Here is a 226000-nt window from a genome sequence, read left to right on the forward strand (position 1 = left end):
GAACAGCGCGTCCCGGTCGAACACCGGAACGCCGTCACCGGCCATCGCGCCGACGCCGAACTCCTCGTGGAAGGGGGCGCCGATCTTCCGTACGACCAGGACGTCGAGGGGGGCGGCCAGCACCCGGGCGACCTCGGCGGCGACGGCGACACCGCCGCGGGGCAGTGCCAGCACGACCGGGTCGGGCAGGGCGCCCTCGTCCCGCCGCTCCCGCAGCCGCTCGGCCAGTTCCCGGCCGGCCTGCCGGCGATCACGGAACCGCATGGCGGATGCACTCCCTCCGCGCCGAGGACGGCGCCTGAGGCACCTGGTCGGCACCCGCGTACCCGCTTCCCGTCGCTCGAAGCGCCCGCCGCCCGGCATGGTCGGGCGGGTGTCGGGCAGGCGTGGTGCATGGTCGGTGACACGGGCGACTACGGGCAGGCGCGGCGGGCGGAGAGCGGGCACCGGGCGGTGGCGCAGGAGGACGAGGTCCGGATCGAGGCGTGGGCGGCGAGCCGGGAGAACTGTCTGGCGGAGGCGGTGGTGGCGATGGTGGAGTGCTTCGCCGACGTCTCCGGGGTGCGGCCGACGGGTGCCGGCCGCATCCGGCTGTACGAGGCCAGCGACGACGATCTGCTGGCCTGTCTGCTGGACGAGGTCCTGTACCGGCTCCAGGAGGACGGGCAGGTGCCGGTCGACGTCGAGGCGGACGAGGCCGCGGGCGGACTCGACGTGCGGCTGGCGGTCGCGCGGCTGGACGACGTACGGGTCACCGGGCCGGTGCCGACGGCCGTGGCCTGGGAGGAACTGCGCATCGGGCCGGGCCCTTACGGCTGGTCCTGCGCGGTCACGGTCGACGGCTGAGGCACCGCATGGCCGGGGTGGCGCGGGGGTACTCCGGGCCACATGACCGGCATCGACATCGGCAGTGACGCCTTCAACGACCACGCCTTCCTCGCGCGCCGGCACGCGTACGAGGGGGCCAACGTGTCCCCGCCGCTGGAGTGGAGCGGTGTACCGGACGACGCGTCGGAACTGGTGCTCCTCTGCGAGGACCCGGACGCGCCGTCGGGCAGCTTCGTGCACTGGATCGTGGTGGGGATCGACCCGCGCAGCGGCGGGGTGGGGGCGGGGCAGACCCCTCCGCGCGGGACCGAACTCGTCAACGGCTACGGCGAACGGGGCTGGGGCGGTCCCCATCCGCCGCCGGGGGACGACGCGCACCACTACCTGTTCCGGCTGTACGCCCTCTCCGGGCCGTGCGTGCTGCCCGACGCGCCCCGTGCGCGGCAGGTGCACGAGGCGGTCGAGGAGAAGCAGCTGGCGAGCGGCACGCTGGTGGGGCTCTACCAACGCTGACCGGCGGCCCGGTGTTCAGTGGGTGGGGTCCGCCCTGCTGATGTCCGCCAGGGCCGAGTGCGGGTCCTCCGTGGCGGCGAGGTCGCCGAGGCTGACCATGCCCACGGGGCAGCCGCCGTGTTCGACCACGGGGAGCCGGCGGACCGCGTACCGCCGCATCAGCTCGACGGCGTGGTCGGTGGTGTCCTCGGGGTCGAGCGTCACCAGCGGCGGGCGCGTGCACAGCGAACCGACCGTCGTGGCCTCGGGGTCGCTGCCCTCGGCGACGGCCCGCAGCACGATGTCGCGGTCGGTGAGCACCCCGAACAGGTCGCAGTCGTACGCCACGAGGACGTCGCCGATGTCCTGCTCGCGCATCAGGCGCGCCGCCCGCGCCACCGAGGTCATGGGCTCCACGGACGCGGTGTCCGACGACATCACGTCCCGTATGCGCCGGGTCATGGGCACCTCCCGGTCGTGGGTCGGCCTGGATTCCCCCGTGACCGCCGCGTAGCCCGCTGCGCGGCGGGTAAACCGGCCACGCCGGCCGGTTGCGCGCGCCCGGCCGTCCGCGGTTTGCCCGGCCGGTCCGTCACCCGCTTGGATGTGCCGGTCGCCGGCGGCCGGCGGCGGGGTACGGGGGCGGGCGGGACATGGTGGCGGGACGGACGCCGGGGCGGTTCGGGTGGCTGTGGGCGGCGTACGGGGTCAGCACGTTCGGCACCAGGTTCGCGTTCGACGCGTTCGCGCTGGTCGCGGTGCTGGTGCTGGACGCCCACCCGGTCGAGGTGTCGCTGCTGGCGGCGGTGGGACCGGCGGTCGGCGCGGTGCTCTCGGTGCCGCTCGGGCCGTGGGTGGAGTTCCGCCGCAAGCGCCCGGTGATGATCGCGACGGACCTCCTGCGGTGCGCGGTCCTGCTCAGCGTTCCGGCCGCGTACGCCCTCGGCGCGCTCACCGTGGCGCAGCTGCTGGTCGTGTCGGTCGTGGTCGCGGCGGCCGACATCACCTTCCACGCGGCCGTCGGGGCGTACCTCAAGGAGATCGTGCCGAAGGAGGAACTGCTCGTCGCCAACGGGCGGTTCGAGGCGACGACGTGGACGGCGACGATGCTGGGGCCGCCGCTCGGCGGGGCGGCGATCGGATGGCTGGGCCCGATGACGACGGTGGTGGCCGACGCGGTGAGCCATCTGCTGTCGGCGGGTGCGCTCGGCGCGGCCGGCGGTGAGGACCGCCGCCCGGTGCGTCCCGTGCCTCGCGTGCCTCCCGCGCCTCCCGGCAGGGGTGCGCGGCTGCGGGCGGGCGACCTCCTCGACGGGTGGCGGTACATCCTCGCCAGTCCGGCGCTGCGGCCGCTTTTCCTCAACACGGTCCTGGTGAGCGGGCTGATCATGGCGTCCTCGCCGCTGCTGGTCGTGCTGATGGTGGGCCCGCTCGGGTTCGCGCCCTGGCAGTACGGGCTCGCCTTCGCGGTGCCCTGCGTCGGCGGGCTGATCGGCTCCCGGCTGTCCCGCCGGCTGGTGGTGCGGTTCGGGTCGCAGCGGGTGCTGCGGGTCGCGGGGACCCTGCGGGCGTGCTGGTCGCTGGGACTTGCGTTCATCGGGCCGGGCACGGCGGGGCTGGTGCTCGTCATGGTGATCGAGTTCGGGCTGATCACCTGCATGGGCGTGTTCAACCCGGTGTTCGCCACCCGGCGGCTGGCACGCACTCCGGCGGACCGCGTGGTGCGGACGCTGTCCGCGTGGTCGGCGACGAGCAAGGCCGTCGTCGCCGCGCTGACCGCCCTGTGGGGGCTGCTGGCCGCCCTCACCGGCCCGCGGACCGCGATCGGTGTCGCCGGTGTCCTGCTGCTGGCCACACCGCTGCTGCTCCCCCGGCACGACCACGACGGCGGGCACCCGCACGAACCGGAACCCGCGCCGCTGCGCGCCGAGGAAGCCTGAACGGCCGGGGCGGGATTGGCCGCCCCGGCCGCCTTCCCGCGCCAGTCCTCTCCGGGTGCGCGTACCGGACGACCTGGCGGCGCTGCACTACCTGCAACCCCTCTACGACGAGCCCGAGTTCGTCGTCCACACCGTGTGGCGGCAGTTTGCGGGCTGGTACGACGGCAACCCGGCCCACCTCAAGCCGGCCACCGACGAGCAGCTCGCGGCCGAACTGGCAGCCCTGAGCGGAGGCGCTCAGGTCCTCGCCGACCGGGCACTGGAGCTCGCGCGTGCCGGCTCGCACCGTCTGGCGTGCCATCTCGCCCAACTCGCCGGAGACGCCGCCCCCGCGGACACCACCGTTCACACTGCCCGTGCCGAGGTCTACGCACTACGTGCCGCTCAGGAACGCAGCATCATGTCGACCGGCATCTTCACCTGGGCCGAGGCTGAATCACGAGGTGTGATCGCCGGCACCGACGCCACGACCGAACTCACCTCGGCGATGCCGACCCTCTGAACCCACGGCGTCACCCGACCGACTCAGGCGTCCCCGTCATCCTTATCGCGGTCCTGCAAGAGGGCCACTGGCCTCCGGGCCGGCATGACTGTTGCCCCCCGTCGACGGGATGACACCTGGGGGGTGGTGTCACCGGGTCCGAGGGGTGCCGTCGGAGACGCTGATCAGAGGTCCGACCACCGCCCGGCCGGGCGCAATGCCCGGCCGTCCGCGGGCGGCAGGTCTGCATGACGTGGATGCGCGAGAACGGCCCCCGAGCTCGGGGCCGGCACGCATCGACGCGTGTGGGGGCACCGTGATCGGCATCAACGACGTGGGCGTCTTCCCGGGGCCGGACGTCGGCTAGCAGGCGCATCACGGCCACGGCCTGACCCCGGCCGGCAAGAAGGTCTTCGACAAGTAGCTGCCCAACAGCGAACCGAAGCTGCGGGCCGTCTTCGCCAAGCTCACCGCCAAGTTCGGCACCGTGCTGGTGGTCGTGGACCAGCCCGCGTCCATCGGCGCCCTCCCACTGACCGTCGCCCGGGACGCCGGCTGCCAGGTCGCCCACCTGCCCGGACTGGCGATGCGTCCCGTCGCCGGCGAAATCGCCGGCCGCCGTTCACGAACAGCGCCGGGCCCTGGAAACCCGGATCGAGGCCCTGCTGGAGGCCCACCCTCTTTCCCAGGTCCTGCCCCCGATGCCCGGCATCGGCGTCAGGACCGCCGCACTCCCACCCAGGCCCTCCTCCGCCTCGCCCGCCACCGCGTCGGCGTCTTGTTCGCCATGCTCCGCGACGGGACTTTCCACGAGCCGAGGAGCCCCCGACTCGCTTGACGAAGGACAGAGAGGCACCCCCCGGCGCTCGGTGGGGTAGGTCACGGGGTGCTGTCAGGGCCCGGCGGCCGGGTCCGGGGTGACGACACGGGGAGAACGACCGTGACGGTGGTTCCGCCACCGGGGGGTGAAGTGATCTCCACGGTTCCGTGATGGGCGTGTACCACGGCTCGGACGATCGGCAGGCCGAGGCCCGATCCGCCGCGGGCCCGGCTGCGGCTGGCCTCGGCCCGCCAGAAGCGGTCGAACACCCGGCTCAGGTCCCGCGGCGCGATCCCCGGTCCGTCGTCGGTCACGCGCACGACGGCCGCGCCGTCCGCCTCTTCCAGGCAGACGTCGACCGTGGTGCCGTCCGGGGTGTGCTGGATGGCGTTGCCGATCAGGTTGTTGAGGATCTGCTGCAGCCGGGGGGCGTCCCCGGTCACGTGGACGAGGACGGGGGCATGCAGCCGGACGGGGCGGTCCGGGGCGACGACCCGGGCGTCCTGTACCACGTCGGTGGCCAGCCGGCGCAGGTCCACCTGGTCGGACTCCAGGGGACGGCCGGCATCCAGCCGGGCGAGCAGGGACAGTTCCTCGACGAGCAGACGCATGCGGCCGACCTCGCCGTCCACCCGTTCCAGTGCCCGGTCGAGGTCGGCGGGCGCGGTCAGGCCGCCCTGGTGATAGAGGTCGAGCCATCCGGAGATGGTCGACAGTGGGGTACGCAGTTCGTGCGAGGCGTCGGCGGCGAAGCTTCTGATGTGGTCCTCCGCGCGGGTCTGGACGTCGAAGGCGTCGTTGACCGCGACGGCGAGACGGTCGGTCTCGCTGTGTCTGCCGTAGGTGGGCAACCGTTCCTCACGGGCCCCGGAGGCGATCGCGTCGGCGGCGTCCGCCATCCGTTTCAGCGGCCGCAGACCGAACTCCAGTATCAGCAGAGCGGTGACGGAGGCCACGACGAGGGTGATCGCGACGCTGCCGGCCTGGCGGGAGATGAAGTCCGCTACGGTCACCCGGTCGATGTCCGTGCGGACGGTCAGGATGACGGCGGACGCTCGCACTTCCCCGGCCGGGGTGATGACGGTCAGGCCGCTGGTCGGGATGCGCCGGACGATCAGGTCGGGCACGGACGGGTGGTCCTTGAACGTGACGACCTGGTCGAGCCGGTCGGCGGTCAGGCCGTTGATCGCGTCCGGTACCCCGTCACCGGCCTGCTCGGCGACCTCCCCGTCGGGGCCGATGACGGTGATGCCGAGGACCGGTGCGACCAGGGCGGCGATCTGGCTGCTTCGGACCGTGCGCGGCTCATGGGCGAACGTCTCGTGCATGCGGTCGCCGGCGTCCCTCAGGGCGCTCTCGGCCCGATGGTCCAGGTAGGCGCGCAGGGTCAGGGCGCTGGCGATCGAGTTGCCGACAAGTCCTGCGGCCAGCAGCACGAGGACACCGGCCAGGATCCGGGCACGGATGGTGACCGGCCGGGGCGGGCGCAGCGCGGCGAGACGTGGCAGCTTCATGTGGTGGTGCGGCGCAGGCTGTAGCCGATGCCGCGGACCGTGTGGATCAGAGGCTCGCGGCCGTGGTCGAGTTTGCGGCGCAGGTTGGACACGAAGCGCTCCACGACGCCGGAGTCGCCGCCGAAGTCGTACTGCCAGACCGCTTCCAGGATCTGGGAGCGAGTCATGACGTGGTCGGGGTGGGAGAGCAGATAGTGCAGCAGCCGGTACTCGGTGGGCGACAGGTCGATCGCGTCACCGCCGCGGTGGACGGTATGACGCCGGTCGTCGAGTGCGAGGTCCGCGTAGCGCAGAACGCCGTCGTCGGCCGTGGAAGCGACGTTTCCGCGCGCCCGGCGGACCAGGGCCTGCAGGCGGGCGCCGACCTCGACGACGCTGAAGGGTTTGGTGACGTAGTCGTCGCCCCCGAGCCGAAGTCCCCGGACACGGTCCTCCACAGCGTCCCTGGCGGTCAGGAACAGCACAGGTGCGGTGACGCCCCGCGCGCGGATCAGCTGCAGGATGTCGAAGCCGTTGCCGCCGGGAAGCCCGACGTCCAGGACGATGACGTCCGGGATGTCACGGGCGAGGCTCGTGAGAGCCTGCGGCACATCCTCGGCGAAGCGGACATCGAATCCCGCGAAGCGCAGGGCCGAGTCCATCAGATCGCGGATGTTGGCGTCGTCCTCGACGACGAGGACCGTGTCCGGGGAGTTCATGAGGGGACGTCCTGCTCGGTCTTGGTGGGATGCGCCGCCGGAGCGGGCACCGGTTCGGGCTGATCCTGGCGGGGCTGGTCCAGGCGTGCCCCCTCAACATCCAGGTCGGGCAGCCACTTGTCCAGTCGCTTCGGCAGCCACCACGCCGCACGGCCGAGCAGCGCCATGACGGCCGGCACCAGGGTCAGCCGTACGACGAACGCGTCCAGGAAGACGCCCACCGCCAGAGCCAGGGCGATCGGCATAAGGGCCGGATCCTGTTCGAGCAGGAAACTCGCGAAGACCACCACCATGATCAGGGCGGCGGCGGTCACCACCCGCGCGGCGTTCCGGGCACCGCCGACGAGCGCGCCACGAGGATCCCCGGTCCGTACGTACTCCTCACGCACGGCGGAGACCAGGAAGACCTCGTAGTCCATGGCCAGGCCGAACAGGATGGCCATCACGATGATCGGAACGAAACTGGAGACCGGCCCGATGGAGGGCACGCCAAGCGCCTCGGCGAGCCATCCCCACTGGAACACGGCGACGATCACCCCGAACGAGGCACCGACCGAGAGCAGGAACCCCGCGGTCGCCTTGACGGGAACGGCGACGGAGCGGAAGGCGGCCAGCAACAGCAGCAGGGACAGCCCGACGACCACCAGGGCGAACGGCAGCAGGGCGGCGCTGAGCTTCTCGGAGACCTCGATACTGACGGCTGTCTGCCCGGTGACCGTGATCTCGCCGCCGTTCTCCTCCGCCAGTGGCACCAGGCGGTCCTGCAGGTCGGTGACCAGCTCACCGGTCTCCGCGTCGCGGGGTCCGGTCGAGGGAACGACCTGTACACGGGCCGCGGCGCCGTCCTCGGAGTACTCGACGGGTGAGGTGCGGGCGATGCCGTCGACCCCGTTCAGCTCATCGGCGACCTCCTCGGCGGTGGTTTTCAACGTCCCGGACGGCGCGTCGCTGACCAGGACCACCAGGGGGCCGTTGGCTCCGGGCCCGAAGGCCTCACCGACCTTGTCGTAGGTCTGCCGCACCGCGCTCGACGTCGGTTCGCTGCCTTCGTCGGGCAGCGCGAGCTGGAGCTGAGTGGCAGGCAGGGCGAGAGCGCCCATGGCCACGGTGACGGTCACGACCGTACGCCAGGGGCGGCGCACGACGGCTGCGACCCAGCGCGCTCCCGCCGAAGGCTTCGTCCCGGGGTCACTGTCGTGCCGCATCCGGCGCGCGGCCCGCGAGTCCGGCTTCGGCCGCAGCCGCTCGCCCGTCATCGTCAGCAGCGCCGGCAGGAGGAACAGGGACATGGCCACCGCGACGGCCACGGCGACGGCGGCGCCGAACCCCATGGAGACGAGTGCGGGAACGCCGGTGACGGTGAGCCCGACCAGCGCGATGATCACGGTCAGTCCGGCGAAGCACACCGCGCTGCCGGCGGTGGCAGTCGCTCGCGCGGCCGCCTCCCGCACGGTGCGGCCCTGCAGCAGCTCGGACCGGTGGCGCGCGAGGATGAACAAGGCGTAGTCGATGCCGACCGCCAGTCCCAGCATGATCGACAGGGACGGTGTCTTCTCGTAGATGTCGAACACCGAAGCGAGCGCCATCAGGGCGGCCATGCTGGTGCCCACACTGAGCAGGGCTGTGACCAGTGGCAGGCCGGCGCTCACCAGCGAACCGAACGTGACGGCCAGCACCACGAGGGCCACCAGTACGCCGAGGGCCTCGGCCGGACCGACCGGCGGCCCGGTCTCCTCGAAGGCGTCACCGCCGAAGAGGACGTCCAGACCGGCGGCGCGGCTGCTGTCGGCGGTGTCCTCCAGAGCGTCGAGGTCGGCCTCGGGGACCTCCTCGTGCTCCGCGGCGGAGAACCGGACCTGGGCCACCGCCGTGCGCCCGTCCGGTGACACCGTTCCGCTCTCCACCGGGTCCGTGACCGAGGTGACACCCGGCACGGTGGCAGCGGCGGTCAACGACTCCTTCATCGCCCCGGCCGTGGCCGGGTCCTTGAACGAGGCGCCCTCGGGCGCCTCGAAGACGATGTCGGCACTGCGGTTCTCGGACGAGGGGAAGTGACGGTCCATCTCGGTGAGGGCGCTCTGGGCCTGTGAGCCGGGGATCTCCGTCTCGGAGGTGAAGTTCCCCGCGAAACCGACGCTCAGGGCGACGACGGCGGCCACCACGAGCAGCCATGCGGCCAGGACCGCACGGCGTCGGCGCGCGGCGAACAGCCCCCATCGATGAAGCAGCACAGCCATGGTCATCACTCATTCCGGTCGGATCGGCAACTGGGCCTCATCCGAGCCGCGGAATCTGACGGAAAACCCACGCTGTACCTGACGGTTTCCTGACGACCGGGGCAGCTGACGGAAAGCTGCGTTTTGACTGACGATTCCCTGAAGGTTCGCGGTGGAGGGCCGAATGGACTACCGACCGGCCGGTGAACCGTCCTAACGTCGTCCACGACGAGAGCAGTCGACCGGAGGACGTCGAGGCGCCGCGGCACACCGCCTCGGGTGTGCCTGATCCGGCAAACGACCAGCGGGACCGTGCTCAGCGGCTCGTTGCACACCGCGCCCGGGTGCCGTGACCGGTGCGGGCCTCCCTCGGCTCTCGGGCTTTCCTCAGTCTCACGGGCATCGCTGTGTCAGCACCCGCCCGGTCAAGGAGCGAACGTGTCCACATCCGAGAACCAGTTGTCCCGCCGCGCTTTCGGTGGTGCCGTCGGAGCGGGAGTCGCCGCGGCAGCGGTCGGGTTGTCCGCGTCCGCGGCGCACGCCATGTCCGCGGCGTCGGCGAACTCCGCGGAGCAGCCGTTCCGGGCCGCGGCGGACCAGGATTCCACACGGCCGAACATTCTCTTCATCCTCAGCGACGACCTCGGCTGGGCCGACCTCTCGTGCTACGACTCGCCGCACATCAGGACACCGAACCTCGACCGGCTGGCCGCGCAGGGCGTCCGCTTCACCCACGGCTACGCGGGCTCGGCGACCTGCTCCCCCACCCGGATCAGCCTCTACACCGGCCGCTACCCCGGGCGGGTGAAGGCCGGTCTCGAGGAACCCATCCAGGGCGACGGAGCAGGTCTGGAACCCACCCACCCCACGCTCGCCTCGCTCCTGGGCCGCGCGGGCTACACGACCGCGATGATCGGCAAGTGGCACTGCGGCAGTCTGCCGGACCACTCACCCACGAAGTCGGGCTGGGACGAGTTCTTCGGGAATTTCGGCGGATCCCTGGAGTACTACTCGAAGATCGCCGAGGGCGGGCACTACGACCTGTACGAAGGTGAGACCTCTTACAGCGACCTGCGCTACTACACACAGGTCATCACGGAGCGCGCGACCGAGTTCATCGGGCGTGACCACCGGCAGCCCTGGCTGCTGAACCTCAACTTCACCACCCCGCACTGGCCGTGGATCGCCGAGGGCGACACGGAGGAAGCGGCCCGGCTGGAGAAGCTTCTGCGCGAAGTGCCGCCGGAGCGGACCACGTACGTCCTCGCGCACACCGACGGCGGATCGCTGGACACGTACCGGCAGATGGTGGAGGGACTGGACCGGTCCGTCGGCGAGGCCCTTCAGGCGCTGGAGGACTCCGGGCAGGCGGACAACACCCTCATCGTGTTCTCCAGCGACAACGGCGGCGAACGTTTCTCGTACAGCTGGCCGCTCGCGGGTGGCAAGTCCACCCTGCAGGAGGGCGGCATCCGGGTACCGACCATCGTGCGGTGGCCCGCTCGGATCGACGGCGCTCAGGTCAGCGAGGTGCCGGTCTTCACCCCTGACTGGACCGCCACCCTGCTGGAGGTCGCCGGCACGCGCCCCGACCCGGCCTTACCGCTGGACGGCGTGAGTCTCGCCGGCTACCTGGTGCGCGGCGAGGGCGTCCCGCAGCGGGACCTGTTCTGGCGGCAGGAGACCGAGCGGGCCCTTCGCCGCGGCAAGTGGAAGTACCACCGCGCGGCCGACGCGAGGATACCGGCCTACGACGACCAGGACGTCCTGTTCGACCTGGAGCAGGACCCCGGCGAGTGCGTCAACCGGGCGACGCACGAACCGGAGCTGCTCGCCGAACTCAAGGCGGCCTGGGAGAAGGTGGACGCGGGCCTTCTCCCCTATCCGGCGGCGTAGCGGCCCACGGCAGGCCTGAGGGGCCGACGGCCGGGTGTGAGGGGCAGGGGCCGCATCCTCACGCTCGCGGTCCGTTCGGTACGGCCGCGTGGGCTCGCGCGGCCCCGGCGCTCCGGCCGCGTGTGCGCCGACTCGGCTCCCGGACGGTCGCGGAGGCGTGCGGCGGAGCGGAATGAGCCGGGGGCCGGCTCGCACATCGCGTCCGCCCCTCGGCAGAGGAAGAGACGAACAGCCGAACGGAGAGACTGAGAACGATGAGGACAACGCAAGTCATGCGGACGGGGGCGACGATTGCCGCACCCCGTACGGTGGCCGTCCCTGCGCCGGCCACGACGGTCGCGCCCTTGGGCACGCCCGCGACGGGCGGCGCGGCCGGCGCCGCCCGTGGACGGCGGCCGAGGGTGTCGATCGACACCACGAACACCTGTTTCCCCCACACCGGCGTCGCCTGCCCGCGACCGCCGTACGACGAGACCGGTCACCCCTTTCACCGCGTCCACGAGCCGGTCGGCGGTGACCTCTTCGACGTGCGGTTGCCGAGGACCACGTCGGCCCGGGACAGGAACGGTGACCGATGAGGACCCGGCTCCGGCGTCCGCTCCGCGTCACCGTGGGCATCGTGGCCGTGCTGGTCGTCGGCGCCGGGGTGAGTGAGGCAGTCGCCCGGCAGGCACTGACCGAACGGGTGACCACCGCTCTCGCCGGCAACCTCGGCTCCGAACCGGAGGTGTCATTCGGCTCACGTCCGGTGCTGCTCGCGGCCCTCGACGACGCACTCCCCTCGATAACAATGTCGGGACACGCGGACACCGCCGGTTACGCCGACGTACCGGTTTCCGTCCGGCTGTCCGACGTCACCATCGACGAGGATCGGCACACCACCCACGTGTCCGGTTCCCGTGTCACAGCCGACGTGTCCACCGACGCCATGACCCGGCGCATGGCTTCCGGTGACGGCAAGGATGCCGCCATGATCTCCGGCGTCACGAGCGACCCCGCAGCGGGGACCTTGGTCCTGGCCCTCAGGGGCGGCCTGGCGACGGTCCAGGTCGCGCCCACCGTGGCCGACGGCAAGCTGCACCTGTCGGTCACCGGCGGCGAGGTGTTCGGCTCCGCCGCCCCGCAGGCTCTGTTGGACCGCGTACAGACGGCCATCGACGCTCTGCCCACGCAGGACGAGACGGAGCGACAGGGCGGCGGAGCCGCGCTCGGCCTCCGGCTGGCGAAGGTCACTGTCACGGACGACGGTCTACGGGCCAGCCTCTCCGGTGGCAGCGCCGAACTCCGACGTACGCAGACGTGACGGATCAGCGGACCACCAGCTCGCGGGACCCACGGTGTGCGGCGGAAGCGCCTGCACGACTGCCGCCTCAGAGGCGACGGCGTTCACCGCACCATGCTCGGCATCGCCCGCCTGCGCAACCTAACCCTCACCGGATGACGGGCAGACAGGCAGGTCGACCCGCGTGACACATCCGATGTACGAGACACCGTCCAGAACAGGAAAGGTTCTGAGATTCTTGTCGCCCACCCCTCGCAGCAGACTCATAGACCGTACGTCCGTCGTCGGTCCGGTCGGCCTCTCCGAGCCGGCGGGCGGTCCCGTCGACGGGTTCGACCGGGCCGATGCCTACGTCGCCTGCCTGGACCCTGCCCTCACCATCCAGCTGGTCAACCGGGAGTTCGACCGCCGCTTCGGGGGAGCGGCGTCCCCTCTCTGCGGCAAGCACTTCTGCGGCCTGGTCCACCCCAGCGTCCGACAGCCCCTCATGGTGCACTTCTCGCGCATGCTGGAGGGCAAGCGGCACCGGTTCACCACGGAGATCATCACGGGCGGCAGGGAGAACACCACCTCCATGCTTCCACTGAACGCCATGGCGGTCCGTGGCGGCCACATCCCAGACGTGGCGACGATCCTCGTTGTGATGTCCCCCGCGGACGAGAAGACCGGATCCACTGAGGTGCTGACACCGAGCAAGAAGCTCCTGACCGAGATCGACGCCCGCATCCTGGAAGGCATAGCGGCCGGAGTCTCCACGATCCCCCTCGCCTCCCGTCTGCACCTCAGCCGTCAGGGCGTCGAGTACCACGTCACCGGCTTGCTCCGCGCGCTCAAGGTCCCCAACCGCGCCGCCCTCGTCTCCCGCGCCTACTCCATGGGCGTGCTCAAGGTCGGCACCTGGCCGCCGAAGGTCGTCAAGGACTTCATCAAGTGAGTGCATGTTCCTGCTGACTGTTCTCTATCCGCTCGGGTGGCCGGGTGCGGTTCGAACACCGGCCTGGTCCGGGTGAGTCTGCCGGTGCCGGGATGACTGGCGGGCCGGGGCGGACGGCCGGAGGGTTACTGGCACCGGCAGATGCTCGACGCGATCCGCTACTTGTCGACAACGGCATCAAGTGGCGGGCGACGCCGTCCGACTTCCTGTCAGTCACATGGAATCACGCGTCGCAGGAGCCCTCTCGTATCCTGCGGCGTCTCCATGGACTGAGGAGGCGTGTTGGGCAGCGCGGTGGTGCTGGAGGAGAAGTGGCCGGTCCATGGTCGGCATGAGCGGGCGGCCGAGTGGTTGCGGGTGTGAACGGATCTTGAGAGGGCTCCGAGGACGATCGACGCCCGCGCGCGGGTTTGGCCGAGTACGTGCCGATCTGCGAGCGGGACGACGTCGGCCTAGACGGCGCCGGGGACCGCCTCCGTGACGCCGTTCAGCGGCGAGGCGGGGTCGGTGCCGTAGGGGCGGGTGAGGGCTTCCAGGCCGTGGCCGGCCGGGTCATGGAAGTAGACGCCTCGTCCGCCGTCGTTGCGGTTGATCCGGCCCGGGTGCCTGCCGTGCGGGTCCGCCTGGATGGGGACCCCCGCGGCCACGAGCCGGGCGAGGATCGCGTCGAACTCGTCCTCGGAGACGAGGAACGCGTAGTGCTGCGCCGGGATGTCGATGCCGACGGTCGCGAAGTCCAGGGTGACTCCGTTGGCGGTGGTCACCGGCAGGAACACACCGGCGGGTTGCCCGACCTCCAGCCCCAGGATGTCGGCGAAGAAACGGGCGGACTCCTCCCGGTCACGGGAGAGGACAATGGTGTGGTTGAGCTCGACTGACACGGTGTCAATGCCTCCATGGGCATCCGCGGCGCCTCCATGCCTCACCCAGCCGGTGACCGACACGCGATGCCGCGCACGGAAGCCTAGACACTGCGGTGAGGGGCTGTCGAGCGCTATTGCGCCGGACCCCCGTCCGTCCCGGCCTCGGCCCCGACGGCGTCGTCCACGCGGTCGGCCACCCACGCCAGGAAGTCCCGCACCGCCGTCCCGGGCAGGGTGAGCGCCGCCTCCCGGGGACGCTCGAAGCTGCGCAGCGCGTCGGTGACCAGCGGCCGGAAGGACTCCTCGGAGGCGGCGATCACCTCGGCGGCCCGGCGCTTGGCGAACCAGCGGCCGGTGCGGCAGTACACCACGGAGCGGCAGCCGTTGAGCACCCGGTTGTCGGCCACGTGCCCCTCGCCGTCGGTGTGCTCGCGCACCGAGGCGCGGAGCGCGGCCAGCACGTCGGAGCGCTCCGGGGCGGCGATCACCTCCCGCACCGGCCTGCCGAACAGCGGGATGCCCGACTGGTGGGCGAGGGACCGGTCGAGGACGTACCAGAACGCCGGCGCCTCCCGCGGGTCGTAGCTGGTCCGCCCGGGCAGGGACGGTCCGGTGTTGAGGTCCAGCAGGTACCCGGCCCCGCCGGACGGACGGGCGGCGAAGTCGGCGGGGTAGGCGACCAGTTCCAGCCCGGCCGCGGGGCAGGTCAGGGCGGGGTGGGCCAGTGCCGCGGCCAGGTCGGGCAGCGCCGGCCGGGGCAGCGCGGGGTCCACCACCACCGTCACGTCGACGTCGCTGCGTCCGTGGCGGTAGTCGCCGAGCGCGAGGGATCCGACGGCGAGGACGCTCAGCAGGTGGGGTCCGCAGACGGCGCGGGTGCGGCGGACCAGCTCGTCCAGGTAGGGGCGCAGCTCACGGGGCGGGAGGTCGTCGGGACGGCTCATGGGACCAGTGTCCCGGCGGGCGCCCCGCACCGCCGCCTCAGCGCCACAATTCGTCGCTGTCGCACACGCGCGCGCCCATGTTGCGTTCCATCATGCGCAGGGCGGCGTCCGCCAGGTCGGCGTGGATGTGGGCGACGGCGTCCCGCGGGACGACCACGTCGATGTGGCGGATGTGCGCGTCGAGCGAGGAGTAGAGGACGCACTGCTCCGTCACCTGGCCGCACAGCACCAGCCGCTCGATGCCCTGCTGGGTGAGGAGGTAGCCCAGCGGGGTCTCGAAGAAGATCGAGTGCCGGGCCTTGACGACGAAGAGGGAGGACCCGTCGGGCCGCAGCGGCTCCACGAGCCGCGCGTGCGGCCCCGACAGGGCCCGGTCCACCAGCTCACCGTGGTGGGAGCGCCACTCGCCGAAGTTGTCGTTGACGTAGATCACCGGCACGTCCCGTCGTCGCGCCCGCTCCAGCAGGGTGGAGACGACGGGTACGACCGACTCCGCGGACGGGATCAGCAGTTCGGCGTCCGGATGCTCGTAGGTGTTGATCATGTCGATGACGATCAGCGCGGTCTTGCCCATGCCCCCAGGGTTCCACCCGCAAAGCCGGGTCAGACGTGTTTGCTCGCGCGTACATCATCGGTGTCGTCCGCCGGGGCCGTTCGACGCCGCTCGGGCGCCGGGCGCGCGGGAGAGGGCGAGGGGCCGCCGGTGGAGGCCCCGGCGGGGTCGGAGGCCCCGCCGGAGGGTGGTGCGGGGGTGCCGTACGGTACGCCTGTGACCGCCTACAGCCCTGAGAACGCCCCGGGCCGCCACGGCCCTTCCGCCACCGTCGAGGCCTCGCCCCGCGAGGTGGGCCGGGTGCGCACCGAGTACTCGCCCGCGCACGACGGCGACCCCGATCCCGGGGAGATCGTGTGGACCTGGGTGCCCTTCGAGGAGAACGACGGCCGGGGCAAGGACCGTCCGGTCCTGGTCGTCGCCCGTGAGGCGGCCGGGACCTTCCTCGCCGTGCAGCTGTCCAGCAAGCGGCACAGCGGGGACCGCGAGTGGGTACCGATCGGCAGCGGGCCGTGGGACCGCTCGGGCCGGGACTCGTGGGTCGACGTGGACCGGGTGCTGCGGCTGCACGAGGACGGCATGCGCCGGGAGGCGTGCGCGCTGGACCGGATGCGGTTCAACCTCGTGCGTCAGCGGCTGCGGGAGCGCTACGGCTGGCACTGAGCCCCGCCGGGTCCGCTCCGGCCCGCAGGTCCGCGAAGGTCCGCGCGAAGGCGGCGCGGACGGCGCCGTCGCGGGTGCGGTCCAGGACGCCGAACACCACGTGGTCGAAGGCCCCCGAGAAGCGCCCGCCCGGTGCGAGGTGGGACCGGAACGCCTCCGCCACCTGGACCGGGTCGTTGCGGAACACCCCGCAGCCCCAGGCTCCCAGCACCAGCCGGCGGTAGCCGTGGGCCACGGCGGTCTCCAGGACCCGCTCGGACCGGACCGCCAGCGCGCGGGGCAGCTCCCGTGCGCGCTCGGGCGTCCTGGAGAGGATCACGCCCGCGTTGGGCGCGGCCGAGGTGAGGAAACCGGCCGTGAACGGCTGGTCCAGGAGGCGGCCGCGGTCGTCGCGGAAGACCGGCACGGCGGGTGAGTGGACGACCCGGTCCGTGTAGAACGGGTCGCGGTGGGAGCGGTGGTGGTCGTAGAAGCCGTCGGCGCGCAGCAGACAGGCGTACAGCGCGGAGGCGCGGCACAGGGCCTCCTCCTGGGCCTGGGCGCCGTTGAGGTATCCGCCGCCCGGGTTGCGGGCGGAGGCGAAGTTCAGCACGGCGGGGGCGCCGTCCTCGCCGGTGAGGCGGCGCGCGGCCTCCAGGCTGCTCTCCCCGGTGACCTCGATCCGGGTCCGCACCGGACGGAAATCCGGGAACGCGACCGGTTCCGGGCCGTGCGTGCGCGTGCCGCGGGCCGCGGCCTCGACCGCCGCCGCGACGGACACCTCGTGTCCGCCGGGTGCGCGGTAGGAACCCACCGCCACGATCCGCTCGGTCTCGCGGGCGATGCTCCGCAGGCGCGCGCTCACGGCGCCACCCCCGTAGCCGCCGTGACCGCGGGCCGCGCGGTCCCTCTCGTCGTGCTCATGCAGGCATCGTGAGCGATGCTGGTGATGCGGCGCAACGGAGTTTCGCCGCCCCCGGAAGTCCCGGGAAACGGGCGGGGAACGCCCGAGGAACAGGCCGGACGAAAGGATGACCGACCCGGAACGGCACACCAGGCGCCCTTGTGCGGGGCGACGTGAAGGTTTTGGGTGTACGGGTTGGTGCCGGGCCGGGACCATCGCATCCCCGGGCCGGCGACATGGTGGAATCTCAGGAGGATCCCCGCATGTCCGATTCGGCAGGTGGCTGTATCCCGCCACGTACCGCCGTCACAGAAGCCGAGGTGGAAGCCCTGGTGCGGGGCATCTGCTTCAAGACCGGACCGCCGCGCCGCCTCGGTGTCGAGGTGGAATGGCTCGTCCACGAGCTGCGGGATCCGCGGCTCCCCGTCACACCCGAACGACTCGGAGCGGCCTACGCCGCCCTGCGGACCGTGCCCCTGAGGTCGGCGCTCACCACCGAGCCCGGCGGCCAGCTGGAGCTGAGCTCGCCGCCCGCCGCCTCCCTGATGGAGTGCATCGGTACCGTCTCCGCCGACCTCGACGCCGTCCGCGCGGTGCTCCGCCGGGACGGTCTCGAACTGGTCGGCCTCGGCCACGATCCGTGGCACACGCCCCGCCGGTTCCTGCGCGAGCCGCGCTACGACGCCATGGAGGCCTGTCTGGACCGCACCGGCCCCGCCGGGCGGGCCATGATGTGCACCTCCGCCTCCGTGCAGGTGTGCCTGGACGCCGGGTACGAGGAGCCCGGCCCCCTCGGCCACGTACGGCGCTGGTGGCTGGCGCACCAGCTGGGCGCGGTCCTGGTCGCCGCGTTCGCCAACTCGCCGGTCGCCGGTGACCGGCCGACCGGCTGGCTGTCCACGCGGCAGCTGCGCTGGGTGCAGATCGGCACCGCCCGTGCGGGCGGCCCCGCACTGGACTCCGACCCGCGCGCCGCCTGGGCGCGGCACGTGCTGGACGCGCCCGTCATGTGCGTACGGCACGACAGCGGGCCGTGGCAGGTGCCGGACGGGCTGACGTTCCGGGAGTGGACCCGGTCCCATGCGCCCAGACCGCCGACCAGGGAGGATCTCGACTACCACGCGACCACCCTGTTCCCGCCGGTCAGGCCCCGCGGCCACTTGGAGCTGCGCATGATCGACGCGCAGCCCGGTGACGACGGCTGGATCGTGCCGCTGGCCGTGACGGCGGCGCTGTTCGACGACCCGGAGGCCGCCGAGACCGCCTACCGGGCGGTCAAGCCGCTGGCCGAGCGCACCCACGGCATGCCCGCGCCGCATAACCCGCTCTGGCGGGACGCGGCCCGTGACGGGCTGGCCGACCCGGAGCTGCGGGAGGTGGCCGTCACCTGTTTCGCGGCGGCGCTGCGCGCCCTGCCCCGGCTCGGCGCCACCCCCGACGTCGTCGACGCCGTCGCGGCGTACGCCGACCGCTACGTCGCCCGGGGCCGCTGCCCCGCCGACGACCTGCTCGACGAGCTGCGCACCACCGCCGGCGGCACCGCCGCGCCGGACGCCCCCGGCACGCACCCCGACGACCCGCATCCGCACGGGAAGGACACCCCCTCATGACCGACCCCGCCCTCGACGCCGAAGCCCTGCGCGAGCGCGCGGTCGCCTCGCTGATCACCGCCCGGGACCGGACCACGCTGCTCACCAGCTGCGTCGACGGGCCCGACCTGACCGCGCAGCACTCCCCGCTGATGTCCCCGCTGGTGTGGGACCTCGCCCACATCGGCAACCAGGAGGAGCAGTGGCTGCTGCGGGCCGTCGCCGGCCACGAGGCGATACGGCCCGAGATCGACACCCTCTACGACGCCTTCGAGCACCCGCGCGCCACCCGCCCGAGCCTGCCGCTGCTGCCGCCCGAGGAGGCCCGCCGGTACGCCGCCGACGTGCGGGGCAGGGCGCTGGACGTGCTGGAGGGCGCCTCGTTCCACGGGACGCGGCTGACGGAGGCGGGTTTCGCCTTCGGGATGATCGCGCAGCACGAACAGCAGCATGACGAGACCATGCTGATCACCCATCAGCTGCGCCGGGGCCCGCAGGCCCTGACCGCTCCCGACCCGGAGCCGGTGCCGCTGTTCACGGGCGCCTCCGAAGTCCTCGTCCCCGGTGGCCCGTTCACCATGGGGACCTCGGACGAGCCGTGGGCCCTGGACAACGAACGCCCCGCGCACCGGCGCGAGGTGCCGTCCTTCTTCATCGACACCACGCCCGTGACGAACGCCGCCTACCAGGCGTTCATCGAGGACGGCGGCTACGACGAGCCGCGCTGGTGGACCGCCGACGGCTGGTCCCACATCCGCCGCAACTCCGTCACGGCGCCGCTGTTCTGGCGCCGTGACGGACGGCAGTGGCTGCGGCGCCGGTTCGGCGTCACCGAGGTGGTGCCGCCCGACGAGCCGGTGCTCCACGTGTGCTGGTACGAGGCGGACGCCTACGCCCGCTGGGCCGGGCGCCGGCTGCCCACCGAGGCCGAGTGGGAGAAGGCCGCCCGGCACGACCCGGCCGGCGACCGTTCGATGCGCTACCCGTGGGGCGACGCCGACCCCGGTCCCGAGCACGCCAACCTCGGCCAGCGGCACCTGCGTCCGGCGCCCGCCGGGAGCTACCCGGCCGGTGAGTCGCCGCTCGGGGTGCGGCAGCTGATCGGCGACGTGTGGGAGTGGACGGCGAGCGACTTCCTGCCCTACCCGGGCTTCAGGGCGTTCCCGTACAAGGAGTACTCGGAGGTGTTCTTCGGGCCGGAGTACAAGGTGCTGCGCGGCGGTTCGTTCGCCGTGGACCAGGTGGCCTGCCGGGGCACGTTCCGCAACTGGGACCTGCCGATCCGGCGGCAGATCTTCTCCGGGTTCCGCACGGCGCGCTCGGAGGCGGTCTGATGTGCCGTCACGTGGCCTATGTGGGGCCGGAGGAGCCGCTGGGCGGTCTGCTCGTGGAGCCCGCGCACGCCCTGTACCGCCAGTCCTGGGCGCCCCGGCGGCAGCGGTACGGCACGGTCAACGCCGACGGTTTCGGGGTGGGCTGGTACGCCGATGGCGATCCGGTGCCGGCCCGGTACCGCCGGGCCGGGCCGGTCTGGGCGGACCTGTCGTTCGCCGATCTCGCCCGTGTGGTGCGGACCCGGGCGCTGCTCGCCGCCGTACGGGACGCGACCCTGTCGGGTGCCGACGCGGAGGCCGCGGCGGCGCCGTTCGCCGCCGGGACCTGGCTGTTCAGCCACAACGGCGCGGTGCCGGGCTGGCCGGGCTCACTCGCGCCGCTGGTGGGCGGCCTGTCCGCCGAGGACGTCCTGTCGCTGGAGGCCCGCAACGACTCGGCGTTCGTGTGGGCCCTGGTGCTCGCCCGGCTGCGGGCCGGCGACACCCAGGGGCAGGCGCTGGCCGACACGGTGCTGGAGGTCGCCGACGCGGCCCCCGGGTCCCGGCTCAATCTGCTGCTCACCGACGGCGACACCGTCACCGCGACCGCCTGGGGCGACACGCTGTGGTACCTCACCCGGCCCGGCGGCGGCACCGTCGTGGCCTCCGAGCCCTACGACGACGATCCGCACTGGCGCGAGGTCCCCGACCGCACCCTGCTCTCGGCGAGCCGCTCGGACGTCCTGCTGACCCCGCTCAAGGAACCCGGCGACGCCGTGACGTCCGCCGGCGCGCCCGCACCTGCCAAGGAGCCCCTCACGTGAGTCCGTTCCTCCTCACCCGCACCCTGCCCGAGGACGCCACCGGCGCCGCCCTGCGCGCCGACGTCCGCGCGGGCCTGACCGGCAGTCCCAAGACGCTGCCGCCGAAGTGGTTCTACGACGCCCACGGCAGCGAGCTGTTCGAGCGGATCACCGCACTGCCGGAGTACTACCCGACGCGTGCCGAACGCGAGATCCTGCTGACCCGCGCGGACGAGATCGCCGCCGCGTCCGGCGCCCGCACCCTGGTCGAGCTGGGCTCCGGTTCGTCGGAGAAGACCCGGTACCTGATCGACGCCCTCACCGGGCTGCGCACCTACGTCCCCGTCGACGTCAGCGAGAGCGCCCTCACCCTGGCCGGGCGGGCGCTGCTCGCCGAGCGGCCGGGGCTGGACGTGCACGCGCTGATCGCCGACTTCACCGCCCGGCTGACGCTGCCCGACACGCCGGGACCGCGCCTCGTGGCGTTCCTCGGCGGCACCGTGGGCAATCTGCTGCCCGCCGAACGGGCCGCGTTCCTCGCCTCCGTCCGTGCCCTGCTCGCCCCGGGCGACGCCCTGCTGCTGGGCACGGACCTGGTGAAGGACGAGCGGGTGCTGGTCCGGGCGTACGACGACGCGGCCGGGGTGACGGCCGCCTTCAACATGAACGTCCTGACCGTGATCAACCGGGAGCTGGACGCCGACTTCGATCCGGCCGCCTTCGAGCACGTGGCGCTGTGGGACGCCGAGCGGGAGTGGATCGAGATGCGGCTGCGCTCCCGTACCGCGCAGTCGGTGAAGATCCCGGCACTGGGACTCGCCGTGGACTTCGCGGCGGGCGAGGAACTGCGCACCGAGGTGTCGGCGAAGTTCCGGCAGGAGGGGGTGCGTGAGGAGCTGGCCGCCGCGGGGCTGGAGCCGGCCCGGTGGTGGACGGACGGGGAAGGGCGGTTCGCGCTGTCCCTGAGCTTCGCTCGCTGACACCCGCACCGCGCCGGTCACCGGGGCCCTAGCTAGTCGAAGGCCAGGGCCTCGGTGATGCGCCGTGCCGCGCGTGCGGCCTCCGTCGCCGGGTCGGACCCGGTGAGCACCTTCGTCATGTACTCCTTGATCGGGTTGTCCGCCTCGACCGCGCCCCACTGGGGTGTGCTGGGGGTCGCGCGTCCCCGTGCGGCTCCGGCCGCCATGGCCGCGACCCCCTCCTCCTCCGCCACCGCGTCGGCGAGGGCCGCCTTGTTGGGGACGTAGTTCATCGTGCGGGCCAGTTCGGTGTTCCACCGGGCGCCGGTGAGCGCGGCGACGACCTCGACGGCGCCCTCCTTGGCGTCGGTGTTCGCCGGGACGACGAGGTCGGAGCCGCCGGTGAAGACGGCACCGGGCCGGCCGGCGGTCCTGCCGGGGACCGGGAAGTAGCCCAACTCGCCCTTGAGATCCGGGTTCTCCTTGACGATGGCCTGGGCCGTCCCGGGCACGGCCACGATCTGCGCGATGCGCCCCCGTGCGAACACGCCCGCCTGCGGCGGGTGTTCCTCGTCGGCGTCGACGGGGCCGTCGCCGAGTGCCTGGAGCCGGCGGTAGAAGTCCATGCCGCGCAGGGCCGCCGCGCTGTCGAGCGTGCCGCGCCAGACGCCGTCCCGTTCCCTGGCGAGCTCCCCGCCCTCCTCCCAGATGAACCCGGCGAGCGTGTACCAGTCCTGCCCCGCGAGGTAGATCCCCTGGTTGCCCCCGGTGTCGAGCTGCTCGGTGAGGTCGAGCCAGTCGTCGCGGGTCTTCGGCGGGGCGCTGACGCCGGCCTCCCGGAAGAGGTCCTTGCGGTAGATGACGACGCGGTTGGCGGCGTACCAGGGGATGCCGTACTGCTGGGAGCCCCACCGGCCGGGTTCGGCGAGGCCGGGCAGCCACGCGTCGCGGCCCCAGTCCCGCATGGACTCCAGGGTGAGGTCGAGCAGCCCGTCGCCCTCCGCGTACTGGGTGACCTGGGTGTTGCCGACCTCGATGACGTCGGGGCCGTCCGTCCGGTCCGTGTCCAGCGCCTTCTGCACCTTCGCGCCGATGCCGGTCCACTCCTGGACGCGGATGTCGACGTCGAGTCCGGGGTGCTCGCGCTCGAACTCCTCGGTGAAGCGGTCCAGGAACTCCTGCGAGGCGCTGTGCTGCATCAGCCACACGGTGACCGTGCGCCGTTCGGTTCCACTGTCGGGCAACAGTCCGCAGCCGCCGAGCAGGGAGGCGGACACGCAGACGAGGGCGAGCAGACGGCGTCTCACGAGGGGTCCTGTTTCTGTCTGAACGGACAGGGAGGGGCCCGACGTGGGGGGCGAGCGGAAGCTCGGGCGGGTGCCCAGCATCTTGGTATGGACCAATCGGTAGGTCAAGCGCGTCAGGCGAACGGGGCCGACGCCTCGCGCTCCGCCGCCCGGTGGGGCACGGTGGAGTGACGTGTGACACAGGCGGCGGCCCCGTGCCCGGGGCCTCCCGCCGGGGAGAGGAGCACCCGCATGTCGAACCACACCTACCGGGTCACGGAGATCGTCGGGACCTCGCCCGAGGGCGTCGACCAGGCCGTACGCAACGGCATCGAGCGCGCCTCGCAGACGCTGCGCAATCTGGACTGGTTCGAGGTGACCCAGGTGCGCGGCCAGATCGAGGAAGGGCATATCGCGCACTGGCAGGTGGGACTGAAGGTCGGCTTCCGCCTGGAGGGGACGGACTGAGGCGGGCCGGGGCTCAGGTCCGCCCTTCCCGCTCCTGGGCGTCCTTCAGCTCCCCGGACGGGGCCGTCCAGCGGGCCTGGACGACGGTGAAGCCCGCCTTCCGGGCGTCCAGGCAGACCAGCTCGTCGTCGTCGACCAGCACGCGGATCTTCCGGGTGCGGGCGAGCCGGCGCAGAATGGCCAGCTTGGTGTGGCGGGCGGGCCGACGGTCGGCGTTGCCGCGCATGTGCACCTCGCCCTCGGGCAGCCCCTGTGCGGCGAGCCAGTCCAGCGTGTCGCGCCGGCAGCGCTCGGGGCGCCCGGTGAGGTAGACGATCTCGCACTCCCGGGCGCTCTCCCGGACCAGCGCGACACCCTCGGCGAGCGGCGGGTCGTGCGGGGCGGCGGCGAAGAAGGCGTCCCAGTCTCGCGGTGCGCGCTCGAGGAACCGCTGCCGGTGCGCCGTGTCGGCGAGGGTGTTGTCGAGGTCGAACACGGCCAGCGGCCGCTCGCTGCGGTCGGTCACACCGGACAGCCTAGACGGGCGCGGCCGCGCGGAATCCTGTGGGCCGTCAGGTGTTGGCACTGGTATGAGTTCCGTGATCGCCTCGGCCCGTTTCTCCGTCCTCGACCGCTCGCGCACCCGGGAGGGGCACACCGGCCCCGAGGCGCTGCGGGACACCGTGCGCCTGGCGCGCGAGGTGGAGCGGCTCGGCTACCACCGGTTCTGGGTCTCCGAGCACCACGGCGTGCCGGGGGTCGCCGGTTCGGCGCCGACCGTGCTGGCCGCCGCCGTCGCCGGGGCGACCCGGACGATCCGCGTCGGCACCGGCGGGGTGATGCTGCCCAACCACCGGCCGCTGGTCGTGGCCGAGCAGTTCGGGGTCCTCGAATCGCTGTTCCCGGGGCGGATCGACATGGGCCTGGGCCGGTCGGTCGGCTTCACCGACGGGGTCCGCAGGGCGCTGGGGCGCGACAAGGGCGACGCGGAGGACTTCGCGGCGCAGCTCGACGAACTGCTCGGCTGGTTCCGCGGCACCTCCCCCACCGGTGTGCACGCCCGGCCGGCCGAGGGCCTGACCGTGCCGCCGTTCGTGCTGGCCATGGGTGAGGGCGCCGCGGTCGCGGCCCGCGCCGGCCTGCCGATGGTCATCGGCGACCTGCGTGACCGGGACCGGATGCGGCGCGGCATCGACCGCTACCGCGACCTGTTCCGCCCCTCGGAGTGGGCGAGCGAGCCGTACGTCATCGTCTCCGGCGCGGTCGCGGTGGCCTCCACCCCCGAGCGGGCGCGCCGCCTGCTGATCCCGGAGGCCTGGTCGATGGCGTACTCGCGGACGCGCGGCACCTTTCCGCCGCTGCCGCCCGCCGAGCGGGTCGAGGCGCTGTCCATGACCGCCAGGGAGCGCGACCTCTACGCGTCGGGGCTCACCGGCCAGATGGCGGGCACCGAGGAGGAGGTGGCGCACGCGCTGGAGTCGGTCCTGGAGGAGACGGGGGCGCAGGAGGTGCTGGTCACCACCAGCACCCACGACCGGGAGGCGCTGCTGGACTCCTACCGCCGGCTCGCCGCGCTCGCGGGGCTGGACGGCAGCGCGACGCGCCGGTGACATCGCACCGGCGCGTCGCCTGCGGGGTGGGTGGGCGGGGCCGCTCCTACTCGCGGCCCCTCCGCGGGACGTCACGGCCCGGACTTCCGCGTCCCGGAACGTCACGGCCCCGGGCGTCTCCGCCCGGGCCGCCGCGGCCGCGGCGCCTCTCGTCGGCTTCCATCTCCGTCTCGGCCTCGATGCGCTCCTTGCGGACCCGCCCGTGGACGGTCTCGTCCGTCGTCTTCTCCTCCGTGGTCAGCCGGACCCGCTCGACCGGCACCGACTCGGTCTCCACGACCGGGCGTTCCTCGTGCAGCGTGACCTCGTACTCGTCCTCGGTGAAGTCCGGGCCCGACATCGCGTCGCCGCGGTTGGCGTCCGTGATCGGCTCGCGCTCCACGCGCACTTCCTCGTGGCGCAGCGGCACGGTCTGCTGCACCTCTTCAGTGACGACGTACTTGCGCAGCCTGGCCCGTCCGCTCTCGTGCCGTTCGACGCCGACCCTCATCCGCTCCTCGGAGCGGGTCATCGCGTCGTCACCGCGCGCACCGGTGCGGGCCTCGCCCCGGCGTCCCGCGGTCCCGGCCGTCCCGGCCATACCGGCCCGGCCGGTCGTGCCCGGTGCTCCGGTCATGTCCGCCTTGCCGGTCGTCCCCGGCGCGCCGGCCGCCCGGGTGGTGTCCTCGCGCTCGCGGCGGCCCGCCATGCCGGCGGCTCCGGCCGCGCCCGCGGCACCCGCCGTGCCCGCCGTGCCCATGCCGGGGCTCCGGTCGCGTTCGCCGGGTTCCGTCAGGACGCTGTCCCAGTCGATGCCGTAGTAGTCGTACAGCCGGTGCTCCTCGTCGACCGAGAGGTGCCCGCCCGCGTCGATGTCGACGTTGGGCGCGCCCTTGACCTTGTCCTTGCGGTAGGGGACTTCCAGGTGGTCCTGTACGAGAGAGGCGTCGCGGATGGGGATGAACGACTCATTGGAGCCGAACATGCCCGTTTTGACGGTCACCCACTCGGGGCGTCCGCTCGCGTCGTCGAGAAAGACGTGCTTCGCGTCGCCGATCTTGTTTCCGTCCCCGTCGTACACGGGGTGATCCAGCAGGATCGAGATCTCTTCGCGGGTGATCATCTTCCATCACCCTCCCTTCGGGGGTCGCTCCTCTCCGGTTCTCACGATCAGCTCGGCGAAAACGGAACAAATGCAACAAATGTCACTTATTTTTTGACAGCGCTCACCGGAGGTGGCCGTCCTGTCGGCCCGTGTCGGCCTCCGGCTGCGCCGCGCGCGCCAGGGTGCGGCGGTCGCGGTGGCACCCCGGCGGGAGGGGCGCCCGCACCTCGACCTCGGCGACCACCCCCCGGGCGGACGCCACGCGCCACAAGGACGCGAGCAGCGTGTCGTCGCCGACGAAGGCCGGCGCGGTCGCCGGGGCCCCGCCCGCGCACCGGTAGCGGATGCGGACCGGCTGCACCGGCACCCCGGCGTCCAGGGCCGCCTGGAAGACCGCCCGGCGGAAGTGTCCCTGGGCGCGGCCGCACCAGGTGCTGCCCTCGGGGAACGCCGCGACCGCCGCGCCCCCGCGCAGCACCCCGGCGACGGCGGCGACCGTCTCCGGCAGGGCGCGCAGCCGGTCACGGTCGATGAACAGCACGCCGCCGCGCGCCGCCAGCGCCCCCGCCACGGGCCAGCGCCGTATCTCGGACTTGGCCAGCATGCGGGCCGGACGGACCGCCGCGAGCAGCGGTACGTCCAGCCAGGAGATGTGGTTGGCGACGAGCAGGAGCCCGCCGGTGGGGGCGGCGGCCCCGGCGATGCGGACCCGGACCCCGGCGGCGCGCACGATCCAGCGGCACCACCGGCGCACCGGTTCCGCCGGGATCCGCGGCCCGAGCGGCAGCAGGGCGATCCCGGCGAGCAGCAGGAGGCCGACCGTCGCCAGGCGCAGCACCGCCAGCGGTACGGCCGCCGCGCGGGCCGTCGGTTCCACACAGCCCCGCGGGGTGCAGGGCGCGCCGGGCAGCCAGACGCTCATCAGGCGGGGACGAGGGAGAGGAAGTGGCGCAGGTAGCGGGGGTTGACCCGGTTCATCGGCAGCAGCACGTAGAGGTCGGCGACGCCGAAGTCGGCGTCGTGCGCGGGCTCGCCGCACACCCAGGCGCCGAGCCGGATGTAGCCGCGCAGCAGGGCGGGCAGTTCGGTGGCCGCGGCGGGCACGGCGGGCACGGCGGCCTGCGGCAGCCAGGGGTGCAGCGGGCGGACCCGGTACTCCTCCGGCGCGAGGTGCCGGTCGCGCACCCGGTCCCAGGCGGCGGAGGCGAGGGCGCCGCCGTCGGCGAGCGGGATGGAGCAGCAGCCGGCCAGCCAGGCGTGGCCGCGGTCGGTCATGTAGCGGGCGATGCCGGCCCAGATGAGCCCGATGACCGCGCCGTCGCGGTGGTCGGGGTGCACACAGGAGCGGCCGACCTCGACGAGCGAGGGGCGTATCGGGTCCAGTGGCGCGAGGTCGAACTCGCTCTCCGCGTAGAGCCGTCCGGCGATCCCGGCGCGCTCCGGGGGCAGCAGGCGGTACGTGCCCACCACCTGGCCGCTCACCTCCTCGCGCACGAGCAGGTGGTCGCAGTACGCGTCGAAGGGGTCGACGTCCAGTCCCGGCTGCGGGCTGGACAGCAGGGCGCCCATCTCCCCGGCGAAGACGTCGTGGCGCAGCCGCTGCGCGGCACGCACGTCCTCCTCGTCGCGGGCGAGGGTGACGGTGTAGCGGGTGGGCGCCGAGGGCTGCGGGGGACGGTGGAGCGTGGTGACGCCGGTCATGGCTGACTCCTGGGCACGGGCCGGGGACGGCGGAGCGGGGCGGCGGGCCGGGGTCGTGCGGCCCGCCGCTCCTGTTCTTCCGATGCCGGTTGGCGCGCGCGTGACCTGTGCCGGGAGCGCGGATGTGGAGATGTTGAATGCCGGGGGCGCCGGGAGCGAGACGGGGCCGGGCGATGAGCACCGGTCCCGGCCCCGTCCGTTCGCGCCTGCGGCGAACGTCGGTGGGACGGCTACCGCTTCGCCGCCCTGCGGGTGGCCCGCAGCCACTCCTTGTTCATTCCGGTGATGGACACGAGCGGGATGCCCTTGGGGCACGCCGTCGCGCACTCGCCGGCGAGGGTGCAGCCGCCGAAGCCCTCCTCGTCCATCTGCGCCACCATGTCCAGCACCCGGGTCTCCCGCTCGGGGGCGCCCTGCGGCAGCACGTTGAGGTGGTTGATCTTCGCCGAGGTGAACAGCATCGCCGCGCCGTTGGGGCAGGCGGCGACGCAGGCGCCGCAGCCGATGCACTCGGCGTGCTCGAAGGCGAAGTCCGCGTCGGGCTTGGGCACCGGCGTGGCGTGGGCCTCCGGGGCGGAGCCGGTGGGCGCGGTGATGTAGCCGCCGGCCTGGATGATGCGGTCGAACGCCGACCGGTCGACCACCAGGTCCTTCACCACCGGGAAGGCGGCGGCCCGCCACGGTTCGACGTCGATGGTGTCGCCGTCCCGGAAGGAGCGCATGTGCAGCTGGCAGGTGGTGGTGCGCTCGGGCCCGTGCGCGTCGCCGTTGATGACCAGCGAGCAGGCGCCGCAGATGCCCTCGCGGCAGTCGTGGTCGAAGGCGACCGGGTCCTCGCCCTTGAGGATGAGCCCCTCGTTGAGCGTGTCGAGCATCTCCAGGAAGGACATGTCGGGCGAGATGCCGTCCACCTCGTACGTGGACATGGTGCCGTCGGCGTCGGCGTTCTTCTGCCGCCAGACGCGCAGGGTGAGCTTCATGCGTAGCTCCGCTGGGTGGGGTGGACGTACTCGAAGACCAGGTCTTCCTTGTGCAGGACGGGCGCCTCGCCGGTGCCGGTGAACTCCCAGGCCGCCGCGTAGGAGAACGCCTCGTCGCGGCGGGCGGCCTCGCCGTCCGGGGTCTGGGACTCCTCGCGGAAGTGGCCGCCGCAGGACTCCTCGCGGTGCAGCGCGTCGAGGCACATCAGCTCGGCGAGCTCCAGGTAGTCGACGACGCGGTTGGCCTTCTCCAGCGACTGGTTGAACTCCTCGCCGGTACCGGGGACCTTGACGCGCCGCCAGAACTCCTCACGGATCTGCGGGATGCGTTCCAGTGCCTTGCGCAGACCGGCGTCGGTGCGGGCCATGCCGCAGAACTCCCACATCAGCTCGCCGAGTTCGCGGTGGAAGGAGTCGGGCGTGCGGTCGCCGTCGACGGACAGCAGCAGGTTCAGCCGGTCCTGGGTCTCGGCCAGCACCTCCTGCACCACCGGGTGCTCGGCGGTGACCTCGTCCCGGTGCGGGGTGCGGGCCAGGTAGTCGTTGACGGTGGCCGGGATGACGAAGTAGCCGTCGGCCAGGCCCTGCATCAGCGCGGAGGCGCCCAGCCGGTTGGCGCCGTGGTCGGAGAAGTTGGCCTCGCCGATCGCGAACAGGCCCGGGACGGTGGTCTGCAGGTCGTAGTCGACCCACAGGCCGCCCATCGTGTAGTGCACGGCGGGGTAGATCCGCATCGGCACCTCGTACGGATCCTCGTCGGTGATCCGCTGGTACATGTCGAAGAGGTTGCCGTACCTGGCCTCGACCGCCTTGCGGCCCATGCGCTTGATGGCGTCGGCGAAGTCCAGGTAGACGCCCTGGCCGCCGGGGCCCACTCCCCTGCCCTCGTCGCAGACGTTCTTGGCGGCGCGGGAGGCGATGTCGCGCGGGACCAGGTTGCCGAAAGAGGGGTAGACGCGCTCCAGGTAGTAGTCGCGCTCGTCCTCGGGGATCCTGTTCGGCGGCCGGTCGTCGCCCTTGGCCTTCGGCACCCAGATCCGGCCGTCGTTGCGCAGCGACTCGCTCATCAGCGTCAGCTTGGACTGGTGGTCGCCGGTGCGCGGGATGCAGGTGGGGTGGATCTGGGTGAAGCAGGGGTTGGCGAAGTGGGCGCCGCGCCGGTGCGCCCGCCAGACGGCGGTCGCGTTGGAGTTCATGGCGTTGGTCGACAGGTAGAAGACGTTGCCGTAGCCGCCGGTGGCGAGGACGACGGCGTCCGCGAAGTACGTGTCGATCCTCCCGGTGATCAGGTCCCGGGCGACGATGCCGCGGGCCCGCCCGTCGACGACGATCAGGTCGAGCATCTCGGTGCGCGGGTGCATCTCGACGTTGCCGGCGGCGATCTGCCGCGACAGCGCCTGGTAGGCGCCGAGGAGGAGCTGCTGGCCCGTCTGGCCGCGGGCGTAGAAGGTGCGGGAGACCTGGACGCCGCCGAAGGAGCGGGTGTCGAGCAGGCCGCCGTACTCGCGGGCGAAGGGCACGCCCTGCGCCACGCACTGGTCGATGATCTCGACGGAGATCTGCGCCAGGCGGTGCACGTTGGACTCGCGGGCGCGGAAGTCGCCGCCCTTGACGGTGTCGTAGAACAGGCGGTGCACGGAGTCGCCGTCGTTGCGGTAGTTCTTCGCGGCGTTGATGCCGCCCTGCGCGGCGATGGAGTGGGCGCGGCGCGGGGAGTCCTGGTAGCAGAACTGGACGACGTGGTAGCCCTGTTCGGCGAGGGTGGCCCCGGCGGAGCCGCCCGCGAGGCCGGTGCCGACCACGATGACGGTGTGCTTGCGGCGGTTGGCGGGGTTGACCAGCTTGGCCTCGAAGCGGCGCTTGTCCCAGCGCTCGTGGACGGGGCCGGCGGGGGCCTTGGTGTCGGCGACCGGCTCGCCGGTCGTGTACTCGGTGTAGGAAGTCATGGTCAGCTCACCACTCCGGTCATCACGCCCACGGGGACGGCGAGGAAGCCGGCCGTGAGCAGCAGCGCGAGGACATTGGCGACGGTCTTCAGGGCGCGGTCGCGGGTGCGGCTGCCGACGCCGAGGGTCTGGGCGGCGCTCCAGAACCCGTGCCGGATGTGCAGTCCGACGGCGAGCATCGCGACGACGTAGATGACGTTGCCGTACCAGGTGGAGAAGGTGTCCACGACGTTCTGGTAGGGCTTGCCGCTCTCGAAGCCGCCGGAGTGCACATGGCCCGTGGTCAGGTCCAGGACGTGCCAGACGATGAACAGGGCGAGGATGATCCCGCCCCAGCGCATGGTGCGCGTGGCGTAACTGGCGCGCGGTTTCCGGTGCACGTACTTGCTGGGGCGCGCCCTGATGTCGCGGCGGCTGAGCTGGTAGGCGGAGACGGCGTGGGCGGCCACGGCGGCCACGAGCACGACGCGGACGAGCCACAGCGTCCACTCGTAGTGCATGAACGGCTCACCGACGGTGCGCAGCCAGTGGGCGTAGTGGTTGAACTCGCCCGCCCCGAAGAAGATCTTCAGGTTTCCGATCATGTGGACGACCAGGTACAGCAGCATGATCAGGCCGCTGACCGCCATCACTGTCTTCTTGCCGACGGTCGAGTCCCACACGGTGCGTGCCATGGACGGCCGTCGGTCCGTCCGCGTTGCCAGAGCCATGCCACCGACGCTAGGGCCGAGGGGGCCCATCGGTCCAAGACATGGAACGGCTCGATTCGATAGGGCGGGCCTATGATGGCTGCGTGCAGTTCCAGCAGCTCCAGTACTTCGTGGCCGTCGCCGAGACCCGGCACTTCACCCGGGCCGCCGAGACGGTCCATGTCGCGCAGCCGTCGTTGTCCCAGCAGATCAAGGCGCTCGAGCGGGAGCTGGGATCCGATCTGTTCCGGCGGGCGCGCGGCAACATCACGCTGACCGACGCCGGGGAGGCGCTGCTGCCCCTGGCCCGGCGGATCCTGGCGGACGCGGACACCGCCCGGCACGAGGTGCAGGAGGTGGCGCAGCTGCGCAGCGGCCGGGTCCGGCTGGGCGCGACGCCGAGCCTGTGCACCGGTCTGCTGCCGGACGTGCTGCGCGCCTTCCACGACCGCTACCCGGGCGTGCGGCTGCTGGTCGAGGAGGGCGGCTCGCACGACCTGGTGCGGCAGCTGGCCCGCGGCGCGCTGGACCTCGCCCTGGTGGTGCTGCCCCTTCCGACGCCCTCGCCCGCGCTCACCACGGTGGAGCTGCTGCGCGAGGACCTGGTGGTGGTGTCCTCGCCGGACGCCCCGAGGCCGGGGCGCGGCCGGCGGGCCGTGCGCATCGCCGATCTGGAGGGCGAGCGCCTGGTGATGTTCCGGCACGGCTACGACCTGCGCGAGCTGACCGTGGCCGCGTGCCGCGCGGAGGGCTTCGAGCCGGAATTCGCGGTCGAGGGCGGCGAGATGGACGCGGTGCTGGGGTTCGTGCGGGCCGGTCTCGGGGTCGCCGTCGTGCCGCGCATGGTGGCGGCGCGGTCGGGACACGGGCTGCGGGTGACCCCGCTGGCCCGTCCCGGTCTGCACCGCGCGATCGCCCTGGCGCACCGCAGCGACGTGGCTCCGCCGCGTGCGGCCCGGGAGTTGCAGCGGATGCTGCTGGAGCGGTGAGCCGCCCGAGGCCGGCCTACGGCACCACCGTCACCGGCCACCGCCCCGCCTTGACCAGCCGCACCGCGACCGACCCGACGATCCGGTGGCCGGCCTGCTCGGAGGCGCCCACCACCACCGCGTCCGCGGTGAGGTCGTCCGCCGCCCTCACCAGGGCGTGGTAGGGGTCGCCGCGCACCGTGTGGAACTCCCAGCGGATGTCGAAGATCCCCCTGATCCGCTCCATCGCCTCCCTGATCTGCGCGACCAGGTCCTCGGCGATCTCCTCGGTCGCGTCGGCCACCGGCGCGCCGAGCACCGCGCCCGCCGCCGGCACCGGCTGCACGTAGACGATGGCGAGCAGCGCGTTCTGCCGTCGGGCGAGACCGGCGGCGTACGCCGCCGCACGCAGCGAGGAGTCGGACCCGTCCACTCCGGCCACGATCACCTTCGGGCCGTCGGTGCCCCGTTCGAAGCGGGGGGACTGCTGTTCCGTCACGGCAGCGAGGCTAGCGGACCCCACCGCCCCGGCCGGCAGCCGTCCCCCGCGGACCCGTCGCCCCACACTGCGCCGATCGGGTGAAATCGTGCCGCCGCACCGGTGTCGCTGAGGTGCGTCGGGCGTCCGTGGGGCGACTGATGAGTCATGCAGAAGGATCAGTTGCTCATCCGGCGCCGGGCCGTGCTCGCCGGCGCCGCCGCTCTCGGCGCCGCCGGTGTGGCCTCGGCACTCGCGCCGGGCACCGGGGAGCGGGCCGCCCCCGCGTCGGCGCCCGCCGCGGGCGCCCCGGCCGCCCGCCGCCCGCTCAAGCCCTCCGAGTACCGGCTCAGGCCCCTGACCGGCTACGACGCGCCGCCCAGCACTCCCGGCAGGACCCCGGTGCGGCGCGAACCGCTGCTGCGCCTGTCCGGGCGCGGCCGCACCATGGTGCTGACCTTCGACGACGGGCCGGACCCCCGCTACACCCCGGACATCCTGGACACCCTGGCCCGGTACGAGACGCGCGCGATGTTCTTCGTGTGCGGGGAGATGGCGGCCGAGAACCCGGACCTGCTGGCCCGGATGGCGGACGAGGGGCACGTGGTCGGCAACCACACCTGGTCCCACCCCCTGCTCACCGCACTCGGCCGGCGCCGGATCCGCACCGAGATGGAACGCACCAGCGACGTCATCGAGAAGGCCCACGGCTCACGCCCCGAATGGTTCCGCGCGCCCTACGGGGCCTGGAACCGCGCCGCCTTCCGGCTCGGTGCCGAACTGGGCATGGAGCCGCTGGCCTGGACGGTCGACACGCTCGACTGGACGACGCCCGGCACCCGCACCATCGTCGGCCGGGTCGCGGACGGTGCCGCCCCCGGCGTCGTGGTGCTCTCCCACGACGCCGGCGGCGAACGCTCGCAGAGCGTGCGGGCCCTGCGCCGCTATCTGCCCGCGCTGCTGGACTCCGGCTACCACGTCACGGTGCCGCGCCGGCAGTACGTCTGAGCCGCCCGCGCCCGGTCGGGGTCCGCTCAGCGGATCTCGACCAGGCGGGCGAAGACGACGACGTTCCCGTCGTAGCCGTTCTGCTGGGAGAAGCCGCCGCCGCAGGTGATGACCCGCAGCTCGGCTGCCCCCTTGGAGGCGTAGACCCGGTCGCCGGGGAAGGCGTTCTTCGCGAAGACCTCGACGCCGTAGATCTCGAACACGGCGGTCCTCGCGTCCTGGCGCGCGACCTCGACCCGGTGTCCCTTCTTCAGCGCCCCGAGCCCGTAGAACACCGCCGGCCCCTGCGCGTTGTCGACGTGGCCGACGACGACGGCCGTGCCCTTCTCGCCCGGCGAGACGGCGCCCGTGAACCAGCCCGCCAGGTTCGGGTCCTGCGGCGGTGGCGCGTCCACCCAGCCCTCCGCGTCCAGCCCCACCGGCATCACCGGCGCGTCCACCTGGATCGCCGGGATCCGGACCCGGTCGGGCACCGCGTACGGCAGCGGCTGCACCGCCCCGGCCAGGACGTCGACGGGCACCCGGCTGTCGGCGGCGGCCGCGCCGGCCGGCTGCGGCGGGCCCACGTCGAACTCCCCCGAACCGTTCCGGATGAGCGCGAGTCCGGTGAGCAGGACCAGCGCTATCACGCCCCACGGGGCGCGCCGCTTGCGCGGCGCCTCCTCTTCGGCTTCGGCCGGCCAGAAAGCAGACATTCGCCTTCCCCTCTCGACACAGCCGTCGCCGTGTCACTCGCGCATGACGAAAACGCTAAATCGCGGGTGCGCAACCGGCGACGGGGCGGCGGCGAACGGGTGGCCCCGGGCGGGACGAGGTGCGCCATCCGGGGTGGAGCCCGACGAAGATTTTCTGACGGTCCGTGACCTGCGGCGATATCCCCTCCCGCGGTTTTCCGCGAGGGGGAGGCCTCACCGGTACGGACCATCGCCGAAATGCGGGTGCGGGCAGGGCAACTGAGGGTCTTTCTGGGAGGCGCTTTCTCGCCGATCGACCGGGGACGGGACCCGGGGCGCCTTCCGCGGAGGATCACATGCGCAACTCACGTGCCCTGGCGGCCGCCGGCGCCGCGGTCGCCGTCCTCGGGGTCGCCGCCCCGGCGGCCGTCGCGGACTCCGGTCGGGTGCCCAACCCGTCCAACATCGTCGCCCTGCCCAGCGTCATCGCCGCCGGCGGGCAGCTGACCATCACCGTCGACGGCTGCCCCCACGGCGGTACGGCGACCTCCAACGCGTTCCCCAAGACCGACCTGACGCCCATCCACGGGGCCAACGACACGTCGAAGGGGACCGCGACCGTCGACGCCGACGCCCGCCCCGGTCCGTACGACATCACGGTCCACTGCTCCGGCAGGAGCCTGACCCGTCCGGCCGCCTTCACCGTCATCGGCGGTGTCCGCGGCGGTATCGGCGGCAGCAGCACCAGCGGGGCGACCCCGACCGACATCGCCATCGGCGGCGCGCTGGTGACCGCGGCGGTCGTCGGCAGCGGGGTCTTCTGGATGCGCCGCCGCGCCGAGAAGCGGATCTGAGCGGCTGTCCCCTGCGGGCCGCCGTTTCGCATCTGTCCGACAGCACCGTGCCCCGGATCCCACGACGGGATCCGGGGCGAAGCCCTGCCCGGCGCGGTCTCAGCCCCCGAGGTGCGGGAAGAGCCGCAGGAACGGGTCCGTCGACGCGGCGATGCCCCGGCCGTAGGGCGCGTCGAAGTCCCAGATCAGGAAGAGCAGGAAGGCGATCAGCGCGGAGAACAGCCCGGCGAGGACCAGCTCCCTGCTGGTGCGGCGGATCTGGAGCGCGAAGATCATGCCGATGGTGATCGCGGCCCCGGCGATCAGCCCGAACCACACCACGCCCGGCATGGTCTGCCCGGTCGACTCCGCCCGGGCGCTGCGCGCCTGGTCGGCGGCGGCCACCTGGTCCATGAGCGGCTGGTAGGCCTGCGCCTCGAAGTCCGTGCGCGGCTCGTAGTCGGTGACGCGGTGGCGGACGCGGTCGAGCAGCGCGGTGCCGCGTGCGGTGACCCGGCCGTCGTCGGCCATGGTCCGCCACTCGGTGGTCACGACGTGTCCGACATAGGCGTTGACATCGTCACGGATGCGGTCACGCACGTCAGCCGGGTAGACCCGTACGCGCTCCGTGATCTCGTGCAGGGCCACCGCCTCCGCCCGTACGTGCTCCTGGGCGGCGCTGCGTCCCTCCCAGACGCCGGCGATGGCGAGACCGAGGACGATGGCGTACACCACGCCGATCCACATCGTCATGTACTCGATGACGTCCGGGGTCTCGCTGGGATCCTCGTCGTCGGCCGCCCGGCGGTGCCGTACGAGGGTGATGACCACCACGACGGCACAGGCGGCCAGCATCGCGAGGGTGAGAACAAGCCATTCCGGCAAGAGGGCCTCCGGCGGAGAGTCGGATCGGGTCGGTCGTCAGCGCGGTGCGGTCGTCAGCGCGGACGGAGCGCGGCGATGGCGACCACCGCGGGCACCGTGATGAGCAGGACGAAGGTGAGCGGCGACGTGCCGCCGCGCGCGGTCCGCGCCGGGGCAGCGCGGTGGCGCGGGTAGCGCACGGGCTCCGCGGACGGGCGCGGCTCGGGCGTGGCCGACGGTGTCGGCGGGCGGGCCGGTGGGGGCGGCGGCGCGGGAGGTGACGGTCGGGGTGGCGGGGGCGGCGGAGTGGGGGCCGGGGCCGGCCGGGCGGCGGGTGGCGCCGGACGGGCCGCGGGCGGGGGCGGGGGTTTCGGTTCCGGGGTGGGGCTGGGGGTCGGGGGCGAGGGCGGCGTGGGTTCGGGCGGAGGCGTCGGGGAGGGCGTGGGCGTCGGTGGCGGTGTGGGGGTCGGGGTGGGGGTGGGCGTCGGTGGCGGTGGAGGCGGTGCGCAGGGCGGGGGGTCGGTCCAGGTGAGGTTTCCCGCGGCCGCCACCGCCTCCGTGCCGCCCGGCCCCGTCGAGGCGTACGCGCAGGCGTCGGCCGTCGCCGCGCCGGGTGCGCCGACGAGCGCCCACAGGAGCGTCGCCACCGCCAACGCGCGGACGCCGGCGCGGGATTGGGTCGTCAGGAGTGCTCGCACGACGAGGATCATGAGGCGCGGACGGTCCGGTCACGCCTCCGAGCCGGGTGATTGCCCCGAAGGAGTTAATGAAAGAAATCCGGGCCACGGTTGAACACGACCCGTGCTCCCATGCGTACCCATCGTCGAGCGGCGGCACAGCAGGGCGCTGCAACCCCCTTGCGATCATGTGGAGTTGACGATGAAGACCTCCTGGCGGACCGCCTCGCTGGTGGCGAGCGCCGCGGCGGTGCTGAGCCTGACCACGGCCTGCGGTCAGGACACCGCGCCGCCCGCCTCCAGCCAGAACGTGGGTGCCACGGCCGCGGCCGGGGACTACGGCGCCATCGGCAGCGGCAGTGGTTCCGGCACCGCGGCCGGCGGCGCCCAGGCATCGTCGAGCCCCTCGAACACGGCGGGCGAGCTGAACGCCTCCACCACCGCCGAACTGGGCAAGGTGGTGACCGACAGCCTCGGTCTGACCCTGTACCGCTTCGACCAGGACACGGCCGAGCCGCCCGCGTCCAACTGCGAGGACGACTGCGCCAAGACCTGGCCGCCGGTACCCGCCGACGACGCCACGGCCGGCGAGGGGATCGACGAGTCGCTGCTCGGGGAGGTCACCCGGTCCGACGGCACCAAGCAGCTCACCGTCGGCGGCTGGCCGGCCTACCGCTACGTCAAGGACGTCAACGCCGGTGACGTCAAGGGGCAGGGTGTGGGCGGCAAGTGGTACGCGCTGACCCCCGAGGGCAAGAAGGCGCAGGCGGCCGACCAGCCGGGGCTGTCCACCCGGCAGGACCCGAAGCTCGGCGAGATCGTCGTCGACGGCAACGGCCGGACGGTGTACCGCTTCATGAAGGACGAGGCCTGGCCGAAACCCGTCTCCGCCTGCACCGGCGCCTGCCTGGAGAAGTGGCCCGTGGTGTCGCCGGTGGACTTCGCGGACACCGAGGGCATCCAGAAGAAGGGCTACATGACCTTCACCCGCCCGGACGGCGCCGACCAGCAGACCATCGACTGCTGGCCCATCTACACCTTCGCCGGTGACAAGGCTCCCGGCGACACCAACGGTCAGGGCGTCGGCGGTACCTGGTACGCCGTGCGGCCCGACGGAAAGCCGGTCGGCGCGCCGGAGAAGTAGCAACCTCTCAGGCTGTCGTCCCCTCCGGACGCACCGGCCCCGGTCCGCCCCTCCGCAGCCCGCGGAGGGGCGGACCGTTGTGGCGTGTTCCACCGGAACCCCCCGGTACCCACCGCGACCCCGGGGGAATGATCGGCGCTTTTCTCCCGCAACTTCTCGACGGGTGAGGGAACTCTCCGGAATGCCTCGGACACTTCTCGTGACGCGTTCCTGAGGGCGTCAATTCGGCACGTGCCACTGGCAGTGACCGGGAACGGATGGTCATTTTCCGTTTGGGGTCGCTCCCTTGGCGGGCGATCAGTAGCCTCTGCTCTCGAACACCGGATCGCCTACGCCTTGGAGAGATACATGGAGCGTCCCGCCTGGGCCCCACGGAGCATCGACATCACGGTGCCCAGCGTCTCCCGGATGTACGACTACTACCTGGGCGGTTCGCACAACTTCGAGGTCGACCGGGAAGCGGCCCGCAGGGCCATGGAGTTCATGCCGGGCCTGCCCAAGATCATGCAGGCGAACCGTGCCTTCATGCGCCGGGCGGTGCGTTTCGCGGTCGACGAGGGCGTCACCCAGTTTCTGGACATCGGCTCCGGCATTCCCACGTTCGGCAACGTGCACGAAGTGGCCCAGGCGGCCGACCCGGACGCACGCGTGATGTACGTGGACCACGACCCGGTGGCCGTGGCGCACAGCCAGGCCGTCCTCGAGGGCAACGACGGCGCGGACATCGTCGCCGCGGACCTCCGCAAGCCGCAGGAGATCCTGAACAGTCCCGAGGTGCTGGGCCTGATCGACCTGAATCGGCCAGTGGCCCTGCTGCTCGTTGCCATACTGCACTTCGTGGAAGACGCGGACGACCCGTATGCGGCGGTGGCCGGACTGCGCGAGGCCCTGGCGCCCGGCAGCATGCTCGTGCTCACCCATGCCTCGTACGAGGGGATCCCGCTGCCGCCGGAGCGGGCCGAGGGTGCGGTGGACGTGTACCAGGACATTCGCAACCCGCTGATCATGCGCACGCGCGAGGAGATCGCGCGGTTCTTCGAGGGGTACGACATGGTGGAACCCGGACTGGTGCCGATGCCGCAGTGGCGGCCGGACACCGCACCGGAGGACGAGGATCCCTACGCCTTCTCCGGTTTCGCGGGCGTGGGGCGTACGGCGTGAGCGCGGAGCCGGACGGGCCGGAGGGCAGACTGCGCCGCTTCGCGACGATCTGGAGCCGGGCGGTCTTCCCGGTGACCTCGACGTCGTCGACCCGGCCGGAGTTCGAGGAGCTCCTGCTGCCGCTGGCCCGCCTGCTGAGCGAGGCGCTGCGGGCCAGGTCGTTCGACGCGGACGCGGGCAAGGCCGTCGGGGCCGCCCTGGTGCGGGCGCACTGCACCGACCCGGAGGCGCTCAGCCGCACGCTCGACTGCGTGGACGCCTATCTCGTGCTGTACTGCGGCGAGGACGGCGACCGCGAGGACCTGCGGGCGCGCAGCGCCAGGCTCCAGCACGCCATGGCCGCCGGGTTCGCGCAGGCGCTGCGCGAGCGGACCCTGGCCGAGCAGGAGGCCATCGCCCAGGCCGCGCTGGAGGCGCAGGGCGTGGTGGCGCGGGCCCTGCACGCCACCGAGGCCCGGTTCCGCGCGGTGTTCGAGGGCGCCGCCATAGGCATCGGCATCGCCGACCTGGAGGGCAACGTCCTTCAGGTCAACGGCGCGCTGCGGCGCATGTTCGGCCTGTCCGAGCAGTCCCTGCGCGGCCGCAAGGTCAGGGAGTGGGTCCACCCCGACGACGCCCCGCAGACCTGGCGGCTCTACGAGGAGCTGGTGAGCGGCGAGCGCGAGCACTACCACCTCGAGAAGGCGTTCTACCGCCCCGACGGAACGGTCCTGTGGACCAATCTGACGGTGTCCCTGCTGCGCGACGCCGACGGCGACCCGCAGTACCAGCTCGCCCTCATGGAGGACACCACCGAGCGCCGGCTGCTCAACCTCCGCCTGCGCTACGAGGCCACCCACGACGCGCTGACCGGGCTGCCCAACCGCACGTTCTTCTTCGAGCGCCTGGAGAAGGCGCTGAACGCCGGGGAGGGCCAGCGCTTCGGCCTGTGCTACCTGGACCTGGACGGTTTCAAGACCGTCAACGACAGCCTCGGGCACGCGGCCGGTGACCGGCTGCTCGTCGAGGTCGCCGACCGGCTGCAGGCCTGCGCCACCGCCTCCGGCGAGATGGTGGCCCGGCTCGGCGGCGACGAGTTCGTGGCGCTGACCACCGGCCCCGGCACCGAGCGCGCCGTGGACGAGCTGGCCGGCCGCATCATGAACGCGCTGCTCGCCCCGATCAGCGTCGACGGCCGGGAACTGACCGTGCGCGGCAGCATCGGCATCGTCGAGGGGCCGGCCGGGGAGCGCAGCGCGGCGGAGGTGCTGCGCAGCGCCGACATCACCATGTACCGGGCCAAGTCGGCGGGCGGCAACCGGTTCGAGCTCGCCGATCCGGAGGCCGACGCCCGCGCGATCACCCGGCACGGTCTCACCACGGCGCTGCCGACGGCCCTGGACCGGGGCGAGTTCTTCATCGAGTACCAGCCGCTGGTGCATCTCGGGGACGGCAGTGTCCGGGGCGCGGAGGCGCTGGTGCGGTGGCTGCACCCGCAGCACGGGGTGCTGTCCCCGGACCGGTTCATCCCGCTCGCCGAGCACACCGGGCTGATCGTTCCGCTGGGCCGCTGGGTGCTGGAGCAGTCGGTGCGCCAGGCCCGTGAGTGGCGGGAGCGGCACGGGGGCGCGGAGTCGCTGGGTCCGCTGCGCATCAACGTGAACCTCTCGCCCTGCCAGCTGACCCACCCCGGGCTGGTCCAGGACACCGTCGACATCCTGGAGCGCACGGGTGTGGCGCCGGACGCGCTGTGCCTGGAGGTGACGGAGTCGGCGCTGATCGGCGCGGACGACGATCTGCTGAAGCCGCTGCGCCGGCTGGCGGAGATGGGCGTCGACATCGCGCTGGACGACTTCGGCACCGGCTACTCCAACCTGGCCAATCTGCGCCGCCTGCCGGTGAGCGTCCTGAAGCTGGACCGCTCCTTCACCCAGAGCATGCAGCAGTTCCCCGCCGACCCGGTCGACCTGAAGATCGTCGAGGGGATCGTCTCCCTGGCCCACAGCCTCGACCTGGCGGTCACGGTGGAGGGCGTGGAGACGGGGGCCCAGGCCGAGCAACTGCGCATCCTCGGCTGCGACACGGCCCAGGGCTGGTACTACGCCCGCCCGGGCCCACCGGAGCGGCTCCACGAACTGGCCCTGGTGGACGCGACGGGCTGATCAGGTCACCCGGTCGCCTGACAATCCTGGGCACGCGGCTCGTACGCGCCTGCGGGTGCCCGGCGGCCGGTCGCGCCGTTCCCCGCGCCCCTGGAGGGGCCGGGGTGCGTGCGATCATGCGCGGATGACCGACGAGACAGACGCGGTGCGCGCGGCGATCGAGGGCGAGCTGCGCCTCATGGACCCGGCCGTCCGGTCCTCACGCGCGGAGGCCGTACGCCTGCTGGACCCCGAGTTCACCGAGGTCGGCGCGTCCGGCAGGCGGTACACGTACGCGGAGATGGTCGCCGAGCTGCCCGACCACCCGGGCGGTTCGGCGGACGGCCCGGTCTACGAGCCGTCCGGCTTCACCGGTGTCCTCCTCGCGCCCGGTCTGGTGCACCTCACGTACGAGACGTGGTTCGACGGGCGGCGGGCGCGGCGCAGTTCGCTGTGGCGCAGGCGCGACGAGAGGTCGGACTGGCGCATGTACTACCACCAGGCCACCCCGGTGCCGCCGGACGTCGGGCGGTGATCCGGGGCCGGACATGCGTGGTGTCTTCCTTCGGGGGCGTCGCGGGGGCATCATGATCCGCCGTCAGCCGTTTGCCGATCGCGAAGAGGTGAGGCGCATGGCCGGGCTCCGGACGGGTGAGGGCATTCTCCGCCGCAAACCCATCGAGCACATCGAGGAGACGGAAGTCGGCGAGGGTACGCGGCTGGAGCGCACCCTCGGCCTGTGGCAGCTGACCGCGATCGGCGTGGGCGGCATCATCGGCGCCGGCATCTTCACCCTCGCGGGAACGGTCGCCAACGGCACGGCGGGGCCCGCGGTGCTGATCTCGTTCCTCGTCGCCGGTGTCGCCAGCGCCGCCGCCGCGCTGTCGTACGCGGAGTTCGCGGGGATGATCCCGAAGGCCGGTTCGGCCTACACGTACGGGTACGCGGTGCTCGGCGAGCTGGCGGGCTGGTTCATCGGCTGGGACCTGCTGCTGGAGTACACGGCGATCGTGGCGGTGGTGGCGATCGGCATCTCCGGCTACTTCAGCTTCCTGGTGAACGAGATGGGCGCCGACCTGCCGAACTGGATGCTCGGCGCGCCCGGCACCGGTGACGGCCACCGCGTCGACCTGTTCGCGGCCCTGCTGTGTCTGCTGATCGCCTTCCTGCTGAACCTCGGCATCAAGAACGCGGCCCGTTTCGAGACGGTCGTCGTGGTGCTGAAGGTGCTGGTCGTGCTGCTGGTGATCGCGGTCGGCGTGTTCCACATCGACACCGCGAACTACAACCCGTTCTTCCCGTACGGCGTGGGCGGCGCGTTCACCGGCGCGGCGACGGTGTTCTTCGCGGTGTTCGGCTACGACGCGATGTCGACGGCGGCCGAGGAGTCGAAGGACGCGCAGCGGCACATGCCGAAGGCGATCATCTACTCGCTGATCATCTCGATGGTCCTGTACGTGGCGGCGTGCCTGGTGCTGACGGGCATGCAGAACCACAAGGACATCGACCCGGAGAGCGGCTTCTCCACGGCGTTCAAGTCGGTCGGGCTGAGCGGGCTCGCGGACGTGATCGCGGTGGGCGCCATCATCGGCATCCTCACGGTGATGTTCACGTTCATGCTGGGCGTCACACGGGTGTGGTTCGCCATGTCGCGCGACGGGCTGCTGCCCCGCTGGTTCGCCAAGACCCACCCGACCCGGCACGTGCCGACGCGGGTCACCTGGATCGTCGGGGTGGCGTCGGCCGCCATCGCCGGGTTCCTGCCGATCGGCGAGGCGGCCGAACTGACCAACATCGGGATCCTGCTGGCGTTCGTCGTGGTGTGCACGGCGGTGATCGTGCTGCGCTACCGGCAGCCGGAGCTGCCGCGCACCTTCCGCACGCCGTGGATGCCGGTGGTGCCGGCGCTGGGCGTGGTCTTCTCGATCTGGCTGATCACGTTCCTGCAGTGGCAGACCTGGGCGCGGTTCGCCGTGTGGTTCGCACTGGGACTGGTGATCTACTTCGCCTACTCCTACCGCCGTTCGGAGCTGGCGCGGCGTTAGAGCCCGCGGAGGAAGTCCAGCAGGATCCGGTTGAACGGTTCCGGCCGCTCCATGTTCGGGTAGTGGCCGGTGCCGTCGAGGGTGACGGCCCGGCCGTCGGGGACGGCCCCGGCGAGGCGCCGGGCCGCGTCGTGCAGTTCGGCGGGTTCGAGGGCGCCGTTGACGGCGAGCACCGGGACAGCGATCTCCGCCAGGCGGGGCCAGGAGCCGGTCACACGCACGAGCAGGTCCTTCTCGTCCGGCGTGTGCTTGGAGAGGGTGTGGAGCGCCATCTCCCGCAGCCGGCGCAGGATGTCGGGGTCGACGTCGTCGGTGGTCCGCTGGGGGCCGGGCAGGACGCGGAGGAAGGCCTTGAGCCAGGCCTCCACCTCGCCGGCGGCCAGCGCCCGGTTGCTCTCGGCCTGGACCTCCTGGTGCCAGGGGTCGGTGTACCGGAAGTCCCCGGTCGCGGCGCCGCAGGTGACCACCGCGCGGACCAGTCCGGGGTGTTCGAGCACCGTGTCGGTGGCGATCACGCCGCCCATCGAGAGGCCGACGAGGACCGCGGGCCCCGCGTCGAGGTGGCGCAGCAGTCCGGCCAGGTCGTCGGCCCAGCGGAACGGCCCGGTGGCGTTGGCCGAGAAGCCGTGGCCGCGCACGTCCGGGGCGATCACCCGGTGGTGCGCGGCGAGCGCCGGGATCTGGGCGTCCCAGACCCGGTGGTCGACGTACCCGGAGTGGATCAGGACCACGGGGTCGCCGGAGCCGGTGTCGAGGTAGGCGAGATCGCCGTCGGCGGAGGGGAAGAAACGCAGATCCGAAGCACCAGTCATGACAACCAAGGTGTCATCTTGGGGCGACTTTGGCAACCAGGGTGTCATGATGAGGGAGTGAATGAGATGGACAAGCCCCTTCCCCCGGACGAGCTCGGCCGCCGCCTCACCGAGGTGTACGACCTGGTCGGCCCCCTGTACCGGCGCGCCCAGCGCAGCGTGGAGCAGGGCCTGGCCCCCGACGACGGCCTGTCGCTGGGCGTGCGTGCCGTCCTGACCCTGCTGCACCGCAACGGGCCGATGACCGTGCCGCAGATGGGCAGGGCACAGGCGATCAGCCGGCAGTTCGTGCAGCGCATGGTGAACGACGCGGCGGCGCGGGGTCTGGTGGAGAGCATCCCCAACCCCGCCCACCGGCGGTCCTCGCTCATCCGTCCGACGCCGGAGGGCTCGGCGGCGATCGCCGCCGTCCTCGAGCGTGAGCACCTGCTGCTGCGGGAGGTCGGCGGAGACCTCACGGACGTCGAGGTGACGGCCTGTCTGCGGGTGCTCGGAGAACTGCTGCAGGCCCTGGACCACGTCGACCTCGGCTGACGCGCCTCACTCCCCCATCACGAGGCCGTCCTGCGCCGCGCCCCGGCTCAGCACCACGTCCCGGATGCGGTCGCGGACGGCCCGCACCTCGGCGCCGAGGGCGAGCGCCCGGTTGAGGTCGAGCGCCCGCCCGGCGTCCACGTCGAAGAGCTGCGGGACGAACTCGGCCCGGCTCACCTCCCAGCGTCCGCCGGGGCGGGACGGCGGGGCGAAGGTGAAGCGGGCCAGGGTGGACTGGTTGCCGCGCGGGTCCGGGAGGCCCTCGTGGTTGGTCATCGCGCCGGCGATCTGGTCGCCCATGCCGTAGACCACCCAGGTGTCGTTGACCTTCTCGTAGGCCTGCGGGACGTGGGCGTGGGTGCCGAGGATCAGGTCGATGTCGGGGCGGCCCCCGGTGGCCGAGGCAGTGAGCGAGCGGGCCAGCGCGAGCTGCTGCCGGTCGGGGGCCTCCTGCCATTCGGTGCCCCAGTGCAGCGACACGACGACGACGTCCGCTCCGGCCTCGCGGGCCGCTCGCGCGTCGGCGACGATCCGCGCCTCGTCGATCAGGTCGACGGCCCAGGACCGGTCCGGCGGCGGCGGACTGCCGTTGGTGCCGTAGGTGTAGGCGAGGTGGGCGACCCGCGCCGAGCCCGCGCGCAGCATGGTCGGGGTGCGGGCCTCACCCTCGGTGCGCGCCGAGCCCGCGTGGCGCACGCCCGCGCGGTCGAGGGCGTCCAGGGTGCGGCGGATGCCCTCGGTGCCGCCGTCCAGGGTGTGGTTGGAGGCGGTGGAGCAGCCGTCGTAGCCGGTGGCGGCGAGGGCGCGGGCGATCTCGGGCGGGGACTTGAAGAGGGGGTAGCCGGTGTAGTCGCCGCCCGTGCCGTAGATGGTCTCCATGTGGCACAGCGCCACATCGGCGGAGGCGACTACGGAGCGGACGCCGGAGAGCATCGGCGCGAAGTCGTACCCGGTGCCGCCCGCGTCGTAGTGGGCGCGTTCGATGACCGAGCTGTGGGGCAGCACGTCGCCGGAGGCGACCAGGGTGAAGGGGCGGGGCCCGGAGGCGGAGGGGGCCGGACGCCCCGGTTCCGGTGGCCGGTGGTCACGGGCCTGGCAGGCGGCGCCCGCGGCGAGGACGACGGTCAGGGCCAGGGCCACCTGCCGACTGCGTGTGATCATCGCTCCACTCCGCTGTAGTCGTATTTATGGATAAACAGGTAAGAATCACCGTCCCGTCCGTCGCTGTTCCGACACGCCCTTTAGGCCGTCCGGCGTGCGCGAACGACCTCCCCGACCGTTCGTCGAACCGTTCGTCGACGCGATCGACCGTCCGCCGCACGGTCCTGTGCACGCCCTGTCCCCGCGTGACGACGTGCGCTGCCATACGGCCATGACGGCCGGAATGACACTCACGAACGGGACGACCGCCGAGCACGAGCTCGCCGCACTGCAACGCGAGCACGGCCGGCCCCTCTTCGCGCTGCTGCTTCGGCTCTGCGACGGAGACCGGCAGCGCGCGGAGGATCTCGTCCAGGAAACGCTGGTGCGCGCCTGGCAGCACCCCGAGGCCCTGCGCGCCGAGGACTTCGACTCGGTACGGCCCTGGCTGCTCACCGTGGGGCGGCGGCTCGCGATCGACGCGCGCCGGGCCCGGCAGGCGCGGCCGGCCGAGGTCGGGGACGCCGTGCTGGAGAACGCGCGGGTGATCTCCGACCACGCCGAACGGGCCGCCGCGATGCTCGACGTGCGCGAGGCTGTGAAGACCCTCACGCCTGAACACCGTGAAGTCCTGGTGCTCGTGTACTTCCAGGGGGCGAGTGTGGCGGAAGCGGCGACAGCCCTCGGCATTCCGCCCGGTACCGTGAAGTCCCGCGCGTTCTACGCGCTGCGCGCCCTGCGCCGGGTGCTTCCCGGATACGCCTCCGACATGCGGTGAAACCGACCGCCGGGTCAAACCTCCGTAAAGCGCCTTGCCGACCACCCCGGTTGAGTAATCGGCTGTCCTCATCCGTGTTCCGGACCGGGGGCCCGGGTTCGGGCGACGCACGCACCGGAGGAAGGCAGGAAGGGATGCTGCACAGAGGTCGAGAGAGCACGGACGGCACCGGTGACGGTGAACTGACCGTCCCCATGGCCTGGTTGTACGCCGAGTACATCGCGGACGAGCTGCTGCGCAGCGGCGACCTCATGCCGCCGACGTCCTTCGAGTTCCGCGCCGGACGGGACGCGCTGGCGCTGACCGTCTTCCTGTCCGACACCGACGGCGAGCTGTCCGGCATCCGGGTGGTCACCCAGCTGGAGACCTGGCTGTCCCTGACCGCGTACGACCAGCCGTGGCAGGAGTGGGTGGAGCAGCGCCTGGCCGGTCTCGCCGCGGACGCCGCCGCGGCCGGCCGGACCGCGCCGGACCCGGACCTGGAACTGGCCCGCGGGGCATGGCGCTGGCTGCGCGAGACGGAGCTGCTGGCACCCGATCTGAACGCGGTGCCGGGCGGCGGCGCGCCGGGCGGCGAGGACGAGGGACCCAAGGTGTGGACACCGGCCTGGCAGCTCGGGCTGCCGCTCGGCCACCTCGCCATCCACCTCTTCTGATCCTTCGCGGAACCCGGACCAATCCGCGGGCCGGAGGGCTCCGAATCCTTTGGTCACGATTCGGCACGTGGCTTGAGTGAATCGGCTGCCTGGTGCGTACCGGTGGGAGCAAGGAGTAACCCCACCCACACCCAACGGCACGAGGATGCGGCATGAGGTCCCTGGAAAGGCACCGCGACGTCGGCGCGTACGCGCTCGGCGTGCTGGACGAGGCGGACGCCTTCCGCTTCGAGGACCACCTCACGGAGTGCCCTCGCTGCACCGTCCAGGTGACCGAATTCGGCCCTGCGGCACGGCAGTTGATGCTGTACCGCAGCTCCACCCCACGGCTGGTGCAGCCGCTGGCCGAGCCCGGTCCGCGGATGCTGGACCGGCTGCTGTCGCAGGTGGCCGCCCGCCGTCGCGCGGGGCGCCGCCGGCTGCTGTCGGCGCTGGCCGCCTCGGTGGTGCTCGCGGTGTCCGCGTCGGCGGTCGCGCTGGTGGCCGAGGACGGCGGCACGGGCGCCGTGAGCATCGCGGCGACCGACGAGTGGTCCGGGGTGTGGGCGCAGGTGACCACCGAGGACGCGGCCTGGGGCACCCTGGTGGAGCTGAAGGTCAAGGACGGCGCCGGTCCGCGCGCCTGCCGGCTGGTGGTGGTCGGCCGTGACGGGTCCGAGGAGACCGTGACCACCTGGGGCGTGCCCCGTCACGACGCCCGCCCCCACACGATGCTGGGCGGATCCGCCCTGCACACCGACAGGATCGCCCGCTTCGAGGTGCGCACGGCGGACGGCGAGCACCTGGTGACGCTGACACCGCCGTGAACCGGAAGGGACCGCCGAAGTCACTTCAGCAGGCGGGAGAGCCTGCGGTCGGCGAGGGGCTTCCCGCCGGTCTGGCAGGTCGGGCAGTACTGCAGCGAGGAGTCGCTGAAGGAGACCTCGCGGACGGTGTCCCCGCACACCGGGCAGGCCTCGCCGGTGCGGCCGTGCACCCGCAGTCCGCTCTTCTTCTCGGCCTTCAGCCGTCCCGCCGCGAGCCCGCGGGAGCGTTCCACCGCCTCGGTGAGCGTGCCGCGCAGGGCCCGGTACAGCCGTGCGGTCTCCTCCGGGGTGAGGGAGGCGGCGCGTGCGAAGGGGGACATGCGGGCCGCGTGGAGGATCTCGTCGCTGTAGGCGTTCCCCACACCCGCGATCAGGCCCTGGTCGCGCAGGGCGCCCTTGAGCTGCCGCCGCTCCCCCGACAGCAGCTCGGCCAGGCGCCGCTCGTCGAAGTCGTCGGCCAGCGGGTCCGGGCCCAGCCGGGCGACGCCCGGGACCTCCTTCGGATCCGCCACGACGTACACCGCGAGCCGCTTCTGCGTGCCGGCCTCGGTCAGGTCGAAGCCCGCGCCGGTCTCCAGGGCGACGCGCAGGGCGAGCGGGCCCTTGCCGGGGCGGGGCGGTCCGCTGGGCAGCCGGTCCTTCCAGTGCAGCCAGCCCGCCCGGGCCAGATGGGTGACGAGGTGCGGCCCGCCGTCCGTCTCCAGGCCGAGGAACTTGCCGTACCGGCGCACGGCGGTCACCTCGCGGCCCTCGACGGCCGTGAGCGGCGGGTCGTAGGTCTTCAGAACGCTGATCGCCACGGGCAGCACCCGGACGATCTCGTGGCCGGCCAGGTGCTCGGAGAGGAAGTCCTTGAGCGCCTCGACCTCGGGGAGTTCCGGCATACGTCCAGAGTGCCACCGGGTGCCCACGCGGTCAGGCCGTGTCGGACCCCTTGGCGACCAGGAACTCGCTCCACACGCACTTGCCGCCGCCGCGCGCCTCCACGCCCCACGCGTCGGTGAGCGTCTCGACCAGCAGCAGGCCCCGGCCGGAGACGCCCGACTCCCCCGCCTCACGGCGTCGCGGCAGGGCGCTGGAGGAGTCCTCGACCTCCACCCGCACGCGCCGCTCGCTGCCGGTGGTGACCCTGAGGGTGACCACCGCGGATCCCTCGGTGTGCATCAGGACGTTGGTGATCATCTCGTCGGCGACCAGCACGATCTCGTCGGCCCGGTCCGCCGCGCCCCAGCCCGCGACCGCGGTGCGGATCAGCCGGCGGGTGTCGGAGAGCGCCTCGGGGTCACCGGGAGGGACGTGCCGCGTGAGCCGGCCGCCCGGACGCGGGCTGTCCGAGACGCGGCGGCGCAGCACGAGCAGCGCCACGTCGTCGTCGCAGCCCCGCTCCTCGGCCACCTCGATGAGCCGGTCGGCGAGGTCACGCACGTCGTCGGGGCCGGCCTCGACCAGCGCGGACAGGGCCTCCATGCCGTCGTCGAGGTCGGCGCCGGGCCGCTCGACGAGGCCGTCGGTGCACAGCAGCAGGGTGTCGCCGGGGTCGAGCTCTATCGTGCCGACCGGGTAGTCGAGCCGGCCGAAGTCCGCCGACAGGCCGAGCGGCAGTCCGCCGGGCACGAGGACCCGGTGGCAGGAGCCGTCGGTGCGGCGCACCAGCGGGTCGATGTGACCGGCCCGGACCGTCTGGAGCACACCGGTGGCCAGGTCTGCCTCGGCGTAGAGGCAGGTCGCGGAGCGGTCGGTGTCGAGTTCGTGCAGGAAGACGGAGGCGCGGGCCATCACGGTGGCGGGCGGGTGGCCCTCGGCGGCGTAGGCGCGCAGCACGATGCGCAGCTGCCCCATGACGGCGGCGGCGTGCGTGTCGTGGCCCTGGACGTCACCGATGACGGCGCCGACCCGGCCCCCGGGCAGCGGGATCAGGTCGTACCAGTCACCGCCGATGTCCCGGCCGACGGAGCCGCCGATGGTGGCGGCCCGGTAGCGCACGGCGAGGTCGGCGCCGGAGACGCTGGGGATGGTGCGCGGCAGCATGGCCTGCTGCAGGCCCTGGGCGAGGTCCATCTCCTGCTCGTAGAACATCGCGCGCTGGAGGCTCTGGGAGATGCTGCTGCCCAGGGCGACCAGGATGTTGCGCTCCTCGGCGGAGAAGCCGCGCCGGTCGTTGTAGAGCAGGCCCATGGCGCCGATGGGGCGGGCCTGGACGATGAGCGGCAGATAGGCCGCCGAGGTGATGTCCAGTCCCGTGATGCCCTGCCACAGCTTCGGGTAGCGCTCGGCGAACTCCTCCGGGGACTCGATGAAGCAGGGGCTGAGGGTGCGCACCGCCTCGCTCATCGGGTACGCCTCGTCGATCCCGGTGACTTCGGTGCCCGGCACGAAGCTGTCCTCGGGTCCCTCGGCGATGAGCCGGATCCGCCCGGCCTCGACCAGCCCCATGACGAGGCTGGTGGCGCCCAGATGGGTGAGGCCGTGGGTGTCCTTGAGGACGTCGATGACGTCCTGCACGGTCCGGGCGTGGGCCAGGGCGGCGGTGGTGAGCTGGACGACGTTGGTCTGCTGGCGGCGGGCGGCCTGCTCGCGCCGGGCCTCGCTGTCGTCCAGTTCCTCGGTGGCGTCCCGGACGATGCCGATGATGCGGCAGGGCTTCCCGGTCTCGTCCCGGCGGATGTACCCCTGGGTGTGGGTCCAGCGCAGGGTGCCGTCGCGGCAGCGGACGCGGAAGTAGGCGCCGTAGTTCTCGCTGCCGTCCTTCAGCGCGTTCGAGACCACGGTGTCCAGGCGCCGGGCCTCGCCGGACGGCACCCGGCTCCCCAGGCTCTCGGGGTGGTCGTCGTACTCGTCGGGGCGCAGGTCGAAGATCTCGTGCGCCTGCGCGTCCATCTGCATCACCCCGGCGTCCAGGTCCCAGTCGAAGCTGCCCATGCGGTTGAGCGCCAGGATCGGATCCGGGTGGTCCGGCCAGTCGTCCGGGAGTGACAGGGGGCTCGCTCCCCGATCAGCCATGGCTTCACCATGCCAGGATTCGCGTGATTCCTCGACCGCTGGAGCCGATCCCTGCCCGCTTCCGCGCCGGGGTTGCACGGGCGCCGCCCGGTGGTACACGGAGAGTCACGGGGTCCGGCCGGGACGTCCGGAGGAGGGAGCGCACGGCCGTGGAGTGGTTCACCGCATCCGACTACTGGCTGAGCCGGCTGGTCTTCCAGCGGGCGCTGGCCGGCCTGTACCTGGTCGGCTTCCTGACGGCGGCGCTGCAGTTCCGTGCGCTGATCGGCGAGCGCGGCATGCTGCCGGTGCCGCGGTTCGTGGAGCGGGTGCCGCTGCGGCGGTCGCCGAGCCTGTTCCAGCTGCACTACTCCGACCGGTTCTTCGCGGGCTGCGCCTGGGCGGGCTGCGCGGTGTCGGCGGCGCTGCTCGCGGGGCTGGACTCGCTGCTGCCGCTGTGGGGCGGGATGCTGCTGTGGCTGGTGCCGTGGGCGCTGTACCTGTCGATCGTGAACGTCGGGCAGACCTGGTACGCGTTCGGCTGGGAGTCGCTGCTGCTGGAGGTCGGTTTCCTCGCCGTGTTCCTCGGCAACGACGAGGTGGGCCCGCCGGTCGTCGTGCTGTTCCTGCTGCGGTGGATCCTGTTCCGGGTGGAGTTCGGGGCGGGGCTGATCAAGATGCGCGGCGACGAGTGCTGGCGGAAGCTGACCTGCCTGGACCACCACCACGAGACGCAGCCGATGCCCGGACCGCTGAGCTGGTTCTTCCACCATCTGCCGAAGCCGCTGCACCGGGTCGAGGTGGCCGCGAACCACGTCACCCAGCTCGTGCTCCCGTTCCTGCTGTTCACCCCGCAGCCGGTCGCCACGGCCGCCGCCTCGCTGATGATCGTCACCCAGCTGTGGCTGGTGCTCTCCGGGAACTTCGCCTGGCTGAACTGGATCACGATCGTGCTGGCCCTGTCGGCGGTCCGGTTCCCGGCCGATCCGCCCGCGGTGCCCGGGGCGCCGCTGTGGTACGTGGTGGTCGTCCTCGCGGTGTCCGCGCTGCTGCTGGCCCTGTCCCACCGGCCGGTCCGCAACATGCTCTCCCGCCGGCAGGTGATGAACCGCTCCTTCGACCCGCTGCACCTGGTGAACACCTACGGCGCGTTCGGCAGCGTCAGCCGGATCCGGTACGAGGTGGTCGTCGAGGGCACGGCGGACGAGGCGCCCCGGAAGGACTCCGACTGGCGGGAGTACGAGTTCAAGGGCAAGCCGGGTGATCCGCGGCGCTGGCCGCGCCAGTTCGCGCCGTACCATCTGCGGCTGGACTGGCTGATGTGGTTCGCCGCGCTGTCACCGGCCTACGCCGGGCCGTGGTTCGGCGCGCTGGTGGAGCGGCTGCTGGAGAACGACCGCGACACGCTGCGGCTGCTGCGCCGCTCCCCGTTCCCCGCGGACGCGCCGCCCCGGCACATCCGCGCCCGCCTGTTCCGCTACCGCTACACGACGTGGCGGGAGCTGCGGGAGACGGGCGCGTGCTGGGAGCGGACGTACGTGCGGGAGTTCCTGCCGCCGACCCGGCTGGCGGGGGCGGCTCAGAGGCGGTAGACGCGGGTGGCGGTGGTCTCGAAGAGCCGGCGGCGTTCGGGGCCGGAGAGCTGCCCGGTCAGCTCTCGGGCGGCGGCGAGGACGTCGCCGTAGCCCGCCGCCAGGGTGCACACCGGCCAGTCGGAGCCGAACATCAGCCGGCCGGGCCCGAAGGCGTCCAGCACGACGTCGGCGTACGGGCGCAGGCCGTCGACGCTCCAGGCGACCGGGTCGGCCTCGGTGACCAGGCCGGAGAGCTTGCACACCGTGTTGGGCAGGGCGGCGAGGGCACGGACGGCGGACGCCCACGGTTCGAGCGCGCCCGAGGCGACGGGGGGTTTGCCGGCGTGGTCGAGGACGAAGGTGAGGCCGGGCAGCGCGGCGGCCGCCGCGGCGCACGCCGGGAGCTGGTGCGGCAGCACCACCAGGTCGTACACGAGTCCCGCGGCGGCGACGGCGGCCAGCCCGCGCCGCACGTCGGGGCGCAGCAGCCAGCGGGGGTCCGCTTCGCCCTGGACCTGGTGGCGGACGCCCTTCAGATACCGTCCGCCGGGCAGGTCCCGCAGCCGGGCCAGTTCGTCGGCGAGGTCGGGGCGGGTGAGGTCGGCCCATCCGACGACGCCGGCGACCAGGGAGTGGTCCTCGGCGAGGGCGAGCAGTTCGGGGGTCTCCCCGGGGACGGTGACGGTCTGCACCAGGACGGTGCGGTCGACGCCGGCCGCGGCCGCCTCGGGGGCCAGGTCGGCGAGGGTGAAGTCCCGTCGCAGGGCCGCCAGTCGGGGCCCGGTGATCCAGTCCTGGTCGCGGACGGCCAGGTCCCACACGTGGTGGTGCGCGTCGACGGTCACGGCAGCTCCCACACGACGGGCAGGCCCGCGTCGGCGCCCGCGCCCGAGTAGTCGTGGACGGTGTCCAGGAGCGCGGCCATCCGGGACTGCCAGGCGACGTTGACCGGCAGCCGCTCCAGTTCGGCGAGCAGCCGGGCGTAGTCCTCGCACTCCAGCACGTGGAAGAGGTGCGTGCCGCTGCGGTGGATGGTCCACGAGGTGGCCCCGGCGGCGCGGATCGCGGCGGTGAGTTCCCCGGGGACCTCGCGGTGGGCGGCCTCGTACGCGGCGATCGCGTCGGGGCGGACGGTGGTGTGCAGGGCGACTCTCATGACGGCTCCTCGGCGGGGACGGGGGCGTCGGGCGGCAGCAGTCCGCTGTCGCGCAGCTCCTGCCAGAGGGCGGCGGGCGGCGGGGCGGCGAACTGGTCGGCGCAGTCGTGGACCTCGGCCGCCGAGCGGGCGCCGACCAGGACGCTCGCGACGGCCGGGTGGGTGGCGCTGAACGCCAGCGCGGCGGCCCGCAGGGTGGTGCCGTGGCGCTCGGCGGCGTCCTTCATCCGCAGGGCGCGCTCCAGCAGCCCGGCGGGCGCCCGCCCGTAGTCGTACGTGGCGCCCGGCCCCGGGTCGGCGAGCAGACCGGAGTTGAAGGCGCCGCCGACGACGACCGAGGTGCCGCGTTCCAGGGCGGCGGGCAGCAGGTCGGCCAGGGCGCTCTGGTCGAGCAGGGTGTGGCGTCCGGCGCACAGCACCACGTCGACGTCGGTGTCGCGGACGAAGCGGGTGAGCATCGCGGTCTGGTTCATGCCGGCGCCGATCGCGCGGACGACGCCTTCCGAGCGGAGCCGTTCCAGGGCCGGGTAGGCCTCGCGGAAGGCCTGTTCGGCGTGGTCGTCGGGGTCGTGGAGGTGGACGACGTCGACGCGGTCGAGGCCGAGGCGTTCCAGGCTCGCCTCCAGGGTGCGCCGTACGCCGTCGGCGGTGAAGTCCCAGACGCGGCGGTGGGTGGCGGGCACGGCGAAGCCGTGGGCGAGGTCGTCACCGCCGGCGTCGGCGGGTTCGAGGCGGCGGCCCACCTTCGTGGACACCGTGTACCGGTCGCGGGGGTGCTCGCGCAGCGCCGCGCCGAGGCGGCGTTCGGCCAGGCCGAGGCCGTAGTGCGGGGCGGTGTCGAAGTGGCGGATGCCGCGCTGCCAGGCGGCCCGCACCGCCTCGCGGGCCGCCTCCTCGCCGACCTCGGTGTAGAGGTTGCCGATGCCGGAGGTGCCGAAGGCCAGGCCGGTGACCTCGACGTCGCCGCGGCCGAGCCGGTGCCGGTTCACCGGCCCGCCGGGCGCGGGCGCAGCCCCTGCATGCCGCCGTCGACGGCGAGCGCCGTGCCGGTGGTGGCGCCGGACAGGGGGCTCGCGAGGTGGGCGATGGCGTGCGCGACCTCGGCGGCCGAGACCAGGCGGCCGGTGGGCTGGCGGGCCTCCAGGGCGGCGCGTTCGGCGGCCGGGTCATCGGCGGCGTCGAGCAGCCGGCCGACCCACGGGGTGTCCACCGTGCCGGGGTTGACGCAGTTGACGCGGATGCCCTCGCGGACGTGGTCGGCGGCCATCGCCAGGGTGAGGGAGTGCACCGCGCCCTTGGTGGCGCTGTAGAGGGCACGCTGCGGCAGCCCGGCGGTGGCGGCGACGGAGCAGGTGTTGACGATCGCCGCGTGCGCGGAGGCGCGCAGGTGGGGCAGGCAGGCGCGGGTGGTGCGGACCATGCCGAGGACGTTGACGTCGAAGACGTGGTGCCACTCCTCGTCGGAGTTGGTCTCCACGGTGCCCCGCGCGCCGATGCCGGCGTTGTTGACCAGAATGTCGAGGCCGCCCAGTGCGCGGACGGCGGCGGCGACCGCCGCGCGCACCGCGGTGTCGTCGGTGACGTCGGCCGCGTGGCCGGTGAGGGGCGGGCGGACCGGTGACGGGTCCAGGTCGAGGACGGCCACCTCGGCGCCGCGCTCCGCGAGGAGGTCGGCGGTGGCCCGGCCGATTCCGGAGGCGCCGCCGGTCACCAGGGCCCTCAGGCCCTCGAAGTCGCTCATTCCGCCTGCCCCTTGTCCTTCTGCGGGTCCGGGGCGGCGGCCCAGTAGCCGCCGTCTGGATAGGTGTAGCGGGCCAGGGACTCCGGCCGCAGGGCGGCGGAGAAGCCCGGCGCGAGGGGTGCCGTGTAGTGGCCCTCGCGGATCACCACCGGGTCGAGGAAGTGGTCGTGCAGATGGTCGACGTACTCGATGACCCGGTCCTCGGTGGTGCCGGTGAGCGCCACGTAGTCGAACATCGACAGGTGCTGGACGAGTTCGCACAGGCCGACCCCGCCGGCGTGCGGGCACACCGGGACGCCGGACCGGGCGGCCAGCAGCAGGATCGCGAGGTTCTCGGGGACGCCGCCGACGCGGGCCGCGTCGATCTGCACCACGTCGAGGGCGCCGGCCTGGAGGAACTGTTTGAACACGATCCGGTTCTGCACGTGTTCGCCGGTGGCCACCTTCACCGGGGCGACGGCGCGGCGGACGGCCGCGTGGCCGAGGATGTCGTCGGGGCTGGTGGGTTCCTCGATCCAGTACGGGTCGAACTCGGCGAGTGCCCTGGTCCAGCGGATCGCCTCGGCGACGTCCCAGCGCTGGTTGGCGTCGATCGCCAGGCGCACGTCCGGCCCGACGGCGGCGCGGGCGGCCCGGCAGCGCCGGATGTCGTCGTCGAGGTCGGCGCCGACCTTGAGCTTGATCTGCCGGAAGCCGTCGGCGACCGCCCGGGTGGCGAGCCGGGTCAGCTTCTCGTCGTCGTAGCCGAGCCAGCCGGGGGAGGTGGTGTAGGCGGGGTAGCCGCGCTCCAGCAGCAGGGCGGTGCGCTCCTCGGCGCCTTCCCGGCCGCGGCGCAGCAGGGTGAGGGCCTCCTCGGGGGTGAGGGCGTCGGTGAGGTAGCGGAAGTCGATCTGCCGCACCAGCCAGGCGGGGTCGGCCTCGGCGAGCAGCCGCCACAGGGGCTTGCCGGCGCGCTTGGCGGTCAGGTCCCACAGGGCGTTGAGGACGGCCCCGACCGCCATGTGCATCACGCCCTTCTCGGGGCCGAGCCAGCGCAGCTGGCTGTCGCCGGTCAGGTCCCGGTTGAGGACGGAGGGGTCGGCGCACAGCTCGTCGGCGGACCGGCCGAGCAGATGGCCGCGGAGCGCGTCGATCGCGGCGACCTGGACGTCGTTGCCCCGCCCGATGGTGAACGCGAAGCCGTGCCCCTCGTGTCCGTCGGCGGCGTCGGTGCGCAGGACGACGTAGGCCGCCGAGTAGTCGGGGTCGGGGTTCATGGCGTCGGAGCCGTCGAGTTCGCGCGAGGTGGGGAACCGGACGTCGTAGGTGTCGACGGCGGTGATGCGGGCGGGTTTCGGGGGCACGGCGGGCCTTTCCGTGGGTGGCCGGGCGAGTACGGCGTCCGTCGCGGATGACTGGCATATTTATCAGACCACTTGGCGGCCCCGACACCCTTCGGACCGGAATTTCCCGGCTATCTCACCCGTAGTGGTCGGACCACTTCCGTCGTTAGACTGCGGCGGACCCGGTGAGTGGAGGAGTGCGTGGAGGAGACGGCCCCGCGGAAGGGCACGGTGACGCAGCGCGCCATCGAGCGGATCACGGCGATGATCCGCGAGGGCGAGCTGGAGCCCGGCGAGCGGCTGCCCACCGAACGGGACCTCGCCGTGCGGCTGGGCATCTCCCGCAGTTCGATGCGGGAGGCGATCCGCGCGCTGACGGTGCTGGGCGTGCTGGAGGCCCGGCACGGTTCGGGCATCTACGTCACCCGCCTGGAGGCCGGGGACCTGCTGGAGACGTTCGGGGTCGTCGCCGATCTGTCCCGGGGGCGGCAGCTGGCCGAACTGCTGGAGGTGCGCCGCGTCCTGGAGTCGACGGCGACCGCGCTGGCCGCCGCGCGGATCACGCCGGAGGCTCTGGCCCTCGTCGGCACGCACCTGGCGGCGATGGACGCCAGCGACGGCCCGGAGGAGATCCTCGCCCACGACCTCGCCTTCCACCGCGCGATCGCGGCCGCCGCCGGCAACGAGACGATGGCCGCGATCCTGGAGGGCCTGTCCTCGCGGACCTTCCGGGCCCGGGTGCGGCGCGGCCACCAGGAGGAGGGCGCCTTCGACCGCACCCGGCGCGAACACGCCGCGATCCACCGCGCGCTGGCCGCCCGCGACCCGGAGGCGGCGCGGGCGGCGGCGGCCGCGCACGTGGGCGCGGTGGAGGAGTGGCTGCGCACCCGGCCGGAGGACTGAGCGGTCAGGCGCGCTTCAGCCGCAGCGTCATCAGCTGGAACGGGCGCAGCCGCACGGTGATCCGGTCGCCGTCGAGCGGGGGCGCCGGTGTGTCGGCCAGCGGGCGTTCCAGCAGGTCGGTCACCTCGACGCCGGTCGCCGTGAACCCGGTGGTGAGCGTGGCGCGGGCGCGGGCACCGTGGGCCTCGTGGAAGCGGACGACGACGTCGCCGCTGCCGTCGTCGGCCAGTTTGACGGCGGTGACCACGACCGCGTCCCGGTCGGCCGTCACCAGCGGGGCGACCTCGCCCGCCCCGGTGAGGTGCCGCTCGGGCAGGTTGATCCGCCAGCCCTCGCGCACCGCGTCGCCGATGGCCGCGCCCGGCACCAGCGCGTGCCGGAAGCGGTGCACGCCCTGGTCGGTCTCGGGGTCGGGGAAGCGCGGGGCGCGCAGCAGGGAGACGCGGACGGTGGTGGTCGTACCGCCGTCGTCACGGACCGTGCGGGTCACGTCGTGGCCGTACGTCGAGTCGTTGACGACGGCGACGCCCCAGTCCGGCTCCTGGAGGTGGACGAAGCGGTGGTTGCAGGCCTCGAACTTGGCGGCCTCCCAGGAGGTGTTGGTGTGGGTGGGCCGGAAGAAGTGCCCGAACTGCGTCTCGGACGCGTAGCGTTCGGCGTGCAGGTCGAGCGGGAAGGCGAGTTTGAGGAACTTCTCCGTCTCGTGCCAGTCGACCTCGGTGTCCACCACGAGCCGCCGCTCCCCGGGCGCCAGCGACAGCACCTGGGTGACCCGGGAGGCGCCGAAGGAGCGGACGACGCGCACCGAGGCGCCGTCCTCCCCCGCCGTGACCTCCTGCGCGTCGGTCAGATCGGTGACCGTGTTGCGGTAGAACGCGTCGACGTCCCAGGCGTCCCACATGTTCGGCAGGTCCGGGTGGAGCTGGAGGAGGTTGCCCGGCCGGCCGGGGGCGAGGGCCTCGCGGTCGGCCTCGGTGTCGTGGACGGAGACCAGCAGCCCGCGCGCGTCGATCTCGGTGCGGAGCAGACCGTTGTCGAGGACGTACCCGCCGCCGGGGCGCGCGTCGAGAGCCGTACGGCCGTCGGCGGCCGCCGTCCGGGCGCCGCCCGCCGGGACGCCCGCGCGGGTGTGCGGGGCGGAGTTGAACACCAACGGGACCGTCCCCTCGCCGGCCAGGGCGCGCTGGGCGCGGCCGATGATGCCGTCCAGTTCCCCGGCGATCCGCGCGTAGGTGGCGCGGGCCTCGCGGTGCACCCAGGCGATGGAGGAGCCGGGCAGGATGTCGTGGAACTGGTGCAGCAGCACCGTCTTCCAGATCCGGTCCAGTTCCTCGTAGGGGTAGGGGAATCCCGTGCGCACGGCGGCCGTGGCGGCCCACAGCTCGGCCTCGCGCAGCAGGTGCTCGCTGCGGCGGTTGCCCTGCTTGGTGCCGGCCTGGCTGGTGAGGGTGGCACGGTGCAGTTCGAGGTAGAGCTCGCCGACCCAGACGGGCGGCTCGGGGTACTCGGCCTCGGCCTTGGCGAAGAAGGCGGACGGCGTCTCCCAGGTGACCGTCGCCGAACCCTCCAGGTTCCTGAGCCGGGCCGCCCTGGCGACCATCTCGCGGGTGGTGCCGCCGCCTCCGTCGCCCCATCCGGTGGGTGCGAGGGAGCGCCGGGCGACGCCCTTGTCCTTGAAGTTGCGCACCGCGTGGGCGATCTCGGCGCCCTTCATGGAGCAGTTGTAGGTGTCGACGGGCGGGAAGTGGGTGAAGATCCGGGTGCCGTCGAGGCCCTCCCAGCGGAAGGTGTGGTGCGGGAAGCTGTTGGTGCGGGACCAGGAGATCTTCTGCGTCAGCAGGTACTTGGAGCCCGCGGCCTTGATGATCTGCGGCAGTCCGGCGGCGAAGCCGAAGGTGTCCGGCAGCCACGCCTCCTCGTTCTCGATGCCGAACTCGTCGAGGAAGAACCGCTTGCCGTGGACGAACTGCCGGGCCATCGCCTCCGATCCGGGCATGTTGGTGTCGGACTCCACCCACATGCCGCCGGCCGGCACGAACCGCCCGTCGGCGACCGCCTTCTTCACCCGGGCCCACACCTCGGGCCGGTGTTCCTTGACCCACGCCCACTGCTGGGCCTGGGACATGGCGAACACGAAGTCGGGTTCGTCGTCGAGCAGGGCGGTCATGTTGGCGGTCGTACGGGCGACCTTGCGCACGGTCTCGCGCAGCGGCCACAGCCACGCCGAGTCGATGTGCGCGTGCCCGACGGCGCTGATGCGGTGCGCGGAGGGCGCGGCGGGCGCGGCGAGGACGTCGGCGAGACAGGAGCGGGCCCGTCGCGCGGTGCCGCCCACGTCCTGGAGGTCGACGGCGTCCAGGGCCCGCTCCACCGCCCGCAGGATCTCCCAGCGGCGGGGCGCGTCCACCGGCAGCTCGGCCATCAGCTCGCCGAGCACCTCCAGGTCGGCGACCAGCTGCCACACGGTCTCGTCGAACACGGCGAGGTCCATGCGGGCGAGCGTGTACTGCGGTGCGCTGCCCGCGGTCTCCTTGTCGCCGAGCGGGGTCGGCCGGAAGGGGTGGTAGCCCAGGATGACGGGGTTGGAGGCGGCCTCGATGTGCAGGCGGACCTCCTCCCCTCCCTCGACGGGCGCGCCGATCCGCACCCACTGGTTGCGCGGGTTGAGGCCCTTCACGGGGGTGCCGTCCGGGCGGTAGACCAGTCCCTCGCACTGGAAGCCGGGCATGTTCTCGTCGAAGCCGAGGTCGAGGACCGCCTCCACGGTCCTGCCGGCCCACCGCTCGGGGACGGATCCGGTGACCCGGAACCAGCTGGTGCCCCAGGGCGCGCCCCAGCGGGCGCCCACCCCGACGGGCTCGGGTGCGGCCGCGAGGCCCTCGGCGACGGGGACGGGCTCCCCGGGCGCGTGCCACACCGCGACCTCGAGCGGTACGGACTCGGGGTACACGGCGGGGCGGATGCGCTCGTCGAGGACGCGCGCGAGGCGGGCTTCGACCAGGGTGCGGTCGTCATGCATGCGGGGCGCTCCAGGGTTGGGGGCGGGCGGTCACCAGGGGTACCACTCCCCCGCCCCGAACCCGTTCGAACCACGCCCCCGGTCAGTGGGCGGCGCCCCGCCCGCCCGTGGCGTCGGCCCGGGCCTGGTCCTCGATGCGGCGCTTGGCGTCGCCCCAGTCGATGGGGAGCCGGTCGACGGGCACCTCCCAGAAGGTGAACGTCGAGCCGCGCATCGTGCTGCGCAGCCCGGTCATCACGCTCTTGTGGGGGTCGGTCCTGGCGTAGGTGTGGAGCGCGTCGCGGCTCTCCCACGCGGACAGCGTGTAGAAGACCTTGCCGAACGGCCTGGCCTCCAGGGAGGCGCCGAGCGCTCCGGGCGCCTTGCGGACCTGGCCCCAGGCGGAGAGGGACTTCAGGAAGAAGCGGGGGACGTCCTTCAGCGACCGCACCTCGAAACGGGAGGCCATGACGAAGGCATGGGTGTCGGGCCGGGCCGGGTTCGGCGTGACCCAGGGAAGAGTAGGCACGATAGTCTCGCCTCCACAGTTGGTGAGTGGCACTATCCAGATTAGACAGTGGAGCTACCCAATGCCAGTGGGATACCGGAAGAGGCCGGCGAAGAAGGGGCGGGGCGCGTGAGGATCTCGGAACTCAGCCGTCGGAGCGGGGTGCCCAACGCGACGATCAAGTACTACCTGCGCGAGGGCCTGCTGCCGCCCGGCCGGGCCACCGCGGCCACCCAGGCCGAGTACGACGAGACCCACCTCAGGAGGCTGCGCCTGATCCGCGCGCTGACCGGTGTGCGCGGACTGTCCGTCGCGGAGGCCAAGCAGGTGCTGGACGCCATGACCGAGCACCGGAACGACACCCACGAACTGCTCGGCATCGCCTTCGGCATCCGGCCGGCCGGTACCGGCGCGCCGGACGCCGCCGAGGCGCATCCCGAGGCCGCCGCCCTGGTCGACGCGATGGGCTGGTCGGTCTCCGCGGGCAACCCGGCGCGGCAGACCATCGACCGGACCCTGGAGACACTGCGCTCGCTGGACATCGACTACGACTGGCGGGCGCTCCTCCCCTACGCCGAACTCGCCGAACGGACGGCCCGCCACGACCTCGACCGGATCGCGGCGATCACCGACCCGCTGGAGAAGGCCGAGCACGCGGTGCTCCTGACCTTCCTGCTGGAACCGGCGCTGATGGCACTGCGCCGGCTCGCGCAGGAGAACGAGTCCACGGCACGCCACACGGGGGAAGGACCGGCCGCCCGCCCGGCACCACCGGAGGGGCGCGACCGGTAACGGCGTTGCCCTGACGGACCGCCAGGGCCTAAGGTCGGCCGGGTGACTGCCGGGTCGGCCGTGGGCCAAGAACGCAAGGCGCTCCCGGCCTCCGAGTGAGGCCCGGGCGGGGCTCGCCCCCGCCCGCGCGGTACGGCCGGGCGCGAGCCCGTGGCCCGCCCCACCTCTCCGCGCCCCCTTCCCCGCGCGCGCCCTCGCGCGTCCCCATCCCTGGCAATCCATGGGCATCCACGGGGCCGTGGACATCCATGGAAACCGACACCGGAGACCGAGAACAGCCATGTCCGCAGCACAGCACGTCCAGTTGAACCACACCGCCGTCTACGCCAGTGACCGCAGGCTCTCCGCCGAGTTCCTCGCCGGGATCCTCGGACTGGAGGTCGGCGCCCCCTTCGGTCCGTTCCTGCCGGTCGACCTCGGCAACGGCGTGACCCTCGACTACTACGAGAAGAGGGACGAGCCGATCCAGGGCCAGCACTACGCGTTCCTGGTGCCCGAGGAGCGGTTCGACGCCATGATCGCGCGCCTGGAGGCGGCCGGGGTGACCTATTTCGCGGACCCCGGCCACACGGAGCCGGGCAGGGTCAACGACCTGTTCGGCGGTCGCGGCGCCTACTTCGACGACCCGGACGGCCACAACATGGAGATCATGACGCGCCCCTACGCGCGGCCCTGAGGCCACGCCGTCCGGTCAGAGCGCCCTGTACATGATGTGCAGTCCGACTAGGCCGTGCCGGGGGTGGTCGAAGGCCTCGGGCACCGTGCCGAGGACCGTGAAGCCGAGTGAAGTCCACAGCCCCACGGCCGGGTTGGTCTCGACGACGGCGTTGAACACCATGCCCCGGTAGCCGGCGGCCCGCGCCTCGGCCAGGACGTGTTCGGCGAGGCGGCGGCCCACACCCCGGCCGGCCCGCTCGGGGTCGACCATGAAACCGGCGTTGGCGATCCCCGCGGCGGGGCCGCCGTAGTTCGGCGTGAGATAGGCGGAGGCGACGACGGCGGAGGTGTCGTCCTCGACGACGTACACCTGTTTCGCCGGGTTCATCCACAGGGCCCGGGCGACCTCCTCGGAGGTCCCCGGGTCCCAGGCGTAGGTCTCGCCCGCGGCGACGATGCGGTGCCAGAACGGCCAGATGTCCGGCCAGTCGTCGCGGCTCGCTTCCCTGATCAGCATGGACGCGAGTCTGGCACGTGCGCGCGTGCGGTGGTCACGGAGGGGGTGGCTCGTGTCAGTCGACGCTGGGCAGGATGTGCGGCTCGGCCAGGTCGTCCTCGTAGCCCGCGAGGCGGATCGGGGCCGAGCGGGCCCACACGTCCAGGCTGCCGAGTTCTCCGGGCCGGCGGGGGACGCGCTCCGCGCGCTCCTGCGGGCGTGGTTCGCGTTCGGTCTTCTCCGGTGTCACCGCGCACTCCTTATGTGTCGGTCACCCTCGGGACGCGCCACGTCGGCCCTGTGCCTGGCGTCTGGCGTCCGCTCGGGTCCAGTCGTATGCCGTTCGGACGCGGTGGCGCCGGTAACTCGAGGGAGAGCAGGCCGTTGTGAACCGGCTGGTCCCATGACGGACCGTGGGTGCGGGTTGGACCCCTTGCTGCTGTCCGTCCGCATCAGAGTAACCAAATGAGCGGCCCCCCGCTCGATGGGGCTCAAAACCGTCGGTAACAATCATGCGACGGAGGGTGCCCGATCAGCCCACATATGCGCCTATCTCGGCATGTGTGTGATGCGCTCGCCTCACTCGTTCGGCGTACGCGGGCGTCGGCGTCTCCGACCAGGCCGCATGGTCCCGGCGCAGTTCAGGTCCCGTTGGCCGGCCCGCAAGCTCGGCATGATCTGCTGCCGCACGGCAACGGCCTACTCCCGGGAGGACCGGCGCATGGAGCTGCGCACCGTCGAGGAGCTGATGGACCTGCTGTACGCGTGCCGGGGCACGCGGGACGTCCGGGGCGGCGGTGACGGCCCGGACGACGCGCACGGCCACGCCCTGCGGACCGCCGCGCTGCTGCGGCGGGCCCGGCCCGCCGACAAGGAGCTCCAGGTGGCGGGCCTGGTGCTGCCCGTCGGCCGGCTGCTGTGGCCGGGCGAGCCGGCGTCGCGGGCCGACCGATCGGCGGAGGCGATACGGCCGCTGCTGGGTGAGCGGGTCGCCGATCTGGTCCGCCGGTGCCCCCGGCACGACCTTCCGGCCGACGACGACCTCCTCACCCTGCGCGCGGCCGACGAGGAGGCCCGCACCGCCGCGTTCGACGCCGGCGTCCTGGAGGACTGGCGCACCGTGCTCGAACTGCTCGCGGCGCGCGACTCCCGGTTCGGCATGGTGGACTGACGGCCCGTCGGGCCGCGGTCACCACTTGCCGGGCGCGTAGTCCTTCAGGAAGACGCCGTACAGGTCCTCGCCCGCCTCGCCGCGCACGATCGGGTCGTAGACGCGGGCCGCGCCGTCGACCAGGTCGAGCGGTGCGTGGAAGCCGGCGTCGGCGAGGCGCAGCTTGTCGAAGTGGGGCCGCTCGTCGGTGATCCAGCCGGTGTCGACCGAGGTCATCAGGATGCGGTCGGTGTCGAACATCTCCTGCGCGCTGGTCCGCGTCACCATGTTCATGGCCGCCTTGGCCGCGTTGGTGTTGGGGTGGCCGGCACCCTTGTAGCCGCGGGCGAACACGCCTTCCATGGCGGAGACGTTGACGACGTAGGCGCGTCCCGCGGAGGCCCGGCGCGCGGCCTCGGCCATCGCCGGGCGCAGCTTGCTGATCAGGATGAACGGCGCCGTGTAGTTGCACAGCTGGGTCTCCAGCAGCTCCACCGGGGAGATCTGCTCGATGCTCTGCACCCAGGTGTTGGTGTCCACGACGTCGGGGACCAGGCCACCGGCGTCGATGGCGGTCCCGTCACGGTGCCGCTCCACGCTGGCGTTGCCCGCGACCAGGGCGAGGTCGGCCACCTTCTGCGCGTCGAGTCCGCTGACGCCGACGGGCAGCGCGGCCAGTCCGTCGACCGCGCCGGAGTTGAAGGCGCCGATGACGTGGTGGGCGGGCAGCTCACCGGCCGGCAGCGGGGCGCTCTCGCCCTCGACGAGCGCGGCGTACGCGGACGGCAGGCGCCGTACGGTCTGGGTGGCGTTGTTGATCAGGATGTCGAGGGGGCCCTGCTCCGCGACCTGTTCGGCCAGCGCGACGGCCTGGGCCGGGTCGCGCAGGTCGATGCCGACGACCTCCAGGCGGTGGATCCAGTCCGCGGAGTCGTCCATCGCCTTGAAGCGGCGGATGGCGTCCTTGGGGAACCGCGTGGTGATCGTGGTGTGGGCGCCGTCGCGCAGCAGCCGCAGCGCGATGTACATGCCGATCTTGGCGCGTCCACCGGTGAGCAGGGCGCGCTTGCCGGTGAGGTCGGCGCGGGCGTCGCGCCGGGTGCGGTTCTCGGCGGCGCACTTCTGGCAGAGCTGGTGGTAGAAGTAGTCGACCTCGACGTAGCGGGTCTTGCAGACGTAGCAGGAGCGGGGGCGCTGGAGTATCCCCGCGATCGCGCCGGTCTCGACGCGGGAGGAGGGCAGGATGCCCTCGGTCTCGTCGTCGATGCGCTCGGCGGAGCCGGTCGCGGTGGCCTCGGTGACGGCCTTGTCGTGGGCGGTCTTGGCGGCCCGGCGCTCCTGGCGGCGGCGCTGCTTGACCGTGCGGTAGATGTGCGAGGTGGCCCGGCGCACCAGTATCGCGTCGGGGTGGTCCACGTCGATCGTGTCGAGTTCCTCGAGCACGCTGAGGCAGACGGCGAGCCGCTCCGGGTCGATGCCGGGCCCGTGGGCCACCGCGTCCGTGGCCTGGGGGCCGTCCTCTGTCACCGTCATCGCCGCTGCCGTTCCCGCTCTGCCTCGCGGCGCTCCGTTCGCATCCGCTGTCGAACGGGGGATTTTACGGAGCGCCGGGCCGCAGTACCAAACCCGCGTCTACGGGTGGTCGCAGGCGGTGATCAGTGTGCCCACCTCCTCGGTCACCGCGTGGGCCAGCCGGTCCAGGTCCGGGACGGCCGCGCCGTCGGCGACCAGCCCGTAGTGGACGCGTCCGCGGTAGGTGGAGACCGCGACCGCGAGGGAGTGTCCGGGGGCCAGCGGGGCGAGCGGGAAGACGGCGCCGAGCGGGTCGCCGCCGAGCCTCAGGCCGAAGCCCGGCAGCGGCACGCTGGTGACCAGCACGTCGAACCAGAGCCGGGCCGCCTGGCCGAGCAGCGGCCCGCCGAGCCGGTGGCCGAGCGCCGGCACGTGGTCGGCGAGCAGGGCGACGGCGCCCGCGCCCCGGTGCGGGCCGGCGTCCTTGTTGCGGTCCATGGCGGTGCGCACCAGGGCGAGGCGCACGAGCGGGTCCCGCTCACCGACGGGGAGCCTGGTCAGGTACCCGGAGAGCCGGTTGCCCTGCGGGTGGGCGGTGCGCGGACGGCGCCGGGAGACGGGGACCAGGGCGCGGGGCGCGACGCCCTCGCTGCCGTCGCCGCGCTCGTCGAGCCAGCGGCGCAGCGCGCCGGCGACGACCGCGATCAGTACGTCGTTGACGGTGCCGCCGACGCTCTTGCGGATCCGGTGCACGTCGTCGAGGTCGATCACCACGCCGGCGGTTCGGCGGGTGCCGCTGGGGGCGCAGGTCAGCGCGGGCGAGGAGCGCATGTCGAGGGTGGACCGGGCGACGGCGGCACCGATGTCCAGGGCGCGGCCCGCGTCCGACAGGGCCTCCCGCACCAGGCCGGGCACCTCCCGCACGCCCGGGAGCGGACCGCGCGGGGGTCCGGCGGGGCGGGGGCGGGGGGTGGGCAGGTCGGTGGGGTCCATCAGCGCGGCGGCGAGGGTCAGGGCGCGCAGCCCGTCGGCGAGGGCGTGGTGGAACTTGAACAGCACGGCGAAGGAGGCGCCGTCCTCCCCCGGCAGCACATGGGCCTCCCAGGGCGGCCGGGTGCGCTCCAGCGGGCGCCCCATGAGCCGGCCGGCGGCGGTGTGGAAGTCGACGGCCGCAGCGTGCAGCCGGATGTGGTCGAGGGGGTCGAAGCGGGGGTCGGGCTCCCGGGTGGCGCCGCCGAAGGCGAGCGAGCGGCGCAGCGCGGAGGCGAGCGGCTGCCGCAGGGCGGCGGTGAGCGGTTCGCCGGGCGCCGGCCAGGGTCGGCGCAGCGCCGACAGGGACTCCCGCAGGCCCAGCGGCTGCCAGGTGTCGCGGATGCGCATGCGCAGTCCGGGTACGGCGGCGGCCCGGGCGGCCAGCAGATCGGCCGCGTGGGCCGCCGCGGAGGGTGAGCGGGCCGAGAAGACGCCGAGCGCCGCGAGGTGCATCGGGTGACCGGTGGACTCGATGTTCCAGAAGGCGAGGTCGAGAGGGGCGAGCGGGTCTGCGGTCATGGCGGGGCCTCGCGTCGACGACGGGACGGATCAGCAGTCAATCGCTCCCGGCCGATTACGGTCAAGTACGATCTGGCTACTCATAGTTAACAACAAGTGACGCGGTCCGCCCCTCCCGCCGGTGCGGCGGGAGGGGCGGACTCGGGGGACGGACGGGGCGGGAGCGGCGTGGTCACCGGGATACCGGGTGACGGACGCCACCCGGACGGGCGCCGCCCGCCGGAGGAACCGTTCAGCGCGCGGCGCCCCCGGTGGCACAGCCCGCGGGCCGCGCCCGGGAGGCGTCCCGGATCAGCGCCTCGTGCGCGGCCTTCACCCGGGCCACGTCCGGCTTCATCACGCGCCGGTCGTAGGTGAGCAGACCGTTGAGCTCGCCCTCCACGTCCGAGATCTGGGTGTAGACGGCGCCGTTGCCGCCCCGGCAGACCAGCGCCCGTACCTCGTCGAGCTTGGTGAGGTAGTCCTCGGTGTAGGTCGCCGGGTCGACGTCGACGTAGGACTGCTGCACCGGCCAGGCGTGTCCGGGCACCGCGAGGCCGAGGCCGCCGTACTCGCCGCTGACCAGGGCGCGCTTGCCGTCCGGGCGGGGCGGGAGCGCCGGGCTGGGATAGCCGTGCTCGTCCATGAGGTCGCCGGCGCCGCCGTCCGCGCCGAGGTTGAGCCCGGACTGGTTGTTGACCAGCCGGGTCGGGTCCCAGGCCTTGGCCTGTTCCGCGATCCGGCCGATGTCGTACTGGCCCCAGCCCTCGTTGAAGGTGACCCACATGACGACCGACGGGCTGCTGATGTGCTCGTCGATCATCTGCTTCATCTCGCGCTCGTAGCGCGCGCGGGAGTCGGGGCTCGGGTTCACCCCGGCCGTCATGGCGGGCATGTCCTGCCACACCAGCAGTCCGAGCCGGTCGGCCCAGTAGAACCAGCGGTCGGGCTCGACCTTGATGTGCTTGCGCACGGAGTTGTAGCCGAGTTCCTTGTGCGCCCGCAGGTCGTACGCGAGGGCCTCGTCGGTGGGCGCGGTGTGCAGTCCGTCGGGCCAGAAGCCCTGGTCGAGGGTGGCCATCAGGAAGACCGGCTCGCCGTTGAGGACCGTGCGCGGCACCCCGTCGATCTGCTCGACGGCGATGGAGCGCATCCCGAAGTAGCTGCCGACCCGGTCGGCGCCGACGGTCACCGTGAGGCGGTAGAGGAACGGGTCGTCGGGCGACCACAGGTGCGGGTCGTGGATCCTCAGGGTGAGCGGTTCGCCGGTCCGGCCGGTCGCCGTGGCGACCTTGCGCCGTCCGTCGTACGCGGTGGCCCTGACCGGTACGCCGTCGCGGACGCCCTTCGCCTCCACGGTGAGCCGCTCGCCGGGCACGTCCGGGACGAGCTTCAGGGAGTCGACGTGGTCGCGGGCGACGGGTTCCATCCAGACGGTCTGCCAGATGCCGGAGCTGGGCGTGTACCAGATGCCGCTGGGGTCGAGGCGCTGTTTGCCGAGCGGCGGGTTCTCGCCGCCGGCCGCGTCGGTCGGGTCGTACACGCCGACGATGAGTTCCTGGGTGCGGCCGGGCTTCAGGGCGTCGGTGATGTCGGCGCCGAACTTGTCGTAGCCGCCCTCGTGCGCGGCGACCTTGCTGCCGTTGACGTACACCTCGGCGCGCCAGTCGACGGCGCCGAAGTTCAGCCGCAGCCGCTTGCCAGAGCCGATCTCCCAGTCGCGGGGCACGGTGAACGTGCGGCGGTACCACATGCGGTCCTCGTGCCGCTGGATCCCGGAGAGCTGGGACTCCACCGGGTACGGGACGAGGATGCGCTCCTTCAGCGTCCTGCCGACGGGCGGCCGCTCGCCCTCCTCGGCGGCGGCGAACTGCCAGCGGCCGTTGAGGTTCCGCCAGTCGTCGCGGGTGAGCTGGGGGCGCGGGTACTCGGGCAGCGCGTTGTCGGGGCCCACCTCGTCGGCCCACTCGGTGCGCAGTTCGTGGGTGGAGCGGTTGGGGCCGCTGCTGAGGAAGGCGTCGACCGGGTCGCCGTCGGCGGCGGTGAGGCCGCCCTGTCCGTCGTAGCGGATGTCGGCGCTGCCGCGGGCGGTGCCGGTCTTGTTGCCGACGACGGGCTCGGCGAGGCCGACCAGCAGGGCCCGGGGGTCGTCCGGGTCGGGCCGCGCCGACGTCAGGGGCCAGTCGGCGCCGCCGATGACGGCGTCGATGTGGTCGGTGAGACCGGCCGGGGGCGTGGCCAGGGGCTGCGGGAAGTCGAGCTTGAGGGTGCGGCCGGAGGCGAGGACGGTGGCGGAGAGCGCGCCGTCGTAGGTGAAGCCCTCGGGGAGGCGGAACGCCGACTGCGGTACGGGTTCCTTGGCGCCTCCTGGCTCGGTCCAGCGCAGGTGGAAGTTGGAGCCGCCGTAGTGCTCGAAGTACTCGACCTTGATGTCGTAGGCGGTGCCCGCGGTCAGGTCGACCGGCTCGGCGGTCTGTTCGCGGTCCCAGTCGTCGACCCAGTGGTCGATGGCGAGGCGGCCGTCGATCCAGAGCCGGAAGCCGTTGTCGGCGCTGACCGAGAAGGTGTGGGCGCCGGTCGTCTCCGGCACGATCTTCCCGGTCCAGCGGACGCTGACGTCGTCGGAGCGGCCGGTGGTGAAGGCCAGCCGCGGTTCCAGGTTGTCGAAGTCGAGGTCGGTGTCGAAGGCGGTGGCCTTGAGCTCGTGGAAGTCGAAGGCGCCGGGTGCGGACTGGGTGTGGTACTCGCCCTTCAGGCCGTGGATCTCCGCCGGGGCGTCCTCCGCGGCGGTCGCGGCCGGGCCGGCGGCCGTGAGTCCGGTGACTCCCAGGGCGGCGGCCAGGAACAGGGCGAAACGGTTTCTGAGTCGTCTGATGCGCACGGATCCTCCGTCGGTGAGGAAGGTGACGGCTCGCTGCTCAGTGCGTGTACAGGTACGGGTACGGGTGTTCGGTGTGCTGTTCTGTGCGTTGCACTGGTCCGTACAACGTTGTCATGAACAGTAGTTGGCATAACAGCACGGATTCCGTCACACGTCCAGGGACATGACAAAGGCCCCGGTGGTCACGGCCGACCGGGGCCCCGCAGACGTCCCTACAGCACGCGCTGCCCCTTGCCCAGCGCGATCACCCCGCCCTTGGACACCGTGTACAGGTCCGCGTCCCGCTCCGGGTTGACACCGATCGTCGCGCCCGGCGGCACCTCGACGTTCTTGTCCAGCACCGCGCCGCGCACCACCGCGCCCCGCCCGATGTGCACGTTGTCGTGCAGCACCGAGCCCTGCACCACGGCCCCCGGGTCGACCACCACGCCCGGCGACAGCACGGACCGGCTGACCTGGCCCCGGATCAGACAGCCGGCGCTGATGATCGACTCGCTCGCCATGCCGCCCGCGTTGAACCGGGCCGGCGAGAGCTGGCCGGAGTGGGTGTAGATGGGCCACTGCCGGTTGTACAGGTTGAACGCGGGGCGCTCGGCGATCAGGTCCATGTGCGCGTCGTAGTAGGCGTCCAGCGTCCCCACGTCCCGCCAGTAGCCCTGGTCCCGGCTGGTCTCGCCGGGCACGTGGTTGGAGCTGAAGTCGTACAGGTGCGCCTCGCCCCGCTCGGTGAGCCGGGGCAGGATCGAGCCGCCCATGTCGTGCACCGAGTCCTCGTCCTCGGCGTCCCGCTGGAGCGCCTCGATGAGGGCCTTGGTGGTGAAGAGGTAGTTGCCCATGGAGGCAAACACGCACTCGGGGTCGTCGGCGAGGCCCGGAGGGTCGCTGGGCTTCTCCAGGAAGCCCTCGACGGTCCGGCCGTCCGGGCCGGGCGTGATCACACCGAAGGAGGAGGACTCCGTGCGCGGCACCCGGATGCCGGCCACGGTGACCCCGGCGCCGCTCTCGATGTGCTGGGCGAGCATCTGGCGCGGGTCCATGCGGTAGACGTGGTCGGCGCCGAACACCGCCACGTACTCGGGCCGTTCGTCGTAGATCAGGTTCAGCGACTGCAGGATGGCGTCGGCGCTGCCCAGGTACCAGCGCGGGCCGAGGCGCTGCTGGGCGGGCACGGGCGTGACGTAGTTCCCGAGCAGGCTGGACATCCGCCAGGTGGTGGTGACGTGCCGGTCCAGCGAGTGCGACTTGTACTGGGTGAGCACGCAGATGCGCAGGATGTCGCCGTTGACCAGGTTGGACAGGACGAAGTCGACCAGGCGGTACGTCCCGCCGAAGGTGACCGCCGGTTTGGCGCGGTCCGCCGTGAGGGGCATCAGACGCTTGCCCTCCCCGCCCGCCAGCACGATTCCCAGGACCGAAGGACCACCACGACGCATGGCCGCTCCCCTCACGCCGAATTTCCCCAAGACTGCCCCGGACGGGCCGGGCTAAGCCTGTCCGAGGATCTCCTCGTAGAGCCCGGCCGTACGGCGGGCCACCGCGTCCCAGCCGAACTGCGACACCGCCCGCTCCCGTCCCGCCTCGCCCATCCGCCGTGCCGTCGCCGGGTCGCCGAGGACGGAGTCGAGGGCCCGTGCGAGGCCCGCCTCGAAGTCGTCGTCGAGGTCGACGAGTACCCCGGTCGAGCCGTCCGCCACGACCTCCGGGATGCCGCCGACGCGGGAGGCGACCACCGCGGTGCCGCACGCCATCGCCTCCAGGTTGACGATGCCCAGCGGCTCGTACACCGAGGGGCAGACGAACACGGCGGCGTGCGTCAGCAGCTGGATCACCTCCGGGCGCGGCAGCATCCGCGGGATCCAGTGCACGCCCTCGCGGGCCCCGCTCAGCTCCTGGTACAGCTCGCGGAACTCCCGGTCGATCTCGGGCGTGTCCGGGGCGCCCGCGCACAGCACGACCTGCGCGGCCGGGTCGAGGCCGCGCACCGCCCGCAGCAGCTGGGGCACGCCCTTCTGCCGGGTGATCCGGCCGACGAACAGCACGTACGGGCGGGAGCGGTCGAGGCCGATCCGGTCCAGGACGTCGGTGCCGGGGTCGGGGCGGTAGAGGCCGGTGTCGATGCCGTTGTGCACCACGTGCACCCGGCCGGGGTCGAGGGCCGGGTAGCAGCCGAGGATGTCGTCGCGCATGGCGCCGGAGACGGCGACCACCGCGTCGGCGGCCTCGACCGCGGTGCGCTCGGCCCAGCTCGACAGGGCGTAGCCGCCACCCAGCTGCTCGGCCTTCCAGGGGCGCAGCGGCTCCAGCGAGTGGGCGGTCACCACGTGCGGGATGCCGTACAGCAGCTTGGCGAGGTGGCCGCCGAGGTTGGCGTACCAGGTGTGGGAGTGGACGAGGTCGCGGCCCTGGAGGGCGGCGGCCATGGCGAGGTCCACGGAGAAGGTGCGCAGCGCGTCGTTGGCGCCGTCGAGCGCGGACCAGGGGCGGTGGCGCAGCACGCCGTCGGCACCGCCCTCGCCCCAGCAGTGCACCTCCAGATCGACCAGGGGGCGCAGTTCCCGGGCCAGGAACTCCACATGGACCCCGGCGCCGCCGTACACGTCCGGGGGGTACTCCCGGGTCAGCAGTCCCACTCGCACCCGTGAACCCCCTGTCTCGGCGGACGTCCCCTCCATGGTCACGCAGATGGGGCGCGTGGGGAAGAGCGGGGCGGCCGTGGGAAGCAGCAGTCGCCGCAGACGCCCCCACCGGGCACCCGGTAGTACAGGCAGCAACTGCGGCGCCGGAAGGCGGTGCCGGTGAGCGTTCCGGTGCCGGACAGCAGGGGGTGGGCGAGGAGTTCGCGGGCCAGGGCGGTGGCCCGGGCGGCGACGTCCGTACGGCCGTGGCCGCGTCCCCAGCGGTCCAGTTCGCGGGCGGCGCCCGCCAGCGCGGAGGCGGCGTTGCCGCGCAGCAGGCCGGGCGCGAGGCGGTGGCGGGCGCGCAGGGCCCCGGCGAGGGGTTCGAGGTGCCCGCGCAGCACCAGCTCCGCGAGGGTCGCCGCGTCACCGGGCAGCGGCCGTACCCCGGTCAGCCACAGGTCGTCGGGGGCGCTGCCCTCGGGGTCCCACAGCAGCAGCCGCGGAGCGAGGTCGGGGACGGCCCCGTACAGGGCGGCGTTGCCCAGGGCCACGGACCACAGCCGGGCGGCGAGCCCCTGCTGGGCCACCGACGCGGCGACCCGCGGTTCGGGGGTGCGCAGCGCGTCGGCGACCCGGCGGACCCGCGCGGCCAGGGCGTCGCCGTGAACGTCCGGGCCGCCGGGTCCGTATGCCTGGGCGAGGGTGGGCAGGCGGCGGCCCGGCGCTCCCGCCGTGCGCAGGACGAAGAAGCCACCGGGCCGGTGAAGGGCGGTGAGAGACGGATCGAGGTCCACGAGGTGCAGTAGTAGCAAGTCCCCTAGGGGGAACAACCAGGGCCCCCGGCCCGAGGGGCACCCACCCTGGGGATGACGGGGCCGTCGTCGTACTCCATCGGCAGTAGGACTCATTGAGTGCTCAGGGACGACGACGGGAACAGCCTGACGCGGCATCGTGTTGGTTATGGAAGCCGACCGTTCGCCGCGCCGGGCCCACCGCCCCGGCCTCACGCAGAGGAGCAGCCGATGAGCGCCCTCGCGTTGTCCGTGCTGCTGTCGTTCGTCTCTGCCGTGGCGTACGCCGGCGGGGCGATCGTGCAGGAGCAGGTCGCGGTGTCCTCGTCCGGCGCGCAGTACGCACCGCTGCGCCGGCCGGGCTGGTGGGCGGCGGTCGCGCTCAACGGCCTCGGCGGACTGCTGCACGTGGTCGCGCTCGCCTACGGCCCGCTGAGCCTGGTGCAGCCGCTGGGCGCGCTGACCATCGTGTTCGCGCTGCCCATGGCCGCCCTGTTCGTGGGGCGCCGGGCCGGGGCGACGGCGTGGCGGGGCGCCCTCATGGCGACGGTCGGGCTCGCGGGTCTGCTCTCATTGGTCGGCGCGTCCGAGGCGCAGTCGCTGGACACCGCGCAGCGGGTGGCGGCGGCGCTGGGGACGGCCGGGGCGGTCGTGGCGCTGATGGTCGCGGCCCGGGCCGTGCACCGTCACCCCGCGGTGCGCAGCATCCTCCTGGCCATCGCGTCGGGTGTCGCGTTCGGCATGTCCTCCGTCTTCACCAAGACCGTCGCGGTCGACTGGACGGGCGGGGTCACGGCGGCCGACCTGCCCTCCCTCGCGGTGATCGGCGTCCTCGCCACGGCGGGCATGCTGCTGTCCCAGGCGTCCTACCGGGGCGCCGGACTCGCCGCCCCGCTGGCCACGCTGACGGTGGTGAACCCGGTGGTGGCGGCCGCGGTCGGCATCACGATGTTCGGCGAAACCTTCCGCTACGGCACGACCGGCACGGCGCTCGCCCTGAGCTGTGGCGTGGTCGCGGCCGGCGGACTGATCCTGCTCACGACGGAGCGGCTGGCCCGGGAGCAGCGGGAGGCGGGAACCGGGGCCGGGACGGAGGACGGCGAGCCGCTCGTGCCGGGTTCCGTGTCGTTGCCGGGTGCCGCCTCCGAGGCGGTCCCGGCCGCCGCCTCCGAGGCGGTGCCGGCCGCCGCTGCCGCCGCGGTGGCCGAGCCGCCGGCCGGCGACCCCGCCGAGCGGCTGCTGGCCGGACTCACGCTCCCCGAGCTTCCCGCCGACGTGCGGATGCCGGTCCCCCTGCCGTCACCGGCCGAGCCGCCGGTCGGCGCACCGGCCGGCATGGACGCCGTCCCGATGCCGCTGGTGTCGTACGCGCCGTTCTACGGCGGCCCGTACGTGCCGGTGCCGGTCGCGGTGGCGGACCGGCACCGGACCCGCGTCACATCCTGACGCCGCCCGCCCTGAGGTAGGCGACCGGGTCGACGTCCGACCCGAAACCGGGCCCCGTCCGCACCTCGAAGTGCAGATGCGGGCCCGAGCTGTTGCCGGTGGAGCCCGAGCGGCCGATGCGCTGGCCGGCGGTGACGGACTGGCCGTTCCTCACCGAGATCGCCGACAGGTGCGCGTACTGGCTGTAGCGGCCGTCGGCGTGCCGGACCACCACCTGGTAGCCGAACGACCCCTCCCAGCCCGCGCTGACGACGGTGCCCGTGGCGACCGACTTCACGGACGTGCCGGTGGGGACGGGGAAGTCGACGCCGGTGTGGTAGCCCTTCGACCAGGCGGATCCGGCCTGGTGGTAGGGCGTGCCGAGGGAGGCGCTGACGGGGGCGACCAGGCCGGCGCCGGTCTGGGCCGCGCGGTCGGCGCGGTCCTCGGTGCGCTGCGGAGCGTCTTGCCCGTCGGCCTTCTTGCCGTCGCTCTTCTTCCCGTCGGCCTTCCTGCCGTCGGCCTTGTTCCTGTCGGTGTGATTCCTGTCGGTCTTCTTGTCGCTGTTGGTCGGCTTGTCGGGCGACGCGGGAGGCTTCTTCCCGGCCCTCCCGGACGACTGCGACGCGCTCCCGGGTGCCTTGCCCGTCCCGTCGGGAAGGGCGAGCCGCTGGCCCGGCACGATGAGGTCCGGGTCCGCGCCGACGGTCGAGCGGTTGGCGTCGTACAGCCCCCGCCAGCCGCCCCGGAGCCGCTCGTCGGCGGCGATCCCGGAGAGGGTGTCGCCGCGGACCACGGTGTACATCTCGGCGCGGCCGGCACGCGACTGGGGGGTGGCGTCCGGTGCGACGTCCTCGACGGAGGAGCGCCCGGCCGTCCGGCCGTCGCCCTTGCCGCTGCCGCCCCCCTGGCCGCTCCCGGTCTTCCCGCTCTTGGTCCGCTCGGTGGCGGGCCGGATGTCGGGGGCGTCGCCGCCCCGGGTCAGTCCGGCCCGTTCCGAACACACCGGCCAGGCACCGGGGCCCTGCCCGTCCAGGACCTTCTCGGCCACGGCGATCTGCTGGTCCTTGGAGGCCAGGTCCGCGCGCGGAGCGTAGCGGGTACCGCCGTACGCCTCCCAGGTGGACTGGGTGAACTGAAGCCCTCCATAGTACCCGTTGCCCGTGTTGATGTTCCAGTCGTTGCTGGACTCGCACGCGGCGACCTTGTCCCAGGTGCTCACGTCGGCCGCCTCGGCGGCTCCCGCGCCCAGGAACGGGAGCGCCATCCCCGCACCGCCCGCGGTCACGGTCAGTGAGGCCCGGTTGATCCTGTTCGGCTGATACCGGCGGTGCCGGCCGCGCACGGCCATGGAATCCCCCTCGACACTGCGTCAGGAGGGGCAAAAGTAAGCGCTGCGAACTGGCCGTGACAAGACGGCTATCGGCCGCACGGATGCGCCAAGTGGCCAGGAACAGCCGCCCCGTTGCGCCCCCTTTCGCCCCCGGGGAGGAACGTGCGCGGGCGGGTGTGCCCGTCCGCGGGGGCGCGCGGGTGTGTGCGCCGGGCCGGCGCGCGGCGTGAGTACGGCGTGACCGCGGAGTTGCCCTGTGGTGACCACGGGGTGAGTGCGGCGGGTACCTTCGCCCGTATGTGCCTGCGCGGTGTCGTGGGACCCGCGCGTGCGCACGCGAGTGCGGCACGTCAGGATGGGCGACGGCGGGACTGGCGGGCACCGCGCGGCAGCACCGCCAGCCCGGCGGTACCGATACCAAGGTCACTAGGAGCCACCCCAATGAGCAGTTCAGCGCAGATCGGCGTCACGGGGCTCGCGGTCATGGGCCGCAACCTCGCACGCAACTTCGCCCGCAACGGCTACACGGTCGCGGTGCACAACCGGACGGCGGCCCGCACGCACGCGCTGGTGGAGGAGTTCGGGCACGAGGGCAGCTTCGTGGCGGCCGAGACGGCCAAGGAGTTCGTGGCGGCGCTGGAGCGGCCGCGGCGGCTGGTCATCATGGTGAAGGCCGGTGAGCCGACGGACGCGGTGATCGAGGAGTTCGCCCCGCTGCTCGAGCCCGGCGACATGATCATCGACGGTGGCAACGCCCACTTCGCGGACACCCGGCGCCGGGAGCGCGAGCTGCGCGAGAAGGGCATCCACTTCGTCGGTACCGGTATCTCCGGCGGCGAGGAGGGCGCCCTGCTCGGACCGAGCATCATGCCGGGTGGTTCCGCCGAGTCGTACGAGTCGCTCGGCCCGATGCTGGAGAAGATCTCCGCCAAGGCCGCCGACGGCGCGCCCTGTGTCACGCACGTCGGCCCGGACGGCGCCGGCCACTTCGTGAAGATGGTCCACAACGGCATCGAGTACGCCGACATGCAGCTGATCGGTGAGGCGTACCAGTTGCTGCGCGATGTCGCCGGGTACTCCCCCGCGCAGATCGCGGAGATCTTCCGCACCTGGAACACCGGCCGGCTGGACTCGTACCTGATCGAGATCACGGCCGAGGTGCTGTCGCACGTGGACGCGGCCACGGGCAAGCCGTTCGTGGACGTGGTGGTGGACCAGGCGGAGCAGAAGGGCACGGGCCGCTGGACCGTGCAGATCGCGCTCGACCTGGGCGTGCCGGTGTCCGGCATCGCCGAGGCGGTGTTCGCCCGCTCCCTCTCCGGCCACGCGGCGCTGCGCGAGGCCTCGCGCGGCCTCGCCGGACCGAAGCCGACGCCGATGAGCGAGTCGGAGGCCGCGGCGTTCGCCGACCGGGTGGAGCAGGCGCTGTACGCGTCGAAGATCGTGTCGTACACGCAGGGCTTCCACAAGATCGCCGCGGGCAGCGAGGAGTACGGCTGGGACATCGACCTGGGCGCGGTCTCCGCGCTCTGGCGCGGGGGCTGCATCATCCGGGCGGCCTTCCTGGACCGTATCCGCGCCGCCTACGACGCACGGGCCGACCTGCCGAGCCTGCTCTCGGACGAGACCTTCGCGCGGGAGATCGCCGACGCGCAGGACGACTGGCGCGAGGTGCTGGTCGCGGCGACCCGCCAGGGCGTGGCCACGCCCGGTTTCGCCGCGGCGCTGGCGTACTACGACGCCCTGCGCGCGGAGCGTCTGCCGGCCGCGCTGACGCAGGGCCAGCGCGACTACTTCGGCGCGCACACCTACCGGCGCACGGACCGCGACGGCTCGTTCCACACGCTGTGGGGCGGGGACCGCTCGGAGGTGTCCGCGTAGGCACCGTGCGGGGGCTCGTGGCCCCGTGACCTGCCGCCGAGAGGGCGGTGGACCACCTCCGGGGTGGCCCACCGCCCTCTCGCTTTCCCGCGTTCGTACTTCTCCGTTGCTTGTCGCCGCTGTCCCCCGCTGTCCCCCGCTGTCCCCCGCTGCGATCCTGTGCCGTCGTTTGCCGTCCGTTCGGCTCGGCGGCCGCTGTCGGTCCCGTATGGGCGCGTCAGCTCAGGGGTGGGCCGGGCTCCGGGTTCGGTACCGGCTCGGGGCCGGGCGGGATCGGTGAGGGCGACGGCTCGGGCGGCCCAGGCGCGGGCGGCGGCCCCGGAGCGGGAGGCGGGGGCGTGGGCTCCGGAGATGGTGCGGGTTCCGGCCCCGGGGGCGGCGCCGGGGGGCGCGCCGGGTCGGGGTAGGGCTCGGGGTGGGCGGGGTCCGGGCCCGGGGTGGGTCCCGGGGTGGGGCCCGGCGGCACAGGATCCGGATACGGGTTCGTCATGACGGATGTCCTCCGGCCAGTCGGTCGACGTCGGCTCTGGACTACTCCCCCGCCTACCCGACGGCCGCCTCTCCAGTCACCCGCCCGCGTGACGGCTCGCCGCCCAGGTGGCGCACCGCGTGGACGGGTTCACCGTCAGAGCACGCCGTGGTCGCGGGCTCCCGCCGTCAGACCTTCTCCACCGTCAGGCCTCTTCTCCCCCACCTCAGGCCTTTTCTCCGCCGCCGTCAGGCCTTTTCTCCGCCGGCCTCGGTCGCGGGCCGCCCGCTGCCGCCGCCGCACCCGCCGCGAGTCCCGGACGCGGGCTGGACAGCACCGGGACCGCGGTCGCGGTGAGCCGCTCGGCCGCGGCCATCGACGCCTGGGCGAGGACGATCACATCGGCGCCGGTGACGGCGTCGGCCGCGTCCGCGACCCGGCGTACGTACCCGTCCGTGTGCCCCGCCTCGAAGTGCTCCCAGGCCCGCTCCACCAGCACGGTCCGCACCTCGACGGGCCGGTCGGCCCGCCTGGCCTCCTCCTCGATCAGCGCCGTCGTCGGCCGGAGGGTGCTCTCCAGCGCGGCGAGGACGACGACACGCGGCCCGGCGGCCACGGCGGCGGCCGCCATCGGCCGGTCGACGCGCAGCACGGGGACGCCCGCCACTGCGGCGGCCCGCTCCGCGAGGTGGCCGATCGTCGAGCAGGTGCACAGCACGGCCCGGGCACCCGCGTCGACGGCCTCCCGCACCGTCGCCCGTACGTCGTCGGCGACGGCGGCGGGAGTCGTGGCGCGGGCCCGCTCCAGCAGTTCCTCGGCGACGACGTGCCGTAGTGCCAGGCCGGGATGGTCTTCGTCGCGCAGGGCGTCGAAGACGGGTACGTGGACGGGTGAGGTGTGCAGGAGGGCGAGCATGAGCAGCGGACCCCGCCGTCAGAACCGCTCGGGATGCGCCGCCAGCCACTGCTTCGCCGCCCGCATCAGCTCCGGACCGGCGGCCGGCGCTTCCTCGGGATGGCGTTCGGCCCACTTGGCGACGTACGGGCAGAGCGGAGCGACGGCACCGTCCTCACGGGCGGCGACGGCGTAGAACTCGCGGGCGAGGGAGCCCGCGATGCCCTTGCCCTCGTGGGCGGGCTCCACGATGGTGTGCACCGGCACGAGCGCGTGCTCGGGCTCGTCGAGGACGAAGTACTCGATCCGTCCGACGACCTCGCCGTCCGTCACCGCCTCGAGCCGGCCCGCCGCCCGGTCGTCACGGATCTCGAAGTCACCCATGCCCACGTCTGCTCCTGCCTCGGTCTGCGCCGGTCAGGCCGTGACGGCCTGCGGGCTGCGCTCCTGGTCCGACCCCGGTACCGGCTCGGACGGGTCGGCCCCCAGAGCCACGATGCGGTTGGCGCCGTCCACGTGGACGACCCGGGGTTCCATCGCCCGCGCCTCGGCGTCGGTCACCTGAGCGTAACTGATGATGATCACCAGATCCCCGGGGTGCACGAGATGGGCCGCCGCCCCGTTGATCCCGATCACCCCGGACCCGCGCTCACCCTCGATGACGTAGGTCTCCAGCCGGGCCCCGTTGGTGACGTCGACGATGTGCACCAGCTCACCGGGCAGCAGGTCCGCGGCGTCGAGCAACTCGGCGTCGATGGTCACGGATCCCACGTAGTGCAGGTCGGCCTGGGTGACGGTGGCGCGGTGGATCTTGGACTTGAACAGAGTACGCAGCATCTTGGACTCCCGGAAGACGGCTCCCTGCCCGCTTTCTGCAGGTCAAGGGCGGTATCACTCTACAATTGGCGCGCGCCTGAGTCGAAGATTGTGAGGAACATCGCTTCACTTTCGGTGAGCCGGCTCCCTGCATGGGCTTCCGTATGAACCAGGCTGTTGTGGCTCGTCGAACACGCCCCTACCCGAACACTCTTCGCGAACGCGCCAGGACCGATGCTGACGAAACGCTGACTTACCTGACGGCATATCAGGCGCGTGAGGGCACGGCCACGAGGTGATCGGTGTCAGTGAGCGCCGCGGACGCGATGAGGACCGGCACCCCGGGCCCCGGTGAAGTCGAGGCGCAGCTGGCGTCCAACCGCCCGCATGACTCGCAGGTGCAGCAGGGACTGGATACGCCGGCAGCTCTGCTGAGGCTTTCGACGACGCCCACTGCGGGCGCATATCGGTCCGCCACGGACACGCCCTCGTGCGGAGCCGCATTTCCAGGGTGCGCCGCGCTTTGTCAAATCCCCCTGGTGATCCCCCTGGTGTCAGGGGAGGTGTCGTCTAGCGTCTGGTCTGTCGCGAAGGGATGGAGGCAGCGCTGATGAGCGGGAGCGGTGGGAAACGGAGCCGTCTTTCATCCAAGGCGGTTCTCGCCGTGTGGGTGCGCAGTGGAGGCAGGTGCATGCTGTGCAACGCGTACCTGCTGGAGGGGGCGATGTCGGGACGGACGCTTCCTTTGGGGGAGGTTGCGCACATCGGACAATCTGATGCTGCTGTGTGCCCAGCAACATATGGAGATCGATGCGAAGGTCGCGCTGGACGTCTTCACCGTCGAGTGGCTGCGCCGTGTGAAGCAGGAGCATGAGGACCGTGTCAGGCACCTGACCGCGTTGGGGCCGGAGAGGGCCACCACGGTGGTGCGGATGGTGGGGTCGGTGCACGGAAATGCCGTCGAGCTGTCGCGGGAGACCGCTGCGAACGCTGTGACGGCAGGCCGCCGGTTTCCTTTGTATCTGGAGTCCTACTCACGGCACGGTGTGGAGATAGATCTGCGGCACATTCCCGGCGAGCAGGCAGCCGCTGCCTGGGACGCCTGCCGCCGAGGCCAGCCGTCACTACTATCGGCAGGCGACCAAGGTCATCGATGACGTGGTCCGAAACCGGCTGCGACCAGGGACAGAGCGGGAATCCGTGCAGCATCTGAGCGTGTTCGGATTTGCGCGTCTGCCATTACTGGTCTATCTCGGGTCGCTCTTCCGCCCGGAAACCGGCTCGCTGCCTGCCGCCCGCCCGAGGCCCTCGGCAGCGTGGAACTCGCGATCGAGGCGGGGTCGAGGCGCTGACACCGACCGCCCGGGCCGAAGTCCGGCTCACGCGCCCCTGCCCACTTGCGTGCGCCGCTCCTCCCTTCCGTACGGTCCAGCCGATGGCGAACCGCCCACGCACACGGTGAAGGAGAGCTGTTGAAGCCGACCGAGGAAGTGCTCCAGGACCTGACCCGGCCCTCGAACGTCTCCGTCCACTCCGACGACGCGCTCGTCGGGAAGGTGAAGGCCGCCATCACGGCGGACGACGAGAAGCGGAAGGAGAACGAGGACGAGCCGCTCCGCCGGAAGCCCGCCCTCGTCCCGATCCTGCCGACAGAGCTGCCCCGGCAGTTCGAAGTGACCCTCTGGGACGTGCTCCACACCCTCGCCCGGGCCACTGCCCTGTCGTGGCGCGGTGCGGGCCGAGGGCTGGCGGAGCACTGGGGCGCACTCAAGTACACCCAGGCCCTGGCCGGCGGTCGTGACTCCTTCCTCGGCCTCACCGACGAAGGCCACCGCATCGCGGACCACTACAAGTCGCTGCAGTCCAGGGAGCTCGGCATCGGCTTCGCGCTCACGCTCAGCGAGCACATGCTGCGCAGCCGTTTCCCCGACCATTCGGTGACGATGGTCCCCGCAGACACGGCGTTACGCGCGGGCTGGGCCCTCACCAGCAGGGACAACGGCGAGAAGGTGAGGTATCGCTATCGTCCCCAGTACTTCGCCGAGGTCTGGCGGCCGGGCGAGCCGTCCCTTGCCATCACCCTCGCCTGCAAGGGCAACCACAGCGACTCCGCCACCTCCGCCGAGCAACTGGCATCCGCCTCGGCCCACTCTGAAGCGGTCCACATCGGCACGTGGAACGAGACCCCCGGCCTGCTGTTCAGCACACAACTCCCGACGGACGGCGCCACGATGACCGTCCACGCCCTCCAAGCGCCGGGCAGCAGCGGTCGTCTGTCCCCGGCAGAGGGCCGGGAAGCGAACCGGAACGCCCCGCCGTTCCAGGCGAACGTGATGCCGGACATCCATCCGCCGGCCGAGGGCCTGGTGGCACGGGAGCCCGTACGGGGCTGCCACGTGCAGCCGAAGGACTACGCCTGGTTCCAGGAATCCCTGGCTCACACCACGGCAGCGGGCCTCATGGCCTTCACCGGCTCCGGCCACGCCACCGCCCGCCACCTGACCGACCGGCAGGGCCGCAAACGCTTCACCGGTCTCGAACACGCGGCCAGCATGAGCATCCAGGACGCCGCCCACACCCTCTTCGGCAACGAGTACGTCGGCACCGACCACGTCTTCCGCCTCAACGGCCCCCGCGTCGAGGCGTTCTCCGGCGTGGACAAGGAGGTCTTCCGACTCCTCGCCAGGGGCGACATCGAGGAGTACCGCGCCCTCGTCCACGCGAGCCGCCACGTCCGCCCCCGCCTCACCTTCGACAAGGACTGGGGCGGTCCGGTCTCCGTCCACGCCGACGGCTCCGTCTTCGCCCTGCGGCTGCTGCCGGGGCAGAACGAGGAACCCTGCGCGTGCTCGTCTCGCTGACGCACCGCTGAGACGACAGGTCCGTCCGGACGGCCTCTGGGCGGACGACCAAACCACATACGGCCAGGAGCGTGGGCCCCGACTCGCGGTGACGGTGTAGGCGCGGGCGATGCAGAGCATGGCCTTGCTCCCCCGCCCCGAAGGACGGCAGCGTCACCCACGGCAGTGACCGAGCGGCGTACGAGCGGGCAATGGTCAGCGAGTCCACGTTGTACGCCGTTTCGCCCGGGGAGTAGTCCAGCCGCCTTCGCGTGATCGACGATCTGACGAATACGCCGAGGCTCACGGCATCAAGCACGATGGCCACTGCCGGGTATCGCTCGGCTACCCTGCACATCCGCCGTGCAGGTAGCCACCACCGTGGACGGCTTCGCGTTGGAACCTGCTGGCTACACCGCATCCTGTCGTTGCAACGGCGCTGGAGAGGATGGACGCGATGACCGCCTCTCAGGCGTTCTCGTCATGGATCCGCGCACCCAGATCCTCCGCCCACTCCAGCGCCCACGCCTTGAGTTCCTCGATTTGCCGGGAAGTGAGCCCGTACGCGGTGTAGTCCTCATCCTCGTACCAGTCCGCGCCGATGAGCCGGTCCCGGAGGTCTTCGAGGCTGAACTCGTTGTGGGCGCGACGGCGGCCCAGGGATTCGAGGTCGGCGGTGGAGCGGTGGCGGGAGGCAGCCTGGACGTCGATGAGGTCGCGGACGGTGCCGCGGTCGGCGAGGGCGCGGACCTTGGTGCCGATCACGTCCTCAAGGGAAAGAACGGGGCCGTAGGGGGTCTGGGCGGGCGGAGCCCAGAACGCCTCCTTGAGGACGTCGACCTCACACTCCTCGCCGCTGTCCGGATCGGTGACGAGGAACCGGCCGCTGAGCGGATCGGTCTGGACGTGCGTGGTCCGCCATCCGCGCGCGCTGAGGCCAGCTGTGAGTGAGGCGACGATCTCCTGCATCGGAGCGGGGTTCTCGGTGGCGACGTCGAGGTCACGACTGATGCGTTCGACCAGGCCGTGAGCCTGCACGGCGTATCCGCCGGTGAGGACCAGAGGGTAGGGGGAGCCAAGGTCGAGGATGTCGGCGAGGAGGCGCTCGTGGAGCGGAGTGAGCTTCATGCGGCGGTCGTGTCGGCCGGAGCGGTGCGGAGCAGCTCGGGGAAGGCGTCCTCCCAGACCTCGCGGATGTAGGGACTGATCAAGCGCCGCAGCACGGGCCACTGATCGGCGAGCAGCCGGTGGTGCAGGAGGGTCACCAGGTCCTGGCGCAGTCCTTCGGCGAGGACGGTCCGGTAGAGCGTCATGCGGGACTTCGGACGGTCCAGGCTGTAGCTCGTCCGCCCGGACCAGACGATGTGGAGCGGCAGGTCCACGTTGCCCTCGATGGGGCCGGCCAGCTCCTGCAAGCGCTCGGGCAGTCGGCTGCGATAGCGGTCCCGCAGCACCTCGGCGCGGGGCTCGGTGGTCGTCGTGTCCATGCATCCAGTATCACTGCTGGGAGGCGGCGGCATGGCGGATACGGGGTCCCCCTGTCGTACGTAGGGAGAGGTCGACGGCCGAACGCCGCGTTCGGTACGGATGGCGGACGAGCCCCAGCCGACGCCTCCATCACCTGGACGCAGGTTCCGTCGGCCATGGCGCGAAGGGCGGCGGACTCGTCGCGGCCGAGGGCCTTGAGCGGGACGGACCGTGCGGCATCCGGCGGGCCGCCCCAGCCGTCGGCGCCGGCCCGGACGACTTTCGCCGCGGTGGCCCATGGCAGCCGGGCGCGGGTCACTGCTGCGCACCTCGGGATCTGGGGCAGCGCCGGAGGAGTCCAGGCCGCACCCTCCGGGGGCGGCCATGTGTGCGGAGCCGGTTTGGTACACATCGTCGGAGACCTTATTGCATAATAATTGCAACAACTTATCTGTGACAGAAAGGTTGGCCGTGAGGGTCTGCGATGGCGCCGGGCATCGAGTCGTCCTGCGACAAGACGGGAGCGGACCTGGCCCGGGACCTGATCACACGCCTCGGGAACACGCTGGACGACGCGGTCGCGGAGTGGTTCGACGAGGCGGCACGGGTCTTCGGGCTGCCGTATCCGGACGGTCCGGCCATCGATGCGGTCACGGCCTGCGCCGAGCACGGCGTGGGCACCCTGTCGTGATCGGCGGTGTCGCCGCGGACTCGCGGGTACGGTCGCCGGCCGAGGAGCACCGTCTGGCGGCGGGCGTCGAACTGCGACTGCCGCCGCTGCGGCTGTGCACTGGCAGCGGCGCGAGGACCGCCCCCGTCGGCGACCTTCTGGTACGGGTGGGCTCCGCGCCGGCACCGCTGGAGTACGCCGCACTGCATCCCGTCGTCATGGGGAAGGCGGTGGCCGCCTCATGACCACCGACATCCGTGTGTACCGGGACGCCGGGATACTCGCGCACACCGAGTCACTGCGTTCGGTGTACGTCGACGCCTTCTGCACCCCGCCCTGGAACGAGGACGAGGCGCAGGCAACCGAGTTCGTCTCCCGGCTGCCGGTGAGCGTACGGCGTGCCGGGTTCACCGCCGCGACCGCCGTGCGCGACGGAGAGGTCGTCGGCTTCGCCACCGCGATGACCACTCCGGCCCCCTTCCCCACCGACCGCTGCTATCCCCAGGCGGCCGCCGGCCTCGGCAACGACCGCACCGCCGACTGGCTGTGCGGAGCCCGGGAGATCGACGAACTCGCCGTCAGGCCCACCGCCCGCGGTACCGGCCTCGCCGCCCGCCTCCTCGACGCGGTGACCGCAGACGCGCCCGAGGGGCGGGCATGGCTGCTCACCTCGGTCCGTAACGGGCGGGCCCTGGCCTTCTACCGCCGCCACGGCTGGACGCAGGCCACCCGCCCTTCCCCCGGCGGCAAGGGCATCGTCGTCTTCCTCGGTCCGCGCCACCCCGCCCGTTCCCTCGCCCCGTTCCCCCTGTGAGCCTTCGGCGCCCCGCCTCGCACACCGCTGAAATCCGCCGCCATTTCCCCGACATCGTCACCGAGCCCGCCACAACGTGGTCCCCGGCGCTCCACTGCCGACCCCTGCCCCGCCCCTGCCGTTCGTGAAGTACTGGCCCGAGACGGCGGGGTCCTGGCACCGTTCGGGGCGCGTGACATGGTCACCGCCCGGATCAGGAGCGTCCGCGTTCTTGACGGGCCGACTGCCCGTGCGCGAACCATTTGTGCGCGGACATCCCGGTGGCCTCGGGGGCGGGTCGGCGTACCTATCAGGCGGACGGCCCTGCCTTGTATGCGGAGCGCGCCACCGCCCAGCGCGCCCACCTCGGGCTGATACTGCTGCCGACCACGAGCATCGGCTCCTTACCGCAGACCGGCGAACTGCGCACCGCCCGCGCCGACCCGCGCTCCGGGCGGATCGACACGGCCGGCTACGAGGAGCGGAGCAGGGCGGAGATCCAGGAAGCCCTGTCGTCGGCCAGCATCCCCTCCCGGGACGCCGTGCCGGTCGTCAGTCCGTCTCCTGGGTGTGGGGGGCCGTCGCGGGCGGATGAGTCGGACGGTCCCGTCCGCCGTCACGGCCGGACACCACCACGATGACCAGCCCGACAAGCACGGCTGCGACGGCGGCCCGTCCTGCCGCGCGCGCCCACCAGGCCGGACGGGCCGCGCCCACGCCGCCCTTCGGCGCACCCAGCCGTTCGGCCCGCCGGGCAGGTCTCAGCAGACGCAGCAACAGCAGTACCCCGACCGGGAGTTGCAGTAGCCACAGCACGGTGCGCGGCCACTCCCCGTACCAGACGTTGGTTCCGTACAGCAGGGTGTGCCACACGCTGAGCACGTAGACGACGATCACGAAACGGTGCAGCCGTCGCCAGGTGTTCGCTCCGATGCGGTGCCGGACGTAGAACAACAGTCCCAGCGGAATCGCCAGGTACAGGGCACCCTGGCCGATCGGGATGGCGATCCGGCCGGTCCCGGAGTCGTACCAACCGGGCACGAAGCTGTCGGCGAAGGCCACCCACAACCGTTCCGCCCAGTCCACCTTCGTCTCGTAGCGCACGAGTTCCGCCGCGAACATCAGCGCGTGGGCGAACATCAGCGCCGTCGTCGTCAGGCTCGTGGTGCGGTGCCAGCGCTCCAGCACCTGCCGGGAGACCGGCAGCCGGGCGGGGCGCGGCCCCGACAGCAGCAGACCGAGCATGACCGTGCCCCAGGCCCACAGCAGGCCCGACCACCCGAACGCCTGACTGAGCAGGTACATCCAGTAGGTGCCGGGGTCGTCCATGAACGGCATGACCGCGACCGTGTCCGACGCGCCGGACTCCATGCGCGCCCACAGGAACGCGAACACGAGCGCCGTGACCACCATCGCCGCGGTGGCGTCGGGCAGGGCGGCCCGCAGGTCGCCGCGCAGCGCGACGCGGTCACCGGGAGGCTGTCGCCGTTCGGGCGGGGCTGTTGCCCCGTCTTCGTCCGGCCTCGCGTCTGACGTCATCAGGGGCCTCCGGGCACGGGCCACCGCAGCAACGGTGCGCATGTGGCGTGAGGCAACAAGTCTGACTGACGGGGCAGTGATCCTCAGAGGCGTTATCCGGCCAGAGCCACCACGGGAACCGCACGGGGCACACCTGGTCTCCGCCTCCCCTCCACATTCAAGACAACCGCCGAAGCCCCACTGTCGCAGGAATACGAGCGCCTCTACGCTGATGCACGCAGTCGGTTCGCGCCTCCCGTCCACCCGGACGCCCGGTGGCGCGGCACAAGAGGGAACCCGGTGCGAATCCGGGGCTGTCCCACAGCGGTGAGTGGGAACGAAAGCCGTCGATGTCACGGGGTCCACGTCAGGGCCGGGGAAGAGACGGCCGGTAGGTGTCGGCCCTTTCGGCGGACGTGCCCGCGAGTCCGAGGACCTGCCACTGCGCCCGCGTCCCGCGCGGGCTGTGCTCGTGACCTCGTGGACCGGGTCGGCGGTACGGGCGGTCGTCCGTCGTGCGTGTGGCTGCGCCTCCTTCCCTGTCGGTGTTCAAGGCCCGGTACGGAGGAGGATGGTGTGCGGGACCCAGCCGGTTCGCGTCGGCCGTACCGACCCCGGGGCGACGTGTCGTCCGACGGACCGGGGCCGACGATTCTCCAACCCGTCGCGGGCGTCCTCCAGGAACCGGGCGTGTCCGGCGGCACGGTGTCCGGTGTCTGCCACGGCACTCTGGGCGAGTTGTACCAGGGCCCGTTGCGAGCGGGCACCGATCCTGAGATCGCGGTGGTGTCCTTCCCCGTGGACCGTCACTCCTGGGTGTACTTCACACCGAGGACGACGGCCGGCTCGCCGCGTCCGTCGGCACTCGGTGAGAAGTCGGCGACAGCGGCCCGGCTCTTCCTGGACCACTACGGCCTCACCCTGCCACCGGGCGACTGGCACACCCACTCCGAACTGCCGGTGGGCGTGGGGATGGCCAGTTCCACGGCGGACATCGTGGCGACGCTGCGCTGCCTGTTCCGTGTCTTCTCCCTGCCGTACGACACGGACGTGGTCCTCGGCGTCCTGGCGGGCATCGAGCGCGCCGACAGCGTCTTCCTCGACGAGTTCGCCCTGTACCTCAGCGGCCGGCACCGGGTGGTGCGGCGACTGGGCCCGGACATCGGCTTCCACACCGCCTACGTCACGGAACCCGGCACGGTGGACACCGCCGCCGTCACTCCCCTGCTGCTGGACCACTACCGGCGCCGCAGCGAGGAGTACCAGCGGTGCCTGACCGATCTGGTGAAGGGCTTCGATTCGGGCGACCCGGCCGCCGTAGCGCGTGCCGCGACGGTCAGCGCCGCGTTGTCCCAGGAGGTACTGCCCAAGGCGACCTTCGGCAGCCTGCGAGCCCATCGTGAACGGTTCGGTGCCGACGGCATCTTCGTCGCCCACACCGGCTGCCTGGCCGGCTATCTCTTCGCCTCACGCCCACCGGCCGAGGTCAAGTCCGAACTCTCCGCGTTCCTCCACTCGCTCGGCCACCAGTGCACCTTCGCCCAAGGAGGCTACGGGTGATCCACCCCCACATCGCCGACGCCCTGAAAGTCCCGGACCTCGTCCGGCTCACCGACGGCCTGGTCCTGCTGCGGTTCGAGTCGATGAAGATCTACTCGGCCCTGGCCGCCGTCCGTCATCTGCTGGAACGGGGCACGGTCCGTCCGGGCCAGACCCTGATCGACAGCTCCAGCGGCATCTACGCCTACGCCCTCGCACTGGCCTGCCACCGCTACGGCATGCGGTGCCGCATCGTCGCGTCCACCACTGTCGACGCCACCACCCTCGCTCAGCTGGAGATCCTCGGCGCTACGGTGGAACAGGTCAGACCGTCGCAAAACCTCCGGCTCGACCAGGAACTGAGGGTGCGGCGGGTGCGCGAGATCCTCGCCGAGGATCCCGGGCACCACTGGATGCGCCAGTACCACGACGACGTCCACTACCTCGGCTACCAAGAGGTCGCCGACCGGATCGCGGCGGAGTTCCCGGCGACACCGCTGACCGTCGTCGGCGGGGTGGGTTCCGGAGCCTCGACCGGCGGCATCGTGGAACACCTGCGCGTTACGGACCCCTCGGTGCGTCTGGTCGGCGTCCAGCCCTTCGGGAGCGTCACCTTCGGCAGCCAGGACCATCACGATCCCGAGGCGATCATCGCCGGCATCGGCTCGTCGATCGTCTTCGACAACGTCCGCCACCATCTCTACGACACCGTGCACTGGCTGGACTTCACCCACGCCATGTCCGGCGCGGTCGCCCTGCTGCGCGAGCACGCGGTGTTCGCCGGGCTGTCCACCGGTGCCGGCTTCTTGACGGCGCTGTACGAGGCCCGCCGTCACCCCGACCGACTGCACCTGGTGGTAGGGGCCGACACCGGACACCGCTACGTGGAGCGTGTGTTCGCCCGGCACGCCGAGGCCCTGGATCCGGCCGCGCTGAAGCCCGTCGAGGTCCGCGGTCCGGAGGAGATGACCATGCCGTGGTCGAGAATGACGTGGCGGCGCACTCCCTGCCCGGCCCACTGGAAGGAGCGGGCGGCATGACCGTGGCCTGCCTGGAGTCACTGACCTTCGGCCTCGGCCATCTGGTCCGCGCGGCCGACCGGCTCGGCGAGCGCCTGCTGCTCCTCACCCGGGACCCCGCCTACTACGCCTACGAACTGGACCGGCTGCCCGCCGACGCCCTCGACGTCGTCGTGACCGACACCTTCGACGTGGAGCGGGTCGCCGATCTGCTCCGGCGCACCCCGGGGCTGCGCGGCCTGATCAGTTCCACCGACACCTGGACCCTGGCCGGCGCCTCCCTCACCGAACGCCTCGGCCTGCCCGGTCTCGATCCAGCCGTACTGCGACTGACCCGGGACAAGGCCGCCGTACGCAACAGACTGCACCGCGCGGGCCTCACCCGCGCAAGGGCCGTCGAGAACGCCGACCCGGACCGCGAGCCACGCGGGCTGCTGCTCAAGGAGGCGGGACTGCCGCTCGTGCTCAAGGACACCGCGGGCACGGGAAGCCAGAACGTGTGGTTGGTCCGTGACGAGGGCGAACTCGACGCGGCGCTGGCGGAGGCGTCCGGTCGGGACCTGAGAGGACGGTTGTTCGCCGAGCCCTATTTCAGCGGCCCGGTGTACAGCGCCGAGACGCTCACCTGGGACGGCCGCACCCGGCTGCTGGGCGTCTCCAGCCGGCTCATGTCACCGGAGCCGCACTTCCGGGAGGAGATCACCGCCTTTCCCGTCGCCTTCCCGGACCCGCAGCGGACATCGTTGGAGCGTTGGCTCGACCGGGTGCTCGCCGCCATCGGGTACACCGACCGGTTCGCACATGTGGAGTTCGTGCTGACCGCCGACGGCCCGGAGGTGGTGGAGGTCAATCCCCGGATCGGGGGCGCGCTGGTCGGAGAGGGCATGTGCCGGGCGCTCGGCGTCAACGTGTACGAGGCGATGATCGAGGCCGCGCTCGGCCGCCGTCCCCGTCTCATGGACGCGGCCCTTCCCGGTGGTCCGGCCGTCGCCTTCGTTCTCGGCTATCCGGCCGCGCCCGGCGTGTTCACCGGGGTCGCCGGGCTCGACCGGCTCACCGACATGCCGGGGACGCCCGCCTGGTACCCGGTCAAGCAGACCGGCGACCTCATCGAGCACCTGGGCGACAGCCGTGGATACGCGGGCATCGTGTACGCCGAGGCGGAGACCGCCGAACTCGCCACCCACCGCGCGGTGGCCGCCGCAGGCGCCCTGCGTGTACTCACTGACCCGGTCGGCCTGAGGGCGCCCGGTGGGTGAGCGCACCACCCGGGGACCGGGCCTGCGGGCCTCGCTGTTCCCGCTCACCAGCCCGCTGCGGTTCCTCCTGCTCAGCTCGTTCCTCATCCCGCTCGGCAGCTTCATGGTCCTGCCGTTCATGTCGGTGTTCCTCCACGAACGGCTCGGGATGGGGCTCGGCACAGTCGGGGTCGTCCTGGCCGTGGCGTCCCTCGTGCAGTTCTCCGGCGGCATCGTCGGCGGCGCCCTCGCGGACCGGATCGGACTGCGCCGCACGATGCTGTGGGCACTCGCCCTACGCACCGCCGGTTTCGCCGGGCTCCTGCCGGCCCTGCGCTGGCCGCCCCTCGCGATCTGGGCGCTGGTCCTGACGTGCTGCGGTGCCGCGCTCTACCTGCCCGCGAACAAGGCGTACCTGGTGCACGGCGTCGACGACGAGCGCCGCCCGGCGTTCCTGTCGGCGGGCAACGCGGCACTCAACGCCGGCATGGCTGTGGGCCCGCTCATCGCCGGACCGTTCGTCCTGTCCTCGCCCGGCTGGCTGTTCGCGGCCGTCACGACGTTGTTCCTCGCGGTCACGGCGGGACACGCACGGCTGCCCGGAACCGACGGAACGCACCCCGCCGAAGCCAAGGATACGGCCCGACCGAGCCTCCTGGCCGGCGTGGCACTCCTGCCGTTCGCCGCCAACGCGCTGGCCTTCTACCTCTACTTCCACTTCCAGCACTTCCTGGCGGTGTACGCCGTCGAGCGCGCCTCCAGCGCGTTCTACAGCGTGGTGCTGCTGCTCTGCTTCACGCTGGTCATCGTCGTACAGCCGCTCGCTTCCGGCCTGATCCGGCGCATGCCGTACGCCGTCGCCCTCGCGGTCGGCTTCACGGGCCTGGCGGCGGGCCTGGCCGTGCTGGCGGCCGGTACGCGGGCGGCGCTGCTCATGGGCGGGGCGCTGATCACGCTGGGCGACATCGTGCTGTTCCTCAAGAACGACCTGGAGGCGCTGCGCCGCAGCCCTCGCTCCGACGCCGTGGTCTTCGGCCAGCAGCGGCTGGCCGCGGGCCTGGGCGCCTGCGCGAGCGGCATGCTGGGCGGGCAGTTGTACGGCCTCGGCGAACGGGCCGGACACACCGGCTGGTTCTGGCTGCTGGCAGCCGCCCAGTGTCTGTTGCTTCCCCCTCTTCTGCTGGTGCTGCGCCGTCGCACGGCGCGGCGTCCTGTCCCCGACGGCGACCATGAAGGAGCACTGACGCGCGATGACACGGACGGGCGGATTCCAGGACGATGACTTCTGGACCGAGTTCCACGACTTCCTCTTCTCCGAGCAGCGCTACGAGCAGGCCGGTGAACTGCTCGACAACTCCCCCCTGCTGGTCTTCCCACAGGGGTCGCGCGTGCTGGACCTGTGCTGCGGGCCGGGGGTGTTCACCGTGCCGCTCGCCCGCCGCGGTCACCGCGTGACCGGAGTGGACCTGAGCCCGGCCATGCTGGACCGGGCACACAAGCGATCGGCCGACGCCGGTGTCGAGGTGACGTACGTGCGGGCCGACGCCCGCGAGTACGAGGCACCGGGCGGCTTCGACGTCGTCCTCAACATGTTCACCTCCTTCGGGTACTTCGAGGACCCCGCCGACAACGCGCGCGTGCTGCGCACCATGTACACCTGCCTGGCACCCGGCGGCACCCTCGTCCTCGACCTCGCCGGGAAGGAGCTCCTGGCCCGCAGGGTCACCCCGCCCAAGGTGGTGCGGCGGGGCGACGACGTGATGGTGCAGACCGACACCGTGCTGGACGAGTGGGCGCGGCTGCGCAGCGAGTGGGTGCTGGTCCGGGGCGAGCGGGTGACGCGGGCCACCTTGACGTGGTTCGTGTACAGCGCGGTGGAGCTGCGGCGGATGGCCGAGGAGGCGGGGTTCGGCCGCGTGCAGGTCTTCGGCGGGTTCGACGGGCGCCCCTACGACGAGAGTGCCGAGCGGCTCGTCCTTCGGGCTGTGCGCGAGGCGTGAGGAAAGGCGGGGCGTGCGGCCGGGTCCGCACGCCCATGTGCCGTCGGCTCGGGAAGCCGTAGGATCACCTGGTCATCGCCGCGACGGGAGACAGGAAGCCGGTGCGAATCCGGCACGGTCCCGCCACTGTGACCGGGGAGCGCCCCTCCGACATGCCACTGCGCTGTGCGCGGGAAGGCGGAGGGAACGTCGATCCGGGAGTCAGGACACTGGTCCGTCGCGGGCCCGATCCGAGGAGCGCGGACTCCAGGAGGCTTCACGTGTCCCAATTGTTCACCCCTGCCCGCACGCGCGGGTTCCTTCGTTCCACGGCCGCTGCCATGGTTCTCTCGTCCGTGCTGCTGACCACCGGCTGCGGTGCGTCCGACGAGAGCGGCGCCGACGCAGAGGCCACCGCGGCCGCGCCCGAGGGCTTCCCGGTCACCATCGACAACTGCGGCGTGAAGACGACGTACGACAAGCCGCCGTCGCGGGTGGTCACCATCCACCAGCACCCGGCGGAGCTCATGCTCGCCCTCGGTCTGAAGGACCGCATGGCCGGAACGGCCTTCCCCGACTCCGCCGTCCTGCCCGAGCTGAAGAAGGACTACGAGTCCGTACCGGAACTGGCGGAGAGGGAACCGTCCTTCGAGACCGTCCTGGACGCCGAACCCGACCTCGTCTACGGCGGCTACGGCAGCGCCTTCGACGAGAAGGAGGGCCGCTCCCGCAAGGCGTTCGCCGACGCCGGCATCGACAGCTACCTCAACCGCGAGTACTGCGGCGAGAAGACGGTGACGATGAAGGACACCTACGACGAGATCCGCACCATCGGCAAGATCTTCGGCGTCCCGGACCGGGCCGACGAACTGGTCGCCGACCTCGAGGACCGCGTCGGCAAAGCCGCCGCCACGGTCGAGGGCGAGCCCGAGCTGCCCGTCTTCGTCTACGACAGCGGCGACAAGAGCGCCTTCACCGCGGGCGGCAAGAGCCTGGGCACCGAGCTGATCCGGCTGGCCGGCGGCGAGAACGTCTTCACCGACCTCGACGACGTCTTCGGTGACGTCTCCTGGGAGCAGGTCGTCGAGCGCAAGCCGGAGGTCATCGCCATCTACGACTACGCCGGCGCCGGAAGCGTGGGGGAGAAGAAGAAGTTCCTGCTCTCCCAGCCCGCGCTCGCCGACGTACCCGCCATCAGGAACAAGCGGTTCGTCGTCCTGCCGCTGACCGCCACCCTGGTCGGCATCCGCTCGGCCTACGCGGTCGAGGACCTGGCCCGCGGGCTGCACCCCGAGAGCTTCCGGTGACCCAGGCCGCCACCGGCGCGTCCACCGAGCGGACGGTTCAGCCGCACAAGACCACCGGGCCCGGGGCGGGCCGTACGAGGCCGGCGGTCACGCTGCTCGTACTCGCCGCTCTGCTCGTCGTCTCCGCCACGGCCGGCCTCGCCATCGGCTCCGTCCAGGTGCCGCCCGGCCAGGTGTGGGGCATCGTGACGCACGCGCTGGGTGCCGACTGGCAGGATCCGGACTGGTCGCGGGCCCGGGAGACCATTGTGGTGGACGTGCGGGCGCCGCGGGTGCTGCTCGGTGCGGTCACCGGGGCCGGTCTGGCGGTGATCGGTACCGCGTTGCAGGCCCTGGTGCGCAACCCGCTCGCCGAGCCGTACCTGCTCGGCGTCTCCTCCGGGGCGTCCCTCGGCGCGGTCTCCGTGATCGTGTTCGGGGTCACCCTCTTCGGGCCGGCCTCCCTGTCGGTGGCCGCCTTCGTGGGCGCCCTGGGCGCGCTCCTGCTCGTGTACGCCACCGCCCGCACCGGCGGCCGCATCACCTCGGCACGGCTGGTGCTGTCCGGGGTGGCGATCGCGGCGGTACTCACCGCGGTCCTCGATCTGCTGCTGCTCACCACCGACCGGGGCAACGAGGCCCGCGCGGTTCTCGCCTGGACCCTCGGCGGCCTCGGCGGGGTCAACTGGGGCACCCTGTGGCTGCCGAGCACGGCCCTGCTGCTCGGTGTCGGCGTCCTCATGGCGCAGGCCCGCAACCTGAACCTGCTGCTGGCCGGCGAGGAGGCGGCGACCACGATGGGTCTGGACGTGGCCCGGTTCCGTGCTCGTCTGTTCGTCGTGCTCTCCCTCGTCACGGGCGTGCTGGTCGCGGCGGCCGGACCCATCGGCTTCGTCGGCCTGATGATGCCGCACATCGTGCGCCTGTTCGTCGGCGGCGACCACCGCCGGGTCCTGCCGACGGCGGCACTCGGCGGAGCGGTCTTCCTCATCTGGGCCGACATCGCCGCGCGGACGATCGCCGCGCCGATGGAGATACCCGTCGGCGTACTCACGGCCCTGTGCGGCGGGCCGTTCTTCCTGTGGCTGATGCGCCGGGACGCCCGGCGCGGCACCGACCGAGGAGTGGCATGACCGCGACCGAACTGAGCGTCGACGGCGTCACGCTCAGCGCCGGAGCCCGTCACCTGGTGCGTGACGTCTCCCTGACCGCCCGTCCGGGTGAGACCATCGGGCTCGTCGGCCCCAACGGCAGCGGCAAGTCCAGCCTCCTGCGCACCGTCTACCGCGTCCTGCGCCCCGACACCGGTCAGGTCCGCGTCGACGGCGGCGACGCCTGGTCACTGTCGGTGCGGCAACTGGCCCGCACCGTGGCAGCGGTGGTCCAGGACTCGGCGGCCGACTTCGACCTCGCCGTCCGCGAGGTCGTCGCCATGGGCCGCACCCCACACAAACGACTCCTCGCCGGTGACACCCCCGAGGACGCCGACCTCATCGACTCCGCACTCCTGGCGGTCGACGCCGTCCACCTGGCCGACCGCCCCTTCGACCGGCTCTCCGGCGGCGAGCGCCAGCGCGTCCTCATCGCCCGCGCCCTCGCCCAGCAGCCCACGCTCCTCGTCCTCGACGAACCCACCAACCACCTCGACATCCGCCACCAACTGTCCGTGCTCGGCACCCTGCGCCGCCTGCCCACGACCGTCCTGCTGGCCCTGCACGACCTCAACCTGGCCGCCTACTACTGCGACCGCCTCTACGTCCTGCACGCCGGTGAGGTCACCGCCTCCGGCCCACCCGCCGAGATCCTCACCCCCCACCTCCTGGCCGAGGTCTACGGAGTGGAGACGGAAGTCACCATCCATCCGCGCACGGGCGCCCCGCAGGTGACGTTCCTCCCCGAAGAGCCACACGTCTGAAGGCACCAACCCGAGCCACCGCGTCCCGCCCGAGTGTGCGGGGGCTCGTGCGCCGGCCGTGCGACGGACCGCCCTGCGCGGCCACTGATCCGGTGCGCTCGGGAAACCGGCGTGCGCGTTAGCGTGACCCTCTGCCGCATGGAGTGTCCATGGGCCGGGTCGGCCCGCACGAGGGTCCGCGACGGAGAGTGACGGAACTGCGATGAGTGAACTGACGAAGCCCGAGGTCGACGTCCCGGAGGGTGCCGCGCCTGCCGAACTGACCGTCCGGGACCTGGTCGTCGGGGACGGACCCGAGGTGAAGCCGGGCACGGTGGTCAGGGTCCACTACGTCGGGGTGACCTTCGAGACCGGGAAGGAGTTCGACTCCTCCTGGGACCGTGACCAGCCCTTCAAGTTCGCACTGGGCAGCGGCAGGGTCATCAAGGGCTGGGACCGGGGGTTGAGGGGGATGAAGGTCGGCGGTCGGCGCGAGATCGTCGTTCCCCCGCGTCTCGGCTACGGCAACCAGTCGCCCTCGCCGTTGATCCCGCCGGGCTCGACCCTGGTCTTCGTGGTGGACCTGCTCGACTCGTACTCCGCCGGCGCAGGCGGCTGGAGCAACGCCCGCTGACCCGGACCGATCCTGTTTCCGCGCCCGCGCCCTCGCCCTCGCCCTCGCCCTCGCCCCAGGCGTTGCCGTCGTGGATCCGCGCGCACCCAGATCCTCCGCGCACTTCAGCGCCCACACCTCGAGTTCTCCGATCTGCCGGGAGTGAGCCCGTACGCGGTGCGGTCCTCGTCCTCGTAGTGAAGACGTCGGCCTCGCACTCCTCGCCGGTGTCCGGATCGGTGACGAGGAAACGGCCGCTGAGCGGATCGGTCTCCGGCCGTCGTTCCCGAACGGTCCTCGGCCGACGGCCCCTCACTCGCACCTGGAACAATGGTGATCAGTCACGGCGGGGCGGCGCGATCGGTTGCGCACCGTTCTTGCCGCGGCGGGGGACGACGGTGCTCGGCGACGGTGTGGCTGAGGGCGGCGATGCCGTCGACAGACGGGCAGAGAATACGGAGTGCTGCTGTTCATGCGGTTTCGAAAGAGCGCTGTCATCGCGGTTGTGTGTGCCTTGGCCGCTGGTGTCTCGGGGGACCGTGCCGGCACCTCCGCGCCCGCGGGGGGACCTGTGGAGGACCTCCTGAACGGCAGGGACTGGGCTCACTTCGCCGGCGGGAAGCCCACACGCACAGGGGTACGGGTCACACCCCTCGACCGGCGCATCACACGCCAGGACGGTACCGGCGGACAGCCGAACCCACCGGTGAACCTGCGCGGTCCCCACCTGGTGTTCCGAGGGGATATCCGGATCGAAGCCGGCCTGCGGCGCACGGATGACACGGATGCCTACCTGCATCTGTACGGTGAGACGCCGGTCATCTACGACGAATGGCGCTACGAACGGCGCGGCGTGCGCATCGGCGTGGTCGGCGGGAGGCTCCGGATCGACCGCTGGGACGGGGACTCCGACAGACCTGCGACGACCCGGACCTTCGGGAGCGGCCTGGGGCTCGAAGTCCGCCTCGCCGTCGAAGTCCGCGCGAACAGGCTTGTACTGGAGGCCGACGGCAGGGTCGTGGGAACCGTTCCCGCGCGGGACGTCTTCGGCAGTGGCCGCATCTGGTTCGGCGCGGACGCCGGAGCCCGCGGGAAGGGCTGGACCCTCAGCGATCTCCACGCGCGGTCACTGGGACGGGGCCGGATGTCCGTCGTGGACGCGCCCGGCCTGCGAGTGCCCCGGTCCAGCGATGCGATGCGTGATCTGGCGGCGGATCTCCCACGCCCGATCCATATGGGAACCGCCCTGGCCGCGGGCCCCTTGCTGACCGACAGCGCCTACCGCCGGACGGCGGGTGAGGAGTTCTCCATGCTTACGCCGGAGAACGACTTCAAGCCGCAGTTCGTCCAGCCTCGACGCGGCGTGTTCGCGTTCGCGGAAGGCGATACCTTGGTGGACTTCGCCGAGGCCAACAGCATGAAGGTGCACGCCCACACCCTCGTCTGGTTCGAAGCCCTGCCCGCATGGATGCGCGCCGAGATGACGGACGAGCAGCGCAGGCGCGTCATGGTGGAGCACATACGCGCGGTAGCGGGCCATTTCCGGGGGAAGGTGGCGGAATGGGACGTGGTGAACGAGCCCATGTCCGACGAGGACGAGGACTACTTCAACGGCAACCGGGGCGTGCGGCCGCAGTTGTGGTTCGAAGCGATGGGTGAGGAGTACATCGACATCGCCTTCCATGCTGCCCGCGAGGCCGACCCGCACGCGGTGCTGTACCTCAACGAGTACGGGGTGGAGGAGGACGGTCCACGCTGGGACGCCCTCTACGCGCTGCTGGTCCGGTTGAAGGAGCGGGGCGTTCCGATCGATGGCGTCGGTTTCCAGAACCACGACTACGCCGTCAGCGACCGTACCGACCCCGAGGTCTTCCGACGCAAGGTCAGGGCTTTGGCCGGACTCGGCCTGAAGGCCCGGGTCTCGGAGGCGGACGTCCTCGTCGACGAGGACGAAGAGGACATCCAGGCCCGCCAGTTGGCGGGGAAACTCGCGGTCTGCGGCGAAGAACCCAACTGCACCTCGTTCTCGACCTGGGGTTTCACCGACAAGTACGGCTCCACGGCTGACCTGCGGCACTATCCGCCGAGTCCGGGAAACGCTCTTCCCTGGGACGCGACGTACGAGGCGAAGCCCGCCTACTGGGCACTGCGTGACGTCCTGGACGACCAGTACGAAGACGACGCAGGGGACGACCGCCGGTAGGCACGCGCCGTACACCAGGACCCTTGGACGAAGCGGGATCGAGGTGAGCGCCCTCGGTTCTGGCTGCCGGCCATCGGCGGGGAATGGCAGGGCCCCGACGGGAGCCCGCTCGGCTGGGGCACGGTCGACGCCGGGGAGTCCGTGCGTGCCGCGCACCGTGCGCCGGACCTCGGTGTGACCTTCTTAACCGGCGCACCGCGTCATGCCGGGGGAATGCGGAACTCGAATTCGGGACGGTCCCACGGCACGGCGGGCGGGTTCGCGAGCGCGGTCCCGGTCCGCACCGCACCCGCGCGGTGGTAGAAGCCCTCGGCCGGACGATGCGACACGACCTTGACACGGTCGAGCCCGGCGGCACGGGCCTCGGACCGCATGTGGGCGACGAGCAGCCGTCCGATGCCCCGTCCCTGCGCCTCGTCGGCGACGAACAGCAGGTCGAGTTCCGGTGGAGCGAGGACGAGCGCGTAGAACCCGAGGACCCGGCCTCCGTGCTCGTCGGCGTCGACGGCCACGAAGGTGCGGTGGGCCTCGATGTAATCGGGACCGACCCGGTAGCCCGCGACTGCGGCTGCGTACTTGCCCGCGTAGGCGCCCGAGCCACGCACGAGCCGCGTGAGCCGTTTGGCATCCCGCGCCTCGGCCCTCCGTATCCTGATCGGCCCGCCGGCCGGGGAAGTGCGTGGACTCATCGGTCAAGTCTCGCACAGGGGCATGCCGACATGCGGCGGGTCACTGCTCGGGCGGGATCCCCGCACCGCTCCCGTGGGCCGCTCGGCTTCGCGAGGACCGCCACCGTGGCGGCGGCCCTCGCGATCATCGGTGATGTCCTGGTACGGGCGAGGTCAGGCGCGGGTCCAGCGCTGGTTGTTGCCGTTCGAGCAGGAGTAGAGCTGGATCAGCGTGCCGTTGGCGGTGCCGCTGCCGACGGCGTCGAGGCAGAGGCCGGACTGGACGCCGACGACGGATCCGTCGGAGTTGAGGCGCCACTTCTGGTTGTCGCCGCCCCAGCAGCTGTAGATCTGGACCTTGGCACCGTTGCCGGTGCCGGCGGCGTCCAGGCACTTGTCGCCGTAGACCCGGAGCTCACCGGCGTCGGTGTACGTCCACTGCTGGTTGGTGCCGTCGTGGCAGTCCCACAGCTGGACCTGGGTGCCGTCGGTGGTGCTGCTGCTGGGCACGTCCAGGCAGCGGCCCGAAGCGACGCCCTTGATCGTTTGGCCGTCCCCGGGCGGCGTCGTGGAGCCGCCGTTGAGTGCGTTGAGGACAGCGGTGTAGGCGGGCTTCTTGCTGCCGTCGTTGTTGAACAGCAGCGGCGTGTCCCCCGCTCGCCAGGAGTCGCTGTCCCGGACACCCCAGACGGTGACGCCGAGGCAGCGCGAGACGGCCAGGCAGTCGTTGACCACGTTGGCGTAGGTCGTGGGCGAGGCACCCTGGATGTCGAGTTCGGTGACGGCCACGTCGACGCCGAGGGCGGCGAAGTTCTGCAGGGTGGTGCGGAAGTTGCTGTTGTAGGGGCTGCCGCTGTTGAAGTGCGACTGGAAGCCGACGCAGTCGATCGGCACACCGCGCTGCTTGAAGTCCCGGACCATGTTGTACATGGCCTGGGTCTTGGCCCAGGTCCAGTTCTCGACGTTGTAGTCGTTGTAGCAGAGCTTGGCGGACGGGTCGGCGGCGCGCGCGGTGCGGAAGGCGACCTCGATCCAGTCGTTGCCGGTGCGCTGCAGGTTGGAGTCGCGCCGGGCTCCCGAACTTCCGTCGGCGAAGGCCTCGTTCACGACGTCCCACTGCGCGATCTTGCCCTTGTAGTGGCTCATCACGCCGTTGATGTGGTCGATCATCGCCTGGCGCAGCGCGTTGCCGCTGAGGCTCTGCATCCAGCCGGGCTGCTGGGAGTGCCAGGCCAGGGTGTGGCCGCGCACCTCCTTGCCGTTCTGCACCGCCCAGTTGTAGACGCGGTCGGCGGCGGTGAAGTTGAACTGGCCCCGCTGCGGCTGGGTGGCGTCGATCTTCATCTCGTTCTCGGCCGTCACCGAGTTGAACTCACGGGCCGCGATCGTCGCGTACGTCGAGTCGCTCAGCCTGTTCGCGGCGATGGCGACGCCGAAGTAGCGGCCGCTCTGCGCCGCCGCGGCGCCGAGCGTGCTCTCGGCGGCCTGAGCGGGCGGCGGCGCGACCAGGGCCGCGACCATACCCAGGACGCCGGCGACCACCGCCAGCAGCAGAACGCGGATCTTCCGCCGGACGACGGGTCTGGGAAGGGCGTATGAGCCCATGGCTGTGCCTCCAAGGTAGGGATGACGGGATCACCGGACACCGCGGTCATGGGGATCCGGACGAATCTCGACCGGCACGGACGAGCCCGGCCGGCCGCCGAGTGGCGTACGCCGGGCGGCAGCGGTCTTCCGGCACGGCACGCGGGTACTGCATCGCGGCCCGTCCGGGAGCCGGGACGAGAAACGGTGTGACGCCGGCGCTTCGGCGCGCGGATCCGCCGGGCAGCCGTGCACGGCTCTGCAGTGCGGCGCAAGTCTGTCCAGGACCCGCGTTGTTCGACATCTCGGTCTGCGGTCGGGTTACCAGACAGATGATTGAGAGTTGATGAGGACTCGTCAACCCTCGCGGCAGAAAAAGTTTCCGCTGCCGTCTCGCAAGTTTCGATGCTGCGTCGAGGTGAACGAGACCCTGAGTCGGCGAGCCACCATCGCCGAACCACCTGGAGGTCTGCCCTGCGGGGAGGATCTGTTTGCGGACAGTTCGACGACAGGCCTTGACCGGAGGGCGCCGCCTTCCTAGCTTGTGGCGTCACAGATCCGAGATCGGTTCGAAACTTTCGCATCCCTGCCCCGGCGCGGTTGCCGCTCCGCGGTTCTTCGGCGCGGCACCCCACCCCGCCCCCAAGGAGGCCCTCCGATGTGGCTTCGTCACCCGTCCCCGGTCCGCCCCAGACGCTTACTCGGCGTCCTCGCGCCCTTGCTGCTGCTGGCCACCTTCCTCGGTGCCCAGCCCGCCGAGGCCGCGACCGTCGACCCCAACGCCTCGTACGTGCTGGTCAACCGCAACAGCGGCAAGGCCCTGGACGTCTACAACCTGGCGACCGACGACGGCGCCCGCGTCACCCAGTGGACCAGGAACGACCAGAGCCAGCAGCAGTGGCAGTTCGTCGACTCCGGAGACGGCTACTACCGCGTCAAGTCCCGCCATTCGGGCAAGGTGCTGGACGTCCACAACTGGTCCACCGCGAACGGCGGCTCGATCGTCCAGTGGACCGACCTGAACGCCACCAACCAGCAGTGGCGGCTGGCCGACAGCTCGGACGGCTACGTGCGGCTCGTCTCGCGCCACAGCAACAAGGCCCTCGAAGTACAGGGCGGTTCCACCGCCGACAACGCGAACGTCGTGCAGTACGACGACTGGGGCGGCACCAACCAGCAGTGGCAGCTCGTCAAGGCCGGCGCCGACACCCCCGGCTCGTGTGATCTCCCGTCGGCCTACCGCTGGACGTCGACGGGCGCGCTGGCGCAGCCCAAGCAGGGGTGGGTCTCGCTCAAGGACTTCACCGTCGCCCCCTACAACGGCAGGCAACTCGTCTACGCCACCACGCACGACACGGGGACGCGGTGGGGTTCGATGAACTTCGGCCTGTTCACCAACTGGTCGGAGATGGCCTCGGCCGGCCAGAACACGATGTCCAACTCGACCGTCGCACCCACGCTCTTCTACTTCGCGCCCAAGAACATCTGGGTGCTCGCCTACCAGTGGGGCCGGACCGCGTTCTCCTACCGGACGTCGAGCGACCCCACCAACCCGAACGGCTGGTCGTCCGAGCAGGTGCTCTTCTCCGGAAGCATCTCCGACTCCAAAACGGGTCCCATCGACCAGACCCTCATCGGTGACGGCACGAACATGTACCTGTTCTTCGCCGGCGACAACGGCAAGATCTACCGGGCCTCCATGCCGATCGGGAACTTCCCGGGCAGCTTCGGCTCGACCTCGACGGTGGTCATGAGCGATACGACGAACAACCTGTTCGAAGCCCCGCAGGTCTACAAGCTGCAGGGCCAGAACAAGTACCTCATGATCGTCGAGGCGATCGGCTCGCAGGGCCGGTACTTCCGCTCGTTCACGGCCACGAGCCTGAACGGCTCCTGGACGCCCCAGGCCGCGACCGAGAGCAATCCCTTCGCCGGCAAGGCCAACAGCGGCGCCACGTGGACCAACGACATCAGCCACGGCGAACTGATCCGCACCAGCGCCGATCAGACCATGACCGTCGATCCCTGCAATCTGCAGTTGCTCTACCAGGGACGCAGCCCCAACTCCGGCGGTGACTACGGCCTCCTGCCCTACCGTCCGGGTCTGCTGACCCTGCGACGCTGACGGCGGGACGCGGGCCCGGCGGAAGGCCGGGCCCGCCACGCCGTGCTCGTGGGCGAGGCGGGCCCGGCCGTTGTCCGCGCGGTGGCCGGTCAGCGACGGGCGGTACCGATACCGACGGGCGCCTGCTCCTCAGCCGTGTCAGGCGTCGCTTCCGGCGCGTCCCGCGGCGAGCAGCTGCGTCTCCCAGCCGTAGGCGACGCCGGTGGCGCCCCCGTGCTGGAGCAGAAGCTCGGTCAGGCCCGGGAGGGTCTCCTCCCGCGCGTAGTCGCGCTGCCACTCGCTCACCACGGCCAGCCAGGTGATCGGCACCACACCCGCCTGGACCATGCGCCGCACGGCCATGTCATGGGATTCCGCCGAGGCACCGCCCGAGGCGTCGGTGACGACGAAGACCTCGAAGCCCTCACCCGCCGCCTGTATCGCCGGCATCGCGACACAGACCTCCGTCCAGAGGCCGGCGATGATCAGCTTCTTGCGGCCGGTCGCCTTGACGGCGTCGACGACGCGCTCGTCCTGCCAGGTGTTGACCCACGTGCGGTCGATCGGCTTCTGCTCCGGGAACACGTCCTGGAGCCCCTTGATGAGGTAGCCGCCGCGCTCCTCCAGCACGGTCGTCAGGACGGTCGGCACGTCGAACAGCTTGGCGGCCTTGGCCAGACCGACCGCGTTGTTCACGATCACCGTGGGTTCGTGGCTGTGCAGGTTGGCGAACTGGAACGGCTGGTGGTCGATCAGGACGACGACGCTCTCCTCGGGCGTCAGCAGCGCCTGCAGTCCGGACTTCGTCTCGTTGCTCATGGGATCCCTCTCCGGGTCTGTGTATCCGCGTGTGCGGAGCGCTCGGACGGACGCCGTCGACGGCGATGCCGGGCAGCGGCCGTACGCGTTCGCGCGGTCGCCCCTCAGGTCGGTTCGGCCGGTCATCACGCCGCGTCGGCTGACATCGCGTCACGAACGGGCTCGGCCCCCGCATCCCCCACACCCCCCGCATGAAGACCGTCCGCGGACTCGGTGACGGGGCCGTCCGAACAAGTTGATGACGTGTCATCTACATTAGCATCGACGATTGACGTGTCAACTAGATGAGTAATCCAACACCGTTGCTGCACGCGGCAGTTGACCACCCGCGCCGAGCCGGCGCGACCAGGCCGTCCCGACGCACGCGCGACTGGTCGCGGTGGGCGATCGTCTCCGTCGGCCCGGCGTACGGTGCCGGGCGGCGTCCGGGCAGGCCGGCTTCAGAAGTGGGCGAAGTGAGTGACGTGGGCGAGCCTGGGGTGGTCTCTGCCAGGAGCAGGAGTGGGAGGAACGGCCGGGCGAGTCAGCCGAGCCGTGTCTTCAGCCACCGCAGGACATCAGGCGTCACCGGGTCCGTGATGTCCGCGAACTCGTCGTCGCGCTGGAGGGACTGGGCGACGTAGGGGCAGACCGCGACGATCCGCATTCCGGACGCGCGCACGTCGGCCAGCGCCTGCCGGACCAGTCGCGAGGCCAGCCCTTGGCCGGCGAAAGCCTCGTCGATCTCCGTGTGGAAGAAGACCCGTCGCACGCCCCGGTCGCGGTAGGCGGTCAGTCCTGCGCGTTGGCCGTCGACCAGGATCTCGTACCGGCGACCGGCGTCCGCACGCTCGACGACCGTGGCGCCGGAGGGCTCGCTCATGGTGTGCCCTTCGCAAGGGAGGTCAGCGGACCGGTCGCTCGCCGCTCAGGTGCCCGGACCGGCACACCCCCGGCGCCCCCGCCACCTCGTCAAGGGGCGGGCACCCGCGCCAGGCGCGTGCTCCCGCCCCGCCTCGACGGGGGCGAGGGTGTCACCGGCCGCAGGGCCCCGCGTGGTCGCAGTACGGCTGGAGGCGGCTCTGTCCGCAGCCGCACAGCACGACCCTGGTCTCGGCGCGCGGGCCGTGCGGCGTGTCCACACGCAGCTCGCCGCGCACGGTCAGCTGCCCGGTGGAGCCGCGGGTGATCGTGGTGGGCCCGTCAGCGGCTTCCGTCCCGCCGTCCGCGCGTTCGTACTGGAGCGCGCCCGAGGGACAGCGCCGCACCACTTCCGCCAGACGATCGGCCGCGGCCCTGTCCGGCTGGATCCACGGTCGTCTCGTCGTGTCGAACACCTCGGGCAGGCCGTGGACGCATGCGGCGGCATGGAGGCAGCGCCCGGCCTCGAAGGTCACCGTGATCGACTCCGTGCGGTACGCCTTCCGGTCGGATGCGCCGCTCATGCCCGCCTCCCTCGCCGCCGTGCCCGGCTCGTCAGTCACTGACCCTGCTGCGGGACTGGTACAGCAGGTCCTGGTACTCGGGGTGCCGGCCGATCCAGCCCGCGAAGAAGGGGCAGGTGGCCAGCACCCGCAGGTTCGCGGCGCGTGCCTCGTCGAGGGCGGTGCGGACCAGCGCGGACCCGACACCCAAACCCTCGTACTCCGTCTCGACCTCGGTGTGCACGAACGCGACGAGCTCCGTCGTACGGATGTATTCCGCGACGCCCGCCACCTTGGACGCTCCGTCGACACGGGCCTCGTAGCGCTTCGCCTCGGGCACGTGGCTCACTTCGACCGTCATGTGTCCTCCTCGTGGGGTCCGGTCCCGCTCGACTCGACGGAATCCCGCGACCGGGACAGCAGCCTAGCCCCATCATGTTGATGCATCAACCGAGTGGATGAGGTGTCAACAATCTCGTTAGACTGCCCTCATGGACGCTCCGCCGCGCTGGCTCGACCACGAAGAGAAGGCCGCCTGGGACAACTTCATCCGCATGCAGGAGCAACTCATCGGACGGTTGTCCCGCCATCTGCAGGCCGACTCCGGAATGTCCGCCGCCGACTACATCGTGCTCGTCAGCCTCACCGAGCGGGGCGACGGGCGGATGCGCTTCCTGGACCTGGCCAAACTCGTGGAGTGGGAAAAGAGCCGCATGTCCCATCAGGTCACGCGGATGGCGAAACGCGGGCTCGTGGCCAGGGAGGAATGCCCCGACGACGGACGCGGAGCATTCATCGTCGCCACCCCGGCCGGTTACCGGGCGATCCAAGAGGCCGCACCCCAGCACGTCGAGCACGTCCGCCGCCTCTTCATCGATGCCCTGACCCCGAACCAGCTCAGCACACTCGCCCGGCTCAGCAAGCGCGTCCTGGACCACATGGAGAAGCAGCCGGACTGACCGGGCGGGGGGGGCTTCCCAGGGGGCCGGGCCCGAACGCCGGGGCGGCCGGCCCGAGGGCGACCGGATACAGTGCGCCGGACGGCAGTCCGGTCAGGGAGGGGAAGCGTGACCGACACCAGCAACGCCCGGCCCGCCGAGGATGGGGCGCGAGCGCCGCGGCAGAGCCGGCTGCACCGCCTGATGCGCTACGTCCCCCTGATCGCTCCCGTCCTGCTGTGGGCCGTGCCCTGCTGGGTGCTCCTGCACAGCGGCCAGCACTGGCCGCTGCCCGTCGCACTGGTCGGCACCGCCCTGTTCGCCCTCGGCCTCGTCGGGATGCCGCTCGCGATGGCGCGCGGCCACGGCCGGCGCCAGCAGGACCGGGCGGCGATCATCGGTGACACCCTGCTGGGCGCCGGCTGGGTCCTGTTCACCTGGTCCGTCGTGTTCGGCGTCCTGCTGCGGCTCGCGCTGACCGTGGCCGGCGTCGGCGAGGGTCAGGACCGGGCCCGCATCGTCACCTGGGCCGTCCTCGGCGTGACCGCCGTACTGCTCGCCTGGGGGTACACCGAGGCCCGACGCGTGCCCCGCGTGCGCCGACTCGACGTGCGACTCCCGCGCCTGGGCGCCGGGCTGGACGGCCTCCGCGTCGTCCTCATCACCGACACCCACTACGGCCCACTCGACCGCGCCCGCTGGTCGGCACGGGTGTGCGAGACGGTGAACACCCTGGAAGCCGACCTGGTCTGCCACACCGGCGACATCGCGGACGGCACGGCCGAACGCCGCCGCGCCCAGGCCGTCCCGCTCGGTACCGTGCGGGCCACCCGTGCCCGCGTGTACGTCACCGGCAACCACGAGTACTACAGCGAGGCCCAGGGCTGGGTCGACCTGATGGACGAGCTGGGCTGGAAGCCGCTGCGCAACCGCCATCTGCTGCTGGAACGCGGAGGCGACACCCTCGTGGTCGCGGGCGTGGACGACGTCACCGCCGAGTCCTCCGGCCTGGCGGGCCACCGCGCCCACCTCGCCGGAGCCCTGGACGGCGCCGACCCCGACCTGCCCGTCCTGCTCCTGGCCCACCAGCCCAAGTTCATCGACCGGGCGGCGGCAGCCGGCATCGACCTCCAGCTCTCCGGGCACACCCACGGCGGCCAGATCTGGCCCTTCCACCACCTGGTCCGCCTCGACCAGCCCGCCCTCGCCGGACTCAGCCACCACGGTCCCCGCACCCTCCTCTACACCAGCCGCGGCACCGGCTTCTGGGGCCCGCCGTTCCGCGTCTTCGCGCCCAGCGAGATCACCCTGCTCGTCCTCCGCTCCCCCGACCTGCCCACCTCTCCGTAGAACCGGGCGGGCCGACACCACTCGCCTCGCTTCGCCGGTCGGTCGGTCGGTCGGTCGGTCGAACCGTGTCCTGCCCGGCGGGCGGCCGACGGCTCCACCGCCGCTACGAGCGCGAGGCCGACACGTCCTCGCCTTCGTCGGCCGCTCCTGTGGTGAGCCTGCTGCGCATCCTCACAGGTTCTCTGTGCGCGGCCGGCCGGGACGGCTCGTACTCGGCCGCTCGCGCGCCACGGTTCGCTGCTCACCGGCCCCGACGTGGAGGTGGGCGGCCGATCCGGCGGGAGGCGGCCCGCAAGGTGTCTCTCACCTCCGTCGTGTCCGGAGTATTGACGGTCCGTGAAACAACTCAATAATTTCAGTATCTTCGACTCACAGGGAGTGCCATGGGGCCGCCTTCGAGGACCGGCCGCGTCGGCCGGCTCGCCGGGGGCGGTGTCCTGCCGATGTGAGGGTCCGTCAGCACTCCGCGGGTCTGTCCGGGCTCCGACGTCGTGCGCGTCGGTCTCGCGGCGCGCGATGCGGCCGGGAGGCCGGTGGCCGCGATTCCGACAGGAGGGACCACCCATGGGCCGCTACAGCCGGCTCCACCGCATCCAGCAGCTGGATCCGCAGCGGGACTTCGAGCAGATCTACCGTTGGATCACCCACTACGAGTTCCCCCGCGACTACCTCCACGGGACGTCGACCGCGTTCCTGCGCGACTTCGGCGTCCCGCGCATCTCCCGGCTCCTGGACCGCACCCAGGAGTTCGAACGCGCCGGTCAGAAGCGGTACGACGACACGGTGCTGATCACGTACGAGATGGTGCGCGAGGGAATGGACTCGGAGCACGGCCGGGCGGCCGCCCGGCACCTGAACCGCATACACGGCCGTTACCGGATCCCCAACGAGGACTTCCTCTACGTGCTGGCCACCACGGTGGTGGGGCCGAAGCGGTGGATCGACCGGTTCGGCTGGCGGCGCCTGTCCGCGCAGGAGACCGAAAGTCTGGCGCTGGTGGGGCGGCGGATGGGCGAGATGATGGGCATCTCCGGTGTGCCGGACACCTACGCCGCGTTCGAGCGGCTGCACGACGACTACGAGCGGGAGATGTTCGCCTACGACCCCGCCAACCGCAGGGTCGCCGCGGCCACCCTGCGGGTCATGGCGTCCTGGTATCCGGCCGCGGTCCGGCGGCCGGTGACCCGGATCCTGCTCGCCGTCCTGGACGAACCGCTGCTGGAGGCGCTCGGTTTCCGCCCGCAGCCGCGCCCGCTGCGGGCCGCCGCGCACCGCGCGTTCCGGACCAGGGCCGCGCTGATCCGCCTGCTGCCCGGACGGCCGGAGCGGTTCCCGCGCAGGCCCAGGGCGCGCACCTACCCCTTCGGCTGGACCCTGGACGACCTGGGTCCGCACTGGGCGCACTCCCGCCCGCCGACCCCGCTCCCGGGCGAGACACCGCCGGAAGGGGACTCCGTTCCGGCGCGGCCGTCCGCCCCCCGACATCCCCGTCAGGAGAGCCCATGACCGGCACCGTCCCGGCCGCCGCACCCCACGCCACGACCTTCACCACGTACTCCCCCGCGACCGGCGAGCCGCTCGCCGAACACCCGGTGCACGGACCGGAGGAGGTCTCCCGTGCCGTGGCCCGGGCCCGGGCCGCCCAGGCCGGCTGGGCGGCGCTGCCCGCGTCCCGGCGCCGTGCCCTGCTGCTGGGCTGGAAGAAGGCCCTCGCCACCGAGCTGGACGCCGTGGCCCGCACCATCGCCGAGGAGACCGGCAAGCCGGCCGGTGACGCCGCGATGGAGGTCGTGCTCACGCTGGAGCACCTGGGCTGGGCCGCCCGCCACGCCTGGCGCGTGCTGCGCCGGCGGAGGGTGGGCACGGGGCTGTTCACCGCCCACCAGCGGGCCTCGCTGGTGCACCGGCCGCTGGGGGTGGTCGGTGTGATCGGCCCCTGGAACTACCCCCTCTACACCCCGATGGGCTCCATCGGTTACGCCCTGGCCGCGGGGAACGGCGTGGTCTTCAAGCCGTCCGAGCTGACCCCGGGCACCGGGGTCCTGCTGGCCGAGCTCTTCGACGCCGCCGTCCCCGGGCACGCCGGGCTGCTCACCACCGTCACCGGCGCGGCGCCCACCGGGGACGCCCTGGCCCGGTCCGGGGTCGACAAGCTGGCGTTCACCGGTTCGCCGGGGACCGCCCGCAAGGTGATGGCGGTGTGCGCGGGGACGCTGACGCCGTTCCTCGCCGAATGCGGCGGGAAGGACGCGGTGATCGTCACCGCGGACGCGGACCTGGACGCGGCCGCCGACGCGATCGCGTGGGGCGCGCTGAGCAACGCGGGGCAGACCTGCGCGGGGGTGGAGCGCGTCTACGCGGTGCGGGAGATCCACGAGGAGCTGTGCGCACGCGTGGTCGAGCGGGCGGAGTCGTTGCGCCCGGGTGCGGAGGCGGACGCGTCCTACGGTCCGATGACGCTGCCGGACCAGGTCGCGGTCGTCGAGCGGCATGTCACCGGTGCGGTCGCGGCGGGCGGGCGGGCCCTGCTGGGCGGGCCCGGGTCGGTCCGCCCTCCGTACGTCGCTCCGGTCGTGCTGACCGGCGTACCGGAGGACGCGGCGGCGATGGCGGAGGAGACCTTCGGGCCCGTCGTCGCGATCAACCCGGTGGCCGACGTGGACGAGGCGGTGGAGCGGGCCAACGCCTCGCGTTACGCCCTGGGGGCCGCGGTGTTCTGCCGGGGCGGGCGCGCCGGTGCGGCGATCGCGGCGCGCCTGCGCGCGGGGGCGGTGTCGGTGAACTCGGTGCTGGGCTTCGCGGCGGTGCCGGCGCTGCCGTTCGGCGGTTCGCAGGACTCCGGTTTCGGGCGGATCCACGGCGAGGAGGGGCTGCGGGCCTTCACCTCCGTGCAGTCGGTGACGGTGCAGCGGTTCTCCCCGCCGGTCGCGCTGACCTCGTTCGGGGTTCCGGCCGCCACGCGGGAGCGCGCCGTGCGGCTGGCCCGGGCCCTGCACCGGCGCCGCTGAGCCGGGCGCCCGGGGCGCGCCCGGCCGGACCGTTCGCGTGGACGGTCCGGCCGATCAGGCGTCCAGCAGCGGGGCCAGGTAGCGGCGGGCGAAGGCCCGGGCCTGGTCCTCGTCCTCCATCTCGATGCAGCCGGCGGGGTTGAGCAGGAAGGACACGGCGACGCGCACCATCAGCTCGGCGACCGGACGCGGGTCCTCGTCGGGCCGGCCCTCGACCTGTTGCGCGCGGCGCAGATGGGCCGTCAGGTAGTCGACGGTGGCGAAGAGCGAGGGGCTGCCCTGCACGGTCAGGTAGGGCAGCACCACCTCGGGTTCGAGGCGCAGCAGTCCGCCGAAGAGCGGATGGGCGCGGGTGTGGCGCAGGGCGACCACGAAGCCCTCGACGACCCGCTCCCTCATGGTCGGCAGCGGCGCGACCACCGCGTCCAACTGCTCGAAGAACCGGGCGAGTTCGCGCAGCAGCGTGTCCTCGACCAGTTTGTCCTTGGTCTGGAAGCGCCGGTAGACGGTGACCCGGGAGACGCCGGCCCGTTTGGCGACGTCGTCCACGGAGGAGCGGCGCAGGCCCAGCAGGGTGAACTGCTCCAGTGCCGCGTCGAGGATCCGCCGCGCCACGGGATCCTCCGGCTCCGGCCGGGCGAGGACCCGGGCGAGCCACGCGTCGTTCGTGTCAGTTCTCATGGTGCCGTTCACGATACCGGCGCACCACTCCCCGGGAGGCCCTGAGACATCCGACATCTCATTGTCGCTCGCCACCCGGCCGGGACCCTGCGGCACGTGGTGGGGCGCGGGTGGGGCGGGGCACGGGAGCGGTCCGGGCGGCCGGGTCAGTCCTGGTAGAGCCGGGACAGTGCGTCGGCGTACTTGTCCCGTATCACCCGGCGCCGCATCTTCAGCGACGGCGTCAGCTCGCCGGTCGCCGGGCCCCACTCCTCGGACAGCAGCGCGTACCGCTTGACCTGCTCGGTGCGGTTGAGCCGGGTGTTGGCGGCGGCCACCGCGCGGTCCACCTCCGCCCGGACGGCGGGGTGCCGGGCCAGCCCGGCCGGTCCCCCGTCCGTCTCGACGCCGTGGGCCGCGGCCCAGGCCGGGGCGGCCTCCGCGTCGAGCACCAGCAGCGCGACCAGGTAGGAGCGGTTGTCGCCGTGCACCATCGCCTGGCCGATCAGCGGGTGTGCCTTGAGCGCGTTCTCCACCAGGGCCGGCGAGACGTTCTTGCCGGTGGAGGTGATGATCATCTCCTTCTTCCGGTCGGTGAGCCAGAGGTAGCCGTCCTCGTCGATCCGGCCGATGTCACCGGTGGCCAGCCAGCCGTCGGCGTCCAGGGCGGACCGTACCGAGCCGTCCGGCTGGAGATAGCCGGAGAAGACGGACGAGCCGCGCACCAGGATCTCGCCGTCCTCGGCGGCCCGGATCTCCACGGACTCCACGGGGCGTCCCACCGATCCCAGCCGGAAGCCGGTCCTCGGGCTGTTGCTGGTGGCCACGCCGGTGGTCTCGGTCAGTCCCCACGCGTCCATGACGACGATGCCGAAACCGGCCCAGAACCGCACCACGTCGACCGGCATCGGCGCGGACGCGCTGGCCGCCCAGGTCACCCGGTCCAGGCCGCCCGCGGCCAGGAGGGGCAGCAGCACGTCCTTACGGGCGCGGGCGTAGCGCTCCTCCAGTTCCGCGGGCGGCGTGCCGCCCCGCTCGCGGTACCCGACGTGCTCGCGGGCGACCTCGGACGCCGCGTCGATGACCGCCCGTTGCTCGGCCGGCATCAGCGACAGGACGGCCCGCACGGCGGCGGACAGCTTCTCCCAGATCCTCGGCACCCCGAAGAACTGCGCGGGGCGCACCGTGCGCACCGTCTCGCCGACGCGCGTCGGGTCGGCGCAGAGGTACACGTGCGAGGCGCGGTGGCAGGGCAGGTAGATGCCCAGCATCCGCTCGGCGATGTGGGCGAAGGGCAGGTAGCAGATGTGCTCGACGTGCGGGGGCAGCTCCACCACGGCGTCCAGGGCCAGGGCGTTGGACATCACCGCGCGGTGGGTGAGGACGACGCCCTTGGGCTCGCCGGTGGTGCCGGAGGTGTAAACGACGGTCAGCGGGTCGTCGGGGCGGGCGGTGTCCAGTTCCTTGCCGAACTGCTCCGGGACCGGCTCGCCGAGCAGGGCGGCGTACGGGAGGTGGCCGCCCGGCGCGCCCTCCTCGGCCACCACCAGCCGCTCCAGCGGGGTGTCGGCGTCGGACAGCAGCGGCTCCCACACCGCCACCTGGGCCGCCACCTCGACGACGGCGAGGCGGGCCCGGCAGTTGCGGGCGATGTGGGTGATCTGCTCGCGGGCCGCGGTGCCGTAGACGCTGACCGGGACGGCGCCGAGACGGACCAGCGCCAGGTCGGACAGCCAGTGTTCGGGCCGGTTGGACATCATCAGCAGGACGTGGTCGCCGCGTCCGACACCGAGGGCCCGGTAACCGGCGGCGAGGCTCCGGGTGTGCTCGTGGATCTCCGCCCAGCTGAGCGTCGTCCAGTCGCCGTCCCGGTCCGGCGGCTGCCAGGAGAGGCCGGGGAGCCGGGGGTGGTCGTGTGCGTTGCGGGCCAGCAGCTGCGGCAGGGTCCGGTCGGCCGGGTCGTCGGGCAGGTCACCCGTGGTCGGGGGTGCCGGTGTCATCGGGGCCTCCTTGCGGGGCGGAGGAGAACGTCGGGGAGACCGGGCGGTGCGCGCGCACCGCGTCGGGAGGGTCGGTGGGGGGTGCCGGCTCATGGGTTCCTCTGCTCGGCACGAGGCGGTCCCGCCGCCCCCCAACGGGGGCTTACTGAGCGTTCGCTAAAACGTAGGAGTGCCACGCCGGGGGGTCAACTCCCCGTGCGGCACTTGTTTTTGTGGGCCGGGACCGGGAAAGTGACATCGGAGCGGACACCGGACGCCGGGTTTCCTGAACGATCGCTAAGCGGCTCGAAGGAGGTCCGCCGTGCTCACGGCCGTACGGTGTCGCCGATCGTCGCCCGCCCCGAGGAGAGTCGTTGAACACCGCGCCGAGCCAGGACACCACACCACCGGCGGAGCACTGGCGCTCCTACGGGCCGCTCGACCTGCACCCGATCCTGATGCACGCCATGGCGGCCTTCAACGAGCACGGCTACCACGGCACTTCGGTCCGGGACATCGCGGGCCGGGTCGGCGTCACCGTGCCCGCGCTGTACTACCACTACGAGAACAAGCAGGCGCTGCTGGCCACGCTCCTGGAGACGTCCATCAAGGACGTCCTGGACCGCTGCCGGGCCGCGGCCGGGGAGACCGGGGACGAGCCGCTGGCACGGTTCTGCGGAATGGTCGAGTCGATCGTGCTCTACATGGCCCACCGGCGCCAACTGGCCTTTCTCGACACGGAGATACGCAGCCTGGAGCCCCAGAACCGGGCGCGGTACGTCGCCCTGCGCGACTACCTGGAACACATGCTGCTCGACACGGTCGAGGCGGGCCGCGCCCAGGGCGTCTTCACCACGCCGATCCCGGCCGACGCGGTGCGTTCGGTGCTCGTCATGTGCCAGGGGGTCGCCAACTGGTTCCGTGAGGACGGCCCGCTCACCGCGGAGGAGGTCGCCGAACGCCACGTGCTGCTGAGCCTCGGCACCGTGGGCCACCCCGGCGCGGTCACCGGTGACCCTCCGCCGTTCCCGCGGCTCGTCTCCCACCGGTCGCCCTCCCCGGTGCGCACCTCCGCGCCCGGGGGTTCCGCTCCGCGCGCCTCCCGGTGACGGGACGGGGCGCCGCGCTTCCGCACCACCCCGACGTTCCACTTCCACGGTGTCGGCACCGACGAGAGGAGACCCCCATGGACGTGCCGCAGGCCCGCGCCCGGTTCCAGGAGCTGAAGGAGGAGGACGGCCCGGTCGACCCTCACGAACTCGACGAGATCTGGGCCGCGTTGGCCACCGTCCGGCCGGAGGACATCCTCGGCGAGTGGAAGGGCGGCGAGTTCCGCACCGGTCATCCGCTCAACGGCACGCTGGAGAAGGCCGGTTGGTACGGCAAGACGTTCACCGCCGTGCACGACGCCAAGCCGTTGATCTGCCGTGACGCGCAGGGCGAGCTGTACTCCGACCGGGAGCTCGGCAAGGGCGAGGCCAGTCTGTGGACCGTCGAGTTCCGCGGCGAGTCGACGGCCACCATGGTCTATGACGGCCAGCCGGTCCTCGACCACTTCAAGCAGGTGGACGACACCACGCTGATGGGCATCATGAACGTCAAGGGGGTCCCCGCAGAGGGGCCCTTCTTCTACTTCTTCCTCGAGCGCGTCCCCGGGTCCCCGCACGGCGGCCCGCGCGGCGGAGAGGACTCGTGAGGCACGTCCGCGCCGCGGTCACCGAGGCGCCGGGCGCCCCGTTCACCGTCCGGGACGCCGGCATCGAGGAGCCGCGGCCGTACGAGGTGCTGGTGCGGATGACCGCGGTCGGCGTCTGTCACACCGACCTGGGGATGCGGGACACCTGGCCGCGGCGGCTCACCCCGATGGTCTTCGGCCACGAGGGCGCCGGGAGGGTGGAGGCGGTGGGCGCGGAGGTGACCGGTGTCGCTCCGGGCGACCCCGTCTGCCTCACCTTCGCCAGTTGCGGCGTCTGCGAGCAGTGCGCGGCGGGCCACCCGGCGTACTGCCGCTCCGCGCAGGCCCTCAACTTCTCCGGTGGCCGCGCCGACGGCACCACTCCCCTGTCCCTCGACGGCGGGCCCCTCCACGCCGGCTTCTTCGGCCAGTCCAGCTTCGCCACGCACGCCGTCGTCCATGAGCGCGGTGTGGTCAAGGTGCCCCCGGACCTGCCGGCCGCGGTCGCCGCCCCGTTGGGCTGCAGCGGTCAGACGGGCGCGGGCACCGTGCTCAACCGCCTGCGCCCCGTACCGGGCTCCTCGCTGGTCGTCCTGGGCGCGGGCGGGGTCGGGCTGAGCGCGCTGATGGCGGCGGTGGCCGTGGGCTGCGACCCGGTGGTGGCCGTCGACCCGGTCGGCTCCCGCCGTGCCCTGGCCACCGCACTCGGCGCTCGGGCGGCCCTGCCGCCCGGGGACGGCCTGGTGGCGGCGCTGCGCGACCTCACCGGCGGTGGTGCGCACCATGTCGTCGAGACCACCGGCCGTCCGGAGATGGCCCGCCGAGGTGTCGGCGCGCTGCGCCCGCGCGGTGACCTCGCCCTCCTGGGACTGGGGGGCGAGGTGACGTTCGACGTGATGGGCCTGCTCGCCAAGGGGGTCCGCGTCCACGGGGTGATCGAGGGGGACTCCGTTCCCGGCCGGTTCCTGCCCGAGCTGATCGGCCTGTACGGGCGTGGGCTCTTCCCGCTCGACCGGCTGGTCACCACGTTCCCGTTCGAGGACATCGGCGCGGCCGTGGCGGCCATGGCGGACGGCGGCGTCGTCAAGCCGGTCCTCACCTTCCCCTGACCGTCCGCTCCGGCACCGGGAACGGCGGTGCGCCGCGGAAGTCAGGGGCCCGCGCGGGTCCGTGCCGAGACAGTCCGGCGTCCTGACGGCCTGTGGTTGACTGATGCGCATGGCCCCCGCCTCCCCGTCCGCCCGTCCGGCCGCGACCACCGGGCCGGCCGCGGCCACGCGACCGCGCAACCGCAAGCAGCTCATCGTCGAGGCGGCCGGGCGGGTCTTCAGCGAGCGCGGCTACCACAAGGCGTCGATGGAGGAGGTCGCGGCCGGCGTGGGCATCACCGCGGCCGCCCTGTACCGGCACTTCCCGAACAAGTACGCGCTGTTCGCCGAGTGCGCCCACGTCATGGTGGACGGGCTGGTCGCCGCGCTGGACGAGGTGCCGTCCGGGGCGTCCCTGACGGACGTCCTCGCCGCCGTCACCCGGGTCACCACCGCCCATCGCGCGGCGGGCGGCGTGTACCGGTGGGAGGCCCGGTACCTCGACCGCGAGGACCGCCGGCGTCTCGGGGTGAAGTTCGCCCGCCTGGTGGGGCGGGTCGACGAGGCGGTGCAGCGCGAGCACCCGCTGCCCGACGAGCGTCTGCGGGCCATGGCGGCCCTCGGTGCGATCGGGTCCATCACGATGCACCACACCTCCATCGCCCAGCGGCGGGCGGAGGACCTGCTGCTGGCGTCCGCCCTGCGCGTGGCCGCGACCGATCCCGCGGCGGGGCGGCCGGCCGCGCACCCCGTCGAGCTGCCCGCCCACCCGGTGCCGCGCACCCGGCGCGCGGAGATCCTCGCGGCCGCCATCCCGCTGTTCGCCCGGGACGGGTTCGCCAACGTCACGAACGGGCAGATCGCGGAGGCGGTGGGGCTGACCCCGTCCGCCCTCTACCGCCACTACCCCGGCAAGATCGACATCCTGGCGGCGGCGTGTTTGCAGGCGGCGGGGTTGCTGGCGCAGGGGGTGGAGCGGAGTCTGCACGGGGTGTCCGGCCCGCACGACGCCCTCGTGGCGCTGGCGGCGACGCATGTGGCGTACAGCTTCGAGTACACCGAGCTCACCGGCGTCGCCGAGGCCGAGCTGGCCGGTCTTCCGCCCGGTCTGCGGCGTCCCGTGGTGCTCGCGCAGCGGGAGTACATCGCCGTCTGGGAGCAGCAGTTGCGGCTGGCCCGTCCGGAGCTGGACCCGCGACAGGTGCGGGTGCTGGTGCACGCGGGGTTCGGTGTGGTGGTCGAGGCGGGACGCCGGCTGCGGTGGCAGGACCGTCCCGGCCATCGTGAGGCCGTGACCGCGCTGGTCGTGGGTGCCCTGGGGCTGTGACGGGCGGGCCCCGGCCCTCGTGGGGTTCGGGTGCGCGGGTCCCCCCTGGCGCCCGCCCCTCGGACCGTCTGCCGCGGGGCGGGCGAGCGGGAGCGGGGCGACGGCTCAGGCCGGCCTGTTGCCGGTGGGGATCGTGATGGGGGTGGTGGTCCCGGAGGAACCCTTGTTGAGGAACAGCATGGCCAGGGCGCGCACGAACTGGTCGACCATGTAGAAGGTGCCGGGCATGACGGGTGACAGTCCCTCGCGGAACAGGATGTAGGCCGGCCATGCGGTGCGGACCAGGGCCGCCGCCGCGTAGTCGCGCTTCAGTCCCAGCCAGTCGCCGACCTCGTCGCTGAGCACGTAGCGCACGAACTCGTTGAGGAACCCGCGCGTGACGCCGAGGTCGATCTGCGCGGTCAGGCCGAGCAGTTCCTCGGCCAGGGCGATGCCCTCGGTCGACGGGCTGAGGACCGGGGTGAGCAGCTGCTCGGACTGCTTCTCGGCGGCCGCCCAGGTGCGGGGGATGTGCTCGTACGGCACACCGAGCAGGTGGACGGCGACCTGCCAGGAGTGCAGGAACGCCTCCTGGTCCGCGGCCGGGTACGGGATCCTCCAGTCGAGCAGCCTGCGGTGCACGTAGGTGCCCAGGCTGTGGAAGGTGACGAGGATGTCGGCGGCGCTGATCGGGATGGTCTCGTCGGCGACCGCCCGCCAGTGCGGGGACCGCGGCAGCAGGTGACGTACCGCGGCGTGCACCACGCGGGTCTTGTTGGCGGTGACGACGAACTGTCCCGACGGCTCGAAGGCGCCCAGCTCGGACAGGTCGTAGCCGAAGGTGAAGGTCTTGGCCGCGCGGTCCTGCATGTCGGCGCCGCCCGCGGACCAGTAGACGCTCTTGGCCTCGCGCGGGATCACGGTGCTCATGATGCCGCTGCCGAGGCCGTACAGCATGAAGAGGTAGGTGTCCCTGCGCCGGTTGAAGTCGGCGGCGCGGGTCAGCTTGGCGGGGTCGGCCCAGGAGGGCAGCCGGTTGACCTGCCGCAGGTACGCGGTGAAGTCGGCCGGCAGGCCGCTGGGCAGCGGGTCGTTGTTGTTCACCCACGACGCCCAGGCGGTGTTGATGGCCGGCACGTGTCCGTTGTCGAGCATGGACGCCATCAGGGGGTCCGCCGCGTCGTCCCAGATCCACTCCGGACCGGTGCCCGCGGCGGCTCCGGTCACCGGTCCCGTCGACGCCGACGCCATCGCGGGGCTCGTCACGCCCACGAGGCCGAGCGCGACACCCAGTGACAGTGCCTTTCGCCTGCTGAGGTTCTCCATTGACTTACCTGCTTCCCTGATGGGTCAGAGGGGTTTCAGATGCCTTCGCAGACTTGCCAGTTGCGCGACCGATGGGTGCTGGATCCCGTCGCACAGATGTGATTTTCGATTAACATAGCGAGGTGCGTTGCTGTCGGCAATGGTGGTGACGGAGCGCTCGTCGCCCGCGTCGGCGGACGGGCCGTCCGTTCCCCCGGCGGCTGCGCCTGCCGCATCCGCCGTGACGTCAGGGTTCGTGGCCCCTTAGCTCCTTCGGGTCAACGCCGCGGCGAAGGCGGGCGGCCGGTCACGTCCGCCGGTACAAAGACCGCCATGACTGATGATCACGCAGTGGGGCGCTCGGACGGCGGTTTCTCCCGGCGGAGCTTCGCGGCGGCGGCCGGCACGGCCACGCTGGCGACGGCCCTGACCGGCGGTGTCGCCGACGCCCTGCCGGCCCCGGCCGCTCCGGCCGCTCCGGCCGACAAACGCGGCACCGACTTCGACCGGTGCCTGGCCGTCGCCCGCGCCCTCCTCGTCCTGGACGCCGACGACCGTCCCCTCGTCCCGCGGTACCACAGCGTCCTGCGCGAAGGGCTGCCGGCCCAGCGCCGGACCCGGCCCAAGGACGTCCTGGTGATCGGCGCCGGACCGGCCGGCCTCGTGACCGCCTGGCTGCTGAAGAGGGCGGGCCACCGGGTGACGGTGCTGGAGGCCAACGGCAACCGGGCGGGCGGACGCATCAAGACCTTCCGCAGCGGTGGCCACGAAGGCGCCGAACAGCCCTTCGCCGATCCCCGCCAGTACGCCGAGGCGGGCGCGATGCGCATCCCGGGCAGCCACCCCCTGGTGATGGAGCTGATCGACCAGTTCGGGCTGGAGAAGCGGCGCTTCCACTACGTCGACGTCGACGGCGAGGGACGCCCCGCCAACCGCACCTGGATCCACGTCAACGGTGTCCGCGTGCGGCGCGCCGACTACGCCCGCGCGCCCCGGCGCGTGAACCGGTCGTTCGGTGTCCCCCGGGCCCACTGGGACACTCCCGCCGGCACCATCCTGCGCTCCGTCCTGGATCCGGTGCGCGACGAGTTCAGTCATGTCGGCCGCGACGGCAAGCGGGTCGAGAAGCCGCTCCCGGAGCGGCTGAAGGGCTGGGCCCGTGTGGTGCAGCGGTTCGGTGACTGGTCGATGTTCCGCTTCCTGACCGAGCACGCCGGGCTGGACGAACGGACCATCGACCTGATCGGCACCCTGGAGAACCTCACCTCACGCCTGCCCCTGTCCTTCATCCACAGCTTCATCGGCTCCTCCCTCATCAGCCCCGACACGCCCTTCTACGAGCTGGAGGGCGGCACGGCCGTACTGCCGGACGCACTGCTGGAACGGGTGCGCAAGGAGGTGCGGTTCGACCGCCGTGTCACACGCGTCGAGTACCACCACCCGGACCGGCCCGCGCCGGACACCGGGCACGTCCGGGGCAAGGGTCCGCACGTGTGGGTGGACACCGTGTCGGAGGGCCGCGGCGGCCCCGTCGTACGGGAGCAGTTCACCGCCGACGTCGCCGTGGTCACGGTGCCGTTCTCCGGTCTGCGCCACGTGCAGATCGACCCGCCCCTGTCGTACCGCAAGCGCCGGGCGGTCGCCGAGATGCACTACGACAGCGCGACCAAGGTGCTGCTGGAGTTCAGCCGTCGCTGGTGGGAGTTCGACGAGGCCGACTGGAAGCGGGAGCTGGGGGCCGTCGACCCGGGTCTGTACGACGCCTACCGCACCGGCCGCGCCGCGGCGGACGGCAGCCTGCTCGGCGCCCACCCCTCCGTGCCCGCCGGGCACATCACACCGGGCCAGCGCACGCACTATGCCGCCAACCGCCCGAGCGCCCGGGACCAGCCGGAGGCGGTCGACGTCGTGGGCGGCGGCTCGGTGTCGGACAACGCCAACCGGTTCATGTTCCACCCCTCCCACCGGATTCCGGGCAGCGCGGGAGGTGTGGTCCTGGCCTCCTACAGCTGGGCGGACGACGCCCTGCGCTGGGACTCCCTGGACGACGACGCGCGGTACCCGCACGCGCTGTGCGGCCTCCAGCAGGTCTACGGCCAGCGCATCGAGGTGTTCTACACCGGCGCGGGCCGCACCCAGAGCTGGCTGCGCGACCCGTACGCCTACGGGGAGGCGTCCGTGCTCCTGCCCGGGCAGCACACGGAGTTGCTGCCCGCCGTCCCCGTGCGCGAGGGGCCGTTGCACTTCGCCGGGGACCACACGTCCGTCAAACCGGCGTGGATCGAGGGCGCGGTGGAGTCCGCCGTGCGGGCCGCCCTGGAGATCCACACCGCTTGAGCCGCCCGCCCACCCGATCCGCGCGATCCGCATAGTCCGCATGATCCGCGTGGTCCGCATGATCCGCGTGGTCCACTCGGCCATGACCTGGCCGGCGGGCCCCGGCGCACCCGCGCCGGGGCCCGCAGTTCTCACACCGGCACCCGGCGGGCCCCGTCCCGCTCACGGTGCCGCCGGGCCCCGGTCAGCGGCCGGCCCGCGCCGTCCACACCGTGCCGCGGGCCTCGTACTCGAGCATGGCTTCCAGACCGACCGCGGCGTCCGCGCCTAGCTCCCGGCGCACCAGCCACAGGGCGAGGTCCAGCCCGGAGGTCACCCCGCCGGCGGTGACCAGGTCGCCGTCGTCGACCACGCGGGCGTTCTTCAGCACACCGCCCTGCCGTTCCAGGTCGGCCCGGGCCCGGTGATGGGTGGTGCAGGGGCGTCCGGAGGTCAGCCCGGCGGCGGAGAGCAGCATCACGCCCGTGCACAGGGCGCTGACGGTCAGGCCGGGGCGGGCCGCGGCGGCCAGCGCGCGCGGCAGGGAGCCCCGCCCGATCTCCGCCCACACCCCGGGGTCCTCGCGGCGCGCGTAGCCCCCGCCGGGGACGACGAGGAGGTCCGCCTCCTCCGGGGCCCACTCGTGGTCGACGCGCAGCCTGGTGCCGTAGGCGGCCCTGACGGTGCGGGGGCCGTCGAGGGTGACGTAGCGGACCTCCACGTCCCGGTCGGTGAAGTAGCCGGAGGCGGCGAACACCTCGTAAGGGGCGGTGTAGTCGAGTTCCTCCACGCCGTCGAAGAGGACGACGTGCACGTGCAAGGGACGGCCGGGCGCGGGAGCCGCGGTGGGCGCCGCGTCGGCCCGGGTGGCGGTCGCGGCCGTCAGCGTGGCGGCGCCGAGGGCGGTGGTGGCGTGCAGGAGGGTACGGCGGTTCATCTCGGCCGGTGCTCCACTTCTCGGTCGGTCGTGGGTGGGAGGCGGGCTCGTCCGTGGCGTACGCGGGTGCCGGGTCGTACGGGCGTCCCGTGGGGTCAGTTGCCCCAGCGCGCGGTGTCGGCCATGGTCTCCATCCGGGTCCGGTGCGGCGGCACGGACCTCTCCCGCAGCAGTTCGGACGCGAGGGAGAAGAGCGGGGCCTTCTCCGGGCGGTGGCGGGCCTGGGCGACGATCTCGTCGGTGAGGGTGGTGGCCATGGACAGCCGGGGATGGGCGGCGTGGATCGCGGCCCCGGTGGCGTCGTCGACGCAGTCCGTGTCCCAGCCGAAGTCCATGCCGGTCCCCTGGTGCACCAGGGCGCACAGCATGCCGCGGCGTTCGGCGATGCCCGGCGTGGTGTGCAGGGCGATGGCCTCCCACACGGCGTCGACGTCGGCGGCGGGCAGGCCCTGCGCGGTGAGGAACTCGGCGGCCGTGTCGGCGCCGTCCACCTCGAAGCGCTGATGGCGGTCGCCCGCCCGCGTCAGGCCGATGTCGTGCAGGACGCAGGCCAGGAACAGCAGTTCCGGGTCGTAGTCGCGTCCCGCCTCCGCGCCTCGGTGGTCGGCGCGCAGGCGGGCGAACAGGGCGCTGCGGACACTGTGGTTGGCCGTCGCGGTGGACTCCGTCTCGCGCACCAGGGCCAGCGCGCGGCGCGCGACGGGAGTGTCGGGGAGCGGCGGAACGCCGGTGGTCGTCTCGTCGTTCATGGCATCGATGATCGGCCGCGCCAACTGCCGGTGACAGTGGCAGACTTGCCCGTATGCGAGAGGAAGCTGCCATCCCCGCCGCACCGCACCGGGTGGCCGTCCTGGTCCTGGACGACGTGCTGCCCCTGGACCTGGGCATCCCGGCCCAGGTCTTCATCGCCGTGCCCGGCGGCCCCTACGAGCTGACCCTGTGCGGGCGGACGGCGGGGTCGATCCCGACCGCGGCGGGGTTCGACGTGACGGTGGCGGCCGGGCTGGAAGCGGTGCGCGACGCGGACACCGTGGTGGTCCCCGGGTACGCACGGCACCTGCGGGAGCTCCCGGGCGACGTGCTCGCCGCGCTGGCCGGGGCCCACGCCCGGGGCCGGCGGACGGTGTCCATCTGCACGGGCGCGTTCGCGCTGGCGGCAGCCGGAATCCTGGACGGCCGTACGGCCACCACCCATTGGCAGTACGCCGGCGAACTGGCGGCACGGTATCCGAGGGTGTCGGTGGACCCGCGCGTGCTCTACGTGGACGAGGGGCAGGTGCTGACCTCGGCGGGCGTCGCCGCCGGCATCGACCTCTGCCTGCACCTGGTGCGACGCGACCTGGGCTCGCGGACGGCCAACCAGGTGGCGCGCGCCCTGGTGTCCGCTCCCCACCGCGACGGCGGGCAGGCGCAGTACATCAAACGGCCGCTGGCCCCCGACACCCGTGGTGTCACCCTCGCGCCCACCCGGGCGTGGGCCCTGGCCCGGCTGCACGAGCCGCTGACGGTTCCCCTGCTCGCCGCGCACGCGCACATGGCGCCGCGGACCTTCGCCCGGCGGTTCGTCGCCGAGACCGGCACGACCCCCCTGCGGTGGCTGCTCGCCGCCCGGCTCGACCGCGCCCGGGAGCTGCTGGAGGGCACCGGACTCGCCGTGGACCAGATAGCCGACCGGTGCGGTCTGGGCAGCCCCTCGAACCTCCGGCTGCACTTCCGGCGCACCCTCGGGACGACACCCACCGCCTATCGCGCGGCGTTCACCCCGACGGCACCGCCGGGCCCGGCGCGGCCCGCCCGGTCCCGCTAGCCCTTCGATGCGGGCTTCCAGTCCTGGGCGAGCAGTCCGAGCAGCACCTCGTCCAGGAACTCGCCCATCACCCAGGCCGAGGAGCGCAGTACGCCCTCGCGGACGAAGCCGTTGCGCTCGGCGGAGCGCAGCATCGCGGAGTTGTCCGCCAGCGTCTCGATCTGCAGCCGGTGCAGGCCGCGCACGACGAAACCGTAGTGGCACAGCACCGCGACCACGTCGGTGCCGTAGCCCTGGCCGCGCGAGGACGGCAGCAGTCCCAGCCCGATGTGCGCGCACCGGTTGTGCGTGTCGATGCCCCACAGCGTCGCGGTGCCGATCAGTGTGCCGCCGGCCAGCTCCACCACGGAGAACGGGACGCGTCCGTCCGCCTCGTCGTCCACCACGAGCCGTGGGTCCTTGGAGCCCGGTGCGATCGGCCGCCACGGTCCGGCCTCGGCCCGCGCGGAGTTGACGACGTCGTCGTAGAGCTCGGTTCGCAGGACCGGGATGTCGTCCTCGTGCCGGGCCCTCAGCCCGACCTTGTCGCCCTTCAGCATGCACGCTTCCTATCCGAGCGGACCGGACCGCGGCAAACGAATTGGGTCAGGTGGCGGGGGACCGCTGGAGTCCTCGGAGGAGGAGGGCGATCAGGCGTCGGGGGTCGTAGCGGGGGTCGTCGTCGCGTCCGATGCAGAGGTTGCCGATGCCGCGCATCAGCTCGTACGGCTGCGTACCGGGCCGGATGTCGCCGGCCTCGACCGCGGCGTCGAGCAGCTGGGCGCAGACGGGCAGCAGGCGGTCGAGGAAGTAGGTGTGCAGCGCGGCGAAGCGGTCGTCGTCGGACTGCAGGGCGTCGGCGAGTCCGTGCTTGGTGACGAGGAAGTCGACGAAGAGGTCGATCCACCGGCTCAGGGCGGCGAACGGGGAGTCGGCGTCGGCCAGCAGCTTCGGGCCGGCTTCGGCGCACGCCTCGATCTGGTGGCGGTAGACGGCGGTGACGAGGTCCGCCCGGGTCGGGAAGTGGCGGTAGATCGTGGCCATCCCGACGCCCGCCCGGGCCGCGATCTGGCGGATGGGCGCGTCGACCCCGGAGGTGACGAACACCTCGGCGGCGGCGGCGAGCACCGTCTGCCGGTTGCGCTGCGCGTCGGCCCGCTTGCCTCGGGACGACGACTGCCCTGCCGTGCTGTCGGGGGCCATCACGCATTCCTCCTGCGCCGGTTGACAAAACGGAGCAGCGCTCCGGATACTAAATGGAGCAACGCTCCGCTTCAGGTTAGTCGAAGCGGCACACCTCTGACCACCTCGCCCTTCGCCGGTCGCGGGAGACCGGCGGGCAGCAGGTGCCACCGAAAGGGAACCCCTCATCATGAGCACATCCACCACCACCGGCGCCGGCCCCCTGGGCGCACCGGCCCCGGTCCTGTCCTACAGCCCCGTGGTCCTCTCCGTACCCGGACGTCCCGTCGACCTCGAGGTGCGGGTCTCCGCGCCGGCGACCGGAACGGACCTCCCCGTCATCCTCCTCTCCCACGGCCACGGCCCCTCGAACCACCTCTCCTCGCTCCACGGCTACGCACCGCTCGTCGACGTCTGGGCCGCCCACGGATTCGTGGTCGTCCAGCCGACCCACCTCACCTCCAGGACGCTGAGCCACCTGGTCGCCGACGCCCCCGGAGCGCCGTTCTTCTGGCGCTCGCGCTCCGAGGACATGTCGCACATCCTCGACCGGCTCGACGTGATCGAGAAGGCCGTGCCGCTGCTCGCCGGGCGGATCGACCACACCCGGGTCGCGGTCGCCGGGCACTCGTTCGGCGGCTTCACCTCCAGCCTCCTGCTCGGCGCCCGGGTCACCGACCCCGACGAGGGGGGAACGGTGAGCCTCCGCGACCCCCGGATCACGGCGGGCGTGCTGCTCGCCGCACCCGGCAGGGGTGACGTCCTGAACGGACCCATGGCCGACTCGCTGCCGATCTTCCGGACCATCGACTTCTCCACGATGACCACGCCCGCGCTGGTCGTCGCCGGCGACGAGGACGACTCCCGGCACTTCACGGACAGGGGGCCGGACTGGCACGTCGACCCCTACACCCTGGCCCCCGGGCCCAAGAGCCTGCTCACCCTGTTCGGCGCGGAGCACGGGCTCGGCGGGATCGCCGGATACGACGCCGCCGAGACCACCGACGAGAACCCCGGACGGGTCGCCGCCCTCGCCCGGCTCACGGCGGCCTACCTCCGTACCCGACTCCGTCCCGGCGACCCCACCTGGCAGGCCATGTGCGAGGCTCTGGCGGCCGACCCCGATCCGGTGGGACGGGTCACCTCCAAGTAGGCCCGCTCAGTGGAGGCAGAGGCAGAACGGGTGGCCGGCCGGGTCCGCGTACACGCGCCAGTTGGTCCCCGGGCGGATCTGGTCCGTCCGCTCCAGCACGGTCGCGCCGAGGGCGAGCGCCCGCTTCTCCTCGCCGTCGAGATCGTCCACGTCGAAGTCCAGGTGCAGTTGCTGCGGGCGCTCCTGACCGGGCCATTCGGGCGGTCGGTAGCCGTCCACCCGCTGGCAGGCCAGCGGTGTCCCCTCGAACCCGTGCACCTCGACCCAGTCGGGATCCTCCGGGTGCGGGACCGCCCGGCCACCGAGCAGATCCGCGTAGAACCGCGCGAGCCGTACCGGATCGGCGCAGTCGAGCGCGACCGCCTGCATCTTCCGAATCACTTCCGCCACTCCTCGCTCTCCGGCCGCTTCCGCGGCCCCCGTACGGGAGGGTCGTACCCGTCGCCGGGGCGGGCATGCCCGGCGGTGCGCCGGACCGCCGCCGGGACGGGACGCGGATCAGGGCAGCGGTCGTCCGGGGGTGCGGCGCTGTGCCGGTGACAGGGTGTAGAGGTCGAGGATGTCCGGCAGGGGCGCGATGCCGGGGCCTCCCGCGCGGACCCAGGCGGCGATGTCCTCGGTGGCGTCCGGGTCGTTGACCAGCCCCAGCCACACCGGCCGGCCACCGGCGGCACGGCCCTCGGTGGAGGGCTGTACGACGACGACGTTGGCCTGCTCGCAGACGTCGAGGCAGTCGGAGACCCGTACCGGTGCCGCCTCGCGCAGACGGTCCGTCTGGGCCGTGTGGTCGACGCCGGTCACCTTGGGGCTGCCGCAGCAGCAGTCCCGGCACACGACGATGCGGCACGGCACCGAACCGGTCGTCACCTCACCGGTGTCCGTGCCGCGGGCCACCGGTCCGCCGGCCAACGGTCCGCCGGCCAACGGTCCGCCGGCCACGGTTCCGTCGGTCATCGTTCCGTCGGTCATCGTTCCGTCGGTCATCCGGGCGTCCGGCGTTGCTCCGGGCTGTGGCGCGGGCATGGGGCGCCGCTCCTCTCTCCGGGGAGATCCGCCCCGGTGGTCCGTCGAGGAGGCGACCGCGTGAGTCTCCTGGCTCTCGGGTCGATGCTCGTCCCGGCCTTCCCGCCGGTGCCCCGGGCGGTGGCGCGTCGGGATCCGCTCGCCGATCACAGTGGCGGGACCGCGCCGGATTCGCACCGGCTTCCTCGTCCGCCGTCGCCCTGTCGCCCGACATCCTCCCATCACGGGCTCCGGCCGCACCACCGGGCCTCCACCGCGTCGGCGGCGTCCGGCGGCCTCGGCGGCCCGTCCCATACGGACGTGGAGCCGGGCGAGTTGGTGCTTCGCCCGGGTGCCGGACGGGTCGGTGAGGACGGCGTGGTCGAGGAGGGTCACGGCGAAGCGCAGGTAGGGGGCGGTTCCCGTGCGGGAACCGCCCCCCTTCGTGCGTCTCACCTCACGGTGCGAGGACGGAGACGACGTGTTCGACCTGCGGCGGTGCGGCGAAGTGCGGTCCGGCCAGGGCCCGCCAGCGGGCGAAGCCCTCGGAGGCGCGGAAGGTGACGATGTGGTGCTCGACCGTCTCCCACCGGACCGTCAGCCGGTAGCGGGAGGGGTGTTCGACACTGCGGAGCAGGTCGACCCCGTGGCAGCCGTCGGCCGCGAGGAAGTGCGGCACCGCCTCGGCGACGGCCCGCTCGAACTCCTCCTCCTGGCCCGGGCGGATCTCGATCCGGGCGATCTCGGTGATCACGGTGGTGCTGCTCTCCTGCTTCTCGGGGCGTCGGGGCGTCGGGGTGCTGTGGTGCGGTTCAGTCGCGGGGCTCGGCCGCGGCCCTGGCGTGCTCGGCGTCGACGCGCGCGGTGACGCCGGTCTCCACGAGGGTGCGGGTGGCGTCGACGGAGGCGTAGATCCACAGGATCCGCATCGGCTCGGTGGCGGAGGCGTTGCGGAAGCGGTGGGGCGTGCCGGCGGGGACGTAGGTGGTGTCGAAGCGGGTCACGCGGTGCTCGGTGCCGTCGATCTCGACGATGGCGTCGCCTTCGAGGATGGTGACGCTCTCCGGGCAGTTGTGGGTGTGCAGGGCGATGCCGGCGCCGCCCTCGAAGAGGGTCTGGCCGGTGAGGAAGACCTCGGCGCCGACGGCCCGGGTGACCAGGGGGATGGTGCGGGCGCCGCCGCCCCGGCTGAACGCGGTCAGTTCGGCGGGCCGCAGGACGGCGGGCGGGAAGGAGGCGAAGCAGGGCTCGTCGGTGGGGCAGTTCACGCTGTGTTCTCCAGGTAGCGGGGTGGTCAGGCGGCCGGGCCGATCCAGACGGTCTTGGTGTTGACGAACTCGCGGATGCCCTCGGCGCCGAGTTCCCGGCCGTAGCCGGACCTCTTGATGCCGCCGAAGGGCAGGCGCGGGTCGGAGGCGACCATGCCGTTGACGAAGACGGCACCGGCGTCGAGGACGCGGGTGAGCCGGCGGGCCCGGTCGAGGTCGCCGGTCCACAGGGCGGCGCCGAGGCCGTACTCGGTGCGGTTGGCCAGGGCGATCGCCTCGTCGGCGTCGGCGACGCGGGTGATGGCGGCGACGGGTCCGAAGGTCTCCTCGTCGAAGGCGGCCATGCCGGGGCGGACGTGGTCGAGGACGGTGGGCGGGTAGTGGCAGCCGGGGCCGTCCGGCACCTCGCCGCCGAGGGCGAGGACGGCACCGGCGTCGACGCTGCGCCGCACCTGGTCGTGCAGCGTGTCGCGGAGGTTCGCGCGGGCCATGGGGCCGATCGCGGTCTCCGGGTCGGTCGGGTCGCCGGTCCTCAGGGCCGCCGCCGCGGCGGTGAACGCCGCCACGAACCGGTCGGCCACGGCCTCCTCGACGATGAACCGCTTGGCGTTGACGCAGGACTGTCCGGCGTTGGTGTACCGGGCCCTGACCGCGGTGGCGGCGGCCGCCTCGACGTCGGCGTCGGCGAGGACGACGAACGGGTCGGAGCCGCCGAGTTCGAGGACCTGCTTCTTCAGTACGGCCGCGGCCTGGGCGGCGACGATCGCGCCGACCTCGGTGGACCCGGTGAGGGTGACCGCGGCGACGCGCGGGTCGGCGATGAGGCCGGCCACCTGGTCCACCTCGATCAACAGGGTCCGGCACAGGCCCTCGGGGGCGCCCGCCGCGCGGACGACCTCCTCGACGGCGAGGGCGCACTGCGGCACGTTGTTGGCGTGCTTGAGCAGGGCGCCGTTGCCGGCGGCCAGGGCGGGGGCGGCGAAGCGGAAGAACTGCCAGAACGGGTAGTTCCACGGCATCACCGCGAGGACCACGCCCAACGGGTCGTAGACGACGGCGCTTTCGGCGGCGTCGGAGGCGACCGGCCGGTCGGCGAGCTGCTCCGGAGCGTGTTCGGCGTAGTACTCGCAGGTCAGGGCGCACTTGTCGATCTCGGCACGGGCCTCGGTGATCGGCTTGCCCATCTCGGCGGTGATCAGCGCCGCGTAGGTGTCCCGGCCCTCGCGCAGGACGCGCGCCATCTCCCGCAGCAGCGGCGTGCGCTCGGTGATGTCACGCCGGCGCCAGGCGGCCTGGGCCTCGGCCGCGGCGTCGAGGACGCCGTCGACCTCCTGCGGCGACTGGGGGCTGTAGCGGGCGAGTTCGGTGCCGGTGGCCGGGTCGGTGGAAAGGATCATGAGGGTGTTTCTCCGGTGTGCTCGGGGTTTCCGTGCGGGGGCGCCGCTCAGGTGACGCTGATGGCGCCGGTGACGACGGCGAAGACGATGTAGGCGAGGGAGACGGGGACGCCCCAGCGCAGGGCGAGCTTCTGGAAGTCGCCGAGTTCGGCCTTGACCAGTCCGAGCAGGACCCACAGGGGTGCGCTGGTCGGGCCCATGCTGTGGAGGATCTGGCCGATGGCGCCGGCGCGCGCGACCTGGTTGGCGTCGATGCCGTAGTGGGCGGCGGACTCGGCGAGGACGGGGACGACGCCGAACCAGTAGGCGTCGTTCGACATGAAGAAGCCGAGCGGGAGGGCGAGGACCGCGGTGAACAGCGGGATGGTGCTGCCCCAGGACTCCGGGACGATCGCCAGGGCCGCGTCCGCCATCGCCTTGATCATGCCGGAGTCGGTCATGATGCCGGTAAAGACGCCGGCGGCCAGGACGAGGATCATCACCGGGACGGCGTTGGCGGCCTGGCGCTTGATGAGGTCCTGCTGGTCGCCGATGGCGCGGATGTTGACGAGCAGCGCGATGACGAAGGCGACCATGAAGAGCACCAGCAGGTCGGCTACTTCGAGGATGAGCAGCACCATCAGCAGCAGGGTCAGGGCGGCGTTGAACCACAGGCGCCAGTCGGCCTTGACCGGTTCGAACGCCTCGCCGGAGGCGATCTCCAGCTTGTAGGCGGCGAGCTTCTCCGGGTCGATGGTGCGGCGCTCGCGCAGGCCGAGCCAGTAGGCGACGGCGATGATGGCCAGGCTGGTGAGGGCCATGGGGCCGATCATGTGGACGAAGTACTCGGTGGCGCTCAGGTGCAGGACGCTGATGCCCCGGGTGGCGGCGCCGCCCCAGGGGGTGGTGCCGGAGATGGTGCCGAGCGCCATGGTGGCGAGCGTGGCGAGGACGAGGGGGTTCATGCCCAGGCGCCGGTAGATGGGCAGGAACGCGGAGCAGATGATCATGTAGCTGGTGGTGCCGTCGCCGTCCAGGGCGACGAGCAGGGCGAGTACGGCGGTGCCTACGACGATCTTGACCGGGTCGCCCTTGGACAGGCGGATGATGGCCTGGCAGACCGGCTCGAAGAGCTTGACCTCCATCATCAGGCCGAAGTAGAGGACGGCGAAGAGGAGCAGGGCCGCGGTGGGCGCGACGGTGTCCAGACCGTTCATGATCATGTCGCCGAGCTTCGCGCCCTTGCCCGCGACGAGGGCGGCGGCGATCGGGGTGAGCATGATGGCGGTGAACGCGGAGAGGTGCTTCCGCATCACGAGCAGCATGAAGCTGCCCAGGGTGGCGAAGCCGAGGACGGCGAGCATCGTTGCTCCTTGGGGCAGGGCTGTCGGCCGCCGGTCGGACGGCGGCGCGGGACGCGTGGGGATCAGTGCCTGTCGGTTCGGGGGGTGACCGGCAGCGCACGCGTGGCCGTCCCCGGCTCGTGCGTGGGATGGGTCATGGTGCGTGCGGCTCCTGTACGGCGGTTCGGCGGGCGCACGGTCGCGGCGGGCGGCGGCCCGGTGGGGGCGGTCAGGAGTGCGCCTGACATGGCGGGGAGGTGGCTCGGTCCTCCGGGACGGCTGCTCCGGGAGGGGGCGGCTCCACCCACCACAGGACCGGACAACCGGTTTACCGGATTGCCGGTAGGTAACTAGAATCCAGCCATCGCGTCAATACCGAAGTGAGGAATTCGATGGCCGAACTCGCCAGAATCACCGTCGAGCCGCGCGAGCCGCTGGCCTCGGAGGTCTCCCGCCGCCTGATCGACTACCTGATGTCCGGCGAGGTCCAGCCCGGCGAGCGCATCCCGTCGGAGCGGCGGCTGACCGAGATGCTGGGGGTGAACCGGCCGACCGTGCGCGAGGCGATCAAGTCGCTCGGCTTCCTCGGCCTGCTGGAGATCCGCCAGTCCAGCGGGACGTACTTCCGCGGCGCGGACTCCGACGTGCTCTACCGCCTGTTCGAACTGGGGCTGGTGCTGGGCGAGCAGGGCGCCCGGGACATGGTGCAGGCCCGGGCGGAGCTGGAGGTGATCGTCGCCGGCCTGGCCGCGCAGGCGCGTGACGAGGCGGGCGTCGAGCTGCTGCGGGCCCGGCTGACGGCGATGCGGGAGTGCCCGGACGAGGAGTTCCCCGAGGCGGACACCGCCTTCCACGCGGCCCTCGGCGAACTGGCCGGCAACACGGTGCTGCGGGACATGCTCAAGGGCATGCGGGCGATGATCCAGCGCGGCTGGGTGGAGCGCACCGGCACCGTCCGCTCCCGCGAGGTGGCCTACGACGACCACGTCCCGGTCTACGAGGCGGTCGCCGCCGGTGACCCCGAGGCCGCCCGGGCGGCGATGGCCCGCCACATGGAGGGCGCGTCCCGCCGCCTGATGCAGGCCCTGGAACAGCGGGAGGCGTAGACGGGGGGCGGCTGCGGTCGGCCCCTGGGGGCTGTGGGCGGCTGGCGCCTAGGGGCCGGGGGCGGCTGGCGCCGGGGGCGGCGGGGTGGCGCCTGGGGTGGCGGGGGCGGCCGAGGCGCGGTGAGGCGCCGGGATGCGGCGGAGCGCCGGGGGGCGTTCGAGGCGCAGTAGGGCGCCGGGCACGGCAGGACATCGGGGGCCCGGGGCTCGGCAGGGCCGCCGGGGTTGGCCGTCGCCGAGGCGCGGCGGGGCGTCGTCGCCGAGGGAGGCCGAAAGCGAGGCACGGCAGGACACCACGGGCCGGACAAAGCCCGGACGCGGCAGGGCGCCGTAAGGCGGGCCGCCTGCGACGACCGGCGGCCCCCTTGCGGAAGTCACCCGGCCCCTACGGGAGTCACCGGCGGGCGGTGACCGCCCATGGAAGCCGCCGGACCCCCGGGCCGCCGACGCGGGCCGATGGCCGCCTACGGAAGCCGCCGGGCCACCCACCGGGGTCCATGGCCACCTAGGGTGCCCAGCAGGCCGCCCCTGAAGTGCCCGGCGGACCGCCACCTACGGCGCCCAGCACGCCGCCCCCGCGGCCCCCAGCGCGTCCTCACCAGCACAACCGGTTGACCGGTTGACCGGTCGGGCCTACAGTGGCGGCGCGGCAACGCGACGAAACGCTGCCGTCCCCCATCCCGGGCCCGTTCCCTGCTGTCATCGAGCGTTCGCACGCCGACCGGAGCGGACCCGCGGTCGGGACCCTTGCCGGTCCCCTCCTACCGGAAGAGGAAGAAACCCGGTGATCGAACCCCATCCCCTGGTCGCCATGATCCACGCCGTGCCCGCCGCGCAGCGCACCGCCGAGGCGGCGTTCGCGCGGGAGTTCCCGCAGGCCACGGTCTGGAACGTGCTGGACGACCGCCTGCTGGACGACGCCCGCGCGGCCGGCGGTCTCACCGACGCGCTGCGCCGGCGCATGCTCCGTCTGATCGGGCACGTACTGGACGGCGGTGCCCGGGCCCTGCTGCTGACCTGCTCCTCCTACGGGGAGGTCGTGGACACCGCCCGCGTGCTGTGGAACGTGCCCGTCCTGAAGTCCGACGAGGCGATGTTCCAGGCCGCCCTGGCCGGCCCGTACCGGCGCATCGCCGTCGTCGCCTCCACCGCGCCCGCCGTCCCGGCCGCCGTCGCCCAGCTGGAGGCGCTCGTCCCGCAGGTCCGCCCGGACCGTCCGCTGGACATCGTGACCGCCCTCAGCGAGGAGGCGGCCACGGCCGACGACCCCGACGCGGCCGCCCGCCACCTGGCCGACGCCCTGCGCGCCGCCGGCGGCACCGACGTGGACGCGGTGCTGCTCGCGCAGTACTCGCTCACCCCGGCGGGCGACGCCCTCGCCGCCCTGGCGGGGGTGCCGGTGCTGGACGGGGCCGGCGCCGCCGCCCGGGAACTGCGCGGCCTGCTCACCTCCCCCGGGGGACGCACCGCGGCAGTCGCCCCGTGACCGCCGCGCTGCCCTGGCCGCTCGCCTACACCGTCTCCGGCGACGACTGCGCCGCACCCGTGCCGCTCGGCTACGCCGCGCCGCTCGCCGAAGCCGTCCGCCACCTGGCCGAGCTGGGCTACCACGGCGTGGAGGTGCAGGTGCGGGAGAGCGGCGCGCACGCCGCCGAGGCGCTGGCCCGCACCGTCGAGGCGGCCGGTCTGCAGGTCCTGGGCATCGGCACCGGGCCGGTCGCCGCGCAGGACCGCCTGACGCTGACCGACCCGTCGCCGGACGTGCGCCGGCACGCCCTGTCCCGGCTGTCGGGCGCGGCCCGGCTGGCCGGCGCACTCGGCGTGCCGGTCACCCTCGGGCAGACCCGCGGCACCTTCCTGCCGGGACTGGAGGACGTCCAGCGCGCGTGGGCCGAGCGTTCCGTGCGGCAGCTGGCCGAGGAGGCGGCCGACCACGGCAGCCGCCTGCTGCTGGAACCGCAGTCGCGCGCCAACACCTCGCTGTGGCACACCCCGGAGGAAGCCCTCGCCGTCGTCGGCTCGCTCGACGCTCCGGCCGGGCTGGTGCTGGACACCCACCACCTGGACGCCGAGGGTGTCGACGCCGTACGGGCCGTCGCGGACCACGCCCGTGTCACCGGCTGCCTGCAACTCGCCGCACCCGGCACCAGGGGCCCGCTGGCCACGGGCGACCAGCGGCTCCCCGCGCTGCTCACGGCGTTGCGCTCGGGCGGCTTCACCGGCTGGCTGACCCTGGAACACACCCAGGACGGCGACAGCCGCGCGGCCGCCGCCCGCTCCCGCGCCGCGCTCACCACCGCGGCGGCCGGCCCGACCTGACCCGTCCCCCTCCCCCCGACTCCCCACCCCTGTTCTGAGAGGAACCCGCACCATGAGCTCCACCACCTACCGCCGCGGCGTCCTCGAGGGCGACGGCATCGGCCCCGAGATCGTCCCGTCCGCCGTCGAGATCGCCACCGCCGCCGCCCGGACGGCCGGCGTCTCCGTCGACTGGGTGACCCTGCCGCTGTGCGCCACCGCGATCGAGACCCACGGCACCCCGGTCCCCGAGGAGACCAAGGAAGCCCTGGCCGGCCTGGACGGCTGGTACCTCGGCCCGCACGACTCCGTCAGCTACCCCGAGCCGCACAAGTCCGCCCTCAACCCCTCGGGCACCCTGCGCAAGCACTTCCGGCTCTTCGCCAACATCCGCCCCGCCAAGAGCTTCCCCGGCGCGAAGGCCGTCTGCGACGACGCCGACCTGGTCATCGTCCGTGAGAACACCGAGGGCTTCTACGCCGACCGCAACACCTTCGCCGGCACCGGCGAGTTCATGCCCACCCCGGACACCGCGATCATGCTGGGCATCATCACCCGGGAGGCCACCGAGCGCGTCGCCCGCGTCGCCTTCGACCTGGCCCGCTCGCGCCGCAAGAAGCTGACCATCGTCCACAAGGCCAACGTCCTCAAGCTGACCACCGGCCTGTTCCGCACCGTCTGCCAGGAAGTCGCCGCCGACTACCCGGACGTGACGGTGGACGACTTCCACATCGACGCCATGACCGTGCATCTGGTGCGCCGCGCCCAGGACTTCGACGTCATCGTCACCGAGAACATGTTCGGCGACATCCTCTCCGACCTGGCCGGCGAGATCTCCGGCTCGCTGGGCACCGCCCCGTCCATCAACGCCTCCGCCACCACCGCCATGGCGCAGGCCTCGCACGGCTCCGCCCCCGACATCGCGGGACGGAACATCGCCAACCCGGTCGCCATGATCCTCTCGGGCGCGATGCTCTTCGAGTGGCTGGCCGCCCAGCACGGCGACGACGCCCTGGCCACGGTCGCGAAGGTCATCGAGAAGGGCGTGGCGGACGCGATCGCCTCCGGCACCTCCACCCGCGACCTCGGCGGCTCCGCCACCACCACCGAGTTCACCGCCGCCGTCATCGAGGCCATCGGCACCGGCTCCGGCCGGTAGCACTCCCCCGGTCGTCCGGGGCGGGCGGCCCCTCCGCGCTCCCGGCTCCACCCGAGCAGGAGGGATCCCCCGATGGCCGCCCGCCCCGGATCCGATGAGCCGCACCACGCACAGCCCGAGGAGAGACCCCGACCATGACCCTGCGCATCGGCTGCACAGCCGACGACTTCACCGGCGGCACCGATGTCGCCGCCGCCTTCCGGCGGGCCGGTCTGCGCACCGCCCTGGTCTTCGGCACCCCCGACGACACCACCGCGCTCCCGGCCGACTGCGATGCCGCCGTGGTCGCCCTCAAGTCCCGGTCCACGCCCGCCGAGGAGGCCGTCGCCGACTCCCTCGCCGCCCAGCGCTGGCTGTGGGCGAAGGGCGCGGCACAGGTCTACTTCAAGTACTGCTCCACCTTCGACTCCACCCCGCGGGGCAACATCGGGCCGGTCACCGACGCCCTCATGGACGCCGCGGGCGCCACGGTCACCCTGCACTGCCCGGCCTCCCCACCCAACGGCCGCACCGTCTACCAAGGTCACCTGTTCGTCCACGACCAGCTGCTGTCCGACTCCCCACTGCGCCACCACCCCCTCACCCCCATGACGGACCCGTCCCTGGTGCGCCTGCTGTCCGCGCAGACCCGTCACCGGGTGGGCCTGGTCGACTGGACCACCGTGCGCCGTGGGGTCGAGGCCGTGCGCGACGCCGTGACCGCGCACCAGCAGGACGGTGTCCGGCACGTCGTCGCCGACGCGCTCACCGACGAGGACCTCGCCGTGCTCGGCGCCGCCGCCCTCGAACTGCCGGTCGTTGCCGGTGCCGCGGGCCTGGCCGAAGGGCTCGGGCACGCCTACCCCGCCACCGGACCGGCCGCCGCCGAGCCGTGGCCGCGCGCGGGCCGCGCCGCCGTCCTGGCCGGCAGCTGCTCGGCCCGCACCCTGGAGCAGATCGCCCAGTTCTACGCCGCGGGCCTGCCCTGCCTCCACCTCGACGTCCTCGCGGCCACCGCCGGCCGGGACGTCACCGGCGAGGCGCTGGCCTGGTACGACGAACAGGACCCCGCCCTCCCCGTCCTCGTCTACGCCTCCGCCTCACCGGAGGAACTGGCCGCCGTCCAGGCACAGTTGGGGGTCGCGGAAGCCGCCGCCCGGGTGGAGGAACTGCTCGGCGCCCTCGCCTCCCACCTGGTGGGACGCGGCGTGCGCAGACTGCTCGTCGCGGGCGGGGAGACCTCCGGCGCCGTCACCACCGCGCTCGGGATCCGCGCCGTCCTGGTCGGCGAGGAGGCCGACCCCGGCGTGCCCTGGACGTACGCCACCACCGGACACGGCGAGCTGGCCCTGATGCTGAAGTCCGGGAACTTCGGCGCCCCCGACCTGTTCACCCGGGCCCTGCGCACCGACACCGAGGAAGCCAAGTGACCTCCTACACCGACGAGTCGGCCGCCCGCACCCTGATCGTGCGCACCGCCCGCTCCCTGTTCGGCCGCGGCCTCACCCACGGCTCCACCGGCAACCTGTCCGTCCGTCTGGCCGACGGCAGTCTGCTCCTCACCCCGACCGGGTCCAGCCTGGGCACGGTCGAGGAGGCCGAGCTGTCCCGCACCGGCCCGGACGGCCGCCACCTGGACGGCCCGCGTCCCACCAAGGAGGCGTTCCTGCACGCCGCCTTCTACCGGTCCCGGCCCGGCGCCCAGGCGGTCGTCCATCTGCACTCCACCCACGCCGCCGCCGTCTCCTGCCTCGACGGACTCGACCCCGCCAACGCTCTTCCGCCGCTCACCGCCTACTACGCGATGCGCGTCGGCACCCTGCCCCTGCTGCCCTACCACGCCCCCGGCGACGACGCGTTGGAGCCGCTCGCCGAGCGGACGGCCCGCTCCCACCACGCCGTCCTCCTCGCCAACCACGGTCCCGTCGTCGCCGGCGCCTCCCTGGAGCAGGCCGCCGACGCGATCGAGGAACTGGAGGAGACCGCCAGGCTGCACCTCCTCCTGCGGGGACACGCCACACGTCCCCTCACCCCCGAACAGGCTGCCGCGCTCGCGCCCGCATCCCCCTGACGGCCGGACCAGGGCCGGCGCGGCAGCCCCCGACGAAGGAACCCACAGCGAAGGAACCCACCATGCCCGAGACCGTCACCCCGGTCCCCACCGCCGACCTCGTCGACCGCTACGGCACCGAACTGCGCGTCTGCGACGTGCAGTTCCGTCAGTTCGGCGGCCACCGCGGTTTCGCCGGCCGGGTGCGCACGGTGTCCTGCCACGAGGACAACGGCCTGCTCCGTGACCTGCTGCGCACCCCGGGCGACGGCGCCGTCCTCGTCGTCGACGGCGGCGGCTCCCTGCGCACCGCCCTGGTCGGCGACCTCATCGCGGGCGCCGCCCAGGACAACGGCTGGGCCGGCCTCGTCCTCCACGGCGCCGTCCGCGACAGCGCCGCCCTCGCGGATCTCCGGCTCGGCGTGAAGGCGCTGGGCACCATCCCGCGCAAGAGCGCCAAGACCGGCACGGGCTCCGTCGACGCCCCCGTCACCTTCGGCGGCATCACCTTCCACCCCGGCGACATCCTCCACGCCGACGACGACGGCATCGCCCTCCTGCCCACCCCCAGTTGACCCCACCGGCACGGAGAGTCCGGGCGCGTTCGCCGCCGACGGGGTCGCGGCGGGCGCCCGGAGCCGCACCACTTCGAGGTCATGGCGGCCCCGGCCCGTCCTGCCCGCGCGCACTTCGACCGGGCCCTCGCCCCGCCGGAACCCCTGCCGCCGCCCTACGACCGGGCACGGGGGTGGACTTCGCGTACGGGCAGACGCCGCGGCGCACCCCGAGGGGTGACGCCGGGCGCTGCCCCGGCCCACCCTTCCCCATGTTTCCTATCGAATTACTAGGAAAGCCTTGACGGGGCGTGGCGGGGTGCGCAGGATGATGTGCATGTCCCGCACACAGCAGCGACTCGTTCGCCGTCGGCATGTCGACTTCGGTCACGTCGTCAGCGCCGCCTGCTGTCACGCCTGAGGCACGCGGTCCACACCTCCGCCCCGCCCCCGCACCTCCCGGTCGCCGGACGCGCCCGCACGCACGGCTCCTGACGGCCCGGCACACTTCCTGAGGGACATACTCATGACCACGGCACTTCCTGCCCAGCCCGCCCCGCTCGATCCGCCGTCCGCCGATGCCCGCCACCTCCGTCTGGTGGGCGAGGGGGCGCCGGGCGACGCCGCCTCCGCGCCGCTCGTCGGCTATCTGCTGCTCGTCCCCGAGGGCACCGACCTCGGGGAGCTCTTCGCCAAGGACCGCCCCCGGCCCCGGATCAGGCCGGTCCCGCCCGCGACCGCCGCACCGGCTGCCGCACCCGCTGCCGGCCGGCCCGCGGGGGACGACGTCGTACGCATCGATCCCGTACGTCACGTCGCCGAGGTGGCCGGACGGGAACTCGACCTCACCTACCTGGAGTTCGAGCTGCTCGCGCACCTCGTCCGCCATCCGCACCAGGTGCACTCGCGCGACCGGCTGGTGACCGCCGTCTGGGGCTACGACCACATCGGCGACGGGCGCACCGTCGACGTCCACATCGCCCGTCTGCGCCGCAAGCTGGGCCGGGCCCACCGGCAGCGGATCGTCACCGTGCGGCGGGTCGGTTACAAGTACGTGCCCGAAGCCGCGGCCTGCCACCGACCTTGAGGAGACCCCGCCATGGGCGTTGCCACCGCGCCGTCCGCTCCCGTCGCGCCGTCCGCTCCCGCCCCGCCGTGCGCACCGTACGGGCCCGGGCGCGCGCACTGGCTGCGCGTGGCCCGCGACGTGGCGGACGACCTGGCCACGGACGCGGTGGCCCGGGAGCAGGCGGGCAAGGTCCCCTTCGACGAGGTGGCCCGGCTGCGCGAGGCGGGACTGCTGACGCTCCTGGCACCGGCCGGTGCCGGGGGCGGCGGCGCGGACTGGCCGACGGCCTACGCCGTGGTGCGCGAGATCGGCGCCGCCGACGGCGCGATCGGCCAACTGCTGGGTGGCCACTACTTCCTGTCGTGGAGCGCCGGGTCGCTCGCCGAACCGGCGCTCGCCGCGCCCATGGTGCGGCGGTCCACGGCCGGGCAGTGGTGCTGGGGCGGGGATCTCACCGGCCGGGAACCGCTGCCGACGCTCACCGGGACGGCCGGCGGGCAGGTCCTCACCGGACGGCAGGGGTACGCCACCGGAGTGCTCGTCGCCGACCGTCTCGCCGTACGGGCGGTGCGGGCCGGTACCGGCGAGGCGGTCGCCGTCGTCGTGGACCCGGCCCGTTCCGGGGTGCGGACCGGCGACGGCCCCGGCACCTTCGGCCAGCGGCTCGCGGCGGGCGGCAGCGTGGAGTTCGACGCGGTGACGGTCGCCGACGACGAGGTGCTGGGCACCCTGCCGTCGGACGAGGACGCGCAGTCGCCCGCCGCCGCCCTGGCGTCCCCGGTCGGCCGGCTCGTCTCCGCGCACCTCCTGCTCGGCATGGCCGAGGGCGTGCTCTCCGAGGCCCGGGAGTACAGCAGGGCGGGCCACGCGCCCCGGCCCCCCGCCTGGCCGGCCGGCTCACCCCACGACCCGCAGGTCCTGGCCTCCTACGGCGAACTCACCCTCCTCACCCGTTCCGCGTCCGCACTCACCGGCCAGGCGCTGGAGGCCCTGCGCGACGGGCTGGGGCGCGGCGAGGCCCTCACCCACGACGAGCACGCGGAGATCTCCGTCCTCGTCGCCCTCGCGGAGACCGCCGCCTCCAGGGCGGCGCAGGAGTCCACCACCCGCGCCCTCGACATCGTCGGCCCCCGCTCCGCCTCCGTGCCGCTGGGCCTCGACCGCTTCTGGCGCAACGCCCGCACCCACACCCTGTACGAGCCCGTCACCCACCGGCTCCGTGATGTCGGCGACTACTTCCTCAACGGCGCGCACCCCCCGTTCGGCCCCTCACCGGCCTGACCCCGGAGCCGGGCCCCGCCCCGCCCCGGCCCGGGCGGTCACCGGGCGCCCGGCCCGGCACACGGCCCCGGCGGCCGCCCGCGGCGGTGCCGTCCACCGGGTTACGGGATAATGGGCCCATGCGGATCTCAGCCAGGGCGGACTACGCGGTACGTGCCGCGCTGCAACTCGCCGCGTCCCGGGACGACGAGCCACTCAAGGCCGAGGCCATCGCCGACGCCCAGGCCATCCCGCACAAGTTCCTGGAGAGCATCCTCAACGACATGCGCAGGGGCGGTCTCGTCCTCAGCCAGCGCGGCGGCAACGGCGGCTACCGGCTGGCCCGGCCCGCGGACTCCATCAGCATCGCCGACGTCATCCGCGTGGTGGACGGACCGCTGGTCTCGGTGCGCGGCGTCCGCCCGCCGGAGCTGTCCTACAGCGGGCCCGCCGAGTCGCTGCTCCCGCTGTGGATCGCGCTGCGGTCGAATGTGCGCGAGATCCTCGACGGGGTGTCGCTCGCCGACGTCGCGTCCGCCCGGCTGCCCGCCGGGGTGTCCGCGCTGACCGAGGCACCGGACGCCTGGGTGAACCCCTGATCCCGATCCCGAAGGCCGAGACGGCCTCGTCCAGCATCTGAACACCCCCTTGGGGCGGGCGTCTTCTTCTGACACGATCCCTACCATCCAGGTAGGAAAACTAGGGATCCGGGGGGGGACACGGCCATGCGCACGCTCGACCACGGGATCCGGCCGCTGCCCCCGCTGACCTCGCGCCGCCACATCGACTACGGCCGTACGTCCACCGCCCTCTGTCGGGCCGTCTGAGCACTCGCCGCCGCACCACCCCGCGAGCCGCTGGGATCCGCCCTGCCCCGGCCCGGGAAGCCTCCGCCCTGCCCCGCCCCGCCACCGACGGCCGAGGCCGCCGGCCGGCCGGCTCGGCACCGGTGCGATCCCACGGGCCGGACGGCCCGTCCGCGTACCTCCCGACCGTTCATCCCTGAGAGGACACCTCCGTGTCTGCCGCACGACCCCGCACCGCCCCGCGCACCCTCGCCGCCCTCGCGGCGCTCCCCCTCCTGCTGACCGCCTGCGGATACGGCTCCCAGGCCACCGACGACGACCGGCGGACCGAGGTCGCGGCGGGCGCCGAGAAGCTCTCCGCCGCCGAGGTGAGGATCGGCTACTTCCCCAACCTCACCCACGCCACCGCGCTGGTGGGCGTCGAGGAGGGCCTGTTCCAGAAGGAACTCGGCGGCACCACCGTCAAGACCTCCACGTTCAACGCCGGGCCGTCCGAGATCGAGGCGCTCAACGCCGGTTCCATCGACATCGGCTGGATCGGCCCCTCCCCCGCCATCAACGGCTACACCAAGTCCGGCGGCAGGAACCTGCGCATCATCGGCGGCTCCGCCTCCGGCGGGGTGAAACTCGTCGTGAACCCGGAGAAGATCCGGTCCCTGAAGGACGTCAAGGGCAAGAAGATCGCCACGCCGCAGCTCGGCAACACCCAGGACGTCGCGTTCCTCAACTGGATTGCGGACCAGGGCTGGACGGTCGACGCCCAGAGCGGCAAGGGCGACGTCTCCGTCGTCCGCACCGACAACAAGGTCACCCCGGACGCCTACAGGTCCGGGTCCGTGGACGGCGCCTGGGTGCCGGAGCCGACCGCGTCCAAGCTGGTCGCCGAGGGCGCGAAGGTGCTGCTCGACGAGTCGGCGCTGTGGCCCGACGACAAGTTCGTCATCACGAACATCATCGTGTCGCAGACGTTCCTCGAGGAACACCCGGACGTCGTCGAGGCCGTGCTGCGCGGATCGGTGCGGACCAACCGGTGGATCAACGCCCACCCGGAGAAGGCGAAGGAGTCCGCGAACGCGGCGCTCGAGGAACTGTCGGGCAAGGCGCTGCCCGCCGAAGTCCTCGACCCCGCCTGGAAGTCCATCACCTTCCTGGACGACCCGCTGGCCGCCACCCTCGGCAGCCAGGCCGACCACGCGGTCAGGGCGGGCCTGCTGGAGAAGCCCGACCTGAAGGGCATCTACGACCTCGCGCCGCTCAACGAGGTCCTGAGGTCCGAGGGCGGGAAGCCGGTGGACGACGCCGGACTCGGCGCCGAGTGACCAGGAACCGGACCCGATGAGTTCCCAGGAGGTGACGACCGTGGCCACGACCCTCACCCAGGCCACCGAGGACTCCACGGCGGTGACGTACTCCGCCCGTGTCGAGCACGTCTCGAAGTCCTTTCCCGCGCCAGGTGCGCCCGGGGGACGGCAACTGGTGCTGGACGACATCACCCTCGATGTCGCGCCCGGCGAGTTCGTCACCCTCCTGGGGGCCTCCGGGTGCGGCAAGTCCACACTGCTCAACCTGGTGGCGGGCCTGGACCGGCCGTCGGCCGGCTCGGTCGCCATGGACGGCCGGCCCGCCCTGATGTTCCAGGAGCACGCCCTGTTCCCGTGGCTGACCGCGGGCAGGAACATCGAACTCGCCCTGAGACTGCGCGGGGTCGCCAAGCCGGAACGCCGGCAGGAGGCGGAACGGCTGCTGGACCTCGTCCGGCTGCGGGGCGCGCACGGCAAGCGGGTGCACGAACTGTCCGGCGGCATGCGGCAGCGCGTCGCGCTGGCGCGGGCGCTGGCCCAGGACAGCCGGCTGCTGCTGATGGACGAGCCGTTCGCCGCGCTCGACGCGATCACCCGCGACGTGCTGCACGACGAACTGGCCCGCATCTGGCAGGAGACGGGGCTGTCGGTGCTGTTCGTGACGCACAACGTGCGCGAGGCGGTCAAGCTCGCCCAGCGCGTGGTGCTGCTGTCGTCCCGGCCGGGCCGGATCGCCCGGGAGTGGACGGTCGGCATCCCGCAGCCGCGCCGCATCGAGGACGGCGCGGTGGCGGAACTGTCCGCCGAGATCACCGAGGAACTGCGTGAGGAGATCCGCCGCCATGGCCGGCACTGACGACGCCGTCGGCGTCGACGTCGACACCAAGAAGGACGGCGCCGAGGATCTCGCGGGGCTGGAGGCCGGGCTCGACGCGCTGGACGCGGTGCGGGCCGTCCGTACGCCGCTGCGCGAGACCCTGGTCCGCAAGGTGCTGCCGCCGGTCACCGCCGTCGCGCTGGTGCTGGCCGTCTGGCAGCTGCTGGTGTGGGCGGGGGCCGCGCCCGACTACAAGCTGCCCGCGCCGTCCGCGGTGGCGGACGAGATGCGCGCCGCCTGGTTGCAGGGCACGCTCTTCGACTACATCTGGACCAGCGTCTCCCGCGGCCTGCTCGGGTTCCTGCTGGCGCTCGTCATCGGCACGCCGCTCGGCCTGCTGGTCGCGCGGGTCCCGTTCGTGCGGGCGGCCCTCGGGCCGATCCTGTCCGGACTGCAGTCCCTGCCGTCCGTGGCGTGGGTGCCGCCCGCCGTGATCTGGCTGGGTCTGAACGACTCGATGATGTACGCCGTGATCCTGCTCGGCGCGGTGCCGTCGATCGCGAACGGCCTGGTCGCGGGCATCGACCAGATCCCGCCGCTGTTCCTGCGGGCCGGCCGGACGCTGGGCGCCACGGGGCTGCGCGGGGCCCGGCACATCGTGATGCCGGCGGCGCTGCCCGGCTATCTGGCGGGGCTGAAGCAGGGCTGGGCGTTCTCCTGGCGGTCGCTGATGGCCGCCGAGATCATCGCCTCCTCGCCGGATCTGGGCATCGGGCTGGGGCAGTTGCTGGAGAACGGGCGGAACAACTCGAGCATGTCCCAGGTGTTCCTGGCGATCTTCCTGATCCTGCTCGTGGGCATCGCCGTCGACCTGCTGGTCTTCAGTCCGCTGGAGCGGTGGGTGCTGCGCGGCCGGGGCCTGCTGGTCACCCGCTGAGCGAACCCCCGGGTGCACCCGGCCGCACCATGTCGGCCGGGTGCACCCGGGGGTTCGGTTCGTCAGTGGCCCGCGGTGACGCCCGAGAGCTCGTTGCTGCTCTTCGGCAGGGTCACGGACTTCAGCTTCTCACCGGACTCGATGTCGACGGCGTGCAGCGCCCGCTTGCCCGGCTCGGAGACGTACGCCGTGTGGTCGCGGACGAACAGGGTGGGCCGGGGCTGCTGCCAGTCCAGGGGCTCCTGCCACTCGCCGACCACGGAGATCTTCTTCTCGATCTTGCCCGTCTCGGGGTCGATGACGTGCAGGACGCCGTTGGTGCCGAGGACGAGCGCCTCACCGTGCGGGCCGCGGCCCAGCGAGCGGAACGAGTAGCTGGTGCCCAGGTCGACCAGGCGCAGCTTCGCGGTCCGGGTGTCGATGAGGGAGATGCGCGTGGGCCGCTCCAGTTCGGCCTCGGGGTCGGTCTTGTAGTCGCCGAGAAGGACCGGGGACTCCTCGCTGCCCGCCTGGTTGCCGATGCGGCCGTAGTCGTCGGGCGCCTCGACCTTGGTGAACTCGCCGTCCTTGTAGATCAGTACGCCGTCCTCGCAGCCGACGGCGACGGCCTCGCCCTTCGCGGCGGCCTCGCCGTGGACGCCGGGGCAGTTCTCGGCGCGTTCGATCTCCTTGTTGTCCTTGTCGAGGACGAGGGCGCCGGTGCGCTTCTCCTCGGTGCCCAGGGTGCTGAGGAGTTCGCCGTTGCTCAGTTCGATGGCGACGCCGTGGTGGGCCTCGGCGGAGGCGTAGGTGCGTCCCTGGGGCTTCTTGCCGCCGGCCAGGTCGTCGGGGTCGAAGACGTTGACCTCGCCGGTGCCGTCGGTGAACAGGACGGTCTTGCCGGCGTGGCGGACGACGTGGCCGGGCTTGGCGCCGGGGTACTCGACGCCGGTGAAGGACTGCTCGTCGGCGTTGAGTACGCGGAACCCGGCGTCGGTGGAGACGATGACGTGGGAGGCGTCGCCGGCGGGGTTCACGCGGTTGAAGCCGGGCAGTTCGATGGTCTTGGCGACCTTCAGGCTCTCGCCGTCCAGGACGTACAGGCCGCCGTCGAAGGTGGCGACCAGCGGGTCCTTCACCGGCACGGCCTTGGCCGCCGGCGACTTCTCCGGTGCCGCGGTGTCGGCCGGGGAGTCGTCCCCGCCGCCGCAGGCGGTCAGGACGGTGGCGACGGCCAGGGCGAGGGCGGTGCCGGTGAGGGCTCTGGTGCGGGTCGGCTTGTTCATGGTGTTCCTCTTTCGTGGTCGGGGTTTCAGGCGCCGGTGAGGCCGTCGGTCATGGCCGTGGTGTTGGCGCGCATCATCTGCAGGTAGGTGGCGGCACCCTTGCCCGGCTCGGTCAGGGACTCGGAGTAGAGCTCGACGACCCGCACCTGGCCGCCCAGTTCCTTGCGCAGGACCTCGGCCAGCCGCTTGGGCTGGGAGGAGTCGGCGAAGACGGTGCGCACACCGGCCTCCCGCATGGCCTCGGTGAGCGAGCGCAGATCGGAGGAGCTGGGCGAGGCGAGGGTCGTGCCGCTGGGGATGACCGCGCCGATCACGCGGAAGCCGAAGCGGTCGGCGAGGTAGCCGAAGACGTGGTGGTTGGTGACCAGGGCGCGCCGTTCCTCGGGGACGGTGCCGAAGGTGTCCTCCATCCACGTGGTGAGGTCGGCGAGTCGGCGGTCGTAGCGGTCGGCGTTGGCGCGGACGGTCTTCTCGTCGACGCCGTCGACGTGTTCGACGACCTGGTCGGCGATCAGGCCGGCGGCCTTGCGCACCCGGTCGGGGTCGGTCCAGAAGTGCGGGTCGGGCTGTCCGGCCCCGTCCTCGGGGCCGCCGTCGTCGTGCGCCTGGAAGGTGAGGGGGTCCACCGCCTCGCCGGCCCCGAAGGTGGCGACGCCGGACTCCCGGGCGGCGTCGACGTGGCGCAGCACGTTCTCCTCCAGGCCGAGCCCGTTGTAGACGACGAGGTCGGCCTGTTCGAGTTCGGCGGCCTGCACGGCCGACAGGCCGAAGGAGTGCGGGTCGGCGTTGGGCTTCATCAGGACGGTGATGTCGGCCTGGTCGCCGACGATCTCGCGGGTGATGTCGCCGAGGATGTTGGTCGTCACGACCACGCGGGCCTGCTCCTCGCCGCTCGCGCAGGCGGTGGCGGTGGTGAGGGAGGCGAAGGCGACGAGGGTGACGAGCAGGCGGCGCAGGCGCGGCGTGGTGCGCTTCGGTGTCGTCATCGTCCGGTCTCCACCATCAGGGCCGGCTCGATGTCCAGGTCGAAGGTGCGGGCGATGCGCAGGTTGTCGTTGTAGTCGATCTCGTACACGCGTCGGCCCTCGGGGTCGTTGAGGTAGGCGCGGCTGCGGTCGACCTCGATGACCGGGCCGGTCCCGCCCCGCGCGGTGGCGTCCTCCAGCAGCCGCTCGGTGCGGGTCAGGTGCTTGCCGGTGGCGATGTCGTAGCCGTGCAGGGATCCGTCGGCTTGCAGGACGAGCAGCGGGGAGCCCTCGCCGGCGGTGTTGGCGGCGACGACGGGCCCGGTGGGCACGCGCGTCCAGGTCCGGTCGGTGACGTCCAGGACCCAGACGGCCCGGTCGCCGGCGGGTGCGGTGAGGGTGTCGCTGCCGGCGCGGTGGTGGAAGGCGGTGGCGCGTTCCTTCGCGGGGACGTCGTCGTCGTAGGGGATGCGTTCGGCGGTGAACTCGCCGTCGTCCTCGCGGACGAGCAGGGCGCCGTCGGCGCAGCCGAGGACGACTCCGCGCCGGGTGACGGCGTCGCCGCGCGGGTCCTCGCAGCGGGCGCCGGGGGTGGCGACGCGCTTGCCGTCGCGGTCGTACACCGTGAGTTCGGCGGTTCCCTCGCCGTCGTCCGTGAGGGCGAGCAGGTGCTCCGCGTAGGGGACCACGGCCGCCGTGTGCGTTCCGGGCAGCGTGGTCGGGGAGCCGGTCCGGCCCTTCTCCAGTGCGGTGCGGTCGTAGAGCGCGGTCCGGCCGTCCTCGTCGGTCACCGCGGTCACGGCGGCGTCGCTGCGGACCTGTGCGCCGGAGCCGGCCGGAAGATCGCCGACGGTGCGGATCGCCGCGCGGTAGTAGTGCACGTGGTCGCCGTGGTCCACCATCCAGGAGCCGGCGTCGAGGACCCGGGTGCCGTCGGCGGTGTGGAGGAAGCCGAACCGGCCGTCCGTGGTGAGGCGTGCGGTGTCCTTCGTGCCGGACACCTTGTGCGTCGTGCCGGTGATCAGGTCCAGGACCCGGGTGTCCCCGGTGCCCGGGTCGTTGAGCAGCAGCCGGGACTGCTGCTCGGCGCTCTCCTTGGCGCCTTCGACGTATCCGTGCGGGGTGGTGGCGGAGGGGCTGCCCGCCGGGGCGAACGCGTCGTCGTCCTGGGCGGAGCAGCCGGTGACGAGCAGGGCGGCGGCCAGCAGCGCGGCCGGTGTGCGGGCGGTGGCCCGGCGGGCGGGTATGCGGGCAGACAAGACGATCGCCTCGGATTTCGTTCAGTCGGTGGCCGCGGCGGGGGCGCCGCCGGGGCGGGCACGGCGGCGGTGGCGCAGTCCGGATGCCAGGTGGGAGAGGAAGAACAGGACGACGGCGAGGGCCGAGACGGTCGCGCCGGCGGCGGTGCCCAGGTGCCAGGACAGCAGCAGTCCGCCGAAGGTCGCGGCGACGCCCAGGACGGTCGCGAGGGCCATGACGCCCCGCACGCTGCGCGCCCAGGGCAGTGCGGCGGCGGGCGGTGCGATGAGCAGGCCCAGGACCAGCAGCGTGCCCACGATGTGGAAGGAGGCGACGATGGCCAGGGCGAGCAGACCGAGCAGGACGGCGTGGGCGAGGCGGGGGCGCAGGCCGAGGGTGCGGGCCTTGCGCGGGTCGAACGCCAGGGCGAGGAAGGCGCGGTGGCCGAGAACCGAGACGGCGAGGGCCAGCAGCAGCGCCACGGCCAGCAGCACCAGGTCCTGTTCCCGGACGGCGAGGACGTCGCCGAAGAGGAAGCCGGTGAGGTCGACCGCGAAGGACTGCGACCGCGACACGATGATCACGCCCAGCGACAGCATGCCCACGAACAGCAGGCCGATGCCGGTGTCCTGGGACAGCCTCGGGGTCCGGCCGAGGGCGGTGACGCCCGCGGTCATGACGGCCGCGCTCAGCAGCGCCCCCACCAGCAGGTTGCCGCCGAACAGCGCGGCGAGCGCGACGCCCGGCAGCAGTCCGTGGGACATGGCGTCACCGAGGAAGGCCATGCCTCTGAGCACCACCCAGGTGCCGGCCAGGGCACAGATCGCCGACACCAACATTCCGCCCCACAAGGCCCTTTGCACGAAGGTCACCTCGAAGGGGCCTGTCAACCACTCCATGGCGAGCACACTACAATGAAAACCATGTTCAAAACACCGCGCCCCTCCCCCGCCCCCGCGGAAGAACGGACGCCTCGCATCCGTTTCACCGGTCTGTCCGCCGGCTATCCAGGGCGCCCGGTCCTGCATCAACTGGACGCCGACATACCGGCATTGGCGGTCACCGCACTCGTCGGCCCGAACGGAAGCGGGAAGTCCACGCTGCTCGGAGTGCTGGCCGGCGTGATCCGCCCCACAGCGGGCGAGGTCCACCACGCCGGTGACCGGTCCCCGGCGTTCGTCCCGCAGCGCGGCGCCGTCGGGGACGCACTGCCGCTGACGGTCCGGCAGACGGTGGAGATGGGACGCTGGGGCGACCGCGGACCGTGGCGCCGACTGACCCGCCGGGACCACACCCTGGTGGACACGGCGCTCGAACGGCTGGGCATCGGCCACCTCGCCGCGCGCCAACTGGGCGAACTGTCCGGCGGACAGCGGCAGCGGGCGCTCATCGCCCAGGGGCTCACCCAGGAGTCGGACCTGCTGCTCCTGGACGAGCCGACGACCGGGCTCGACCCCGAGGCGCGGGAGCAGATCGCGGCATTGCTGACGGAGCTGGTCGCCGACGGGGTGACCGTCGTCCAGGCCACCCACGACCTGGGCGCGGCACGCACGGCGGACGCGTGCCTCCTCCTCCGCGAGGGACGACTGGCCGCCCGGGGACGCCCGGAGCGGGTGATCACCACCGAGACACTCACCCAGATCTGGCAGCCGGCCTGAGACGGACCGGACGCCCCGCCGGAAACGGGCCGGACAACCGCCCGCAAACGGGCCGGACGGCCCACCGGAATCGGACCGGCCGCCCCGCCGGAAACGACCGGACGGCCGCCCGGGGTCCGGATCCGGCCACGACCGGCGCACCACGCCACGCCCCCGCGACCTCCCGGCTACCGCAAATGAAAACCGTTGTCTTATGCTGGCCGGACGGACGCGAGGCCCGCACCCGCGCGGCACCTCCGCCGCGCTCCCGTACGGGCTCCCCGGCCTCACCGGCCGCACGCCCCGCTACGACCGTTCCCCCCTTTCCGGAAGGAAGCCGCCATGGCCGTACCCAAGCGCAAGATGTCCCGCAGCAACACCCGCCACCGCCGCGCGCAGTGGAAGGCGAGCACGCCGAACCTGGTCCCCGTCACCGTGGACGGCGTCACCTACCGCGTCCCGCAGCACCTCGTGCGCGCCTACCAGCGCGGCCTGCTGCGCCCCGAGGGCTGACGCGGATGCCCTCCCGACGGCTGCCCGTCACCGTACTGTCGGGCTTCCTGGGCGCCGGCAAGACCACGCTGCTCAACCACGTCCTCTCCAACCGCGAGGGGCTGCGCGTGGCGGTGATCGTCAACGACATGAGCGAGGTCAACATCGACGCCGCCCTGGTGCGCGGGGGCGAGGCCGCCCTCGCCCGCACCGAGGAGCGCCTGGTGGAGATGACCAACGGCTGCATCTGCTGCACGCTGCGGGACGATCTGCTGGAGGAGGTCGAACGCCTGGCCCTGGAGGGCCGGTTCGACTACCTGCTCATCGAGTCCAGCGGCATCTCCGAGCCCATGCCGGTCGCCGCGACGTTCGCCTTCGCCCGCGACGACGGCGCCGTCCTGGGTGACGTGGCCCGCCTGGACACCATGGTGACCGTCGTCGACGCCGCCAACTTCCTCACCGAGCTGGGCACCGGCGACGACCTCGCCGAACGCGGTCTGGCGCCCTACGAGGACGACGAGCGGACCGTCAGCGACCTGCTGGTCGACCAGGTCGAGTTCGCCGACGTGCTGGTGCTCAACAAGCTGGACCTGGTCGGCGAGGCCGACGCGGACCGGCTGCGCGGGGTGCTCACCCGGCTCAACCCGACGGCCCGTCTGATTCCCGCCGTACGGGGACGGGTGGAGGCCCGCGCCGTCCTGGAGACCGGACGGTTCGACCTGGAGCGCGCGCAGCAGGCGCCGGGCTGGGTGCGGGAGCTGAACGGCGACCACGTCCCGGAGACCGAGGAGTACGGCATCTCCTCGCTGGTGTTCCGCTCCCCCGCCGCCTTCCATCCCGGACGGCTGTGGGACTTCGTCACCGGGGAGCTGGACAGCGGGCGGCACGGACGGGTGCTGCGCTCCAAGGGGTTCTTCACCCTGGCCGGGCGGGCGGGCGTGACGGGCCTGTGGTCGCAGGCCGGTTCCGTCGGCCGGTTCGAGCCGTCCGGCGTGCGGGACGCCGACGCGCCGCACGCGCAGGAGATCGTGTTCATCGGGGTCGGGCTGCGCGAGGCGGACCTGCGCGAGGCGCTGTCCCGCTGTCTGATGGCCGAGGGCGAGCCGGTCCCGGCCGACGATCCCTTCCCCGCCTGGGACACCGGTGACGTCTGCGACCTCGAACACGACCACCGCGGTCCGGCGACGGTCTCCTGAGCGGTGTCGTCATGGCGGTCCCCGGGGCGACAGGAGGCACACTCATGCACGAGAGGACCCGGGCCGAGTGGCGGGCGACCCGGCAGCGGGCCGCCGTCCTGCGGGCCCTGCACGCCTGTGACACCTTCGTCTCGGCCCAGGCCCTGCACGCCGCGCTGACGGCGGACGGGGTGACGGTGGGTCTGACCACCGTCTACCGCACCCTCCGGCTGCTGGTGGCCGGCGGCCACGTGGACGTGGTGCGCGACGGTGACGGTGAGCGCCTGTACCGGCCCCGGCCGGACGACGGTCACCGTCACTACGTCGTCTGCCGGGAGTGCGGTCTGAGCCTGGCGGTCGACTCGGAGGAGGTCGAACGGTGGGTGGCGAGGATCGCGCGGGACATCGGGTTCCACGCGGTGGACCACACCGTCGAGCTGACGGGGGTGTGCGAGCGGTGCCGCCCCGACGTCCCCGCGGGCCGGGGCGCGCACCGCTGACCGCTCACGAGAAGCGCAGCTCCGCCGCCCCGTCGGCCGCCAACTCTTGTGTTGTAGCCGTCGGTTCGAGCACATCGGCGGCGTAGTGCACGCCGGGCGGCAGCTCGCCGCGCAGGGTGCGCAGCGCGGCGGCTGCGGCGAGGAAGCCGCTGAGTTCGTAGGAGTCGGCGGTGCGCAGGACGAGTCGCGCGGCCGGCGCGCCGTCCGCCGCGCCGGTCCACAGGCGGAACTCCTGCCCGTACCAGGCCCCGTGGCGGCGTACGTCCTCCTCCGCCGCCGTCACCAGGTCGGCGGTGTCCGTGGTCTCCAGCGCCCACGCCATCGCCAGTTCCTCGGCCAGGCGCTCACCGCCGAACACCGTGTACCAGCGCACCTGTTCGAGGCCGGTGGCGCGGGCCAGCCGGACGGCCTCGGTGGACAGGAACGGGAAGGCGTCGACGGCGGCCGGGAAGGCGTCGACGCGCACGCCCCGGCGGGGCGCGAGCGCCCGTTCCCGCGTCCGGCCGTCCTGCCAGGCCGCCCCCGGCGTGCCGTGTTCCGGCCCCCTGGCGAGCAGTACGTCACCGGCGGCGGCCGGGGTGAGGGGCGCGACGCCGCCGACGTACGCGTCCAGCGCGGTGGCGCCGGGGGTGCGGGCGGCGAGGGCGCGGGGCAGCAGCGACGACAGGCCCGGCAGGGCGCCGGCGGAGAGCACCGCCGTGCGGCCGGACGTCACCCAGCGCGCCGAACCGCCGTCCGCGCACAGCAGGTTGTGCACGGGGTCGTCGCCGGCCGCGTCGACGTAGTCCACGCCGTGCCGCAGCGCGGCCCGCGCCACCGCGTCCAGGACCCGGTAGGAGGGCCCCGCGCAGTTGACGACCAGCCGGCAGCGCGCCACGAACCGGTCCAGGGAGTCGGGGTCGGTCAGGTCGACGGCCGTGCCGTCCACCTGACCCCCTGCGGGGAGCCCGGCGGCCAGGGCCGCCGCCCGGTCCGGGTCGCGGCCGCCCACCAGCAGCGGGTGCGCGCCCGCCCGGTGGAGCCGCCGTACGACCGCGCTGCCGACGGCCCCGTAACCGCCGATCACGCCGATGGCTGCAGTGTGGTGCACCAGTGTTCCTCGCTGTTTCCCGTCGAGGGTCTATTGAAAATGATAATTATTATCGTAGCTATCCAGTGACGTGCTACGGAAGAAGTGACTGACGATGTACGACGTGATCGTGGTGGGCGGCGGGCCCGCGGGCCTCAACGCGGCCCTGGTGTCCGGGCGTCAGCGCCGGCGGGTGCTGCTGCTCGACTCGGGCAGCCCGCGCAACGCGCCCGCCGAGGAGATGCACATGTTCCTCAGCCGCGACGGGTTCCCGCCCGCCGAACTGCGCCGCATCGGCCGCGAACAGCTCGGCGCCTACCCGAACGTGGAGGTGCGCGAGGCCACCGTCACCGACGCCGCGGCCGAGGCGCCGGGGTTCGCCCTGACGCTGGCCGACGGCACGGTGGAGCGGACCCGCAAGCTGGTCCTGGCCACCGGACAGGTCGATCTGCTCGACGAGCGGGTGGAGGGCCTGTCCGCGCTGTTCGGGCGGGGCGTGTACCACTGCCCGTTCTGCCACGGCTGGGAGACCGGCGGGATGAGCCTGGCCGTCCTCGGTCACGAACTGCCGCAGGTCATGCAGGCGCTGTACGTGGCCGACCGCTTCAGCGACGACGTGATCGTGTGCACCGACGGCCATCCGGTGCCCGAGCAGGCCGCGGGCCGGCTCGCCGCCGCCGGGATCGCCGTGGAGGAGACGGCCGTCGACCGCATCGAGGGCGAGGCCGGGGCGCTGCGCCTCGTCCTCGCCGACGGCCGGGTGCTGGAGCGGCAGGCCGTCTACCACCGGGCGCCCACCCGTCAGCACTCCGCGCTGGCCGAGGGGCTGGGCTGCCACATCCTGCCGGACGGGTGCGTGCGGGTGGACGAGTTCCAGCGCACCTCCGTGCCCGGTGTGTACGCGGCCGGCGACACCGCCCGGCTGGAGGCCCTGCCGGACGCCCTCACGTTCGTGGTCACCGGTGCCGCGGACGGCGCCCGGGCCGCGGTCTGGCTGGACCAGGAACTGTTCCGCGAGGACGCCGGCCTGGGCGGCTGAGCGGCGCCGGTGCGGCGGGGGCGGGATCCGTCCCCGCCGCACACCGCTCACTCCCCGGCGGGCGCGCGGAGCGCGGCGGCCAGCCCCGCCACCGTCGGCTGCCGCAGGAAGCGGCGCGGCGTCACCCGGCCGACGCCCTCGCGGGCGAGGTGGGCGAGCATCCGCACCGCGAGCAGGGAGTCGCCGCCGAGCGCGAAGAAGTCGGCGGTGCGCTCCTCCACCGGACGGTCCAGCAGCGTCTGCCAGTGCGCGGCGACGGCACGCTCGGTGTCGTCCCGGGGCGGGCCCGGCTCCGCGCCGTCGGCCGCCTTCACCGGGACGGACAGGCGTCCGCCGGGGGCCCGCTCGTCGGCGCCCGCCTGTTCGGCGTCCACCGCCTCGGGCAGTGCCACCACGGCCGACCAGCCGTCCGGCTCGACCAGCGACTCCACGGTGGCCATCACGTCGGCGAACATCCGGTCGACGTCCGCGCCCGCGAACAACTCCTCCACCAGCGAGAACACGACGACGAGTTCGCCGCGCAGCTCGAACAGCCGCACCTCCAGGGCGACCTGGGGCGTGCGCAGCTGCTGGTGGTGGCTCAGCAGGTCGATCTCGCCCAGCGGGCCCGCCTCCTGGGGCACCTCGCTGCCCAGCGCCGCGTCCACGCCCAGGGTGGACTGGAAGACGACCGGGGCCACCGGGCGGTGGGTGCCGCGGCGGCGGCCCAGCTCGCGGGAGACCTCCACACCGGTGATCAGGTTGTGCGCGAGCGCGTCGCCGATGTCCCGCTGGGCGCGCGTGGCGAGGTCCGCGAAGACCGGGGCGGCGGGCAGGTCCACGGGCAGCAGCATGGTGGAGGAGAACGCGCCCACCAGGCGGGACACGTCGGGGTGGAGCGGCAGCCGGTTCAGCTGGAGGGTGTTGAGCAGGAACCGGCGGTGGCCGCAGGCGCGGGCGACCGCCGCCGCGAACGCCGCGAACATCGCCGCGGACGGGGTCACCCCGTGCTCGGTGCACAGCCGGCGCAGCGCCTCCCAGCGCGCCGGGTCCAGCACGGCCTGCCGGGTGCCCATCAGGGTGGGGCGGACCTCCCCGGGGTCGGCCACCAGGGGCAGGGCGGGCGGCAGCGGGAAGCCGTCGAGGCGGTCCCACCACCAGTCGCGGTCCTGCTGCCACGCCTCGGTGCCGGGCAGGTCGCGCAGGGTCGTGACGTAGTCGCCGTAGTCGATGTCCAGGGGCGCGAGGACGGCGTTGTAGTCGGAGACCAGCGCGAACAGGTCGCGGTAGAAGACGCCGGAGGACCAGCCGTCGATGATGAGCAGGCTGGTGGAGGAGTGCAGCCGCGCTCGGTCGCCGGGCATCAGGGTCAGACGCATGTCCAGGCCGCAGCCCCGGGACGGGTCGGGGCCCTCGGTGCTCATCTCGTGCCGGATCTCCGCGAGCCGTGCGGCGGCCGTCTCCTCGTCGGCGCCGCGCAGGTCGGTGACCCGCAGCCGCGGTACCGCCTCCGGGTCGTCCAGGGGCAGGATGTGCTGCCGGCCGTCGGGCAGGATGCGGGCCCGCAGCACGGCCTGGTGCTCGGCCAGGCGCTCCAGGGCGTCCTGGAGGGCTTCGGGGGCCTCGTCGGCGTCGATGTCCTCCAGACCGATGTCCACGTAGTGGTGGGCGGAGCGGTAGGACAGCTCCCAGGCGTCCTGCTGGCCCACGAAGTAGCCCTGCTGGAGCGGCAGCAGGGGGAACGGCGCGTCCGGGTCGTCCCGCCGGCGCAGGTCGAGGGGGAGCGGGCGCAGGGCGCCGGAGCCGCCGCCGGTGCTGCGCTCGTGGACGAGGGCGGCGAGCTGTGCCGCGTTCTGCTCGACGCGGACGTCCGCGAGGGCCAGCGGGGTGCCGAGCCGCTTGCGGAGCATCGCCGCCATGCGCACGGCCAGCACCGAGTCACCGCCCAGGCTGAGGAAGCTGGCGTCCGCCGGGACGTGGGCGAGGTCGGTCTCCAGGGCGTCGGCCCAGACGGCGCGGACGGCGTCGACCAGGTCGGCCGGGGCCGTCTGCGCGCCTGCGGTGTCGTCGGGTGCGGTGGTGGGGGTCAACGGGTCGCTCCAGTCGGCGTGTCGGTGCGGATGATGTGGTCCACGGTGTGGATCCGGGGGAGGACGGCGGTGGGCGGCAGCCGGTCGGCGAGCGCGGCGCGGACCGCCGCCGGGTCGGGCCGGTGGTCGTGGTGGCGGACGCGGCCGGCGATGACGCGCTGGCCGGCGGCCGTGGTGAGGGGATGCCCGTCGGGCGGCAGGACGGGCAGCGGGTCGAAGCCGGCCGCGTCGAGCTGCCGTGCCCACTCCGCCGCGGTGAGGAAGACCCGGTCCTGGCCCGCGCGCAGGTCCGTGAACCAGGCCCGCTCGTCGGGTGCGGGCGACATCAGCAGGTACATGGAGGTGAGGGCCTGGTAGTGCTCCCGGCAGGACTCGACCACGACCAGCAGCCCGCCGGGTGCGAGGAGTTCGCGCAGGGCGGCCAGGCACCGGCCGGCGTGCCGGGCGTTGTGCAGCACGTTCGCGGCCAGGACGACGTCCTGGGAGCCCGGCTCCAAGCCCTGCGGGAGCGGGTCCGCCTGGATGTCGAACAGGGCGGTGCGCAGTCCCGGCCGGCCGGTGAAGGCGTCCTTGGCCGCCCGCAGGAAGAACGGGGAGACGTCGGTGAACAGGTAGTCGACGGGGGTGTCGCCGAGGGCGTCCAGGACGGTGCCGGTGGTGCCGCCCACTCCGGCGCCCACCTCCAGCACCCTCAAGCCACCCGCCTCCGCCCGGTGTCGGGCCTCGGTGGCGACCAGGGAGGCGGCGGCGTGGTTGGCCCAGCGGCTGGGCGCGCTGTCACGGTAGTTGCCGGTCGCGGTGTCCGTCTCCCCGTCGGGGAAGAGCACCTCCTGGAGCGACGCGCGGTCCTGGAGGAGCAGCGGGAGGCGTTCGGCGGCGGCCCGGAAGAAGCGGGTCATGGCGGGCGGGTAGCCCAGGTCCCGGCAGGGGGCGTCCAGTGCGCGCAGGGCGCGTGCGTGGTCGCGGCGGTCGGGCACCTCCAGGCAGTGGTGGCGGCCGGTCGCCGGGTCGGTGACGAGGCGGTCCTCGGCGGCGAGGGTGCGCAGCCAGCGGCGGACGATCCAGGCGTGCCGGGGTGCGACCGCGAGGGCCGCGAGGACGTCGTCGGTGGAGGGGCGGCCGCCGTCGCGGAAGAGGCGGGTGCGGTCCAGGACGCGGGCCATGGTGAGCAGCGCCGTCTCGTCCAGTTGCCGCATGGCCGCCGGGAGCGCCGCGAGGTCGGTGCCCCGTACGGAGGCGTCGCCCGCGTCCGCGGCCCGGTCCGCGGCGTCGGCGTCCGCAGCCGGGATCTCCCGCGCCTGCGGGGGTGGTCCGGCGACGAGGAGGGTGTTCCGCGGGTCGCCGGGCAGGAGGTGGTGGTCGGTGACGCCGGGCAGACCGGTGAGGGCGGGGTCGGTGCGGGCTCCGGTCATGAGGGGCCGTCCCCGGTGCCGTCCACCACGGTGATCGCCGGGAGCGCGGCGCCCGGGTCGGCCCGGCGCAGGTGGTCGCGCAGCACCTCGGGCAGGCGGCGCCGCACGAACAGGGGGAACGGCTCGTGGGCGGCCGGGCCGACGGGGTCCGGGGCCTGCTCGGTGGCGGCGGGCGCGCGGTGCGCCGGGGACACCACGGCCAGCAGGCGCGGGTCGGCCGCGTCGAGCAGCACGGCGGCGTCCGTGCCGTCCAGGGCCTCGCGCAGGGCGTACGGGGTGACGGCCCCGGGCGCGTCGGCGAGCAGGGCGTTGGGGATGCCGTGGACGACGACGGGGCCGTCGCCGTCGAGGGCCGCGCGCAGCGCCTCCCGGGTGCCGCTCCCCCGGTGGGCGTCCCACGGGGTGCGGCGCACCCGCGGGGTGTCCGGGGCGGGGGTGTGGGGGCCGACGTGCAGGACGATGTCGTAGCGGTAGCGGGTGAGTTCGGTGTCCTCGGCCATGGTGCGGGCGTGGACGCTCATGCGGACCGGGCGCGGCTGGCCGACGAGCGCCGTGACGACGGCGGCGGGCGCGAAGGACAGTTCCTCGTCGGAGGCGGCGGCGGCAGTGGCCCGGGCGGTGACCGTCGCGTCGTCCGCCTCGGGGTCGCGGGCCCGCTCCAGCCGGGTGAAGTGGTCCAGGACCAGCCCGGAGTGGCGGATGTCCCCGACGATCACGGTGCTGCCGTCGGCGACGGCGGCCAGCGCGCCGTGCAGGACGGCCGTCAGGTAGGCCAGGTCGGGGAAGCACTGGGTGACGGAGTTGAACAGCACGCAGTCGGGGCGGACTTGCGGCCCGAAGACGTGGTCCATGGCGTCCCGTACGCGGGGGGCGTCCGTCTCGTGGGCGGCGGCCCGTACGAACGCGGTGCGGGGCAGGCCGGCGGCGGTGAGCCGGTCCACGGCGACCTGGGCGACGTCGGTGCCGACGTAGCCGTCCAGGCGCGGGTGCAGGCGGTGGGCGAGCAGGCCGGTGCCGCAGCCCAGTTCGAGCAGGCGCGACGGGCGCTGCGCGAGGACGAGGTCGACGGTGCGGTCCACCCAGTCGCGCATGTGGGCCTCGGGCAGCGGCGCCCCGGTGTCGGAGGACCGCCAGCCGGAGAGGTCCAGGTCGTCGGCGTGCCGGCCCTCCCCCGTCTCGTACACCCACTCGTAGACCTCGGCCCACTGTTCGAGGTGTTCGCGCAGCAGGGGGCCGTGGTCGGGTGCGGCGGCCACGGCGTCCGGGTGCGGTACGACGTGGAGGCCGCCGTCGGGTGCCGGGCGGGCGCGCGCCACCCAGGGGTGGGCGGCCAGCAACTCCGCCGTGCGGGCGGTCTGTTCAGTCGTGGTGTGGTCGGACACCGGTGTGCTCCGTTCGTGGTGCGTGGGGCTGGTCGGTGGGTGCGGTCGCGGGTGGCACCGGGGTGAGGCGGCGGCCGGTCAGGTGCAGGACGTGGTCGGCCCGGGCGGCCGTGCGGGGGTCGTGGGTGACGGTCAGGACGGCCGTTCCCTCCGCGCGCAGGCGGTCGAGCAGGTCGAGGACGGTCCGCGCCGACGCGTGGTCCAGGCCCGCGGTGGGCTCGTCCAGGAGCAGCACGTCCGGGCCGGCGGCGAGGGCCCGGGCGAGGACGACCCGGCGGCGCTGGCCGCCGGAGAGCGCGGGCGGTCTGCGGGACGCCAGTTCGGCCGGGAGCCCGACGGCTGCCAGGAGTTCCTGGACCCGGTCCCGGCGGGCGGCCGCGGTCATGCCGTGGAACACCTTCAGCGGGCGGGTGACCGAACGGGCGGCGGTGTGCGCCGGGTTGAGTTCCGTCGCGGTGTCCTGGCCGGCCAGCTGCACGGAGCGGAGCGTCCGTCGGTCGCGGGCGCGGGTCGCGGCGGGCAGCGGGCGTCCGTGCAGCAGCAGATGGCCGCCGGCCGGGGGGCGGCGGCCGGCCAGGGCGTGCAGCAGGGTCGTCTTGCCGCTGCCGGACGGTCCGGTGACGGCCAGCCAGCCGCCTGTCGGCAGTTCCAGGTCGCAGGGGTCGAGCAGGGGGGTGCCGTCCGGGGTGCGGAGGGTGAGGGAACGGGCGGCGAGCGCGGGGGTGGCGGGGTGGTGCGGGCTCTTCCCCGGCGGCGTGGGAGAGGCGGTCGCGCGGCCGGTCCCGTCCCGCGCCGGCGGAGGCGGGGCGGGGAGGTGCCGGCCGGTGTCGCGGGCGGGAAGGAGCGGGAGCGGTTCCCCGGCGTGCGGGTCCGTGCCCAAGGTCAGCGTCATGTCGGCCAGTTCGGTGGCGAGGCCGGTGTCGTGAGTGACCAGGACGACGCCCCGGCCGGGGACGCCGCGCCGTGACCGCACCGCGTCGGCGACCAGGCCGGCGGCGGCGCGGTCGAGTGCCGAGGTGGGTTCGTCCAGCACGAGGAGTTCGGGGTCGGCGCACAGCGCGCGGGCCAGGGCGACCCGCTGGGCCTGTCCTCCCGACAGCTCCCCCGCGCGCCGCGCGGCGAGCCCGGGCGGCAGACCCAGCCGTTCCATCAGGTCGCCGACCCGGTGCGCGCGGGCGGCCGGATCGCCGGTGAAGCCCTCGCCGATGAGCCGGTCGACCCGCCAGAGCGGGTTGAGCGCGGCGGCGGGGTCCTGTCCCAGCCAGCCGGTGCGGGTGCGCCGCCAGCGCCGTGCCGCCCGGCCCGGCGGCACCGCCGTACCGCGCCGGCGCACGGTGCCCGCCGAGCGGTCCAGCCCGTCCGGGAGGACGTCGAGCAGGGCGCGCAGCAGCGTGGACTTGCCCGCGCCGGACGGGCCGGTGACGGCGAGGACCTGGCCGTCACCGACGCTCAGGTCGACCGGCGGCAGCACGGTGACGCCGTCGAGGGTGCGGTGGACGGCCAGTCCTTCGGCGGCGAGCAGGGGCACGGAGCGGGGCGGGGCGGGGGTCGTCATGCCGTCTCCTCCGGGGTGCGGGCGGCGGAGCGGGCCGCCGCCGCGAACGCCCAGGCGCACAGCGCCAGCGGGACGGCCGGGGCGAGCAGCGCCGACGGGTTGAGCGCGGCGCCGGGCAGGTTCTCGCTGAGCATCAACGCCCAGTCGGGCGCGGGCGGTCGCGGACCGAGGCCGAGTACGGCCAGCGTCGCCGCGATCTGCAGCGCCGTGACCAGGCGCAGCCCGGCGTCGGCGGCGACCAGGCGGCGCAGTGCGGGCAGCACCTCGTGGAGGAGGACGGCGGGGGTGCGCTCGCCCCGTTCGACGGCGGCGTGCACGTGTCCGCTGTCCCGCAGGTGGGCGCACTGGGTGGCGACGACCCGCGCGGTCAGCGGCGCACCGGCGAGCACCGCCGCCACCACGACCGCCGCGCTGCCGGGCAGCGCGGTGGCCAGCACCAGCGCGAGGACGAGGGCGGGCACCGCGAGCAGCAGGTCGCTCAGGGCGCGTACGGCGCGGGAGGTGCGGCCGCCCGTCCAGCCCGCGGCGAGACCGAGGGCCGTACCGCAGACGACGGCGGCGGCGGCCGCGAGCAGGGACACGGTGAGCAGCTGGGTCCCGCCGGCGAGGACGCGGGACAGGACGTCGCGGCCGAGGACGTCGGTGCCCAGCGGGTGCGGTCCGCCGGGCGGCGTCCAGGGTGCGGCGACCGTGCGTTCCGGCGGGTGCGGGGCGGCGTACCGGCCCAGTGGCACGCACACCAGCAGGGCGGCGGCCAGGGCGGCGGGCGCGGCGCGGCGGACGGTACGGGGCGGGCGGAGGGGCGAGCGGGCCTTCACACGGGCCTCCCGGTGAGGCCGGGGGCGGCGTCCCGAGCCTGGTCCGGGGCCGTGGTGCGGCGGGCCGCCAGGTCGGCCAGGAGCATGCCCAGCAGCAGGACGGCGGCCGGGAGGAGCGCCGCGGCCTGGATGACGGGGACGTCCCGCACCGCGACGGCGGACACCAGCAGCTGCCCGGTGCCGGGATAGCCGAACAGGGTCTCCGCCAGGGCGGTTCCGGCGACGAGTCCGCCCGCCAGCAGGGCCGTGACCTGGAGCGCGGGCGCGTACAGGAAGGGCAGGACGTGCCGGTGCAGCACCAGCGGCGCCGGCAGGCCGCGCAGCCGCGCGTCCGTCACGTGCGGCCGGCGCAGGGCGTCGCCCAGCGCCCCGCGCAGCAGGGCCGTGGCGAACGCGGCCGAGGGCAGGGCCAGGGTGAGGGCGGGCAGCACCAGGACGCGCGGATCGGCCAGGGGCGAACCGCCGGGCGGGAGCAGGGAGACGGCGGGCAGCCAGCCGAGCAGGCCGGCCAGGACCGCGCCGAGCACCGCCGCGTACACCGGCTGCGGCACGGCGGCCAGGCCGGTGGCGGCCGAACCGCCCCGGCCGCCCCGCAGACCGGTGACGGCCAGGGCGGTCACGGTCAGCAGCACGGTGCCGGCCAGGGCCACCGCGACCAGGACGGCGGTGGCGGGCAGCCGTTCCGTGAACAGGTCCGCCACCGGGCGGCCGCTCACCAGGGAGCGGCCCAGGTCGCCGCGGACCAGGCCGTACAGCCAGTCGGCGTAGCGCACCGCGGCGGGCCGGTCCAGGCCGAGCCGGTCGCGTTCCGCCGCGATGTCCGCCGCGGAGGCGCGTCCCGCCGTCCTCAGCTCCCCCGCGTCACCGGGGAGCAGTTCGGTGGCCGTGAAGACCACGGCCGTGGCGGCCGCGGTCAGCGCGGCGGCCCGCCCCACCGGACGCAGCGCCCGGCCGGCGCGGCGCACGCCCCCGCCCCGGCCGGCGGAACGCCCGGTCACTTCGCCATCCACACCTGGTCGATGAACATGCGCTGGAAACCGGGGCCGTCGGGCAGTCCGCGCACACCGGGCGCGGCGAGGTCCAGGCCGTCGCCGGTGCCCCAGACGACGTATCCGCCGTCCTTCCACAGGTCGCGCTGGATGCCGGCGAGCAGGTCCTGGCGGCGCGCCTCGTTCGCGGTGGCCATGGCCTCGGCGAAGCCCTCGTCGAACGACCTGCTGCGCCAGGCGGTCTCGTTGGTCGGGGAGTCGGACAGCAGACCGACGCGGGTGAGGTCGGGGAAGGAGATGCCGCCGTAGTAGCCGGTGTAGAAGGCCTTCTTGGCGTAGACGGCGGTCCAGTAGGTGTCCGCGGGTTCGACCTTCACCTCGGCGTCCACACCGATGTCGGCGAGCTGCTGCGCGTACAGGGTGGCCGCGGTGTCCATGCCGGGATAGGAGGTGGTGGTGTGCAGGGTGACGGTCAGTCCGTCGGCGTGGCCCGCCTGGGCCAGCAGCCGCTTGGCCTTCTCGACGTCGCGGGTGCGCTGCGGCAGGTCCTTCGGGGTGGAGGGGTCGTAGGGGGTGGGGAGGTCGTTGGCGACCTTGCCGTAGCCGAGGAAGACGGTGTCGACCAGGGCCTTGCGGTCGGCCGCCAGACGGAAGGCCTCACGGACCCGGGGGTCGTCGAACGGCGCGGTGTCCAGGCGCATGACGAACGGGTACTCGGTGACGCCGTCGCGCCGGATCACCTGGGTCCGGGCCGAGGAGCCGGCGCTCTTGACGGCGGCGGGGCTGACGCTGCCGGCGACGTCGGCCTGACCGGAGGCGACGGCGCTCGCCCGCGCCTGCGGGTCGGCGACGGCCTGGATCTCGATCCGGTCCAGGTGCGGCCGCTCGCCCCACCACTTCTCGTTGCGGGTGAGGACGGCGGTCTGGGCGCCGGTGCGCTCCACCCGGTACGGGCCCGAGCCGGTGACCGGGCGGGAGAAGTCCTCGCTGCCCTCCGGGACGACGAAGGTGACGGACTCCAGAGCCCTGGGCGCGTCGGCCATGGGGGCGCGGGTGGCCAGGACGACGGTGTGGGCGTCGGGGGCGGTGGACTTCGCCAGGTCGAAGTCGGCGAGTCGGCCGTAGTTCTCGGCGGCCTTGCCGGCGATGCGGCGCAGGGAGTACAGCACGTCGGCGGCGCGCACCGGGCGGCCGTCGGTGAAGCGGGCGTCGTCGCGCAGGGTGAGGGTCCAGCGGTCCATGTCCGCGTCGGGCTTCCACGAAGTGGCGAGCCGGGGGCGGGTCCTGCCGTCCGCTCCCGGGACGGTCAGGACGTCGTAGGTGAGGGCGAACCGCAGGACGTCGGACTCGTTGCCGAGGCCGCCGTGCGGGTCGCCACTGGCGGTGGCGGGTGAGCCGGCGACGGCGTAGCGCAGGGTGCCGCCGTCCACGGGGGTGCTGTCGGAGGCCGCCGGGGTGTCCTTGGCGGGCGTGCTGGAGCAGGCGCTCAGCAGGAGGGCGCCGACGGCGGCCAGGGCGGTGGCGGCGGATCTGCGGGACGGGAGGGAACGGGGGGTCGGGTGCTGGTGCATGGTGGCTTTCCGCGAGGTCGGTCGAGGGTCGGGGTGGTGGGGTGCCGGGTGTCAGCCGGCGGCGCGCACGGCGGCCAGCGCGCGGTCGACGAGGGCGGCGGTCCGGCGTACGGCGGGGTCGTGCAGCAGGGAGTAGTGGTGGCCGTCGACGGTGTGGGCGTCGACGGGGCCGCTGACGTGCGGCAGCCAGCCCAGGGCGGGCAGGTCGCCGGCGTCGTCGACGCCCATGCCGACGCCGGCGTTGTGCGGCGAGGGGGTGGAGGCGGCGATGAGCAGCAGCCGGGTGGCCGGGTCGGTGAGGTGTCCGGCCCGGTGGCCGGCGAGCGCCCGCAGATGGCGTTCGAAGACCTCCAGCCGGGCGTCGGCGGTGTCGCGCGGGCCGAGCAGGCCGGCCGACCGGAGCCGCTCGGTGACGGCGCCGCGCACCGCTTCCGGCGTCGGGGCCTCGCGGATCGCCGCCGCGTCCGCGCCCAGTTCCAGGTCGAGGTCGAGGAACGCCTCCAGGGAGCGCAGGTAGCGGACGGCGGCGAACGCGGTGTCCTCGGCGCCGTCGGCGCCGCCCAGCGCGCGGATGCGGTCGGGGGTGTTGGAGTCGATCATCACCAGGAGGTCGGTGCGTTCACCGCGCCGCTGCAGTTCCACGGCCATCTGGTGGGCGACCGTGCCGCCCATCGACCAGCCGCCCAGGAGGTAGGGGCCGTGCGGCTGGTGGGTGCGCAGCGCGGCGAGGTAGCGGTCCGTCATCTCGGGGATGGTGGACGGGCCGGTGCCGCCGGTCAGGGCGGGGTCGGTGAGGGCCACCACGGGCCGGCCGTCGGTGAGGAGGCGGGCCAGTTCGCCGTAGCACAGGACGTCGCCGCCGGAGGGGTGCATCAGGAACAGCGGGCGGTCGTCGGTGCCGTCGCGCAGCAGCATGACGGCGTCGCGGTCGGAGGGGGTGTCCTCCGGCGCGGGGGCCGGGCGGCTGTCCCGGGCGGCGGGCGCGGGGCGGGGGTCCTCCCGGTCGTCCCACGTGTGGGGCGCCTCGGCCAGCCGGCGCACCCGCGCGGTGTACGCGGCGAACGCGGCGTCCGCCTCCTCGGCGGGCAGGGCGTTCTCCAGGACGTCCCACTGGAGCAGCAGCGCGCCGTGCTGTTCGATCACCTGGTGGTCGAGCCAGGTCTGCGGGGTGCTGCTCACGCCGTGGACGGGTGTGCCCGCCCAGTCCAGGTCGTGGCCGCCGCCGAGCGGGCCGGACAGGCCCAGGGCGCTGGTGAAGACGACGGGCACGGACGCGGTGCGGCCGGTGCGGGAGGACTTCTCGGCGAGCAGGTCGAGCGCGGAGAACTCCCGGTGGTCCAGGTCCTCGAAGAGGGTGCGCTGGGCGCGGGCGGCGGCGTCGGCGAAGTTGGGCGTGTCGGTGCGGTCCACCTCGTGCAGCATCAGCGAGGTGAAGTCGCCGACCACGGCGTCCGCTCCGGGGAGGTGGGCGGGCCGGTCGAACAGGGTGAGCGTGACGGCGAACCGGTCCTGCCCCGACCATTCGGCGAGGGCCTCCCCGTAGGCCGCCAGCAGGACGGCCGTGGGGGTGAGTCCGCGGCGGGCGGCCTCCGCCTTGAGGGCGTCCCAGTGGGGCGGCTCCAGACGGGCGGTGCGGCGGGCGAAGCGCGGGCGTTCACCGAGGTCCCGGGTGCGTACGGGCAGGGCGGGCGCGCCGGGCAGGTCGTCCAGGCGGGCGCGCCAGTAGGCGGCGGCCCGGGCGTGCTCGGGGCCCTGGGCGCGTTCCTGGAGCGCGGCCACGCAGTCCGCGAACGTCGTCTCCAGCGGCGGCAGGTGCGCGTCGGGGTTCTGGTAGAGGGTGCGCAGTTCGCGGTCCCAGACGAGGTAGCTGGCGGTGTCGCACACCAGCACGTCGACGTTGACGAACAGGCGCACGATGTCGCCGGGCAGCCGGGCGGCCCGGATGTCGACCAGGGGCCAGCGGCCCGGGCGGGGTTCGCGGCGGACCATGCGGTCACGGACGCGGTCCAGCTTGCGGGCGCGCTCGGTGTCGTCGTCCTCGGTCAGGTCCTGGACGCGGATGCGGTAGTGGGGGACCTTGTCGAGCACCCGGTTGCGGCCCTCCGGGGAGACGACCGCGCGCAGCATGGGGTGGCGGGCGACGACCGCGTTCCACGCCGCCTCGTAGCGGTCGGTGTCCAGGCCGGCGCAGTCGTACTCCAGGTGGAAGGAGCACGGGACGTCGCCGAGGCGGTAGCCGCCGGATCCGCCGACCCAGTAGGCGTGCTGGACACGGGTGAGGGGGAACTCGCGGGGGCCGTCGCCGGCCGGTGCGGCGGTGGTGGTGGTGCCGGCCGGGGCGGGGGCGGGCCGGGGTTCGCGGGCGGGGAGCAGCGGGGCCAGGGACGCGATGGTGGGCCGGGCCAGCAGGTCCTGCAGCCGCAGGTCGGCGCCGTGGTCGTCGCGCAGCCGGGCGAGCATCCGCGTCGCCAGCAGGGAGTGGCCGCCGAGCGCGAAGAAGTCGGCGTCGCGGTCGGTGACGGGGAAGCCGAGCAGCTCCGACCACACCCGCGCCAGTTCGGCCTCCGCGCCACCGCCGGGTGCGTCGCCCGCTTCCGACGACGTGGTGGGAGCGGGGCCCGGTACGGCGGTGGGGGTGCCCGCGGTGCGGGGCGCGAGGTCGGCCGGGGAGACCGCGACCGAGGCGGGGGCGCGGCCGGCGTCCGCGAGGGCGAGCAGCCGGTCCACGGTGCGCATGCCGTCGTCGAGGCCGATGGAGTGCCGTGAGGCCACGGTGCGTTCGCTGCGGCCGGGTCCGACGCGCCAGCCGTCCCAGGCGACGCTGAGCCAGCGGGGCGCGCCGTTGGTGCCCGTGGTGCGCTCGTGTTCGGCGAGCGCGTCCAGGAAGCGGTTGACGGCCGCGTACGGGGCCAGGCCCAGGCCGCCGACGAACGCGGTGGCCGAGGACATCAGCAGGACGGTGGCCGGGCGGCGGCCCGGCGGCAGGCCGTGCACGGCGGTGCGCAGGGCGAGGGCGGCGGTGACCTTGGCGTGGACGTGTGCGCGTACGGCCGGCTCCCCGGTGGCGCGCAGCGGGGCGACGGCGGCGGAGGCGACCACGCCGGCGGCGTGCACGACCAGGTCCAGCGGGCCGTCCCGGTCGGTGAGTTCGCGCAGCAGTTCCGTGGTGGCGGCGGTGTCCGCGGCGTCCGCGGCACGGACCTCGATGTCGGCGCCGGAGGCGCGCAACTGCCGTACGGTCTCGGCCCGTTCGGCGTCGCCGCTGCCGGGCTCGGGGTCCGGGTGGAGGCCGGTGCGGCCGGTCACCACGACACGGCGTCCGGAGCGGGCGAGGTGCCCGGCGAGGGCGAGACCCACGTCACCGAGCCCGCCGAGCACGACGGCCGTACCGGTACCTGTCGCGCCGTCCGCGGCGTCCGTGCCGGTGGTGCCGGTGGTGCCGGTAGTGCGGGTGGTGCCGGTGGTGGGTGCGGACGGGCGCCACGGGGTGATGCCGCGCTGCCAGCGGTCCCCGCCGCGCAGGGCGCACTCGGTGCCGTTGGGGCCGCCGGACAGCAGGTCGGCGGCCTCCGCGAGCACGGCGTCGAGCGCGACGGCGTCCGGCGGTCCGGCCGGCAGGTCGAGGGCGCGCCAGCGCAGGCCCGGGAACTCCTGGGCGAGCACGCGCGGTACGGCGAGGGTGGCGGCGGCGTGGGCGGCGGGCCGGTCGGCGCTCTCCACCTGCTGGGCGTGGTGGCTGAGGTGGAGCAGGCAGGCGCCGTGCGCCCAGGGGGCGGCGGCGCGGGCGACGTCCGCGTACCGCAGGAGCGAGGCGGTGACGGTGCCGGCCGGGTCGGTGTCGTCGCCGGTGCCGTGGTGCGGGCCGGTGACGACGATGCCGTCGCACGGGGTGTCCGGGTGCCGTGCCGCCTCGTCGAGGGTGACGGTGGTGGCCCCGGCGGCGGTGAGCGCGGCGCGTACCCGTGCGGGCAGCGGGGAGTCCGGCGGGCCGTCCACGAGCCAGCGGCCCGGCGACGCCGGGCGGTCGGTGTCGAGCGGGGGTGTGCGCCGCCAGACGGGCAGTTGGAGGGGTTCGGTCTCGTCGGGGGCGGCCCCGGAGGGATGGCCGTCCGCCGCGGCGGTGGGGGCGGGCGGGTCGATCCACAGCCGGCGCGGGCTCAGCGGCAGCCCCGGCAGGGTGACACGGCGCCGTCCGGGGCGGTGCAGGGCGGCGGCGTCCAACGGCACGCCGTACGTCCACAGTTCACCGGCCGCCGCGAGCAGCGCGGCGCGCCCGCCGTGCGGCTCGTCCCGGTCGGGGAAGGTCGCGAGGGTGGCGGCGGGCCGCCTGTCCTCCTGCCGTCGGGCGAGTTGCAGCAGTCCGCTGCCGGGGCCCGCCTGGACCAGCACGGCCGGCCCGTCGCCCAGGGCCGCGGCCAGCGCGTCGGAGAAGCGCACCGTGGAACGCAGGTGCGCCACCCAGTGGTCGGCGCCGGGAGCGGTGCGCAGCAGTTCGCCGGTGAGCGTGGTGGCGAGCGGGATCCGCGGGACGTCCGGGCGGACGGCCCCGGCGGCGGCGCGCAGTTCGGGCAGCACCGGGTCGACCAGCCGGGAGTGGGCGGCGGCGTCGAGGGAGAGCCGTACGGTGCGTTCGCCGCGCGCCGCCAGCAGCCGTTCCAGCGCGGCGACGGCCTCGGCGGGTCCCGAGACGACGCAGGAGCGGGGGCCGTTGACCGCGGCGAGGTCGAGTTCCGGGTGGTCGGCGAGCAGGTCGAGGGTGTGCCGCTCGGCCAGCGGCACGGTCAGCATCACCCCTCCCCCGGCCGCCCGGGACATGCCGCGCGAGCGGACCGCCACCAGCGTCGCCGCGTCGGGCAGGGACAGGGCGCCGGAGACGACGGCGGCGACGTACTCGCCGAGGCTGTGGCCCACCACGGCGTCCGGTTCCACGCCCCAGGAGCGCAGGGTGCGCGCGGCGGCGAGGGAGACGGTGAACAGGGCGGGCAGCCCGTGGGCGGGGTCGCGCAGCAGGCGGCGGGCCCGCTCGTCGGACGGGCCGGCGGTGACGAGCGCGGTGAGGCCGGGTCCCGTGCCGTCGTCGAACAGCTCGGCGCACTCGCGCACGGTGCGCGCGAACTCCTCCTCCTGGTCGCACAGGTCACGGCCCATGCCCGCGTACTGGGCGCCGCCGCCCGGGAACGCCAGCACCACGCGGGGCGCGGTGGGTCCGGTGCGGCGCCGGGGCGCGGTGCGCAGCGCGCGGGTGTCGGCCTCCGCCGCTCCGGTGAGGACGGCGGCGGCCCGGTACGGCAGCGCGGTGCGGCCGGTGTGCAGGGTGTGGGCCGCGTCGGCGGGGTCGAGCGGGGTGGTGGACAGGGCGGTCGCGGTGGTCTCGGCGAGGCGGGCGAGCGCGTCGTCGCGGTGCGCGCTGAGCAGGGCGAGCTGGGGCCGCGGGTCGGCGGGCGGGGCCGGGCGGACGGGTGCGCTGCCGAGGACGACGTGGCAGTTGGTGCCGCCGATGCCGAAGGAGCTGACGCCCGCGTACCGGTGCCCGGCCCAGTCGGTGGCCTCGTGGACGACGGCGAACGGCGAGCCGTCCAGGCCGAGGTCGGGGTTGAGCGGCAGCGCGTCCAGGGTGGGCGGCAGCACGCCGTGGTGCAGGGCCAGTACGGTCTTGGCGAAACCGGCGATGCCGGCGGCCGAGTTGGCGTGCCCGATGTTGCTCTTGACCGAGCCCAGGGCGCACCACGACGGACCGGTGTCGCCGAACACGCGCCGCAGCGCGGCCACTTCGACGACGTCGCCGAGGCGGGTGGCGGTGCCGTGGGCCTCGACGTAGGTGATGTCGCGCGGCGTGAGTCCGGCCACGGCGAGCGCCTCGGAGACGGCACGGGCCTGTCCGCGCGGCGAGGGCGCGGTGAAGCCGGTGCGGTCGCCGCCGTCGTTGTTCACGGCGGAGCCGTGCAGCACGGCCAGTACCGGGTCCCCGTCGGCGAGGGCGTCGCGCAGCCGCCGCAGTACGGCCACGCCGACGCCCTGGGTGTGCACGATGCCGGTGCCGTCGGCGGAGAAGGTGCGCACGTGTCCGTCGGCGGAGAAGATCCCGTCGGGGACGTGGAGGTAGCCCCGGCCCTGCGGCACGATCAGGGAGGCGCCGCCGGCGAGGGCGGTGTCGCACTCCCCCGCCAGCAGCGACTGGGCCGCCAGGTGCACGGCGACCAGGGACGTCGAGCAGGCGGTGCCGACGGCGACGGCGGGCCCGGTCAGCGCGAGACGGTGCGCGACGTGCAGGGGCAGGTAGTCGGCGACTCCGGCGAGGGCCGCCTGGAGGCTGCCGACGGGGTCGGTGGCGGAGGCGGCGTACCGGTCGGCGAGGTTGCGGGCGAGGTAGTCGCTGTGGGCGGCGCCGGCGAACACACCGACCGCGCCCGCCCCGGCGCCGCCGCCGTGCCCGGCGCTCTCCAGGGCGCGCAGGCACGCTTCGAGGAACAGCCGCTGCTGGGGGTCCATCAGGGCCGCTTCGGCGTCCGTCAGCCCGAACGGCTCGGGGTCGAACCGGTCCTGGCCGTCGATCACCCCGGCGACGGGTATGTGCGCCGGATTCTCCAACAGCCGTGTAGGGACGCCGCGTTCGGCCAGTTCCTGTGCGCTGGAGCGGGTGAGGCCGCTGCGTCCGCCGACGAGCAGGTCCCAGTAGGCCGCCGTGTCGGGTGCTCCCGGGAAGCGGCAGTCCAGGGCGGTGACCGCGATCAGGTCGTCGTCCACGGCCGGTTCGGGGTTGTCCGGCAGGGATCCCCGGGAGGAGGTCGGGTCGGTCATCGGGTGGTCTCCTCGGCGAGGGCGCGTGCGGCGAGGCGGGAACTCCTGCGCGCGGGGCGTTCGGGCTGCGGGGTCGTGGGCGGACGGACGGCTGGGGTCCCGTCGCCTGCGGACGGATCGGCCGGTTCGGCCGTGTCGGTGGCGCGTTGGGCGGTGATGCGGGCGGCCAGGGCGGCGACGGTGGGGTGCTCGAACATGTCGGCCAGCGCCAGACCGGGCGCGATGCCCTCACGGAGCCTGCGGTGGGTGAGGACCAGGGTGAGCGAGGTCGCGCCCAGGGCGGCGAAGGTGCTCTCGGGGGTCACCGGCGAGTCGGTGAAGTCGGCCAGGACGGCGGTCAGCGCCTCCAGTACGGCCGGGTCCACGGGGGCGGGCGCGGCGGTCCGGCGGCTGGGGGAGGGCGTACGGCCGTCGGCGTTCCCGTCGGCTCGTGTCACGTCGGACGGGAGCGCCGAACCGGCGGCCGGGGCGGAGGGTGACGCGGCCTTCGACTCGTCGGAGGGGCAGAGGATTTCCGCGAGTCCGTCCGCCGGCAGGCGAGCCTCGACGGGCGCGGAACCGGCGGCGCGTGCCACGGTCCGCAGCCAGCGGGCGGATGCCTCCAGCGCCTGGTCGGGCCGCAGCCCGCCCGGCCGGACCACGACGGAAACCTCCAGGCCCAGGGCGGCCGCCTCGGCGACCGCGGCGGCGGCCCACTGCCCGTCGACGGGGGAACGGCCGACGGAGGCGGCTTCCTCCCCGGCGGCAGCCGGCCCCGAGTCCGCGCGGGGGCCGTTCCGCTCGCCGGCGACCGCGGCGGCCCCACCGGCGTCCACGGCGGACTCACCGGCGTCCAGGGTCGGAACACCGGTCTCCGCAGCCGGGACACCGGCATCCGTGGCCGGACGTCCGGCCACGGCGGGCTCGCCCCCGGCCCCGGCGGACGCAAGTCCGGCCCCGGCCGGTGCGGCAGCCCCCGCCGGTGCCGTCAGTGCCGCGTGGTCGATCTTGCCGTTGGCCGTGACGGGCAGCTGGTCCAGGATCACGAACCGGCTGGGCACCATGTAGTCGGGCAGCCGTTCGCGCAGGGCGTCGGCGAGTTCCTCGGCCGTCGGCGGCTCGCTCGCCCCTCGCGGGGACAGGTGCGCGACCAGCCGGGGCCGCCCGTCCGGGCCCCGCACCGACGACACGACGCACTGGCGGACCGCCGGATGGCGGGCGAGCACCGCCTCCACCTCGCCCAGTTCGATCCGGTGCCCGCGGATCTTCACCTGCCGGTCGACCCGGCCGAGGAACTCGATGGTGCCGTCGGCGGTCCACCGCCCGAGGTCACCGGTGCGGTACAGCCGGCGGCCCAGCACCGGGTGGACGGCGAATCGTTCCGCCGTCTGCGCGGGATCGCCGGTGTAGCCGCGGGCCAGTCCGTCGCCGCCGATGAACAGCTCGCCCGCCTCGCCGACCGGGCACGGTGCGCCGTTCTCGTCGAGGACGAAGAAGCTCTGGGCGCGCAGCGCACGGCCGTAGGGGATGCTGCGCCAGCCGGGGTCGGTGTGCTCCACCGGGTGGGTGATGGACCAGATGGACGCCTCGGTGGCGCCGCCGAGGCTCATCACCTTCGCCTGCGGGGCGAGCCGGCGCAGCCGGTCGGGCAGGGTCAGGGGGATCCAGTCGCCGGAGAGCATCACCAGACGCAGGGTGCGCAGGGCCGTGGCGGCCTCCTCCGGTTCCATCTCCGCGTACTCGACGAGCATTTCGAGCAGGGCGGGGGCGGTGTTCCACACGGTGACGCCGTGCCGGCCGGCCAGTTCCAGCCAGTGCTGCGGGTCGCGCTGCCGGGCGGGCTCGGGCAGGACGAGGCAGCCGCCGGCGCCGAGGACGCCGTAGATGTCGAACACGGACAGGTCGAAACTGAGCGCGGACAGCGCCAGTACGCGGTCCTCGGGGCCGATGGCGAACCGGTCGACGATGTCGTCGATGGTGGTGCGCGCGGCCCGGTGCTGGATCTCGACGCCCTTGGGGCTGCCGGTGGAGCCGGAGGTGAAGATGGTGTAGGCGAGGTCGTCGGGGCGCGGGACCGCGAGCGGGGCGACGGGTTCGGCGGGTGCCGCGGCGGCGCGGGCGGGGCGGCCGGCGGCGGTCAGACGGTGCACGGTGACCGTGTCCGGCCACTCGATGCGCACACCCCGCCCGGTGAGGGCGTGCCGGACCCCGGCGCGTTCGCAGACGGCGGCGATCCGGGCGGCCGGCCAGGTGGGTTCCACCGGGAGGTAGCCGGCTCCGCCGAGGCTGACGCCGAGTACGGCGGTGATCTGGGCGGTGCCCTTCTCGCAGGCGACGGCGACCATGTCGCCGGGGCCGACGCCGTGCGCGGCGAGCAGGCTCGCGGTGGCGGCGGCGTTGTCCGCGAGGCGGGCGTGGCTGACCGTGGCGGTGGCGGTGCGCAGTGCGGGCCGTCGCGGATGCCGGCGGGCCGCGTCGGCGGCCGGGTCGTGCAGCAGCGGGCCGGCGGTGGGGAAGGGGACGGCGTCGAGGGGTTCCTCGGGGTGGAAGGAGGGGTCCCAGCCCAGGGTGGTGTCCCGCCAGGCGTCGGCGTCGGTCAGGGTGCGCAACAGGCGGACGTGGGCGTCGAGGAGGGCCTGGATCCAGCCGTCGGGGAAGGCGCCCTCGACGGCGTCCCAGGCCAACCGGAGCCGTCCGTCCTCGTCCCACACGATGTGGTCGAGCAGGACCTGCGGGGTCTGGGAGATGCCGTGGACCTCCCGGCCGATCCAGGCGGCCGGGGCCTCGCCGTCGCCCGCGAGGCCCACGCCGCTGGTGAAGACCACGGGATGGCTGGGGGCGCCCACGGTCGGCGGGGTGTGCGTCCGCAGTTCCCTGAGCACCTCGACGCCGGACACGGAGCGGTGGTCCAGGTCCTCCCAGAAGCGGTGGTTGACGGCGGTGGCGTAGTCGGCGAAGCCCTTCCAGCCGGCGGGGTCGAAGGGGGGTGTGCCGACCAGGGCGGTGGTGGTGAAGTCGCCGACCACGCCCTCGGCACCGCCCTCGTCCTCCGGGCGGTCGAACAGGGTGGTGTTGAGGCAGAGTCGCTCCCCGGCGCCCCACCGGCCGAGGACGACGGCGAACGCGGCGAGCAGGGCGGCGGTCGGGGTGACCGCGTGTTCGGCGCACCGGGCGCGCAGTGCGGCCCAGGTTTCGGCGTCGAGTTCGGCGGCGGAGCGGACGAAGCGGGGCGGGGTGGTGTCGGCGGGGTCGCGCAGCAGGGGCAGGCGCGGGGCCGGCGGGAGGCCGGGGGCGCGTTCGGCCCAGTAGGCGCGGTCGCGGGCGCGCCGGGCCGCCCACTCCGGGTCGGTGGCGCGGGCGCGCTGGAGGTCGGCGAAGCGGGCCCGCGGCTCGGGCAGGCGGTGGGCGGGGTCGTCGACGAGACGGCCCCACTGGCGCATCAGCAGCATCCAGCCGGCGAGGTCGGTCAGCAGCACGTCGACGCCGACGTGCAGGCGGGTCCGGCCGTCGGGCAGCAGGGTGGCGTGGAGGTCGAACAGCGGCCAGGAGCCGGTGGGGCGGTTCTGATGGGACCGCTCCTGCCGCTGCGCCGACAACGTTTCCCGCACCCGGTCCGCACTCTCGTGGCGCACGTCGGTGACGCCGATGCGGTAGGGGCCGGGGGCTTCGAGGATGTGCTGGCGGCCGCGGTCGTCCACCGTCATGCGCAGCATCGGGTGGTGGGCGACCAGCCGGTTCCAGGCGGTCTCCAGGCGGGCCACGTCCACGAGCGGGTCCGTGTCGCCGGGCGTGCGGTCGTACTCGTAGTAGTAGAAGGTGGCCACGCCGCCCAGCGGCAGGCCCTCGGCCCGTCCGGCGAGGTAGGAGGCCTGAATGGGCGTCAGCGGGAAGCCGTCCGCGTCGTGTTCCCGCCCTTCCGGGGTCTCGGGGCCGGGTGCGCCGGCGGGCGGGGCGTCCTGCGGGGCCCGGCCGGCGAGCACCCGGTCCGCCACCGCGCGGACCGTGGCGGAGTCGCCCAGGAAGGCGGTCAACGGCAGGTCCTGGCCGGTGCGTTCGCGGATCCTGCGCCGCAGCCGTACCGCGGTGAACGACTCCAGCCCCAGGGCCGCGAGGGGAGTCGTCGGCGCGACGTCCCCGGGTGAGGTGCCGAGGACCTCGGCTGTGCAGTCGATGACGCGGGCGAGGATGTCGTCGCTCGGCACGGGCTGGTTCATCCGGTCTCCGTTGCAGCGCAGGCAGGAAGGCACTCCCCCGGCCGTTCGCCGGGGGAGCAGGACACCAGTGAACCTAGATGAAAATGATTATCAGATCAACCAATGTGTGATGACGTTGTGTCCGCGCGCTCCAGAACACACAGCCCCAGCGCCGGATCACCCGCCCGGCGCAGGGCCAGCCCCGCCTCGGCGGCCTCGGCGGCCAGCGCCTCCTCCGTGGCGACCCACCAGCGGTACTCGACCGACGCCCGGCCCAGCGACCGGCCCCGGCGCAGCACGCCGTACTCCATGCGCCAGGTGATCTCGTCCGCGCCCGTGGGGCGCGCGCTCGCCCAGCCCTCGTACTCCATCTCGCCGATGACGGCCCCGGCCATCCGCACCCGCTCCACCTCGACGGGCGCGAACGGCGGAGTGATGTTGAACACCAGGGCGCCGCCCGGGGCGAGTTGGTGGGCGGCGCGGCCCCACAGCGCGCGCCGCTGCCCGGGCGGCAGGTGGCCGACCATGTTCAGGGCCACCACCGCGCGCACCCCGTCGGGCCATTCGGCGCCGGCGCAGTCGTCGGGAACCACCGTGACCCGCCTGCGCAGTTCCGCGTCCTCATGCACCCGGGCGAGCAGGACGGCGCGCATCGCGGCCGAGGGCTCGACGGCCAGTACCGGCGCCCCCGGCAGCGCGTCGCGGATCACGCGCACGCCCCGGCCCGATCCCGCCCCGAGGTCCACCACGGTGCCGGTGGTGGCCCGCACCCGGGCCAGGACGTCCGCCAGGGCCGGGCCCAGCGCGTCCCACGCCTCGGCGATCAGGATGTCGAGGTACTCCGCGGACCGTTCGTAGGGGTCGCTCATCACCGCTCCAGACGCTCGATGCCTCACAGTTCGTCGGGCGGGCGCACGAGCGGACCGCCGACGCCCCGTACAGTAATCGCAAATGAATTTCATTACGACAAGCAGCGGGTGAACGGGCGCCGTTGACGGTGCGTGGGGGCGGACAGCACCGCGCCCGCCGGGTCGCACACGGCGGGCGCGGGCGGCTGGGGCGCCGGTGGGGTCAGTGGTCGTCCCAGTGGTCCTCGTGGGCGGCGTGCCGGTGGCCGTCGTGGACGTAGTCGACGTGGTCCCCGTGCGGGACGGCGACGTGCCCGCAGCCCTCCTGGTGGCGGTGGCCGTGGCCCTCGTGCGGCGCGTGACGTTCGGTGGTGCACTCGTCCACGTGACCGTCGTGGGAGCGGTGGATGTGGCCGTCGTGCACGTAGTCGACGTGGTCCCCGTGCGGGACGGCGACGTGCCCGCAGCCCTCGTGGTGCTGGTGGTCGTGGCCCTCGTGGGTGCGGTGCTCGGTGGCGGACGTCATGACGTACTCCCGGTGCCGTTCGGACGGGCGGCCGCCCGTCGACGGCCACTGCCGCGTTACCGGTTCACCGTAGAACGGCGCCCGTCCCCCCGCACGCGGAGCGGGGCCCGCGCGGAGCGGGGCCGCGGGCGGGTGGCAAGCTGCCGGAGTGACCACGCATGAGAGAGTGCACGCGCCCGTCATCACGCAGATCAGCCGGCCCGAGGACGTCACCGCCGCCCTCGGACGGGAGCTGACCGACTGCTGGGCGGGCGTCATCAACGCCGGCGGGGCGGTCGTCCCGATGGACTGCCCGCTGCCCCCGGTGAGTCCGTCGACGCTCGGACCGGCGATGGACCGGATCGCCGGACAGCTCTCCCCGCAGCGGCTCAGGCTGCTGATGGCGACCGTGGACGGCACCCTCGCCGGCTGGATGCTGCTGCGCCGTGAGCAGCACCCGCTCGTGGCGCACTGCGGGGTGGTGAACCATGTGCAGACCCGGGTCGGCTTCCGGGGCCGGGGCGTCGGCGTCGCGCTGATGCGGCACGCCGCGCGGATCGCGCGCGAGGAGATGGGCCTGGAGCGGCTGCAACTGACCGCGCGGGACGGTCTGGGCCTGGACGCCTTCTACCGCAAGGCCGGCTGGACCGAGGTGGGCCGGTGGCCGGGCGCGCTGCGGGTGGCACCCGGGGACGACCGGGACGAGATCCTCATGAGCCTGGAGCTGTGACGGCGCCGGCCGTCCGCGCGTTCACGCGCCGCCGTCCCCCTTGACCGCCACCAGCACGGCGCTGTCGCCGAACTGCCAGACGGAGGTGACGTGCCGGAAGCCCGCCTGCCGCAGCAGCGCGGCATGGCGGCCCGCCGTCAGCTCCTCGTCGCCCCCGCCGCCCCCGAGGGCGGCCAGGCGCTGCTCGCGCTCCACGAACAGGTCGGCCAGCTCCGGGTCCCGGGCGGCCGCGGCCCACCACGACCCCCAGTCCTCGTGGACGTGGCCGCCCGTCCGCTCGGCGCGGCGGCGGCCGACGTGCGCGGTGAGGTCCGCGCACGGGGCCTCGTCGGGCGGGAAGTGGTCGCCGTTGACGAGGACACCGCCGGGACGCAGCAGGGCCGCGAGCCGCCGGTAGGTGTCCAGGAGCACCGGCTCCGGGAGGTAGTGCAGGGCCGTCGTGGAGACGGCGGCGTCCAGCGGGCGTCGCAGCCCGAGGGCGTCCGTCCAGCCCTCCTCGCCGATCACCGCGTCGACGTAGCGTGCGCTGTCGGAGTGGTGGGTGCGGCCCAGCTCCAGCAGCAGCGGGTCCATGTCGACGGCGACGATCTCCGCGTCCGGCAGCCGGTCGGCGAGCCGGGCGGACAGGGAGCCGGGGCCGCAGCCGAGGTCGAGCAGGAGCGGCCGGGCACGGCCGGCGGTGGCGTGCTCGACGACGTCCGTGATCACCGTGAACCGCTCCTCGCGGTCCACCGCGTACCGCTGCTGCTGAAGCTCCCAGCGCTCCACCCACGCTTTGGCCGTCTCCATGCTCACGCCCATCGCTCGCGCACCTCCACCGTCTGCCGTGCTCGTGTTTCCCGGTCACCTCCGAATCTACAGGTGGAAACGGTTATCAGTTGCCTCTCAGTTCAGTGACTCGAGTACGCTCAGCAACCGGTCGACCTCCTCCACGGTGTTGTACACATGGAGACTGACCCGCACCGAACCGTCCTTCTCCCCCACTCCGGCCTGGCACATGGTGTCGGCGCGCACCATGAAACCGTGGCTGTAGAGGATGAACCCCAGGTCGTCGGAGGGGATGTCGCGGTGCCGGAACGTGACGATGCCGTGCCGACGCTGGGCCGCCGGCAGCGCGGAGCCGGCGGCCAGACTGACCTGGCAGCCGAGGATCTCGTAGGCGTCGAGGTGGCGCAGCCGGTCGGTCAGCCGGCCGGCGAGGCCGGTGGTCCAGCGCGCGATCCGGTGCGGTCCGGCCGCGTCCAGCCAGTCCAGTGCGGCCCGCAGCGACACGATGCCCGCCGTGTTGGGTGTCCCCTGCCAGCCGCCCGGACGGAACACCGGACCGCGCGCGTTGCGCGCCCACACCGCCCCGGTCCCGGGCAGCGCCATCGCCTTGTGCCCGGAGAACACCACGAAGTCGACGTCCAGCTCGCTGACGTCGACGGGCAGATGGCCGACGCTCTGGGCGGCGTCCAGGCAGATCGGCACGTCCGGGCCGACCGCCTCGCGGATCCGGTGCACGTTCATGTCGCCGCCGTACACGTGGTGGACGTGCGTGGCGGCCACGAAGCGGGTGCGCGGGCCGACCACCCCGTCCAGGGCGCGGTGGTCGTAGTCGCCGGAGCCCTCCTGGTACGGCAGTGCCCGCACGCGGATGTCGACGCCGCGCTCGGCCAGCAGCAGCCGCGCCTCGAGCCAGGGGTCGAGGTTGGCCCGGTGGTCGGCGTGCGGCACCAGGATCTCGTCGCCGTCGGTGAGGTGGGGGACGAGCCAGTCGCGGGCGACGCTGCGCAGGCCCTCGGTGGTGCCGCTGGTGAAGTGGACGCCGGAGCGGTCCGGTCCGGGGTCGTGCAGGAAGTCCTTGACCCGCTGCCGGGTCGTGTCCACCAGTTCCGTGGTGCGGTTGGCCCAGGGGTAGGTGCCCCGGCCCGCGTTCGCGTTCGACGTGGTGAGGTAGGTCTGTACGGCGTCCAGCACGGCGCGCGGCTTCTGCGAGGTCGCCGCGCTGTCCAGGTACGCCGACTCCGGGTGCGCCGTGACGATCGGGAACTGCTCCCGCAACTCCCGCTGCCACAGCGCGTCTTCATCGTGCTCCGCCCCGGGGAGCCGGCCGGCCGCGCTCATTCGCGCACCAGCGGCGCGCCCGCGTCCCGCCAGGCGACGATGCCGCCGGCCAGGCTGCGCACGTCGGGATGTCCCCTGCGGGTCAGCAGCGCGGCGTAGCGCAGGGACTTCTCGCCGACGGGACAGGCCAGCAGGACCGGGGTGCGCTTGCTGAACGGGAGGCCGCCGCGGACCAGTTCGTCGAACACCTCGTCGACGATGTTGACCGAGCCCTCGATGTGCAGGGCCCCGTAGGCGTGCGGGCTGCGCAGATCGACGACGAGCGGGCGGGGATCGCCCTCCGCGGTCCAGCGGCGGGCGTCGGCGACGGTGATGACCCGGGCCTCCGCCTGCGCCTCGGCGTCGGTGAGGGACGCCGCCGTGTGCCCCCGCTTCGCCTGGCCCAGCAGCTCGGGGCGGCGCCTGCGCACGTAGCTGAGGTAGCTCTCGGCCCGGTCGCACACGATGAACACGGCCGTGCGGCGCTCCCCCGTGCCGTCCAGTTCGGCGTCCGCGTCCCGCAGATGGCGTACCGCGCCCTGGTAGGCGGCGCCTCCGGTCGGTCCGGACAGCAGTCCGCAGCGGCGGATCAGGGTGACCATCCCGTCGATGGCCTCCCCGGAGGTCACCGACTCGATGGTGTCGTACGTCCCCGGGTCGAACAGGCCGACCTGGTGGACCTCGTCGATGGTGCGGATGCCGGGGATGAAGTCGGACTTGTGGGCGACCAGGCCGAGGACCCGGACGGCCGGGTCGTGTTCGCGCAGGACGCGCGCGACTCCGGTGGACGAACCGGCCGTGCCCACACAGGCGATGAACCAGTCCGGCACCCGGCCGTCCAGGTCCTTCACTATCTCGGGCCCGGTGCCCGCCGCGTGCGCCTCGGTGTTGCGCGGGTTGAAGTACTGGTCGGTGTGCAGGTAGGTGCTGTCCGGGTCGGAGAGCGCCTGGTGGAAGTGGGTCAGCGGATCGTCCGTGTCGGTCGGGTCCAGGCACTCGCTGCGCCCGGGCAGTTCCTCGATCTCGGCGCCGAGGAGCAGCAGCAGCTCCTTGATCTCCGGGACCCGCATCCGGTTGGTGACGCTCTTGAACTTCAGTCCGTGCATGCCGGCCAGCAGCGCCAGCGCCTTGGCGGTGTTGCCGCTGGAGAGCTCGACGACCGTCCCTTCGCCGTCGGCGCCCTCCAGATGGGGCCGGGCCATGTGCCAGGCGGGCCGGTCCTTGACCGACCCGAACGGGTTGAGCATCTCCAGCTTCGCGTACAGGTCGATGTTGCGCAGGCCGTGCACGGCCGGGTCGATGCGCACCAGCGGTGTGTTGCCGATGGCCTCGGTGATGCTGTCGTACCTCATGCGGTCGTTCCCCCCGGGGAAGTGAGCGGCCAGTAGTCCTCGTCCAGGCACCAGCGCCAGGAGTCGCCCTCCGGCTCCACCGCGACGGTCCGCGCGAGCGGCTGCCGTTGCGCGCGGTGGGCGTGGAAGTCCATCGCGTAGCCGGCGGTGTTGGTGAAGGCGAGCAGATCGCCCGCGCGGGGCAGCCTGGGGAGGTGGACGAGGCGCCGGGTGATCAGGTCGGCCTCCAGGCACAGGTTGCCGGCGAGGAAGACCCCGACCGGCTCCTCCTCGCCGTCGGCCGGCCCGCCGCGCGGCAGCAGCACCGGGTCCATGAGGACACCGTGCTCCTCCAGGCTCATGTCCCCCGCGTTCATGCCGAGGCGCACCAGGTACCGGTCCGGTTCCTCGCCCGCCGGCCGTACGTCGAGGACCCGCGCCAGCGACAGTCCGCACTGGTCGACCAGGGAACGGCCGGGCTCGATGTACAGGTCGTGTAGGTGTTCCAGGAGGAGGGTGGCCGACGGGCGGCCCAGGACCGGGGCGGGCATCGAGAGCAGTTCGTCCAGGTAGCCGGGGCCGGCGGTGGGGCGGTGCGCGGGGTACAGGGCGGCGTTCCCGCGGACCGTCCCGCCCTCGTTGCGCAGCCCGTAGCCGTGGCCGCGCCAGGTGAGGGGCGGACGGACGCCGAGCACCGCCTCGCTCAGCGCGGTGGTCCAGCGTTCCCACTCCTCGGCGTCGGCGAGGTACCCGACGCCGAATCCGCCGCCGATGTCGAGGGCGCGGGGCGCGAGTCCCCGCGCCCGGCACTCGTCCATGAACAGCACGCACTGTTCCAGGGCGCGCGCCTTCTCCTCCACGCCGGTGGTGTCCAGGTGGTAGGCGACGCCCGTCAACTCCACCACGTCCCGGTGCCGTTCGAGCGCGGACAGCAGTGCCTCCGCCTCGCGCACGGGGGTGCCGAAGCGGCTGCGCCGCGCGAGCAGGCGGGTGCCCGTGCCTCCCTGGACGGCGGCCGACTCGAATCCGGACAGGCGCACCAGTACGTCGACCCGGGCGAGGCCGTGCCCGCGCACCAGGCCGGCCAGCTGTTCCAGCTCGCCGGGCGAGTCGAGGTTCACCGTCGCGCCCACGCGCGCAGCCAGCCACAGGAACTCGGCGTCCTTGGGGCCGGTCGCCATGATCCGGTCCCCGGTGAAGCCGCAGCCCAGGGCGTGCCGCAGCTCCTCCAGGGAGGCGACGTCGATGCCGACGGCGGCGACGTCCTCGGCCGCCAGCCGCCGCACCAGGGAGCTGGACCGGTTCGCCTTGTGCGCGTAGTACACCCGCCCCGCCAGGTGGTGGCGGCGCTGGACGGCGCGGAAGCGTGCTGCGTTCTCGGCGACGACCTCCGGGATCAGTACGTTCAGTGGCGACCCCAGTGCGTCGACCAACGAGTGCAGAAACGTTTGGGCCCTCAGCAGCGAGGCGAGCGGTGGCTCCACCCGTGGCCTCAGATACAAGGGCACGTCCACGTGCTACCCCTCCCGTGTCGTCCGACCGCCGCTGCGACGATCGTTCGGGGGTAGTCGTTTCCATCTACACCCGTCGCTAAGCCTCACCAGGGCGGTTGCGGTGGGCAGTTCGGCGCACGGGAGGGGTCACGGCCCGGAAGGGGCGGTGGCGAGCACGCGGTTGAGCGCGCTGCCGGGGCGGCCGGTGAGGTCGTCCCAGGTGCCCTCCTCGGTGATGCGGCCGTCCTCGAGGACGGCGATCCGGTCGGCCCGGCGGATGGTGGCGCGGCGGTGCGCGATGACGAGGGTGGTGCGCCCCGGCGCGTCCAGGGCGGCGGCGAGCCGGGCGTCGCCCGCGTTGTCCAGGTGGGCCGTGGACTCGTCGAGCACGAGCACCCGCGGCCGGGCCAGGAGGGCGCGGGCGAGGGCGATGCGGGCGCGTTGACCGCCGGAGAGGGTGGCACCGCGCTCGCCGACCGGTGTGTCCATCGGGGCGATCAGGTCGACGCCGCACAGCCGGGCCGTCTCGGCGAGCAGGGCGTCGTCCGCGTCGGGGGCGGCGAGCCGCAGGTTCTCGGCGAGGGTGCCGTGGAAGAGGGGGGTGTCCTGGCCGACCAGCGCGAGGGCGCCCCGGAGTTCGGCGTCGTCCACCTCCCGCAGGTCGACGGGGTCGCCGTCGGCGGGGATCAGCTCGACCGCTCCCCCGGTCGGGTCCCAGAAGCGGGCGAGCAGGTGGGCGCAGGTCGACTTGCCGGCCCCCGACGCGCCGACCAGGGCGAGGGTCCGCCCCGCGGGGACGGTCAGCTCGACCCCGTCCAGTACGGGCCCGCTGCCGTAGTCGAAGCGCACCCCGCGCAACCGGACACCCAGCGGGCCGGGGGGCAGGGCGCGGGGTGCGGCGGGCGGTGGGGCGAGGGCGGGGGCCTTGACGGCCGCGTCGACCCTGGCGGCGGCCGCGCGCAGGGACACGGCCTGGCTCAGCGACCTGGCCGACTCGGCGACCGGGCCCAGGACCGACAGGGCCAGCGCCATCGCCGCCGGAGCCCACGCGCCGTGCAGGCGTCCGGCGGTCAGGGACTGCGCCGCCGCGGCCACCACGCCGAGCACGGCGGCCACGATCAGCAGGTCGCGGACCGCGGAGGCGACCGCCTCCCAGGTGGCCTCGGCCCGTTGTGCCGCGCCCACCTGCCGACCCCGCTCGGCCAGCCGCCGGCGCCGTTCGGCCAGGGCGCCGAAGGCGAGCAGCTCGCGCAGCCCGTCGACGGTCTCCACGGTGTCCGCCGACAGTCCCGCGGTGGCCGTCCGGGTGCGGCTGCCGCGCACCGCGCGGGGGCGGGCGTCGGCGAAGGGGGCCGCGGCGAGCAGCGCCGCGACCGGCAGTACGGCCGCCAGCAGCCACGGTTCCACCGTGGCCAGGACCACCGACCCGGCGGTGAACACCGTTCCCGCCGCGAGCAGTTGGGCGGTGGTGTGGGCGTAGAAGAACTCCAGCGCCTCCACGTCGGCCATGGCGGTGGCGGCGAGGTCGCCGCTGCGCCGGCCGGCGACCCGGGCGGGCGCGCTGCGGGCGAGGCCGTCGAAGACCCGGACCCGCAGCGCGGCCAGGACGCGGTAGGCCAGGTCGTGCGAGAGGTCCATCTCGCGCCAGGTCATCAGGGCGCGCACCACGACGAGGGCGACGAGCGCGGTGACGGTGGCGGCGGAGGGGGCGCGGTCCTCGATGACGGCGGTGCCCACGGTGTGCGCGGCGAGCGTCACCAGCGCGACGAGGGACCCCTGTTCGAGGAGTGCGGCGGCGCAGGTGCGGGCCGTCATGGCGCGGTGCCCGGCGAGTGCGGGCAGCAGGGCGCGCAGGGAGCCCCGCGCGGGCAGGCCGGCCTCGGGGCCGGTGGTGTCGGCGGTGCCGGTCATGCGGCGAGTCCTCCCGGGTGGGTGTGGCCGGCCTCGACGAGCCGCGCGTAGACGCCTCCGGCCTCGACCAGTGCGGCGTGGTCGCCGACGGCGTCGACCCGTCCGGCGTCGAGGACGACGATGCGGTCGGCGTGCCGGACGGCGGCGAGCCGGTGGGCGACGACCAGGACGGTCCGGCCGCCGGCGGCCTTGAGCAGTTCGCGGACGATCCCGGCCTCGCGGCGTTCGTCGACCGCGCTGGTCGCCTCGTCGAGGACGAGCACGGGCGTGTCCGCGAGCAGGGCCCGCGCGAGGGCGAGCCGCTGGCGCTGCCCGCCGGAGAGGGTGGCGCCGCGCTCGCCGACCACGGTGGCGTAGCCGTCGGGCAGGGCGGCGATCTCGTCGTGGATGCCGGCGGTGCGCGCCGCGCGGACCAGTTCGTCGTCCGTCGCGTCCGGGCGGGCCAGGCGCAGGTTGTCGGCGACGGTGGCGTGGAAGAGGTACGTCTCCTGCGACACGACGGCGATGCCCTGCCGCAGCGAGTCGAGGGCGTACGCGGTCGTGGGGCGGCCGTCGAGGGTGATGCCGCCCTCCCGCGGGTCGTGGTGGCGCAGCAGCAGGGCGAGCAGCGTGGACTTGCCCGCGCCGGACGGGCCGACGATCGCGGTGGTGCGTCCCGCCTCGGCGGTGAAGGTGACGCCGTGCAGTGCGGGCGTCCCCGCCCCGTCGTAGGTGAACGCCACGTCCTGGAACCGTACTTCGGGCGGTCCCGCCCAGTGTGCCGGAGCGGTGGCGGTGTCCGGGACGGCGGGCTCGGCGGTGCGCAGCGCGGCGATCCCGTCCGCGGCCGACACCCCCAGGTATCCGGCGTGCCACTCGCGGGCCAGGTCGCGGACCGGGCGGAAGCACTCGGAGGCCAGCAGCAGCACCAGGTAGGTGCCGGTCGCGGTGGTCGATCCGGTGACGGCCGACCAGCACGCGAGGAGCGCGGCGGCCGCGGTGCCGCCCTGGATGGCCAGGTCGGTGATGCCGGTGTCGACCAGGGACACCCGCAGTTTGGCGACGGTCGCCCGGTGCAGCGCCGCCGAGCGCCGCTCCAGGCGCTCCCGGGTGCGGCCGACGGCGCCGGCGGCGCGCAGGGCGGGCATGCCCTGGAGCGCCTCCAGGTAGTCGGCGCCCAGTCCCTCGTAGGTGTCCCAGTGTTCCTTGCCGCGTTCGGCCAGGAGCCGGTCCCAGGCGCGCGGCCCGGCGAGGGCCAGCAGCAGGGCCGGGACCAGGCCGAGCAGGGCGGCCGGTTCCACCGCGGCCAGTGCGGCCAGCACCAGGGGCGGCACGGTCAGGGTGATCAGGAGCTGGGGCAGGTAGCGGGAGACGTAGGCGTCGACGCCCTCCACACCGTCGACGAGGGTGGTGCGTACGGCTCCGGCGCGGGCGGTGGTCAGGTGGGCGGGGCCCAGCCGGCCGAGGCGGGCGACGAGTTCGTCCCGCAGGGCGACCCTGACCCGGGCTCCGGCGCGGGTGGCGGTGCGCCGCTGCCAGGTGGTGAGCGCGGCGCGGGCGGCGACGACGGCGAGCACGGCGGCGAGCAGCCACGGCAGCCCGCCGGTGTCGCCGCGGGCCAGACGGGCGAGGGCGACGGCCAGCAGCACGGCCTGCACGAGGTGGGTGAGGGTGCCGGCCCCTTGCAGGAGGGTGGCCGTGAGCAGGGGGCGCCGGGCGTGCCGGGCGGCGCGGCGCAGTTCGGGGTGGACGATCACGTGGTGTTCTCCTCGTCGGCGTGGCGGGTGCCGAGGGCCAGTCCGTGGACGATCCAGTCCCGGCCCGGTGGGGCGCCGAGCGCGGCGCCGAGGTCCGCCTGCTGCCAGGAGCCGACGGGCCGGGCGGCGAGTCCGTGGCGGCGGGCGGTGAGGTGGGCCAGGTGGACGGCGAAGCCGGCCCGCAGGTGGGTACGGCGGATGAGCGGCGCGCCGGCGTCCGCCGGGCAGCCGTGGGCGAGCAGGACGGCGCCCGCGTCCGCGATCCACGCCTGGCCGGCGGCCCACGCCGCGAGCGTCGGGCGGGCCTCGCCGGACGCCCGCCGCCGCGGTGACGTCCCGTCACCGGCCGGCTCGACCAGCCCCGGCCGCGCTCCCCCGACGGCGGCACACCAGCCCACCTCCCCGGCCCCCGCCCACGCGGCCACGGCGAGCACCGCCGACAACGCCCGCGGCGAGGGGGTCCCGGTCAGCGGCGGGGGGTCACTGCGACGGGCCAGCAGCTCGGGGGGCGTGGGGGGTGGGAAGAACGGGAGAGGGCCCGCGAGCGAGGGCGGTCGTACGGACACGGAGGGGCCGGGGGGCGGGGGCGGCCCGGCGGACCCGGGAGGGTTGACGGGCGAGGGCCGTCCGGCGGACCCGGGAGGACCGGGGAGCGAAGGCCGTCCAGCAGACGCGGACGAACCGACCGGCGAAGGCCGCCCGGCGGACCCGGGAGGACCGGGGAGCGAGGGCCGCCCGGCGGACGCGGACGAACCGACCGGCGAAGGCCGCCCGGCGGACCCGGGAGGACCGGGGAGCGAAGGCCGCCCGGCGGACGCGGACGAACCGACCGGCGAAGGCCGCCCGGCGGACCCGGGAGGACCGGGGAGCGAAGGCCGTCCAGCAGACGCGGACGAACCGACCGGCGAAGGCCGCCCGGCGGACCCGGGAGGACCGGGGAGCGAAGGCCGCCCGGCGGACGCGGACGAACCGACCGGCGAAGGCAACCCGCCGGGCGGAGAAGCGCCGACCGGCGAGCGCGGTCCGTCAGGCGCGGCAGGACCGACGGTCAAGGGCGGTGCAGCGGACGCGAGATGCCCGCTCGGCGGAGGAATGTGCACCGCGGCGAGCGGGCCGTCGGTGCGGCCGTCCAGCCGGGGCTCGGCGGCGGTCGCGCCCAGGGCGTGGGCCGCGAGGTACAGGGCCCCGGCGGCGTGTCCGGTGTCCAGGAGCAGCAGCGGCCAGGCCCGGTGGCCGTAGTGGGAGACCGTGCGGCGCGCGGTGACGGAAAGTTCGGCGGTCACGCCCGGCGGCGTGCCGTCGGGTTGCCGGCCGAGGCGGTGGACGCGGTGGCGCAGCGGGTCGTAGCCGTAGCGGCCGGGCGGCAGCGGGCAGCCGGCGCCCACGACGAGTTCGGTGTCGACCGGGTGGAGCGCGCCCGCGGACGAGGCGGGCCGCAGGCGGCCGGAATCGTCCGAGGCCGCCAGGGAGAGGCGCAGCAGCGCGCCCAGGTCGAGCTGCCCCGGGCCGGCCTGCGGGACCGGGAGCGGCGGCCCCGGCCAGGCCCGGACGGCGGGCCCGGCGGGTGTGTCGGGGCCCGGCCGCTCGGCGGAGCGGGCGCGGGCGAGTGCGGCGACGAGGTCCACCGGACGGTCGTCGCGGATGTGTTCCACGGGAGCGGGCCTCACATGTGGGGCGGGGGTGCGAGGGTGAAGTCCTCCGGTGCGCTCGGCGCGCTCGTGCGCCAGCCCCGTCGCAGGGCGGTCTCGGCGAGCCGCGGGCAGCCGAAGTAGCCGAAGGCGGCCGGGGCGTTGGGGAGGAGCCCGGAGACGAGGACGCGGGCGACGCGCAGCGCCGTCTCGGCCACGTCCTCGGTGGTGAGGTCGAACGTCATGACGCGGTGTCCGCCCTCGCGGAGCGCGCGGTCGAGCCGGTCCCGGCTGCCGGGCTCGACCGCGTCGAGGGGCACCGTGCCGAGCGCGGGCTCGGTGAAGCGCCGCGCCTCGGCGGCCATCCGCTCGTCCAGCCAGACCTGGACGTGCGCGCCGAGGTCACGGACGTGCTCGAACTGCGGGCCGCACACGTCGAGGTAGCGGTGGTCGGGGCGGTGGTCGAGGTAGAGGCCGCGGGCGAGCAGGCCGGCCTCCACGGCCTGGAACACCCAGCCGTCGGAGCCGGTCAGGCCCTGGGTGAAGACCCAGGTGTGGACGGCCTCCAGCACGGCCTTGCGGGCGGCCTCGGCGGGGTCGTACTTGCAGGCGAAGCCGGCGGCGTACAGGCCGAGCCGCCGGTCGTGCACGAGGGCCGCCATGCAGGGCGCGAACTCCGAGGGCATCTCCACCAGATGGACGTCGAGCGCGGAGCCGGCGAGGTCGTCGGCGAGGCCGGGCACGCTGTCCGGGTCGATGCCGCGGGCCGGGCCGTCCAGGTGCCACCACAGTTCCAGCGCGTCGCGTTCGACGGTCTCCAGCAGGCCGCGTTCGACGGCGTCGTCCAGTCCCTGCCCGGTGGCGATGCCCGCGTAGTTGAGGTGGTGGGTGCGGGGCAGTGAACGCAGTTCGCCCTGGCGCCAGTTGAGGTGGGTGAGGGCGACGGGCGCCCACACCGCGGCGGTGCCGCCGTCCGGCAGCCGCTCCTCGCCGCGCGTCCACAGGGCGGGGGTGTCGGGGGTGAGGGGCCGGTACGGGAACTTCTCCCGGGCGTACTGCCAGGGCGCGTAGGCGGGCAGGTCGCCGGGGCCGTACAACCGCAGCCCCTGCTCGGACAGTTGGGCGGCGGTGGCGCGCAGCGGGGCGTCGGGGTGGCCGGGGGGCGGGACGCGGTTGCCGCAGTAGCGTTCGATTCCCTCGGCTATGGCGGCGATGCGCGCCCCTTCGGGGTCGCCGAAGGTGGTGCCGAGGGAGACCCGGTCGGCGGGCCACAGGCCGAGTCTGCGGGCGTCGGATATCTCGGCGGTGAGCGCGGTGTAGCGGGGCGGGGCACCGGCGGGGTGCTCGACGGGCTTGACCTTGCGGACGATGCCGCAGACGGGATCGACCAGGGCTTCCAGCGGCAGCGCCGTCATCGCAGGATCTCCTCGGCGGGCTCGGTGGGGGTGGGACGGGTGGGGAGCACGTGCAGCGTCAGCGCCACGCTCTCGGGGTCGACCTCGCGCGGCGAGGGGAGCAGGCGGTCCGCCGTGACCGGGTCGGCCCCGGTGTGGGGGTTGCGGGCGTGGGCCGGGAAGTGGTGTCCGGCGATCTCCAGGCGGAGCCGGGTGCCCGGCCGCAGCCGGCGCGCGAGCCGGCCGAGCTCCACGGTGAACTCGGCCGCCCGGCCCGCCGGTTGCTCACGCCGGGCGATGCCGACGGCGAGCCGCTCCGCCGTCCCTTCCGGGGCGAGGGCGACGAGCCGTACGGCCCAGTCGGCGGACGGGGTGCCGGCGGTGGCCCGCAGCCGTACCCGTACGGGGCCGAGCGCGTCGAGCGGGCGGGGCAGCGGCGGGGTGGCCAGCAGGCACCGGTCGGGCGGACCCCCGGTGGGGACGGTGAGGTCGTCGGAGCGGACCGGACGGTCGGGGTCGGCGGTGAAGGCGGCGCCGTGCAGCAACCGGACCCGCGGGGTGCGCGGTCGGCCCTCGGTGGCGGCGGGCACCCACAGGTTGCCTCCACCCAGCGCCAGCGCGCCGTGGCGCCCGGGGGCGAGTTCGCCGCCGAGAGCGCGACGGGCCCAGCGCACGTACAGGTCGCCGAGTCCCACCCGGTGGGCGGGTCCGGCGTCGGGCCCTGGCGCGCCGGCCAGACCGTGGCCCCAGGGGCCCAGCAGCAGTCGGGCGGAGGGCCCGCCCCAGGCGCGCCACAGGGCGACGGTGTCCTCGGTGAAGTGGTCGTGGTGGCCACCCACCGCGAGCAGCGGTACGGCGGCGTGCGCCGCCCGCGTCGTGAGGCGGCCGCGGTCGTGGTGCCGCCACAGGCCCGCCCAGGAGGGCAGGTCCCGGCCCAGCCGTCGCGGGAGGGCGGTGAGCGGCAGGTGGGTGAGCAGCCCGGGGTCGGCGGCGAGGGCCTTGTCCAGGGCGCTCTCGTCCGAGTCCGGCCGGTCGCCGTGGGCGGCCCACCAGCCGGCGCGGGTCAGCAGCCGTTCCACGCCGGAGGGTTCGCGGGCCGTCTCGGCGGCGCCCAGTGCCGGAACGGCGGCGATGACGGCGTCGGGCCGGCCGTCGCCGGGCGCTTCGAGGGCCAGCACGACGGCGCAGTGGGCGGCGTAGGAGGCTCCGGCGGCGACCAGCCGTCCGTCGCTCCAGGGCTGCCGCCGGATCCAGCGGGCCGTGGCCGCTCCGTCGGCGGCCTCGTTCCGGTACGGGTGCCACTCCCCCGGTGACGCGAAGCGGCCCCGCACGTCCTGGACGACGGCGGCGAAGCCGCGGCGGGCCCAGCCGCGCGCCTCGGCCCGGTGGCGTGTGCGGTCGTACGGGGTGCGGATCAGGACGGTGGGGAAGGGCCCGTCGCCGTCCGGAAGATGGGTGTCCGTGGCGAGCCCGCCGACCGTCGCGGTGGGCGGTGTCATCCGTTCTTCTTCGGCATCGGGGCGGCGCCGGGCACCGGGGCGGCGCCGGGCACCGGGAGGGCGTGGGGCACCGGGAGGGCGTGGGGCACCGGGAGGGCGTGGGGCATCGGGGCGACATCGGGCACCGGCAGGACGGGATGCTCGGTGACGGTCAGCGTGCGCAGGTCGACGCGGCGCAGCCGGCGCCGGGCGGGGAGGCCGCCGGTGCCGGGGGCGTCGGTGGCCCACCGGTGGAGGTCGTCGGCGAGCAGCGCGGCGAGCAGTGCGGCGGCGGGCCCGGTGAGCCCGGCCGGTGTGCCGGAGGTGCGGGGTCCGCGCCAGTAGGCGGCCAGTTCGCGGTGGGCGGGGGTGGCGGCGAGGCGCCGGGCGCGGACGTGGGCGGAGGTGACGTCCCCGGGAGCGGCGGCCGGCGGCTCCAGGTACGCCTGCCGGCCCTCGCGGTGGCAGCGCAGCCAGGCGACGCCGTGTCCGGGCAGCCGGTCGGCGGCGTCCCACAGTCCGTCGGGGACGGGCCCGTCGAGGCACCACACCACGGCGGCGGGGTCGTCGCGCAGCAGGTCGTCGAGGTGTTCCGGCGGGGCGGCGGGGGTGTGCGGCGCGGCGCCCAGGGCGGTCAGCTGTGCGGCGAGCGGCCGGGTCAGGATTGGGTCGCCGAAGAGCCGTACGGACCGGCGGGCGGCGGGCCACTCGGGGTGCCGCGGCTCCGCCGTCAGGTAGCCGGCCTCCTCGAACGCCCGCAGGACGCGCCGGAGTTCGCTGTCGTCCGGGGCCGGTGCGGTGCCGGAGAGCACGGCGAGCAGGGTGTCCTGGTCGGCGTCCCCCGTTCGGACGCCGAGGAACTCGCCCTCGGCGGTCCGCAGGGCGAGACCCCGCCCGGGCACGGCGACGACCTCGACACCGGGTGCGAGCCTGCTGCGGGACACGGCGATCCTCCTGACGAGTGGGGCGTACGAGGGGTGTGGGCCCGCCCGGAAGGCAACGGGCGGGCCCACGGTCGAGGGGGTGAGCCCTCGCTTACTCCTCGGTGTCCTCGAAGGGGTTCTCGACGAGCGCGTTGGAGTGGGAAGCCGAGTCGTGGGCCAGCTGGCCCGGGTCGGCGATCGGCGCGAAGACCTGCTCGTTGTCCATGAACTCTCCTTTGTCGGAAGGGAGATACGGCGTTCGGGCGAACGCCATGACAGGAACCTTAATGAATCTGATTTTCATATTCTAGATCGGGGAGGGGGTGATCTGGGTAACACACCGGCCAGCCGCCCTCGGGGTCCCGGCCGACCCGGCCCGCCACCCTGAGCACGTCCGCCAGCAGCCCCGGCGTGACGACGTCCCTCGGCGTACCGTCGGCCACCACGCGGCCGTCGCGCAGGGCCACGACGCGTTCGGCGAACCGGGCCGCGTGGGCCAGGTCGTGCAGCACCATCACCACGGTGAGCCCGCGTTCCTCCCGCAGCCGGACCACCGTCCGCAGCACGTCGAGCTGGTGGTGCAGGTCCAGGTAGGTGGTCGGCTCGTCCAGCAGCAGGACGCCGGTGTCCTGGGCCAGCGCCATCGCCAGCCGCACCCGCTGCCGCTCACCGCCGGACAGCGCGTCGACGTCCCGGTCGGCCCACGCCTCCACCCCGACGTCGCGCAGCGCCCGGTGCACGACGGGGTCGTCGCCCTCGCGCAGCATGCCCAGCGGGCCGCGCGCCGCGTACCGCCCCTGGCGCACCAGGTGACGTACCGTCATGCCCGGTACGGCGGGCGCGGATTGGTGCAGCAGCGCCACCCTGCGGGCCGTGGCGCGCCGGGAGAGCCGCGCGACGTCGTCCCCGCCGAGCAGCACCCGCCCCGCGTCCGGCCGCAGCAGTCCGGCGGCCAGCCGCAGCAGGGTCGACTTGCCGCAGCCGTTGAGGCCGATGAGCGCGGTCAGTTCCCCCGGCCGCACGGTCAGGTCGACCCCGCGCAGCACGGGTCGTGCGGGGTAGCCGAAGTGGACCCCCTCGACGTGGATCCCCACGGACTCGGTCATGCTCTGTCCTTAAGTCGACTTCAGAACGAACGGCTCGGCGTGCGGCGCACGACGACCAGCAGCAGGGCGGCACCGAGGCCGGCGGTGAGCGCGCCGACCGGCAGCGTGAGCCGTCCGGAGTCCAGCCCCGCGGCGAGCAGCCGCGAGGACAGCTGCGCCGCCGCGTCCGCCCCGCAGACCACGACCGCGCCCACCAGGGCCGCGCCGGGCAGGCTCTTGCGCAGGTCCGCGCCGAACAGGGCCACGGCCAGGTGCGGGACGAGCAGTCCCACGAAGCCCAGCGCCCCGACGGCGGCCACCGCACCGGCGGTGAGCGCCACCGCGCACAGCAGGGCGAGGGTGCGGGCCCGCCGGGCGGCGAGGCCCGCGGTGAGCGCGATGTCGTCGCCGCAGCGCAGCAGGGTCAGCGGCCCGGCCAGCAGCCAGGCCGCGGCTCCCCAGACCAGTGCCCACGGCCACAGCAGGTGCCAGTGCTCCCACACCCGGCCCTCCGTGGTGCCGACCAGCCACTGGACGACGCTGCCCAGTTCGCCCGGTTCCACGAGCAGCACCATGGCGGTGAGCCCGCCCAGCACCGCCGAGACCAGGACACCCTGGACGGCGGTCTGCGCCGGGTCGCCCCGGCCGCGCCCGGCGAGCAGCCACAGCAGGGCCGCTCCCGCGCATCCGCCGGCGCATGCGGCGAGCACCACGGCCAGCGGCGAGTCCCACCCGGCGAGTCCGAGTGCCGTCGCGGTGACGGCGCCGAGCACCGCGCCCGGGGTCACGCCGGTCACCTCGGGACCCGCGAGGGGGTTGCGCAGCGCGGACTGCAGGACCAGGCCGGCGACGGCGAGGCACGCTCCCGCCCCGAGCGCCACCAGCAGCCTGGGGACCCGCAGGTTGAGCAGGATGTGACGCTCCGTCGCGTCACCGCCGCCGCCCAGGACCTCCCAGACCGTGCCCGGGGACATGCCGCGCCCCGCCACCAGTTCGACCACCGCGCACACGACGGCCAGTGCCGTGAGCGCCCCGAAACGCCGGCTCACCGCGCGTCCTCCGTTCCCGTCGGCCCAGCGGGGGCGGGACGGGCCCCCGCGGGGCCGCCACCCCCGGACTTCTCCGCGTGTGCGTCCCGCGGCGCCCCCGCGCCGGAGGGGACGGCCCGTACGCCCGGCACCGGCGCGGGTACGGCGGTGGACCCCGCCGTGGCGCGCCGGGCCCGGGTGCGGCCGCCGGACCGCATCAGGGCGACCCCGGCGGGCACCCCCAGCAGGGCCGTCCAGGCGCCCACCGGTGTCTCCACGGGCGCCAGCGCCAGCCGGGCCGGCACATCGGCGGCGGTGACGACGACGGCGCCCCACACGGCGGACCAGCACAGCCAACGCACCGCCCCGGCACCGGGGTTGAACCAGCGGGCCAGGTGCGGGGCGAGGAAGCCCACCCAGGCGACGGGCCCGCACACGGCCGTCACCGGGGCGATCAGCACCACGGCGATGGCCAGCGCGGCCAGCCGTGCCCGCTGGGCGCGTACCCCCAGCGCCTCGGCGTCCTCGTCGCCGAGCCGCATCACCGACAGCACCGGGGCGCACACCACCAGGGCGGGGGCCGCGACGAGCAGCCACGGCCACAGGCCGGTCACGTCGTCCCAGGTCCGGGCGGAGAGGGAGCCGAGCAGATAGCGGTAGATCAGCTGGAGGTCGAGCTGGTCGGCCATCACCATCAGCACGAGCAGCGCGGCCTGCAGCGCGGCGGCGACCGCCGCTCCGGTCAGCAGCACGGCGGACGGGCTGCGGCCGAGCCCGGCGGCGAGCAGGGTGAGCCCGCCGCCGAGGACGGCCCCGCCGATGGCCAGCAGGGGCTGCACGGCGGCCGGCAGGGACAGCGCGAGGACCAGCGGCGCGGCCACCCCGAGCGCCGCCCCTGAGGAGACGCCCAGCATCTCCGGGACCGCCAGCGGATTGCGCAGGGCCTCCTGCAGCACGAGTCCGGCGGCGCCCAGGCAGGCGCCGGCGACGAGCGCCAGCACCAGCCGGGGGACGCGCAGTTCGGTGACGACGATGCCGGCGAGCGTGGTGTCCCCCTCCAGCACCGCGCCGACGAGCCGGTGCGGCGGTACGTCGGGGGTGCCGAGGCTCAGGGCGCAGACCGCGGAGACCGCCAGCAGGACGACCGCCAGGAGCGGCTGCGCTCCCGGGGCGCGCAGCGCGGGCCGCCGTGCGCGCACCGCGGCCGGGCCCGGTGGGGGCGCGCTCATCGCAGCGCGGCCGTGGCCTCGTCGAGGACGATGCCCAGCGACCGGGTGCCGCGGCCCTTGGCCCACACCTCCGAGTCCACCTCGTGGACGTCGCCGTTGCGCACGGCCGGGATCTTGCTCCAGAGGGGGTTCTTCGCCAGCTTCTCCGAGAGCTTGCCGTCCGCGTCGCCGAAGCTCATCGTCTCGACGAACAGGACGTCGACGTCGGCGGCGAGGATCTCCTCCAGGCTGTAACTGCCCTCCACGCCACGGGACTTCCAGGGGTAGTCGGTGAACTTCGGGAACAGGCTGGCGGTCGCGTCGCCCTCGGGGGTGGCGACGCCGAAGTTCTCGTCACTGCCGTAGATGATGAGCGCGGTCTTGTCGCTCGGGGTCTTCTCGGCCGCGGCGAGCGTGGTCCGGAAGGTCTTCTCGGCCTTCTCCCCCTCGTCGGTGCGGCCGGTGAGCGCGGCGACGTCGCGCAGGTAGCCCACGCTGTCCTCCCACGTCTCGGGCTGCATGGCCCAGAACGTGGTGGCGTCCTTCAGCGCCGGGGCGAGCTTGCCGTGGGTGTCCCCCAGACCGATCACGAGGTCGGGCTTGTGGGAGAGGATCGCCTCCACCTCCGGCGCGATGAACCCGCCGGGGATGACGTCCACCTCCTTCGCCTTCCGCTCCCCCAGGAAGTCGGGGTGGGCGAGCAGGGCGCTGTTCGTGGCCGTCGGGACGATGCCCAGCTCGGTCAGGATGTCGTCGCAGAGCGCGAACAGGCAGACGATGCGCTCCGGCTGCTTCTTCAGGGAGACCTTGGTGCCGCCCGTGTCGGTCAGCTCCGTGGTGGCCTCGATGGGCTCGACGGTGACCTCGGTCTTCGCGGTGGGCCGGGCCTTGTCGCTCGTGGATCCGTCGTCGGACGACGTACCGCAGCCGGCCAGGAGCGAACCCACGGCCGCCGCGGTGATGCAACCGCGGACGAACCGCGACGGTGAACGCAGCATTGATGCCCTCGCTTTTCTCTTCTCAGGAACCCGGAACGCACCGAAGATACATGATAATCGTTTTCACAAACTGGTTTTCTGGAGGACTGGACCCATGCCCGATGCCGCTTGCGTGCTGCTCGCCTCCGACCACGTAGAGGGATCCGTCCATGTGCTGACCGTCCCAGACGGCACGGTCACCGCCCGTCTCACCGGCCGTCACCTCTCCGAGCACGCCGGGTTCCTGGCGCTGCCCGGCGGGCGGGTGGCCTGTGTCGACGACCGCCGGGGTGAGCTGCTGGTGCTCGATCCCTTCGATGACGCGCTCGTGGAACGCGCGGTCCCGGTCGCCGTACCGGCCGAACACCTCGCCTGCGACCCGTCCGGCCGCCTGCTGGCCGTCACCACCGGCCTGGGCCGCAACACCGAGCCGTGGTCGGACCTGTTGACGGTCGTCGACCTGGCCACGGGAGAGGCGGCCCGGGTGCGCACCCGCGTCGGCGAACCGGGGGTGACGGTGCTCGGCGGTGACGATCCGCTGGTCGTGCTGCGGCACCGGGAGCCCGGCGCGCTCGCCGTCCACCGCTTCGCCGATCTCCTCGCGGCAGCACCCGGCTGTCCCCCGGTCACTCCTCACGCCGTGCTGCCGCTGCCGGACGACGGGCACGGGGACGCGCAGGCTCCCGCCTCGCGGGAGGTGTTCGCGGCCACGGGCGAGGGGGTGCACCGGGCCCGGCGCGACGGCGACGGACTCGTCGCCGGGACGGTGATCCCCTGGGGGTCGTCCGCCCGGGGCTGGTACCTGCGCCTCGACACCCGCCGGCGGGCGCTGTGGAGCACGCTGCGCGGTGGCGCCCCCGACCCGCTGCGATGGCCGGAGTGGACCAACGAGGCGTGGCTCCACGACCTGGTGACGGGCCGCACCCGGCGCACCGGCCTCGGCCCCGGGCTGGTGTTCCGGCTGGCCCTCGCCCGGGACCACACCGCCTTCACCCGCGTCCACCCCGACGGCGACGAACTGGTCCTGCTCGGCACCGACGACACCGTCCGCCGCGTCCCCCTGCCCGCCATGGACGGCGCCCCGCGGCGCGGCGGCACCCCGTGGGAGGGGGTGCAGCGCCGCGCGGTGGCCGCCTCACCGGACTCCGACTGGGTCGCCGTCACCCGTGGCGGCCATGGCGAGGTGCACCTCGTCCACGCCGGAACCGGCGAGGAGGCGGCCCGGCTGCGGCCGGGCACGCCCCTCCACCACGGCGGCCACCTGGCGCTCCGCACCCGCGAGGACGGCGCCGACGGGGATCCGGTGGGCCGGTGACCGGGCCGACGTCCGCCGTGGGCCGGTGAGGGCCGACGTCCGCCATGGGCCGGTGAGCGGGCCGCGACCGCGAAGCCCCCGTCGTGGGCCGGTGAGCGGACCGCCCGGCCGGCTGTGGCCCCCGGTGGGAGGGGGCCGCAGCCGAGCCCGCCCGGGAGGAATGAACCGCGCGGGTCTGTTCACCCGGAACGCATGGTTCGGTCCAACGACGAGGTCGCCGCACTGCTCGCCGAGTACGCGGACCTGATCTCGATCACCGGGGGCGAGGCGTACCGGGCGCGCGTCTACGAGAAGGCCGCCCGTGCCATCGGAGGCCACCACGCCGACGTGGCCACGCTCGACGCCAAGGGGCTGCGGGAGATCCCCGGCGTCGGCACGTCGATCGCCGAGAAGGTCACCGAGTACTTCCGCAGCGGCAGCGTCGCGGCGGTGGAGGAACTGCGCGCCAAGATCCCCGCCGGGGTCCGCCGGCTCACCGCCATCCCCACCCTCGGCCCGAAGAAGGCCCACCTGCTGTACGAGGAGCTGGGCATCTCCTCCGTCGACGAGCTGGTGGAGGCCGTCCACGCCGAGCGGCTGCGCGACCTGAAGGGCTTCGGACCCCGCACGGAGGAGAAGATCCTGCACGGCGTCGAACTCCTGCGGTCGGCCGGTGACCGGGTGCTGCTGGACGTGGCCACGGAGCTCGCCGAGGACCTGGTGGGCCGGCTGTCCGGGGTGACCGGCTGCCTGCACTGCGCGTACGCCGGGTCGCTGCGCCGCGGGCGGGAGACGATCGGGGACATCGACGTCCTCGCCGCGGCCCGGAAGTCGGCACCGCTGATGCGCGCGTTCACCGAGCTGCCGTACGTCACCGAGGTCGTCGCGCACGGGACGACCAAGACCTCGGTCCGCACCGACCGCGGCCTCGCCGTCGACCTGCGGGTCGTCCCACCGGACTCCTGGGGTGCCGCGCTGCAGTACTTCACCGGCTCGAAGGCGCACAACATCCGCACCCGTGAGCTGGCCGTACGCCAGGGGCTCAAGCTCTCCGAGTACGGGCTGTTCGACGCCGAGAGCGGGGAGAGGATCGTCTCGGAGACCGAGGAGGAGGTGTACGCCCGGCTGGGCCTGCCCTGGATCCCGCCGACGCTGCGCGAGGACCGCGGGGAGATCGAGGCGGGGCTGGCCGGCGACCTGCCCGCGCCGGTCCAGGAGTCCGACCTGCGCGGCGACCTGCACACGCACACCGACCTGACCGACGGCCTGGCCCCGCTGGAGAGCATGGTGGCCGCGGCGGCCGAGCGCGGTTACGCCTACTACGCGGTCACCGACCACGCCCCGAACCTGTCCATGCAGCGGATGACCGACGAGCGGATGCTCGCCCAGCGGGAGCAGGTGCGGAAGCTGGACGGCGCGTACGGCAGGCGCGGCGGACGCGGTGCGCTGCGGCTGCTGCACGGCACGGAGCTGAACATCGATCCCGACGGGGAGGTGGACTGGCCGCCGGAGTTCCTGGCCGGCTTCGACCTGTGCGTGGCCTCCGTGCACTCGCACTTCGACCAGGGCCGTGAAGCGCTGACCCGCCGGCTCGTACGGGCCTGCGAGAACCCGTACGTCAACGTCATCGGCCACCCCACCGCCCGCATCATCGGCAGGCGGCCGGCCATCGACGCCGACCTCGACGCGGTCTTCGCGGCGTGCGCCCGGACCGGTACCGCGCTGGAGATCAACTCCCACCCGAACCGGCTGGACCTGCGTGACGAGGACATCCTGCGGGCCAGGCGGCACGGGGTGAGGTTCGCCGTCGACAGCGACGCGCACTCCGTGGTGGACCTGGCCCACATCCGCCACGGCGTGGGGACGGCGCAGCGCGGCTGGCTCACCAAGGACGACGTGATCAACACCTGGCCGGAGGCCCGGCTGCGCCGCTTCCTGCGCAAGGGACGCAAGGAGCGCACACGGCGGGGCACCGGCGCCCACCGGTAGGAGCACACGCAGAACACGAGGACGAAGAGGTCACGAGGACACGAGGAAAGGAACGGCCATGCCCGCCACCCACCCGCCCGACTTCGAGCACGCCATCCACACCACCAACATCTGGCTCAAGGCGGTGGCGCAGGCCCTGGGATCGGAGGACCGGCACCTCGCCCACCGGGTCCTGCGCGCCTGGCTGCACACCTTCCGCGACCGGCTCACCGTCGACGTGGCCGCCCACGTCGCCGCGCAGCTCCCCGAACTGCTGCGGGGCGTCTACTACGACGGCTGGAGCCCCAGCGCCGTACCGATCAAGTACGACCGTGACGGCTATGTGAACCGGTTCGTGCAGGAGGCCAGGGTGGAGGCCGAGGACGTGCCCCGGATCGCCGCCGCCGTCACCTCCGTGGTCCGCGAGCACTTCTCGCCCGGTGCCCTGGAGTCGGCCCTGGAGCAGCTCCCGCGCGACATCCGCGACCTGCTCCTCCAGCCGGCGGACGCCTGACCGCCGGGCCGCGGGCGGCCGGTCTCGCGGGTCAGCGGCGCAGGGCCGTCTCGCGCCGCATGTGCGACAGCTTCTCGGGGTTGCGGACGGCGTAGAGCCCGGTGACGAGGCCGTCGTCGACGCGGACCGCCACGACGGTGTCGATCTCGCCGTCGAGCCGGAGGACCAGCGCCGGGCGGCCGTTGACCTGCGCCGGCCGCAGCGACGCGCCGGCGGGGATCCGGCGCGTCCCGGCGTGCAGCAGCCGGGCGACCTTGTCGGCCCCCACGACGGGCCGCAGGACGGCCTGCTTGATGCCGCCGCCGTCGCCCAGCAGGACGACGTCCGGTGCGAGGACGTCGAGCAGGCCCTGCAGATCACCGGTCTCGACCGCCCGCCGGAACGCGTCGAGCGCGCCCTTCGTCCGGGCCGGTGAGACGTCCCCGCGCGGCCGGCGCGCCGCGACGTGGGCCCGGGCCCGGTGCGCGACCTGGCGGACCGCCGCGGGGCTCTTGTCGACGGCCTCGGCGATCTCGTCGTACCCGAGGTCGAACACCTCGCGCAGCACGAACACCGCCCGCTCGGTCGGCGTGAGGGTCTCCATCACCAGCATCATCGCCATCGACACGCTGTCGGCGAGTTCGACGTCCTCGGCCACGTCGGGCGAGGTCAGCAGCGGCTCCGGCAGCCAGGAGCCGACGTAGGTCTCCTTGCGGCGGCCGAGTGCGCGCAGCCGGCTCAGCGCCTGGCGCGTGGTGACGCGGACCAGGTACGCGCGCGGGTCCCGGACGGTGCCCAGATCGACGTCCGCCCAGCGCAGCCAGGTCTCCTGGAGGACGTCCTCGGCGTCGGCGGCCGAGCCGAGCATCTCGTAGGCGACGGTGAACAGCAGGTTGCGGTGGGCGAGGAACGCCTCGGTGGCCGGTCCCGTACGCCCCCCACCCGCGCGCGGGTCCGCCGCGTGCCCGTCGTGCTCCCTGTCCTCGCTCCTCACGGCCGCACCCACCTGTCCGCTCCCGCCTGTTCGTTCCCGACGACTGCCACGCGCACAAGACGCCGGTCCCCGCCCTTCTGTGACATCCCTCCGCCGTGGCCCACGTCACATCCCTGCCCCGTCACAGGGAGCGGGCCGCCGGCATCTCGTGTCCGTCAGCGCACCACCACATGACCACACGTGAGGACGACGTCATGGACGCACGGTTCAACCTGTTCGAGAACGAGATCGCCGCCCGGTTCGCCAAGCGCTTCGCGGGGGCCGCCCTGGTGATCCACGACTCGCCGCTGCCGAAGTCCACGCAGGAGCTGGTGTCGCTGCGCGCCAGCCAGATCAACGGCTGCGGGCACTGCATCGACATGCACGTCAAGGAGGCCGCGGCCGCCGGCGAGAGCGCGGTCCGGCTCCACCTGGTCGCCGCCTGGCGCGAGTCCACCGTGTTCACGGAGGCGGAGCGGGCCGCTCTGGCACTGGCCGAGGAGGGCACCCGGCTCGCCGACGCCCACCAGGGCGTGTCGGACGAGACCTGGGCCCAGGTCCGCGAGCACTACGACGAGGACCAGACCGCCGCGCTGGTCTGCCTCGTCGCCATGATCAACGCCGCCAACCGGCTCGCCGTGATCGTGCACCAGAAGGGCGGCTCCTACGAGGCCGGCATGTTCGCCGCGGCGCTCGACGCCTGACCGGTCCGGCTCCTGATCCGGGCCCGGCCGGGGATCCACCGATCCCGGGCCGGACCCGGCCGTTTCCGATGAAGTGATGACGGGGAACCGGCGGTCCCGCACACCCCAGGGCTGAACCGGCGGTCCCGGTCATCCTCCTGGCGGTCTCGGCGCGCGCTTCCGCCGGGTGGCGGGTTGGCTGGGCGAGTGGGTGCCACGATCGAGAGCTAGGGAGGCTCAGTCCATGGCCTTTACTCCCGAGGAGTTCCTCGGGCGTCTGCGCAGCGATGATTTCGCGACGCTCGTCGGACTCATCAAGCAGCCCGACACCGGTGACGACCACTTCCTGTTCAGCCCCGGGCGCTACTGTTTCGGACACTGGGTGAAGATTCCGCTGGCGCTGATCCAGGACATCGAGTGGCTGGCCAACGTCGTCTGCCCACCCGTGATCGTCTCCAAGAAGACGCCCGCACGCACGATTCACCCGCTGGTCCGGCTGACCTTCAAGGCGTTCGAGTCCGCCGAAGGCCGGACCCTGGCGTCCCTGCTCACCGCCCAGGTAGCCGCGACGCAGTCGCCGGAGCCGGCACCCGCGTCCCGAGCGGGCCGCTCCTCACGGCGCCGCTGCGACTGCTCATCGCGTGGCGGCACGTCCCGCACGATGCCCAAAGCGGCGGCGCGCGGCGAATGGTCGTCCTGCATGGACCGATGCCTCTACCAGTACTGGCCCGACTGGGACACGATCGACCAGTGCCAGAGGTGGGTGTGCGGCGACGAACCGCTTCCGCCCGACATCGAACTCTAGGCAGCGCGATCCGGACACCGGCCCGTCCACCGTGCCGGCGAGTGCAGTACTTGCGCCACCGGCGCCGTTCCAACGGCGCTCGCACCACGTGCAGATCACGCTCACGTTCGCCATCCCATCATGACGCGATCACCGCGCGGCACGACGGTGGGCCCGCAGGATCCGGTACGGGCCTTGTACGGGCCCGGTCCCGTGCCCAAGCCGTCACGGCTCGCGTTGAACAAGTCCCCGACGGCGGGCTGAACGTCGCCGCGGTGCGGGTGAGCGGGGTGCGTTCCGGGACGGAAGGGCGTGAGGGTGTGAGCACGGTGCGGGACACGCGGAGCGGTCGGGCGGCGAAGGTGAAGGAGGAGGGCGGCGGCGATCTGCCGGGGGCGTGGGCGGCGTACGGCAAACTGCTCCAGCATCTGCGCAAGCGGGCCGGGTTGAACCAGCAGCAACTCGGCGAGGCGATGGGCTACTCGCTGGAGCAGGTCGCCTCGGTCGAACAGGGCCGGCGTCCGGCGAAGGCCGCGTTCACGAGGGCGGCGGGCCGGGTGCTGGAGGCGGGCGCACTTCTGGAGGTGCTCCAGGACGAGGTGGACCGCGCGAAACTGCCGCGCTTCTTCCGCAACTTCGCGCTCATCGAGGCCGAGGCAGTGAGCCGCTTCTCCTACGATCCGCTGCTGGTGCCGGGGCTGTTGCAGACGGAGGCGTACGCACGGGCGGTGTTCGCGGGACACTGCCCGCCGCTGAGCGAGGACATCATCGACCAGCACGCGGAGGCTCGGTTGAGTCGCCAGAAGCTGCTGGCCCGGGTGCCGCTCGCGGAACTGTCGTTCATCGTGAACGAGGAGGCGCTGCGCGATCCAGTGGGCGATGCGGAAGTGATGCGCGCGCAGTGGCAACGTCTGCTGGAGGTTGGCGCGTTGCGGAACGTGTCGGTGCAGGTCATGCCCATCGGCCGGGGGTTCCATCCGGGCAAGAACGGTCCCTTCGTGGTGGTGGAGTCACACGAACACGTGCTGCTCGGGTACTTCGAATCCCAAGGAGTCGGGTGCGTTGTCACGGATGCCGACGAGGTCAGCGCGTTCTCGCTGCGGTATGGCAAGCTGCGATCGCAGGCCCTGAATGTCGAGGAGTCTGCACGACTCATCGAGCGGATGGTGGGAGAGACGTGAGCGTTGAGCGGGTAACCGAGAACGGGGACGGGCTGCACTGGTTCAAGAGCAGCTACAGCGGGTCGGACGGCGGCGACTGCGTGGAAGTGGCCGCCGGTCTCCACGGCGTGTACGTACGGGATTCCAAGGCCGCGGGTGGCGGGCCGGTGCTGCGGGTCGGCCGGGGCGAGTGGGCGGCGTTCACGGCGCTCGCCGCGGGCGGGCCCGAGGTCTGACGACGCGCGTCCGGCCCGCACCGCGCGTGCGGTGCGGGCCGGACGGGGCCGGGTCACGCCCGTGCCGACGGCTCCGGCGTGAACGCCGCGTGGAAGCGGCGGGTGTGGTCGACCCGGCGTTCCGGGCCGGTCAGGGTGACGTGCGCCGTCAGGCGGGCGTCCGTGCTGGACGCGGCGAGCCGCAGCTCCAACTGCCCCGGCTCCACGATCCGTTGACCCTCGCGGCCGGTGAAGGACGCCACGTCCGCCGGGACCGTGACGCGGATGCGGCGGGCCTCCCCCGGTTCCAGCGGCACCCGGGTGTAGCCGACGAGGCGCTGCACCGGCTGGACGACCGAGGCGACCGGGTCGTGCAGGTACAGCTGCACGACCTCGGTGCCGGCCCGGTCACCGGTGTTGCGGACGGTCAGCTCCAGGCCGAACTCACCGTCGGTGGGCGCCTCTTCGGCGTCCACGGCGAGGTCGCTCCAGGCGAACGTCGTGTACGTCAGACCGTGGCCGAAGCCGAACGCCGGGGTCGGGTCGATGTTGGACACCTCGCTGACCTGGGCGAGCCGCGCACCGAGGTAGGTGGTCGGCTGGGCGCCCGGCCCGCTCGGCACACTGACCGGGAGCCGTCCGGAGGGGCTGGTGCGGCCGCTGAGGATTCCGGCGATCGCCTGGGTGCCCGCGACGCCGGGGAAGAACGACTGCACGATCGCCGCCGACTCGGTGACGGCGCGGCCGAGCGCGTACGGGCGTCCGGCGAGCAGGACGGTCACCACCGGCGGGCCGGAGTCGAGCAGCGCGTCGAGCAGGTCCTGCTGGGCGCCGGGCAGGGCGAGGGACTCCGCGTCGCAGCCCTCGCCGCTGGTGCCGCGGCCGAACAGGCCCGCGCGGTCGCCGAGGACGGCGACGACGACGTCCGCGTCCCGGGCCGCCGCCACCGCGTCGGCGATGCCGCCGGTGTCCCCGTCGTCGACGCCGGTGCCGCGCGCCACCGTGATCTCCGCGTCGGGGAACTCGGCGGCCAGGGTGTCGCGCAGGGTCGGCAGGTCGATGCCGACCGGGGTCGCGGGGTGGTGCACGCCGACGTGCAGGGGGAAGGAGTAGCAGCCCAGCACGGCGGTCGGCTCGGCCGCGTTGGGGCCGACCAGGGCGATGCGGCGCGGCCGGGTGAGCGGCAGGGTGCCGTCGTTGGTGAGCAGGACGACGGCCTTCTCGGCGATCTCGCGGGCCAGTTCGCGGTTTGCGGGCCCGTCCAGGTCGACCTTGCCGCGCAGCGCCTCGGGGTCGTCCGGGTCGGCGCCGTCGAGCGCGGGCGGCACCGGGCTCCAGTCCGGGTCGAGCAGGCCGAGCACCGCCTTCTGGCCGAGGACGCGGCGCAGCGCGCGGTCGATGACCGACTCGGGGATGCGGCCCTCGGCGACGGCCTCGGCGAGCGGCGCGCCGAACGTCTTGACGGTGGGCAGTTCGATGTCGACGCCCGCCCTCAGCGCGGTGCCCGCGGCGTCGGCCCAGTCGCCCGCCACTCCGTGCAGGGTCTTGAGGAAGGCGATGCCGAAGTAGTCGGCGACGACGGTCCCGTCGAAGCCCCACGTGTCGCGGAGCAGTCCGGTCAGCAGGGTCTCGTCGGCGGCGGCGGGCACGCCGTCGATGTCGTTGTAGGCGTGCATCACGGACCGTGCGCCGCCCTCGCGGACCGCCATCTCGAACGGCGGCAGCAGCACGTCGGCCCGCTCGCGGGCGCCCATGGGGGCGGGGGCGAGGTTGCGTCCGGCGCGGGAGGCCGAGTAGCCGACGAAGTGCTTGAGGGTGGCGACGATCCCGGCGGACTCCAGGCCCTGGACGTAGGCCGTGCCGATGGTGCCGACGAGGTACGGGTCCTCGCCGATGGTCTCCTCCACCCGGCCCCAGCGGGCGTCGCGCACCACGTCCAGGACGGGCGCGAGTCCCTGGTGGACGCCGACGGAGCGCATGTCGCGGCCGATGGCGGCGGCCATGCGGCGCACCACCTCGGGGTCGAAGGTGGCGCCCCAGGACAGCGGGACGGGGTAGGCGGTGGCGCCCCAGGCGGCGAAGCCGGCCAGGCACTCCTCGTGGGCGACGGCGGGGATGCCGAAGCGGTTGGCGGAGGCGATGCGGGCCTGGGTGCGCATCAGCGACAGCGCGCCGAGCGCGGGGTCGACGGGGACGGTGCCGAAGGGGCGGGTCAGCTGGCCCAGTCCGGTGGGCAGGAGCGCGTCGAGGTCGACGGCCTCCTCCATGTCGTGCTGGTGCGGGGCCACTTCGCCGCCGTTGTCGGAGGCGCCGACCCATACCCCGTACAGCTGGGCGATCTTCTCCTGGAGGGTCATGGCGCCGATCAGGGCGTCGACCCTGGCGGCGACGGGGTGGGCGGGGTCGTTCCAGAGGGGGGCTTCGGGGGTGGTCTCTACGGCCACGTTGGCGGTCACTTTCCTCCGACGCCCATCAGGCCCTGGACCAGGGCGCGACGGGCGAACAGGTAGACGAGCAGGACGGGCACCATGGACAGCACCACGGCTCCCAGCAGACCGGGGATGTCGATGCCGTGTTCGGTCTGGAAGTTGTACAGGCCCAGGGTGACGACCTTGGTGGAGTCGGACTGGGTCAGGACGAGCGGGAACAGGAAGCCGTTCCATGCCTGGAGCGCGGAGAAGACCACGATCGTGGACAGTCCGCCGCGCGACAGCGGCAGTACGAGCTGGAAGAACATGCGCCGCGGGGTGGCGCCGTCCATGGCCATGGCCTCGTACAGCTCCGGGGAGATGTCGCGCATCGCGCCGCTGAGGATCAGCGCCGACATGGGCAGGCAGAACGCGGCCGTGGGCAGGATGACGCCCAGCAGGTTGTCGTACAGCCCGGCCTCGCTGATCAGGTAGAACATCGGCACGATCACGGCCTGGGCGGGGATGGCGAGGCCCAGCAGGAACAGCCGGAAGATCGCCGAGGTGGTCCTGCCGCGGCTGCGTACGATCGCGTAGGCGAGCGGCGGGACCAGCAGCAGCACGATGCCGATCACGCAGGCGGTGACGAGGAGCGTGTTGACGAAGTACTGGCCGAAGCCGGAGTCGAAGGCGCTGGTGTAGTTCTCCAGGGTGAAGCTGTCCGGGAAGGACACCGGGCCGTTCTCGGCGTAGTCCTGGCGGGTGCGGACCGTGGCGGCGAGCATCACGTACAGCGGCAGGCCGACCAGGAACAGCCACAGGAGCGAGCCGGCGCCGGCCAGGTAGTTGGGGCGGCGCCTCATGACACACCCTCCATGGTGCTGCGCATCTTGTCGTAGCCGGAGACCCGGACGACGACCAGCGAGATGATCGTGGCCGCGACGACCAGGGCCAGGGCGATCGCGGAGCCGGTACCGAAGTCGAAGCCCTTGAACGCCTTGTCGTACATGTAGTAGGCGCTGATGGTGGTGTCGGTGCCGGGGCCGCCCTGGGTCAGGATGAGGACCGTCTCGAATGTGGTCAGACCGCCGACGATCATGAGGATCATCGAGGTGATCATCGAGTTGCGCAGCTGCGGCAGTGTGATGTGGAAGAACTGACGGTAGCGGCCCGCCCCGTCGATCTCCGCGGCCTGGTAGAGCACCTGGGGGACGGCCCGGGCCGCGCCCTGGTAGATCAGCGTGTGGAAGGGGGTGAACTGCCAGGTGCTGACGAACGCCAGCACCCCGATGGCGGTGGCCTGTTCACCGAAGAGGTTGCCGTCGCCGAACAGCCAGGTGGCCTCGGCCGGGATGCCGAAGTTCGGGTCGAGCAGCGCCCGCCACAGCACGGAGACGGCCGTCGCGGACAGCAGCAGCGGAATGAAGTAGATGACGGACAGGACGGCCCGGTTGCGCTGGTTGCCGGCTGCCCAGACCCCGAGCACGATGCTCAGCGGCGTCTGGACGGCCACGCCGAGCACGGTCAGGAGCAGCGTCAGCCAGATGCTCTTGAACATCACCGGGTCGTCCATCAGGCGCGACCAGTTGTCCGTGCCGACGAACTCGGGCGAGCTGATCCCGTCCCAGCTCATGAAGGACAGCACCGCCACCATGATCAGCGGGACGATCGCGAAGAGGGCGAAGAACACTGCGGCGGGCAGCGCCCAGGCGAAGCCGGGGCGACCCACCTTCGTTGCGGACGAGGCGGGCGGCCGCCGCCGGGACCCGTTACGGGGGCCGGCGGCGGGCCGAGCGCTCGTGATCTTTGTGGTCATGAGCCGTTCGTCACTCGGTGGGGAGGGCCTGCATGGCCTGGATGAAGCCGTCCGTGTCGAGCTGTCCGTTGAAGAACTGCTGGATGGCCTTGTGCATGTCCGAGCTCGCCTTCTGCGGGTACGCCTGGTCCCAGGACAGCTGGAACGACGGCGCGTCGGCGACCAGGTCGTACTGGAAGCGCGAGTACTCGGGGGTGCCCGAGCCGGCGATGAACTCGTCGGTGTTGGTCGTGGTCGGCAGGTTGCCGATGTCGAGCTGCGCCTTGACGAAGTCGTCGGAGTACATGAGCTTCAGGAACTCGGCGACGGCCTCGGGGTGCTTGGTCTTCTTCATCACCGAGTAGTAGTTGTTGGTGTTGCCGGCGACGTTGGCCGGGTCGCCCTTGCCGCCCGCGACGGACGGGAAGGCGGTGTAACCGAGGTCCTTCTCGGCGAACGACTTGTGGTCCGTCAGCTGCTGGGAGTAGTACCAGGAGCCCATCAGCTCGAAGCCGGCCTTGCCCGAGGCCACCAGTGCGACCGAGCCGCCGTTGGTGTACTTGACGGAGTCGTAGTTCTTGCCGAAGGCGCCGGCGTCGACGAGTTCCCTGATCATGTCCAGGGCCTTCTTGCTGTCCGGGCTCTCCCAGGCGCTCTTGTCGCCGCCGACGGCCTTCTCGAACAGCCCCGGGCCCGCCACGCGGTCGAACAGGTACTGGAACCACATCTGCGTGGGCCAGACGTCGCCGCCGCCGAGCGCGATCGGTGTGACGCCCTTGTCCTTGAGCTTGTCGACCGCGTCGAGCAGTTCGTCCCAGGTCTTCGGCGGCTGGACGCCCGCCTCCTTGAGGACCTTCTTGTTGTGGAAGAGCAGGACCGGCTGGGTGCCGCGCATCGGGATGCCGTACGGCTTGCCGTCGACGACGGCGTTGTTGAAGACGGACGGCAGGAACTTGTTCTCCAGCTCCGGGTTCTTCTTGATGAAGTCGTCCAGCGGCATCAGCAGGTCGGCCTTGACGAACGGCTTGATGCTGCCGCCGCCCCAGTTGAAGAAGACGTCCGGGGCCTGGGGGGTGCTGATGATCGTTTGCAACTTCTTCTGGTAGTCCGCACCGGGAATGGTGTCGAGGACGACCTTGACGTCGGACGTCTTGTTGAACGTGTCGACGAGCCGCTTCTCCACCTTGTTGGTGGCGTCCCCGTAGACCAGGACATGGATCTTGCCGTCGTCCGACGACGCCCCGCCGTTCCCGTCGCCGCAGGCCGAGAGACTCAGTGCCAGGGCGAGCGTCGCACCGCAGGCGACCAGTCTGGGCAAGCGCGCACGTGTCTTCATCGTTCGCCTTTCGAAAGTTTCGGCGCCTTCACCGAAAGTCCATGCCGTGGGACAGTAGGTCAGACCGGAGTTTCGGTCAACGGTCGGGTCAGTACTCGCCCAAACCGTTATCGACGGGCGGTGGCTTATCCTGCGGGTATGCGCGAAGACGACGAGGCGAGCGGCAGAGTGACTCTGGCCGAGGTCGCGAAAGAGGCCGGTGTTTCGATGCCGACAGTTTCGAAGGTCCTCAACGGCCGTTCGGATGTCTCCCGCACCACCCGGGCCAAGGTGGAACGGCTCCTGGACGCCCACGGCTACCGCCGGCGCAGCCAGCCCGGCTCCCGCTCACCGCTCGTCGAGATCGTCTTCCACGAGCTGGACAGCATCTGGGCGATGGAGCTGATCCGGGGCGTGGAGAACGTCGCCCGGGAGAACCGGGCGACGGTGGTGCTCACCGAGAGCGGCACCCGGCACACGCCGGCTCCGGAGTGGCTGCCCGGCGTGCTGCAACGCAGGCCGCTGGGTGTGGTGCTGGTCTTCTCCGCGCTCCCCGAGGACATCAAGCGGCAGCTCAGGGCGGCGGCCATCCCGTTCGTCGTCATCGACCCGGCGGGCGATCCCGACCCGGACGTGCCCTCGGTCGGCTCCGCGAACTGGGCCGGCGGCCTGGCCGCCACCCGCCACCTCACCGACCTCGGTCACCGGCGGGTCGCGATCATCACCGGCCCCGAGGACATGCTGTGCTCGCTCGCCCGCCTCGACGGCTACCGCTCGGCGATGGCGATGGCCGGCCTGGAGGCCGACCCCCGGCTGACGCGCTTCGGCGACTTCCACGTGCAGGGCGGCTTCGAACACGCCATGGAGCTGCTGGAGGGACCGGACCGGCCGACGGCCGTCTTCGCGGGCAGCGACCTCCAGGCGCTCGGCGTGCTGGAGGCGGCACGGCTCAAGGGGCTGCGCGTACCGGAGGACCTGTCGGTGGTCGGCTACGACGACGTACCGCTGGCCCAGTGGTCGAGCCCGCCGCTCACCACGGTCCACCAGCCGCTGCGGCACATGGCGGAGGAGGCGGTCCGCATGCTGCTCCGCCCGGACGACCCCGGTACGGCCGCCCAGCGCATCGAACTGGCGACGCACCTGGTGACACGGCAGAGCACGGCCCGGTACACGGGGCGCGAGGCGACGGACCGCCCCGGAAACGCCGAGTCCGCTCACCCGATCGGAAACTGACGCGCTGATTCCGGTCAGGGGCCCGGTGCGTCTCCCGGGCCCCTGAGGGGCCTTTCGACGGTGCTCCGGAAGTCCTTTCGGGACATTCCGTGGGCGCGCGGCATCCGGTGCGCCACCTGCGCATCCGCGACGACACACAGGTCCCGATCGTGCCGCCGTTCGGCGTCCGACGGGCAGAGGTCACCCGCCGAGGTACGCCTTGAGAGGCGCGCCCGCGACGCTGTCCGCGCGGCGGGCCAGGGCCTTCGGCGTGGAGGCGCACTTACGGGAGGACGATGTCGCGGCCGGGTCCGCCTTCGAGGGCGTCCTTTCCGGTGCCACCGCAGACGAGGTCGTCGCCGCCTTCGCCGTCCAATGTGTCGTCGCCGGGGCCGCCGAGGACGATGTCGCGGCCGTCCCCGCCCATGGCGTGGTCGTCGCCGGGGCCGGCGTGCACGGTGTCGTCACCGCCGTAGCCCTCGATCATGTCGTCGCCCCGGCCGCCCCACATCCGCTGGCTGCCGCTGTCGCCCATCAGGTGGTCCATGCCGTCGCCGCCGTGCAGGGCGGCGGGTCCCATGACCATGTCGTTCCCCGCGTCGCCCAGCACCGTGCGCGCGGTGTGGGCGTGCAGTTCGTCGTCCCCGGGGCCGCCGCTGACGGTGCCGATCCCGGGGGTGAAGGCGGCGACCGTGTCGTTGCCGTCGCCGAGGAAGACGTCGATCCTGTCGGGCCGGGGGCTGTCGGCGGGCAGTTCGCAGACGACGGAGGTGGTGTCCTCGGCTCTGGAGTACGCACAGTGGTCGCCCGGTTCGAGCGGGACCACGTCGCTGAAGCCGATCCGCCGGATCCCGTCGCTGGTGTACATGGAGAATATGTTGAGGTTGCTGGTCTGCCCCGCGGCGGCGGTGAACACGATCGACTGAGTTGCCCAGTCGGCTCCGACGCGGGACTTCGCCCCGGTGGCGGTGGCGGCGGCTGCCGGGCCGACGGCGAGGCCGGCGGTGAACAGGATCACGGCGACCGCGCTGACGGCGGCTCGGTTTCGGTTCATGAGACCTCGTCTCGGTGGAGTGACGGTGGACCGACCTGCTGGGCGTGGTGCTGTTGGGGACCGGGCGGACACGGTCGTGAAGGCAGTGTCCCCTGCCGGACCGGATCCGCAAGACCGCGCATTGACGCGGCGTCATGGAAGCCGACGCCCCTCCGGCGGATGTGACGGTTGGGCTTCCTGGGGAACCAGGATTTGCCCCCGGCTCACGGCAGATCCCCTGCTCCCCGCCCACCCCCGTATCAACTCCGTTCGTTTCATTGACATTTCACTCAGCATACGTACCGTTGGGAGCGCTCCCATGACAGCCTTGCAACTGGAAGGAGTTCCCCCGACATGCGCAATCAGAGTCCGTTAACCGGGCGTTCGCGGTCGTCCCTCCGCCGGCCTCTCCAGGCGCTCGTCATGCTGTTCGCCGTGGTCGCCGGCGCACTGACCTGGTCGGCCCCCGCCCAGGCTCACGGCACCATCGTCGGCCCCGCCACCCGCGCGTACCAGTGCTGGAAGACGTGGGGCAGCAACCACACGAACCCGGCCATGCAGACCGAAGACCCCATGTGCTGGCAGGCGTTCCAGGCCAACCCCGACACCATGTGGAACTGGATGAGCGCGCTCCGCGACGGCCTCGGTGGCCAGTTCCAGGCCCGGACCCCCGACGGGACGCTCTGCAGCAACAACCTCTCGAGGAACGCCAGTCTGAACAAGCCCGGGCAGTGGAAGACCACCACCGTCGGCAACAACTTCTCGGTCCACCTGTACGACCAGGCGTCCCACGGTGCCGACTACTTCAAGGTCTACGTGAGCAAGCAGGGCTTCAACCCCAAGACCCAGACCCTGGGCTGGGGCAACCTCGACTTCATCACGCAGACCGGCCGCTTCGCCCCGGCACAGGACATCACGTTCCCCGTCCAGACCTCCGGCTACACCGGACACCACATCGTGTTCGTGATCTGGCAGGCCTCGCACCTCGACCAGGCCTACATGTGGTGCAGCGACGTGAACTTCGGCTGAGCCGGGGAGCGCCGCACACGGCACCGGCCGGGCGCCGGTAACCCGCCGCCCGGCCGACCGAGCTCCGTCGGGGCAGGGGACCCATTCGGTCACCCTGCCCCGACGGGGCTGCCCGCGCTCCTGGCGCTGTGACCGGAAACCTCTGCCGGGCCTCACCGGGGCGACGGTGGTGCGCCGGCGTCCGTTGATGCGCACGCGTTCCGGGGTACTCGGCCGTTGCCGAGGCGCCGACGATCGCGGACGGGCGCACCCTGCGGACGGGCGCACCATGAGGGAGGAAGGACACCGCCTCATGCATCACGACGAGATCATCGGAAAAGTGCAGGCCCTCAGCCGGCTGCCGGACCGGGGATCGGCCGAGCGCGCCACCCGGGCCGTGCTGAGCACCCTGGCCGAACGGCTGCCGTCCGGCCTCGCGGGCCATGTGGCGGCCCAGTTGCCGCCGACCCTGGCCGCCCCCATGCGGCAGGCCGCGGACCCCGCCGGCGGCGGGCCCGTCGGCCCCTCGGCCGAGCGGTTCGGGCTGACCACGTTCGTCGGGCGGATCGCCGGGCGCGCGGAGACGGACGAGGACGCGGCCCTGCGTGAGGCCGCCGCCGTCCTGGAGGTGCTCGACGCCGCCCTCGCTCCGGAGCTGACTCAGAAAGTGGCCGGGGCGCTGCCCGCGGACATCCGGGGTCTGCTGCCGGTCGGCCGTGCCGCCGACGACACGGAGTGAGGAGGTGACCGGGCATGGTGACGTCGACCGTGACGGTTCCCTCGGGCGGGGCGGCCCTGACCGGTGACCTCGGCCTGCCCGCCGGGGCCCGGGGGGTGGTGCTGTTCGCGCACGGCAGTGGCAGCTCACGGTTCAGCCCCCGCAACCGCGCCGTCGCCACCGCGTTGCGGGAGGCGGGGTTCGCCACGCTGCTGCTGGACCTGCTGACGGAGGACGAGGACCGCGAGGACGAGGCGACGGGCCGGCACCGTTTCGACATCGGCCTGCTGGCCGGACGTCTCGCGCACACCGTCGACTGGCTGGAGCGGCGACCGCAGACCGCCGACCTTCCGGTGGGCCTGTTCGGGGCGAGCACGGGAGCGGCCGCCGCGCTGGTGGCGGCCACCGCGCGTCCCCGGCGGGTGTCGGCGGTCGTGTCGCGCGGCGGACGCCCCGACCTGGCGGGCGACGCGCTCGGGCTGGTCGCGTGTCCGGTACTGCTGGTGGTGGGCGGTGACGACGAGACGGTCCTCGACCTCAACCGCCGGGCCGCCGGCCGCTTGTCCGCGGCGCACCACGTGCACGTCGTGCCCGGCGCCACCCACCTCTTCCCCGAACCGGGGGCCCTGGAGGAGGTCGCCGCCCTCGCGGCCGGCTGGTTCCGCGAGCACCTGTGACGTGCCGGGGACGGCGACGGGCCGCGGTGTGGTGCGTGCCGCGGCCCGCCGGTGTCCCGCGCCCTCTTCAGCGCGTGGTGCAGCCGTGTCAGCCCGTGGCGCAGGTGACGGTCGGCCAGTTCCAGTTGCCGTTGCTCTGGATCGTCACGCCCCAGGTGTTGCCGCTGCCGTTGGGCCTGGCCACCAGGGTCTGGCTGTCGGGGTAGGACGCGCCGACGTTCCAGGTCGAGGAGACCTTCGCCGGGGACGGCACCTTCATCGTCACGGTCCAGTTGCTCGAACCGCTCACCGAGACGTTGAGGTTGTACCGGTCGCTCCAGCGGTTGCCCGCGGACAGGGTGGCGGTGCACGCGCTGCCGCCACCGCCCCCACCGCCGCCGGAGCCGTCGGGGGCGACGGCGCGGCCGGTCTGCGGGGAGATCATGCCGGCGCACAGGTTCCGGGAGGCCAGGTTCTGCGCGATGCGCGGGATCGCCGCGATGGTGTTGGCCGGCCAGTCGTGCATCAGGATGACCTGGCCGTCGGTGAGCCGGGAGGCGGCCTGCACGATGGCGTCGGTGCTCGCGTTGTTCCAGTCCTGCGAGTCGACGTCCCAGATGATCTCGGTCAGGCCGTACTTGCTCTCGACCGAACGCAGCGTCGAGTTGGTCTCCCCGTACGGCGGGCGGAACAGCTTCGGTGTGCCGCCGCCGGCGGCCGCGATCGCCTGCTGGGTGCGGGAGATCTCCGAGTCCATCTGCGCCTGGCTGAGCTGGGTCATGTGCGGGTGGGTGTAGCTGTGGTTGGCGACCCACATGCCGGCGTCCACCTGTGCCTTGACCAGGGAGGGGTTGGCGGCGGCGTACTGGCCCTGGTTGAACATCGTGGCCCGCAGCCCGTTCTGCCGGAGCGCGTTGAGCAGGCTCTGGGTGGTGCTGGTGGAGGGGCCGTCGTCGAAGGTGAGTCCGACGTAGCCGTTGCAGGCGGCGGCGTGCGCCGGGGTGGCGTCGAGGGCCGAGGTCATGGTGCCCGCCACGGTCAGGGCGGCGACGGCCAGCCCCGACACGAGGGTCCGGGTGGCCGGCAGTCTTCTTCCGGTGGTCATTGCGGTGGTCCTCCTCGTACGGTGGTCAGCCGGCGCTGCAGGAGACCGTCGGCCAGGTCCAGTTGCCGTTGGTCTGGATCGTGGCGCCCCAGGTGTTGCCGCTGCCGTTGGGCCTGGCGACCAGGGTCTGGCTGTCGGGGTAGGACGCGCTGACGTTCCAGGTCGAGGAGACCTTCGCCGGGGAGGGGACCCGCATCGTCACGGTCCAGTTGCTGGAGCCGCTCACCGAGACGTTGAGGTTGTAGCGGTCGCCGAACTTCTCGCCGGCTGACAGGGTCGCGTTGCAGCCACCGGTGTCGCCACCGCCGCCTCCGCCGCCACCGGAACTGCCCTCACTCATCGTGATGTTGGAGCTGCCGCTGCTCTGGTAGCCCTCCGTGGCCATGATCATGTAGTTGTGGTTGCCCAGGTTCATCCCCTTGCCGGCCCACGCGTCGAAGTGGTTGCCGCTGGTGATGGTGCCGCCGGTGCGCTTGGACTGCCGGACGCTCCAGTACTGGTCGAAGGTCCTGGTGCCCTCGATGGAGGGGGCGTTGTACCGGGTGGTCTTGTAGATGTCGTACGTGCCGCCGTCGGTGGTGACGGTGCCCTTGTACTCGCCGGTGGGCCGGTAGGTGCCCCAGTTGTCGACGATGTAGTACTCGATGAGCGGGCTGGTGGTCCAGCCGTAGAGCGTCAGGTACGCGTTGCCGGACGGGTTGAAGGTGCCGGAGTAGTTCACGGTCTTGCGTCCGCCGGTGCTCCAGCCCTTGCCGGCGACGAAGTTGCCGGTGTTCCTCCACTGGGTGCTGTAGTTGCCGCCGGAGCCCAGGTCCATGGAGACGGTTCCCTGGGCGTCGGTCCAGAACGAGTAGTAGTAGCCGTTGTTGGTCCCGGTCTGGTTCGTGCTGATGACCGGGGCGGCGGTGGCGGTGCCGGGCAGGAGCATCACGGCCAGCGCGGCCAGCACGATGGTCCAGGTGCTTCTGATGCTCAGGGGCGAGCGGCCGCGTCTGCGGCCCCCCGGTCGGGCGAACACGCTCATGGGGCGCGCCTCCTGTGACGGTCGATGGGGCGGGTCAACGCCCGACAGTGTTGGCCCGCACACATCAACCGTCAACAGTTTCGGTGAGAGTTTCGAAATCTTCGAGCCACCTTGTGCCATGACCCTCCGTCATCTGCACACGTCACCGTGCATGGCGAAGTGGATTGACCCCAAGCGATCGATTACCGGCAGGAGTTGACCCCGAAGACGGCTCGGTCAGCATCGAAAATTTCGAGCGCCGCCTGACACACCGGATTCACGTCGGTGTCGTCCAGCGCGGGGCCGTCTCCGCCCAGGCGGTGTCCCAGGCGGCCAGGTTGCGTCGGCGCAGGGCGAGGCCGGTGAGGGCGTGGGCGGCGGCGCCGGTGAGGGCCACGCCGATGGCGGCGAGGAGCGCCCAGCCGAGGGTGCGGCTGCGGATCTCCTCGGCGGTCAGCGGCGGGTCCGTCACCTCGCCGTCGGCGGTGATCCACACCCGGACGGCGGTGCCGGCCGTCGTCCCCGGGCGGACCTCCGTCCGGGTGGTGCGGGTCCTCCCGTCGCGGGTGACGACGCGGACCTCGACCGGGTAGCGGGTCTTCCTCTCCTCGTCCGAGCCGGGCTCCGGGTGACGCGGGGCGTCCCGGGTGAGGGTCGCGTCGGTCTCGTACCGGGTCAGGGTCTGGTGGCGGGCGGTGTCCTCGTAGTGGCGGCGGGCGGCGTCGCCCACCAGGACGGCGGCCACGGGCGCCACGGCCAGTACGGCGATCAGCAGCACGAGACCGGCCCACGCCCGGAGCGCGTCGGTGCGGCGGCGCAGCGGGTTGTGCCGCCAGCGCCACAGCAGCGGGCGCGGAGGCGGGCCGGGGGGTGGCTGTGCGGGAGGTATCTCGCCCGCCACGGCATGGCTCCTTCCGGTGTCGGGGCGCAGGCGGCCGGGACGGGTCAGACGGTCCCGGTGAGCGAGGGGTGGTGGTGCGCCGCGGCGAGCAGCCCGGCGGCGCCCCGGACGGCGGCCGTGTGCGGGGACGGCACCTGCCGGACCGGGCAGCCGAGTCCCTCGGGGAGGCCGCGGGTGATGTCGGGGCGCAGCGCGCCGCCGCCGGCCAGCAGCACGCCCCGGCGCAGGGCGGCGCGGGTGAGCTCGGTGCGGTCCTGGCGCAGCATCGCGGTCACCATCCCGACCACCGCCTCGGTGATCAGGGAGGGTGCCGTGCCGCCGGTGAGGTCGGCGGTGCCCAGCGCGGCCCGACGGGCGTCGGTCACCGCGCCGTCGGCGAGCAGCACCACCTCGGTGAGCTGGGCGCCGATGTCCACGACCAGCAGCGGCCTGAGGTGGTCGGCGCCCGCGGCCAGGGCCACCGCCCGGGCGCCCGGGACGGTCAGTACGGCGCGCGGGCGCAGCACCTCGACGGCCGTGCGGGCCGCGGCGCGGAAGGCGGGCCCGTCCAGGACCGGCGCCGTGACGACGACCAGCGGGCGCCCGAACCGGGGCAGCCGGTGCCCGAGCAGCCGGTCCAGCATCCGGGCGGTGCCGGCGGTGTCGACGATGGTGCCGCGCCGGACGGGGTGGACGGCGCCGGTGCCGGGGAAGGTCACGGTGGGCACGTCGAGGACCACGCCCCGCCCGGCGAGCCAGGCGCGGGTGCGGGCGCTGCCCAGGTCCAGCGCCAGCCCCGAGCAGCGCCGGCACGGCGGCCAGTTGCGGTGCCGTACGGAGGCCCGCCGGGGATGCCGGATCACGGTCACCGGCCGGCCTCCCTCACCTGCTGGCAGCGCCCGCAGTAGCGGGCCTGCGGGACGATCAGCAGACGGTGGCGCTCGACGGGGCGGCGGCACAGGTGGCAGGTGCCGTAGCGCCCGGAGTCCATCCGGGCGAGCGCCGCCTCGACGTCGGCGAGCACCATGCGGGCGGAGGCGGCCAGTTTGACGCCGACCTCGATCCGGGCGGCGTCCGCCCGCCCGCGCCGGTCCTCGGCACGGGTCGTGGCGTCGGCGGCGAACTGCCGCAGCTGCTCCTGCCGGAACAGCCGCTGCTCGTGCAGGTTCTCGCGCAGCGCGGCGAGGTCCTCGGAGGTGAGGACCGTGTCGCGCTCGCCGATGGTCTGGTGGGACACCACTGCACCCCTTGGGCAGAGCGGGAGCGGGGGACGGGACGGGTCAGACCGCGCGGCGCTGGCAGGCGACGCAGTGCCGGGTGTGCGGGAGGATCTCCAGCCGCTCCGGCGGGACGGCCTTGCCGCAGCCCAGGCAGGTGCCGTAGGTGCCGTCCTCGACCCGGGCGAACGCCTCGTCGATCTCGGTGAGGACGCGCCTGATGGCGTCCTTCTGGGTGGACATCAGGTGGTCGTCGGGACTCTGCCCGGTTTCGTCGAGGGCCTTGAGCTGTGCCACCCGGGTCGACCGGGCGTGTTCGAGGCGCTGGCGGATCTCGTCGGCGGCCGGGGAGGCGACACGGGTCTTGCCGCGGGGGTCGGTGCGGGGCAGGTCGAGCGACACGGGGTCCTCCTCGATGGGGTACGGGTGATGTCCTCCACCCTCGCCCGTCCCCCGCCCCGGGCCCATCGGGCGCGGTACCCATCTGTGCCGGGTCCGAGGACCCACTCCGTACGGCATGGGTCGGGCGGGCCACCGGAAATGGGGCGCGGGGCCCATCGACGCGGACCCGTGGCGCCGGGCACGCTGGCCGCTGTCCGCCGGGACCAGGAGGCCGCCGACCCGCCGGGGAGCGCGGTGACCGACAGTAGAGGCAGACGAGAAAGAGGAAGGCGTGACCTCCGTGTCCCTGTACTGGCGGATCTTCGGGCTCAACGCGGTGGTGCTGGGCAGCGCCACCGCGCTGCTGCTGTGGGCTCCGGTGACCGTGTCCGTCCCGGTGCTGCTGACCGAGGCGGTGATCCTCGTCGCCGGCCTCGGCGTCATGCTCGTCGCCAACGCGGCGCTGCTGCGCATCGGGCTCGCCCCGCTGGACCGGGTGACGCGGCTGATGACCACCGTGGACCTGCTGCGCCCCGGCCAGCGGCTCCCGGTGCGCGGCGGCGGTGAGGTCGCCGAGCTGGTCAGCACCTTCAACTCGATGCTGGAGCGGCTGGAGGGGGAGCGGGTCGCGAGCAGCGCCCGGGCGATCCTCGCCCAGGAGGGCGAGCGGCGGCGCATCGCCCAGGAGCTGCACGACGAGGTCGGGCAGAGCATGACGGCCGTGCTGCTCGCCCTGAAGCGGGTGTCGGACGAGGCGTCCGAGCCGCTGCGCGGTGAGCTCCAGCAGGCGCAGGAGATCACCCGGGAGAGCCTCGACGAGGTCCGCCGGCTGGTGCGCCGGCTGCGTCCGGGCGTGCTGGACGACCTCGGCCTGGTCAGCGCGGTGACCTCGCTCGCCACCGAGTTCGCCACGCACACGGGGCTGCGCGTGCGGCGCCGCTTCGACTCCGATCTGCCCGCTCTGGATCACGAGGCGGAGCTGGTCATCTACCGTGTGGCGCAGGAGAGTCTCACCAACGCGGCCCGCCATGCCGAGGCGCGGTGCGTGGAGGTGAGCCTGCGCGCTGCCGGCGCGTACGTCGTCCTGGAGGTGGGCGACGACGGGCGCGGCATCGGTGCCGCGCGGGAGGGCGCCGGCCTGCGCGGGATGCGGGAACGGGCCCTGCTGATCGGGGCCGCCCTGGACATCTCCAGCCCGGACGAGACCTCCGCGAACCCGGCCGGTACCCGGATCCGGCTGACCGTGCCCGCCGTCAGGAAGCAGCCATGAACGACCAGGACACCCACGACGACCACCGGACGCGGCCGACGATCCGCATCCTGCTCGCCGACGACCACGCGCTGGTGCGGCGGGGGGTGCGGCTCATCCTGGACCGGGAGCCGGACCTGGAGGTGGTCGCCGAGGCGGGGGACGGCGCGGAGGCCATCGCCATGGCGCGCACCCACGACGTGGACCTGGCCGTCCTGGACATCGCCATGCCGCGGCTGACCGGTCTGCAGGCCGCGCGGGAACTGGCCGTGCTGAAGCCGGGGCTGCGCATCCTGATGCTGACGATGCACGACAACGAGCAGTACCTGTTCCAGGCGCTGAAGGCCGGGGCGGGCGGCTACGTGCTGAAGTCGGTCGCCGACCGGGACCTGGTGGCCGCCTGCCGGGCCGCGATGCGCGACGAGCCGTTCCTGTACCCGGGCGCGGTGACCGCCCTGATCCGCAACTACCTGGACCGGGTGTGGCACGGGGAGGAGGCGCCGGAGCAGCTGCTGACGCCGCGCGAGGAGGAGGTGCTGAAGCTGGTCGCCGAGGGGCACTCCTCGAAGGAGATCGCCGAGCTGCTGTTCATCAGCGTGAAGACGGTGCAGCGGCACCGCGAGAACCTGCTGCACAAGCTGGGGCTGCGGGACCGTCTGGAGCTGACGCGGTACGCCATTCGCGCCGGGCTCGTGGAGCCTTGACCGCCGACCGGCGGGGACGTGCCGCCCGCCTGCCGTGCCGCCTCGTCGCGGCTCTCGCCGCGCTCGCGGCCGTCCTGCTGGCCCTCGGGTTCACCGGTGGCGACCCGCTCGCCCCCGCCGCCCCGGCACCGGCCACCGCGCCCTTCTCCCCCGCGTCCCCCTCCCCCGCGACGTACTCGACCGACACCCGCCCCTACGGCGACGACGCCTACGTCGGTGCCCGCACCCTGCTCGTCCGGCCGGAACGGGACACCGGCGCAGGCACGGAGTTCGCCGGTCCGCTGCTCTTCACCCCGGCGCACACCCCGCCGGTCCCGCCCCGGCCGGCGCGTCCGGCCCCGGCGGCCGGGCACGCCCCGCCCGCCGCCGCGCACATGCCCGCCGACCTCGGGCGGGCCCCGCCCACCGCCTCCAGCACCTGAGATCCCCCTTCCTTCCCTCTTCTCGCGTGCCTGCTGGAGGCAGCTGTGAAACGTCCCGCCCGCGTCAGGGCGTTGTTCGCGTTGGCCGTGATCGCCGTGTCCGTGTTCGTCGCCGTCACCGTCCCGGTCCGTCTGGGCCTGGATCTGCGGGGCGGCACCCAGATCGTGCTGGAGACCCGTTCCACCGAGACCGTGGAGGCCGACCGCGAGGCCACCGACCGCACCCTGGAGGTGCTGCGCGGCCGGATCGACGCGCTCGGCGTCGCCGAACCCACCATCGTCCGCTCCGGTGACCACCGGATCATCGTCGAGCTGCCCGGTGTGCAGGACCCGAGGAAGGCCGCCGACGTCCTCGGCCGCACTGCGCAGCTCTCCGTCCACCCCGTGCTCGGCCCCGCCGCGGCCGGGGAGAAGGGCGAGCGCGTCCTGCCCGACGAGGCGGGCGAACGGCTCCGGCTGGGCGGCGCCTCGCTCACCGGGCAGGACGTCAAGGGCGCCGACGCCCTCTTCGACCAGCAGGGCGGCGCCGGCTGGCACGTCACCGTGGACTTCGAGGACGGCCGGGGCTGGGCGCGGCTGACCGGTGAGGCGGCCTGTCACCCGGCCGGTGATCCGCAGCGCCGGGTCGCCATCGTGCTGGATGACAAGATCATCTCCTCGCCGCAGGTCGACCCGTCGGTGGCCTGTGGCGCGGGCATCACCGGCGGGTCCACGCAGATCACCGGTTCGTTCACCGCCGAGGAGGCCAAGGAGCTGGCGCTGCTCGTCCACGGCGGGGCGCTCCCGGTGCCGGTGGAGACGGTGGAGCAGCGGACCGTGGGGGCGACGCTGGGCGCCGAGGCGATCGAGGCCAGCGCCTGGGCGGCGGTCGTCGGCACCGTGCTGACCGCCGTGTTCGTCATCGTCGTCTACCGCCTCATGGGCGTCCTGGCCACCCTGGCCCTGCTCTGCTACGGCGTCATCTCCTACGCCGGTCTGGCGGCCCTCGGCGCCACGCTGACCCTGCCCGGTCTCGCCGGTTTCGTCCTGGCCATCGGCATGGCGGTGGACGCCAACGTGCTGGTGTTCGAGCGGGCCCGGGAGGAGTACGGCGCCCGCAACCGGCCCAGCGGCCGCTCGGCGCTGACCGCCGGGTTCAAGGGCGCCTTCAGCGCCATCGCGGACTCCAACGTCACCACGCTGATCGCGGCGGTGCTGCTGTTCCTGCTGGCCTCCGGCCCGGTGAAGGGCTTCGGTGTCACGCTGGGCATCGGTGTCCTGGCGTCCATGGTCAGCGCCCTGGTGATCACCCGGGTGCTCGCCGAGTTCGCCGTCGCCCGTCGCTGGGTGCACCGGCGGCCCCGGGTCACCGGTCTGGCGTCCGTCGGCCGGGTCCGGTCCTACCTGACCCGCCGCGACCCTCAGCTGATGCGGCACCCGCGCCGCTGGCTGGCGGTGTCGGCCGCCGTGCTGGTCGTCGCCGGCGCGGGCATCGTGATGCGCGGACTGGACTTCGGTGTGGAGTTCACCGGCGGCCGGCTGATCGAGTACTCCACCTCCACCGCCGTCGACCCGGACCGCGCCCGGGCGGCGCTGGCCGACGCCGGTTTCCCGCAGGCCGTGGTGCAGTCGTCCGGCGAGAACCGGCTGACGGTGCGGACCGAGGAGCTGACCGACGCGCAGGCGGTGGAGGTCGCCGACGCCGTCGCCGAGGCCGGCGGCGGGGCGGAGAAGGTCCGGGACGAGCTGATCGGCCCGAGCCTCGGGGACGAGCTGCGCCGCAACGCGCTGATCGCGCTCGGTCTGGCCCTCGGCGCCCAGCTGCTGTACCTGGCCGTCCGGTTCCGCTGGATGTTCGGGGCCGGGGCGGTGGGCGCGCTGGCCCACGACGTGATCATCCTGACCGGTGTCTTCGCCTGGCTGGGCAAGCCCGTCGACGGTGTGTTCCTGGCCGCGCTGCTCACCGTGATCGGCTACTCGGTGAACGACTCCGTGGTGGTCTTCGACCGGATCCGGGAGCTGTGGCGCAAGGACGGCAGGGCACCCCTGGCCGGGGTCGCCAACCGGGCGATCCTCCAGACGGTGCCCCGTACGGTCAACACCGGCATCGGCGTGTTCTTCATCCTGGCCGCGCTGGCGCTGCTGGGCGGCGACTCGCTCACGGACTTCGCGCTCGCGCTGCTGATCGGCGTCGCCGTGGGCACGTACTCGTCGGTCCTGACCGCCGCCCCGCTCGCCGTCGAACTCGGGGCGCGCGCCGGCGGCGGACGGCGTGGCCGGAACTCCGGCGGTACCGGCTCCGGCCGTCCGCGGACCGCCGCCCGGCAGCACACACCCGCGCCCGACACCGCCACCCGGGGCCGGTGACACCCGGCGTCGGCTCCCCACCGGGGGCCGACGCCACCCCCAGCACCCCAGGGGCGAGGCGCACCCGCACCGACCCGGCACCGGGCCGCCGACGGGGGACGGCGACGCCGGACGGCTCCCGCACCCGGCCGGCTCGGGCCCGGGCCGACGAGCCCGGGACCGGCGCCCGCCCCGCCCGCAGCGCCCCGCCCAGCCGACAGCGCGCCGGGTGCGCTGTCGGCTACGCGGCGGCCGGGGTGTCCTGGCCGGGTGCGGCCGCTCCGCGGAACTGCGTGCGGTGCAGTTCCGCGTAGCGGCCGTCCGCCGCCAGCAGTTCCTCGTGGGTGCCGCGTTCCACGATCCTGCCCGCCTCGACGACGAGGATGAGGTCGGCGGTGCGGACCGTCGACAGGCGGTGTGCGATCACGACCGCCGTCCTGCCCTCCAGCGCCTCCGTGAGCGCCTCCTGGACGGCGGCCTCGGAGGTGTTGTCCAGGTGGGCGGTGGCCTCGTCGAGGATGACCACGCGCTGGCGGGCGAGCAGCAGCCGGGCGATGGTCATGCGCTGGCGTTCCCCGCCGGAGAGCCGGTAGCCGCGTTCGCCGACCACCGTGTCCAGGCCGTCGGGCAGGGACCGTACGAGGGTGTCGAGGCGGGCCCGGCGCAGGGCGTCCCACAGGTCGTCCTCGCCCGCGTCCGGGCGGGCGAGCAGCAGGTTGGCGCGGACCGTGTCGTGGAAGAGGTGCCCGTCCTGGGTGACCATGCCGAGGGTGGCGCGCAGTGAGGCCGCGGTCAGGTCGCGGACGTCGACGCCGCCCACGCGTACCGCGCCGGAGTCGACGTCGTAGAGCCGTGGCAGCAGCTGCGCGACGGTCGACTTGCCCGCCCCCGAGGAGCCGACGAGGGCGACGGTCTGCCCCGGTTCGGCGCGGAAGGAGATGCCGTGCAGGACCTCCTCGCCGCCGCGTGTGTCCAGGGCGGCGACCTCCTCCAGGGAGGCGAGGGAGACCTTGTCGGCGGACGGGTAGCCGAAGCGGACGTCGTCGAACTCGACGGAGACCGGCCCGTCGGGCACCTCGCGCGCGCCGGGCTTCTCCTCGATGAGGGGTTCGAGGTCCAGCACCTCGAAGACCCGCTCGAAGCTGACCAGCGCGCTCATCACCTCCACCCGCGCCCCGGCGAGCGAGGTGAGCGGCGCGTAGAGCCGGGTCAGCAGCAGCGCCAGCGCCACCACGGCGCCCGGTTCGAGGGCGCCGCGCAGGGCGAGCCGGCCGCCGAGCCCGTAGACCAGGGCCAGGGCGAGGGCCGAGACGAGGGTCAGCGCGGTGATGAACACCGTCTGCGCCGTGGCCGTGCGCACGCCGATGTCCCGCACCCGGCGGGCCCGCACCGCGAACTCCCGCGACTCCTCCTCCGGGCGCCCGAACAGTTTCACCAGGGTGGCGCCGGGGGCGGAGAAGCGCTCCGTCATCCGGGTGCCCATGGCCGCGTTGAGGGTGGCGGCCTCGCGCTGCATGGCGGCCATGCGGCGGCCCATGCGGCGGGCCGGGATCACGAACACCGGCAGCAGCACCAGCGCGAGCACGGTGATCCGCCAGGACAGGGTGAGCATCACGGCGAGCGTGAGCACCAGGGTGACCAGGTTGCCGACCACGGTCGACAGGGTGTTGCTGAACGCCCGCTGGGCGCCGATGACGTCGTTGTTGAGACGGGAGACGAGCGCGCCCGTACGGGTACGGGTGAAGAACGCGACCGGCATCCGCTGCACGTGGTCGAACACCGCCGTCCGCAGGTCGAGGATGAGTTCCTCGCCGAGTGCCGCGGACAGTCTCCGGCCGAGTACGCCGAGTGCCGCCTCCACGACGGCGATCAGGGCGATGAGCAGGGCCAGGCGGACGACGACGGCCTCGTCGCCGCCGGACACGATCGTGTCCACGACGCGCCCGGCGAGTACGGGGGTGGCGACGGCGAGCGCCGCGGTCGCCGTGCCGAGGAGCACGAACAGGGTCATGCGGCGGCGGTGCGGGCGGGCGAAGGCGCCGATGCGGCGCAGCGTCGCCCGGCTGACGGGGCGGCGCTCGTCCTCGGCGGTCATGACGCCGCGCAGTTGTGTCCAGGCTGTGGTCTCCATGCTCATGTCCCGGAAACTAGGACCTCGAGCATGATTGAGGTCAAGGACGGGGCCGTTTCCCGCCACCGGCCGCTGCCCAGCCGTAAGCGGCCGTCCGGGCGGCCGCAACCCGCCGTTGGCGCGCGGCGGACAGGCTCGGTGGACGTGACGGGGACGATCCGCCGGGTCCTGATGGTGCTGCCGCTGCTGCTGGTGACGGTGGTCGCGGTGCGGCACCGGTCGGTGCTGGCCGAGGGTTTCGCCCAGGTGGGCACCGCCCGGTGGCCCTGGCTGCTGGCCGCGGCCGGCGCGACCTGTCTGACCTGGGTGGCGGCGGCGTGCACCCGGCAGGGCGCGGTCCCCGAGCGGCTGCCGGCCGGGCGGCTGCTGGTCACCCAGTTCGCGGCGGGCGCGGCGAACCACCTGCTGCCGACGGGGCTGGGCGCGAGCGCGGTCAACCTGCGGTTCATGACGGTGTGCGGGCTGACTCCGGCCCGCTCCTCGGCGGCCCTGGCCCTGTACCTGCTGGCGGAGTCGGTCGGGCGGGTGGGTCTGCTGGCCGCCCTGCTGCTCGCGTTCCCCGGCGCGCTGCGCTTCGGTTCGCTGCTGCCCGAGGGGTGGGCCGGACCGCTGCTGCTGGCGGCCGGTGCGGTGCTGGTCGCCGCGGTGGGCGTGCTCGTGGCCGTACGGCGGCTGCGGCGGGCGGTGCGGTCGTTCCTGCGGACGGCGCTGGGCGAGGCGCGGTCGGTGCACGCGCTGCCGTCGCGGGCGCTGGCGTTGTGGGGCGGGGCGCTGGCCTTCCCGGCGCTGCAGGCGGCGTCGCTGGTGCTGGTGGGGGTGGCGTTCGGGCTGTCGGTGCCGCCCGCCCACATGGCGCTGGCCTATCTGGCGGCGACGGTCGCGGTGGCGCTGGTGCCCACTCCGGGCGGGCTGGGCTCGGTGGAGGCGGCGCTGGTGGTGGCGCTGGTCGCGGTGGGCGGGGCCGCTGCGGTGGCCACCGCGGTGGTGCTGGTGTTCCGGATCATCACGGTGTGGCTGCCGCTGCTGCCGGGCGCGCTGACGCTCGGTGCGCTGGTGCGGCTGAAGGTGATCTGACCGGCGGGCGCGTGCCCCCGGGCCGGGGCGGGGCCGGTACGAACTGCCCTGCGGAATGCGGCAGGATGAGCGATCGTGCCGGCCGCGGGTCCGACGGTCCGGC

Annotated in this window: 204 protein-coding genes, 4 pseudogenes and 3 riboswitches (1 of these 211 cut by a window edge); of the genes and pseudogenes, 98 read left to right on the forward strand and 110 right to left on the reverse strand. The window is 73.3% G+C overall.

Going from position 1 to position 226000, the window contains the following annotated elements; translation table 11 throughout:
- Positions 1 to 264: the 5' end (the start) of a phosphoribosyltransferase gene (locus FHX78_RS02220; RefSeq protein WP_145865774.1), read on the reverse strand. Its footprint begins 384 nt before the window's first position; only the first 264 of its 648 coding nucleotides appear in the window; the start codon lies at positions 262 to 264; its stop codon lies beyond the left edge, outside the window.
- Between the two features lie 129 nt (positions 265 to 393).
- On the opposite strand from FHX78_RS02220, the gene FHX78_RS02225 reads away from it, so the two are divergent.
- Complete coding sequence (locus tag FHX78_RS02225; RefSeq protein WP_145865775.1) at positions 394 to 846, forward strand: archease; 453 nt, start codon at positions 394 to 396, stop codon at positions 844 to 846.
- 42 nt (positions 847 to 888) lie between these two features.
- Entirely contained in the window at positions 889 to 1341 is a 453-nt protein-coding gene (locus tag FHX78_RS02230; RefSeq protein ID WP_145865776.1) for a YbhB/YbcL family Raf kinase inhibitor-like protein, read from the forward strand.
- A 15-nt stretch (positions 1342 to 1356) separates the two neighbouring features.
- On the opposite strand, the gene FHX78_RS02235 is transcribed toward FHX78_RS02230, so the two are convergent.
- Positions 1357 to 1782 carry a CBS domain-containing protein gene (locus FHX78_RS02235; RefSeq protein WP_145865777.1) on the reverse strand — a complete coding sequence of 142 codons (426 nt, stop codon included), beginning with the start codon at positions 1780 to 1782 and terminating at the stop codon, positions 1357 to 1359.
- 191 nt (positions 1783 to 1973) lie between these two features.
- Here FHX78_RS02235 and FHX78_RS02240 point away from each other — a divergent pair, with 191 nt between their 5' ends.
- The 3 genes and pseudogenes from FHX78_RS02240 to FHX78_RS38135 all read left to right on the forward strand — a co-directional run.
- Entirely contained in the window at positions 1974 to 3260 is a 1287-nt protein-coding gene (locus FHX78_RS02240) for an MFS transporter (protein WP_145865778.1), read from the forward strand.
- A gap of 55 nt (positions 3261 to 3315) precedes the next feature.
- Positions 3316 to 3762 carry an alkyl sulfatase dimerization domain-containing protein gene (locus FHX78_RS02245; protein WP_145865779.1) on the forward strand — a complete coding sequence of 149 codons (447 nt, stop codon included), beginning with the start codon at positions 3316 to 3318 and terminating at the stop codon, positions 3760 to 3762.
- 295 nt (positions 3763 to 4057) lie between these two features.
- Positions 4058 to 4375, forward strand: a pseudogene (locus FHX78_RS38135) (IS110 family transposase); the annotation flags it as partial.
- A gap of 245 nt (positions 4376 to 4620) precedes the next feature.
- Here FHX78_RS38135 and FHX78_RS02255 read toward each other — a convergent pair.
- The 3 genes from FHX78_RS02255 to FHX78_RS02265 are packed head-to-tail and all read right to left on the reverse strand — an operon-like array spanning position 4621 to position 9010.
- A complete protein-coding gene (locus FHX78_RS02255; RefSeq protein WP_145865780.1) occupies positions 4621 to 6075 on the reverse strand; it encodes a sensor histidine kinase in 1455 nt (484 codons plus the stop codon).
- The gene (locus tag FHX78_RS02260; protein WP_145865781.1) at positions 6072 to 6773 is read right to left on the reverse strand and encodes a response regulator transcription factor; all 702 of its coding nucleotides are present in this window, start codon (positions 6771 to 6773) and stop codon (positions 6072 to 6074) included. The genes FHX78_RS02255 and FHX78_RS02260 overlap by 4 nt, the downstream gene beginning before the upstream one ends.
- Positions 6770 to 9010, reverse strand: coding sequence for an MMPL family transporter (locus FHX78_RS02265; RefSeq protein WP_145865782.1), 2241 nt, complete (start codon positions 9008 to 9010; stop codon positions 6770 to 6772). The genes FHX78_RS02260 and FHX78_RS02265 overlap by 4 nt, the downstream gene beginning before the upstream one ends.
- A gap of 417 nt (positions 9011 to 9427) precedes the next feature.
- Between FHX78_RS02265 and FHX78_RS02270 the strand changes: the two genes are divergently transcribed.
- From FHX78_RS02270 to FHX78_RS02285, 4 genes and pseudogenes are all read left to right on the forward strand, one after another.
- The gene (locus FHX78_RS02270) at positions 9428 to 10885 is read left to right on the forward strand and encodes a sulfatase family protein (protein ID WP_229923932.1); all 1458 of its coding nucleotides are present in this window, start codon (positions 9428 to 9430) and stop codon (positions 10883 to 10885) included.
- A gap of 574 nt (positions 10886 to 11459) precedes the next feature.
- A complete protein-coding gene (locus FHX78_RS02275; protein WP_145865783.1) occupies positions 11460 to 12188 on the forward strand; it encodes an LmeA family phospholipid-binding protein in 729 nt (242 codons plus the stop codon).
- 45 nt (positions 12189 to 12233) lie between these two features.
- A pseudogene (locus FHX78_RS02280) lies at positions 12234 to 12326 on the forward strand (IS5/IS1182 family transposase); the annotation flags it as partial.
- A 79-nt stretch (positions 12327 to 12405) separates the two neighbouring features.
- The gene (locus FHX78_RS02285; RefSeq protein WP_373313027.1) at positions 12406 to 13101 is read left to right on the forward strand and encodes a LuxR C-terminal-related transcriptional regulator; all 696 of its coding nucleotides are present in this window, start codon (positions 12406 to 12408) and stop codon (positions 13099 to 13101) included.
- 452 nt (positions 13102 to 13553) lie between these two features.
- On the opposite strand, the gene FHX78_RS02300 is transcribed toward FHX78_RS02285, so the two are convergent.
- From FHX78_RS02300 to FHX78_RS02310, 3 genes are all read right to left on the reverse strand, one after another.
- Positions 13554 to 13982, reverse strand: coding sequence for a VOC family protein (locus FHX78_RS02300; protein ID WP_145865784.1), 429 nt, complete (start codon positions 13980 to 13982; stop codon positions 13554 to 13556).
- 113 nt (positions 13983 to 14095) lie between these two features.
- Positions 14096 to 14908 carry an aminoglycoside adenylyltransferase domain-containing protein gene (locus FHX78_RS02305; RefSeq protein WP_145865785.1) on the reverse strand — a complete coding sequence of 271 codons (813 nt, stop codon included), beginning with the start codon at positions 14906 to 14908 and terminating at the stop codon, positions 14096 to 14098.
- Between the two features lie 37 nt (positions 14909 to 14945).
- Complete coding sequence (locus FHX78_RS02310; RefSeq protein ID WP_145865786.1) at positions 14946 to 15482, reverse strand: cysteine hydrolase family protein; 537 nt, start codon at positions 15480 to 15482, stop codon at positions 14946 to 14948.
- 195 nt (positions 15483 to 15677) lie between these two features.
- Here FHX78_RS02310 and FHX78_RS02320 point away from each other — a divergent pair, with 195 nt between their 5' ends.
- Entirely contained in the window at positions 15678 to 16124 is a 447-nt protein-coding gene (locus FHX78_RS02320; protein WP_145865788.1) for a type II toxin-antitoxin system PemK/MazF family toxin, read from the forward strand.
- On the opposite strand, the gene FHX78_RS02325 is transcribed toward FHX78_RS02320, so the two are convergent.
- Positions 16078 to 16968 (reverse strand): TIGR02452 family protein, encoded by an 891-nt coding sequence (locus FHX78_RS02325; protein WP_167531659.1) that lies wholly within the window; start codon positions 16966 to 16968, stop codon positions 16078 to 16080. The two genes, FHX78_RS02320 and FHX78_RS02325, sit on opposite strands and share 47 nt — an antisense overlap.
- Before the next feature lie 302 nt (positions 16969 to 17270).
- Between FHX78_RS02325 and egtA the strand changes: the two genes are divergently transcribed.
- The 4 genes from egtA to egtD are packed head-to-tail and all read left to right on the forward strand — an operon-like array spanning position 17271 to position 21692.
- A complete protein-coding gene (gene egtA / locus FHX78_RS02330) occupies positions 17271 to 18617 on the forward strand; it encodes an ergothioneine biosynthesis glutamate--cysteine ligase EgtA (protein ID WP_229923931.1) in 1347 nt (448 codons plus the stop codon).
- Positions 18614 to 19930, forward strand: a complete 1317-nt coding sequence (gene egtB / locus FHX78_RS02335; protein ID WP_145865790.1) for an ergothioneine biosynthesis protein EgtB — start codon at positions 18614 to 18616, stop codon at positions 19928 to 19930. The genes egtA and egtB overlap by 4 nt, the downstream gene beginning before the upstream one ends.
- Positions 19930 to 20733, forward strand: coding sequence for an ergothioneine biosynthesis protein EgtC (egtC, locus tag FHX78_RS02340; RefSeq protein ID WP_145865791.1), 804 nt, complete (start codon positions 19930 to 19932; stop codon positions 20731 to 20733). Before egtB ends, egtC begins: the two co-directional genes overlap by 1 nt.
- The gene (gene egtD, locus FHX78_RS02345; RefSeq protein WP_145865792.1) at positions 20730 to 21692 is read left to right on the forward strand and encodes an L-histidine N(alpha)-methyltransferase; all 963 of its coding nucleotides are present in this window, start codon (positions 20730 to 20732) and stop codon (positions 21690 to 21692) included. The genes egtC and egtD overlap by 4 nt, the downstream gene beginning before the upstream one ends.
- A 32-nt stretch (positions 21693 to 21724) precedes the next feature.
- Here the strand turns inward: egtD and FHX78_RS02350 are convergent, their stop codons facing one another.
- A complete protein-coding gene (locus tag FHX78_RS02350; protein ID WP_145865793.1) occupies positions 21725 to 22978 on the reverse strand; it encodes an extracellular solute-binding protein in 1254 nt (417 codons plus the stop codon).
- Positions 22979 to 23209: 231 nt separating this feature from the next.
- On the opposite strand from FHX78_RS02350, the gene FHX78_RS02355 reads away from it, so the two are divergent.
- Positions 23210 to 23425 (forward strand): dodecin, encoded by a 216-nt coding sequence (locus FHX78_RS02355; RefSeq protein ID WP_145865794.1) that lies wholly within the window; start codon positions 23210 to 23212, stop codon positions 23423 to 23425.
- Positions 23426 to 23438: 13 nt separating this feature from the next.
- Here FHX78_RS02355 and FHX78_RS02360 read toward each other — a convergent pair whose 3' ends face one another.
- Positions 23439 to 23930 (reverse strand): phosphatase domain-containing protein, encoded by a 492-nt coding sequence (locus FHX78_RS02360; RefSeq protein ID WP_145865795.1) that lies wholly within the window; start codon positions 23928 to 23930, stop codon positions 23439 to 23441.
- 64 nt (positions 23931 to 23994) lie between these two features.
- Between FHX78_RS02360 and FHX78_RS02365 the strand changes: the two genes are divergently transcribed.
- Positions 23995 to 25014: an LLM class flavin-dependent oxidoreductase gene (locus FHX78_RS02365; RefSeq protein ID WP_145865796.1), complete on the forward strand. Its 1020-nt coding sequence runs from the start codon at positions 23995 to 23997 to the stop codon at positions 25012 to 25014.
- Positions 25015 to 25060: 46 nt separating this feature from the next.
- On the opposite strand, the gene FHX78_RS02370 is transcribed toward FHX78_RS02365, so the two are convergent.
- The 6 genes from FHX78_RS02370 to FHX78_RS02395 form a co-directional block, all read right to left on the reverse strand.
- Complete coding sequence (locus FHX78_RS02370) at positions 25061 to 26116, reverse strand: DUF2382 domain-containing protein (protein ID WP_145865797.1); 1056 nt, start codon at positions 26114 to 26116, stop codon at positions 25061 to 25063.
- A gap of 103 nt (positions 26117 to 26219) precedes the next feature.
- Entirely contained in the window at positions 26220 to 27020 is an 801-nt protein-coding gene (locus FHX78_RS02375) for a lysophospholipid acyltransferase family protein (protein WP_145865798.1), read from the reverse strand.
- Positions 27020 to 27799, reverse strand: a complete 780-nt coding sequence (locus FHX78_RS02380) for a GNAT family N-acetyltransferase (protein ID WP_145865799.1) — start codon at positions 27797 to 27799, stop codon at positions 27020 to 27022. Before FHX78_RS02380 ends, FHX78_RS02375 begins: the two co-directional genes overlap by 1 nt.
- 230 nt (positions 27800 to 28029) lie before the next feature.
- Positions 28030 to 28779 (reverse strand): succinate dehydrogenase/fumarate reductase iron-sulfur subunit, encoded by a 750-nt coding sequence (locus tag FHX78_RS02385; RefSeq protein WP_145865800.1) that lies wholly within the window; start codon positions 28777 to 28779, stop codon positions 28030 to 28032.
- Positions 28776 to 30725, reverse strand: a complete 1950-nt coding sequence (locus FHX78_RS02390) for a fumarate reductase/succinate dehydrogenase flavoprotein subunit (protein WP_145865801.1) — start codon at positions 30723 to 30725, stop codon at positions 28776 to 28778. Before FHX78_RS02390 ends, FHX78_RS02385 begins: the two co-directional genes overlap by 4 nt.
- 2 nt (positions 30726 to 30727) lie before the next feature.
- Positions 30728 to 31399 (reverse strand): succinate dehydrogenase, encoded by a 672-nt coding sequence (locus tag FHX78_RS02395; RefSeq protein ID WP_145865802.1) that lies wholly within the window; start codon positions 31397 to 31399, stop codon positions 30728 to 30730.
- A gap of 119 nt (positions 31400 to 31518) precedes the next feature.
- Between FHX78_RS02395 and FHX78_RS02400 the strand changes: the two genes are divergently transcribed.
- Positions 31519 to 32403, forward strand: coding sequence for a LysR family transcriptional regulator (locus FHX78_RS02400; protein WP_145865803.1), 885 nt, complete (start codon positions 31519 to 31521; stop codon positions 32401 to 32403).
- 16 nt (positions 32404 to 32419) lie between these two features.
- Here the strand turns inward: FHX78_RS02400 and FHX78_RS02405 are convergent, their stop codons facing one another.
- Entirely contained in the window at positions 32420 to 32881 is a 462-nt protein-coding gene (locus FHX78_RS02405) for a universal stress protein (protein ID WP_145865804.1), read from the reverse strand.
- A gap of 147 nt (positions 32882 to 33028) precedes the next feature.
- Between FHX78_RS02405 and FHX78_RS02410 the strand changes: the two genes are divergently transcribed.
- Entirely contained in the window at positions 33029 to 33868 is an 840-nt protein-coding gene (locus FHX78_RS02410; protein WP_189908578.1) for a polysaccharide deacetylase family protein, read from the forward strand.
- Positions 33869 to 33894: 26 nt separating this feature from the next.
- On the opposite strand, the gene FHX78_RS02415 is transcribed toward FHX78_RS02410, so the two are convergent.
- A complete protein-coding gene (locus FHX78_RS02415) occupies positions 33895 to 34563 on the reverse strand; it encodes a class F sortase (RefSeq protein ID WP_145865805.1) in 669 nt (222 codons plus the stop codon).
- Between the two features lie 335 nt (positions 34564 to 34898).
- On the opposite strand from FHX78_RS02415, the gene FHX78_RS02420 reads away from it, so the two are divergent.
- On the forward strand, positions 34899 to 35396 hold the full coding sequence (locus FHX78_RS02420) for a hypothetical protein (protein WP_145865806.1): 498 nt from the start codon (positions 34899 to 34901) through the stop codon (positions 35394 to 35396).
- Positions 35397 to 35495: 99 nt separating this feature from the next.
- On the opposite strand, the gene FHX78_RS02425 is transcribed toward FHX78_RS02420, so the two are convergent.
- On the reverse strand, positions 35496 to 36260 hold the full coding sequence (locus FHX78_RS02425; RefSeq protein WP_145865807.1) for a bestrophin-like domain: 765 nt from the start codon (positions 36258 to 36260) through the stop codon (positions 35496 to 35498).
- Positions 36261 to 36313: 53 nt separating this feature from the next.
- Positions 36314 to 36439 carry a hypothetical protein gene (locus FHX78_RS37890; protein WP_268257197.1) on the reverse strand — a complete coding sequence of 42 codons (126 nt, stop codon included), beginning with the start codon at positions 36437 to 36439 and terminating at the stop codon, positions 36314 to 36316.
- Between the two features lie 679 nt (positions 36440 to 37118).
- On the opposite strand from FHX78_RS37890, the gene FHX78_RS02435 reads away from it, so the two are divergent.
- From FHX78_RS02435 to FHX78_RS02455, 5 genes are all read left to right on the forward strand, one after another.
- A complete protein-coding gene (locus tag FHX78_RS02435; RefSeq protein WP_145871578.1) occupies positions 37119 to 38060 on the forward strand; it encodes an SCO0930 family lipoprotein in 942 nt (313 codons plus the stop codon).
- A 348-nt stretch (positions 38061 to 38408) separates the two neighbouring features.
- Positions 38409 to 39221, forward strand: coding sequence for an SAM-dependent methyltransferase (locus FHX78_RS02440; RefSeq protein WP_145865808.1), 813 nt, complete (start codon positions 38409 to 38411; stop codon positions 39219 to 39221).
- On the forward strand, positions 39218 to 41362 hold the full coding sequence (locus FHX78_RS02445; protein WP_145865809.1) for a putative bifunctional diguanylate cyclase/phosphodiesterase: 2145 nt from the start codon (positions 39218 to 39220) through the stop codon (positions 41360 to 41362). Before FHX78_RS02440 ends, FHX78_RS02445 begins: the two co-directional genes overlap by 4 nt.
- A 124-nt stretch (positions 41363 to 41486) precedes the next feature.
- Positions 41487 to 41876: a nuclear transport factor 2 family protein gene (locus FHX78_RS02450; RefSeq protein ID WP_145865810.1), complete on the forward strand. Its 390-nt coding sequence runs from the start codon at positions 41487 to 41489 to the stop codon at positions 41874 to 41876.
- 97 nt (positions 41877 to 41973) lie between these two features.
- Positions 41974 to 43386 carry an amino acid permease gene (locus FHX78_RS02455; protein WP_145865811.1) on the forward strand — a complete coding sequence of 471 codons (1413 nt, stop codon included), beginning with the start codon at positions 41974 to 41976 and terminating at the stop codon, positions 43384 to 43386.
- On the opposite strand, the gene FHX78_RS02460 is transcribed toward FHX78_RS02455, so the two are convergent.
- Positions 43383 to 44198: an alpha/beta fold hydrolase gene (locus tag FHX78_RS02460; RefSeq protein WP_145865812.1), complete on the reverse strand. Its 816-nt coding sequence runs from the start codon at positions 44196 to 44198 to the stop codon at positions 43383 to 43385. The two genes, FHX78_RS02455 and FHX78_RS02460, sit on opposite strands and share 4 nt — an antisense overlap.
- 66 nt (positions 44199 to 44264) lie before the next feature.
- On the opposite strand from FHX78_RS02460, the gene FHX78_RS02465 reads away from it, so the two are divergent.
- Positions 44265 to 44732 (forward strand): MarR family winged helix-turn-helix transcriptional regulator, encoded by a 468-nt coding sequence (locus tag FHX78_RS02465; RefSeq protein ID WP_373313026.1) that lies wholly within the window; start codon positions 44265 to 44267, stop codon positions 44730 to 44732.
- Positions 44733 to 44738: 6 nt separating this feature from the next.
- On the opposite strand, the gene FHX78_RS02470 is transcribed toward FHX78_RS02465, so the two are convergent.
- Positions 44739 to 45893 carry a CapA family protein gene (locus FHX78_RS02470; RefSeq protein ID WP_145865814.1) on the reverse strand — a complete coding sequence of 385 codons (1155 nt, stop codon included), beginning with the start codon at positions 45891 to 45893 and terminating at the stop codon, positions 44739 to 44741.
- A 211-nt stretch (positions 45894 to 46104) separates the two neighbouring features.
- Between FHX78_RS02470 and FHX78_RS02475 the strand changes: the two genes are divergently transcribed.
- From FHX78_RS02475 to FHX78_RS02485, 3 genes are all read left to right on the forward strand, one after another.
- Entirely contained in the window at positions 46105 to 46650 is a 546-nt protein-coding gene (locus FHX78_RS02475; RefSeq protein ID WP_145871579.1) for a sigma-70 family RNA polymerase sigma factor, read from the forward strand.
- 134 nt (positions 46651 to 46784) lie between these two features.
- A complete protein-coding gene (locus tag FHX78_RS02480; protein ID WP_145865815.1) occupies positions 46785 to 47306 on the forward strand; it encodes a hypothetical protein in 522 nt (173 codons plus the stop codon).
- 152 nt (positions 47307 to 47458) lie between these two features.
- Positions 47459 to 48112: a zf-HC2 domain-containing protein gene (locus FHX78_RS02485; RefSeq protein WP_145865816.1), complete on the forward strand. Its 654-nt coding sequence runs from the start codon at positions 47459 to 47461 to the stop codon at positions 48110 to 48112.
- A 20-nt stretch (positions 48113 to 48132) separates the two neighbouring features.
- Here the strand turns inward: FHX78_RS02485 and FHX78_RS02490 are convergent, their stop codons facing one another.
- Both FHX78_RS02490 and FHX78_RS02495 read right to left on the reverse strand, forming a co-directional pair.
- Positions 48133 to 48996 carry an Fpg/Nei family DNA glycosylase gene (locus FHX78_RS02490; RefSeq protein WP_145865817.1) on the reverse strand — a complete coding sequence of 288 codons (864 nt, stop codon included), beginning with the start codon at positions 48994 to 48996 and terminating at the stop codon, positions 48133 to 48135.
- 31 nt (positions 48997 to 49027) lie between these two features.
- On the reverse strand, positions 49028 to 51112 hold the full coding sequence (locus FHX78_RS02495; protein WP_145865818.1) for a SpoIIE family protein phosphatase: 2085 nt from the start codon (positions 51110 to 51112) through the stop codon (positions 49028 to 49030).
- 149 nt (positions 51113 to 51261) lie between these two features.
- Between FHX78_RS02495 and FHX78_RS02500 the strand changes: the two genes are divergently transcribed.
- A complete protein-coding gene (locus tag FHX78_RS02500) occupies positions 51262 to 52683 on the forward strand; it encodes a lipase maturation factor family protein (RefSeq protein WP_145865819.1) in 1422 nt (473 codons plus the stop codon).
- On the opposite strand, the gene FHX78_RS02505 is transcribed toward FHX78_RS02500, so the two are convergent.
- Genes FHX78_RS02505 through FHX78_RS02525 form a run of 5 tightly spaced genes read right to left on the reverse strand, consistent with a single transcriptional unit; the run spans position 52671 to position 56905 of the window.
- On the reverse strand, positions 52671 to 53510 hold the full coding sequence (locus FHX78_RS02505) for an amidohydrolase family protein (protein ID WP_145865820.1): 840 nt from the start codon (positions 53508 to 53510) through the stop codon (positions 52671 to 52673). The genes FHX78_RS02500 and FHX78_RS02505 overlap by 13 nt on opposite strands.
- Positions 53507 to 53821: an L-rhamnose mutarotase gene (locus FHX78_RS02510; RefSeq protein ID WP_145865821.1), complete on the reverse strand. Its 315-nt coding sequence runs from the start codon at positions 53819 to 53821 to the stop codon at positions 53507 to 53509. Before FHX78_RS02510 ends, FHX78_RS02505 begins: the two co-directional genes overlap by 4 nt.
- On the reverse strand, positions 53818 to 54810 hold the full coding sequence (locus tag FHX78_RS02515) for an aldo/keto reductase (protein WP_145865822.1): 993 nt from the start codon (positions 54808 to 54810) through the stop codon (positions 53818 to 53820). Before FHX78_RS02515 ends, FHX78_RS02510 begins: the two co-directional genes overlap by 4 nt.
- Positions 54807 to 55562, reverse strand: coding sequence for an SDR family NAD(P)-dependent oxidoreductase (locus FHX78_RS02520; protein WP_145865823.1), 756 nt, complete (start codon positions 55560 to 55562; stop codon positions 54807 to 54809). The genes FHX78_RS02515 and FHX78_RS02520 overlap by 4 nt, the downstream gene beginning before the upstream one ends.
- On the reverse strand, positions 55559 to 56905 hold the full coding sequence (locus FHX78_RS02525) for an enolase C-terminal domain-like protein (protein WP_145865824.1): 1347 nt from the start codon (positions 56903 to 56905) through the stop codon (positions 55559 to 55561). The genes FHX78_RS02520 and FHX78_RS02525 overlap by 4 nt, the downstream gene beginning before the upstream one ends.
- Before the next feature lie 180 nt (positions 56906 to 57085).
- Between FHX78_RS02525 and FHX78_RS02530 the strand changes: the two genes are divergently transcribed.
- Positions 57086 to 57787, forward strand: a complete 702-nt coding sequence (locus FHX78_RS02530) for a FadR/GntR family transcriptional regulator (RefSeq protein WP_145865825.1) — start codon at positions 57086 to 57088, stop codon at positions 57785 to 57787.
- Positions 57788 to 57791: 4 nt separating this feature from the next.
- On the opposite strand, the gene FHX78_RS02535 is transcribed toward FHX78_RS02530, so the two are convergent.
- Together FHX78_RS02535 and FHX78_RS02540 are read right to left on the reverse strand one after the other, a co-directional pair.
- Positions 57792 to 60806, reverse strand: a complete 3015-nt coding sequence (locus FHX78_RS02535; RefSeq protein ID WP_145865826.1) for an alpha-mannosidase — start codon at positions 60804 to 60806, stop codon at positions 57792 to 57794.
- 82 nt (positions 60807 to 60888) lie between these two features.
- Positions 60889 to 61314, reverse strand: a complete 426-nt coding sequence (locus tag FHX78_RS02540) for a DUF3291 domain-containing protein (RefSeq protein WP_145865827.1) — start codon at positions 61312 to 61314, stop codon at positions 60889 to 60891.
- A 108-nt stretch (positions 61315 to 61422) separates the two neighbouring features.
- On the opposite strand from FHX78_RS02540, the gene FHX78_RS02545 reads away from it, so the two are divergent.
- Entirely contained in the window at positions 61423 to 62085 is a 663-nt protein-coding gene (locus FHX78_RS02545; RefSeq protein WP_145865828.1) for a MerR family transcriptional regulator, read from the forward strand.
- 280 nt (positions 62086 to 62365) lie between these two features.
- Entirely contained in the window at positions 62366 to 62761 is a 396-nt protein-coding gene (locus FHX78_RS02550; RefSeq protein WP_145865829.1) for a VOC family protein, read from the forward strand.
- Positions 62762 to 62776: 15 nt separating this feature from the next.
- Here FHX78_RS02550 and FHX78_RS02555 read toward each other — a convergent pair whose 3' ends face one another.
- Positions 62777 to 63259 carry a GNAT family N-acetyltransferase gene (locus tag FHX78_RS02555; RefSeq protein WP_145865830.1) on the reverse strand — a complete coding sequence of 161 codons (483 nt, stop codon included), beginning with the start codon at positions 63257 to 63259 and terminating at the stop codon, positions 62777 to 62779.
- A gap of 55 nt (positions 63260 to 63314) precedes the next feature.
- Entirely contained in the window at positions 63315 to 63488 is a 174-nt protein-coding gene (locus FHX78_RS02560; protein ID WP_145865831.1) for a hypothetical protein, read from the reverse strand.
- A 471-nt stretch (positions 63489 to 63959) separates the two neighbouring features.
- Here FHX78_RS02560 and FHX78_RS02565 point away from each other — a divergent pair, with 471 nt between their 5' ends.
- Complete coding sequence (locus FHX78_RS02565; RefSeq protein WP_145865832.1) at positions 63960 to 64409, forward strand: hypothetical protein; 450 nt, start codon at positions 63960 to 63962, stop codon at positions 64407 to 64409.
- A gap of 18 nt (positions 64410 to 64427) precedes the next feature.
- Here FHX78_RS02565 and FHX78_RS02570 read toward each other — a convergent pair whose 3' ends face one another.
- The 6 genes from FHX78_RS02570 to FHX78_RS02595 all read right to left on the reverse strand — a co-directional run bounded on the left by FHX78_RS02570 (position 64428) and on the right by FHX78_RS02595 (position 73723).
- A complete protein-coding gene (locus FHX78_RS02570; RefSeq protein WP_145865833.1) occupies positions 64428 to 65921 on the reverse strand; it encodes an SDR family NAD(P)-dependent oxidoreductase in 1494 nt (497 codons plus the stop codon).
- 99 nt (positions 65922 to 66020) lie between these two features.
- Complete coding sequence (locus FHX78_RS02575; protein ID WP_145865834.1) at positions 66021 to 67451, reverse strand: wax ester/triacylglycerol synthase family O-acyltransferase; 1431 nt, start codon at positions 67449 to 67451, stop codon at positions 66021 to 66023.
- Between the two features lie 232 nt (positions 67452 to 67683).
- Entirely contained in the window at positions 67684 to 70311 is a 2628-nt protein-coding gene (locus FHX78_RS02580) for a PA14 domain-containing protein (protein ID WP_145865835.1), read from the reverse strand.
- 212 nt (positions 70312 to 70523) lie between these two features.
- The gene (gene glgC / locus FHX78_RS02585) at positions 70524 to 71744 is read right to left on the reverse strand and encodes a glucose-1-phosphate adenylyltransferase (RefSeq protein WP_145865836.1); all 1221 of its coding nucleotides are present in this window, start codon (positions 71742 to 71744) and stop codon (positions 70524 to 70526) included.
- 51 nt (positions 71745 to 71795) lie between these two features.
- Positions 71796 to 72947: a glycogen synthase gene (glgA, locus tag FHX78_RS02590; RefSeq protein WP_145865837.1), complete on the reverse strand. Its 1152-nt coding sequence runs from the start codon at positions 72945 to 72947 to the stop codon at positions 71796 to 71798.
- A gap of 38 nt (positions 72948 to 72985) precedes the next feature.
- Positions 72986 to 73723 (reverse strand): (2Fe-2S)-binding protein, encoded by a 738-nt coding sequence (locus FHX78_RS02595; protein WP_145865838.1) that lies wholly within the window; start codon positions 73721 to 73723, stop codon positions 72986 to 72988.
- Positions 73724 to 73951: 228 nt separating this feature from the next.
- On the opposite strand from FHX78_RS02595, the gene FHX78_RS02600 reads away from it, so the two are divergent.
- Positions 73952 to 75166, forward strand: a complete 1215-nt coding sequence (locus FHX78_RS02600; RefSeq protein WP_145865839.1) for a DMT family transporter — start codon at positions 73952 to 73954, stop codon at positions 75164 to 75166.
- On the opposite strand, the gene FHX78_RS02605 is transcribed toward FHX78_RS02600, so the two are convergent.
- Positions 75156 to 76496, reverse strand: coding sequence for a transglycosylase family protein (locus tag FHX78_RS02605; protein ID WP_145865840.1), 1341 nt, complete (start codon positions 76494 to 76496; stop codon positions 75156 to 75158). The genes FHX78_RS02600 and FHX78_RS02605 overlap by 11 nt on opposite strands.
- A 423-nt stretch (positions 76497 to 76919) precedes the next feature.
- Between FHX78_RS02605 and gndA the strand changes: the two genes are divergently transcribed.
- Entirely contained in the window at positions 76920 to 78359 is a 1440-nt protein-coding gene (gene gndA, locus FHX78_RS02610) for an NADP-dependent phosphogluconate dehydrogenase (RefSeq protein ID WP_145865841.1), read from the forward strand.
- Positions 78360 to 79054: 695 nt separating this feature from the next.
- Here gndA and FHX78_RS02620 read toward each other — a convergent pair.
- Genes FHX78_RS02620 through panD form a run of 3 tightly spaced genes read right to left on the reverse strand, consistent with a single transcriptional unit; the run spans position 79055 to position 80560 of the window.
- Positions 79055 to 79744, reverse strand: a complete 690-nt coding sequence (locus tag FHX78_RS02620; protein WP_145865843.1) for an aspartate/glutamate racemase family protein — start codon at positions 79742 to 79744, stop codon at positions 79055 to 79057.
- An 18-nt stretch (positions 79745 to 79762) separates the two neighbouring features.
- Positions 79763 to 80107 (reverse strand): GNAT family N-acetyltransferase, encoded by a 345-nt coding sequence (locus FHX78_RS02625; RefSeq protein ID WP_145865844.1) that lies wholly within the window; start codon positions 80105 to 80107, stop codon positions 79763 to 79765.
- A gap of 33 nt (positions 80108 to 80140) precedes the next feature.
- Positions 80141 to 80560 carry an aspartate 1-decarboxylase gene (gene panD, locus FHX78_RS02630; RefSeq protein ID WP_145865845.1) on the reverse strand — a complete coding sequence of 140 codons (420 nt, stop codon included), beginning with the start codon at positions 80558 to 80560 and terminating at the stop codon, positions 80141 to 80143.
- A 734-nt stretch (positions 80561 to 81294) separates the two neighbouring features.
- Here panD and FHX78_RS37300 point away from each other — a divergent pair.
- The 3 genes from FHX78_RS37300 to FHX78_RS02640 are packed head-to-tail and all read left to right on the forward strand — an operon-like array spanning position 81295 to position 83400.
- Positions 81295 to 81696, forward strand: coding sequence for a hypothetical protein (locus FHX78_RS37300; protein WP_244403703.1), 402 nt, complete (start codon positions 81295 to 81297; stop codon positions 81694 to 81696).
- Positions 81697 to 81754: 58 nt separating this feature from the next.
- Positions 81755 to 82015, forward strand: a complete 261-nt coding sequence (locus FHX78_RS38325) for a hypothetical protein (protein ID WP_483025210.1) — start codon at positions 81755 to 81757, stop codon at positions 82013 to 82015.
- The gene (locus FHX78_RS02640; protein WP_145865846.1) at positions 82012 to 83400 is read left to right on the forward strand and encodes a hypothetical protein; all 1389 of its coding nucleotides are present in this window, start codon (positions 82012 to 82014) and stop codon (positions 83398 to 83400) included. Before FHX78_RS38325 ends, FHX78_RS02640 begins: the two co-directional genes overlap by 4 nt.
- 447 nt (positions 83401 to 83847) lie before the next feature.
- Here FHX78_RS02640 and FHX78_RS02645 read toward each other — a convergent pair whose 3' ends face one another.
- The gene (locus FHX78_RS02645; protein WP_145865847.1) at positions 83848 to 84507 is read right to left on the reverse strand and encodes a nucleotidyl transferase AbiEii/AbiGii toxin family protein; all 660 of its coding nucleotides are present in this window, start codon (positions 84505 to 84507) and stop codon (positions 83848 to 83850) included.
- On the reverse strand, positions 84504 to 84866 hold the full coding sequence (locus tag FHX78_RS02650) for a hypothetical protein (RefSeq protein WP_145865848.1): 363 nt from the start codon (positions 84864 to 84866) through the stop codon (positions 84504 to 84506). The genes FHX78_RS02645 and FHX78_RS02650 overlap by 4 nt, the downstream gene beginning before the upstream one ends.
- A 506-nt stretch (positions 84867 to 85372) precedes the next feature.
- Here FHX78_RS02650 and FHX78_RS02655 point away from each other — a divergent pair.
- The 3 genes and pseudogenes from FHX78_RS02655 to FHX78_RS02665 form a co-directional block, all read left to right on the forward strand.
- Positions 85373 to 85761: pseudogene (locus FHX78_RS02655) on the forward strand (tRNA (adenosine(37)-N6)-threonylcarbamoyltransferase complex transferase subunit TsaD); the annotation flags it as partial.
- Positions 85758 to 86330: a GNAT family N-acetyltransferase gene (locus FHX78_RS02660; protein ID WP_145865849.1), complete on the forward strand. Its 573-nt coding sequence runs from the start codon at positions 85758 to 85760 to the stop codon at positions 86328 to 86330. The pseudogene FHX78_RS02655 and the gene FHX78_RS02660, both read left to right, overlap by 4 nt.
- Before the next feature lie 311 nt (positions 86331 to 86641).
- Positions 86642 to 86824: pseudogene (locus FHX78_RS02665) on the forward strand (hypothetical protein); the annotation flags it as partial.
- Positions 86825 to 86861: 37 nt separating this feature from the next.
- Here the strand turns inward: FHX78_RS02665 and FHX78_RS02670 are convergent.
- Complete coding sequence (locus tag FHX78_RS02670) at positions 86862 to 87848, reverse strand: ferric reductase-like transmembrane domain-containing protein (RefSeq protein ID WP_145865850.1); 987 nt, start codon at positions 87846 to 87848, stop codon at positions 86862 to 86864.
- A 252-nt stretch (positions 87849 to 88100) separates the two neighbouring features.
- Positions 88101 to 88272: riboswitch (cobalamin riboswitch) on the forward strand.
- A 245-nt stretch (positions 88273 to 88517) separates the two neighbouring features.
- Here FHX78_RS02670 and FHX78_RS02675 point away from each other — a divergent pair.
- The 10 genes from FHX78_RS02675 to FHX78_RS02720 all read left to right on the forward strand — a co-directional run bounded on the left by FHX78_RS02675 (position 88518) and on the right by FHX78_RS02720 (position 99598).
- Entirely contained in the window at positions 88518 to 89387 is an 870-nt protein-coding gene (locus FHX78_RS02675; RefSeq protein ID WP_145865851.1) for a GHMP family kinase ATP-binding protein, read from the forward strand.
- A complete protein-coding gene (locus tag FHX78_RS02680; RefSeq protein ID WP_145865852.1) occupies positions 89384 to 90406 on the forward strand; it encodes a cysteine synthase family protein in 1023 nt (340 codons plus the stop codon). The genes FHX78_RS02675 and FHX78_RS02680 overlap by 4 nt, the downstream gene beginning before the upstream one ends.
- The gene (locus FHX78_RS02685; RefSeq protein WP_145871581.1) at positions 90403 to 91644 is read left to right on the forward strand and encodes an ATP-grasp domain-containing protein; all 1242 of its coding nucleotides are present in this window, start codon (positions 90403 to 90405) and stop codon (positions 91642 to 91644) included. The genes FHX78_RS02680 and FHX78_RS02685 overlap by 4 nt, the downstream gene beginning before the upstream one ends.
- On the forward strand, positions 91637 to 92905 hold the full coding sequence (locus tag FHX78_RS02690) for an MFS transporter (RefSeq protein WP_145865853.1): 1269 nt from the start codon (positions 91637 to 91639) through the stop codon (positions 92903 to 92905). Before FHX78_RS02685 ends, FHX78_RS02690 begins: the two co-directional genes overlap by 8 nt.
- Positions 92874 to 93623: a class I SAM-dependent methyltransferase gene (locus tag FHX78_RS02695; protein WP_145865854.1), complete on the forward strand. Its 750-nt coding sequence runs from the start codon at positions 92874 to 92876 to the stop codon at positions 93621 to 93623. Before FHX78_RS02690 ends, FHX78_RS02695 begins: the two co-directional genes overlap by 32 nt.
- A 91-nt stretch (positions 93624 to 93714) precedes the next feature.
- A riboswitch (cobalamin riboswitch) is annotated at positions 93715 to 93835 on the forward strand.
- Positions 93836 to 93943: 108 nt separating this feature from the next.
- On the forward strand, positions 93944 to 94909 hold the full coding sequence (locus FHX78_RS02700) for an ABC transporter substrate-binding protein (RefSeq protein ID WP_145865855.1): 966 nt from the start codon (positions 93944 to 93946) through the stop codon (positions 94907 to 94909).
- Positions 94906 to 96021: a FecCD family ABC transporter permease gene (locus tag FHX78_RS02705; protein ID WP_145865856.1), complete on the forward strand. Its 1116-nt coding sequence runs from the start codon at positions 94906 to 94908 to the stop codon at positions 96019 to 96021. Before FHX78_RS02700 ends, FHX78_RS02705 begins: the two co-directional genes overlap by 4 nt.
- A complete protein-coding gene (locus FHX78_RS02710) occupies positions 96018 to 96803 on the forward strand; it encodes an ABC transporter ATP-binding protein (RefSeq protein ID WP_145865857.1) in 786 nt (261 codons plus the stop codon). Before FHX78_RS02705 ends, FHX78_RS02710 begins: the two co-directional genes overlap by 4 nt.
- A 202-nt stretch (positions 96804 to 97005) precedes the next feature.
- Entirely contained in the window at positions 97006 to 97416 is a 411-nt protein-coding gene (locus FHX78_RS02715) for an FKBP-type peptidyl-prolyl cis-trans isomerase (RefSeq protein ID WP_145865858.1), read from the forward strand.
- 550 nt (positions 97417 to 97966) lie between these two features.
- A complete protein-coding gene (locus tag FHX78_RS02720) occupies positions 97967 to 99598 on the forward strand; it encodes an endo-1,4-beta-xylanase (RefSeq protein WP_229923929.1) in 1632 nt (543 codons plus the stop codon).
- Positions 99599 to 99798: 200 nt separating this feature from the next.
- On the opposite strand, the gene FHX78_RS02730 is transcribed toward FHX78_RS02720, so the two are convergent.
- The gene (locus FHX78_RS02730; RefSeq protein WP_145865859.1) at positions 99799 to 100287 is read right to left on the reverse strand and encodes a GNAT family N-acetyltransferase; all 489 of its coding nucleotides are present in this window, start codon (positions 100285 to 100287) and stop codon (positions 99799 to 99801) included.
- A gap of 153 nt (positions 100288 to 100440) precedes the next feature.
- Positions 100441 to 101871, reverse strand: a complete 1431-nt coding sequence (locus tag FHX78_RS02735; protein ID WP_145865860.1) for an endo-1,4-beta-xylanase — start codon at positions 101869 to 101871, stop codon at positions 100441 to 100443.
- Positions 101872 to 102508: 637 nt separating this feature from the next.
- Between FHX78_RS02735 and FHX78_RS02740 the strand changes: the two genes are divergently transcribed.
- Positions 102509 to 103975: a non-reducing end alpha-L-arabinofuranosidase family hydrolase gene (locus FHX78_RS02740; protein WP_145865861.1), complete on the forward strand. Its 1467-nt coding sequence runs from the start codon at positions 102509 to 102511 to the stop codon at positions 103973 to 103975.
- 138 nt (positions 103976 to 104113) lie between these two features.
- Here the strand turns inward: FHX78_RS02740 and FHX78_RS02745 are convergent, their stop codons facing one another.
- The 4 genes from FHX78_RS02745 to FHX78_RS02760 form a co-directional block, all read right to left on the reverse strand.
- A complete protein-coding gene (locus tag FHX78_RS02745) occupies positions 104114 to 104773 on the reverse strand; it encodes a hydrolase (RefSeq protein WP_145865862.1) in 660 nt (219 codons plus the stop codon).
- A 523-nt stretch (positions 104774 to 105296) separates the two neighbouring features.
- Complete coding sequence (locus tag FHX78_RS02750; RefSeq protein WP_145865863.1) at positions 105297 to 105635, reverse strand: GNAT family N-acetyltransferase; 339 nt, start codon at positions 105633 to 105635, stop codon at positions 105297 to 105299.
- Between the two features lie 151 nt (positions 105636 to 105786).
- Positions 105787 to 106197 (reverse strand): (4Fe-4S)-binding protein, encoded by a 411-nt coding sequence (locus FHX78_RS02755; RefSeq protein WP_145865864.1) that lies wholly within the window; start codon positions 106195 to 106197, stop codon positions 105787 to 105789.
- Between the two features lie 31 nt (positions 106198 to 106228).
- The gene (locus tag FHX78_RS02760; protein ID WP_145865865.1) at positions 106229 to 106537 is read right to left on the reverse strand and encodes a GNAT family N-acetyltransferase; all 309 of its coding nucleotides are present in this window, start codon (positions 106535 to 106537) and stop codon (positions 106229 to 106231) included.
- A gap of 130 nt (positions 106538 to 106667) precedes the next feature.
- On the opposite strand from FHX78_RS02760, the gene FHX78_RS02765 reads away from it, so the two are divergent.
- The 4 genes from FHX78_RS02765 to FHX78_RS02780 all read left to right on the forward strand — a co-directional run bounded on the left by FHX78_RS02765 (position 106668) and on the right by FHX78_RS02780 (position 111472).
- Entirely contained in the window at positions 106668 to 107135 is a 468-nt protein-coding gene (locus FHX78_RS02765; RefSeq protein WP_145865866.1) for a MarR family winged helix-turn-helix transcriptional regulator, read from the forward strand.
- Between the two features lie 108 nt (positions 107136 to 107243).
- Complete coding sequence (locus FHX78_RS02770; protein WP_145865867.1) at positions 107244 to 108464, forward strand: metallophosphoesterase; 1221 nt, start codon at positions 107244 to 107246, stop codon at positions 108462 to 108464.
- A gap of 564 nt (positions 108465 to 109028) precedes the next feature.
- The gene (locus FHX78_RS02775; protein ID WP_145865868.1) at positions 109029 to 109970 is read left to right on the forward strand and encodes an oxygenase MpaB family protein; all 942 of its coding nucleotides are present in this window, start codon (positions 109029 to 109031) and stop codon (positions 109968 to 109970) included.
- Positions 109967 to 111472 (forward strand): aldehyde dehydrogenase family protein, encoded by a 1506-nt coding sequence (locus FHX78_RS02780; protein WP_145865869.1) that lies wholly within the window; start codon positions 109967 to 109969, stop codon positions 111470 to 111472. Before FHX78_RS02775 ends, FHX78_RS02780 begins: the two co-directional genes overlap by 4 nt.
- 54 nt (positions 111473 to 111526) lie before the next feature.
- Here FHX78_RS02780 and FHX78_RS02785 read toward each other — a convergent pair whose 3' ends face one another.
- A complete protein-coding gene (locus FHX78_RS02785; protein ID WP_145865870.1) occupies positions 111527 to 112153 on the reverse strand; it encodes a TetR/AcrR family transcriptional regulator in 627 nt (208 codons plus the stop codon).
- A gap of 146 nt (positions 112154 to 112299) precedes the next feature.
- Positions 112300 to 114132 (reverse strand): AMP-dependent synthetase/ligase, encoded by a 1833-nt coding sequence (locus tag FHX78_RS02790; RefSeq protein ID WP_145865871.1) that lies wholly within the window; start codon positions 114130 to 114132, stop codon positions 112300 to 112302.
- Between the two features lie 353 nt (positions 114133 to 114485).
- Here FHX78_RS02790 and FHX78_RS02795 point away from each other — a divergent pair, with 353 nt between their 5' ends.
- The 4 genes from FHX78_RS02795 (at position 114486) to FHX78_RS02810 (ending at position 118201) form a co-directional block, all read left to right on the forward strand.
- Positions 114486 to 115220 carry a TetR/AcrR family transcriptional regulator gene (locus FHX78_RS02795; RefSeq protein ID WP_145865872.1) on the forward strand — a complete coding sequence of 245 codons (735 nt, stop codon included), beginning with the start codon at positions 114486 to 114488 and terminating at the stop codon, positions 115218 to 115220.
- Positions 115221 to 115297: 77 nt separating this feature from the next.
- Positions 115298 to 115807 (forward strand): DUF4334 domain-containing protein, encoded by a 510-nt coding sequence (locus FHX78_RS02800; RefSeq protein ID WP_145865873.1) that lies wholly within the window; start codon positions 115298 to 115300, stop codon positions 115805 to 115807.
- The gene (locus FHX78_RS02805; protein ID WP_145865874.1) at positions 115804 to 116895 is read left to right on the forward strand and encodes an NAD(P)-dependent alcohol dehydrogenase; all 1092 of its coding nucleotides are present in this window, start codon (positions 115804 to 115806) and stop codon (positions 116893 to 116895) included. The genes FHX78_RS02800 and FHX78_RS02805 overlap by 4 nt, the downstream gene beginning before the upstream one ends.
- Positions 116896 to 117004: 109 nt before the next feature.
- Positions 117005 to 118201 (forward strand): TetR/AcrR family transcriptional regulator, encoded by a 1197-nt coding sequence (locus tag FHX78_RS02810; protein WP_145865875.1) that lies wholly within the window; start codon positions 117005 to 117007, stop codon positions 118199 to 118201.
- 105 nt (positions 118202 to 118306) lie between these two features.
- Here the strand turns inward: FHX78_RS02810 and FHX78_RS02815 are convergent, their stop codons facing one another.
- A complete protein-coding gene (locus FHX78_RS02815) occupies positions 118307 to 119506 on the reverse strand; it encodes an oxygenase MpaB family protein (protein ID WP_145865876.1) in 1200 nt (399 codons plus the stop codon).
- Positions 119507 to 119818: 312 nt separating this feature from the next.
- Between FHX78_RS02815 and FHX78_RS02820 the strand changes: the two genes are divergently transcribed.
- Positions 119819 to 121822, forward strand: a complete 2004-nt coding sequence (locus tag FHX78_RS02820; RefSeq protein ID WP_145865877.1) for a flavin monoamine oxidase family protein — start codon at positions 119819 to 119821, stop codon at positions 121820 to 121822.
- Between the two features lie 184 nt (positions 121823 to 122006).
- Here the strand turns inward: FHX78_RS02820 and FHX78_RS02825 are convergent, their stop codons facing one another.
- Positions 122007 to 122738, reverse strand: coding sequence for a DJ-1/PfpI family protein (locus FHX78_RS02825; protein ID WP_145865878.1), 732 nt, complete (start codon positions 122736 to 122738; stop codon positions 122007 to 122009).
- A 95-nt stretch (positions 122739 to 122833) separates the two neighbouring features.
- Positions 122834 to 123487: an HD domain-containing protein gene (locus FHX78_RS02830; protein WP_145865879.1), complete on the reverse strand. Its 654-nt coding sequence runs from the start codon at positions 123485 to 123487 to the stop codon at positions 122834 to 122836.
- Positions 123488 to 123540: 53 nt separating this feature from the next.
- On the opposite strand from FHX78_RS02830, the gene FHX78_RS02835 reads away from it, so the two are divergent.
- Entirely contained in the window at positions 123541 to 124545 is a 1005-nt protein-coding gene (locus FHX78_RS02835) for a GlxA family transcriptional regulator (RefSeq protein ID WP_167531661.1), read from the forward strand.
- On the opposite strand, the gene FHX78_RS02840 is transcribed toward FHX78_RS02835, so the two are convergent.
- Together FHX78_RS02840 and FHX78_RS02845 are read right to left on the reverse strand one after the other, a co-directional pair.
- Positions 124542 to 125084, reverse strand: a complete 543-nt coding sequence (locus FHX78_RS02840; protein WP_145865880.1) for a GNAT family N-acetyltransferase — start codon at positions 125082 to 125084, stop codon at positions 124542 to 124544. The two genes, FHX78_RS02835 and FHX78_RS02840, sit on opposite strands and share 4 nt — an antisense overlap.
- A 46-nt stretch (positions 125085 to 125130) precedes the next feature.
- Positions 125131 to 125727 carry a TetR/AcrR family transcriptional regulator gene (locus FHX78_RS02845; protein WP_145865881.1) on the reverse strand — a complete coding sequence of 199 codons (597 nt, stop codon included), beginning with the start codon at positions 125725 to 125727 and terminating at the stop codon, positions 125131 to 125133.
- A gap of 169 nt (positions 125728 to 125896) precedes the next feature.
- Here FHX78_RS02845 and FHX78_RS02850 point away from each other — a divergent pair, with 169 nt between their 5' ends.
- Complete coding sequence (locus tag FHX78_RS02850; RefSeq protein WP_145865882.1) at positions 125897 to 126859, forward strand: alpha/beta hydrolase family protein; 963 nt, start codon at positions 125897 to 125899, stop codon at positions 126857 to 126859.
- 6 nt (positions 126860 to 126865) lie between these two features.
- On the opposite strand, the gene FHX78_RS02855 is transcribed toward FHX78_RS02850, so the two are convergent.
- The 6 genes from FHX78_RS02855 to FHX78_RS02880 all read right to left on the reverse strand — a co-directional run bounded on the left by FHX78_RS02855 (position 126866) and on the right by FHX78_RS02880 (position 131869).
- The gene (locus tag FHX78_RS02855; protein WP_145865883.1) at positions 126866 to 127240 is read right to left on the reverse strand and encodes a VOC family protein; all 375 of its coding nucleotides are present in this window, start codon (positions 127238 to 127240) and stop codon (positions 126866 to 126868) included.
- Between the two features lie 117 nt (positions 127241 to 127357).
- Entirely contained in the window at positions 127358 to 127711 is a 354-nt protein-coding gene (locus tag FHX78_RS02860; RefSeq protein ID WP_244403718.1) for a (2Fe-2S) ferredoxin domain-containing protein, read from the reverse strand.
- Positions 127712 to 127945: 234 nt separating this feature from the next.
- Positions 127946 to 128068: riboswitch (cobalamin riboswitch) on the reverse strand.
- 250 nt (positions 128069 to 128318) lie between these two features.
- Complete coding sequence (locus FHX78_RS02865) at positions 128319 to 128615, reverse strand: antibiotic biosynthesis monooxygenase family protein (protein WP_145865884.1); 297 nt, start codon at positions 128613 to 128615, stop codon at positions 128319 to 128321.
- Positions 128616 to 128673: 58 nt separating this feature from the next.
- A complete protein-coding gene (locus tag FHX78_RS02870) occupies positions 128674 to 129129 on the reverse strand; it encodes a cupin domain-containing protein (RefSeq protein WP_145865885.1) in 456 nt (151 codons plus the stop codon).
- A gap of 26 nt (positions 129130 to 129155) precedes the next feature.
- Positions 129156 to 130526, reverse strand: a complete 1371-nt coding sequence (locus FHX78_RS02875) for an NAD-dependent succinate-semialdehyde dehydrogenase (RefSeq protein ID WP_145865886.1) — start codon at positions 130524 to 130526, stop codon at positions 129156 to 129158.
- Positions 130527 to 130573: 47 nt separating this feature from the next.
- Positions 130574 to 131869, reverse strand: coding sequence for a CitMHS family transporter (locus FHX78_RS02880; RefSeq protein ID WP_145865887.1), 1296 nt, complete (start codon positions 131867 to 131869; stop codon positions 130574 to 130576).
- A 371-nt stretch (positions 131870 to 132240) separates the two neighbouring features.
- Between FHX78_RS02880 and FHX78_RS02885 the strand changes: the two genes are divergently transcribed.
- From FHX78_RS02885 to FHX78_RS02950, 13 genes are all read left to right on the forward strand, one after another.
- On the forward strand, positions 132241 to 132954 hold the full coding sequence (locus FHX78_RS02885) for a FadR/GntR family transcriptional regulator (protein WP_167531662.1): 714 nt from the start codon (positions 132241 to 132243) through the stop codon (positions 132952 to 132954).
- Positions 132955 to 133738: 784 nt separating this feature from the next.
- The gene (locus FHX78_RS02895) at positions 133739 to 134440 is read left to right on the forward strand and encodes an aspartate/glutamate racemase family protein (RefSeq protein ID WP_145865890.1); all 702 of its coding nucleotides are present in this window, start codon (positions 133739 to 133741) and stop codon (positions 134438 to 134440) included.
- The gene (locus FHX78_RS02900) at positions 134437 to 135273 is read left to right on the forward strand and encodes a sugar phosphate isomerase/epimerase family protein (protein WP_145865891.1); all 837 of its coding nucleotides are present in this window, start codon (positions 134437 to 134439) and stop codon (positions 135271 to 135273) included. Before FHX78_RS02895 ends, FHX78_RS02900 begins: the two co-directional genes overlap by 4 nt.
- Positions 135274 to 135325: 52 nt before the next feature.
- A complete protein-coding gene (locus tag FHX78_RS02905) occupies positions 135326 to 136411 on the forward strand; it encodes an isocitrate/isopropylmalate dehydrogenase family protein (protein WP_167531663.1) in 1086 nt (361 codons plus the stop codon).
- Positions 136412 to 136545: 134 nt separating this feature from the next.
- Positions 136546 to 137820 (forward strand): 3-oxo-tetronate kinase, encoded by a 1275-nt coding sequence (gene otnK / locus FHX78_RS02910; protein ID WP_145865893.1) that lies wholly within the window; start codon positions 136546 to 136548, stop codon positions 137818 to 137820.
- A complete protein-coding gene (gene otnC / locus FHX78_RS02915; RefSeq protein WP_145865894.1) occupies positions 137817 to 138461 on the forward strand; it encodes a 3-oxo-tetronate 4-phosphate decarboxylase in 645 nt (214 codons plus the stop codon). Before otnK ends, otnC begins: the two co-directional genes overlap by 4 nt.
- Before the next feature lie 62 nt (positions 138462 to 138523).
- The gene (gene rraA / locus FHX78_RS02920; protein ID WP_145865895.1) at positions 138524 to 139015 is read left to right on the forward strand and encodes a ribonuclease E activity regulator RraA; all 492 of its coding nucleotides are present in this window, start codon (positions 138524 to 138526) and stop codon (positions 139013 to 139015) included.
- Positions 139016 to 139520: 505 nt separating this feature from the next.
- Complete coding sequence (locus FHX78_RS02925) at positions 139521 to 140081, forward strand: winged helix-turn-helix domain-containing protein (protein ID WP_145865896.1); 561 nt, start codon at positions 139521 to 139523, stop codon at positions 140079 to 140081.
- Between the two features lie 12 nt (positions 140082 to 140093).
- A complete protein-coding gene (locus FHX78_RS02930; protein ID WP_145865897.1) occupies positions 140094 to 141344 on the forward strand; it encodes an acyl-CoA dehydrogenase family protein in 1251 nt (416 codons plus the stop codon).
- A gap of 119 nt (positions 141345 to 141463) precedes the next feature.
- Entirely contained in the window at positions 141464 to 141922 is a 459-nt protein-coding gene (locus FHX78_RS02935; RefSeq protein ID WP_145865898.1) for an RrF2 family transcriptional regulator, read from the forward strand.
- A gap of 419 nt (positions 141923 to 142341) precedes the next feature.
- Positions 142342 to 143448, forward strand: coding sequence for an aliphatic sulfonate ABC transporter substrate-binding protein (locus tag FHX78_RS02940; protein ID WP_145865899.1), 1107 nt, complete (start codon positions 142342 to 142344; stop codon positions 143446 to 143448).
- 16 nt (positions 143449 to 143464) lie between these two features.
- Entirely contained in the window at positions 143465 to 144286 is an 822-nt protein-coding gene (locus FHX78_RS02945) for an ABC transporter ATP-binding protein (protein ID WP_145865900.1), read from the forward strand.
- Positions 144273 to 145184, forward strand: a complete 912-nt coding sequence (locus FHX78_RS02950; protein WP_145865901.1) for an ABC transporter permease — start codon at positions 144273 to 144275, stop codon at positions 145182 to 145184. The genes FHX78_RS02945 and FHX78_RS02950 overlap by 14 nt, the downstream gene beginning before the upstream one ends.
- Positions 145185 to 145246: 62 nt before the next feature.
- On the opposite strand, the gene aztD is transcribed toward FHX78_RS02950, so the two are convergent.
- The 4 genes from aztD to aztB are packed head-to-tail and all read right to left on the reverse strand — an operon-like array spanning position 145247 to position 149552.
- Positions 145247 to 146449 (reverse strand): zinc metallochaperone AztD, encoded by a 1203-nt coding sequence (aztD, locus tag FHX78_RS02955; protein WP_145865902.1) that lies wholly within the window; start codon positions 146447 to 146449, stop codon positions 145247 to 145249.
- A 26-nt stretch (positions 146450 to 146475) separates the two neighbouring features.
- Entirely contained in the window at positions 146476 to 147435 is a 960-nt protein-coding gene (gene aztC, locus FHX78_RS02960) for a zinc ABC transporter substrate-binding protein AztC (RefSeq protein WP_145865903.1), read from the reverse strand.
- The gene (locus FHX78_RS02965; RefSeq protein ID WP_229923928.1) at positions 147432 to 148673 is read right to left on the reverse strand and encodes a hypothetical protein; all 1242 of its coding nucleotides are present in this window, start codon (positions 148671 to 148673) and stop codon (positions 147432 to 147434) included. The genes aztC and FHX78_RS02965 overlap by 4 nt, the downstream gene beginning before the upstream one ends.
- A 21-nt stretch (positions 148674 to 148694) precedes the next feature.
- A complete protein-coding gene (aztB, locus tag FHX78_RS02970; RefSeq protein WP_145865904.1) occupies positions 148695 to 149552 on the reverse strand; it encodes a zinc ABC transporter permease AztB in 858 nt (285 codons plus the stop codon).
- Positions 149553 to 149567: 15 nt separating this feature from the next.
- On the opposite strand from aztB, the gene aztA reads away from it, so the two are divergent.
- From aztA to FHX78_RS02990, 4 genes are all read left to right on the forward strand, one after another.
- Complete coding sequence (gene aztA, locus FHX78_RS02975) at positions 149568 to 150311, forward strand: zinc ABC transporter ATP-binding protein AztA (RefSeq protein ID WP_145865905.1); 744 nt, start codon at positions 149568 to 149570, stop codon at positions 150309 to 150311.
- Between the two features lie 321 nt (positions 150312 to 150632).
- The gene (gene rpmF / locus FHX78_RS02980) at positions 150633 to 150803 is read left to right on the forward strand and encodes a 50S ribosomal protein L32 (protein ID WP_145865906.1); all 171 of its coding nucleotides are present in this window, start codon (positions 150633 to 150635) and stop codon (positions 150801 to 150803) included.
- Between the two features lie 5 nt (positions 150804 to 150808).
- Positions 150809 to 151978: a GTP-binding protein gene (locus FHX78_RS02985; RefSeq protein ID WP_145865907.1), complete on the forward strand. Its 1170-nt coding sequence runs from the start codon at positions 150809 to 150811 to the stop codon at positions 151976 to 151978.
- Between the two features lie 44 nt (positions 151979 to 152022).
- A complete protein-coding gene (locus FHX78_RS02990) occupies positions 152023 to 152457 on the forward strand; it encodes a Fur family transcriptional regulator (protein WP_145865908.1) in 435 nt (144 codons plus the stop codon).
- Positions 152458 to 152461: 4 nt separating this feature from the next.
- On the opposite strand, the gene FHX78_RS02995 is transcribed toward FHX78_RS02990, so the two are convergent.
- Complete coding sequence (locus FHX78_RS02995; RefSeq protein ID WP_145865909.1) at positions 152462 to 153547, reverse strand: saccharopine dehydrogenase NADP-binding domain-containing protein; 1086 nt, start codon at positions 153545 to 153547, stop codon at positions 152462 to 152464.
- 94 nt (positions 153548 to 153641) lie between these two features.
- Between FHX78_RS02995 and FHX78_RS03000 the strand changes: the two genes are divergently transcribed.
- Entirely contained in the window at positions 153642 to 154565 is a 924-nt protein-coding gene (locus FHX78_RS03000) for an NAD(P)/FAD-dependent oxidoreductase (protein WP_145865910.1), read from the forward strand.
- 47 nt (positions 154566 to 154612) lie between these two features.
- Here the strand turns inward: FHX78_RS03000 and FHX78_RS03005 are convergent, their stop codons facing one another.
- From FHX78_RS03005 to FHX78_RS03055, 11 genes are all read right to left on the reverse strand, one after another.
- A complete protein-coding gene (locus FHX78_RS03005) occupies positions 154613 to 156634 on the reverse strand; it encodes a condensation domain-containing protein (protein WP_145865911.1) in 2022 nt (673 codons plus the stop codon).
- Positions 156631 to 158046, reverse strand: a complete 1416-nt coding sequence (locus tag FHX78_RS03010; RefSeq protein ID WP_145865912.1) for a class I SAM-dependent methyltransferase — start codon at positions 158044 to 158046, stop codon at positions 156631 to 156633. Before FHX78_RS03010 ends, FHX78_RS03005 begins: the two co-directional genes overlap by 4 nt.
- The gene (locus FHX78_RS03015; protein ID WP_208766177.1) at positions 158043 to 159428 is read right to left on the reverse strand and encodes a class I SAM-dependent methyltransferase; all 1386 of its coding nucleotides are present in this window, start codon (positions 159426 to 159428) and stop codon (positions 158043 to 158045) included. The genes FHX78_RS03010 and FHX78_RS03015 overlap by 4 nt, the downstream gene beginning before the upstream one ends.
- Positions 159406 to 160983, reverse strand: coding sequence for an ABC transporter ATP-binding protein (locus FHX78_RS03020; protein ID WP_145865913.1), 1578 nt, complete (start codon positions 160981 to 160983; stop codon positions 159406 to 159408). The genes FHX78_RS03015 and FHX78_RS03020 overlap by 23 nt, the downstream gene beginning before the upstream one ends.
- On the reverse strand, positions 160980 to 161801 hold the full coding sequence (locus FHX78_RS03025; protein ID WP_145865914.1) for an ABC transporter permease subunit: 822 nt from the start codon (positions 161799 to 161801) through the stop codon (positions 160980 to 160982). Before FHX78_RS03025 ends, FHX78_RS03020 begins: the two co-directional genes overlap by 4 nt.
- On the reverse strand, positions 161798 to 162799 hold the full coding sequence (locus tag FHX78_RS03030; protein ID WP_208766178.1) for an ABC transporter permease: 1002 nt from the start codon (positions 162797 to 162799) through the stop codon (positions 161798 to 161800). Before FHX78_RS03030 ends, FHX78_RS03025 begins: the two co-directional genes overlap by 4 nt.
- Positions 162796 to 164361, reverse strand: coding sequence for an ABC transporter substrate-binding protein (locus FHX78_RS03035; RefSeq protein WP_145865915.1), 1566 nt, complete (start codon positions 164359 to 164361; stop codon positions 162796 to 162798). The genes FHX78_RS03030 and FHX78_RS03035 overlap by 4 nt, the downstream gene beginning before the upstream one ends.
- A gap of 51 nt (positions 164362 to 164412) precedes the next feature.
- Entirely contained in the window at positions 164413 to 171159 is a 6747-nt protein-coding gene (locus tag FHX78_RS03040; RefSeq protein WP_145865916.1) for a type I polyketide synthase, read from the reverse strand.
- Positions 171156 to 175352, reverse strand: a complete 4197-nt coding sequence (locus FHX78_RS03045; RefSeq protein ID WP_145865917.1) for a non-ribosomal peptide synthetase — start codon at positions 175350 to 175352, stop codon at positions 171156 to 171158. Before FHX78_RS03045 ends, FHX78_RS03040 begins: the two co-directional genes overlap by 4 nt.
- A gap of 95 nt (positions 175353 to 175447) precedes the next feature.
- On the reverse strand, positions 175448 to 176200 hold the full coding sequence (locus FHX78_RS03050) for a class I SAM-dependent methyltransferase (RefSeq protein WP_145865918.1): 753 nt from the start codon (positions 176198 to 176200) through the stop codon (positions 175448 to 175450).
- A gap of 202 nt (positions 176201 to 176402) precedes the next feature.
- Positions 176403 to 176705, reverse strand: coding sequence for a hypothetical protein (locus FHX78_RS03055; protein WP_145865919.1), 303 nt, complete (start codon positions 176703 to 176705; stop codon positions 176403 to 176405).
- Between the two features lie 148 nt (positions 176706 to 176853).
- On the opposite strand from FHX78_RS03055, the gene FHX78_RS03060 reads away from it, so the two are divergent.
- The gene (locus tag FHX78_RS03060; RefSeq protein WP_145865920.1) at positions 176854 to 177414 is read left to right on the forward strand and encodes a GNAT family N-acetyltransferase; all 561 of its coding nucleotides are present in this window, start codon (positions 176854 to 176856) and stop codon (positions 177412 to 177414) included.
- 21 nt (positions 177415 to 177435) lie between these two features.
- On the opposite strand, the gene FHX78_RS03065 is transcribed toward FHX78_RS03060, so the two are convergent.
- The 15 genes from FHX78_RS03065 to FHX78_RS03140 form a co-directional block, all read right to left on the reverse strand.
- On the reverse strand, positions 177436 to 178215 hold the full coding sequence (locus FHX78_RS03065; RefSeq protein ID WP_145865921.1) for a class I SAM-dependent methyltransferase: 780 nt from the start codon (positions 178213 to 178215) through the stop codon (positions 177436 to 177438).
- Between the two features lie 84 nt (positions 178216 to 178299).
- Entirely contained in the window at positions 178300 to 179520 is a 1221-nt protein-coding gene (locus tag FHX78_RS03070) for an aminotransferase class V-fold PLP-dependent enzyme (protein ID WP_145865922.1), read from the reverse strand.
- Positions 179517 to 180851: a pyridoxal-phosphate dependent enzyme gene (locus FHX78_RS03075; RefSeq protein ID WP_145865923.1), complete on the reverse strand. Its 1335-nt coding sequence runs from the start codon at positions 180849 to 180851 to the stop codon at positions 179517 to 179519. The genes FHX78_RS03070 and FHX78_RS03075 overlap by 4 nt, the downstream gene beginning before the upstream one ends.
- Positions 180848 to 182344 (reverse strand): Y4yA family PLP-dependent enzyme, encoded by a 1497-nt coding sequence (locus tag FHX78_RS03080; RefSeq protein ID WP_229923927.1) that lies wholly within the window; start codon positions 182342 to 182344, stop codon positions 180848 to 180850. The genes FHX78_RS03075 and FHX78_RS03080 overlap by 4 nt, the downstream gene beginning before the upstream one ends.
- Before the next feature lie 126 nt (positions 182345 to 182470).
- Positions 182471 to 184234, reverse strand: coding sequence for an ABC transporter ATP-binding protein (locus FHX78_RS03085; protein ID WP_145865924.1), 1764 nt, complete (start codon positions 184232 to 184234; stop codon positions 182471 to 182473).
- Positions 184231 to 185970: an ABC transporter ATP-binding protein/permease gene (locus FHX78_RS03090; RefSeq protein ID WP_145865925.1), complete on the reverse strand. Its 1740-nt coding sequence runs from the start codon at positions 185968 to 185970 to the stop codon at positions 184231 to 184233. The genes FHX78_RS03085 and FHX78_RS03090 overlap by 4 nt, the downstream gene beginning before the upstream one ends.
- Entirely contained in the window at positions 185967 to 186395 is a 429-nt protein-coding gene (locus FHX78_RS03095) for a nitroreductase family protein (RefSeq protein ID WP_229923926.1), read from the reverse strand. The genes FHX78_RS03090 and FHX78_RS03095 overlap by 4 nt, the downstream gene beginning before the upstream one ends.
- 1238 nt (positions 186396 to 187633) lie before the next feature.
- Positions 187634 to 189013, reverse strand: coding sequence for a YcaO-like family protein (locus tag FHX78_RS03105; RefSeq protein ID WP_145865926.1), 1380 nt, complete (start codon positions 189011 to 189013; stop codon positions 187634 to 187636).
- Positions 189010 to 190491 (reverse strand): CocE/NonD family hydrolase, encoded by a 1482-nt coding sequence (locus tag FHX78_RS03110; protein WP_145865927.1) that lies wholly within the window; start codon positions 190489 to 190491, stop codon positions 189010 to 189012. Before FHX78_RS03110 ends, FHX78_RS03105 begins: the two co-directional genes overlap by 4 nt.
- A complete protein-coding gene (locus FHX78_RS03120; RefSeq protein ID WP_229923925.1) occupies positions 190488 to 191414 on the reverse strand; it encodes a hypothetical protein in 927 nt (308 codons plus the stop codon). Before FHX78_RS03120 ends, FHX78_RS03110 begins: the two co-directional genes overlap by 4 nt.
- 91 nt (positions 191415 to 191505) lie before the next feature.
- Complete coding sequence (gene amiA, locus FHX78_RS37310; protein WP_241270818.1) at positions 191506 to 191619, reverse strand: streptamidine family RiPP; 114 nt, start codon at positions 191617 to 191619, stop codon at positions 191506 to 191508.
- A gap of 58 nt (positions 191620 to 191677) precedes the next feature.
- Complete coding sequence (locus FHX78_RS03125) at positions 191678 to 192499, reverse strand: ABC transporter ATP-binding protein (protein WP_145865928.1); 822 nt, start codon at positions 192497 to 192499, stop codon at positions 191678 to 191680.
- Positions 192500 to 192519: 20 nt separating this feature from the next.
- Positions 192520 to 193527: a FecCD family ABC transporter permease gene (locus tag FHX78_RS03130; protein WP_145865929.1), complete on the reverse strand. Its 1008-nt coding sequence runs from the start codon at positions 193525 to 193527 to the stop codon at positions 192520 to 192522.
- A complete protein-coding gene (locus FHX78_RS03135) occupies positions 193524 to 194735 on the reverse strand; it encodes a FecCD family ABC transporter permease (RefSeq protein ID WP_373313024.1) in 1212 nt (403 codons plus the stop codon). Before FHX78_RS03135 ends, FHX78_RS03130 begins: the two co-directional genes overlap by 4 nt.
- On the reverse strand, positions 194732 to 195712 hold the full coding sequence (locus FHX78_RS03140) for an ABC transporter substrate-binding protein (protein WP_145865930.1): 981 nt from the start codon (positions 195710 to 195712) through the stop codon (positions 194732 to 194734). The genes FHX78_RS03135 and FHX78_RS03140 overlap by 4 nt, the downstream gene beginning before the upstream one ends.
- 94 nt (positions 195713 to 195806) lie before the next feature.
- On the opposite strand from FHX78_RS03140, the gene FHX78_RS03145 reads away from it, so the two are divergent.
- From FHX78_RS03145 to FHX78_RS03155, 3 genes are all read left to right on the forward strand, one after another.
- Positions 195807 to 197006: a hypothetical protein gene (locus tag FHX78_RS03145; RefSeq protein WP_145865931.1), complete on the forward strand. Its 1200-nt coding sequence runs from the start codon at positions 195807 to 195809 to the stop codon at positions 197004 to 197006.
- 192 nt (positions 197007 to 197198) lie between these two features.
- Entirely contained in the window at positions 197199 to 198974 is a 1776-nt protein-coding gene (gene polX, locus FHX78_RS03150) for a DNA polymerase/3'-5' exonuclease PolX (RefSeq protein ID WP_145865932.1), read from the forward strand.
- Between the two features lie 58 nt (positions 198975 to 199032).
- Positions 199033 to 199467: a DUF2267 domain-containing protein gene (locus tag FHX78_RS03155; protein WP_145865933.1), complete on the forward strand. Its 435-nt coding sequence runs from the start codon at positions 199033 to 199035 to the stop codon at positions 199465 to 199467.
- 31 nt (positions 199468 to 199498) lie between these two features.
- Here the strand turns inward: FHX78_RS03155 and FHX78_RS03160 are convergent, their stop codons facing one another.
- Complete coding sequence (locus FHX78_RS03160; protein WP_145865934.1) at positions 199499 to 200440, reverse strand: RNA polymerase sigma-70 factor; 942 nt, start codon at positions 200438 to 200440, stop codon at positions 199499 to 199501.
- A 194-nt stretch (positions 200441 to 200634) separates the two neighbouring features.
- On the opposite strand from FHX78_RS03160, the gene FHX78_RS03165 reads away from it, so the two are divergent.
- From FHX78_RS03165 to FHX78_RS03180, 4 genes are all read left to right on the forward strand, one after another.
- On the forward strand, positions 200635 to 201123 hold the full coding sequence (locus FHX78_RS03165; protein ID WP_145871598.1) for a carboxymuconolactone decarboxylase family protein: 489 nt from the start codon (positions 200635 to 200637) through the stop codon (positions 201121 to 201123).
- A gap of 223 nt (positions 201124 to 201346) precedes the next feature.
- Positions 201347 to 201907: a hypothetical protein gene (locus FHX78_RS03170; RefSeq protein WP_145865935.1), complete on the forward strand. Its 561-nt coding sequence runs from the start codon at positions 201347 to 201349 to the stop codon at positions 201905 to 201907.
- A gap of 308 nt (positions 201908 to 202215) precedes the next feature.
- The gene (locus tag FHX78_RS03175) at positions 202216 to 203067 is read left to right on the forward strand and encodes a helix-turn-helix domain-containing protein (RefSeq protein WP_189908581.1); all 852 of its coding nucleotides are present in this window, start codon (positions 202216 to 202218) and stop codon (positions 203065 to 203067) included.
- On the forward strand, positions 203064 to 203282 hold the full coding sequence (locus FHX78_RS03180; protein WP_145865936.1) for a DUF397 domain-containing protein: 219 nt from the start codon (positions 203064 to 203066) through the stop codon (positions 203280 to 203282). The genes FHX78_RS03175 and FHX78_RS03180 overlap by 4 nt, the downstream gene beginning before the upstream one ends.
- A 53-nt stretch (positions 203283 to 203335) precedes the next feature.
- Here FHX78_RS03180 and FHX78_RS03185 read toward each other — a convergent pair whose 3' ends face one another.
- From FHX78_RS03185 to FHX78_RS03200, 4 genes are read right to left on the reverse strand one after another with little or no spacing between them, the layout of a single operon-like run.
- The gene (locus tag FHX78_RS03185; protein ID WP_145865937.1) at positions 203336 to 205717 is read right to left on the reverse strand and encodes a beta-xylosidase/alpha-l-arabinosidase; all 2382 of its coding nucleotides are present in this window, start codon (positions 205715 to 205717) and stop codon (positions 203336 to 203338) included.
- Positions 205714 to 206532: a carbohydrate ABC transporter permease gene (locus FHX78_RS03190; protein ID WP_145865938.1), complete on the reverse strand. Its 819-nt coding sequence runs from the start codon at positions 206530 to 206532 to the stop codon at positions 205714 to 205716. Before FHX78_RS03190 ends, FHX78_RS03185 begins: the two co-directional genes overlap by 4 nt.
- Entirely contained in the window at positions 206529 to 207485 is a 957-nt protein-coding gene (locus tag FHX78_RS03195) for a carbohydrate ABC transporter permease (protein WP_145865939.1), read from the reverse strand. The genes FHX78_RS03190 and FHX78_RS03195 overlap by 4 nt, the downstream gene beginning before the upstream one ends.
- A gap of 10 nt (positions 207486 to 207495) precedes the next feature.
- Complete coding sequence (locus tag FHX78_RS03200; protein WP_145865940.1) at positions 207496 to 208800, reverse strand: ABC transporter substrate-binding protein; 1305 nt, start codon at positions 208798 to 208800, stop codon at positions 207496 to 207498.
- Between the two features lie 138 nt (positions 208801 to 208938).
- On the opposite strand from FHX78_RS03200, the gene FHX78_RS03205 reads away from it, so the two are divergent.
- A complete protein-coding gene (locus tag FHX78_RS03205; RefSeq protein WP_189908575.1) occupies positions 208939 to 210012 on the forward strand; it encodes a LacI family DNA-binding transcriptional regulator in 1074 nt (357 codons plus the stop codon).
- A 262-nt stretch (positions 210013 to 210274) separates the two neighbouring features.
- Here FHX78_RS03205 and FHX78_RS03210 read toward each other — a convergent pair whose 3' ends face one another.
- On the reverse strand, positions 210275 to 211045 hold the full coding sequence (locus FHX78_RS03210) for a calcium-binding protein (protein ID WP_145865942.1): 771 nt from the start codon (positions 211043 to 211045) through the stop codon (positions 210275 to 210277).
- Between the two features lie 333 nt (positions 211046 to 211378).
- Between FHX78_RS03210 and FHX78_RS03215 the strand changes: the two genes are divergently transcribed.
- The 3 genes from FHX78_RS03215 (at position 211379) to FHX78_RS03225 (ending at position 213427) form a co-directional block, all read left to right on the forward strand.
- Positions 211379 to 212053, forward strand: a complete 675-nt coding sequence (locus FHX78_RS03215) for a lytic polysaccharide monooxygenase auxiliary activity family 9 protein (RefSeq protein ID WP_483025206.1) — start codon at positions 211379 to 211381, stop codon at positions 212051 to 212053.
- Positions 212054 to 212345: 292 nt separating this feature from the next.
- Positions 212346 to 212771, forward strand: coding sequence for a DUF2267 domain-containing protein (locus FHX78_RS03220; protein WP_145865944.1), 426 nt, complete (start codon positions 212346 to 212348; stop codon positions 212769 to 212771).
- A gap of 14 nt (positions 212772 to 212785) precedes the next feature.
- Positions 212786 to 213427 carry a dienelactone hydrolase family protein gene (locus FHX78_RS03225; RefSeq protein WP_145865945.1) on the forward strand — a complete coding sequence of 214 codons (642 nt, stop codon included), beginning with the start codon at positions 212786 to 212788 and terminating at the stop codon, positions 213425 to 213427.
- A gap of 88 nt (positions 213428 to 213515) precedes the next feature.
- Here FHX78_RS03225 and FHX78_RS03230 read toward each other — a convergent pair whose 3' ends face one another.
- The 6 genes from FHX78_RS03230 to FHX78_RS03255 form a co-directional block, all read right to left on the reverse strand.
- On the reverse strand, positions 213516 to 214511 hold the full coding sequence (locus FHX78_RS03230; protein WP_145865946.1) for a polysaccharide deacetylase family protein: 996 nt from the start codon (positions 214509 to 214511) through the stop codon (positions 213516 to 213518).
- 25 nt (positions 214512 to 214536) lie between these two features.
- The gene (locus FHX78_RS03235; RefSeq protein ID WP_145865947.1) at positions 214537 to 215535 is read right to left on the reverse strand and encodes a glycoside hydrolase family 11 protein; all 999 of its coding nucleotides are present in this window, start codon (positions 215533 to 215535) and stop codon (positions 214537 to 214539) included.
- A 256-nt stretch (positions 215536 to 215791) separates the two neighbouring features.
- Positions 215792 to 216415 (reverse strand): Rv1733c family protein, encoded by a 624-nt coding sequence (locus tag FHX78_RS03240; RefSeq protein WP_145865948.1) that lies wholly within the window; start codon positions 216413 to 216415, stop codon positions 215792 to 215794.
- 44 nt (positions 216416 to 216459) lie between these two features.
- Positions 216460 to 217263 carry a rod shape-determining protein gene (locus FHX78_RS03245; protein WP_145865949.1) on the reverse strand — a complete coding sequence of 268 codons (804 nt, stop codon included), beginning with the start codon at positions 217261 to 217263 and terminating at the stop codon, positions 216460 to 216462.
- On the reverse strand, positions 217260 to 217634 hold the full coding sequence (locus tag FHX78_RS03250; RefSeq protein WP_145865950.1) for a TraR/DksA family transcriptional regulator: 375 nt from the start codon (positions 217632 to 217634) through the stop codon (positions 217260 to 217262). Before FHX78_RS03250 ends, FHX78_RS03245 begins: the two co-directional genes overlap by 4 nt.
- A 40-nt stretch (positions 217635 to 217674) precedes the next feature.
- The gene (locus tag FHX78_RS03255) at positions 217675 to 218013 is read right to left on the reverse strand and encodes a TraR/DksA family transcriptional regulator (protein WP_167531666.1); all 339 of its coding nucleotides are present in this window, start codon (positions 218011 to 218013) and stop codon (positions 217675 to 217677) included.
- Between the two features lie 280 nt (positions 218014 to 218293).
- Between FHX78_RS03255 and FHX78_RS03260 the strand changes: the two genes are divergently transcribed.
- Genes FHX78_RS03260 through secD form a run of 4 tightly spaced genes read left to right on the forward strand, consistent with a single transcriptional unit; the run spans position 218294 to position 222713 of the window.
- Positions 218294 to 219262, forward strand: a complete 969-nt coding sequence (locus tag FHX78_RS03260; protein ID WP_145871602.1) for a HAMP domain-containing sensor histidine kinase — start codon at positions 218294 to 218296, stop codon at positions 219260 to 219262.
- Positions 219259 to 219945 carry a response regulator gene (locus FHX78_RS03265; RefSeq protein WP_145865952.1) on the forward strand — a complete coding sequence of 229 codons (687 nt, stop codon included), beginning with the start codon at positions 219259 to 219261 and terminating at the stop codon, positions 219943 to 219945. Before FHX78_RS03260 ends, FHX78_RS03265 begins: the two co-directional genes overlap by 4 nt.
- Positions 219942 to 220367, forward strand: a complete 426-nt coding sequence (locus tag FHX78_RS36645) for a hypothetical protein (RefSeq protein ID WP_167531667.1) — start codon at positions 219942 to 219944, stop codon at positions 220365 to 220367. Before FHX78_RS03265 ends, FHX78_RS36645 begins: the two co-directional genes overlap by 4 nt.
- 45 nt (positions 220368 to 220412) lie before the next feature.
- Complete coding sequence (gene secD, locus FHX78_RS03275) at positions 220413 to 222713, forward strand: protein translocase subunit SecD (RefSeq protein WP_167531668.1); 2301 nt, start codon at positions 220413 to 220415, stop codon at positions 222711 to 222713.
- 220 nt (positions 222714 to 222933) lie between these two features.
- Here the strand turns inward: secD and FHX78_RS03280 are convergent, their stop codons facing one another.
- Positions 222934 to 224823, reverse strand: a complete 1890-nt coding sequence (locus FHX78_RS03280; RefSeq protein WP_145865954.1) for an ABC transporter ATP-binding protein — start codon at positions 224821 to 224823, stop codon at positions 222934 to 222936.
- 174 nt (positions 224824 to 224997) lie between these two features.
- Here FHX78_RS03280 and FHX78_RS03285 point away from each other — a divergent pair, with 174 nt between their 5' ends.
- Positions 224998 to 225897, forward strand: coding sequence for a lysylphosphatidylglycerol synthase transmembrane domain-containing protein (locus FHX78_RS03285; RefSeq protein WP_145871604.1), 900 nt, complete (start codon positions 224998 to 225000; stop codon positions 225895 to 225897).
- Positions 225898 to 226000: the final 103 nt, after the last annotated feature.

Source organism: Streptomyces capillispiralis (genome assembly GCF_007829875.1).
GTDB lineage: Bacteria > Actinomycetota > Actinomycetes > Streptomycetales > Streptomycetaceae > Streptomyces > Streptomyces capillispiralis.

Excerpts from the sequence above, each read along its gene's own strand:
- FHX78_RS02535 (WP_145865826.1), bottom strand. The coding sequence starts at position 60,806 with ATGCATGACGACCGCACCCTGGTCGAAGCCCGCCTCGCGCGCGTCCTC.
- egtC (WP_145865791.1), top strand. The coding sequence starts at position 19,930 with ATGTGCCGTCACGTGGCCTATGTGGGGCCGGAGGAGCCGCTGGGCGGT.
- FHX78_RS03170 (WP_145865935.1), top strand. The coding sequence starts at position 201,347 with ATGGCCTTTACTCCCGAGGAGTTCCTCGGGCGTCTGCGCAGCGATGAT.
- FHX78_RS02760 (WP_145865865.1), bottom strand. The coding sequence starts at position 106,537 with ATGACGGTCGAAGTGAGCCACGTGCCCGAGGCGAAGCGCTACGAGGCC.
- FHX78_RS02370 (WP_145865797.1), bottom strand. The coding sequence starts at position 26,116 with ATGATCACCCGCGAAGAGATCTCGATCCTGCTGGATCACCCCGTGTAC.
- FHX78_RS02850 (WP_145865882.1), top strand. The coding sequence starts at position 125,897 with ATGAGCACATCCACCACCACCGGCGCCGGCCCCCTGGGCGCACCGGCC.
- polX (WP_145865932.1), top strand. The coding sequence starts at position 197,199 with ATGGTTCGGTCCAACGACGAGGTCGCCGCACTGCTCGCCGAGTACGCG.
- FHX78_RS02755 (WP_145865864.1), bottom strand. The coding sequence starts at position 106,197 with ATGAGCGGCGCATCCGACCGGAAGGCGTACCGCACGGAGTCGATCACG.
- FHX78_RS02730 (WP_145865859.1), bottom strand. The coding sequence starts at position 100,287 with ATGAGTCCACGCACTTCCCCGGCCGGCGGGCCGATCAGGATACGGAGG.
- FHX78_RS02440 (WP_145865808.1), top strand. The coding sequence starts at position 38,409 with ATGGAGCGTCCCGCCTGGGCCCCACGGAGCATCGACATCACGGTGCCC.
- FHX78_RS02925 (WP_145865896.1), top strand. The coding sequence starts at position 139,521 with ATGACCACGGCACTTCCTGCCCAGCCCGCCCCGCTCGATCCGCCGTCC.
- FHX78_RS02255 (WP_145865780.1), bottom strand. The coding sequence starts at position 6,075 with ATGAAGCTGCCACGTCTCGCCGCGCTGCGCCCGCCCCGGCCGGTCACC.
- FHX78_RS02230 (WP_145865776.1), top strand. The coding sequence starts at position 889 with ATGACCGGCATCGACATCGGCAGTGACGCCTTCAACGACCACGCCTTC.
- FHX78_RS03195 (WP_145865939.1), bottom strand. The coding sequence starts at position 207,485 with ATGACCACAAAGATCACGAGCGCTCGGCCCGCCGCCGGCCCCCGTAAC.
- FHX78_RS02740 (WP_145865861.1), top strand. The coding sequence starts at position 102,509 with ATGTGGCTTCGTCACCCGTCCCCGGTCCGCCCCAGACGCTTACTCGGC.
- FHX78_RS02260 (WP_145865781.1), bottom strand. The coding sequence starts at position 6,773 with ATGAACTCCCCGGACACGGTCCTCGTCGTCGAGGACGACGCCAACATC.
- FHX78_RS02600 (WP_145865839.1), top strand. The coding sequence starts at position 73,952 with ATGAGCGCCCTCGCGTTGTCCGTGCTGCTGTCGTTCGTCTCTGCCGTG.
- FHX78_RS02275 (WP_145865783.1), top strand. The coding sequence starts at position 11,460 with ATGAGGACCCGGCTCCGGCGTCCGCTCCGCGTCACCGTGGGCATCGTG.
- FHX78_RS02510 (WP_145865821.1), bottom strand. The coding sequence starts at position 53,821 with ATGAGAGTCGCCCTGCACACCACCGTCCGCCCCGACGCGATCGCCGCG.
- FHX78_RS02355 (WP_145865794.1), top strand. The coding sequence starts at position 23,210 with ATGTCGAACCACACCTACCGGGTCACGGAGATCGTCGGGACCTCGCCC.
- FHX78_RS03035 (WP_145865915.1), bottom strand. The coding sequence starts at position 164,361 with ATGCACCAGCACCCGACCCCCCGTTCCCTCCCGTCCCGCAGATCCGCC.
- aztD (WP_145865902.1), bottom strand. The coding sequence starts at position 146,449 with ATGAACAAGCCGACCCGCACCAGAGCCCTCACCGGCACCGCCCTCGCC.
- aztB (WP_145865904.1), bottom strand. The coding sequence starts at position 149,552 with ATGGAGTGGTTGACAGGCCCCTTCGAGGTGACCTTCGTGCAAAGGGCC.
- FHX78_RS03140 (WP_145865930.1), bottom strand. The coding sequence starts at position 195,712 with ATGCTGCGTTCACCGTCGCGGTTCGTCCGCGGTTGCATCACCGCGGCG.
- FHX78_RS03085 (WP_145865924.1), bottom strand. The coding sequence starts at position 184,234 with ATGACCGGCACCGCCGACACCACCGGCCCCGAGGCCGGCCTGCCCGCG.
- rpmF (WP_145865906.1), top strand. The coding sequence starts at position 150,633 with ATGGCCGTACCCAAGCGCAAGATGTCCCGCAGCAACACCCGCCACCGC.
- FHX78_RS02670 (WP_145865850.1), bottom strand. The coding sequence starts at position 87,848 with ATGACGTCAGACGCGAGGCCGGACGAAGACGGGGCAACAGCCCCGCCC.
- FHX78_RS02745 (WP_145865862.1), bottom strand. The coding sequence starts at position 104,773 with ATGAGCAACGAGACGAAGTCCGGACTGCAGGCGCTGCTGACGCCCGAG.
- FHX78_RS03020 (WP_145865913.1), bottom strand. The coding sequence starts at position 160,983 with ATGACGACCCCCGCCCCGCCCCGCTCCGTGCCCCTGCTCGCCGCCGAA.
- FHX78_RS02225 (WP_145865775.1), top strand. The coding sequence starts at position 394 with ATGGTCGGTGACACGGGCGACTACGGGCAGGCGCGGCGGGCGGAGAGC.
- FHX78_RS03045 (WP_145865917.1), bottom strand. The coding sequence starts at position 175,352 with ATGAACCAGCCCGTGCCGAGCGACGACATCCTCGCCCGCGTCATCGAC.
- FHX78_RS03055 (WP_145865919.1), bottom strand. The coding sequence starts at position 176,705 with ATGACGTCCGCCACCGAGCACCGCACCCACGAGGGCCACGACCACCAG.
- FHX78_RS02240 (WP_145865778.1), top strand. The coding sequence starts at position 1,974 with ATGGTGGCGGGACGGACGCCGGGGCGGTTCGGGTGGCTGTGGGCGGCG.
- FHX78_RS02475 (WP_145871579.1), top strand. The coding sequence starts at position 46,105 with ATGACGGCCGGAATGACACTCACGAACGGGACGACCGCCGAGCACGAG.
- FHX78_RS03200 (WP_145865940.1), bottom strand. The coding sequence starts at position 208,800 with ATGAAGACACGTGCGCGCTTGCCCAGACTGGTCGCCTGCGGTGCGACG.
- FHX78_RS02490 (WP_145865817.1), bottom strand. The coding sequence starts at position 48,996 with ATGCCGGAACTCCCCGAGGTCGAGGCGCTCAAGGACTTCCTCTCCGAG.
- FHX78_RS02310 (WP_145865786.1), bottom strand. The coding sequence starts at position 15,482 with ATGGGCAAGACCGCGCTGATCGTCATCGACATGATCAACACCTACGAG.
- rraA (WP_145865895.1), top strand. The coding sequence starts at position 138,524 with ATGCCCGAGACCGTCACCCCGGTCCCCACCGCCGACCTCGTCGACCGC.
- FHX78_RS03135 (WP_373313024.1), bottom strand. The coding sequence starts at position 194,735 with ATGAGCGCGCCCCCACCGGGCCCGGCCGCGGTGCGCGCACGGCGGCCC.
- glgC (WP_145865836.1), bottom strand. The coding sequence starts at position 71,744 with ATGCGTCGTGGTGGTCCTTCGGTCCTGGGAATCGTGCTGGCGGGCGGG.
- FHX78_RS02460 (WP_145865812.1), bottom strand. The coding sequence starts at position 44,198 with ATGACTGGTGCTTCGGATCTGCGTTTCTTCCCCTCCGCCGACGGCGAT.
- FHX78_RS03105 (WP_145865926.1), bottom strand. The coding sequence starts at position 189,013 with ATGACGGCGCTGCCGCTGGAAGCCCTGGTCGATCCCGTCTGCGGCATC.
- FHX78_RS02390 (WP_145865801.1), bottom strand. The coding sequence starts at position 30,725 with ATGACTTCCTACACCGAGTACACGACCGGCGAGCCGGTCGCCGACACC.
- FHX78_RS02520 (WP_145865823.1), bottom strand. The coding sequence starts at position 55,562 with ATGAGCGACTTCGAGGGCCTGAGGGCCCTGGTGACCGGCGGCGCCTCC.
- FHX78_RS02470 (WP_145865814.1), bottom strand. The coding sequence starts at position 45,893 with ATGATCACACGCAGTCGGCAGGTGGCCCTGGCCCTGACCGTCGTCCTC.
- FHX78_RS02905 (WP_167531663.1), top strand. The coding sequence starts at position 135,326 with ATGAGCTCCACCACCTACCGCCGCGGCGTCCTCGAGGGCGACGGCATC.
- FHX78_RS02455 (WP_145865811.1), top strand. The coding sequence starts at position 41,974 with ATGGCCGGGCTCCGGACGGGTGAGGGCATTCTCCGCCGCAAACCCATC.
- FHX78_RS02820 (WP_145865877.1), top strand. The coding sequence starts at position 119,819 with ATGACTGATGATCACGCAGTGGGGCGCTCGGACGGCGGTTTCTCCCGG.
- FHX78_RS02485 (WP_145865816.1), top strand. The coding sequence starts at position 47,459 with ATGAGGTCCCTGGAAAGGCACCGCGACGTCGGCGCGTACGCGCTCGGC.
- FHX78_RS02235 (WP_145865777.1), bottom strand. The coding sequence starts at position 1,782 with ATGACCCGGCGCATACGGGACGTGATGTCGTCGGACACCGCGTCCGTG.
- FHX78_RS02410 (WP_189908578.1), top strand. The coding sequence starts at position 33,029 with ATGCAGAAGGATCAGTTGCTCATCCGGCGCCGGGCCGTGCTCGCCGGC.
- FHX78_RS03145 (WP_145865931.1), top strand. The coding sequence starts at position 195,807 with ATGCCCGATGCCGCTTGCGTGCTGCTCGCCTCCGACCACGTAGAGGGA.
- FHX78_RS02465 (WP_373313026.1), top strand. The coding sequence starts at position 44,265 with ATGGACAAGCCCCTTCCCCCGGACGAGCTCGGCCGCCGCCTCACCGAG.
- FHX78_RS02815 (WP_145865876.1), bottom strand. The coding sequence starts at position 119,506 with ATGGAGAACCTCAGCAGGCGAAAGGCACTGTCACTGGGTGTCGCGCTC.
- FHX78_RS03110 (WP_145865927.1), bottom strand. The coding sequence starts at position 190,491 with ATGACACCGCCCACCGCGACGGTCGGCGGGCTCGCCACGGACACCCAT.
- FHX78_RS02480 (WP_145865815.1), top strand. The coding sequence starts at position 46,785 with ATGCTGCACAGAGGTCGAGAGAGCACGGACGGCACCGGTGACGGTGAA.
- FHX78_RS02620 (WP_145865843.1), bottom strand. The coding sequence starts at position 79,744 with ATGCTCGCCCTCCTGCACACCTCACCCGTCCACGTACCCGTCTTCGAC.
- FHX78_RS02625 (WP_145865844.1), bottom strand. The coding sequence starts at position 80,107 with ATGGGTGACTTCGAGATCCGTGACGACCGGGCGGCGGGCCGGCTCGAG.
- FHX78_RS02565 (WP_145865832.1), top strand. The coding sequence starts at position 63,960 with ATGGAGCTGCGCACCGTCGAGGAGCTGATGGACCTGCTGTACGCGTGC.
- FHX78_RS02930 (WP_145865897.1), top strand. The coding sequence starts at position 140,094 with ATGGGCGTTGCCACCGCGCCGTCCGCTCCCGTCGCGCCGTCCGCTCCC.
- egtB (WP_145865790.1), top strand. The coding sequence starts at position 18,614 with ATGACCGACCCCGCCCTCGACGCCGAAGCCCTGCGCGAGCGCGCGGTC.
- FHX78_RS02735 (WP_145865860.1), bottom strand. The coding sequence starts at position 101,871 with ATGGGCTCATACGCCCTTCCCAGACCCGTCGTCCGGCGGAAGATCCGC.
- FHX78_RS02790 (WP_145865871.1), bottom strand. The coding sequence starts at position 114,132 with ATGACACCGGCACCCCCGACCACGGGTGACCTGCCCGACGACCCGGCC.
- FHX78_RS02800 (WP_145865873.1), top strand. The coding sequence starts at position 115,298 with ATGGACGTGCCGCAGGCCCGCGCCCGGTTCCAGGAGCTGAAGGAGGAG.
- FHX78_RS03265 (WP_145865952.1), top strand. The coding sequence starts at position 219,259 with ATGAACGACCAGGACACCCACGACGACCACCGGACGCGGCCGACGATC.
- FHX78_RS02305 (WP_145865785.1), bottom strand. The coding sequence starts at position 14,908 with ATGAGCCGTCCCGACGACCTCCCGCCCCGTGAGCTGCGCCCCTACCTG.
- amiA (WP_241270818.1), bottom strand. The coding sequence starts at position 191,619 with ATGGACAACGAGCAGGTCTTCGCGCCGATCGCCGACCCGGGCCAGCTG.
- FHX78_RS03070 (WP_145865922.1), bottom strand. The coding sequence starts at position 179,520 with ATGAGCGCGGCCGGCCGGCTCCCCGGGGCGGAGCACGATGAAGACGCG.
- FHX78_RS03165 (WP_145871598.1), top strand. The coding sequence starts at position 200,635 with ATGGACGCACGGTTCAACCTGTTCGAGAACGAGATCGCCGCCCGGTTC.
- FHX78_RS03210 (WP_145865942.1), bottom strand. The coding sequence starts at position 211,045 with ATGAACCGAAACCGAGCCGCCGTCAGCGCGGTCGCCGTGATCCTGTTC.
- FHX78_RS03225 (WP_145865945.1), top strand. The coding sequence starts at position 212,786 with ATGGTGACGTCGACCGTGACGGTTCCCTCGGGCGGGGCGGCCCTGACC.
- FHX78_RS02695 (WP_145865854.1), top strand. The coding sequence starts at position 92,874 with ATGACACGGACGGGCGGATTCCAGGACGATGACTTCTGGACCGAGTTC.
- FHX78_RS02415 (WP_145865805.1), bottom strand. The coding sequence starts at position 34,563 with ATGTCTGCTTTCTGGCCGGCCGAAGCCGAAGAGGAGGCGCCGCGCAAG.
- FHX78_RS02605 (WP_145865840.1), bottom strand. The coding sequence starts at position 76,496 with ATGGCCGTGCGCGGCCGGCACCGCCGGTATCAGCCGAACAGGATCAAC.
- FHX78_RS02780 (WP_145865869.1), top strand. The coding sequence starts at position 109,967 with ATGACCGGCACCGTCCCGGCCGCCGCACCCCACGCCACGACCTTCACC.
- FHX78_RS02775 (WP_145865868.1), top strand. The coding sequence starts at position 109,029 with ATGGGCCGCTACAGCCGGCTCCACCGCATCCAGCAGCTGGATCCGCAG.
- FHX78_RS03190 (WP_145865938.1), bottom strand. The coding sequence starts at position 206,532 with ATGAGGCGCCGCCCCAACTACCTGGCCGGCGCCGGCTCGCTCCTGTGG.
- FHX78_RS02950 (WP_145865901.1), top strand. The coding sequence starts at position 144,273 with ATGGCCGGCACTGACGACGCCGTCGGCGTCGACGTCGACACCAAGAAG.
- egtA (WP_229923931.1), top strand. The coding sequence starts at position 17,271 with ATGTCCGATTCGGCAGGTGGCTGTATCCCGCCACGTACCGCCGTCACA.
- FHX78_RS02685 (WP_145871581.1), top strand. The coding sequence starts at position 90,403 with ATGACCGTGGCCTGCCTGGAGTCACTGACCTTCGGCCTCGGCCATCTG.
- FHX78_RS03040 (WP_145865916.1), bottom strand. The coding sequence starts at position 171,159 with ATGACCGACCCGACCTCCTCCCGGGGATCCCTGCCGGACAACCCCGAA.
- FHX78_RS02880 (WP_145865887.1), bottom strand. The coding sequence starts at position 131,869 with ATGCTCGCCGTCCTCGGCTTCGCCACCCTGGGCAGCTTCATGCTGCTC.
- FHX78_RS02555 (WP_145865830.1), bottom strand. The coding sequence starts at position 63,259 with ATGCTGATCAGGGAAGCGAGCCGCGACGACTGGCCGGACATCTGGCCG.
- FHX78_RS03230 (WP_145865946.1), bottom strand. The coding sequence starts at position 214,511 with ATGACCACCGGAAGAAGACTGCCGGCCACCCGGACCCTCGTGTCGGGG.
- FHX78_RS03050 (WP_145865918.1), bottom strand. The coding sequence starts at position 176,200 with ATGAGCGACCCCTACGAACGGTCCGCGGAGTACCTCGACATCCTGATC.
- FHX78_RS03215 (WP_483025206.1), top strand. The coding sequence starts at position 211,379 with ATGCGCAATCAGAGTCCGTTAACCGGGCGTTCGCGGTCGTCCCTCCGC.
- FHX78_RS02710 (WP_145865857.1), top strand. The coding sequence starts at position 96,018 with ATGACCGCGACCGAACTGAGCGTCGACGGCGTCACGCTCAGCGCCGGA.
- otnK (WP_145865893.1), top strand. The coding sequence starts at position 136,546 with ATGACCCTGCGCATCGGCTGCACAGCCGACGACTTCACCGGCGGCACC.
- FHX78_RS03065 (WP_145865921.1), bottom strand. The coding sequence starts at position 178,215 with ATGGGCGTGAGCATGGAGACGGCCAAAGCGTGGGTGGAGCGCTGGGAG.
- FHX78_RS02810 (WP_145865875.1), top strand. The coding sequence starts at position 117,005 with ATGGCCCCCGCCTCCCCGTCCGCCCGTCCGGCCGCGACCACCGGGCCG.
- FHX78_RS02785 (WP_145865870.1), bottom strand. The coding sequence starts at position 112,153 with ATGAGAACTGACACGAACGACGCGTGGCTCGCCCGGGTCCTCGCCCGG.
- FHX78_RS03220 (WP_145865944.1), top strand. The coding sequence starts at position 212,346 with ATGCATCACGACGAGATCATCGGAAAAGTGCAGGCCCTCAGCCGGCTG.
- FHX78_RS02825 (WP_145865878.1), bottom strand. The coding sequence starts at position 122,738 with ATGAACCGCCGTACCCTCCTGCACGCCACCACCGCCCTCGGCGCCGCC.
- FHX78_RS02420 (WP_145865806.1), top strand. The coding sequence starts at position 34,899 with ATGCGCAACTCACGTGCCCTGGCGGCCGCCGGCGCCGCGGTCGCCGTC.
- FHX78_RS02840 (WP_145865880.1), bottom strand. The coding sequence starts at position 125,084 with ATGCTGAAGGGCGACAAGGTCGGGCTGAGGGCCCGGCACGAGGACGAC.
- FHX78_RS02835 (WP_167531661.1), top strand. The coding sequence starts at position 123,541 with ATGCGAGAGGAAGCTGCCATCCCCGCCGCACCGCACCGGGTGGCCGTC.
- FHX78_RS02935 (WP_145865898.1), top strand. The coding sequence starts at position 141,464 with ATGCGGATCTCAGCCAGGGCGGACTACGCGGTACGTGCCGCGCTGCAA.
- FHX78_RS02395 (WP_145865802.1), bottom strand. The coding sequence starts at position 31,399 with ATGGCACGCACCGTGTGGGACTCGACCGTCGGCAAGAAGACAGTGATG.
- FHX78_RS02765 (WP_145865866.1), top strand. The coding sequence starts at position 106,668 with ATGGACGCTCCGCCGCGCTGGCTCGACCACGAAGAGAAGGCCGCCTGG.
- FHX78_RS02435 (WP_145871578.1), top strand. The coding sequence starts at position 37,119 with ATGAAGACCTCCTGGCGGACCGCCTCGCTGGTGGCGAGCGCCGCGGCG.
- FHX78_RS03155 (WP_145865933.1), top strand. The coding sequence starts at position 199,033 with ATGCCCGCCACCCACCCGCCCGACTTCGAGCACGCCATCCACACCACC.
- FHX78_RS02365 (WP_145865796.1), top strand. The coding sequence starts at position 23,995 with ATGAGTTCCGTGATCGCCTCGGCCCGTTTCTCCGTCCTCGACCGCTCG.
- gndA (WP_145865841.1), top strand. The coding sequence starts at position 76,920 with ATGAGCAGTTCAGCGCAGATCGGCGTCACGGGGCTCGCGGTCATGGGC.
- FHX78_RS02380 (WP_145865799.1), bottom strand. The coding sequence starts at position 27,799 with ATGACCGGCGTCACCACGCTCCACCGTCCCCCGCAGCCCTCGGCGCCC.
- FHX78_RS02945 (WP_145865900.1), top strand. The coding sequence starts at position 143,465 with ATGAGTTCCCAGGAGGTGACGACCGTGGCCACGACCCTCACCCAGGCC.
- FHX78_RS02830 (WP_145865879.1), bottom strand. The coding sequence starts at position 123,487 with ATGAACGACGAGACGACCACCGGCGTTCCGCCGCTCCCCGACACTCCC.
- FHX78_RS03010 (WP_145865912.1), bottom strand. The coding sequence starts at position 158,046 with ATGACCGGAGCCCGCACCGACCCCGCCCTCACCGGTCTGCCCGGCGTC.
- FHX78_RS02990 (WP_145865908.1), top strand. The coding sequence starts at position 152,023 with ATGCACGAGAGGACCCGGGCCGAGTGGCGGGCGACCCGGCAGCGGGCC.
- FHX78_RS02845 (WP_145865881.1), bottom strand. The coding sequence starts at position 125,727 with ATGGCCCCCGACAGCACGGCAGGGCAGTCGTCGTCCCGAGGCAAGCGG.
- FHX78_RS02495 (WP_145865818.1), bottom strand. The coding sequence starts at position 51,112 with ATGGCTGATCGGGGAGCGAGCCCCCTGTCACTCCCGGACGACTGGCCG.
- FHX78_RS02650 (WP_145865848.1), bottom strand. The coding sequence starts at position 84,866 with ATGGACACGACGACCACCGAGCCCCGCGCCGAGGTGCTGCGGGACCGC.
- FHX78_RS02985 (WP_145865907.1), top strand. The coding sequence starts at position 150,809 with ATGCCCTCCCGACGGCTGCCCGTCACCGTACTGTCGGGCTTCCTGGGC.
- FHX78_RS02570 (WP_145865833.1), bottom strand. The coding sequence starts at position 65,921 with ATGACGGTGACAGAGGACGGCCCCCAGGCCACGGACGCGGTGGCCCAC.
- FHX78_RS03125 (WP_145865928.1), bottom strand. The coding sequence starts at position 192,499 with ATGACCGAGTCCGTGGGGATCCACGTCGAGGGGGTCCACTTCGGCTAC.
- FHX78_RS03205 (WP_189908575.1), top strand. The coding sequence starts at position 208,939 with ATGCGCGAAGACGACGAGGCGAGCGGCAGAGTGACTCTGGCCGAGGTC.
- FHX78_RS02375 (WP_145865798.1), bottom strand. The coding sequence starts at position 27,020 with ATGAGCGTCTGGCTGCCCGGCGCGCCCTGCACCCCGCGGGGCTGTGTG.
- FHX78_RS02660 (WP_145865849.1), top strand. The coding sequence starts at position 85,758 with ATGACCACCGACATCCGTGTGTACCGGGACGCCGGGATACTCGCGCAC.
- FHX78_RS03075 (WP_145865923.1), bottom strand. The coding sequence starts at position 180,851 with ATGAGGTACGACAGCATCACCGAGGCCATCGGCAACACACCGCTGGTG.
- FHX78_RS03235 (WP_145865947.1), bottom strand. The coding sequence starts at position 215,535 with ATGAGCGTGTTCGCCCGACCGGGGGGCCGCAGACGCGGCCGCTCGCCC.
- FHX78_RS02715 (WP_145865858.1), top strand. The coding sequence starts at position 97,006 with ATGAGTGAACTGACGAAGCCCGAGGTCGACGTCCCGGAGGGTGCCGCG.
- FHX78_RS02575 (WP_145865834.1), bottom strand. The coding sequence starts at position 67,451 with ATGACCGCAGACCCGCTCGCCCCTCTCGACCTCGCCTTCTGGAACATC.
- aztA (WP_145865905.1), top strand. The coding sequence starts at position 149,568 with ATGAAAACCATGTTCAAAACACCGCGCCCCTCCCCCGCCCCCGCGGAA.
- FHX78_RS02700 (WP_145865855.1), top strand. The coding sequence starts at position 93,944 with ATGGTTCTCTCGTCCGTGCTGCTGACCACCGGCTGCGGTGCGTCCGAC.
- FHX78_RS02385 (WP_145865800.1), bottom strand. The coding sequence starts at position 28,779 with ATGAAGCTCACCCTGCGCGTCTGGCGGCAGAAGAACGCCGACGCCGAC.
- FHX78_RS02450 (WP_145865810.1), top strand. The coding sequence starts at position 41,487 with ATGACCGACGAGACAGACGCGGTGCGCGCGGCGATCGAGGGCGAGCTG.
- FHX78_RS02645 (WP_145865847.1), bottom strand. The coding sequence starts at position 84,507 with ATGAAGCTCACTCCGCTCCACGAGCGCCTCCTCGCCGACATCCTCGAC.
- aztC (WP_145865903.1), bottom strand. The coding sequence starts at position 147,435 with ATGACGACACCGAAGCGCACCACGCCGCGCCTGCGCCGCCTGCTCGTC.
- FHX78_RS03000 (WP_145865910.1), top strand. The coding sequence starts at position 153,642 with ATGTACGACGTGATCGTGGTGGGCGGCGGGCCCGCGGGCCTCAACGCG.
- panD (WP_145865845.1), bottom strand. The coding sequence starts at position 80,560 with ATGCTGCGTACTCTGTTCAAGTCCAAGATCCACCGCGCCACCGTCACC.
- FHX78_RS02550 (WP_145865829.1), top strand. The coding sequence starts at position 62,366 with ATGTCCGCAGCACAGCACGTCCAGTTGAACCACACCGCCGTCTACGCC.
- FHX78_RS02885 (WP_167531662.1), top strand. The coding sequence starts at position 132,241 with ATGGCCGAACTCGCCAGAATCACCGTCGAGCCGCGCGAGCCGCTGGCC.
- FHX78_RS02750 (WP_145865863.1), bottom strand. The coding sequence starts at position 105,635 with ATGAGCGAGCCCTCCGGCGCCACGGTCGTCGAGCGTGCGGACGCCGGT.
- FHX78_RS03280 (WP_145865954.1), bottom strand. The coding sequence starts at position 224,823 with ATGGAGACCACAGCCTGGACACAACTGCGCGGCGTCATGACCGCCGAG.
- FHX78_RS02875 (WP_145865886.1), bottom strand. The coding sequence starts at position 130,526 with ATGATCCTTTCCACCGACCCGGCCACCGGCACCGAACTCGCCCGCTAC.
- FHX78_RS02265 (WP_145865782.1), bottom strand. The coding sequence starts at position 9,010 with ATGGCTGTGCTGCTTCATCGATGGGGGCTGTTCGCCGCGCGCCGACGC.